We start from the raw sequence: 227586 nt of genomic DNA, 5'->3' as shown, positions 1-227586 counted from the left end.
CGCTGACCTTCATCATCCTGGCGCTGTACTTCCGCACCTGGAAGATGTCGGTCGCGGCCATCATCGGTCTCGTGGACGTCCTCGTCGTCACCGTCGGCGTGTACTCGCTGTTCGGCTTCGAGATCTCGCCCGCCGCCGTCATCGGCTTCCTGACGATCCTGTCGTACTCGCTGTACGACACCACGGTCGTCTTCGACAAGGTCCGCGAGAACACCTTCGAAGACGGGGAGAAGTCCGGTCGCACCTTCGGCGAGTCGGTCAACCTCGCGGCCAACCAGACCCTGGTGCGCTCGATCAACACGACGATCGTCGCGGCCCTGCCCACCGGCGCGATCCTGTTCATCGGTGCGCTGTGGCTCGGCGCGCAGACCCTCACGGACATCTCGCTGTCGATCTTCGTCGGCACGCTCGTCGCCGCGTACTCGACCCTGTTCGTCGCCGTGCCGCTGTTCGCGCTGCTGCGCGAGAGCGAGCCGTCGATCAAGGCGAACGACGAGCGCATCCGGGCGTCGCGCGAGCTCGCGAGCGTCGACGCCTGAGCGTCGTCGGCGGGAGTAGGATCGAGGTCTGCATGGCGGAGGTGAGAGCGTGACCGAGATCACCCCCGCGCCTGCGCAGAGCTCGCTCCGCCGTCTCGTCCCGCGCATCTTCTCGCGTGCCGCTCCCCGGGAGGGCCTCGAGCAGCTCGTCCGCACGGTTCGCGCGCATCATCCCAAGGGCGACATCGCGATCATCGATCGCGCCTACCAGACGGCGGCGCGCGCCCATGCGCAGCAGAAGCGGCAGAGCGGCGAGCCGTACATCACGCATCCGCTCGCCGTGGCGCAGATCCTCGCAGAGCTCGGCCTCGGGCCTCGGGCGATCGCGGCGGCGCTCCTGCACGACACCGTCGAAGACACGTCGTACGGGCTCGACCAGCTGACGGCCGAGTTCGGCGACGAGGTCGCGATGCTCGTCGACGGCGTCACGAAGCTCGACAAGGTCAAGTACGGCGATGCGGCGCAGGCGGAGACCGTCCGCAAGATGATCGTCGCGATGTCGCGCGACATCCGCGTGCTGCTCATCAAGCTCGCCGATCGCCTGCACAACGCGCGCACCTGGGGCTTCGTGCCGCCCGAGAAGGCGGCGAAGAAGGCCACCGAGACCCTCGAGATCTACGCGCCGCTGGCGAACCGTCTCGGCATCCAGGCGATCAAGAGCGAGCTCGAGGACCTCTCCTTCGCGGTGCTTCATCCGAAGATCTACGCCGAGATCGACAGTCTGGTCAGGCAGCGCACCCCGCAGCGCGAACAGTATCTCGAGACGGTCATCGACGCTGTCGACACCGATTTGCGCGAGCTGCGCATCCGCGGGCGCGTCATGGGGCGGCCCAAGCAGCTCTACTCCGTGTACCAGAAGATGGTGCTGCGCGGTCGCGAGTTCGACGACATCTACGACCTCATCGGCATCCGCATCCTGGTGACCACGGTGCGCGACTGCTACGCCGTCCTCGGATCGATCCACGCCCGGTGGACGCCGCTGCCGGGCCGGTTCAAGGACTACATCGCCACGCCCAAGTTCAACCTCTACCAGTCGCTCCACACGACGGTGATCGGCCCGAACGGCCGGACCGTCGAGATCCAGATCCGTACGCACGAGATGCATCAGCAGGCCGAGTTCGGCGTCGCGGCGCACTGGAAGTACAAGGAGCGGATGAACGGCGGCAAGACCGACGCCAAGGCGGCGGACGCCGACATGGCCTGGCTCGCCCACATCTCCGACTGGCAGGCCGAAACGGCCGACCCGGGGGAGTTCCTCGATTCCCTGCGCTTCGAGATCGGTGCCAAAGAGGTCTACGTGTTCACGCCGAAGGGGCGGGTCATCGGCCTGCCCGCCGGCGCGACGCCCGTCGATTTCGCCTATGCGGTGCACACCGAGGTCGGCCACCGCACGATGGGCGCGAAGGTCAACGGCCGCCTCGTGCCGCTGGAGTCGTCGTTGTCGAGCGGCGACGTCGTCGAGGTCTTCACCTCGAAGAACCCGGATGCCGGTCCCAGCCAGGACTGGATGGGCTTCGTCCGGAGCACCCGCGCCCGGAACAAGATCCGCGGCTGGTTCACGAAGGAGCGTCGCGAGGAGGCGGTCGAGCAGGGCAAGGACGCCATCGCGCGGGCGCTGCGCCGGCAGAACCTGCCGGTCCAGCGACTGCGCGGACAGGATGCGTTCACCGAGGTCGCGCACCAGCTGAAGTACGAGGACGTCACCGCGCTCTACGCGGCCGTCGGCGAGGGGCACGTCTCGACGCAGTCCGTGATCGAGAAGGTCACGGCGCTGGTCCGGGCGCAGGAGGACACGTCCACCGGCCCGATCGACCTGCCAGCGGTGGGGCGTTCGCGTCAGAAGCGCGACAGCGACTCGGGGGTGCTGGTACGCGGAGCGCCCGACATCCTCGTCAAGCTGGCGAAGTGCTGCACCCCGGTGCCGGGAGACGAGATCGTCGGCTTCGTCACCCGCGGCAGCGGAGTATCCGTCCATCGCGCCGACTGCACGAATGTCTCGTCGCTCATGCAGGACGAGGAGCGCGTCATCGACGTGGCGTGGGCACCGACGACCAAGAGCCTCTTCCGGGTGCACATTCAGGTCGAGGCGCTCGACCGCTCCGGTCTGCTGAGCGATGTGACACGCGTGCTGAGCGAGCACCACGTGAACATCCTGTCGGCCTCGGTGCAGACGACCAACGATCGGCTGGCTCTCAGCCGCTTCGTCTTCGAGATGGGCGACACCGTCCACCTCGACCGGGTGCTCAACGCGGTCCGCCGGATCGACGCCGTCTACGACGTCTACCGCGTCACGTCGTCCTGACCGTCCTCCTCCGCTCGCTCGAGGAGCCAGGCGCGCACAGGACGCTTGAAGCCGACGGGCCCGGCTTCCTCCAGCAGCCGGAGCGCCGGCTCGGCCGCATCCGGGTGCCGGCGGAGGAGGGCACGCGCATCCCGCCCGGGCAGGCGCGAGGCCGCGGCATCCGCGCGGAGCAGGTCGACGAGGGTGCGTTCGAGGGTCGTCACAGCGACACCGGCGAGCTCGACGGTGTGCTCGGGCGGCATCCGACCGTCGCGGAACCGGACCCGCGCGCTGACGATGAACATGGTCCGGCGGTCTCCGAGCCGCTGCAGGTGGTGTCGGGTGGGCGGCTCGGGCCGCACGCCGTGCACCCAGGCCGCGGAACCATGCGTCAGCGCGAGCCCGGGTCGTGCGAGCGGACGAAGCGACAGTGCCCGGAGGGCAGTCGTCTCGACGGCGTCGGCAGGCATGAAGCCCTCACCGATCTCGACGACGTCGCCGTCCAATCGCGCCGCGCTCAGTTCGGCGTGCGACAGACGGTCATCGGTGAAGTAGAGGTAGGGCGCGCTCACGCCTCCAGTGTGCAGCGGCACGAAGCCGCCGCCTGCTGCAGAGGTCCCGATTGTGGAGAAGCGGACGCCGCTCGGCTGCCCCGCCGCGTCGCTCAGCCTCCGAGCGCGCTCAGCCACGCCTTCCGGGCCTTGAGGGCCTCGGCGGCCTCCGCGATGGCGCGCTTGTCGCCGGACTCCTCGGCGCGGGCCAGATCGGCTTCGAGCTTCGCGATGGCGTCGTGCAGCTGGGAGAGCATGTCGCCCTGGCGAGCCTTCGTCTCGGGGTTGTTGTTCTTCCAGTCGGCGTCCTCGCGGGTGCGCAGCGCCTGCTCGATCTTGCGCAGATCGTCGTCGAGCGCACGCTCCTTGTCGCGGGGGAAGATCCGTCCGATGTCGTCCCATCGGCGCTGGATCTGTGTGAGCAGCGCGCGGGCGGCGGCGATGTCCTTCTCGGCACCGACGGCTGCAGCTTCGTCGAGCAGTTCGCGCTTGGCCGCGATCTTCTCCTTCGACGCCTCGGCATCGGCGCTCTCGCGCTCGGAGCGAGCACCGTAGAGGACATCGCCCGCTGCCTTGAACCGCGCCCACAGTGCGTCGTCGGCCTTCTTGCCGGCGCGGCCGGCGAGCTTCCACTGGTCGAGCAGCTCGCGGTAGGCGCCGATGCCGTCCTCGCCCTGCGTCGCGAGCTTTTCGGCGCGTTCGATCAGACGCTGCTTCGCGTCGCGCGCGGACTTGTGCGTCTCGTCGAGGCTCGCGTAGAACTCGCGTCGATGCTTGTCGACGACCGATCGCGCGTCGCGGAATCGCTTCCAGAGCTGCTGACCGACGCCGCGCGGCAGACGAGGTCCGTCGGACTGGTGACGCTGCCACCGGTCGAAGAGGTCGGTCACCTCGGCCGAGGTCTGCTTCCACTGGATCGACTGCGGGTCGCGGGACGCGATCGCCTCGATCGCCTCGACCAGGACGGTGCGCTCGGCGATGGCGGCGTCGAGCGCCTCCTTCGCGGCCTGGGCCTCCGTCTCCGAGGCGGCGCTGAGCTCCCCCTCGAGCGACTCGAGTCGTGCGTCGAGGCCGGCGAGGTCGCCGACCGCGGCCGCACCGGCGAGGCGGGAGCGCAGCCCCGAGACCGCCGAACGCAGATCCGAGGCGGACGCACCGCCGCGGCGGTGACGCACCTCGATGAGGGTCACCTCGCCGGCCAGATCGGCGAACTTGCGCTCGAAGTACGCCAGCGCCTCGGCAGGCGTCCCGTCGGGGTACTGGCCCACCACTCGCCAGCTGTCGCCCTCGCGGACGGAGACCGTCCCGTCGTCCTCGACACGACCCCAGGGGGCGGCGTCGGCGGAAGGGATCTCGGAGTTCGGAGTGGATGTCACGGAAGGCACCTCGTCGCGGCTCACGCCGCATGGGGGTCAGGTCGATCGCCAGCCTAGTACGCGGCCGTCGACGAGTCGGGGCGGATGTCTATTCGGAGTCGGGGACCGGCGCCGCCGTGTCGGTCGGCACCGGCTGCGGCGAGCCCGGGGGCGTCGGGCTCACGGTCGGAACCGGCGTACCACTCGGCGCCGCGCTGTCAGTCGGACCCGGGCTCTCGACCGGCGCGGGGCTGTCGGTGGGAGCCGGGCTCTCGGTCGGCGCGGGTTCGGGCGCCCCGGGGCCGACGGTCAAGTAGGCGGTCTGAGCGCCGAGGATCGCGAGGACGAGGATGCCGCCGCCGATCGCGGCGACGAGGTTGTCACGACGCCGCCGACGCAGCAGACCGTCGTGGTACTCGCGGCGAGCCGTGTAGACGCGAGCGCGCTCCTGCGCCGCCTTGTCGCCCCGGTTGCTGCCGCGACCCGCCACGTTGCCTCCTCGATCGACCCGCTCGAACGGGCCCCTCCAGCCTACGGGCGGCGGTCTGGGGCGGCCAAACCCCGATGTCCCCGCCCGCGACTAGCCTGGAGCTGTGACCGACAGTGCTGCGCTCTTCCGCGGGCAGACGCCGCTCGCGGTGCGCATGCGGCCCGTCTCGCTCGACGAGGTGGCCGGCCAGGGGCATCTGCTGCGGCCCGGTTCGCCGCTGGTCGCCCTCGCGTCGCCGGACGGCAATCGCACCGGCGCCGTGTCGGTGATCCTGTGGGGTCCGCCGGGAACCGGCAAGACGACACTCGCGCAGGCCATCGCGCGCTCCTCGGGGCGGCGATTCGTCGAACTGTCGGCGGTGACCGCGGGCGTGAAGGACGTGCGCGAGGTCATGCAGGAGGCGATGAACCAGCGAGACCTCTACGGCATATCGACCATCCTCTTCCTCGACGAGATCCACCGGTTCACCAAAGCGCAGCAGGATGCGCTGCTCCCGGGGGTCGAGAACGGCTGGGTGCTGCTGATCGCGGCGACCACGGAGAATCCCTCGTTCTCCGTCGTCGCTCCGCTGCTCTCGCGTTCCCTGCTGCTGACGCTCCAGCCGCTCAGCGACGACGACCTCGGCGGACTCATCGATCGCGCGGTCGCGGACCCGCGCGGACTCGACGGCGCCGTCGCCCTCGGCGACGACGCACGGACGGCGCTGGTCCGGCTGGCGTCGGGCGATGCTCGCCGCGCGCTCACCTCGCTCGAGGCCGCGGCGACGATGGCCGAGCCGGCGGACGGCGACGAGGTCCCGACGATCAGCGCCGAAGACGTCGCCCAGGCGGTCGACCGCGCGCTGCTGCGCTACGACCGGCAGGGCGACGAGCACTACGACGTCATCAGCGCTTTCATCAAGTCGATCCGCGGTTCGGACGTGGATGCGGCGATGCACTACCTCGCGCGCATGATCGAAGCCGGCGAGGATCCGCGGTTCATCGCTCGCCGGCTCGTCATCTCAGCGTCGGAGGACATCGGCCTCGCCGATCCGCAGGCGCTGTCGATCGCGGTCGCCGCAGCCGATGCCGTCGCCTTCATCGGCATGCCGGAGGGGCGCATCCCGCTGGCCGAGGCGACCGCCTATCTCGCGACGACGGCCAAGTCGAACGCGGCCTACAACGCCATCAACGCTGCGATCGCCGACGTTCGCGCGGGCGGTTTCGGGCGCGTGCCGAAGCATCTGCGCGACGCCCACTACGCGGGGGCCAAGCGGCTCGGGCACGGCAAGGGGTACGTCTACCCGCACGACCTCGATGTCGGGGTGGCGACGCAGCAGTACCTGCCCGACGAACTGCGAGGGCGCCACTACTACGAGCCGACGCAGCGCGGGGTGGAGCGGGACATCTCCGCCCGCGTCGAGAAGCTCCGGAAGATCCTCGGGGAGTGAGCGTGCCAGACGAGCCGGACCCGGTCGGCGAGCCGGAGGCGTGGACTCCGCTCTCCGAGAGGCGCGTCTACGACGGCTACGTCCGCGTGCGCACCGATCGCTACCGTCTGCCCGATGGGGGCGAGAGCGACTGGGACGTCATCGAGATCCCCGACACCGTCACGGTGATCGCCATGACCCGAGACGATCGGGTCGTTCTGTTCGACCAGTACCGGGTGGGACCGCGACGGGTGCTCGGTGAGCTTCCCGGCGGTCTGATCGACCCGGGCGAGGATGCCGTGGCCGCCGGCATCCGCGAACTCCGCGAAGAGACGGGGTACCTGCCCGCGGCGACGTTCGACGCCGGTGCCGAGTGGGCGGCTGCGAACGTCACGCGCCGCCGCCACACGATCGTCGCCGCCGGGTGCGAGCTCGTCGGCGAGCCGGAATGGGGCGAGCACGAGCACGGTCGGGTGCGCACGATCGCCGCCGCCGACCTGATGCGACACCTTGCGACGGGGGAGATCAGCGACGGCGGCACGGCCCTGCGCGCGCTCCACGTCTTCGTGCGCGCGACGCTCGACGACGATGTGCTGCGCGCGCTGCAGCAGCGGGTCCGCTCGCTGCTCGCCGCTCCCGGCCCGCTCGAGCCGCCGTCGCCCGATGCGATCGACGGGTTCTGGCGCGATGCCGCGACGCTGCCGCCGGCGGATCTGCGGCCCGCTCTCGACCGGGCGCTGGCGCCGCGGCCCGCTGACGATCCCATCGCGCTGTACGAACGCGCGTCGCTCCACGACTACCTCGGGGAGGAGGCCGCGGCCGTCCCGCTCTACCGCGCGGCTCTCGCGGCCGGGCTGAGCGGTGAGCGCGTTCCGGCCGCCCGCATCCAGCTCGCGAGCTCGCTGCGCAACGTCGGCGACCCATCCGGCGCGATCGCCGTGTTGAAGGATTTCCCGCCCGACGATCCGCTGGCGCCGGCGGCGCAGGCGTTCCTGGCGCTCGCTCTCCTGGACGACGGCAAGCCCGCGCCGGCGCTGCGGACCGCGCTGCACGCCCTCGCGCCGACCCTGCCGGCGTACGGGCGGGCGGTGTCGTCGTACGCCGACGACGTCCGTGCGCCACGCCGCATCCGTGCCATCTCGGTCGCGCTCGTGGTGAAGGACGGTCACGTCCTCGCCGAGGAGTATCCGGAGACCGCGCGGCACGGCGCGTTCCTGCGAGCGCCGGGCGGCGGCATCGAGGTGGGGGAGAGCGCGGCCGACGCGATGCGTCGTGAGTTGCGCGAAGAGCTGGGGATCGAGGTAGAGGACGTCCGACGCGTCGCGGTGACCGAGAACATCTTCGACCGCGCGGGCGCCAGCGGCCACGAGATCGTCTCGGTGTTCGCGGTGCGCAGCGCGGCGCTCGATGCGCTGCCGCTGGATGCGCACCTTCCGGTGCTCGACGGCGACACCCGCGTCGGGTGGCATCGCCTCGACGGGCTCGATCGCGATCTGCCGTTCCACCCCGCCGAGGCCGGCGACCTCGCGCGCGCCGTCGCCGACGGCTCGCTCTGATAGAATAGATCGGCTCGAAGCCCAGTTTTCGGGCATCCCTCTCTCCTGACGAAGACCCCTCGGCGTGCTCCGGCGTGCAGTCCGAGGTGGGAGGGGAGATGGAGATACGTCCGTGAGTCGTGAGCGTCACGACCACGTCATCGGAAGGAGCACTTCGTGACCACGAAGTCTCAGGACCGCCGCAAGGTGCGTCTGTCGCGTGCCCTCGGCATCGCGCTCACCCCGAAGGCCGCCCGCTACCTCGAGAAGCGTCCCTACGCCCCGGGTGAGCACGGCCGCACCAAGCGCAAGGCCGACAGCGACTACGCGGTCCGTCTGCGCGAGAAGCAGCGTCTGCGCGAGCAGTACGGCATCCGCGAGAAGCAGATGCGCAACACGTTCAACGAGGCCCGCCGCAAGGACGGCCTGACCGGTGAGAACCTGGTCGAGCTCCTCGAGATGCGTCTCGACGCCCTCGTCGTGCGCGCCGGCTTCGCCCGCACGACCGCGCAGGCTCGCCAGCTCGTCGTGCACCGTCACATCAAGGTCGACGGTCAGCTCGTCGACCGCCCGTCCTTCCGCGTGAAGCCGGGTCAGCTCATTCACGTCAAGGAGAAGAGCGAGTCGCTCGAGCCGTTCCAGGTCGCAGCCGCCGGTGGTCACGCCGACGTCCTGCCCCCGGTTCCGGGTTACCTCGAGGTCGAGCTCGACAAGCTGCAGGCGCGCCTCGTGCGCCGCCCGAAGCGTGCCGAGGTGCCCGTGACGTGCGAAGTGCAGCTCGTCGTCGAGTACTACGCCGCGCGCTGAGCGGGGCGTAGTACAGCCGCGCAGCGGCGAACGGCTCTGTTACGCCGCGCGCTGAGCGGGGCGTAGTACAGCCGCGCAGCGGCGAACGGCTCTGTTACGCCGCGCGCTGAGCGGCGAACGGCTCGCTGACTGCCAGCACCGCCACGAAGGGCGTCGGGTTCTCCCGGCGCCCTTCGTGCTTTGCACCTAACATGGAAGCCATGAAGAACGCGCTGTGGTTCGTCCTGGGCGTCGCCGGCGGTTTCGTCGCCGCGCACGTCGTCAACAAAGACCCGCGCGGCCATGAGCTGCTCGCCGAAATCGACGGACGCATCTCCGAGTTCACCGACCGCATCGGCGACGCCTATCGTGCGCAGGAGGCCCGCATCGAGGGTCTCGCCGCCGATGTGAAGGATGTCGCCGCCGACGCGCTCGACGCGGCGAAGGGTGCCGCTGCCGACGCCGTCGAAGCGGCCCGTGACGCCGTCGCCGCGCCCGCGGCCGACCGCTCCCACTGATCGACCTGTTCCGCCCCGCGCCACGTCCCGTCGGGACGCGGCGCCGCCGTCTGCCTGCCGAAGGACCCCGATGAAGACCGCCGAGATCGCCCAGCGCTACCTGGACTACTTCGAGAAGAAGGGGCACACGATCGTCCCCTCCGCCTCGCTCGTCACCGACGATCCGGCGCTGCTGTTCACCGTCGCGGGCATGGTGCCCTTCATCCCCTACCTCTCGGGCGACGTGCCGCCGCCCTACCCGCGCGCCGCCGACGTGCAGAAGTGCATCCGCACGAACGACATCGAAGAAGTCGGCAAGACGCCGCGCCACGGCACCTTCTTCCAGATGCTCGGCAACTGGTCGTTCGGCGACTACTTCAAGGACGGCGCGATCGCGTTCGCCTGGGACTTCCTCACCGGTGCCGAATCCGAGGGGGGCCTGGGCTTCGATCCGAAGGATCTCTGGGTCACCGTCTACGAGGAGGACGACGAGGCCCGTGAGCTGTGGCTGAAGCACTCGACGCTGCCCGATGAGCGCATCCAGCGTCTCGGCAAGGACACCAACTACTGGAGCACCGGGCTGCCCGGTCCCGCCGGCCCGTGCTCCGAGATCTTCTTCGACCGCGGCCCCGCGTACGGTATCGACGGCGGACCGGCGACCGACGACGACCGGTACGTCGAGATCTGGAACCTGGTGTTCATGCAGTACGAGATCGCCGACGTGCGCTCGAAGTACGACTTCACGATCGTCGGCGAGCTGCCGAACAAGAACATCGACACCGGCATGGGGCTCGAGCGCGTCGCGTTCATCAAGCAGGGCGTCGACAACATGTACGAGACCGATCAGGTCCGTCCGGTGCTCGACAAGGCCGTGGAGCTGTCGCGCAAGACCTACGGCGCCGACCACGAGGACGACGTCCGCTTCCGCGTCATCGCCGATCACGTGCGCTCGTCGCTCATGCTGCTCTCCGACGGCGTGACCCCCTCCAACGACGGTCGCGGCTACATCCTGCGTCGCCTCATGCGCCGCGCCATCCGTTCGATGCGCCTGCTGGGCGTCGACGGTCCGAGCTTCGCCGAGCTGTTCGCCGCGTCGCGGGACGCGATGAAAGAGGCGTACCCGATCGTCGAGACCGACTACGCGCGTCTGTCGCAGTACGCGCTCGCCGAGGAGGCGACCTTCCTCCGGACCCTCGCCGCCGGCTCCGAGCTCTTGGACGAATCGGTCGCGCTGACCAAGACCACCGGCGGTGCGCAGCTGAGCGGCGCCCAGGCGTTCCTCCTGCACGACACGTACGGCTTCCCGATCGACCTGACTCTCGAGATCGTCGAGGAGGCAGGCCTCACGGTCGACCGTGGCGCGTTCGACACGCTCATGCAGGAGCAGCGCGAGCGGGCGAAGGCCGACGCGCGCTCCCGCAAGGGTCAGCTCGCCGATACGAGCGTCTACCGCGACTTCCGCGCTCAGGGTGAGACGGTGTTCACCGGCTACACCGAGCTCGAGACCGGATCGCGGGTGCTCGGCATCCTCGTCGGCGGCGCCTCCGTCGACCGCGCGACGCAGGGCCAGATCGCCGAGGTCATCCTCGCCGAGACCGCGCTCTACGCCGAGTCGGGCGGGCAGGTCGCCGACAAGGGCGTGATCGTGGGCCCCGGCTACGAGCTCGAGGTGCTCGACGTGCAGAAGCCGGTCCCCGGTCTCGTGAGCCACACGGTCGAGGTGACGACCGGCGAGGTCGCGGTCGGCGAGGCGGCGACGACGGTGGTGGATGCCGCGAACCGGCGCGCGGCCCAGCAGGCGCATTCCGCGACCCACCTCGTCCACGCGGCGCTTCGCGACACGCTCGGCAGGAGCGCGACGCAGGCCGGTTCGCTGAACCGCGCCGGCTACCTGCGTTTCGACTTCTCGTGGGGCCAGGCGCTCTCGAGCGAGACCCGGACGGAGATCGAGGAGATCGCGAACAACGCCGTCCGCGACAACCTCGAGGTCACCACCCGCATCATGTCGCTCGACGAGGCGAAGGCGGCGGGTGCGATGGCGCTGTTCGGCGAGAAGTACGGCGAGACCGTGCGGATGGTCGACATCGGGGGACCGTGGTCGCGCGAGCTCTGCGCCGGCACCCACGTCGGATCGAGCGCGGAGGTCGGACTCATCAACCTCATCGGCGAATCGTCGGTCGGCGCGTCGAACCGTCGTGTCGAGGCGCTCGTCGGGCAGGACGCGTTCCGCGAGCTCGCCGCCGAGCGGGCCATCGTCTCGCAGCTCACGAGCTCGCTCAAGACGCCGCGCGACCAGCTCGCGACGCGCGTCGCCGAACTCGCCGCGAGCCTGAAGGCGGCCGAGAAGCGCATCGCCCAGTTCGAGGCCCGCGCGCTCGCCGATCGGCTGCCGCAGCTCGTGTCGGCCGCGGTGTCGGCGGGCCCGGTGCAGGTGGTGGCCGAGGCGCTCGGCGCCGCGGCATCCGCTGATGACGTGCGCTCGCTCGCGCTGCAGGTGCGCGACCGCCTCGGCGCCGACACCGCATCCGTCGTCGCCCTCGGCGCGGTCGTGGGGGAGCGCCCGGTCGTGATCGTCGCCACGAGCGAGCCCGCCCGCGCCGCCGGAGCGAAGGCCGGCGTCTTCGCCAAGACCGCTGCGGCGGCCCTCGGGGGCGGCGGCGGTGGCCGCGACGACGTCGCGCAGGGCGGCGGGACGGACGCCGCGGCGCTCCCGATGGCGCTCGAGGCGATCCGGACGGCGGCGGGCGGTCTGTGACCGGCTTCCGCCGGGGGGTGAGACTCGGAATCGACGTCGGGACGGCGCGCGTGGGCGTCGCCCGTGCGGACCGCGACGGATTGCTGGCGGTGCCGGTCGAGACCGTCGCCCGCGGTGACGGCGATCTGGCGAGGATCCGTGCCCTGGCGGACGAGTACGAGGCGTTCGAACTCGTCGTCGGGCTGCCGGTCGCGCTGAGCGGACGCGAGACCGCCTCGACGGCCGACGCCCGCGCGTTCGCCCAGTCGCTGGCGGATTCCGGACGTCAGGTCCGCCTCATCGACGAGAGGCTCAGCACGGTGAGCGCGCATTCCGCGCTCCGCGGTTCCGGCCGTTCCCAGCGTTCTTCTCGTAGCATTGTGGATCAGGTCGCCGCCGTTGTGCTGCTGCAGCAAGCCCTCGACGTCGAGAAGAGCACCGGAAACCCGGCCGGTGCTCCCGTCGCACCCTCGCAGGAGCCCACCTGACATGACTGACCTTCCGCCGCACGACGGCCGAGCCCCGCTGAGCCGGCGCGCCGCACGAGCGGCCGCCACAGGCTCCGAGAGCAGCGCGGAACGGCCGGCGTCGGCGCGGACGCCCGCGGCGGGCACGCTCGACGCGCTCTTCACGGGCGAGGTCGACACGCACGACATCGGCCGCGTTCCGACCCGCCACGATCGCGACCGGCGCAAGAGCCGCATCGCCAAATGGGTCGTGCTGATCGTCATCCTCGCGATCGTCGGCGGTATCGGCGCCGGTGCAGCGTGGGTGTGGTCGACGTACGAGACCCAGATCCGCTCGGTCATGGGCTGGGAGGAGCCGAAGGACTTCCAACCCGGCGAAGCGACCGGCGAAGTGCTCGTGACGATCGTCACGGGCGACAACGGCTCGACGATCTCGCAGACGCTCTTCGACCAGGGCGTCACCAAGACCGCCTCGGCGTTCTACGACTACCTCATCGCCTCGGTGCAGGATCCGCCGTTCCAGCCGGGCGTCTACGCGCTGCAGGAGCGGATGACCTCCGAGGCCGCCCTCGCCCTGCTCCTCGACCCCGCGAGCAAGCGCCAGGAGGCCGCGCAGCTGCGCGAGGGACTCACGGTCGAGCAGTCGCTGCCGATCCTCGCCGAGGGCACGGGCGTCCCGGTCGAGGACTTCCAGGCCGCCGTCGCCGACCCGTCGGCCTACGGCGTGTCCGCTGCGAGCCTGGAGGGCTGGCTGTTCCCGGCCACCTACCAGTTCGATCCCGGCACGAGCGCCGCGCAGATCATCCAGACCCTCGTGAACCGCACCGTCGAGTCGCTGGATAGGGCGGGAGTGCCGGCCGATCAGCGTGAGCGGATCCTCACGATCGCCTCGATCATCGAGCGCGAGGCGCGCCTGGACGAGGACTTCTACAAGGTGTCGCGCGTCATCGAGAACCGTCTCGCCGACGGAATGCTGCTGCAGATGGATTCGACGGCGCAGTACGGTGCCGGCGAGCTCGACGGCGGCAGCGTGAGCACGAGCGAGGGCGCGCAGTTCCAGGACAACGACTGGAACACCTACGTGCGCGAGGGGCTGCCGATCGGGCCGATCGCCAACCCCGGCGACAACGCCATCGACGCCGCGATGAAACCCGCGGACGGACCGTGGCTGTACTTCGTCACCTGGAACATGGACACCGGCGAGACGATCTTCTCCGAGACGTTCGAGCAGCACGAGGCCGGCATCGCCCAGTGGCATGCCTGGTGCGACGCGAACGACAACCGTGGCTGCTGAGGGCCCGGCGACACGGCGCTTCGAGGTCTGGGGCGACCCGATCGCGCACAGCCTGTCGCCCGCGCTCCACACCGCGGCGTATGCGCGTCTCGGGCTCACCTGGACCTACGGCCGACGTCGCGTCGACGAGGCGGGGTTCGCGCGCGAGCTGGGATCGCTCGATCCCGACACCCACGGTCTCTCCCTCACGATGCCGCTGAAGACCGTCGCACACGCTGCCGCGCGGTCGCGTGACGAGGCGGCGGAACTGACCGGCGCGGCCAACACCCTCGTCCGCTCCGGCGCCGGGTTCGCCGCCGTCAACACCGACGTCGGCGGCCTCGCCGCGGCGCTCTTCGAGGTCGGGGCGCAGGGGGCCGAGCGCGCCCGCATCGTCGGGGCCGGCGCGACCGCCACCTCGGCGCTGGTGTCGTTGCAGCGGATCGGCGCAACTCGCGTGGAGGTGGCGGCGCGCCGACCGAATGCCGCAGCGCCGCTGCGTTCGCTCGCGGACCGCCTCGGGGTGCAGCTGTCGGTCGTCCCGCTCGCCGAGCCGGTCGGCGACGTCGACCTCACCGTCTCGACGCTCCCCGGCGACGCGCCCGTCGATGCAGCGGACGCCGACCGGCTCGCCGCGCACGGCGGCATCCTCTTCGACGTCGTCTACGGCACGTGGCCGACGGTCCTCGGCGCGGCGTGGCAGGAGCGCCGCCTGCCCGCGCATCCGGGCACGGCGATGCTGCTCCACCAAGCCGTCCGGCAGATCCGGGTCTTCACGAGCGGCGACCCCGACGCCGAGCTCGCGGACGAGCATGCCGTCATCGCCGTCATGCGCCGAGCGCTCGTGGGAGGATAGACGAATGCTCCGCGTGCTCACGGCCGGCGAATCGCACGGCCCCGAACTCGTCGCCCTCATGGAGGGCCTCCCCGCCGGCGTTCCCGTCTCGCGCGCCGCGATCCAGGCCGACCTGGCCCGCCGCAAGCTCGGCTACGGACGCGGCTCGCGCATGAAGTTCGAAGAGGACGAGCTGACGATCTCGTCGGGCGTCCGGCACGGCTTCAGCCTCGGAAGCCCGATCGCCGTCCGCATCGGCAACACCGAATGGCCCAAGTGGGTCGAGGTGATGAGCGCGGAGCCGGTCGAGCTCACCGAGAAGTCCCGCGGCCGCAGCGCGCCTCTCACGCGACCCCGCCCGGGTCACGCCGATCTCGTCGGCATGCAGAAGTACGGCTTCGCCGAGGCCCGTCCGATCCTCGAGCGCGCGAGCGCCCGCGAGACGGCGGCCCGCGTTGCCCTCGGCGCGATCGCTCGATCGTTCCTCGGCGAGCTGGGCATCCGGCTCGTGAGCCACACGCTGTCGATCGGCCCCGTGCAGGTGCCGGAGGGGGCCGCGCTGCCCACCGCCGACGACGTCGACACGCTCGACGCCGATCCGCTGCGCTGCTTCGATGCCGAGACCTCGGCCGCGATGGTCGCCGAGGTCGACGCCGCGAAGAAGGACGGCGACACGCTCGGCGGCATCGTCGAGGTGCTCGCCTACGGGCTGCCGCCGGGACTCGGCTCGCACGTCCAGTGGGATCGCCGCCTCGACGCCAGGCTCGCGCAGGCGCTCATGGGCATCCAGGCAATCAAGGGCGTCGAGGTCGGCGACGGCTTCGAGACGACGCGCCGCCGCGGCTCTGCGGCCCACGACGAGCTGTTCGCGGGCGACGAGGGCATCGCGCGCTCCAGCGACCGCGCGGGCGGCACGGAGGGCGGCATGTCCACCGGCACCGTGCTGCGGGTGCGCGCGGGGATGAAGCCCATCGCGACGATCCCGCGGGCGCTGCGCACGGTCGACGTCGCCACCGGCGACGCGGCGACCGCCCACCACCAGCGATCCGACGTCTGCGCCGTGCCCGCTTCGGGCGTCGTCGCCGAGGCGATGGTCGCGATCGTGCTGGCGGAGGCGGTGCTGGAGAAGTTCGGCGGCGACAGCGTGCCGGAGACCCGGCGGAACCTCGAGGGCTACCTCGCCGCGATCCCCGAGACGCTCCGCTCGGTCGCGCACAGCGACGACGCGCTCGGATGACCGACCGCGCGATCGTCCTGATCGGTCCGATGGGGGCCGGCAAATCGAGCATCGGCAAGAAGCTCGCGCGCGCCCTCGGCGTCGCGTTCACCGACAGCGACAGTCTCATCGCCCGTGCCCACGGGCCGATCGAGCAGATCTTCCGCGAGCACGGCGAGGCCCGCTTCCGCGAGCTGGAGGCCGCCGCCGTCGCCGAGGCTCTCGCGGCCGGAGGCGTGGTCGCCCTCGGCGGGGGCGCCGTGCTGCACGCCGACACGCAGCGCGCGCTGCGCGAGCACCGCGTCGTGCTGCTGACCGTGTCGGAGCGCACGATCGCGGGGCGGCTTCGCGACACCACCCGCCCGCTGCTGCAGGGCGACGATCCGATCGCCCGGTGGCGCGAGGTGTTCGCCGCGCGGCGCGATCTCTACGACAGCCTGGCCGAGGCGACCTTCGACACCTCGACCGGACCGATCCAGGACATCGTCGACGCCGTCGCGGCGTGGGCGCAGGAGGAGACGACATGACCGAGAACACCGTCATCACCGTCGGCGGCGACGCCCCCTACGACGTGACCGTGGGCCGCGGCATCCTGCCCCTGATCGGCGAGGCGCTGCCTGCCGCGGCGCGGAAGGTGCTCATCATCCACCCTCCGACGCTGTCGGCTCAGGCCGAGCAGCTGCGCGCGCTGCTCGGAGCCGACCGGCAGGTTCTGCTGGCCGAGATCCCCGACGCCGAGCAGGGCAAGCGCGTGGAGGTCGCCGCGTTCTGCTGGCAGGTGCTCGGGCAAGCCGACTTCACCCGCACCGACGCCGTCATCGGGTTCGGCGGGGGAGCCGTCACCGACCTCGCGGGCTTCGTCGCCGCGACGTGGCTGCGCGGCGTCGCCCTCGTGCAGGTGCCCACGACCGTGCTCGGCATGGTCGATGCCGCCGTCGGCGGCAAGACCGGCATCAACACGGCCGAGGGCAAGAATCTCGTCGGCGCATTCTGGCCGCCGCGCGCGGTCGTCTGCGATCTCGACCTGCTCGACGGGCTCTCGCGCAACGAGCGCGTCGCCGGTTTCGCCGAGGTCGTCAAAGCCGGATTCATCTGGCATCCTGAGATCCTCGACCTCATCGAAGCCGACCCCGAAGCGGCCGTCGACCCGCGCAGCGACGCCTTCCGTCGCAGCATCGAGCTCGCGATCGACATGAAGGCGCGGGTCGTCGGCGAAGACCTCCGCGAGGCGGGATTGCGCGAGGTGCTCAACTACGGGCACACGCTCGGTCATGCGATCGAGCACGCCGAGCGCTACCAGTGGCGTCACGGGGCCGCGATCTCGGTCGGGATGCTGTTCGCCGCCGAGCTCTCGCGGCTCGCCGGCCGGCTCTCCGACGACGCCGCGGCACGTCACCGCTCGATCCTCGAGACCCTGGGACTGCCGACCTCGTACCGCGCCGGAGCATGGAACCAGCTGCTGGCGACCATGCAGCGCGACAAGAAGGCGCGCGGCGCGATGCTGCGCTTCATCGTGCTCGACGACATCGCGAAGCCCACGGTGCTGCAGGCTCCCGACGAGTCGCTGCTGTTCGCCGCCTACCAGGAGGTCGGCGCCTGACCGGCGTCGGTAGTGTGGGGCGCGTGAGCTCCCCCCGTCGCCTCCTGCTGGTCAACGGACCGAACCTGAACCTTCTGGGAACGCGCGAGCCCGAGATCTATGGGCGCGAGACCCTCGCCGACGTCGAGGCGCTGGTTGCGGCGACTGCGGCCGAGCGCGGTGTCGAGGTGCGGAGCGTGCAGAGCAACCACGAGGGTGTGCTGATCGACGAGATCCACGCCGCTCGCGAGGACTGCGCAGGGATCGTCATCAACCCCGGCGGCCTCACGCACACCTCGGTCGTGCTGCGCGACGCCCTCGCCGGAGTCGCGCTGCCGGTCGCCGAGGTGCACATCTCGGACGTCTACGCTCGCGAGGCGTTCCGGCACCACTCCTACGTCGCCGACGTGGCCGTCGTGCACGTCATCGGCGAGGGCGTCGCCGGCTACGCTCGCGCGACGCAGCAGCTGCTCGACATCCTCACGTAGAATCGATCGTCGGCCCTTCGGCCGCCCGACCACACGAACGGAACTCCACACTCATGGCATCGACCGCAGACATCAAGAACGGCGTCGTCCTCAGCATCGACGGTCAGCTCTGGAACGTCATCGAGTTCCAGCACGTCAAGCCCGGCAAGGGCGGCGCGTTCGTGCGCACCAAGCTGAAGAACGTCCTCTCGGGCAAGGTCGTCGACCGCACCTACAACGCCGGCGCGAAGATCGACATCGAGAACGTCGACCGCCGTGACTTCACCTACCTCTACAACGACGGCGACAACTTCGTCTTCATGGACGTCGACGACTACGACCAGATCAACGTCGCCGCGGCGACCGTCGGGGACGCGAAGAACTACCTGCTCGAGAACCAGCAGGTGCAGATCGCGCTCAACAACGGCAACCCCCTTTACATCGAGCTCCCGGCCTCGGTCGTCCTCGAGATCACCTACACGGAGCCGGGCCTGCAGGGCGACCGCTCCTCGGCCGGCACGAAGTCGGCGACGGTCGAGACGGGCCACGAGATCCAGGTGCCGCTGTTCGTCGAGCAGGGCACGAAGGTCAAGGTCGACACCCGCACGGGTGACTACCTCGGCCGCGTGAACTGATCTCGGCGGAGCCGCCTCGATGAGTGCCCGTTCGAAGGCGCGCAAGCGCGCGCTCGACATCCTGTACCAGTCCGACATCCGCGGTGACGAGCTGCCGGTGACCCTCGCGGCCGAGGCCAAGCGCGCGGCCCTCGAGCCGGCGCGCGAGGCCTCGTGGCTGTACGCGCGCGAGATCATCGACGGCGTCATCGACAACGGCGACGACATCGACGAGCAGATCACGACGTCCTCCAAGGACTGGTCGCTCGCGCGCATGCCGGCGGTCGATCGCGCGATCCTGCGTCTCGGCGTCTGGGAGATCGTCTACAACGACGAGGTTCCCGCCGCGGTCGCGATCGACGAGGCCGTCGAGCTCGCCAAGGAGTTCTCCACCGACGGCTCGGGCGCCTTCGTGCACGGCGTGCTCGCGCGCGTCGCGCGGCTGGGCTGATCACGACGTCGGAGGCTGCCGCAAGGATCCTCGCATGACGAGGCGATCGTGACCGGCCCGGGGACGCCTGCCGCCCGCAGGCCGTCGTGGCGTGCGGTGCTCGCCGCGACGGCGGCCGAGGACACCCCCGTGGCGCTCGGGATCCAGCTGCGCCAGCGCGAGGACGCGGCCGCAGCACACTGGGGACCGCGTCGCGTCCTGCCCGCGACTGCACGGAGCGTCGAGACCTCGTCCGGCGAGCTGCGGCTCGCGGCGCGGCCGTTGGCACGGAGCGGAACCAGCGGACGCTGGGTGCAGGGCGATGAGACGTGGGAGTCGCTCCGACGCGGCGCGTGGCGCGTCGATCCGGCGCGGCTGCGGTGGTTCGCGACGCTCTACGGCATCGCTCACGACGCGCGGGTGCTCGGGGGATTCGCCGATTCCGATTGGCTCACGCTCGACGGCGCCGACTCCGACCTGCTGTGGCCGCACCTGCGCGCGGCGACGGCGCTCGGCATCCCGATCGTGTCGACGCGCCCCGACCAGCACGTGCAGCTGGGCGACAGCGGATCGGTCGACCTCCGTATCGATCCGTGGGAAGGCGGGCTGACGCTGGCGGCGACCGCTCGCATCGACGACGCGGAGGCGGCGGCGCTGGCACGCCCGCTGGGCCACGTCGGCGTCTACACGGTGGACCGAGTCGCGGACGCGCTCCGGGTCCGCTTCGCGCCCGTGGCGCTCGGCGCCGGGGTTCGTGCACTTCTCGCAGCGGGGGAGCCCGTCGTGGTGCCGGCCGACGAGGCGGAGGACTTCCTCCGAGACGCCTACCCGCGCCTGGCCCGCGAGACGACCGAGGCCGTCGTCCTCGCCGCGGGTGCCGGCGTACGGCTGCCGCGGCCGCAGCGTACGAGCGCCGTCGTGACGGTCGAGCAGCGGCCGCGCGATGAGCTCGCGTACGCCATCGTCTGGCAGGTGCCCGGAGCGGGACGGATGCCGCTGGCCGCCGCGCGCGAGCGCGACGACGAGCGCGGCGAGCTGCGGGGGAGGATCGAGAACGCGTGGGCGCAGGCCACCGGCGAGCCGTTCGCGCCGGCGGGGGGACGGGCGGGCGTCGATGCGGCCGAGTTCACGACGCGGGTGCTGCCCGCGCTCGAAGGGCTGGACGACGTGCGGGTCGAGATCACCGGCGTGCGACGTTCCTACCGCGAATTGTCGGGGGATCCCCGTATCACCGTCCGGACGGTGGAGACGACGGATGCCGATTGGTTCGAGCTCGGCGTCCATGTCGAGGTGGAAGGGCGTCGCATCCCGTTCCGCCCGCTCTTCACGGCGCTCGCGCAGCGTCGGAAGAAGATGCTGCTCTCGGACGGTGCCTACTTCGCGCTGGCGCACCCGGCTCTGGACCGGTTGCGCGACCTCATCGAGGATTCGCGCGATCTCGTCGAGTGGGAGACCGGAGCACGCGTCAGCCGGTACCAGGTGGACCTGTGGTCGGACTTCGAGGATCTCGCCGACCAGAGCGAGCCGGCTGCGCGGTGGCACGCCGCGGCCGAGGGCCTGCGCCGGTCGCCGACGGCGCCCGCCCCGTCGCCGCCCACCGGCCTCGCGACCACCCTGCGCCCCTATCAGCGCGACGGCTTCGCGTGGCTCGCGGCCCTGCGGGATGCACGCCTGGGCGGCGTCCTCGCCGACGACATGGGACTCGGCAAGACCCTGCAGCTGCTCGCCCTGCTCGTGCACGCTCGGGCGCAGGGCGAGATCCGTCCGGCGCTCGTCGTCGCCCCGACGTCGGTCGTCACGGCGTGGCGGGAGCAGGCGGCCCGTCATGCCCCGGGCCTGCGCGTGCGGATCGTCGAGAGCTCGGGTCAGCGGTTCGACGACATCGGAGCCGACACCGACGTCGTCGTCACCTCTTACGCGCTCCTGCGGCTCGACGCCGACGCCTACGCGGTGCCCGACTGGTCCACCGTCGTCCTCGACGAGGCCCAGTACGTGAAGAATCCGCGAACGCGCGTCCATCGGGCGGCCCTCGCGCTGCGCGGCGACGTCGTCTTCGCGGCGACCGGCACCCCGCTCGAGAACAGCCTGACCGACCTCTGGGCGATCCTCTCGCTGACCTCGCCGGGACTGTTCCCCTCCGCCCGACGGTTCCGCGAGGAATACGTCCTGCCGATCGAGCACGGCCGCGTGGATGAGAACCTCGGAGGAGGCCCGGCTCGCGAGCGCCGGCTCGGCCGGCTGCGCCGCCGCGTCCGCCCGTTCCTCCTCCGGCGCACGAAGGACCTCGTCGCCGCGGATCTGCCACCGCGACAGGAGCAGGACGTGCGGGTGGAGCTCTCGAGCGGCCACCGCGCCGTCTACGAGCGGGTCCTGCAGCGCGAGCGGCGGAAGATCCTCGGTCTGCTCGACGACCTCGACAGTCAGCGTTTCATCGTGTTCCGCTCGCTGACGCTGCTGCGTCTGCTGGCCCTCGCACCCTCGCTCGTGGATGCCGGGGGCCCGGGCCTCGCCTCGAGCAAGCTCGCCGCGCTGAGGGAGCGTCTGGGGGATGTGGTCGCGGAGGGGCACCGCGCGCTCGTCTTCAGCCAGTTCACGTCGTTCCTCGACGTCGTCGCGGCCGACCTGCGGGCGGCAGGCATCGGCTTCGTGCGGCTCGACGGCTCCACCACCCGGCGCGGCGAGGTCGTCGACGCGTTCCGACGGGGCGACGAACCGGTGTTCCTCATCAGCCTCAAGGCGGGCGGCGTCGGCCTGACCCTGACGGAAGCCGACTACGTGTTCCTGTTGGACCCCTGGTGGAACCCCGCGGCCGAGCAGCAGGCGATCGACCGAACCCACCGCATCGGTCAGGAGCGGCCGGTCACGGTGTACCGGCTCATCGCCGCCGGGACGATCGAGGAGAAGGTGCTCGACCTCCAGCGGCGCAAGGCGCGTCTGGCGAGCTCGGTGCTCGACGCCGACGGAGCGTTCTCGACGGCGCTCACCGCGGCCGACATCCGGGATCTCCTCGCCTGAGACGGCCGCGTTCTGACACGGCCACCCCACGCGTTGCCCAGCAGGGCCTCACGTAGACTCGATCAGTCGCAACAGGAGGTCATCGTCATGCGCATCACAGGCCTGGGACATGCCGGAATGTTCATCGAGACGGCGGGGGGCAGCATCCTCTGCGACCCGGTCGTCGGTCCGAGCTTCTTCGGCTCCTGGTTCCCGTTCCCCGACAACCGCGGGCTCGATTGGGAGCGCTTCGGTCGCGCCGACTTCCTCTACATCTCGCACCGGCACCGCGACCACTTCGATCCGGCGCTGCTGCGCGAGCACGTGCCGACCAGCATCCGCGTGCTGCTGCCGGATTACCCCACCGATGACCTCGAGACCGACCTGCGCGCGCTCGGGTACGACAACATCGTCTACACCCAGAGCGGGGTGCCGCTCGAGTTCGGCGATCTGAAGGTCATGGTGACGCCGCTGCGGGCACCCAGCGACGGACCGATCGGCGACTCGTCGCTGTCTGTCGACGACGGCACCGCGTCGGTGCTGAACCAGAACGACTCGCATCCGCTTGATCTCGAGAAGCTGCTGTCGTTCGGGAAGCCCGACGCGTACTTCACGCAGGTCTCCGGCGCGATCTGGTGGCCGATGGTCTACGACCTGCCGCAGGACGCCAAGCAGAACTTCGCGCAGCTCAAGCGCGACGCGCAGAACAAGCGCGCGATGTACTACATCGACAAGGTCGATGCGCCTCACGTCTTCCCGATGGCGGGGCCGCCCATGTTCCTGCGCGAGGAGCTCTTCCGCTACAACGGGTGGGGCGAGCAGAACGACTCGATCTTCACCGACCAGGCGCAGTTCCTCGAGCACATGGCGGGCGAGCGGCCCGATCAGAAGGGTTACCTCTTCGTGCCCGGCACGCAGGTCGACATCGAGGGCGGCGACCTGTCGGTGTCTCAGACCCTCTACAGCGACGCCGAGATCGAGCGCATCTTCTCGGACAAGTGGGCGTACCTCGCCGAGCAGCGGGACAGCAGGCAGGAAGAGGTCCGCGCCGAGATCGCCCGGCGTGCGCCGGTCCTGCCGCCGGACGAGATGCTGCAGGAGATCAAGCAGTGGTGGGAGCCGCTGCTGCGGCGTGCGCGCACGATCCGCAACGGCGTCGGAGGAATGGTGCGGTTCCGCATCGGCGACCTCGACATGGTCGTCGACTTCCCGAAGGCGAAAGTGCGAGAGTACGCGGGCGAGGACTGCATCTACTGGTACACGATCCCCGCCGATCTCGTCTCGACGAACATCCGCGACCACGAGATCGACTGGTCGAACTCCATCTTCCTCTCCATGCAGTTCGAGGTCGGCCGCAGCGGCAAGTTCAACGAGTTCCTGACCACGTTCCTCAAGTGCCTCTCGCGCGATCGCATCGAGTACGTCGAGAACTGGTACGCCGAGCAGTCGGACCAGACCGAGGACGCCCAGATCGAGGACTGGACCGTGCAGCGGCGCTGCCCCCACCTCCGGGCGGATCTGACGAAGACCGGCAAGATCGAGGACGGCGTCCTCACCTGTTCGCTCCACGACTGGAAGTGGGACCTCGCGAGCGGTCGGTGCCTGACGACCCAGGGGCACGGCATCCGCGCCAGCCGCGTCGACGAGGCGGTCGCGGCGGGCTCCTGACCCCGGCTCCTGATCCCCGCTCCTGAGCCCGAGCGGAAGGGGGCGGGTGGTCCACCCGGACCGCCCGCCCCTGTTGCGCGTGGTCTGCGGCGTGTGACGGAGGCGATCTGCGCGCGGGAGGTTGTGCCGCGGCATCCTGACCTGTGACGCGCAGATCTCCTTCGTGGCACCGGCCGGACAACGACGAAGGCCCCGCTTTTCAGCGGGGCCTTCGTGTCTTCTGTTGCGGGGACAGGATTTGAACCTGCGACCTCTGGGTTATGAGCCCAGCGAGCTACCGAGCTGCTCCACCCCGCGGCACAAGAGTTAACACTAGCACGGGGTTCGGGGGCTGTCGAATCGGGGCCGGCTCGGCGCGTCGCGGCGGTTGCCGAGCGACGACGCCCGGCACCAGGATGGGCAGATGGCCACCGATCCGACGGCGTCCGCCGATCCGCGGGCCGACCTCCCGGGGGACGGTCGACGCGAGAGCGCCGACGAACGCGCCGACCGCAACTGGAGCGAACTGCTCCAAGAGCTGCGCGTTCTCCAGACGGGAACGCAGATCCTCACCGGGTTCCTGCTGGCCCTGGCCTTCCAGCCGGCGTTCACCGAGCTCTCCGGCCCGCAGCGCGCGTTCTACCTCACCCTCGTCGTGCTCGCGGCTCTCAGCGCGATCGTGGCTCTCGCGCCCGTTGCGCTCCACCGGGGGCTCTTCCGCCGACACGAGAAGCCCGTCATCGTCGCCTTCGGCCACGTCGCCCTGCTGACGGCGCTCGTCACGGTGTCGGTGCTGCTGGTGGGCGTGGTCGTCTTCGTGTTCGACATCGTTCTGGATGCCGCGGCATCCTGGATCGCGGGAGGCGTCCTCGCCGTCGTGATCGTGCTGCTGTGGGTCGCGGCCCCCGTCGCGTTCCGCCGTCGTGGTCCCGTCGCGCCGCCGAGCCGAGACGACCAGCCGACCGAGCACCCCACCACCGAGGAGCACCCGACACGATGATCCCGCTCGCCGTCGCACAGTTCGCCCCCGGCGCCGACCGCGACGCCAACCTCCGCGACATCGCCGAGCTCACGGCACGGGCAGCCGACCGCGGCGCGCGCGTCGTCGTGCTGCCCGAGTACTCGAGCTACTTCGTCGATCCGTTCGACGACAGCCTCGTCGACAACGCCGAGGACCTCGACGGCCCGGCCCCCGGCGACTTCGTCTCCGCGCTCGTCGACCTCGCCGCGCAGCACGACGTTCACCTGGTCGCCGGTCTGCTCGAATCGGCCGCGGACAGCCGTCGCGTGCGCAACACCGTCGTCGCTGTTGACCGCACCGGCGTCCTGGCGCGGTACCGCAAACTGCACCTCTACGACGCGTTCGGGCAGCGGGAGTCCGACTGGGTCGAGGCGGGCGCCATCGCCCGACCCGAGACGTTCGACGTCGACGGCACGCGCTTCGCCCTGATGACCTGCTACGACCTGCGGTTCCCCGAAGCGACCCGCATCCTGGCCGACACGGGCGCGCACGCCGTCCTCGTGCCGGCGCAGTGGGTGCGCGGTCCGCTCAAGGAGCTGCACTGGAACACCCTGCTGCGTGCACGTGCCATCGAGAACACGCTCTTCGTCGCCGCAGCCGACCACCCGCCGCCCCTCGGGGTGGGCGATTCCGCGATCATCGATCCGCAGGGCGTGCAGATCGCCGGGGTCGGAACCGGTCGTGACATCGCCGTCGCGATGGTCGACCCGGACGCCGTCGCCCGCGTGCGCCGCACGAACCCGGCGCTGGAGCTGCGTCGATTCGCGGTGGTGCCGCGTTCAGAAGGCGGCAGCGAGCCGTCGTGAGGCCTCGCTGAGGACCTCGGGCCGCTTGCATGCCGCGAACCGGACGAGCGTCCGGTAGCGCGAGCGCCCCTCGTCGGTCGCGAACGCGGTGAGCGGGATCGCCACCACGCCGGCGCGGTGGGGGAGTTCGCGGCAGAAGGTCGCGGCATCGACGGCTCCGAGAGCCGCGGCGTCGGCGACCGTGAAGTACGAGCCCGCCGGCACCGCGACGTCGAACCCCGCCTCGAGCAGGCCCGCGCCGATCGTGTCGCGTCCGGCCCGCAGCGTGTCGCGGATGCCGCGGAACACCGACTCGGGAAGCCGCAGGCCGACGGCGACGGCGGGCTGGAACGGGCCCGCGCTGACGTAGGTGAGGAACTGCTTCACCGCGAGCACCGCCTGGACGAACTCGGCGGGTCCGCTGATCCAACCGACCTTCCACCCCGTGACCGAGAACGTCTTGCCCGCCGACGACACCGTCAGCGTCCGCTCGAACGCGCCCGGCAGCGCGGCGATCGGCTTGTGTGGCCCATCGAAGACGAGGTGCTCGTAGACCTCGTCGGTGAGGATCAGGGCGTCGTGCTCGTGGGCGAGACGGACGATCTCGCGCTTGACATCGTCGGCGAAGACCGTGCCGGTCGGGTTGTGCGGATCGTTGACCAGGATGAGGCGTGTGCGGTCGGAGACCGCGGCGCGCAGCTCGTCGAGATCCGGCTGGAAATGCGGCCACCGCAGCGGCACCGGCACGAGCCGCGCTCCCGAGAGTGCGATGAGTGCGCTGTATGCGTCGTAGAACGGCTCGAAGACGACGATCTCGTCGTCGGCACCGTCGACGAGGGCGAGGATCGTCGCGGCGAGCGCCTCGGTCGCTCCGGCGGTGACGAGGATGTCGCGGTCCGCGTCGAGCCGGATGCCGTACCGATTCGCCTGGTGCTCGGCGATGGCGGCGAGGAGGTCGGGCTCGCCGCGGCCCGGCGGGTACTGGTTGAAGCCGGCGGCGATGGCGTCGCGCGCCGCCTCGAGCACGGCGGCCGGTCCGTCGGAGTCGGGGAACCCCTGACCGAGGTTGATGGCGCCGGTTCGAGCCGCCAGGGCGCTCATCTCGGCGAAGATGGTCGGAGTGGCCGTGCCGTCGTCGGCGAGGAGCCCCGCTCCTCGAGCCGCTCGGCGCCAGGCGCCGGAAACCTCGTGCATCCGGCTCAGGCTACACGCATAGGGCGGTCCCAACACGGGCATAGGCAAACCACAGAGTCCGGCGGCACTCTTGTCTCGCTGGGAAAAAGGAGCAACCCGATGAGCGAGACGAACACCCCCGACGACCGCACGCCCGACGAGCGGGACGGCGACGGTCGCAGCGACCGCTTCGCCGCAGAGCCGGCCGCCGCGGACCGGACCGATGCGTACGACGCGCAGCCGGGCGACGTGACGGCCCCCGAGGCCGCTGCCGCGCCCGCGACCGCCGCTGCCGCCGAACCGGTCGCGGGCATCCCCCCGCGACCGCCGCTGCCCGAGACCCCCGCCGGCGCGGGCTTCGGCGGCTACGCCGGCCCGGGAGCGTCGTCGTACACGGGCGCGCACCCGACCCAGCCCACGCAGCCGTACACCGCCGTCTACGCTCCCGGCGCACCGACGACGGCGAAGTCGTCGAAGGTCGGCGGCGGCAAGGTCGCGGCGATCCTCATCGCGGCCGCCCTCGTCGGCGGAGCCGCCGGAGTCGGCGGTGCCGCGGCCGTCGGGTCGTCGTTCATCGCCGCTCCGGCGTCGTCGTCGTCGGGTCCGTCGTCCATCACGGTCAACAACCCCGACTCCGTCAACGCGACGACCGCGATCGCCACGAAGGTCCTGCCGAGCGTCGTCACGATCTCCGCCTCGGCCGGAACGTCCGGCGGCACCGGCTCGGGCGTCGTCCTGAGCGAGGACGGATACGTTCTGACCAACACCCACGTCGTCACCCTCGACGGAGCGACGGGCGACCCGACGCTGTCCGTCACGACATCGGACGGACGGGTGTACACGGCGACCCTCGTCGGGACGGATCCGACCTACGACCTCGCGGTCATCAAGCTCGAGGACGCCTCGGGATTGACCCCGATCGAGTTCGGCGACTCGTCGTCACTGAACGTCGGCGATCAGACCGTGGCGGTGGGTGCGCCGCTCGGGCTCTCCAACACCGTGACGACCGGAATCGTCAGCGCCCTCAACCGGTCGATCCAGATCGCCTCCTCCGCCGCGCCCGAGGGCGGCGACAGCCAGCAGGAGACGCCCGGCGGCCGTACGCCGTTCGAGTTCGACTTCGGTCAGGGCCAGCAGCAGGGGTCGAGCGCGTCGTCGTCGATCGCCATCTCGGTCATCCAGACGGATGCCGCCATCAACCCGGGCAACTCGGGCGGCGCGCTCGTCGACAGCAAGGGCCGCCTCATCGGCATCAACGTCGCGATCGCGAGCGCCGGCGGATCGTCCTCCGGCGAGGCCGGATCGATCGGTGTCGGCTTCGCGATCCCCTCGAACGTCGCCGAGCGCGTCGCGCAGGAGATCCGCGAGAACGGCAGCGCGAGCCACGGTCTGCTCGGCGCCACGGTGGGCGATGCCGCAGCGGCCGCAGGAGCGACGCACGCGGGTGCTCTCATCAACGAGGTCACCGAGGGCGGCGCTGCGGCCAGCGCCGGGCTCCGGAGCGGCGACATCGTCACCGAGTTCAACGGCGTCGCCATCACCGACCAGGTGGACCTGACCGCCCAGGTGCGCGCGCTCGCCGGCGGTGCCGAGGCGGAGATCACCTACCTCCGGAACGGTTCCGAGGAAACCGCGACGGTCACGCTCGGCGAGCTGCAGTAGGCGGCAGAACGAGGCAGAACGAGAAGGACGCCACCCCGCGATAGGCTCGCGGGGTGGCGTCCTTCTCGTTCGGCGCGGGCAACGCGGCCCGCATCCTGCGGGCGCCGCTCAGCCTCGCCGGGGCGCTCGCGACGGCTCTCGTCCCGCGCAGTCGCGGTGACTGGGTCTTCGGCAGCGCCGCGGGAATCGCCGACGGGGCGCTCGCGCTGTGGCGCGAGAGCAGCCGCTCCGGGCGCACGTGGCTCGTGACCTCGTCCGATCAACGGCGCGAAGCGGAACGCCTCGGCATCCGTGCCGTCGCGCGCGACTCGCTCCGCGGCTTCTGGATCACTGCCCGAGCGCGAGTCGTCGTCGTCACCCACGGCATGGGCGATGTCAACCGCTACGGCGTCCGCGGCGCGTTCATCGTCCAGCTCTGGCACGGCATCCCGCTCAAACGGATCGGTCTGGACGCGCCGGTCACCCTCGCGCCGGGGCGTCTGCGGCGGGTGCCCGGGATCTCGCGTGCGCTCGGCGCGGCCTATCGACGGACGCAGCGCCGGATCGCCCTGCTGCCGGCGGCCTCGCATCTCGTGCGCGGACGCCTTGAGAGCGCATTCGGGCTCGACGACGCGCGTGTTCCCGTTCTCGGCGAGCCCCGCGTCGACGTGCTGTCGCGGGGGAGCGCCGCCGACCGTCGCCGCGGCGCGTTGCGACTGCTCGAGGGTGCGGTGGGAGGACTGGACGGGGCACGCACGGTGCTCTACGCGCCCACCTGGCGCGACGGCGACCCCGACCCGGCTGTGCCGACGGCGCCGGACTGGGAGCGCATCCTCGCTGTGCTGGAGTCGCACGACGCAGTGCTCCTGGTGCGCCCGCATCCCCTCGGCGGCGGCGACTACGCGCCGAGCGTCGCCCCGCGGAGCGGCGATGAGGCCGGAGCGACCGCGCGCGTTCGGATGCTGCCGAGCACCGACGTCCCGGACGTCACCCCGCTGCTTCCCGCCGTCGACGTCCTCGTCACCGACTACTCGTCGCTCGTCTTCGACATCGGGCTGGTGCCCGCACCAACCCTGTTCCTCGCGCCCGATGTCGACGCGTACGCTCGCACGCGCGGCTTCTACGGCTCCTACACCGACATCGCCGACGGCGGCGCGGCTCGGACATGGACGGAACTGGCGGCGCGGCTGGATTCGCTGCTCGGCGACTCCGATGAGTTCGCCCGTGAGCGCGAGCGGTCGGCGTCGCTGAGCACCCGCGTGCACGACTGGCGCGACGGCCGCAATGCCGAGCGCGTGCACCGGGCGATCGTCACGGCGGTTCCGGCCGCGGGAGAGGGACGCGCATGATCGATGCACGGTTCACCGGCGGCCCCGAGGCGGCGCTGCACCTGCGCGGATCGGGCGTCGCTCCGGCAGCGGTCGTCCTCGCCGGGCCCCGGGCGCGGGTGCGCGCGGACGTCGTCGCGGAGGGTGAGACGTGGGCTGCCACCCTCCCGCTGCGGGCCGCGCGCTGGGGCGGGCCCGAGCTGCCGCTGCCCACCGGGGACTATGAGATCCGAACGGACGACGATGGCGTCGGCATCCACCCGGCCGATGTGCCCGTCGCCGTCCTCGGACGGCTGCGCGCCGGGATCGAGGACGGGCGAGTCGTGATCGGCCCGCCCGTCGACCTCGCCTTCGAGACGGCGGAAGCCCGCCAGGCGCTCGAAGCCCGCTACGTCTCGCAGCGGGCGCCCCTCGAGAACGCGGTCTTCTTCGAGAGCTTCTACGGTCGGAACGCCGGCGACAACCCGCGCGCCATCGATCGGGAGCTCCACCGCGTCGCGCCCGGCGTCACGCGCTACTGGAGCGTCGTCGACGCGTCCATCGACGTCCCGTCCGGTGCCGTCGCAGTCATCGAGAACACCCCGGAATGGTGGCGAGCCCGCGGTGTCGCGCGCCTCCTCGTCGTCAACGATTGGCTGCGCCGCCGGTTCGTCCGCCGACCCGGTCAGGTCGTGCTCCAGACGTGGCACGGCACCCCTCTCAAGCGCCTCGCCCTGCACCGACCCGGCTTCGATCCGCGCCGCATGCTCGCCGTGTTGCGCGAGAGCCGGCGGTGGGACGTCCTGCTCGCCCAGAATCCGTACGGGGCGAGGGTGCTCGGGCGCGCGTACGCGTTCCGCCGTCGCCCCATCTGGGTCGAGGGCTATCCGCGCACCGATGCCCTGACGGGCCGCGCCGCGAGCGAGGACCGACGACTCGCCGCACGGCGGTCCCTCGGCATCGACGCCGACGCGCGCGTGCTGCTGTACGCGCCGACGTGGCGCGACGACCGGCAGACCCTCGTCGATTTCCTCGACCTGCCGGCGCTCGCGAGAGCGGCGGATGCCGTCGTCCTCGTGCGCGGTCATTCGCGCACGCTGCTGCCGGGTGCCGACGAGTGCGGGACGCGTGTTCTCGACGTCACCGGGCATCCCGATCTCGCAGCGCTCCAGCTCGCGTCGGACGCTCTCATCACCGACTACTCATCGGTGATGTTCGACTACTCCGTCACCGGCAAGCCCATGTACTTCTTCGCCCCCGACCTCGAGCACTATCGGGGCGAGCTCCGCGGGTTCTACTTCGATCTCGCCGAGAACGCACCCGGACCCGTCGTGAGCACCCAGGACGACCTCGTCGGCGCGCTCGCCGAGGGTCCCGAGCGGTATGCCCAGCGCTTCGGGGAACGTTACGACCGGTGGCGGAAGCGGTTCAACGATCGCGACGACGGACGATCCGCCGAACGGGTCGTCGCGCGCATCCTCGACCGGGGATTCGTCTCGCGCGACTGATCGACCGATGCGGCCGGCCATCGTCCCACCGGGGGCGCCGAACCGGGTTCAGGGCAGCGGGGTGTTGCGGTGCAGCCGCGACGTGTCCACGGTGCCGCCGGCGCCCCGGACGATGCCCTGGAGGAAACCGACGCCCCACGCGAGATGCATCGAGGGGACGACGACGAGCGTCCAGGCCTTGTCACGGATGCCGCGCCCGCCGCCCGGCCCGAGGGCCACCCCGGTGACGAGGACCACGTACGCGCCGACCGGCAGGTACACGACCGACAGCGCGGCGGCGGCGATCCCGGTGACCGCCCCGGTGAGCTGCAGGACCGCGGCGACGGCGGCCGCGCCGCATCCGATGACGAGAGCCGGGGGAGCGAAGAACCGCAGCCCGTTCCGACGCCCGAAGCGACGCACGAGCTCGCCGCGCCAGGACCCGGTCGCACGGAATTGGCGGACGAGACGGGTCCAGCTCTCGCGCGGCCAGTAGGTCACCTCGAGCGCGGGGTCGAACCAGACGCGGTAGCCCGCGCGGCGGATGCGGAGGTTGAGCTCCCAGTCCTCGCCGCGGCGGACGCCCTCGTCGAACAGGCCCACCTCGTCGAGCACGGCGCGGCGCATGACGCCGAGGTAGGCGGACTCGGCCGGACCCTCCTCGGTGCCGCCGTGATACGCGCCGCCGCCGAGCCCGATGCGCGAGTTGTATGCGCGGGCGACGGCCCGCTGGAACGGGGTGCGACCACGCGCGCGCATGACGCCGCCGACGTTCGCCGCGCGCATGCGCGCGAGGGTCGCCAGCGCGTCGGCGCTGTAGCTCGGGTCGAGTTCGGAGTGCGCGTCCACCCGGACGACGGTCGGGTGGCGCGCCGCCCGGACGGCGACGTTCAGGCCGACCGGGATGTGCGCCGCGGGGTTGCGGACGAGGCGGACGCGGTCGTCGGAGCCCGCGAGCCGAGACGCGATGGCATCGGTCCCGTCGCTCGAAGGACCGAGCGCGAGGATGAGCTCGAACGGAGCGTCGAGGCGCTGGGCGAGGACGCTCCGGACGGCGCGCTCGAGGTACGCGGCCTCGTTCAGGACCGGCATGACGAAGGAGACGCCGGCGTCGGCGGGAGGGATGATCGCGTCCCGCCCGCGGTGTCCGTCGTCGTGCATCCGTCGATCATCCCACGTCGCCCGGACCGCACGTGGGCGCTGGGTACCCTGGAGGGGTGGGAATCTTCACGGACGCGAAGAAGGCGGTGTCACTCGTCCGGCGCGCCGTCGCCGGTCGCTCGGCGTACGTCGAGGTGAAGCGGGCGCTCGGCAGGCGGGGACCGCTGCCGCGCCACCACTACCGAGTCGCGGTCTACTTCGCCGACGGCGACGTGAACATGTACCAGATGCGCCAGTGGTACAAACCGCTCCGCAGGCTCGCCGAGCGGTGGCCCGTCGTCGTGCTCAGCCGCAACGCCACCGGTGCTCAGGCGCTGCTCGCCGATGGCCAACTGCCCGTCGCCTTCGCGCCGAGCGTCCGGGCCGTGGAGTCCTTCCTCGCCGCGCAGGACATCCGGGTCGTGCTGTACGTGAACCAGAACACGCGCAACTTCCAGATGTTCCGATACGGGCACCGCTGGCACGTGTTCATCAACCACGGCGAGTCCGACAAGATGTACATGACCACGAACCAGTTCAAGGCCTACGACTACGCCTTCGTGGCCGGCGATGCGGCGCGCGAGCGTCTGGGCCGCGTGCTCTGGGACTACGACCTCGACGCGCGCACCATTGCGATCGGGCGTCCCCAAGCCGACCACTACAGCGGCTCGCTCCCGTACCGGCCCGATGAGCGCATCGTGGTCCTCTACGCCCCGACGTGGGAGGGCGACCGGCCCTCGGCTCACTACGGGTCGATCGTGACGCACGGAGAAGCGCTCGCCCGCGCCGTCCTCGCCTCACCCAGCCATCGTCTGATCTATCGGCCGCATCCCCGTTCCGGGGTGGTGGACCCCGCGTACGGCGCGGCAAACCGACGCATCGTGGCGGCCATCGCCGCCGCCAACGGGGCCGACCCGGGTGCGCACCACGTCTTCGACGACGGACCCGAGCTCGGATGGCAGCTCGCGGCCGCGCACGTCGCCGTCGTCGACATCTCGGCCATGGTCTACGACCGTCTCGCGGCCGGGCGCCCGTTGCTCGTCACGCGACCCGCGGACCCGGCGGCGGTCGTGGACACGGGTGGGTACCTGGCGGATGCCGAGTGGCTCGACGCGTCGGACGCGGGCGAGATCGTCGCGGCATCCGAGCGTGTCATCCGAGATCCCGAGGCCACCTCGCGGCTGTCCGAGTGGGTGCGGCACTACTTCGGCGACACGGCCCCGGGCGCCGCGACGGCGCGGTTCCATGAGGCTGTCGACGTCCTCATGGAACGCTGGGACGAGTGGCACGCCCGCACCATCGAGATCGTCGACGAGACGGTCGAGGACGAGACGTCCGCCGACGCCCCCTGAGCGTCCCGAAGGCTCGTCAGAAGCCCGTGGTGCCGACCGCGATCGCCGCGACGACGAAGAGCGCCGACATCGCGAGGGCGAGCACCACGAGGACGAGGTGCACCGTGTAGAACCGCGTGCGGACCCCGGACGCATCCCGCGCCCGCGGGTCGCGCGCGACGCGTCGTAGGAACGTCGGCCAGGTGACGACGTTGAACACGGCGCCGAGCAGCAGGACGACGACGACGAACACGCTCACGACTCCGTCTCCTCGGGGGAGGCCGGAGACAGGTCGTCCGGGCGCGGTCTCCGTCGCGCGACGCTGCCGACCCGGCGGCCGGCGCCGGTGATCGCACCGCCGACGCCGCGCAGCGCGGAGGCCGCGCTGCGCTCGAGCGGTCGCGACCCGGGAAGCGGCTCGAGCTCGGCGGGGTAGCGGGCGGGGACGACGCCGAAGGCGCGGCGCGCCCCGGTGATGACGCGACGGCCGAGGAGGTGGTTGCCGGTCCCGCCGATGACGGCGCCGATGCCGAACGGCAGTGCCTTGCCCACGACAGATGCCCCGCCTGCCGCGGCGAAGCGGCGCAGGAAGGTCTTCGTGAGGCGCTCGAGCACCGGGCCCACCGCCGCACGCGGCAGCGACGCCGTGACGAGTTCGCCCCAGTACGCGCTGCGGGCACCGCCGCGACCGCTCGCCTGGCGGGCGAACTGTCCGACGAGGTCGGCTCCCTCGCGGCCGAGCATGAGCGCGAGAACGAGGGCCCGGGCGCGGTCCGGGTTCTCGACGGGGATGCCGTGGAGCTCGGCCAGCGACTGGGCGTAGAGCGCGGTGGCCTCGAGGAAGCCTGCCGTCTCGACGCCGCTGAGGGCGAGCGTCGTCGCGGTCCCGATGCCGGGGATCACGGCGGTCGCGCCGACGGCAGCGCCGCCGCTCGTGACGGCGGTGAGATAGCGACGCTCGAGCATCTGGGCGATCTGCGACGTGGTGGCGTCGGGATGACGGAGACGGATGCTGCGCAGATGCGCGACGACGACCGGTCGCTGGACGGCTAGCAGCCGATCGAGTGTGCGAGCAGACAGGGCCTCCCGTCCGGGCGGCGGAGGGGCGTCTTGCCGCCACGGGGCATCCGGGGGGAGGGAATCGATGCGATGGACGCGACGAGACATGTCAGCCATCCTCTCGCGCCCGGGGGCGCCCGGGGTCAGACGAAGAGATTCGCGCGCTCGAGGTCCTCGGCGAAGTCGACCTCGACGGCGTACAGGTCGGAGATGTCCATCGGCTCGAGCAGGAGGGCGTTCTCGGCGATGGCGAGCTCGAGACCGCGCTCGAAGTAGTCCTGGTCGTCGACGCGACCCAGCTGTGCGATCAGCGCCTTCTTGTCGCGCGACGAGATGAAGTTGATGCCGACGGCCTCACCGATGCCGCCGCGGACGGTCTTCGACAGTTCCGCGATGAAGCCCTCGGCGCCGACGGTGTACTTGACCTCCTCGTCGCTCACCTTCGCGGTGTTCACGGTGACGAACGACTGGTCCCGCTCGATGAGCGCACGCGCGCGTCCGAGGATGCGCGGGTCGAACACGACGTCGCCGTTCATCCAGAGCACGCCGCCGCGGCCGCTGGCCTTGAGTGCGCGGAGGAGGCTCTTCGACGTGTTCGTCTGGTCGTATCGCGGGTTGTAGACGTACTCGGCGTCCGGGAACGCCTCGACGATGGTCTCGGCGCGGTATCCGACGACCGCGGTGATCCGCGCGTCATCCCCGAAGGCGGCGTGGATGTTGTCGTGCTGCTGCTGCATGATGCTGCGGCCGTCGCTGAGCTCGGTGAGCGGCTTGGGAAGGGATCGGCCGAGGCGGGAACCCATTCCCGCGGCGAGGATCACGATCTGAAGGCTCACGAACTACTCCTGAAGTCACGAATTCGAAGACGGTTCACCGAGTGTCAACCCGGGTGGACCATCCCTCATGGTACCGAGAGGTCCTGGGAGACCGCCGCGCCCGGCGCGGCCGTTGCGGTTTCGTGATGAAGCTGGTAGCCCCATTCACAGGGACTCCCGATGACGCCGGGCCCGACCCGACACGGTGCGCTTGCTAGGTTGGAGGAGTGACAGCCGCCCTCCCCGACCCCCAGGACGATCGGCGAGTCGAGTCGGCTGTCGGCACGGCGATCCCCCCGATTCCCGAGGTTCCCGCGGACGTCGCTGCGGCAGGGCTCGCCGCCGTGCCCGAGTCGCGCGAGGAGCCGACGCGCACCCCGCAGAAGCCGACCAAGAAGCCGCGTAAGCCGCGATCCTCGGCCGGCTCGCCTCGCCCGCGCACGCCCGCGCCGTCGCCGCAGGTGACCCCGCCGCCTTCGCTGCCCCCGCTCCCGCCGCTGCCGGCTGCGGTGGCCGCCGCGGCAGCCGGGGTCGAGACCGCGGAGCCCGCGACGCGGGTGATGCCCACTGTCGTCGAGCCCGACACGGAACTGATCGACGTCGAGCCGGCCGTCGAGCCGTTCGATCCGGCCGTCGAGGCGCGTCCCGCGGTGGCGAGTGTCGCCGAGGCTGACGATGTCGCCCGCACTGAGGATCTCGCAAACGCACGCGAGGCGGCGATCGAGGATGCCGCTGCCGAGACTGTCGCCATCGAATGGCCGGTCGCCGATCCGCCCGAGGCGGTCTCGACCGCGGAGGAGCCGCCGGCGGCGGAGCCGTCAGCGGGACCGGTGACGGACGAGCCGTCGCCACCGGAGCCGGTGACGGAAGACACCGAGCGCGACCCGGCCGATGTCTCTCCGGAACCTGTCCACGACGAGCGCGACGTCCGTCCCGACGACGACGACGACGACGACGCGACGCTGGCGGCCGTGCTGGCGGTCATCGAGCCGGCCCCCGAGCCGGAGTCGCCGTCGGACGATGACTCCGCGGCGCATGCTGCGACGACGCCGGCTGGTGAGTCCGCGCTCCGGCTGACCGGGCTGACGAAGGTCTACGGCGACACCCGCGCGGTCGACGCGATCGACCTCGACATCCCGGCGGGCTCGTTCTACGGTCTCGTGGGTCCCAACGGAGCCGGCAAGACGACGACGCTCTCGATGATCGCGGGCCTGCTCCGGCCGGACGCCGGGTCGATCCGCGTCGCCGGCATCGACCTCGCCCGCGACCCCGCCCGCGCGAAGCGTCAGATGGGCATCCTCCCGGACCGGCTGCGCACCTTCGACCGCCTCACCGGCCGCCAGCTCCTGTACTACTACGGCGTGCTCCGCGGACTGAAGCCCGCGGTCGTGGAGAACCGCATCAGCGATCTGGCCCGCGCATTCGATCTGGCCGATGCGCTCGGGCGGAGCGTCTCGGACTACTCCGCGGGCATGACGAAGAAGGTGATGCTCGCGGGTGCGATGATCCACTCGCCGCGTCTGCTGGTTCTCGACGAGCCGTTCGAGGCCGTCGACCCCGTGTCGAGCGCGGTCATCCTCGACATCCTGCAGGCCTACGTGGCCCACGGCGGTACGGTCGTGCTGTCGAGTCACGGCATGGATCTCGTGCAGCGCGCGTGCTCGGGCGTCGCGGTCCTGGTCGGCGGACGCGTTCTCGCCGACGGAACGGTCGACGAGGTGCGGGACGGGCGGTCGCTCGAACAGCGGTTCCTCGAGCTCGCGGGGGGCACGAGCGCTGCGGAGGGTCTCGAGTGGTTGCACACGTTCTCCGACTGAGGCTCGCGCTGCTGGTCGGCGCGCTCCGAGTCTCGCGAGGGCGGGCGATCTCGGGCCTGGTCATCGCGGGGCTCCTCACCACCGTCTGCGTCGCGGCGCTGACCCGACTCGGCGCTGCCTCGATCGACAGTGCTCTCGCCGTTCTGGCGGTCGGGGGCAGCGCGATCGGCGCGGGGTTCGCGCTCGTGCCGCTCCTCGGCCCGGTCCGCGATCCGCTCGATCCGCGCCGCTTCGCGGTGACGGGCGCGGGCTGGGCGACGGTCGCGGCCGCGACCCTCGTCGCCGCGCCCGTCAGCGTGCCGGCGGTCGCGGTCATCGTCGTCTGCGTAGCCCTCGCGGGTCTCTGGGGTGCGCACGGCGTCGACCCGGTCGTGGGGGTCTGCGCTGCCGTCCTCGTCGGGGTCACGCAGCTGCTCGCCGCGCGCGTCGCCCTCGGCGTCTCCGGGCTCGTGCTCGCCGAGCGGCGGTCCCGCGAGCTGACGGCGCTGTTCGTTCTCGCGCTGCTGATCGTCGCGATCCCCGTGGCCGTCTTCCTCACCTCCCTCGACTGGGACGGCGGGATGCCGCCGCCGCTGCGCACAGCGGTCGAGGTCCTCGGCCTCACGCCGCTCGGTGCCGCCTGGGTCTTCCCGCTCGCCCCGAGCGTGCCGTCGCTGCTGATGGCGGTGCTCACCCCCGTCCTGCTGGGCATCGTGTGGGTGCTCATCGTGCGACGCATGCTGACCGCCACCGAGCGTCCGGTGTCGGTTCGCGAGCACCGCGGCCTCGGCTGGTTCACGGTGACCCCCGGCACACCCGGCGGCGCCGTCGCCGCGCGCTCGCTCATCTACTGGCTGCGCGATCCGCGCTACCTGGTCGACGTGGCGATCATCCCCGTCGCCGCCGTCGTCGCCGTCGTTCCTCTCATGATCGTCGGTGTGCCCCTCGAGACCGCGGCCCTCATCCCCGCGCCGCTCATCGCGCTGTTCCTCGGCTGGCTTGCGCACAACGACATGGCCTACGACGGCTCGGCCGTGTGGCTCCACGTCTCGAGCGCCGTTCGCGGCGCATCGGACCGCGTCGGACGGCTGGTTCCGGTCCTCGTGTTCTCGTTGCCGCTGCTCGCGGTCGCCGCATCCGTCGGGGTGGGGATCAACGGCACGTGGTCGCTCCTGCCGGCGATGCTCGGCGTCTGCGCCGCCCTTCTGCTCGGGGGATTCGGGCTGTCCTCGATCTCGTCCGTCGTCGCCCCGTACGCGGTGGCGCGGCACGGCGAGAGTCCCTTCCAGCAGCCGCAGCGGACGGGCGGGGGACTGACACAGGGCATCGTCCTCGTCGGGACGCTGCTCGTGGCGCTGCCCGCGCTCTGGTTCGCCTGGCACGCGCTGTCGGGCGACCCCGACGCGTCGTGGCTCGCGCTCGCGGTCGGAGCCGGAGCCGGGCTCCTCGTCCTGGTCGCGGGCATCGCGATCGGCGGGGCCGTCTTCGATCGCCGAGGCGACCGGATCATGGCGTTCGCCGAGACGACCTGAGCGTTCGCCGTTAGGATTCCGACATGAGCACTCCTCTCGATTCCCCCGACCAGGGGGGCTTGGCGACCCTCGACCGCGAGCTCGAAGAGCTCATCCGCGAAGAGACGATCGAGCCGGGTGACCACGAGCGCTTCTCGCACTACGTCAAGAAGGACAAGATCCTCGAGTCGGCGATCACCGGCAAGCCGGTGCGCGCGCTGTGCGGCAAGAAGTGGACTCCGGGTCGCGACCCCGAGAAGTTCCCGGTGTGCCCGACGTGCAAGGAGATCTACGAGTCGATGACGCGCTGACGCGTCCCTCTCATTCGGCGTCCCGGTACACCGTCGGGATCGCGGGCTCCGAGCGGCTCAACGCCAGCGCCCGCACCGGAAGCTCCTCGATGGCGCGAGCGTGGTGCTCGCGTGCGGCCCGCACTCCCGATGCGCCGACGTGCCCGTCGACCGGAGCGCCGTCGGCGAACAGGGCGGTGTGCAGCGCCCGAGCGTCCGGGTGGCGCTCGGCGGCGTCGAGCTCTTCGAATCCGTCCGACACGACGACGAGCTCCTCGCTCGCCGTGCCGTCGCGCAGCACGCGGAAGGCCGACTTGCGTCCGCCCTGCGAGGCCTTCTGCGCGGACGCCTTCGCGACGCCCAGCCACGAGCCCTCGGCATCCTGTCGCGCGACGAGCTTGTAGACCATCCCGGCCGTCGGGGTGCCCGATCCCGTGACGAGCGAGGTCCCGACCCCGTATGCGTCGACGGGCGAGGCGGCGAGGGCGGCGATGGCGAACTCGTCGAGGTCGCTCGTGACGGTGATGCGCGTATCCGTCGCACCGAGCTCGTCGAGCTGCGCCCGGACATCAGCGGCGACGAGTGGCAGATCGCCCGAGTCGATGCGGACGCCGCCGAGGTCCGTCCCCGCGACGCGGATCGCGGTCGCCACGCCCTCGCGGATGTCGTAAGTGTCGATGAGAAGCGTGGTGCCGACCCCCAGCGCGGCGACCTGGCTGCGGAAGGCGTCCTCTTCGCTGTCGTGGAGAAGCGTCCAGGCGTGCGCGGCCGTCCCCATCGTGGGGATGCCCCACACGCGTCCCGCCTCGAGGTTGCTCGTCGCGCCGAACCCGGCGATGTAGGCGGCACGCGCGGCGGCGACGGCAGCCCGCTCCTGGGCGCGCCGCGAGCCCATCTCGGCGAGAGGTCGATCGCCGGCGGCGACGCTCATGCGAGCCGCGGCCGTCGCGACGGCGGAGTCGAAGTTCAGGATGCTGAGGACCAGGGTCTCGAGGATGACGGCTTCGGCGAACGTCCCCTCCACGACCAGGACGGGGGAGCCGGGGAAGTAGAGCTCGCCCTCGCGGTATCCGGTGATGGTTCCCGAGAAGCGGTAGTCCGCAAGCCACGCGAGCGTGCGATCGTCGACCGCCGCGTGCTCGCGGAGGAAGTCGAGCTCGTCGTCGCCGAAGCGGAACCGGGCGATCTCCTCGAGCAGGCGGCCGGTTCCGGCGAGCACGCCGAAGCGGCGCCCGCCCGCGAGTCGGCGGGCGAAGACCTCGAAGACGCATCGGCGATCGGCGGTGCCGTCACGCAGAGCCGCCTGCAGCATCGTCAGTTCGTAGCGATCGGTCAGCAGCGCGCTCGAAGCCGTCATGACTGCCACTGTAGCGACGCGGGGTAGGCTCGATGATCGTGAACGACGCGCCCATCGGCATCTTCGACTCGGGTGTCGGCGGGCTCACGGTGGCGCGGGCGATCTCGCAACTGCTGCCCCGCGAGTCGCTGCTCTACATCGGCGACACCGCGCACTCGCCCTACGGCCCGAAGCCGATCGCCGACGTCCGGCGGTACGGCCTCGAGGTGCTCGACACCCTCGTCGACGAGGGCGTGAAGATGCTCGTCGTCGCCTGCAACACCGCGTCCGCCGCGCTGCTGCGCGACGCGCGGGAGCGTTACGACGTGCCCGTGGTCGAAGTCATCGGACCGGCCGTGCGCACCGCGATCTCGACGACCCGCAATCGGCGCATCGGCGTGATCGGCACCGTCGGAACCATCGGCTCGCGCGCCTACCAGGACATGCTCGAGGTGAATGCGACGCTGTCGGTGTTCGCGGCATCCTGCCCGCGTTTCGTCGAATTCGTCGAGGCGGGCGTCACGCAGTCGGACGAGGTGCTCGCCGTCGCCGAGGAGTATCTCGCACCGCTGCGCGCGGCCGGCATCGACACCCTCGTTCTCGGCTGCACCCACTACCCGTTCCTCGAGGGCGCCATCAGCTACGTGATGGGGGAGGACGTCACCCTCGTCTCGAGCGACACCGAGACGGCGAAGGACGTCTACCGTCAGCTCGTCTCGCGCTCCCTCCTGGCCAGCCCCGACGCAACGCCCCGCCACGTCTACGAGGCCACCGGCGACTCGGCCGAGCACTTCCTCGCCCTCGCCGACCGGCTGATGGGGCGCGGCATCTCCTCCGTCCGTCTCGTGCAGACGGGCGCGATCACCCTGCCGCCGCGACCGGCACCCTGACCCACCCCGAATCGGAGACCGACATGACAGACTCCCTGCGCGCCGACGGACGCACCCCCGACCAGCTGCGCGAGGTCACGATCGAGCGCCGGTGGAGCGCTCACGCCGAGGGCTCGGCCCTCGTGAGCTTCGGAGGCACGAAAGTCCTGTGCACGGCATCCTTCACCAATGGCGTGCCCCGCTGGCTGACCGGCAAGGGCAAGGGCTGGGTCACCGCCGAGTACGCGATGCTGCCGCGCGCCACGAACAGCCGCAACGACCGAGAGTCGATCAAGGGCAGGGTCGGCGGCCGCACCCACGAGATCTCGCGCCTGATCGGTCGCGCCCTCCGCGCGGTCGTCGACACCAAGGCGCTCGGCGAGAACACGATCGTCATCGACTGCGACGTGCTCCAGGCCGACGGCGGCACCCGCACCGCGGCCATCACGGGCGCGTACGTGGCCCTTGCCGACGCCATCGAATGGGGCCGCGAGAAGAAGTTCATCGCGCAGCGCGCCACGCCCCTCATCGATTCGGTCTCAGCGGTGTCGGTGGGGATCATCGACGGTGCGCCGATGCTCGACCTCGCCTACGTGGAGGACGTGCGCGCCGAGACCGACATGAACGTCGTCGTGACCGGTCGCGGCCTGTTCGTCGAGGTGCAGGGGACCGCCGAGGGCGCGCCCTTCGACAAGAGCGAGCTCGACGCCATGCTCGAGCTCGGCGTGAACGGCTGCGCGCAGCTGCGCGACATCCAGACCGCGTCGCGCGCATGAGCTCGCGGATCGTGCTGGCGACGCACAACCCCCACAAGGTCGAGGAGTTCCACGGGATCGTCGCCGCCGTGCGTCCGGACGTCGAGATCGTCGCCTACGACGGACCCGAGCCCGTCGAGGACGGCGTCACGTTCGCCGAGAACGCGCTCATCAAGGCGCGCGCGGCCGCTGCCCACACCGGGCTGCCCGCGCTGGCCGACGACTCCGGCATCTGCGTCGATGCGCTCGGCGGCGCTCCGGGGGCGTTCTCGGCCTACTGGGCCGGACACCGGAAGGACGCCGCGGCGAACACCGCCCTCCTGCTCGACCAGCTCTCCGACATCGCCGATCCGCGGCGCGGCGCGCAGTTCGTCTCGGTGATCGCTCTCGTCGACGGCGACACCGAGCACGTCGTGACGGGTGTGTGGCCCGGCCGCCTCGCGACCGCGGCGGCCGGCGCCGGCGGCTTCGGCTACGACCCCGTCTTCGTTCCCGACGAGCAGCCCGCGCCCGCGCGCACGGTGGCGGAATTCACTCCCGCGGAGAAGAACGCGCAGTCGCACCGCGCTCGGGCGTTCGTGGCGCTCGCCGATCTGCTGCGGAGCCTCTGACGCTCCGCCCCATCGGGGCTCGGCGGTACTGAGCTCGCGGGCGAGGCTGATCACCGTTTTCATTCCTGATTGGGGATTTTCGAGATCGAAGCCCTGCGCGCGGGCCTAACCTCGGAAGATGCACGACCACGCACCGGCATCCGGCATCCGCGGCTACGACAACCGCAGGCTGCTCGCGATCTCGCTCGGGTTGACCGCGACGGTCCTCGTCGTCCAGGTCGTCGGTGCCGTGCTCTCCGGCTCGCTCGCGCTCCTCGCCGACTCGGCCCACATGTTCGCCGACGCCTCGGGCCTGGTCATCGCCCTCGTCGCGAGCGTCATCGCGGCCCGCCCGGCCGATCAGCGCAACACCTACGGCTACCGCCGCGTCGAGGTGTTCGGCGCGCTGATCAACGCGATCATCCTGCTGGCCGTCTCGGTCTGGGTCGCCACGGAGGGCATTCAGCGGCTCCTCGCCCCGAGCGACGTGGAGGTCGCCGGCGGACTCATGCTCGTCGTGGCCGTCGTCGGCCTGGTCGCGAACGCCGTGTCGCTGTGGCTCCTGAGTGCGGCTCAGCGCACGAGCATCAACGTGCGCGGGGCCTACCTCGAGGTGCTCGGCGACCTGCTCGGCTCGCTCCTCGTCATCGGCGCGGCGATCGTCATCGCGGTCAGCGGCTGGATGCCGGCCGACGCGCTGGCCTCGCTCGCGATCGCCGCGATGATCGTGCCGCGCGCCCTCGTGCTGCTGCGCGAGGTGTTCGCCGTGCTCGGTGAGACGGTGCCGCAGGGGACGGACGTGTCGCAGATCCGCGACCACATCCTGCGCGCCCCCGGTGTGGCGGACGTGCACGACATCCACGTGTGGCAGCTCACGCGCGGCGCCCCCGTGTTCACCGCGCACGTCGTCGCAGCGGCGGGGGTGCTCGAGTCCGGCAGGGCTCCCGAACTGCTCACGCATCTCCAGCGGTGCCTGTCGGAGCACTTCGACGTCGAGCACTCGACGTTCCAGCTCGAACCCGCCGGTCACGTGGAGCACGACGCGCGGCACTGACGCCGATGCGCTCCGGCGTCACTCCTCGCGGGTCACGTCGGCAGGGGAACGATCGGGCCGCAGCCCCCGCCATCGCGCGTGCCGGAGGATGCCGCCGGGGGTGAACTCGGCGAATTCGACTTCGCCGACGAGCTCGGGCGCGACCCAGAGCGCGTCGGAGGCGTCTGCGGCGGGGATCCCGACGAACGGGTTCTCGCTGGTGCGCAGGGGCTCGAGCGCCGCCTCCAGCCGGGCGAGTTCGATGTCGGAGAAGCCCGATCCGACGCGCCCCGCGTAGCGCAGACCATCGGGGCCCGGAATGCCGAGGAGGAGCGATCCGATCCCGCCGCGGCGCCCGCCCTTCCCGGGCCGGATCGCACCCACGACGACGTCCTGGGTGCGCGTCAGCTTGACCTTCAGCCATTCCTCGGAGCGGACGCCGGGGCGATACGGCGAGCCCGGGTCCTTGACGACCGCTCCCTCGAGGTCGAGTTCGCGTGCGGCGGTCAGCGCGGCGTCGAGGTCGTCGGTCCGGGGCGGGACGGTGAGCGGAGCCCGCGCACCCGCCGTCGCCTCCTCGAGCAGGCGACGTCGGTCCCGCAGCGGCAGTCCGGTCACGTCGCGCTCGCCGATGCGCAGCAGGTCGAACACGAAGTAGTCGATCGGCGTGCGTTCGCGTTCGCGTTCGATCTCGCGCGGCTTCGAGAGGTGCATGCGGTTCTGCAGCAGCGGGAAGCTCGGTCGACCCGCCGCGTCGAGGGCGACGATCTCGCCGTCGAGGACGAGCGCGTCGGCGCCGAGGCCGAGAGCGGCTCCGGTCAGTTCGGGGTAGCGCGCGGTGATGTCGGTGCCGCTGCGTGCTGTCAGCCGAAGGCGCTCCCCGTCCCACGAGGCGAGGGCGCGGATGCCGTCCCACTTGAACTCCACCCAGGACCCCCAGCGGGACGCGGCGGCCCGCGCCGGCCCGGGTGCAGAGGGGACGGCGAGCATCGGCGCGCGGGGAGAGACGGCGCCTGCCTCGGGATCGTCGCCCGCCGGTGCCGGTGTCGTTGCCGGTGTCGTTGACGTTGCCGTTCGTAGCCGGGGAGACGCGGCATCCGCCTTCATCCGATGCAGCAGCCACTGCGACTTCTCGCCTGCGCCGCCGGTGCGGATGAGGACGAGACGCGCGGCATCGGCGGCTCCGCCGGGCGTCCCGTGCAGGGTGAAGATGATCTCGTCGTCGCGCCACTTCTCCAGGTCGTAGCGGCCCGTGTCCCAGATCGTCATCGTTCCCGCTCCGTACTCGCCCGCGGGGATCTCGCCGGCGAAGGTCAGGTACTCCATCGGGTGCGGCTCGGTCATGACGGCGAGGTGGTTGCGGTCGGGAGTGTCCGGGATGCCGCGGGGCACCGCCCAGCTGACGAGCACGCCGTCGCGCTCGAGCCGAAGGTCGTAGTGCAGGCGCCGGGCATGGTGCTCCTGGACGACGAAGCGGCGGCTGTCGTCCGACGCGCCGGCCGCGGCCCCGACCGAGACCGGGGCGGGCGAGACGGCGGCGGGCATCGGCTCGGGGGTGCGGTCGGCCGAGCGCTTGGCGAGGTAGGGGACGAGCGGTGCCGTGCGCGCCGGTGCCAGGGGAGCGAGCAGGTCGCCGAGGTTCGACGCGCGGTCGAGCATCTCGTCGAAGCGGAGGTGGCGCAGGCCGGGGTCGGCGAGCTCGTCCCACGTGCGCGGCGCGGCGACGGTGGGCTCGGCGCGGCCGCGCAGTGAGTACGGCGCGATCGTCGTCTTCGAGCCGTTGTTCTGGCTCCAGTCGAGGAAGACCTTGCCGGCGCGGGCGCTCCGCGTCATCTGGCTGACGACGAGATCGGGGTGATCGGCCTCGAGGGCCCGCGCGAGCTCCTTCGCGAGCATCGACGCCTGGTCGCTCGTCTGCGAGCCGTCGAGCGATGCGTACAGATGAATGCCCTTGCTCCCGCTCGTGACCGGGAAGAGCTGCATGCCCATGTCGTCGAGGATGTCGCGCACCCACCGCGCGACCTCCGCGCACTCCGCGAGCCCGACGCCCGGGCCCGGATCGAGGTCGAGCACGAGGCGATCGGGAGCGCCGCGCTCGCCGGCGTCGGTGAAGCGCCACTGCGGGACGTGCAGCTCGAGACTCGCGACCTGGGCGAGGTAGACGAGGGAGGCGACCTCGTCGACCAGCGGGTAGTCCTTGGCGCCGCTCGAGTGGTCGATCGGCAGACGGGGGAGCCACGACGGCGCGCCGCGCTCGAGATCCTTCGCGAAGAAGTCGGGGTGCTCGACGCCCTCGGGCCAGCGCTTGCGCGTCACCGGCCGTCGGTCGAGGTGCGGCAGCATCAGCGGCGCGATGCGGGAGACGTAGTCGATGACCTCGCCCTTGGTGGTGCCCGTCGCGGGGTAGAGCACCTTGTCGAGGTTCGACAGCCGCAGGCGACGACCGTCGACCCGGACCGTCTGCTCGCCTGCCATGGCGACAGGGTATTGCGCCACCCGCTTCTCGCGCGGGTGGGTTGCGGTGTGTACTGAGGGCATGAGAGCGATCTGGAAAGGTGCGCTGACCTTCGGACTCGTCAACGTGCCCGTCAAGGTGTACTCGGCGACGGAGGATCACGACGTTCCGCTGCATCAGGTCCACAACGCCGACGGCGGCCGCATCCGGTATCAGCGGATCTGCGAGATCGACGGCGAGGTCGTGCCGTACGCCGACATCGACAAGGCGTACGACGACGGCGATCGGACGGTGGTTCTGACGAAGGACGACCTCGCCTCGCTGCCGTCGGAGCGCAGCCGCGAGATCGACGTGGTCGAGTTCGTGCCGAGCGAGCAGATCGATCTGCTGACGCTCGACAAGGCGTACTACCTCGAGCCGGACTCGTCGTCGCCGAAGTCGTACGTGCTGCTGCGCCGGACCCTCGAGCAGACCGACCGCACCGCGGTGGTGCGGTTCTCGCTCCGTCAGAAGACGCGCCTGGCGGCGCTGCGGGTCCGAGGCGACGTCCTCGTGCTGCAGACCCTGCTGTGGGCCGACGAGGTGCGCGAGGCGGCGTTCCCGTCGCTGGATGAATCGGTGCGGATCTCGGCGAAAGAGCTGGAGCTGTCGGCATCCCTGGTCGAGAGCTTCTCGAGCGATTTCGACCCGGAATCCTTCACCGACGAGTACCAGGAGGAGCTGCGGACACTCATCGACGCCAAGCTCGAGAAGGGCGATGCGCTCGACACCTCCGAGACCTTCGGCGAACAGGCCGAGAAGGACGGCGGCGAGGTCATCGATCTGATGGAGGCGCTCCGCGCGAGCGTCGAGCGCAGTCGCGCGGCCCGATCGTCGAAGAGCGAGGCCGGCGACGGTGACGACGCGCCGACGAAGAAAAAGTCGTCGACGAAGAAGGCGCCCGCCAAGAAGAGCGCGAAGGCGTCCTGATCAGGACCGCGGCGGCTCGGAGTCGTCGCCGCGGTCGGATCGCTCCCCGGACGGGCCGTGCGCGTGCGGGTGGCCGTGCTGCTGGAACACCTGCGGGTCGAGGGCGAGCTCTTCGGCCTCGGCGGCGTCGGTGCGCCTGTCGGGACCGGCGGCCATCTCCGTCTTCGCCTTCCGCTTCTCGGCGAAGTAGTGCCAGACGATGAAGAACACGGTGCCGACCACCGCCGCCAGGAGGATGACGTCGATGTACTCCGCGACGAACTCGCCGACGCCCGGGATGAGGCTGACGGCGTAGCCGAAGATCGTCAGACCGAAGCCCCAGAGGACGGCCCCGATCAGGTTGTAGAGCGAGTAGCGGTGCCACGGCATCTTGCCGACGCCGGCCGCGACGGGAGCGAACGTGCGGACGATGGGAACGAACCGGGCGAGGATGACCGTGACGCCGCCGTACCGCTCGAAGAAGGCGTTCGTCCGTTCGACGTTGCGTCGGCTGAAAAGCCCCGACTCCTTGCGCTCGAATACGGCGGGACCGCCCTTGCGCCCGATGACGTACCCGACCTCGCCGCCGAGGAACGCCGAGAGGCCGATCAGCAGGCCGACGATCCAGACGTTGATCCCGAAGACGCCGTGCGGTGCGTGCGTGGCGGGGTTCGAGAGGAGGCCCGCCATGATCAGCAGGGTGTCGCCCGGCAGCAGGAAGCCGACCAGCAGACCGGTCTCGGCGAACACGATGAAGCAGACCACCAGCAGGGCCCACGGGCCTGCGGCGCTGATGATCGTTTCGGGATCCAACCAGGGGATGAGTGCGATCTGGTGCACAGCGTGTTCCCGTCGGTGTTCAAGAAGAGATGGGTCGGGCGAGCGCTCGATCCGTGCGGAAGGTGGGACTTGAACCCACACGCCGTGAAGCACAGGAACCTAAATCCTGCGTGTCTGCCAATTCCACCACTCCCGCGGACGGCTCAGTCTAACCAGCGCGGGTGCGCTCTCATCGTTGTTCCGGCTGAGATTTCGGGATGACCCGAAGCATCGCCGTTCAGCGGGGCGCGTCGCTCCCGGCCAGCTCCGACCGCACGATGTCGGCACCGGCCACCAGCGCGCTCAGTTTGTCGTGGGCGACGCCGCGGGGCAGCGGAGCCATGCCGCAGTTCGTGCTCGGGATCAGCTTGTCGGCGTCGACGAAGGCGAGAGCGCGCCGCAGGGTGTCGGCGACATCCTCGGGGGATTCGATCTCGTCGCTCGCGACGTCGATGGCGCCGAGCATGACCTTCTTGCCGCGGACGAGTTCGATGAGCTCCAGCGGGACGTGGGAGTGGTGGCTCTCGAGCGAGACGACGTCGATGGTCGAGCGCTGCAGGAGCGGGAAGGACTCCTCGTACTGGCGCCACTCGTCGCCGAGCGTCGCCTTCCAGTCGTTGTTCGCCTTGATGCCGTAGCCGTAGCAGATGTGCACGACAGTCTCGGCGCGGAGTCCTTCGGCCGCGCGCTCGAGCGCGGCGATGCCCCAGTCCTTCATCTCGTCGAAGAAGACGTTGAACGCCGGCTCATCGAACTGGATGACGTCGACGCCGGCCGCTTCGAGCTCTCTCGCCTCCTGGTTGAGGATCGTGGCGAACTCCCACGCGAGCTTCTCGCGGCTGGCGTAGTGCCGGTCGGCGAGGGTGTCGATCATCGTCATCGGGCCGGGAAGGGCCCACTTGATGGGCTGGTCGGTCTGCTCCCGGAGGAACACCGCGTCGTCGACGAACACCGGCTGTCGCCGGCTCACCGCTCCGACCACGGTCGGGACGCTCGCGTCGTAGCGGTCGCGGATGCGGACCGTCTCGCGCCGTGAGAAATCGACGCCGTCGAGGTGCTCGATGAAGGTCGTGACGAAGTGCTGACGCGTCTGTTCGCCGTCGCTGATGATGTCGAGGCCGCGACGGCGCTGCTCGTGCACCGCTGCGCGCAGTGCATCCTGCTTGCCCTCGACGAGCGCGTCGCCCGAGAGCTCCCAGGGCGACCACAGCACCTCGGGCTGGGCGAGCCACGCGGGCTTGGGCAGGCTCCCCACGATCGAGGTGGGGAGGAGGGTGTTCGTCATCGGGGATGCTCCATTGGTCATCGTGCGGGGGCGGTCGCGTACCCGGCGGCCCACTGGGTCAGGACCGTGCGATGGGGCGTCACGAAGTGCTCGTCGGTGTAGCGCCCCTGCGTGATTGCGAGCTGGCTGCGCTCGACACGGTCGTAGGTCACCGCCGTGGGCGAGAAGTCGTCGCGTTCGAGGGTCGGGCGGTAGACGCTGCCCGCGGGGGAGTCGGCGTTGTAGATCTCGGGTCGGTAGATCTTCTGGAAGGTCTCCATCGTGCTGATCGTGCCGATGAGCTGCAGATCGGTGTAGTCGCTCAGCAGATCGCCGCGGAAGTAAAAGGCGAGCGGAGCCGCGCTGCCGCGCGGCATGAAGTAGCGCACCTGCAGACCCATCTTCGCGAAGTACTCGTCGGTGAGTGAGAAGGAGTCCTGCTCGTACTCGGCTCCGAGGACGGGGTGGTGGGTGCCGTTGCGGCGGTACGTCCTGCTCGTCGAGACGCTGATGCAGACCACCGGCGGCAGGGGGAAGCGCTCGCGGTAAGCCTCCGACTCGAGGAAGTGCTGGAAGAGCTTGCCGTGGAGGACGCCGAAGTCCTCCGGCACGGTGAATGCCCCGCCGGCCTCGTTCACCGACGGCAGCAGCACGCTGAAGTCGTAGTCGCGGACGTACGACGAGAAGTTGTTGCCCACGATGCCCTGATGGCGCTCGCCGGTCAGGCGGTCGACGATGTGGACGTCGAGGACTTCGAGGAGCGGGAACTCCTGGTCGTCGCCCTCCGTGGCGAACCGCAGGTGCGCCGAGACGATGTCGAGCTCGGCCGTGTAGCGGTCGCCGTCGGCATTGTCTGCCGAAGCCAGGTCGTTGAGCCGCCGGTCGATCATCGTCAGCGCGTTCCGCAGGTTCTCCCGGCGGCGCTCGCCGCGGGCGAGGTTCGCGAAGTTGGTCGTGACGCGGGAGTCCGCCGACGGGGCGTAGTCCTCGTCGAAGCGGGTCGTCGTGATGCGGAACGTGAACTCGTTCGCCATGGTCAGCCAATCGGAGCGGAGCCCCGATGGGGCCGTGCGGACGTCGGTGATCTCATCGTCCGGCGATCGACTGCCCATCGGGTAATTGAGCGCTGCTATGCCGCGGCATAGGCTTCAGCTATGGCTAAGCGCTCGAACGGCATCACGCTGCAGCAGTTGCAGTACTTCATCGAGGTCGCCGCCGAGGGGTCGATCTCGGCGGCGGCCGATATCCTCTACGTCGCGCAGCCCACCATGTCGGCCGCGATGAAGGATCTGGAGGCCCGCGTCGGACGCGTTCTCCTCGCCCGCTCGGCCCGCGGTGCGACCCTGACCGAAGACGGGGTCGAGTTCCTCGGCTACGCCAGGCAGGTGGTGGAGCAGGCGGAACTCCTCGAGCAGCGCTATCTCGGGCGCCCACCGTCGCGCCGCCTTCTCGGGGTCTCGACGCAGCACTATTCGTTCGCCGTCGATGCGTTCGTTCGAATGGTGAAGAGCACGGGCGCGCCCGAGTACGAGTTCTCTCTCCGCGAGACGCGCACGTGGGACATCATCGAGGACGTTCGCACGCTCCGGAGCGAACTCGGCATCCTGTTCCGGAACGATTTCAACGGCAACGTCATCGACAAGCTCCTCCGCGATTCCGGACTGGCGTTCCACCCGCTCTTCGTGGCGGAGCCGCACATCTTCGTCTCGCGGCGGAACCCGCTGGCGGCGCGCGCCCGGGCGACCCTCGACGACCTCGTCGACCTGCCGAGGCTGACCTTCGACCAGGGGGCGAACAATTCGTTCTACTTCGCCGAGGAGATCCTCTCGACCCTCTCGAGCAAGCAGGAGATCCGGGTGTCGGACCGGGCGACGATCTTCAACCTCATGATCGGCCTCGACGGATACACGATCTCGACGGGCATCATCAGCGACGACCTCGACCCCGAGATCGTCGCGGTGCCGCTCGAGGTCGACGAGCGGATTGAGATCGGCTGGATCGGGCGGACCGCCGTCCCGCTCACCGAGCAGGCCCAGCGCTACCTGGCGGACGTGCGCGCCGTCGTGACGGAGTTCGGCATCGAGCTCCTCGGCTGAGGGTCGCCCCGGGCGCTCTGACCGGTGGACTGTGGAGAGTCGGTGCAGCGACCGAACGGTGCGCGACAGGATGCTGCGCGTGAGTTCCCCCATCCGAGACACCCCGGCGCGCGCGGCGTCGCAGACCCTCGTCGATCGCGTGCGTGATCGCCTCCGCGGCGAGGGGATCGATCCGGCGAGCGCGCCGGACATCGCGTCGCGGGTCGCGGCCTCGGAGGTGCGGCGCTACAACGACTTCGCCCTCGCGCGCGGGCATGCTCCCGTCGACGACGAGGCTGCCGCGGTCCGCGAGGTGCTGGCATCGGTGTCGGGGTATGGGCCGCTGCAGGCGCTGCTCGATGACCCCGGGGTCGAGGAGGTCTGGATCAACGCACCCGACCGCGTCTTCGTGGCTCGGGGCGGGCGCAGCGAGCGCGTCGCCCTGGTCCTCACCGAGGCGCAGGTGCGCGATCTGGTCGAGCGGATGCTGCACGCCACCGGGCGCCGGGTGGACCTGAGTCAGCCCTTCGTCGACGCGTCGCTGCCCGACGGCAGCCGGCTTCACGTCGCCATCCCCGACATCACGCGCCACTGGGCCGTCAACATCCGGAAGTTCCTGCGTGCGCATCGGACGCTCGACGACCTCGTCGTGCACGGATCGCTCGAGGGCGAGACGGCCTCGATGCTCCGACAGGCGGTCGCTGCGGGCCGGACGATCATCGTCTCGGGAGCCACCCATGCCGGCAAGACGACGATGCTGCGCGCCCTCGTCGCGGCGAGTCCGGCGTCGCATCGCATCATCACGGTCGAGGAGACGTTCGAACTCGCCGTCGACGTGCCCGACATCGTCGCACTGCAGGGGCGGCAGGCCGGACTCGAGGGGGCAGGGGAGGTCACGCTCCGCCGACTGGTCAAGGAGGCGCTGCGGATGCGGCCCGACCGCCTCGTCGTCGGCGAGGTGCGCGACGCGGAGGCGCTCGATCTCGTCCTCGCCCTCAACACGGGTGTGCCGGGCGCGGCGACGGTGCATGCCAACTCGGGCTCGGACGCGCTTCGCAAGCTCGCCGCGCTGCCGCTCCTGGCCGGGCGCAACATCGACGCCGGCTTCGTCCAGCGGGCGCTGGCCTCCTCGGTCGACCTCGTCGTGCACTGCGAGCTCGGCGTCGACGGTCGCCGCCGCGTCGCCGAGATCGTGTCGCCCGTCGGCACGGTGGACGATGACGAGGTCACGGTCCGCACCGTCTATCGGGGACGTCGGTGATCCTCGGGTGGGGCGGCCTGCTCGCCGCGGGCGTGCTGCTGACACTCTCGCCGTGGCTGTGGCCGCCGGCGCAGCGGGCACCGCGCGAACGCGCCCCGGGATGGACCGAGCGGACATGGCAGCTCGCGGGCTATGCGCACGCCCCGGTCGGCCGATTGGCCGTGCTCTGCGTGGGCGCGGCCGCCGTCGCCGCAGCCGTCGCCTGGACGCTGACCGCGTTGCCGGTCGTGGCTCTCGTCTCCGCTTTCGCCGGAGGCGTGGCGCCGGTCGCGTGGCTCCGCGACCGAGCGCGTCGCCTCCGTCGCGCTCGCCGCGCGCTCTGGCCGGACGTGTGCGACCTCCTCATCTCGGCGGTGCGAGCCGGCATGCCCCTGGCCGAGGCCATCGCGTCGCTCGCGCAAGCGGGCCCGCCCGCCCTCCGGTCCGCGTTCGCCGGCTTCGCGCGCGACATCGCCGTCTCGGGGCACTTCGACTCGAGCGCGCTCCGACTGAAGGCGATGCTGGCGGACCCGGTGGCCGATCGCATCATCGAATCACTGCGCATGGCGAGGCAGGTCGGCGGCACGGAGCTCGTTCCCGTGCTCCAAACGCTGTCGTCGTCGGTGCGAGCGGAAGTCGCGCTTCGCGCGGAGGTGGAGGCACGCCAGTCGTGGATCCGCGGCGCCGCCGTGCTCGGGCTCGTCGCGCCCTGGGTGATCCTCGCCCTGCTGGCCTCCCGGCCGGAGGGAGCACGCGCGTACGGGAGCGGCGAAGGGATCGTCCTCGTGGTGGGCGGCGCGGTGATCTCGGTCGTCGCCTACCGGCTCATGCTCCGGATAGCGCGGATCAGCGAGCCTCGGCGGTGGACGACGTGAGCGATACGGGCGAACTCGCGACGGCGGTGCTCCTCGGCACGACCCTCGCTGCCGGCATCCTGCTCGTGGGCACCCGTCTGCCGCGCTGGTCGGCTCCGAGCCTCGTGAGGCGTATCGCTCCCTATCTGCGAGACGTCGCCGATCCTCTCGGGCTCACCCCGCTCACCCCGCCGGTGGCACGCGGCATCGCGTCCCGACACGGCTGGTGGGGTCGCGCGATGAGCGCCGGCTCCGCATGGGGAGCCCTGGAGGTTCGGCTGCGGCGCGCCGGGTGGGACCTGTCGGCGCCGCGGTTCCGTGCTCGGCAGCTCGCGGGTGGCGTCGCCGGACTCGTTGCGGGGGGAGCGCTCGTCGTCGTCCTCGCGGTGGTCGGTCGATTCTGGTGGGGCAGCGCGGTGCTGCCTCTCCTGTGCGCGGCCGCCGGTGGCGCGGTTCTGCCGTGGCTGCTGCGCATCGCGGAGACCCGGCGCAGCCGGCTCATCCGCGAGGAGGTTCCCACGGTGCTGGAGTTCCTCGCCCTCTGTCTGTCGGCGGGGGAGGGTCTTCCCGAGTCGCTGCGGCGGGTGAGCGCGGTGGGTGCGGGCGAGCTCAATCGGCACCTGCGCGCGGTTCTGCTGGCCACGGGCACCGGATCGCCCCTGGCCGACGCGCTCACCGACATGGCGCGCTCGGTGGATGTGGCACCCGTGTCACGGGCCGTCGACCACCTGGTGGCGGCCATCGAACGGGGTGCACCACTCGCGCAGGTGCTGCAGGCGCAGGCCGTCGACGCTCGTGACGATGCGAAGCGGGTCCTCATCGAGCAGGCGGGACGGAAGGAGATCCTCATGCTTCTGCCGCTCGTCTTCCTAGTGCTGCCGCTGTCGGTGATCTTCGCGATCTTCCCCGGCATCGTCATGCTGCGGCTCGGGGTGTGAGAGATGTGCCCTTCGGGGCGAGGGAAGAAGGAGGAAGCGATGAGAACGATGATCCGCACGTTGCGGGATGCTGCCCAGGCACTGCGCGAGGACGAGACCGGGGACGTGCCGGGTTGGGTGCTGGTGACTCTGATGACCGCCGGGCTCGTGGTCGTCATCTGGGCGCTCGCCGGGCCCGCGCTGTCGGGCCTGTTCGAACAGGCGATCGGTCGTGTGTCGGGATTCTGAGGCGGCCGCGCTCGCCGCGGACGAGCGCGGTTCGGCGCCCGTCGAGTTCGTGCTCGTCTCGGCGCTGCTCACCGTGCTCACTCTGGGCGTGCTGCAGCTGGGGGTGGCTGTCTACGTCCGCGGCGTCGCTCTGGACGCGGCTGTCGACGGCGCCTTCCATGCGGCACTCGCCGACGTCCCGGATGCCGACGGCGCTGCCCGAGCCCGCGACATCCTGACGCGCACGGTGGGCGCGGGATTCGTCCAGCGGTCGGACACCCGCGTGGTGGTCGCGGGCGGGCGCCCCACCGTCGAAGTCAGGCTGACGGTGACCCTGCCCGTCGCGGGGCTCGTGGGGATACCGGGGGGATGGGAGGTGCGCGCTCATGCGCCGCTCGAGACCTTCGAGTGACCTGCGCGGTGACGACAGCGGATCCGCGGCCCTCGAGTTCATCGTCGCCGGATGCGTCCTGCTCGTCCCGCTGGTCTACCTCGTCGTCGCTCTGGGCGCCGTGCAGTCCCAGGCACTGGGCGTCCAGGCGCTGGCGCGACAGCTCGCCCGCGTCGTCGCCACGGCACCCGCCGACCGTGCGGGCGCCGCCCTCGTCGACGCGACCCGGGCGACGATCGCCGAGCAGTACGGACTGGGTGCCGCGGACCTCGACATCGAGGTGTCCTGCGCCGCACCCGGGGACTGTCCGCAGCCCGGAACGCTCGTGACGGTGACGGTCCGCTCCGCTGCGTCCCTCCCGCTCGTGCCGCCCGTTCTCGGTCTGGATTCGATCGCCGAGGTCCCCGTCGAGGCTCGCGCCGTCCAGCGCGTCTCCCGCCTGTGGGGAGCATCGTGATTCGCGCACCGCATCGGCTGCGCGACGACGAGGACGGGCGGATCCTCCTCCTGGCCATCGGGTACGCGCTCCTCGCGCTCGCCGTCGTCTTCGTAACCGCGAACGCGCTGACCCTCCACCTCGCTCAGCAGCGCGCCGAAACGGTCGCGGATGCCGCCGCGCTCGCCGCCGCGGATGGTTTCGACGTCGTCGTCGGCCCGGCGGGCGCGGACGCTCGCCTGGATGCGGCCGAGGTCGCACGCCTCGCGGCGGAGGTCGTCGCCGCGTCGCCCGACGCCTCGCTCGTCGCCGCGACCACGGCAGACGGCGTGTCGGCACGGGTCACCGTGGCGACCGTGTGGCAGCCGCCGATCGTGTCGATGTTCGTGCCGGACGGCGTGCGGCTCTCAGCGACCGCGACGACCCGCGTCGCGCTCCGGTGACGTGACGGCCCGCGCGATGGCCGCGCGCGGCGACGCAGGTCAGCACGTCTCGAAGACGTGATCCGGGTCGCCCGGTGTCGTGAGGTCGCGATCGCGCAGCACCACCGACCGGGGAGTGGCGGGGTCCGCGCACACCTCCGCCCAGTCGCGGGGGAGGTTGTCGGTGTACTCGATGTCGACGACCGCGTCGCCGTACACGTCCGTGTACGCGTCGCACTCCGCAAAGGCGGCGCATTCTTCGACCACCGCGAAATCGAACCCGGCCTCGTCGCGGAGTGTGCGTGCGTACTCGGCGGCGTTCTTCTGGCCGGCCGCGAGGCCGGCCCCGTGCGCGACCTCGACGTAGGCCGTCGCGAGCGCCAGATTGCCCGCGACGTCGAGCACGCCTTCCGAGCGCGTGAACGAGTCCAGGTTGTCGAACTCGACGGCGTCGAAGCCGTCGTCGGCGCAGCCGCGGATCCATTCGCCCACGATGTCGACGATCCGATCGCGCTTGTCCGCGCTCGAGGTGTCGAGCAGCACCTCGTCCGGCCAGTCGGGGTCGATGAGCGGTTCGCCGCCGACGGTGACGAGCAGGTCGGCATCCCAGAGGTCCCGTTCGCCCGGCTGCGTCTGGAAGCCGTTGACGTAGCAGATCGAGTACCGGCCCTCGGCGGGTGCGGCACCGCGATCGCGCCCGACGATCCCGACGCCGTCGTCCGGCTCGTAGGCGCCGCCCAGCTGATAGTCGGGCACCGCTCCGGCGGGCGGTGGTGCGACGCTCGCATCCCGCGGCGCAGCGCCGTCCGAGATCACCGGCGCACAGCTCGTCAGCAGCACCGCGACGCCCGCCGTGACGACGGCCGCGCGCGTCCTCCTCACGGTCGCCCCGCTACGCCGCATCATCAGGGGCGTCCGGGTGCGGCCCGCGAGCCGGCGGCCGCGACCCGCCGGCTCGTGGCACGAACCGCGGAACCCAGCGCACGAACCCGCCCGCGCCGACGAGTCCGAGGACGCCCATGACGGCCGCGGCGATCGGCAGCGACGCCACCGCCGTGATGCCCGAGATCACCAGCGGCGCCACCGCACCGCCCGCGTCGGTGAGGGTCCGCCACGACCCGAGGAACGGGGCCGGGTTCGCCGCCGGGGCGACATCGGCCCCGAGGGTCAGCAGGATGCCGCTGGAGAGGCCGTTGCCGACGCCGAGGACGGCGGCGAACAGCGCGAAGAACAGCTCGGGCTGTGCGCTCGCGGCGGTCAGGGCGAGTGCGATGAGGCCCGAGCTCATCAGGATCATCGCGGGCAGCGCCGCCCACAGTCGGCCGAACCGGTCCATCACCTGGCCGCTCGCGTAGAAGAGCGCGAAGTCGATGGCGCCCGAGACCCCCACGACGAGAGCGATCGTCGAGCCGTCGAGTCCGATCGCGACGCCCCACAGCGGGAGGAGCACCTGCCGGGTCGAGCGCAGCGCCGACAGCGACGCCGCGGCGACGCCGAGCCGCGCGAGCACGTCGCGGTTTCGCCAGGCCGTGCGGACGACGCCGGTGCCCGGCAGGCGTCGCGCCGGGACGGGCGCCGGCGCGACGGCATCCCCCTTCTCATTGCGGGCGATGGCCGGGGGAGCGGCGAGCCGCTTCTCGGGCTCGGGCCCGAACGCGACGAGCGCGATCATGGCGACGAGGCACACCCCGAAGAACCAGATCGTGGCGTGCTCGTCGCCGAAGACCCACAGCAGCAGTGCGGCGATGAACGGGCCGACGAACATGCCGAGACGGAAGCTCCCGCCCAGCAGCGACAGTGCACGTGCACGGAACGTCAGCGGCACGCGCGTCGTCATGAAGGCGTGCCGCGCGACGCCGAAGGCCGCCGCGCAGATGCCGATGACGAAGACGGATGCCGCGAACACCCCCAGAACTGGCGCGAAGGCCATGGCTGTCACGCCGCCGAGCGCGAGCACACCGGCGATGATCATCGTCGCCCGCTCGCCGATGCGCGCGACCGCCCACCCGGCCGGCAGGTTGCCGCACAGCTGGCCGACGACGAGGGCCGCGGCGACGAGCGCGGAGGTCGCGACGTCGGCACCCAGCTGCGAGGCGATCACCGGGATGAGCGGGACGACCGCGCCCTCGCCGAGCCCGAAGAGCGTCGTAGGACCGTAGATCATCGGCGCCAAGCGCCACAGAACCCGCCGGATCGGCTCGGATTCGTCGCTGGCTCCCATTGCTTCCACGTTACTCTGGAGTGTCATGCTCGAATTCGATATCTCCGCCGACATCCAGGCCTTGCGCTCCACGTTCGCCGACATCCAGGCCGTGGTCGACGTCGAGGCGCTCAAGGCCGAGATCGCGCGGCTGTCCGACGAGGCCGGCCAGCCCGACCTCTGGGACGATGTCGAGCGTGCTCAGAAGGTCACCAGCGCGCTCAGCCACCGCCAGGCCGAGCTCAAGCGCGTGAGCGACGTCGAGCGCCGCCTCGACGACCTCGACGTCCTCGTCGAGCTGGCCGTCGAGATGGACGACGACGAGTCCGCCGACGAGGCGCGCAAAGAACTCGCGCAGCTCGAGGACGTCATCGGTCAGCTCGAGGTGCAGACGCTGCTCGACGGCGAGTACGACGAGCGCTCCGCCGTCGTGACGATCCGCTCGGGTGCCGGCGGCGACGACGCCACCGACTTCGCCGACATGCTCCTGCGCATGTACCTGCGCTGGGCCGAGCGGCACAAGTACCCCGTCAAGGTGATGGACACCTCCTACGCCGAAGGTGCGGGCATCAAGTCCGCCACCTTCGAGGTCGATGCCCCCTACGCCTACGGCACGCTGTCGGTCGAGGCCGGCACCCACCGCCTCGCGCGCATCAGCCCGTTCGGCTCGGCCGACAAGCGCCAGACGAGCTTCGCCGCCGTCGAGGTCATCCCCGTCATGGAGGAGGCCGTCGAGGTCGAGGTGCCCGAGAACGACATCCGCGTCGACGTCTTCCGCTCGTCGGGTCCCGGCGGGCAGTCGGTCAACACGACGGACTCCGCCGTCCGCATCACCCACATCCCGTCGGGCATCGTCGTGTCGATGCAGAACGAGAAGTCGCAGATCCAGAACCGCGCCGCCGCCATGCGCGTTCTGCAGACCCGACTCATGCTCCTGCAGCGCGAGGAGGAGGCCGCGAAGAAGAAGGAGCTCGCCGGCACGATCACGGCGAGCTGGGGCGATCAGATGCGCTCCTACTTCCTCTACGGCCAGCAGCTCGTGAAGGATCTGCGCACCGGACACGAGGTCGGTAACCCCACCACGGTGTTCGACGGAGACCTCGACGGCTTCATCGCCGCCGGCATCCGGTGGCGCAAGCGCAAGGACGACGACGCCTGACCGAGTGCTGAGCAGTGGATGCCGCGGCGCGCGGGTGTCGCGTCCGGCTTCGGCGAACGGCCCGCTTAGGCTCATCGAGTCATGATCCGGTTCGAACACGTCAGCAAGCGGTATCGCGGCACCTCGAAGCCCGCGCTCAGCGACGTCGACTTCGAGATCCAGCGCGGCGAGTTCGTCTTCCTCGTCGGCGCCTCGGGCTCGGGGAAGTCGTCGTGTCTGCGGATGATCCTTCGCGAGGACACCGCATCGGAGGGGCGCGTCGTCGTGCTCGGTCGCGACCTGCGGGGTCTGTCCACCCGCAAGGTGCCGTACTTCCGCCGCCACATCGGATCGGTGTTCCAGGACTTCCGCCTGCTGCCGAACAAGACGGTCTTCCAGAACGTCGCCTTCACCCTGCAGGTGATCGGCTCCTCGCGCGCGTTCATCTCGCAGGCGGTGCCCGAGGCGCTCGCGCTCGTCGGTCTCGCGGGCAAGGAGAAGCGCTTCCCGCACGAGCTCTCCGGCGGTGAGCAGCAGCGCGTCGCGATCGCGCGCGCCATCGTCAACCGGCCCCAGGTGCTGCTCGCCGATGAGCCCACCGGAAACCTCGACCCCGCCACATCGGTGGACATCATGCAGCTGCTCGCGCGCATCAACGCCAACGGCACGACCGTGGTGATGGCCACGCACGAGGCCGGATTCGTCGATCAGATGCAGCGGCGCGTCATCGAACTGAGCGGCGGCGTCATGGTGCGCGACGAGGTGGGCGGCGGCTACGGCGACACGTCCGCGTTGCCGAGTCTCGCCCCCGAGCCCGCCCGCGGCGCGGCCGCCGTGGCGGCGCTCACGGCCGTGCTCGAGCTGCAGCGCGAGATCGCCGAGACTCCGCCGACGGCCCACGTGCCGGCCGAACCGCAGCCCGAGTCGCAGCCGGCGCCTGCCGCATCGACCGAGACGCGCGGCATCCCGATCGTCGCGCCACCGGTCGACCTCGCCGACCTCGGTCTGCCCGACGTCGCGAGCCGGCTCGGCCTCGACGAGCGCGAGGGCGGAGATGAAGTGGGGCCCACCTCGTGAGAGTCGGACTGATCCTCGGCGAGGCCCTCACCGGCCTCCGCCGCAACGCATCGATGGTGATCTCCGTCGTGCTCGTGACATTCGTGTCGCTGACGTTCGTCGGCGCGGCGATGCTCATGCAGATGCAGATCGGCAAGACGCAGGACTACTGGGTCGAGCGCGCGCAGGTCGCCGTCTTCATGTGCCGCGACGACTCGGGCGTGCCCACGTGCGCGAACGGGGCGGCGACGGACGAGCAGCTCGCCGAGGTCGCCTCGCGCCTGGAGGGACCCGCGTTGGCGAGCGTCGTGAGCGACGTCCGCTTCGAGAGCAGCCAGGAGGCGTACGACAACGTGCTGAGCCTCATGGGCTCGGACTACGCGGAGTTCATCTCGCCGGAGCAGTTGAACAACACCTATTGGGTGACGCTCGTCGATCCTTCGCAGAGCGACGTGGTATCTGAGGCCTTCGGCGGCATGGACGGGGTCGAGGAGGTCGCCGATCAGATGCAGTATCTCGATCCGCTGTTCTCCGCGCTCACGGTGGCCACCTACGTCGCCATCGGCATCGCGGGGCTCATGCTCATCGCGGCCGTGCTGCTGATCGCGACGACCATCCGGCTGTCGGCCTACGCGCGGCGACGGGAACTCGGCATCATGCGCCTCGTCGGGGCATCGAACAGGTTCATCCAGACGCCGTTCATCCTCGAGGGCGTCTTCGCCGCCCTCATCGGGTCCGCCCTCGCGAGCGGAGCGATCATCGCCCTCGTCCAGGTCGGCGTCGAGCAGTACCTCGCCAGCCAGATCGACTTCGTGACGACCTGGGTCGACATGTCGGATGTCGCGCTCGTCGTGCCCGCCGTCATCGCCATCGGCGTGCTGCTCGCCGCCGTGTCGGCCGGATTCGCCATCCGGCGTTGGCTCCGCACATGACGTCGCACCGTCGGTCGCATCGAACGCCCGGTCGCCCGTAGACTGTAGGGCTGCGCCGATTGCACCAGCGGAAGGGGGCGCGTGATGCCGAAGGAACAGGGTGAGAAGCTCGTCGCGAGCAACAAGCGCGCTCGCCACGACTACGCGATCGAGAAGACCTACGAGGCGGGACTCGTCCTCACGGGCACCGAGGTCAAGTCTCTGCGACAGGGCCGGGCGAACCTGACCGACGGATACGCGTACATCGACGGCGGGCAGGCCTTCCTCGACGCGGTGCACATCCCCGAGTACTCGCAGGGCCACTGGACCAACCACGCTGCGAAGCGCACGCGCAAGCTGCTGCTCCACAAGGAGGAGATCATCAAGCTCTCCCACGCGGTGAGCGCCGGCGGATACACCCTCGTCCCGCTTCGCCTGTACTTCTCCGACGGGCGAGCGAAGGTCGAGATCGCCGTCGCGAAGGGGAAGCGCGAGTTCGAGAAGCGCCAGACCATCCGTGAGCGCGAGGACAAGCGCGAAGCCGAGCGCGCCATGCGCACCCGCAACCGCCTGGGCGACTGACCGCGGGAGCTCCGCGGCCGTCGTCCTATTTCGCGGAGAACCGTCCCTCGACCGAGGCGGTGACGACGATGTCGTCGGGGCGCAGGTCGATCTGTCCGCCTCCCGCGTCGCCGAAGGCGGCGGCGCGCGCGAAGCGCATCTCCGGGGCACCGGGGGAGCCGGGGCCGCTCAGCAGGCCCGTATCGGCGATCTCGAGCGCCTCCACGCTCGTGCGGCCGAGCGCGGTCGCGTAGGCGGCCGCGCGGTCGACCGCGCGGCGCACCGCCGTGGTGGCGACGTCGCGCTCGAGGCGCGTGCGGGTGCCGGGGGTCAGCTGCCAGTCGACGTGGGAGATGCGGACGTCGTCGAGCCGCGCCGTTGCGGCCACCCAGGTCGACAGAGCGCCGACGTCGACGAACGTCGCGGTGAGAGGCACGGTCGCGTGATGCACGAGCTCGCGGCGCTGTCCCTGCCCGTCCCACGGGCGGTCGGACCAGACGGCCGTCGTGCCGGCGGTCCACGTCGACACGGAGCCGTCGCTGCTCGATCTCTCGAGCCCGTCGCGGACGGCGGCGAGAGTGTCGGTCGCGCGGGCCACGACACTGTCGCGGTCGTCGCCCTCGACGGCGACGGCGAGGTGGAGGACGGCGAGCTCCGGATGCTGGTGCGTCTCCGCGTCGCCGCGGACGGTGATGACGATCTCGGCCATGCTCCGACTCTAGAACGACGCTACCCGGGAATGGCGGGGCGCTCGCTCAGGTTGTAGGCTGTGAAGCTCGGGTGCGCGGCATCCGATCTGCAATTCAACAGAGCGACAGCGGCCCTTCGACAGAAGGCTCATGGGGATGATCGGTTTCGACATCGCCTGTGTGTCGGTGAGAAGCGGGCCGAGGATGCAGGGTCATCTCGTTAACGATCTCTGCAAAACCATAAGTGCCGAATCCAAGCGCACTGACTTCGCCCTCGCTGCGTAAGCGAGCCCGATAGTCCGTCAGACCGTGTGTGATCCCGCCACGGATCCTGGCGTCATCTAGGGATCTTGCTGTGTGACGGCGTTCGGACGTCACGCGGGACTCTTTCCGGACTGGGCCCGTCGACTTATGTGTCTGTACTGAAAGTCGGGGCCGAGCAGAACGCCTCTACAGACTGCGCCCGGAGAAGACGCCGTATCTCAGCGATGGACGGGGGTTCGATTCCCCCCATCTCCACCACTGCCGCTGTCGCGACACGCAGAAGCCCCCGACCTCGCGAGAGGTTCGGGGGCTTCTGTCATTGCGGGTCAGGTCTTGTTGCGGATCGAACGCATCAGCCACGCGATGACCGCGATGATCACGATCGCGATTCCGATGAAGAGGAGGAAGCGCAAGGCCTCGACGAGGGCGCCCGTGAACAGCAGCACGAGGCCGATGATGATGAGGATGATGGCGAGTACTGGCATGCACTCACTGTGGCGCGCGCGGGGGCGCCGCGGCATCCGCTTGACCTGAGGGTCGCGACGTTCTAGGGAGACCCGTCCGCGAAGCGCGTGCCCTGATGGAATCGAAGCGCCGGCTCCGGTCCTGACACGTCCCAGATGGAGCTGTGACGGCTCCCGCCCCGCGGCCCGGCCACGCGGTAGGTGGCGAGCACGATCGTCGGTGCCAGGTGCTCGAAGGTTCAGTCGTCCGTCTCGGGCGTCCGCCGCGCCGGCTCTTCGAGGAGCTCGATCAGCACGTCCGAGCGGGTCCACATTCGGCCGGAGCGGCCGATCTCGCGGAAGTCCGGATGCAGCAGGCTCCGCACCCGCCGTGCGTCGTGTCTCGTGTCGCTCGAGAGCAGGTCGATCTCGGCAGCGCGCACGACGGCGATGACATCCTGTGCGACCGCCGGCGTCGCGACGGTCGCCGTCTCCGCGATCGACACGTCAGCGTCGCTCGACGATGGCGAGATTCGCCTTCGTGTCGGCGACCTGCACGTAGCCCTCGCCGAAGTAGTAGGTGATGCCGTAGCCGGCCTCGTCCACCGTCAGCGCGAACGCGGGGTCCTCCGTGAGGAAGGCGCCGTCACCGTCGTCCTCGCGGATCCACCCGTCGCTCTCGAGGGCCTCCTGCGTCGACTCGGCCTCGGCGGCGGTGAGCGGCGCCCATCCGAACTGGAGGATGTTCCCGCCGGGCTCGGCGGGATTGGTCCAGGTGCACATCACGCCCGCCGAGATCTCCTCGTCGGCGAGCAGGAACGGCTCCTGCTCGTACTCCCAGCCCTGACCTTCGAGCTCGGTGAAGCTGGCCTCGCCGATGATGTTCTCGCACGTCGGGTCGGGCAGCGCCGGAGTCGACGCCGTGGCCTCCGGCGTGGCGACGGGGGACGACGGAACGGCCCCCGCTTCGGGCGGAATGGTCGCCTGCGGTTCGGGGCTGGAGCAGGCGGCGAGGGACAGAGCCGCAGCGGCCAGCAGCGAGGGCAGCGTGAGGCGCGATGCGCGGGACGCGGTCATGAGTGGGGGACTCCGGTCAGGGGGTTCGGGTGAGCAGCTCGAGGAACGTGTCGTGAAGCGCTCCGTTGGTGGCGAGCGACGATCGGGTCGACAGGGTCTCCGCCCCGTCGATGTCTGTGAAGCGGCCGCCGGCCTCGGTCACGATCGGCACGAGCGCGGCGATGTCGTACTCCTTGACCCCGAACTCGGCGACGAACTCGAGCCGGCCCTCGGCGAGCAGCGCGTAGGGCCAGGCATCGCCGTAGCCGCGGTCGCGCCAGACCCGGCGGGCGAGCGTCACGAGCTGATCGGAGCGGCCGACGGCATCCCATTGCTGGATGCTCTGGAAGCTGATGCTCGCTTGCGCCAGGTCGTCGACCCTCGAGACCGAGAGACGTCGGGGCGCGGTCTCGCCCGGGACGTTCGTCCACGCCCCGAGGCCCGATGCCGCCCACCAGCGGCGACCGATCGCCGGCTGGCTCGCCACGCCGACGCGCGGCACCCCCTCGACGGCGAGGGAGATGAGGGTCGTCCACATCGGGATGCCCTTGAGGTAGTTGGCCGTCCCGTCGATCGGATCGATGATCCACCGGCGGGCGGTGTCGCCGGAGGAGCCGAACTCCTCGCCGAACACGCCGTCCTCCGGGCGCTCCCGCTCGAGGAGGTCGCGGATCGCGCGCTCGGTGGCGAGGTCGGCCTCGGTCACGTGCGTGTGGTCGGCCTTCAGCTGGACGTCGAGGTCCGCGGCGTCGAAGCGCGCCATGCTGACGGCATCGGCGGCGTCCGCGAGACGGAGGGCGAGATCGAGGTCGGCGGAGAGATCGCCGTCGAACGGCGCGGGCACGGCGGAGGCGGCGTCGTTCGGGGTCACGAGTACAGGATACGACGCGCCCGGCGGCTCGATTGGCGAGCGGCGCGATGATTTGGTAACGTCATTCCTCGGTTCGCCTCGCGGTGAACAGCCCGCACCTCTAGCTCAATCGGCAGAGCAACTGACTCTTAATCAGTGGGTTCTCGGTTCGAGTCCGAGGGGGTGCACGGATAGCCCCGACAACTCTCGCCAGTTGTCGGGGCTTTCTTCTTGCCCGCGCGCACCCGGCGGTCAGAGCCCGACGGGTGCGGTCCGCCACCGCGAACCCGTCGCATCCTGCTCCCCGGGCCGCGTGACGACCGCAGGAGGCGACGAGTCCGCAGTCGGGATCCCGTCTCCGCAGCCGACTCGCGCATCGCGCCGCGGTCGTAGGCTGAGCCCATGACCGCTCCCGAAGTCGTGCTCGTCGCTGCCGCCCGCACACCGCAGGGCCGCCTGCAGGGCGCCCTGTCGAGCCTCACCGCGCCGCAGCTCGGTGGGCACGCGATCGCCGGCGCCCTCGCGTCGGCGAGCATCGACCCGAGCGAGGTCGACGCCGTCATCCTCGGCCAGGTGCTGCCGGCGGGGAACGGGCAGAACCCCGCCCGCCAGGCATCGCTCGCGGCCGGCATCGGCTGGGACGTCGCCGCGTCGAGCGTCAACAAGGTCTGCCTCTCCGGTCTCACCGCGATCATCGACGCGGCGCGCATGATCGCCGTCGGCGACGCCACCGTGGTCGTCGCGGGAGGCATGGAGTCGATGAGCCGTGCTCCGCACCTGCTGCCGAACTCGCGGGCGGGCTTCACCTACGGTTCGGTCGAGGTGCTCGACCACATGGCCCACGACGGACTCACGGACGCGTACGACCGCGAGAGCATGGGTGCGTCGACCGAACGCCTCAACCCGCGCTTCGAGATCACACGGGAACAGCAGGATGCCGTCGCCGCGCGCTCGCACCAGCGTGCCGAGGCCGCGCGAGCGGCCGGCCGCTTCGACGCCGAGATCGTCGCGGTCCCCGTGCCGCAGCGCCGGGGCGAGCCCGTCCTCGTCGACGCCGACGAGGGGATCCGTCCGGGCACGACGCCCGAGACCCTCGCCGGCCTCCGCGCCGCGTTCGCGAAAGGCGGCACGATCACCGCGGGCAATGCGTCGCCGATCTCGGACGGCGCCGCCGCCGTGGTACTGACGACCCGCGATCACGCCGCGGCGCGCGGCTGGACCGTCCTCGCCGCCCTCGGCGCGAACGGGCAGGTCGCCGGTCCCGACAACTCCCTGCACGAGCAGCCCGCGGCGGCGATCGAGCGCGCTCTGGCGAAGGCCGGACTGACGGCGGCGGATCTCGACATCGTCGAGATCAACGAAGCATTCGGCGCCGTGGTCGCGGCATCCGAGCGACGACTCGGAATAGACCCCGATCGCGTCAACCCCGACGGCGGCGGCATCGCTCTCGGCCATCCGATCGGGGCGTCCGGAGCACGCCTCGTCGTCCACCTCGCCCACGAGCTCGTGCGACGCGGCTCCGGGCGCGGCGTCGCCGCCCTGTGCGGCGGCGGCGGTCAGGGCGAAGCGCTGATCCTCAGCCGCTGACGACGGCGATGCGGGTCAGCGCTTGCGCTTGATGCGCTCGGCGAAGACCTCGTCGCGGTCCACGGGCGAGTCGCCCGCGATGAGCTTTCCGCGGGCACCGCGGTAGCTGTCGACGACGGAGCCGATGGCGAGGGCCAGTGTGATGCCCCAGCTGAGCCAGGCGAGGGCGGTGCGCCACGTGAACGGCTCATCGTTCTTCATCGAGCGGAGCAGCGTGATGCCGCCGGTGATGGCCGAGAGGAGGCCCGTGCCGAAGAGGTACTTGCGCATATCACAAACGTAGCTGGCCCCCGAGGGTGCCGGGGGCGCCGGGTAGTGTGGGACGACCGCCGATCGCAGCCTGGAGGCATGCATGAGCACCGCTGATTTCGTCGTCGTCGCCAATCGGCTTCCCGTCGACCGGAACACCGATGAGACGGCGGCGGAGGACTGGCGACGATCTCCGGGGGGTCTCGTCACGGCGCTCGAGCCCGTCATGCGACGGACCGAGGGCGCCTGGGTCGGCTGGCCCGGCCGCCCCGATCTCGAGGTCGACCCGTTCGACTTCGACGGCATGCACCTCGTCCCCGTCGCGCTGAGCGCCGCCGATGTCGAGGACTACTACGAGGGCTTCTCGAACGACACGATCTGGCCGCTCTACCACGACGTCATCGCCGCCCCGCGGTACCGACGCAACTGGTGGGAGGCCTATCAGCGCGTCAACAGGCGCTTCGCCGAGGCCGCCGCGGCCGTCGCCGCCGAGGGCGGCACGGTGTGGGTGCAGGACTATCAGCTGCAGCTCGTCCCGAAGCTGCTGCGGGACCTCCGGCCCGACCTCACGATCGGCTACTTCCATCACATCCCGTTCCCCGCCTACGGCCTCTACTCGCAGCTGCCGTGGCGCAAGCAGGTGCTCGAGGGACTCCTCGGCGCGGACGTCATCGGCTTCCAGCGCGTCGCGGATGCCGGCAACTTCGCGCGCGCTGTGCGGCGTCAACTGCGCTACGAGACCAAGGCCAGCGGCATCCGCGTTCCCACGGGGGACGGCGGGCACCGGAACGCCCTCGCGAAAGCGTTCCCCATCTCGATCTCGACCGACGACTACATCGAGCTCGCGCAGCGCCCCGACATCCAGGCGCGCGCAGCCGAGATCCGAGAGGACCTGGGAAACCCCCAGACCGTCCTCCTCGGCGTCGACCGCCTGGACTACACGAAGGGCATCCGTCACCGCCTGAAGGCCTTCGGCGAACTCATCCAGGACGGGCGGATCGCCGTCGAGGACGCGACGCTCGTGCAGGTCGCGAGTCCGAGCCGCGAGCGAGTCGAGTCTTACGTCCAGCTGCGCGACGAGATCGAACTGACGGTCGCGCGCATCAACGGCGACTACGACACGTGGGGGCACAGCGCGATCCGCTACCTCCATCAGGCTTTCCCGCGCGAAGAGATGGTGGCGCTCTTCCTGGCAGCCGACGTCATGCTCGTCACCGCGCTGCGGGACGGCATGAACCTCGTGGCCAAGGAGTACGTCGCGTCGCGTATCGACAACCGGGGTGTTCTCGTGCTGAGCGAGTTCGCCGGCGCGGCCGACGAGCTCGCGAGCGCCATCCGCATCAACCCGCACGACATCGACGGGCTCAAGGACGCGATCGTCCGAGCGGTCGAGATGCCCGCGGCCGAGCAGGGGAGGCGGATGCGGGCACTCCGCAAGCGCGTCCGCGAGCACGACGTCGACGACTGGTCGCGATCGTTCCTCGACGCCCTCGCCGCGGCGGGCCGTCGCGGCGGAACGTCAGGCGAGGTCGCCGACGCCGCGGCCGACGGGGATCGCTCATGAGCGCCGGCTCGCCCCGTGCGATCGACGAAGCGATCACGCGCGCATCGTCCGCGCGTCGGCTGCTCGTCGCCCTCGACTTCGACGGAACCCTGGCGCCGCTCGTCGACGAGCCGATGGAGGCGCGGATGCTGCCGGCCGCCCGCGACGCGCTGGCACGACTGTCGGCGGCACCCGACACCGAGGTCGCGCTCGTCTCGGGTCGCACCCTCGAGCACCTCGCGGAGATCTCCGAGCGCACGGCCGATTCGCGGATCCACCTCGCCGGCTCGCACGGCGCCGAGTTCTGGCATCCGGGGGAGAACGCGCCGGAGGACGCCGACGACGAGGCGGAGCTGCGGCACCGGCTCGCCGACCGGGCGGAGGAGATCGTCGGCGACGTCGACGGCGCGTGGATCGAGCGGAAGCGCTTCGGATTCGGTCTCCACACCCGCCTCAGCGACCGGGATGCGGCGGCCCGTGCCGCCGCGGCGGTCGACGAACTGGTCCGCACCGAGGCGCCGCATTGGCGGCGCCGGACCGGCCAGGACATCCTCGAGTTCGCCTCGCGTCATGAGGGCAAGGACTCCGCGGTCCGGCGCCTGCGCGAACGTCTCGGCAGCGACGTCGTGCTCTTCGCCGGCGACGATGTGACCGACGAGGACGCCCTCGCCTCGCTCCGCCCGGGAGACGTCGGCATCCGGGTCGGCGGGGGAGAGACGGTCGCGGATCATCGGGTTGCGGATGCCGCCGAGCTCGCGGTGCTGCTCGGGCGGCTCGCCGAGGCCCGCGCGGGCGAATGACGCCGACCCCGCGGGCATAGAATTCGAGAATGCCCGACAGCTCCGAGACCATCGACATCAAGCCCCGCAGTCGTGCCGTCACCGACGGCATCGAAGCCACGACCTCCCGAGGCATGCTGCGTGCCGTGGGCATGGGCGACGAGGACTGGGACAAGCCCCAGATCGGCATCGCGTCGAGCTGGAACGAGATCACCCCCTGCAATCTCAGCCTGGATCGCCTGGCGCAGGGCGCGAAGGAGGGCGTCCACTCCGGCGGCGGGTACCCGCTGCAGTTCGGCACGATCTCGGTGTCGGACGGCATCTCGATGGGACACGAGGGGATGCACTTCTCGCTCGTCTCGCGCGAGGTCATCGCCGACTCGGTCGAGGCCGTCATCATGGCCGAGCGCCTCGACGGCACCGTTCTGCTCGCGGGCTGCGACAAGTCGATCCCCGGCATGATGATGGCGAGCGCCCGTCTCGGCCTCTCGAGCGTCTTCCTCTACGCCGGATCGACGATGCCCGGCTGGGTCAAGCTCAGCGACGGCACCGAGAAGGACGTCACCATCATCGACTCCTTCGAGGGCGTCGGCGCCTGCCGCGCCGGCAAGATGAGCGAAGCCGACCTCAAGCGCATCGAGTGCGCGATCGTCCCGGGCGAGGGTGCGTGCGGCGGCATGTACACCGCGAACACCATGGCCTCGGTCGGCGAGGCCCTCGGCCTCAGTCTGCCGGGATCGGCCGCCCCGCCGTCGGCCGATCGCCGCCGCGACTACTACGCGCACCGCTCGGGCGAGGCTGTCGTCAATCTTCTGCGCCAGGGGATCACGACGAAGGACATTCTGACCAAGGAGGCGTTCGAGAACGCGATCGCGCTCGTGATGGCCCTGGGCGGCTCGACCAACGCGGTGCTGCACCTTCTGGCCATCGCCCGCGAGGCCGAGGTCGACCTCAGCCTCCACGACTTCAACCGGATCGGCGACAAGACGCCGCACGTCGCGGACATGAAGCCCTTCGGGCAGTACGTGATGAACGACGTCGACCGGCACGGCGGCATCCCGGTCGTGATGAAGGCGATGCTCGACGAGGGGCTGCTGCACGGCGACGCGCTGACGGTCACCGGCAAGACCCTCGCCGAGAACCTCCGCGACCTCGACCCCGAGCCTCTCGACGGCAAGGTGATCCATACCTTCGACAACCCGATCCACGCCAGCGGCGGCATCACGATCCTGCACGGCTCCCTCGCCCCCGAGGGTGCGGTCGTCAAGACCGCCGGCTTCGATGCCACGGTGTTCGAGGGCCCCGCGCGCGTGTTCGAGCGCGAGCGCGCCGCCATGGACGCCGTCGCGAACGGCGAGATCGAGCCGGGCTCGGTCATCGTCATCCGCTACGAGGGCCCGAAGGGCGGCCCCGGCATGCGCGAGATGCTGGCGATCACGGCTGCCATCAAGGGCGCGGGACTCGGAAAAGATGTACTACTCTTGACGGACGGACGATTCTCAGGCGGCACAACCGGCCTGTGCATCGGCCACATAGCACCCGAAGCGGTGGACGCAGGTCCCATCGCGTTCGTGCGCGATGGTGATCTGATACGGGTCGATATCGCGGCTCGCTCTCTCGACCTACTCGTCGACGACGCTGAGCTGAATGCCCGCCGTGACGGCTGGGCTCCGCTTCCCCCGCGCTATACCCGTGGCGTTCTGGCCAAGTACTCCAAGCTCGTGCGCTCCGCCGCGGAGGGCGCGACCACCGGCTGACTTCGGCTCCGACATCGAACCCTCTTCTTCAGCGAGGTCCATCACCATGTCCACCGACATCTCCGCGGCCGTTCCCCGGCCGCCCGCCCGCGCGCAGTCCGCTCCGGTGCTCACCGGCGCCGAAGCCGTCGTCCGTTCGCTCGACCTGCTCGGGGTGACCGACGTCTTCGGTCTGCCCGGCGGCGCCATCATGCCCGTCTACGACCCGCTCATGGACGACGAGGCGGTCCGCCACATCCTCGTCCGCCACGAGCAGGGCGCCGGACACGCGGCCGAAGGGTACGCCGCCGCGACCGGGCGCACCGGCGTCGCGATCGCGACCTCCGGACCCGGCGCGACGAATCTCGTCACCGCGATCGCCGACGCCTACATGGACTCCGTCCCGCTCGTGTGCATCACGGGACAGGTGTTCTCCACCCTGATGGGCACCGACGCGTTCCAGGAGGCCGACATCGTGGGCATCACGATGCCGATCACCAAGCACTCCTTCCTGGTAAAGACCGCCGAGGAGATCCCCGGTGCGATCGCCGCTGCGTTCGAGATCGCCGGCACCGGGCGTCCCGGTCCGGTGCTCGTCGACATCACGAAGGACGCGCAGCAGAATTCGGCCCCCTTCGTCTGGCCTCCCAAGGTCGATCTGCCCGGGTACCGGCCGGTGACGAAGGCCCACGGGAAGCAGATCCAGGCGGCGGCGCAGCTGCTCGCCGATGCCCGCAAGCCCGTGCTCTACGTCGGCGGCGGAGTCATCCGCGGCCAGGCGTCGGCGGAGCTGCTCGACCTCGCCGAAGCCACCGGTGCGCCCGTCGTCACGACCCTCATGGCGCGGGGTGCGTTCCCCGACTCGCACGCGCAGCACCTGGGCATGCCCGGCATGCACGGCACCGTGCCGGCGGTCCTCGCGCTCCAGGAGTCCGACCTCATCGTCGCGCTCGGTGCCCGCTTCGACGACCGCGTGACGGGCAAGGCGGCGCTCTTCGCGCCGCATGCCAAGGTGGTGCACGTCGACATCGACCCTGCGGAGATCTCGAAGATCCGGTACGCCGACGTCCCCATCGTGGGCGATGTGCGCGACGTCCTCGTCGACCTCGCGTCGGCATTCCGCGGCACCATCGGCGACGACGTGCCCGACACCGACGAATGGTGGGCCTACCTCGACGGTCTCCGCAGCGAGTTCCCGCTCGGGTATGCGCCGACGACCGACGGCCTTCTCTCGCCGCAGCACGTCATCCAGCGGATCGGCGAGCTCAGCGGCCCCGAGGCGGTGTACGCCTCGGGCGTCGGCCAGCACCAGATGTGGGCGGCGCAGTTCATCAAGTACGAACGCCCCAACTCCTGGCTCAACTCCGGCGGCGCCGGCACGATGGGATACGCCGTTCCCGCCGCGATGGGGGCGAAGGTCGCCGAGCCCGAGCGCGTCGTCTGGGCGATCGACGGCGACGGCTGCTTCCAGATGACCAATCAGGAGCTCGCAACCTGCGTCATCAACCAGATCCCGATCAAGGTCGCGATCATCAACAACTCCAGCCTCGGCATGGTGCGCCAGTGGCAGACACTGTTCTTCGACGGCCGCCACTCGAACACCGACCTGAACACCGGACACGGCACCGCCCGCATCCCCGACTTCGTCAAGCTCGGCGAGGCTTACGGCTGCCTGGCGATCCGCGTCGAGTCGGAGGATCAGATCGACGACGCGATCACGCTCGCCCTCGAGACGAACGACCGTCCGGTCGTCATCGACTTCGTGGTGAGCGCGGACGCGATGGTCTGGCCGATGGTCCCGCAGGGTGTCAGCAACAGCTATATCCAGTACGCCCGCGAGCACGCACCCGCATTCGACGAGGAGGCCTGAGATGTCGCGTCATGTGCTGAGCCTCCTGGTCGAGGACAAGCCGGGTCTGCTGACCCGGGTCGCGGGGCTGTTCGCCCGTCGCGGCTTCAACATCGAGTCCCTCGCCGTGGGGGTCACCGAGGTGCCGGGCCTGTCCCGCATCACGGTCGTCGTCGACGTCGAGGAGCTGCCCCTGGAGCAGGTCACCAAGCAGCTGAACAAGCTCGTCAACGTCATCAAGATCGTCGAGCTCGACTTCGCCTCCTCGGTGCAGCGCGAGCACATGCTCATCAAGGTCCGCGCCGACAACCAGACCCGCTCGAACGTCATCGAGGTCGTGAACCTGTTCCGCGCCTCGATCGTGGATTACGCCCCCGACGCGCTCGTGGTCGAGGTGACCGGCGACCGCGGCAAGATCGACGCGATCCTGCGCGCGTTCGAGCCGTTCGGCATCAAGGAGCTCGCCCAGTCGGGCCTGCTCGCCGTCGGTCGCGGGGGCAAGAGCATCACCGAACGCGTTCTGCGCGGCTGACCACACATTCGCGAGCGTTTCGACGCGCTTCGCTCGCTCACCGACCGGAAACGAATCAAGGAGAAACACACACCATGGCCGAGATCTTCTACGACGCCGACGCCGACCTGTCCATCATCCAGGGCAAGAAGGTCGCGATCGTCGGCTACGGCTCGCAGGGTCACGCCCACGCGCAGAACCTCCGCGACTCCGGTGTCGAGGTCGTCATCGCTCTGAAGGACGGCTCGAAGTCGGCCGCCAAGGCGCAGGACGAGGGCTTCGGGGTCAAGAGCGTCGCGGATGCCGCCGAGTGGGCCGACCTCATCATGATCCTCGCGCCCGATCAGCACCAGCGCTCGATCTTCGCCGACTCCATCAAGGACAAGCTCACCGCGGGCAAGACCCTCGCCTTCGCGCACGGCTTCAACATCCGCTTCGGCTACATCGACGCTCCCGAGGGCGTCGACGTCGTCCTCATCGCACCGAAGGCTCCCGGCCACACGGTGCGTCGCGAGTTCGTCGCCGGTCGCGGCATCCCCGACATCATCGCCGTCGAGCGCGACGCCTCGGGCAACGCCTGGGCGACCGCGCTGTCGTACGCCAAGGCCATCGGCGGTACCCGCGCCGGCGTCATCAAGACCACCTTCACCGAGGAGACCGAGACCGACCTCTTCGGCGAGCAGGCGGTGCTCTGCGGCGGTGTCTCGCAGCTCGTGCAGTACGGCTTCGAGACCCTCACCGAGGCGGGCTACCAGCCGCAGATCGCCTACTTCGAGGTCCTTCACGAGCTGAAGCTCATCGTCGACCTCATGTGGGAGGGCGGCATCGCCAAGCAGCGCTGGTCGGTGTCCGACACCGCCGAGTACGGCGACTACGTGTCGGGCCCGCGCGTCATCGACCCGCGCGTCAAGGAGAACATGCAGGCCGTCCTCGCCGACATCCAGAACGGCGCGTTCGCGAAGCGCTTCATCGACGATCAGGACAACGGCGCCGTCGAATTCCAGGAGCTCCGCGAGAAGGCGGCTTCGCACCCGATCGAGTCGGTCGGCAAGGAGCTCCGGTCGCTCTTCGCGTGGAAGCAGCAGGACTCCGACTACACCGAGGGCAGCGCGGCGCGCTGATCTTCTGATCGTCCTGCGCGCGAGTATCGCGCGTTCTGACCGCCGGCGACATCCCGCCGGCTCGGCGTCATGCCACGGAGGCCCGATCCCCATCCCGGATCGGGCCTTCGGCGTCCGCGGCACCGGCGACGGAGAGTCCGCATACGATGGAATGCATGTCCTCCCAGACGAAGCACGATCGCGCGCGTCGGGGAGTCCTCTGTCTGGCCGCGTCCGTTCTCATCACGGGCCCGATCCTCGTCCCCGGGATCGCCTGGGCGGATGACGACGGAGTCGTCCCCGACCCGCGCGCGACCAGCACGGTGGGCGACCTTCCGGCGCCCGACGAGACGGATGATCCGACCCCCGCACCGGGCGGGACCCCGACCCCGGATCCGTCGCCGAGCGCGCCGAGCACCCCCGCACCGACCCCGACGCCCGCCCCGTCGCCCCCGGTCGCTCCACCGCCCGTCGTCGAACCCCCCGCACCGCCCGTCGATTCCCCGGCCCCGGCTCCGGCGCCCGCGGTCCCGCCGAGCGGGTCGAGCTCCGACGGCTCCGGCGTCCGTCTTCCCGCGGGCGTCGCCGTCCGGCTGAGTTCCCTGCTCCGCTTCGAGCGGCAGGACCAGGACGCCGTTCCCGCTGCGCCCGATGACGTGCACGTCGACGGCGGCCCTGACGTCGGCGGAACGGTCGAGCTCAACGCGACGGTCGAACCCGATGCGCCGACCGGCAGCGTCGACGCCGTTCAGGTACGAGCGCTGACGGCGGAGCGGCCGACGACTCTGAACGAGCCGGTCGTCTGGGCGCCGTGGGCCGGCGCGCTCGGCGTCGCGGCCGGCGCCGCGGCCCTCTTCATTCTGCGGGGCGGGCGCCAGATCGGCCGGTGACCCCGCCGCGGCCGCGGTGCGTGCGGAGCGATACGCTGACGCGGTGAGCACGCCACGCGACGACGACGCCCTCAGCTGGGCCGGAGACGACGATCCCACACTGGTCGCGGGATCCGACGACGCTGCTCCGGCCGGTGCGCGCGTGGACTCCGCGGTCACCGGTCGCGCCGACCTCGAGGCCGGTCGGGGCGCCGCCGGCTCGAACCGCGATCACATCGAGAGCGGCGCGCCGCCGCGCGAAGCGGGGGAGGCCGCGGCGTCGACCGGCCTCAGCAGTGCGGCGCTCATCTCGCTGGGCGTGCTCGGCGGGATCTACCTGCTCTACACGATCGGGTGGCTGATCGGCGGCCTGCGGGTGCACGGTCTCAGCGGATTGCTGGGGGTGGCATCCAGCGTCTCGGTTCCCGTGCTCGTGCTCGCCGTCGCGGCACCGGCGCTCTGGTTCACGGCGGCGTTCGTGCTGACGCGCTCGTCGCGCGCCTGGGTGCGATTCGCCTGGCTCATCGCCGGCGCGGTGCTGCTCGTGCCGTGGCCTTTCGCGACTCTCGGAACGGGGCTCTGACGTGACCGCAACCGCAGACATCGGCCGATCCACGCCGCCCGTGTGGCGCGTGGCGACGGTCGCGGGTGCCTTCGGCCTCTTCTACGCCTACGCGGTGTGGGCGGCGGTCGGGCTCCTCGTCGCGCCGTCGCCGGCACGCACGGCCGTCGGCTGGGCCGCCGTGATCATCGCGGTGCTGCTGCCGATCGTCATCTTCGCCGCCGCGTTCTCCCTGGGGTGGCGCCGGCGGTCCGGCGCGTTCGCCCTCATCCTCCTCGCCGGACTCGGTCTCGTGTCGGTTCTGTTCTTCAACGTGCTGGCGTTCGCGCTGACCTCCGGCTCGGTCTGACGCCTCGGAACGTCACACGGTCGGGCGAGCGCGACGGACGGCGCTAGGCTGAGACGACCCGCCGCGCCGCCGTCGGCTGTCGTGGCGCACACTCCGCTCCCGCGCTCTCGCGCATGCTCCAGAGGATCGCCCGTGCCCCAGCCCGTCGTGCTCATCGCCGAAGAACTCTCTCCCGCCACGATCGATGCGCTCGGTCCCGATTTCGACGTCCGTTCGGTCGACGGTGCCGACCGCGCCGCGCTGCTCCCCGCGCTGGCCGACGCGGATGCCGTCCTCATCCGCTCCGCGACCCGGATGGACGCCGAGGCGATCGCCGCCGCACCGAACCTGAAGGTCATCGCGCGCGCCGGGGTCGGACTCGACAACGTCGACATCAAGGCGGCCACATCGGCCGGCGTCATGGTGGTCAACGCGCCGACCTCGAACATCATCTCGGCGGCCGAGCTCACGGTCGGACACATCCTGAGCCTCGCCCGCCACATCCCGGCCGCGCACGCCTCCCTGGCGGAGGGGGCGTGGAAGCGCTCGTCGTTCACCGGCACCGAGCTGTTCGAGAAGACCGTCGGCATCATCGGTCTCGGCCGGATCGGCGCGCTGATCGCCGCTCGCGTGCAGGCCTTCGGCGTCACGGTCGTGGCCTACGACCCTTACGTCACGCCGACGCGTGCGCAGCAGCTGGGCGTGACGCTTCTGAGCCTCGACGAGCTGCTCGCGCAGAGCGACTTCGTCACGATCCACATGCCGAAGACCCCCGAGACGACCGGCATGATCGGCACCGAGCAGTTCGCGCGGATGAAGAAGACGGCCTACGTCGTGAACGTCGCTCGCGGCGGACTCATCGACGAGCAAGCGCTGCACACCGCGCTGACCTCCGGCGAGATCGCGGGAGCGGGCCTCGACGTCTTCACGAGCGAGCCGCCCCGGGAGGACGGCACGGCCTTCCCGCTGCTGTCGCTGCCGAACGTCGTCGTCACCCCGCACCTGGGGGCGTCGACCCACGAGGCGCAGGAGAAAGCGGGCGTGTCCGTCGCGAAGTCGGTCAAGCTGGCGCTCGAGGGCGACCTCGTGCCCGACGCCGTCAACGTCGCCGGGGGAGTGATCGACCCGTTCGTCCGCCCCGGCATCGCGCTGGTCGAGCAGCTCGGACAGATCTTCACCGGCCTCGCCCCCAGCGCCCTCACGAGCCTCGACATCGAGGTGCGCGGCGAGCTGGCCGAGTTCGACGTCAGCGTCTACCGCCTCGCGGCGCTCAAGGGAATCTTCACGAACATCGTGAGCGAGAAGGTCTCTTACGTGAACGCGCCGCTGTTCGCGGAGCAGCGCGGTATCGAGACGCGACTCATCGTCGAGTCCGAGAGCCCGCTCTACCGGAACATCACGATCCTCCGCGGCACGCTCGCGGACGGCTCGGTGCTGACGGTCGAGGGCACCCTCGCCGGCACGCGGATGGTGCCGAAGGTCGTCGGCATCAACGGCTACGAGGTCGAGGTGCCGATCGAACGCCACCACGTCGTCATGCGCTACGCCGACCGGCCCGGCATCGTCGCGATCTACGGGCAGAAGCTCGGCGAAGCCGGCATCAACATCGCCGGCCTGCAGGTCGCGCGTCCCGACGCGAGCGGTCGCGCCCTGTCGGTGCTGACGGTCGACTCGCCCGTCCCCGACGCGATCCTCGACGCCATGCGGGATGCCGTCGGCGCCGACCTCTTCCGTCAGATCGAACTGACCGAGGCCTGAGACGCGCCGTGGGGCGCCCGATCGATCGGGCGCCCCACCGCCGTCAGCAGGCGGTGCGGACGACGAGGTCGACGAGCGCCTCGAAGTCCTCGCCCTCGGGGATCGGTCCGGCGACGGCCCCGGCGCCGAGCGCGTTGTTGAAGTACAGCCCGTCGCTCACGAGCAGCACGAGCTGGAGTCCCGTCTCGTCGCGTGTGTGCGGGCGCAGGGCGTCCTCCCAGAGCGTCCGGACGTCGCGCAGCGCCTCCGCCGCGGCCGTGTGACCGCTCTGTGCGAGACGCGAACCGGCGATGAGGGCGCGATCGAGCGGCGAGTCGTCCATGACCGACGAACGCAGGAACGCCGCCACGATCCCCTCGGGATGCCGGGCCATGTCGTCGACGTCGAGCCGCGCGAGCTCGAGCATCCGCTCGAGCAGCGCCTGTTCGAGCGCCTCTTTCGACGCGAAGTGGTAGAGCAGGCCACCCTTGGAGACGCCGGCGGCGCCCGCGACGGCGTCCATGGTCGCGGCGCGAGCACCTTCGGCGATGACGAGCGACTCGAAGGCGTCGAGCACGCTCACGCGGGCGCGGGGTGGGCGACTCATGCATAGATCCTCTCGCGAGCCGGACGGTGACTCTGTTACTATACCGGCTGGACGGTTAACTAACAGTGATGGTGAACGCATGACACTGACGGAAGAGATCGCCCTGGCCGACGGCCAGGGGCGGCGCGCGGGATGGCGCGGATGGGCCGCGCTCGGCGTGCTGATGCTGCCGGTGCTGCTCGTATCGGTGGACAACACGGTGCTCAGCTTCGCGCTGCCCGAGATCGCCCGCGCGCTGAGCCCGACGAGCGCTCAGCAGCTGTGGATCATCGACGTGTATCCGCTCGTCCTCGCCGGTCTCCTCGTCACGATGGGGTCGCTCGGGGATCGCTTCGGCCGCCGACGGCTGCTGCTCATCGGAGCGACGGGCTTCGCCACCGTCTCGGCGCTGGCGGCGTTCGCGCCGACCGCCGAGTTGCTCGTCGCCGCCCGGGCCGCCATGGGCGTCTTCGGCGCGATGCTCATGCCCTCGACGCTGTCGCTCCTGCGGAGCATCTTCACCGACCGCGACCAACGGCGCCTCGCGATCGCGGTGTGGGCGTCGATGTTCTCGGCGGGCGCCGCGCTGGGCCCGATCGTCGGCGGAATCCTGCTCGAGCACTTCTCGTGGGGCTCGGTGTTCCTCATGGCCGTCCCGGTGCTCGTCCCGCTGCTCGTGCTCGCGCCCTTCCTCGTTCCCGAGAGCCGTGATCCGCGGCCGGGCCGGATCGATCCGATCAGCATCGTCCTGTCGATGCTGACGATGGTCCCGATCGTCTACGCGATCAAGGAGTTCGCCGTGAAGGGCTGGGGTGTCGCACCCCCCGCGCTCGCCCTCGTCGGCATCGTCTTCGGCTGGCTCTTCGTCCGCCGGCAGCTGCGCTCACGCGAGCCGATGCTCGACATGCGGCTGTTCTCGCGCGGAACGTTCAGCGGTGCACTGCTCGTGAACCTTCTCAGCGTCGTCGCGCTCGTCGGCTTCCTCTACTTCGTCACGCAGCACCTGCAGCTGATCGTCGGGCTCTCGCCCCTCGAAGCCGGCCTCGCCCTGGTTCCCGGACTCGCGATGATGATCGTCGCGGGGCTCGGAGTCGTGCCGATCTCACGCCGGGTGTCACCGCGGATCGTCGTCCCGGTCGCGCTCACGCTGTCGGCCGCGGGCTACGTGATCATCGCGATCTCCACCGACGCCGACAGCCTCGTCGAGCTCGTGCTCGCCTTCGCGCTGCTGGGAATGGGCATCGGTGCGGCCGAGACGGTCTCCAACGAACTCGTGCTCGCGAGCGCTCCGCCGGCGAAGGCCGGCGCCGCCAGCGCGGTCTCCGAGACCGCCTACGAGGTCGGCGCGGTCCTGGGGACGGCTGTTCTCGGCGGCATCCTCACCGCCATGTACCGCGTCGGTATGGTCGTGCCCGGTGAGGTTCCGGCCGACGCGGCCGACGCCGCCCGCGAGACCCTCGCCGGCGCGGTGAACGTCGCGCAGGATCTGCCGCCGTCCGTCGGCGCGCAGCTGATGGATGCCGCGGCACACGCCTTCGACGCCGGCGTCGGCGTCACAGCGTCGATCGGCGCCGTCCTGGTCGTCTGCGCGGGCGTCATCGCGGCCACTACGCTGAAGGGGTCCCACACGCGGCGCGCCGAGCACTGAGCACCGAGCACTGAGCGTCGAGTCGCCGCATCCTGAGAACGAGGAGAGCGATGTCGCGCGTCGTGAAGCTGGCCGTCATACCGGGCGACGGGATCGGCCCCGAGGTGATCGCCGAGGCCGAGAAGGTCCTCGACGCCGTGGCCGCGGCATCCGGTCTCTCGGTCGAGAAGACGCGCTTCTCCCTCGGTGCGGGCCGCTATCTCGAGACGGGCGACACCCTCACCGACGCCGATCTGCGGGAGATCGCGTCGCACGACGCCATTCTGCTCGGCGCTGTCGGGGGCGTGCCGGGCGATCCGCGCCTGCGCGACGCGAACATCGAACGGGGGCTGCTGCTCACGCTCCGGTTCGAGCTCGACCACTACGTGAACCTCCGCCCGTCGAAGCTCTACCCGGCCGTCCCTGGTCCGCTCGCCGAGCCGGGCGAGATCGACTTCGTCGTCGTCCGCGAGGGCACCGAGGGCCCGTACGTCGGCAACGGCGGCAGCATCCGCCGGGGGACGCCGCACGAGATCGCCAACGAGACGTCGGTGAACACCGCTTTCGGCGTCGAACGGGTCGTGCGCTACGCGTTCGATCTCGCCGAGCGCCGCAGCCGCCGGCTGACGCTCGTGCACAAGACCAACGTCCTCGTGCACGCGGGCGGCATCTGGAAGCGCATCGTGGACCAGGTGGCGCAGGAGCACCCCGGCGTCGCCGTAGACTATCTGCACGTCGACGCGGCAACGATCTTCCTGGTCACGAACCCGGGCCGTTTCGACGTGATCGTCACCGACAACCTCTTCGGCGACATCCTGACCGACTTGGCCGGCGCCGTCACCGGAGGCATCGGCCTCGCCGCATCGGGGAACATCAACCCCGACGGCGCGTTCCCCTCGATGTTCGAGCCCGTCCACGGATCGGCGCCCGACATCGCGGGTCAGCAGAAAGCCGACCCCACGGCCGCCATCCTCTCCGTCTCGCTCCTGCTCGACCACCTCGGGCTGCGGGACGAGGCCCAGCGCGTCACCCGCGCCGTCGAGGACGACATCGCGGCCCGCGGGTCGGCCGCCCGCACCACCGCTCAGATCGGCGACGCGATCGTGGCCCGGCTCCAGGCGTAGCCTGAAGTCCGCATCCGCCCGCGAAGCCGCATCCGATCTGGACCCCGCGTCCAGGTCGTCACCTCCACGCTGGGAAGACTCATGACACCGCTCGACAACGACCCCGACGCCGGACTCGACCCGCTCGCGTTCACCGTCACCCGCAACCTCGCCGCGGCGGCGCCCGCGCGCCGAGAGGAGATCCTGCAGAATCCGGGTTTCGGCGTCCACTTCACCGACCACATGGTCGACATCTGCTGGTCCGTCCGCGGCGGGTGGCACCGCCCGCGCGTCCAGCCCTACGGCCCGATCACCCTCGATCCGGCGGCCGCCGTGCTCCACTACGGGCAGGAGATCTTCGAGGGCATCAAGGCCTACCGGCACGCCGACGGCTCGGTGCACACCTTCCGGCCCGATCAGAACGGGCGTCGCCTGCAGCGCTCGGCCCGCCGTCTGGCGCTTCCCGAGCTGCCGGTCAGCTACTTCATCCAGTCGCTGCGCGAACTGATCGCCGTCGACGAGCCATGGGTGCCGTCGGGCGAGGACCAGAGCCTGTACCTGCGTCCCTTCATGTTCGCGAAGGAGGCCTTCCTCGGCGTCCGACCCGCGAACAAGGTCGCGTACTACCTGATCGCCAGCCCCGCGGGCGCGTACTTCACCGGCGGTGTGAAGCCGGTGTCGATCTGGCTGAGCGAGGACTACGCACGCGCCGGAAAGGGCGGCACGGGCGCGGCCAAAACCGGCGGAAACTACGCGTCGAGCCTGCTTCCCCAGGCGGAGGCCTACGAGAACGAGTGCGATCAGGTCGTCTTCCTCGACCAGGACCGCAACGTCGAGGAGCTCGGCGGGATGAACGTCGTGTTCGTCTACAAGGACGGCACCATCGTCACGCCGCAGTCCGAGTCGATCCTCGAGGGGATCACGCGGGACTCGATCCTGCAGCTCGCCCGCGATCGCGGGCACAAGGTGGAGGGTCGCGGCGTCTCGCTCGAGGAATGGCGCTCGGGCGTCGCCTCCGGTGACATCGTCGAGGTGTTCGCGTGCGGCACCGCCGCCGTCGTGACGCCGATCGGCGTGCTGAAGGGACGCGACTTCCTCGACCAGCAGCCCACGGGCGATCTCGCGCTGTCCCTGCGCGAGGAGCTCACCGACATCCAGTACGGCCGCCGCGAAGACAAGCACGGCTGGCTCGTGCGCCTCGACGGCGCCGAGTGAAAGGCGAACTGTGAAGATCGTCCGCTTCGCCCACGATGAGGCGATCCGCTACGGCATCCTCGACGGCACGGAGCTCGTGACCCTCGCCGGCGACCCGATGTACACCGGGTACGACACGACGGGGGAGCGCGTGTCGCTCAACGAGGTCACGCTGCTCGCGCCCGTGATCCCGCGCTCGAAGATCGTGGCGGTCGGCCGCAACTACCGGGACCACGCGGCGGAGTTCGGCAACGAGGTGCCCGCCGAGCCGCTGCTGTTCTTCAAGCCGAACACGTCGGTCATCGGCCCCGGCGACGCCATCGTCCGCCCCGCGCAGTCCCAGCAGGTGGACTTCGAGGGCGAGCTGGCCGTCATCATCGGCAAGGTCACCCGCAATGTGGCATCCGAGCAAGCGCTCGAGCACGTCTTCGGCTACACCGTCGCCAACGACGTCACCGCACGCGACCTGCAGCGCAGCGACGGCCAGTGGGCACGGGCGAAGGGCTTCGACACCTTCTGCCCGCTGGGGCCGGCGGTCGAGACGGAGTTCGACCTCGACGCGGCCCAGGTCGTCAGCCGGGTGAACGGCGAGGAGAAGCAGCGTGCCCCGCTCACCGACATGGTTCACGGCGTGGCCGACCTCATCGCCTACGCGTCGGCGGCGTTCACGCTGCTGCCCGGTGATGTCATCCTCACCGGAACGCCGGCCGGTGTGGGTCCGCTTGTGGCCGGCGATGTCGTGGAGATCGAGATCGACGGTCTCGGGATCCTCCGCAACCTCGTCCGTGACATCTGATCCCACACGGTCTCCGGTGGATGACGCGACCGCCGCTCGTGCCTCGGCGCGGCGGCGGTCGCTCGTCGTCCTCTCCCTGGGACAGGTGCTCGGCGGGATCGGATTCGGCTCGACGATCTCGCTCGGAGCCCTCATCACCGAGCGGATCACCGGCGACGAGGCGCTCGCAGGGTGGCCGACCGCGGCGGTGACCCTGGGTGCCGCGGCGATGGCCGTGCCGCTCGCCGCCCTCGCGCAGCGCGCGGGGCGACGCCCGTCGCTCGCACTCGGAATGGCGACAGCGCTCGGAGGTGTCGCCTTCATCGTCGGCGGAGCCGCGGGCGCCTCGTTTCCGCTCCTCCTCATCGGGTTCGCGCTGCTCGGCGCCGGCCAGGCCGCGAACCTGCAGTCGCGATTCGCCGCGACCGACCTGGCGACGGATCGAACGCGCGGCCGCGACCTGTCGCTCGTGGTCTGGTCGACGACGATCGGCGCCGTTCTCGGGCCCAATCTCGTCGGGCCCGGTGAGGAGCTCGGCGACGCCCTCGGGATGCCGGTGTTCACCGGGGCCTATCTGTTCACCGCCGTGGCGCAGATCCTGGCGATCGTCCTCTACGCGAGCGCACTCCGCCCGGACCCGCTCGTCCTCGCGCGGCGGGGCGCGAACGCCGCGGCGCCGGGCGGGAACGCCGAACGCCTCGATCGGCCGCGGCTGGCGGCGTTCGCCGTCGCCGGCATCGCCTGCTCGCACGCGGTCATGGTGGCGGTCATGGCGATGACCCCGCTCCACCTCGTCCACCACGGGGCGGAACTGTCGGTGGTCGGTCTCACGATCAGCCTGCACGTCGCCGGCATGTACGCCCTGTCACCGGTCTTCGGCGTCCTCGCCGATCGCCTCGGACGCGTCGTCACCGTCCTGCTGGGCCAGGGACTGCTCGCGGCGGCGCTCATCGTCGGGGCTGCGGGCGCGGCATCCTCCAGCTCCGTGACGATCGCGCTCGTCCTGCTCGGGCTGGGATGGAGCGCGGCGACCGTGTCGGGCTCCGCGCTGCTCACCGAGGCGTCATCGCCGGAGCGGCGTCCGCGACGGCAGGGCCGCAGCGACGCGATCATGAACCTCGTCGGTGCGGCGGGCGCGATCGCCGCGGGCGGGGTGCTCGGGCTGATCGGCTACGCGGGTCTCTCGCTTGCGGCGCTCGTCGTGGTCGCGGTCGTCATCGTGTGGGCCACGACGCTGCGGGCGCCGGGGGCACGAGCGGCGACGCGCCGGTCGGCGTCGCAGCCGTCATAGTCGCTGCGCACCGCTGCGGCAAGCGTTTGTCGGCGAGCCGGTTTGCTGACACCGTGGGGCCATGAACCAGCGTGCACAGTTGTTCGTCGCCCTGGGGTCCAGCGCGATCCTCTTCCTCTCGATCGCCTTCGTCTTCGTGCTCGTCATCATGAGCCTCGTGATGGGCGGCGTCGACTTCCCCGGCGAGCCCGAGATCGCGGACGCGTCGGCGGCTCTCGCCCGCGGCCTCCGCGCCTGAGAGGGCGCTACCGGAGGTTCAGCGCCCCAGGGCCGCTGCGGCGAGGTCGATGTCCGACTCGTCGTTGAAGACGTGGAACGCGACGCGAGCGTTGCCTCGTCGTCCGGACGCCGTCACCCCGGCGTGCGTCAGGCGCGCGAGGTCGACGCCGTCGGCATCCGCCCAGGTGACGATCGGCGTCGCACGCGCGGGCTGCGGCAGGGCCAGGCGGTCCCGGAAGCGGGCGGCGAGGCCGGTCACCCGATCGTGCAGCGCCGCGGCATCCGCCTGCGCGAACATGGCGATCGCCGGCTCGGCGCCGACCATCGCCTGCCATGCCGGTGAGACGTCGAAGCGACGTGCGTCCTCGGCGAGTCGCGCGTCGGCTCCGTAGCACGCGGACCAGGGGTCGTCGCCGGCGTACCAGCCCGCCTGGACGGGTTCGAGCGTCGCCGCGAAGTCCTCGCTGAGCGCCAGGAACGCGGCGCCGCGCGGGGCGCAGAGCCACTTGTACGCGTGGCAGACGAGGGCGTCGAACCGTGCTGCGTCCACCGGCAGCCAGCCGACCGCCTGCGTCGCGTCGCAGACGACCCGAGCTCCGTGACGGCGTGCGGCCGTGACGATCGCATCGGCGTCGGCGACCTCCCCCGTGGCGGACTGGACGATCGAGAACGCAACGAGGTCGTCGCTCGACGAGAGGGCCTCGGCCAGGTCGCCGAGCGGTACCGTACGGACCCGGATGCCGCGCCCGGCGTGCGCGAACGGCAGGACGAGCGAGGAGAACTCCCCCTCGGGGCACAGCACGGTCGCCCCCGCGGGCAGTCCCGCGGCGAGGAGGCTGGCGAGGACGGAGGTCTGCGACCCGATCGCGACGCGGTCGGCGCCGACCCCGACGAGGTGGGCGAAGGACGCCCGTGCGCGCTCCGTGACGGCGGCGTAGTGGAGCAGGTCCGGACGGGCATGCAGATCGGCGGTCATCGCGGCCCGGGTGCCGAGGGAGGGGAGACCGGTGGAGCACGCGGCGAGGTATCCGCTCGCGCCGACGAACTCGGCGCGCAACGCGTCGGGCGACAACCGCGACGCCGGGGGCGATGAGGGGGAGCGCGTCGCGGTCGGCATGCCTCCAGCGTCGCGGGCCTGTTGGCATTCGTCTACGGCAGGAGTTGCATGCAAAGCATCACATGCGGTTATCTGTGGCAGTGAACGCCCCGGACTATCGACTCGACGTGACCGAGCTGCGGATCGTGCGCGCGATCTCCGACGCCGGCTCGCTGACCGCCGCCGCGACGGCGCTCGGGTACAGTCAGCCGGCCGTGAGCCAGCAGATCAAGCGCCTCGAGCACCGCCTCGGGGTGCCGGTCGTCGAGCGGGTCGGGCGACGGATGCGGCTGACCGAGGCGGGCCGGGTGATCGCCCGTCACGCCGCGGCCGTCGCCACCGCCATCGATGCGGCGTCGGGCGAGCTCGCCCAGCTCGCCGGACTGCGGGCCGGGACCGTCCGCATGGTGGGCTTCCCCTCGGCGTCGCCCACCGTGCTTCCCCGGCTGATGGATCGCCTCGCGAGCGCGGAGCCCGGGCTCACGCTGACCTACGTCGAGGCCGAGCCGCCCGAGGCGATCGCGGATGTCCGCGCCGACCGCGCCGACATCGCGCTGACTTTCGGGTACCCGGGCGACCGGAGCGACCCGCACGGCGACAACGCGCGCGGGCTGGACGCGGAGCTCATCGGCCACGACGAGCTGCTCGCGGTGCTGCCGGCGCATCACCGTGCCGCCCGAGGTCGGGGCCCGATCGACATCGCGCCCCTCGCGGGCGAATCCTGGATCGCGGGCTGCCCGCGGTGCCGGGGCCACCTGCTCGAGGTGTGCGGGCGCGCGGGGTTCGTTCCCAGCATCCGCTTCGAGACCGACAACTTCGTCGCCGTCGAGCAGCTCGTGGCGCAGGGGATCGGGGTGGCGACGCTGCCGGGACTGGCGGTGGCCTCCTTCCCGCTCCTGCCCGGTGTCGTCACCCGCCCGCTGCCGTCCTCGGAGCGCCGCGCGATCCACGCCGTGTCGGCGGGCGGCGCGGGTCGCGTGCCGGCCGTGGCGAGCGTTCTCGGACACCTGCGTTCCGTCGTCGCGGGGCTCACCGGCGGCACGGCGCGCGAGAACTAAACTGGTCGGGATGTCCAGCGCACCCGATCCCCGCACCACGACCGCCACCGGAACCGACGTCCGCGTGCGGTTCTGCCCGTCCCCGACCGGACTGCCGCACGTCGGCCTGATCCGCACGGCCCTGTTCAACTGGGCGTACGCCCGGCACAACGGCGGCAAGCTCGTCTTCCGCATCGAGGACACCGACGCCGCCCGCGACAGCGAGGAGAGCTATCAGCAGCTCCTCGAGGCGCTCCGCTGGCTCGAGATCGATTGGGACGAGGGGGTCGAGAAGGGCGGGCCGCACGAGCCCTACCGGCAGTCGCAGCGGCACGACCTGTACCGCGGTGTGCTCGAGAAGCTCATCGAAGCCGGCGCCGTTTACGAGTCGTACTCGACGGCGGAGGAGATCGACGCGCGCAACGAGGCGAGCGGTCGTGCGAAGCAGCTCGGCTACGACAACTTCGACCGCGACCTGACCGATGAGCAGCGTGCCGCGTTCCGAGCGGAGGGCCGCGAGCCGGCGTGGCGCCTGCGCGTGCCCGACCACGACCTGACCTACATCGACCTCATCCGCGGCGAGGTGACCTTCCCCGCGGGATCCTTCCCCGACTTCGTGATCGTCCGGGCCGGCGGCATCCCGCTGTACACGTTCGTGAACCCCGTCGACGACGCCCTCATGGGCATCACGCACGTGCTGCGCGGCGAGGACCTCATGCCGTCGACGGCGCGGCAGCTGGCGCTCTACAGCGCTCTCATCGACGCCGGGGTGACCGCATTCGTCCCGCGCTTCGGCCACATGCCGCTCGTCCTGGGTGAGACCGGCAACAAGAAGCTCTCCAAGCGCGATCCGAAGGCCGATCTCTTCCTGCAGCGCGAGAAGGGCTTCATCCACGAGGGGCTGCTCAACTATCTGTCGCTCCTCGGCTGGTCGATCGCGCACGATCGCGATGTGTTCACGCGCGACGAGCTGATCGCCGCGTTCGACATCGCGGACGTGAACCCCAACCCGGCCCGCTTCGACCAGAAGAAGGCCGAATCCATCAACGGCGATCACGTGCGGATGCTGGCCGCCGACGACTTCGCCGAGCGCCTCGTGCCCTACCTCGCCGCCGCGGGCCTCGTCGAGAATCCGCCGACGGCGGGGGAGCGGGAGATCCTCGAGGCGGCGGCGCCGCTGGTGCAGGAGCGCATGCAGCTCCTCGGCGACGCGCCCGGTCTGCTCGGCTTCCTGTTCCGCTCCGACGTCGCATTCGACGACGACGCCCTCTCCGCGCTGCCGGCGAACGCGGGCGACGTGCTCGTCGCGTCGGTCGCCGCGCTCGAGCTCGTGCCCGAACCGGGCTTCACCGCTGCCGCAGTCCAGGATGCGCTCGCCGCCGCGCTGATCGAGGGCCTCGGGCTCAAGCCGCGGGTCGCGTACGGTCCGCTGCGTGTCGCGCTCAGCGGACGGCGCGTCTCGCCGCCGCTGTTCGAGTCGATGGAGCTGCTCGGCAAGCCCGAGAGCATCCGGCGTCTCGACGCGCTCGTGCAGCGCATCGGCTGACGCGCCCGGGCCGCGCCCGGTTTGGTCGCGCCTTATCCGTCAGGTAGAGTTGTTCCTCGGTGAGGCTGCGGCCGAACCCCCATGGGGTATGGTGTAATTGGCAACACGGCGGTTTCTGGTACCGTTGTTCTTGGTTCGAGTCCAGGTACCCCAGCCACGAAAAACCCCCGCTCCGGCGGGGGTTTCGTCGTTTTGGCACAGGCGGGTCGTGCAGAGGAGCCCGTCTCGCACGGGCCTTATCTGACGGGTGTCAGATAGAATGGGATCATGGATCCACGGTCCCGTCGCAGCCGACAGGCGCTTCGCGAGGCGGTTCTGCGCTGCGCTGTGGATCGGCCGATCGCCGAGCTCACCGTTGCCGCCGTGTGCCGCGACGCGGGCGTGACGCGCGACACCTTCTACCGCCATGCCGAGAACCCGACGGACCTGCTGGCGGCGGCGCTGCGCGACGAGCTGGGCGCGGTCGCGCACGATGTCGACGGCGCGGCGACGCTCGGCTCGGCGGAGCGCACCCTGCTCGCGCACGTGCGGGAGCGCGCTGACGTGTACCGCGGTGCGCTCGAACCGCGGTTGGCCGCCCCGATCCGCGCCGTCCTCGAGGACGTCGTGGCGACCGGCCTCGCCACGTGGCTCGAGCGGCATCCCGACACCGGTCCCGACGGCCCGATGGCGGGGCTGCCGCGCGACATCGCCGTCGCGTATGCGACGGGCGGCACGGTCGCGGCGATCGAGGCGTGGCTGCGGTCGGGCGCCGACGACGTCGAGGAGGCGACGAGGAGCATCCTCGCCGCCTCCCCGCAATGGTGGCTGCGGTGACGCAGCCGGAAGGAAGGAGATCATCATGAAAGCAGCGGTGTTCCATGCACAGGAGGACCTGCGCGTCGAGGAGGTCGACGAGCCGACGGTGGCTGCGGGGCAGGTGAAGCTGCGCAATGCCTTCGCCGGCATCTGCGGCTCGGACCTGCACGTCTACTACACGCCCGAGGCGGCGGGCCTGGACTTCGACCACCCGCATCCGGTCACCGGCGCCACGCTGCCGCAGATCCTCGGACACGAGTTCGCCGGAACGGTGGTCGAGGTCGGCGAGGGCGTCGACGGCGTCTCGGTCGGAGATCGTGCCGCGGTCTGGCCGGTCTACTACTGCGGCGAATGCCCGGCCTGCGAGAAGGGCATGTTCAACGCCTGCCAGAAGATCGGCTTCCACGGTCTCAGCTCGCACGGCGGCGGGATGTCGGAGTACACGACCGTGCCGGCCTCGATGCTGCACGTGCTGCCCGAGAACGTCGACCTGCGGATGGGCGCGCTCGTCGAGCCCATGTCCGTCGCCTGGCACGCCGTCACGCGGTCTAGCGTCACCGAGGACCAGACGGCCGTGATCGCCGGTGCGGGTCCCATCGGAATCGGGGTCTGGTTCGCGCTGAAGGCCAGCGGCGTCCGGAACGTCCTCGTCTCCGAGCCGAGCGCGGCCCGGCGGGAGACGATCGCCGCGCTCGGTGCGACCGTCGTCGACCCGGTCGAAGGCGATCTCGCCGCGGCGATCGCCGAGCTGAGCGGCGGGCGCGGAGCCGACGTCGCGTTCGATGCCGCCGGAGCGGGCCCCGCCATCACGTCGGGCCTCGCGAACCTCGTACCCGGCGGGCGCCTCGTCGTCGTCGCCATTCACGAGCGGCCCATGGAGTTCTCGCCGACGCAGCTCGTCATGGCCGAGACCGAGATCGCCGGAGCCCTGGCGTACTTGCCGGCCGACTTCGACGCCGTCATCGAGGCCATGTCGCGCGGGGTCTACGACACGACCGGCTGGGTCGAGGAGGTGCCGATCGACGGCGTCGTCGCCGCGATCGAGAAGCTCCGCGGCGGCGCGGGGGCCAAGATCCTGGTGCGTTCCGACGCCTGACCCCCCGCCCCGGCCCGCAGCCCGCGAGTCAATCGAGTTCGCACGGGAAAGAGTGATCCGCGGGCTGGTCGGGTGTGATGCGGGGAGCTAGTCGGATGCGGCGGCGGGCGACGATCGTCGCGGTCTCGAGCCCCGGCCGCCGGACAGCAAACGCCGCCCGAGCTGAGCGGCAGCGTCTCGGAGAGCATCCGGTCCAGTGATCTCGAGCTCGGCGTCGAAGCCGGCGAAGCGGGCCGCGAGGGCGCCCCAGGACCACGATCCCATCGTGAGGATCGTGCGGCCATCGGGTCGCTCCTCCACCCGGGAATCGGAGTCGACGAACGGTGCGACCCGCTGTGGTGGCAGGTCGAGCACGACGGTTCCGATGCACGGCCATGCCGCGTCCGACGAGCTCGAGCCGCGGGATCGCGCCGCGACGAAGGCCACGGGATCGCCACCGGGGATCGGGCGGGGAGCGAAGCGCAGGCGGGTGGGATTCCGCGGGCGGATGCGGTCGATGCGGTACGTCCGCCAGGCACCGCGCGTACGCTCCGCGGGCGCGTCGACGTCGATGTCCGCCTGGGCGTCGGCGTTCCATGCCAGCAGGTACCAGCGCCCGTCTCGCGCGATGACGGCGTGCGGTTCGACCCGGAGCGACGGCCGATGTTCCTCCGCCGTTCCCCAGGCCGGAGTGTAGGAGAATCGCAGCATCTCGTGCGCCGAGACCGCCTGGCTGACGGCGACGAGCACCTCCGGATCGACCGCGACATCGCCGATCGATGCGCGCACGTCGACCGCGTCGACCCGGTGACGGAGTCGTGACGGCATCACCTGCCGCACGATCGCGAGCGACCGCGCGGCGGCCTCGGCGATGTCGGCCCCCGAGGCCGGGGCCACAGCGAGGGCGAGTGCCACCGCCACCGCCTGGTCGTCGTCGAAGAGCAGGGGCGGCAGCTCCGACCCCGACGAGAGGCGGTAGCCTCCGACGGGTCCACGGAGGGATTCGATCGAGTAGCCGAGTTCACGGAGCCGCTCGATGTCGCGGCGCACCGTGCGGGGACTGACACCGAGCCGCTCGGCGAGCACATCGCCGGGCCAGTCCCGGCGTACCTGCAGCAACGACAGCAGGTGCAGCATCCGAGAGGAAGGGCTGGCCATGCTGTCATCTTCCCCGATGATGCGGTCACGATCTGACCGCATCCGTCGAGATAGTGGATTCCGTCGCCGACACCGGCGGCGACGGAACGACGAACCAGGAGACGACATGTCCATCACCACCACCCCGCACCTCAATTTCGACGGCGACGCCCGCGCGGCATTGGAGTTCTACGCTTCGGCTCTGGGCGCGAAGGCCGATTCGATGACCTACGGCCAGATGGGCGCCTCCGACGACCCAGCCTGGGCCGATCGGATCGTGTGGGGTCAGGTCGAGACCGCGAGCGGAATCCGGGTGATGGCGTTCGACGTCTGGCCCGGTCAGCCCTACGAGCGGGGGACGAACTCGTTCTACGTCTACCTCAGCGGAGACGACGCGGATGAGATCACGGTCGCGTGGAACGGACTGTCGGATGGCGCGGAGATCCGGCAGCAGCTCGGCCCGTCGGCGTGGTCGCCGCTCGCCGGACAGCTGCGTGACCGTTTCGGCGTGATCTGGGCCTTCGACGTGCGCGCTCCCCGGGATTGATGCGCGGGCCGGGCTGGGCGGGGCGGGCCGGGGTGGTCAGACGCGGCGGTCGCGGGGTGCGGGCGCCGGGGGAACGGGCTTCGCGGCCACGATGTCGGCGCGCGGGATGCGCTCCACGCCGCGCTTGCCATCGACTACGACGAGCTCCTCGTCGGCGCTGAGGAGCTCGCCGAGAGCGTCGGTCGCCTGCCCGCTCGGCAGCAGGTAGCGCACGACGACGCGCGCGCCGGGCGCCGGCAGTCTCACCATGCGCCGGGGGAGTAGTCCTTGAGGAAGACGCCGAAGAGGTCCTCGCCCGACTCGCCGCGCACGATGGGGTCGTAGACCCGGGCCGCGCCGTCGACGAGATCGAGGGGCGCGTGGAAGCCCTCCTCGGCGAGACGCACCTTGGTCGGGTGCGGACGTTCGTCCGTGATCCAGCCGGTGTCGACGCTCGTCATCAGGATGCCGTCGGTCTCGAACATCTCGCGGGCGCTCGTGCGCGTGAGCATGTTCACGGCGGCCTTCGCCATGTTCGTGTGCGGGTGGCCGGGGCCTTTGTAGCCGCGGTTGAACACGCCCTCCATCGCGCTGACGTTCACGATGTAGGTGCGTTCGGCGGCGCTCGCGGCCAGCGACGATCGCAGCTTCGACACCAGCAGGAACGGGGCCGTCGTGTTCGCCAGCTGCACCTCGAGCATCTCGAGCGGGTCGACGTCGCCGACGCGCTGCGTCCACGAGTTCACGCCGTCCAGATCGGGGATGAGCCCGCCGGCGTCGATGGCGGTGCCGGCCGCCAGCCGCGTCAGCGAGCTCGACCCCGCGGCCATCGCCTGCTCGGTGAGCTCGTCCGCGCGAGCGGCGGCGGAGGCGAGGATCGGGTGCGCGCTCACCGATGTCTCGAGGGCCTGGGGGTGCCGGTCGTTCGTGTGCCCGAAGGTCACCAGCTCGGGCAGCGGACCGTCGGGGAGCGGCGCGAGCTCGGCCTCCACGAGGGGCTGATAGGCGCCGGGAGAGCGGCGGACCGTCTGCGTGGCGTTGTTGATGAGGATGTCGAGGGGCCCCGCGGCCGCGACGTCGTCCGCGAGCCCGAGGACCTGCGCCGGGTCGCGCAGATCGATGCCGACGATCTTGAGGCGATCGATCCAGTCCGGGGCGTCGGGAAGGCTGGAGAATCGTCGAACGGCATCCCGGGGGAATCGCGTGGTGATCGTCGTGTGCGCACCGTCGCGCAGCAGGCGCAGTGCGATGTACATCCCGATCTTCGCGCGCCCGCCGGTCAGCAGCGCGCGCCGTCCGGTGAGGTCGGTGCGCGCATCCCGCTTGGCGTGGCTCATCGCGGCGCAGTCGGGGCAGAGCTGGTGGTAGAACGCGTCGACGAGCGTGTACGGCTGCTTGCAGATGTAGCAGGCGCGAGCCTTGATGAGGGTCCCGGCGACGGGTGCGCTCGTCGAGGAGGAGATCGGGATGCCGCGCGTCTCGTCGTCGATGCGATCGGGGGCGCCGGTGGCTGTCGCGTGCACGACGGCGCGATCGGCCGAGGCGACGGCATCCCGGATCTCGCGCCGACGCACCTTCTTGGCTGCCTTGAACATCCCCGCCGTCGCACGCCGCACAGCGACGTAGTCGGGATGCCGGTGGTCGATGTCGGCGAGCTGGTCGAGCACGCGCAGGGTCGCCTCGAGGTCGGCCGGGTCGATGCCGCTGGGCGCGACGCAAGGGGCGGGGATCGTGTCGGGAAGCACACGGAATTGTACGTCACGCCGCCCGCGCGATTCCGGAGCACAATGGCGGTATGGGACTCTTCACGCAACGACCCGAAGAACCGTCGGAGTGGGCGGGGCTCCCCGCCGAGCCGCACACGCGAGGCGGAGCGGCCGACGAACTGGCCGACGAACCGCAGCCGTCGGCGGGGAGCATCGACCTCCTCTTCGGTGCGCCGACCGGCACGACCGCTTCCGTCGAGGTGCCGGTCTCGGAGCCCGCCACGCCGGGCGATGCCGACGGGGACGGCGACTGAGGAAGGGGATGGCCCCGCCAGGAGCCTGTCGCCGGCGGGGCCATCAGTGAGCCAGGGAGCAGGTGACCCGAACACCGTCTCTACCAGCCGCTCACGTTCGAGTACGAAGCTACGGGCTCGGACGTTTCCTGTCTTCGTCGTTGACCGCGCGGGACCGCTCTGATAGGCGTCTCAGCGCATCGCGTCACCGATGTAGGAGTACTTCACGAAGACCTCGGATGCCCAGCCGGCCTCCTCGAGGACGCCCTGCACCGCCGTCAGCATGTAGCGCGAGTCCCAGCCCATGTAGAGGTGCTGATCGGGGGCCAGCTGATCCCAGGCGCCGTTCCACGCGCGCGCCGGGTACACCGGTCCGCCGCGGCGGAGACTGAAGTCGACGACGCTCTGACGCGCGTCCGCCCAGAGCCGCGTGAAGACCCGGTTGAAGAGGTATCGGACGTCGGGCACCTCCCAGTGCTCGCCGCGGAACTCGACGTAGTCGAACTCCCGCTGCCAGCCGCGGGGCCAGCCGCGTCGCAGCTTCGCGTCGAGGATCGGGGTCAGGTTGTCGTCGTCGATCCCGAGGATGTCCGGACGCGGCCAGACATTGACGAAACGGAGCGCGAGCGCCTCCGTGCGCGCCCCGATGGCGGCCGTGTTCCAGACGGCCGTCTGCGCGAGCTCGCGCGTGACGGGCACCTCGCTACGACGAGCGATCTCGCGCAGCCGGGGGTACGGGGCGTCGAAGGCCTGCTCAGCGAGATCGGGCTCCAGCAGCGTCAGGTTGCCGAGCGTGTGGGCGAGCGCGCGGTGGCTGTTCTGCTCGTCCTCGCTGTAGTCCGCGAAGCGACGCACGCCGTCACCCGACCAGTCGTCGCCGGCTGCCGGCGGGAAGGCGGCGACGACGTCGTAGGGAGCGGCGGCGTCGACGTCCGCGATGCGTCCGAGCACGTACCGCGGGTGGGGGAGCTCGCCGTACTTCAGCCCGACGCGCACCCGCTCGTCGGAGGGTGTGATGCGGCCGATCGCGCGAGTGAGCGCGTCGGCACCACCCGCATAGGCACGACACAGGCGCGCGACGAGGCGATCGGTGGAGATCCCCGCGATCGTCCGACGCAGCACGAGCGACTGGAGCTCGTCGAGCCGGCCGATGAGGTCGGCCGTCGCGATCCGTCCGCGGCGCGCGTCGTGGATGAGGCGCATCGCCAGTGGCGCCATGCCGCGCCCGAGGACAGCGAGATAGGTGAGATGGCGTGCCAGCTCGGGGTCGCGACTCGTCGCCGGGTCGAGCAGCTCGCGGTAGATGTCGGCGTACTCGCGCCAGGATGCCGCGTGTTCGTGCAGCGACGCGGCATCCAACCGGGGGAACTCCTGGCGGAACACGTCGTAGACGCCTCGTCCGCCCGTCACGAGCACCTCGCGTCCGGTGAGCATGACGAGGTAGTGGTTCCAGAAGGAGCCGATGGCGTCGCCCGTGCTCGCCTCGATCGGCAGCCAGTACTCGTTCTCGATCTCGCTCTGCTCGGCGTGCGAGAGCCCCATCAGCACGTAGTTGTGGATGAGCTCGTGGTCGCGCAGCGGCTCGCCCGTCGAGTTCAGGCTCTCGAAGATCTGCTGCGCGTTCGCGTCGGCGCCGAGGGTGATCGCGACGTGCTCGAGCTTCTTCAGTCCCCGCCAGATGGCGGCGGCCTCGCCGGGCCGGATCTGGCTGCGGAAGAACGCGTAGTTGTCGTCGAAGCGTGACGCGCCGTCGGTGAAAGCCTCCGGCCTCCGGTCGAGGACGACGCTCTCGAAGACGTCCGCCCAGGCGCGGTGAGGTCGCAGCTTCGTGCGATCCGGGTCGTCGTCCCGCACGAGCACGCGCTCGAGCTCACGCGCGATCTCGGGATCGTCGACGCGGAGCGTATGGTGGAGCGCCGCGACCAGGAGCATCAGAGTCGTGATGCGCTGCTGCCCGTCGATCAGCACGAGGTGCGCGTCGTCGTCTGCGGACGTGCTCGCCGTCGAGAGGATCGATCCGATGAAGTGGGTGTGCGCATCGTCGGCGGCGGACACGGCGCGCACGTCGCCGAGGAGCTGCTCGCAACCGCCGATGTCCCACCGGTACTGCCGCTGATAGACCGGCACGACGATGGTGGTGTCGGATGCCGAGAGCCACCCGATCGTGTTGACCGCGGTTGCCCTGACGTTCGTGGCGGCGTTGTTCGTGGCAGTTCTCATTTTCTCCGAAATCGCTCCTCGAAAACCCCGGTCGAGTCTACTGGTGACGCTCGGCGAGCTAGGTAGGCTGACCTAAGTCGGCCCTGTAAAAACTTCGCTTGGCCGACGGAAAGGTCATGATTCGTCATGGGTTACATCAAGTCCGCTGCCCTCGAGGAGACCGGCTACGTCGTCCTCGACCGCTACAACCGCGAAATCGATCCGAAGGAATGGCTCGATATCGAGTACGTCGACTGGAAGTCCTCCGGCGACACCCGTTTCGCACCGCTCGCCTCCGCCAAGGGCGAGATCGAGTGCAACGGCTTCTGGAATCACAAGCCGCCGCGCACCGACAAGGACGGTGTCTGGATCGATGCGCAGACCGAACTCGCGCCCACGCTCACCGAGCGTGCGCTCGAGCCGGGTGCGAACGTCGGGCGCTGCCGCATCATCGAGCTGCAGCCGAACACGTACGCCGACTGCCTCTACAACCTGCACCAGGACGACAACAACCGTCTGAACCCCGACGGCACCGGATGGGTCGTCCGCGGATTCTTCAACCTCACCGACGATCAGACGAGCTACTTCGTGCTGCGCGAGAACCGCACCGACCCGAGCGAGGAGACGCGCATCGCGCTTCCCGCCGGCGCTCAGCTGATCGTCGACACCCAGCGTCTGTGGCACGCGGTCGCCCACTACGGAACCGAACCGCGCTACTGCCTCATCACGTCGTGGGAGTCGGGCCCCGAGCTCGACGCCTATATCGAGAAGTACAACGGCGTGAGCAAGGTCGACACCTACCCCGTCGACCAGGAGACCCTCGACGCCGGCCAGGCCGAGCAGACCCGCCGCATCGCGGCCCGCGCCGCGGCGCTCGCCGCTCGGGGTCAGCAGGAGGTCATCGCGATGAGCGAGGCCTGAGCCTCCTCGTCTCTGCGAAGGGCGCCGGCGCGATGCCGGCGCCCTTCGTCGTCACCGGCAATGGACGAGATGTGAGTTTCTGTTGCTTTGTGTTGTCTTGCGTTGTAACGTGTGGGCATCCGAAGGGGGATGTCGTGTACGCAACGGAGCGCCAGCAGCTCATCGAGCGCCTGCTCGCCGATGACGGCCGTGTCGCCGTCGTCGACCTCGCAAGCCGATTCGACGTCACCACCGAAACCGTCCGTCGCGATCTCGCCACCCTGGAGGGCGCGGGAATCCTGCGCCGCGTCCACGGCGGCGCCGTCTCGCCCGAGCGGACGAGCGTCGTCGAACCGTCCGTCGCCGAGCGATCGCAGCGTCACTCCGCCGCGAAGGAGCGCATCGCCCGCCGCGCGCTGGAGGCGCTGCCGGCGGGCAGCGGATCGATCTACCTGGATGCCGGCACCACCACCGCGGCCCTCGCCGCGGCTCTCGCCGGCGATCAGCCGGCGCCGGGACGCGAGGTCGTGACGCACTCGATGGCGATCGCGCACACCCTGGCGGCGTCTCCGGGCCTCGGCCTCACCGCGATCGGCGGGCGGGTCCGCGGCCTGACGGCGGCTGCGGTCGGCGCCGACACGGTCTCGGCCGTCTCCCGCCTGCGTCCGGATGTCGCCTTCCTCGGCACGAACGGCATCGGCGCGTCGGCCGGGCTCACGACGCCCGACCCGGATGAGGCCGCCGTCAAGCGTGCGATCGTCGCAGGTGCTCGCCGGATCATCGTGCTCGCCGACGCGGACAAGTTCGACGCCGAGCTGCTCGTGTCCTTCGCCGACCTGCCGGAGCTCGACGTCATCGTGACCGACCGGCAACCCGGCGCCGTCCTCGCGCGCGCGCTGAGCGACGCCGATGTGGAGGTTTGGATCTCATGATCGTCACCCTGACGGTCCACCCGTCGCTCGACCGCACCGTCTCGATCGCCGAGCCGCTCCGCGTGGGCGAGGTGCAGGCCGCATCCGCCGCCCGGGAGGATGCCGGCGGCAAGGGCATCAACGTCGCGCGCGTCATCCGGGCGGCCGGCGCCGAGAGTCTCGCCGTCCTGCCCCTGGACCCCTCCGACCCGTTCGCCGCTATCCTCGCCGGCGCGGACGTGCCGGTGCGTCCGGTCACCGTCCGCGGCAGCACCCGTGCGAACATCGCGATCACCGACCCGGCGGGGGAGACCACGAAGGTCAACCTCCCCGGGGTGGCGCTCGCGGCCTCCGACCTCGACGCGATCATCGACACCGTCGTGGACGCCTCGCGCGGCGCGCGATGGCTCGTGCTCGCCGGATCGCTCGCTCCCGGTCTCGCCGACGACGCCTACGTCCGCGTGATCCACGCCGTGCGCGATCGGCTCGGCGAGGCCGCGCCGCGGATCGCCGTGGATACCTCGGGGGCCGCGCTGCGTGCCGTCGTCGCCGAGGGGCGGCCCGACCTCATCAAGCCGAACGACGAGGAGCTCGCCGATCTGCTCGAGGCGGAGCTGCCCGCGGCGTCCGACCTGGCCGAGGCCGTCCACACGGCCGCACGCGCTCTCGTGCCGGCCGCTGTCGGCGCCGCACTCATCACCCTCGGGGGCGAGGGTGCGGTGCTCGTGACGGCCGACGGCGGCTGGGCGGCCAGCCCGCCACCGACCCGCGTGCGGAGCACCGTCGGCGCGGGCGACAGTTCGCTCGCGGGATTCCTCATCGCCGACGAGCGCGGCGCGACCCCGGGCGGATCGCTCGTCTCCGCCATCCGCTACGGCTCGGCCGCCGCGGCGCTCGAGGGCACGCAGGCCCCCGGCCCCGCCGATCTCCCGACCGCGGACATCCCCGTCCGCGAACTCGCTCGCTGAATCAATCCACTCGAACACCCGACCAGGAGGACACCGTGTCCGACACCATCACCCCGGAGCTCGTCAGCCTCGACGCGCCGCTCGGGACCGACAAGAAGGACGTCATCCGCGCCCTGGCCCGCCTCGTCGCGGCCGAGGGACGCGCCGAGGATGCGGAGGCACTGGCCGCCGACGCGATCGCCCGCGAGGAGAAGGATGAGACCGGCCTGCCCGGCGGCATCGCGATCCCGCACGCCAAGAGCGCGGCGGTGACGCAGGCGTCGCTCGCGTTCGCCCGGCTCTCGCCCGGGGTCGAGTTCGGCGCGCCCGACGGCGCGGCTGACCTCGTCTTCCTCATCGCGGCCCCGGCGGATGCGGCCGAAGCGCACCTCGCGGTGCTCTCGCGGCTCGCGCGAAGCCTCATGCAGGACACGTTCACCTCCGACCTGCGCGCGGCCGCGACGCCCGAAGACGTCGTGCGGATCGTGCGCGCGGCCATCGGTGAGGGCGAGGCCTCGGCGGCGCCCGCAGCGGCCTCGACCGCAGCGGCGGCCCCGATCGGGGCCGCCGGCAGCACCGCAGCCACCACCGTCGCATCCGACCTGCAGGTCGAGGGCCGTCCGGCGCGCATCGTCGCCGTCACGTCGTGCGCGACGGGCATCGCACACACCTTCATGGCCGCCGACGCCCTCACCGCCGCCGGCAAGGAAGCCGGGATCGATCTCGTCGTCGAGCCGCAGGGCTCCAGCGGCTACCAGGCGCTCCCGGCATCGGTCATCGACGGCGCCGACGCGGTCATCTTCGCGACCGACGTCGATGTTCGCGAGATCTCGCGGTTCGCCGGCAAGCCGGTCGTTCGCTCGGGAGTGAAGCGCGGCATCGAGCAGCCCGCGCAGATGATCCGCGAAGCCGTCGCCGCGGTGTCCAACCCGAACGCGTCGCGCGTCAGCGGTGCCGCCGCGGGCGGCGATGCGTCGACCTCGGCCGCGTCGAACCTGTCGTGGGGCGCGAAGATCCAGCGCATCCTCCTCACGGGTGTGAGCTACATGATCCCGTTCGTCGCCGGCGGCGGTCTGCTGATCGCCCTCGGCTTCGCGCTCGGAGGATTCCGCGTCACCGACAACGCGGCGAACGTCATCATCGACAACGCGCTCTGGAACCTCCCGACCAGCGACATCACGTCGCCGTTCGGGCCGCTGGGACAGTACCTCGGCTCGGTCGCCTTCATGATCGGGTCGACGTCGATGAGCTTCCTGGTCGCCGCACTCGCGGGCTACATCGCGTACGCCATCGCCGACCGCCCGGGCATCGCGCCCGGCTTCGTCGCCGGAGCGATCGCGGTGACGATGAGCGCGGGCTTCATCGGCGGCATCGTCGGCGGCTTCCTCGCCGGCTTCATCGCCTGGTGGCTCGGCCGCCTGCCGGCACCGCGCTGGCTGCGCGGGCTGATGCCCGTCGTGATCATCCCTCTGATCGGGTCGATCGTGGCGTCGGGGCTCATGATCCTCTTCCTCGGCCGCCCGATCGCGGCGCTCATGGCGTTGCTCACGGACGGACTCACCAACCTGACCGAGAGCGGTGCGGGCCTGGTCGCGGTCGGCATCATCCTCGGCCTCATGATGTGCTTCGACCTCGGTGGCCCGATCAACAAGGTCGCCTACGTCTTCGCCACCACGGGCCTCGCCGCGGCGTCGACGGAGAACACCGCTCCGTACCTGATCATGGCCGCGGTCATGACGGCGGGCATGGTCCCGCCGCTCGCCCTCGCCTTCGCCTCGACGGTGCTCGCCCGGCCGCTCTTCACCCCGGTGGAGCATGAGAACGGCAAGGCGGCGTGGCTCCTCGGGGCCTCGTTCATCAGCGAGGGCGCCATTCCGTTCGCCGCGGCCGACCCGCTCCGCGTCATCCCCGCCTCGATGGTGGGCGGTGCCATCACGGGGGCGCTGAGCATGGTGTTCGGGGTGCAGAGCTTCGCGCCCCATGGCGGCATCTTCGTCCTGTTCGCGATCAATCCCGTGTGGGGTTTCTTCGTCGCGCTCCTGGCGGGTACCGTCGTTTCTGCGCTGTTGCTCGTCGTGCTCAAGAAGTACGCCCGCAAGAGCTCCACCGCCCCGGTTCCGGCCGCGGCGACCGCGACCGTCTGAGGAGACACCACCATGGCAGAACGCACCGCCACCATCGCGAGCAGCTCCGGGCTGCACGCGCGCCCCGCCAAGCTCTTCGTTCAGGAGGTGCAGTCCAAGGGCGTGCCCGTGACCATCGCGGTCGAGGGCGGCGCCGACCTCAACGCCGGCAGCATCCTCAGCATTATGGGTCTGGGTGCCTCCCAGGGCTCGGTCGTGACGCTCAAGGCCGAGGGCGAGGGCGCCGAGAAGGCGCTCGACGAGCTCGTCGCCTTCCTCGAGATCGACCACGACGCGGCCTGACCCCGCTCGAACGACGGATGCCGCGGCCCTTCGGGGTCGCGGCATCCGTCGTTTCGCGGGGTCGGGCGTGCGGTCAGATGTCCGTCGACTGTCCCGGTTCGAGGGGGAGGAACTCGCCGCCGTTCTGCTCGGCGGCCCACTTCAGCCGTTCGTGCCCCATGCTGAGGCCCGCCTGCGACAGGGTCATGTCGTGCGTGGCGAACGCCCGACGCGGCTTCACGGCGAGCACGAAGTCGATGGCGTCGCCGATCTTCAGCCACGGTGCGCCCACCGGTGCGGCCAGGAGCGCGACATCCGCCCCCTTCGGAACCGCGTAGGAGTCGCCGGGGTAGTAGAACGCGCCGTTCACCAGAACGCCCACGTTGTCGATGACCGGGATCGACTCGTGGATGACGGCGTGCTTCCCGCCGAAGAACTCGAGGTGGAACGGGCCGGCGTCGACGGTGTCGCCGGGGAAGACGACGCGGATGTCGAAACCGGCGGCGGCGTGTGCGAGGCCCTCGGGTCCATAGATCGGGACGCCGGGGAAGCTCGACACGAGCCGATCGAGGTGCTGCGCGGACCAGTGGTCGGGATGCTCGTGCGTGATGACGACGCCCACGACGTCGTGCAGATCGTTCAGCGGAAGGGTGAACGCACCCGGATCGATGATGAGCGTCTTGCCCTCCTGCTCGAGGCGGAGGCAGGCGTGCTCGTGCTTCGTGACATGCATGCGATCAGTCAACGCCCGACACGCCCGGACGGGCAATCGTCGGGCCGATTTTGTTCGATCCCGGGACGCATGGCATACTTTAACGGTTGCCTCCGGAGCCCCGGAGAAGACGAAAAGTACGGCCCCATCGTATAGCGGCCTAGTACGCCGCCCTCTCACGGCGGTAACGCGGGTTCGAATCCCGCTGGGGTCACATCGAAAAGCCCCCCGGTTCTGCCGGGGGGCTTTCGTGTTGCCCAGTGCCGCGAGAATCGGCATCCGCTGTGAGACTCCGGCCGCGCAATGGAGTCTCACCGCGGATGCCGATTCTCGACGGGTCAGGTCTCGTCCGGCGCGGCGCGGGAGGCGCGCCGGCGGCGCGTCGTACGCGCGATGAGCCACATGACGAAGGCGACAACGGCGAGCACGCCGAGCCAGGGCAGCAGGAACCCGATCGCCACGATGACGCCGTTCAGCGTTGCGACGAGGCCGTTGATCCCCGCGGTGAGTCCGTCGCCGAAGCCCGCGGGATCGGCGTCCACGGTTGCCGGCGGCGTCGTGAGCTGCACCGTCAGCGACGACATGGCCACCTGCGAATCGAGCGCGGCCAGCTGCTGCTGCAGTGCTTCGAGGTCAGCCTGTCGTTCGGCGAGGGCGGACTCCGCGGCGATGAGGTCGGCGACCGAGCCCGCTTCGGCGAGCAGCCCGGTCAGGCGGTCGACCGATGCCTGCCCCGACTGCACCCGTGCGCGCAGGTCGATCGCCTGGCTCGTGACGTCGTCGCGTGAGACCTGGGAGGTCTCGATGTCGCCGACTTCGCCGAGGTCGTCGAGAACCTCCGACAGCACGTCGGCGGGGACGCGGACCGAGACCCAGGCGCCGCCGGAGACCGGAGGCCAGATCGCGGTGTCCGTCGACGACGTCGGCGAGGCGCCGCCGACGCTGGCCGACTCGACGTACCCACCGGCTGCGGCCGCCAGAGCTCCGATCTCATCCGCCGCCGCTCGCGGGTCGTCGACGACGATCGTCGCGGACGCCGAGGCCACCACCTCGCGTGCGGCGCCGTCGCCGCGCTCGGAGCCGGCTCCGTCGAGGTCTCGCGCAGCGGGAGCCGGAACCGATTCCTCGGTCGCGAAACCGCCCGAGGACTCGCTGAAGATCCGTCCGTCGCCGTCGGCGGGCGCATCGAAGGTGAGGCCCGGTTCCGCGGCGGGCGCGACAGCGCCCGAGCCGGCGCTCGACCCCGTCAGCTGCGGCGCGATCGCCACGGCCACGACGAGGACGGCCGCGGCCGCGCCGGACGCCAGCCAGGCGGTGCGGCGGCGACGCCGACCTCGTGCGCGCTCCGCCGCGGTCCGCGCCGAGATCTCACGCCGTTCCCGGGCGATGTCCGCGAACAACGCGGACTCCATCGCGTCGATGCGGTCTTCTTCCAGGACGGGCAGATCGGTCATGACTCCTCCGGTTCGACGGTCGTACGCACGTGAGTGCGGATGCGGGACAGGCGGTTGCGGACGGACGCGTGCGACACGCCGAGGCGGTCCGCGGCCGCCTGGTACGAGTAGCCCTCCGCCGCGCAGAGGCGGAAGATCGAGCGGTCGAGCGCGCTCAGGTCGTCGACGGCGGCCAGGATGCGCTCGACGAGATCGGACTGCACCACCTGCTGCTCGACGTCCACCGTCGCGGGCAGGTCCGGCTGCTCGCCGGCGTCGTGCGCTCGGTCGCGCTGCTGTCGCCGCATCCGATTCGCGCACTGGAACCGGCAGATCGTGACGAGCCAGGGGAGGAGGGAGTCGCTCGCGAGCTCGAGTCCGGGCATCTTGCGCCACGCCACGAGGAACGTCTCCTGCGTCACGTCCTCTGCGTCGCCGGCGTCGCGCAGCAGTCCGTGGGCGAGCCAGTAGACGGGCCGGACGTAGGCGCGATACAGCGTGCGGAACGCATGCTCGCTGCCTTCGGCCGAGGCGGCGACGAGCTCGGCATCGGCCGGCACGGCGGTCTTCGGCATCCGTGTTCCCCCTTCTTCCACCCTGACAGTGTCGCGGTCGCGGGATCCGTCTCACCGCCCCGTGCGCGAGGGAGCCCGGGTGTAGTCTCGGGAGGCTCTCTCCCCGAAAGGCTCGCATGGACCTCCCCGTGCCGTTCCAGATCGTCGCGCTCGTCGTGCTGGTGCTCGTGCTCGTCGCCGACCTCCTTCTCATCGTCAAGCGACCGCACATCCCGTCGCCGAAGGAGTCGACGCTGTGGGTGCTGTTCTACGTCGGGCTGGCGCTGGTGTTCGCGGCGATCCTCTGGGCCGTGGCCGATGTCGAGCACGCCGGCCAGTTCGTCGCCGGCTGGCTGACGGAATACAGCCTCTCGATCGACAACCTCTTCGTCTTCGTGCTGATCATGAGTCAGTTCTCGGTGCCGCGCCGATACCAGCAGAAAGTCCTGATGGTCGGCATCATCATCGCGCTCGTGCTGCGCGGGCTCTTCATCCTGGCGGGCGCGGCGATCATCGAGCAGTTCAGCTGGGTCTTCTACATCTTCGGCGCGTTCCTCATCTACACCGCCATCAAGCAGGCTCTGCCCGAGGGCGACCACGACGACGACGTGAAGCGCGAGAGCTTCCTCGTCCGCATCATCCGCCGCACCGTCGACATCTCGGACGAGTACGACGGCCCGAAGGTGCGGACGATTGTGAACGGCAAGCGGATGTTCACGCCGATGATCATCGTCTTCGTCGCGATCGGCGTGACCGACCTCCTGTTCGCGCTCGACTCGATCCCGGCGATCTTCGGCATCACGCAGGATCCGTTCCTCGTCTTCACGGCGAACCTCTTCGCGCTCATGGGGCTCCGCCAGCTGTACTTCCTGCTGGGCGATCTCCTCGACCGGCTGAAGTACCTGCACTACGGGATCGCGTTCATCCTCGCCTTCATCGGTGTGAAGCTGATCCTCCACGCGATGCACCAGAACGAACTCCCCTTCATCAACGGCGGGGAGCACATCGAGTGGGCGCCCGAGATCTCGACCTGGGTCTCGCTCGGCGTGATCATCGCCTCGATGGCCGTCGCGACCGTCGCGAGCCTCATCGCCGCCCGACGGGAGGGCGGCGCCCAGACACCGACCGAGGCCGCTGCGGACGTCGCGGCCGAGAAGGGCACTCCGGGCACAGTCGACCAGCCGCCGCTCCCGCCGCGCCGCGACTGAACGGATGCCGCGGGCCGTCCGCTCGGCCGGGCCCGAGTCGTCCCGGTGCTATCCTGACCCCATGCTGATCGCCCGCCTTCTCCTTAGCGGCCGCGGCGAGGCCTCGTTCTGAGCCCCTCCTCGCCGCGGAGTCCGTCACGGGCTTGATCCGGTTCGCAAGGAGAACGAAACCCATGAGCATTCCCACCCCGCCCGAGCGCCCGCGCACCCTGGCAGAGAAGGTCTGGGACGACCATCTCGTCGTCAGGGGCGAGGACGGCCAGCCCGACCTCATCTACATCGACCTGCACCTGGTGCACGAGGTGACGAGTCCGCAGGCCTTCGACGGTCTCCGCGCCGAGGGGCGTCCGCTCCGCCGGGTCGACCTGACGATCGCGACCGAGGACCACAACACTCCGACGCTCGACATCGACAAGCCGATCGCGGACCTGACGAGCCGCACCCAGATCGACACGCTGCGGCGCAACGCCCAGGAGTTCGGCGTGCGCCTGCACTCGCTGGGCGACGCCGAGCAGGGCATCGTCCACGTCGTCGGCCCGCAGCTGGGGCTGACGATGCCGGGGATCACCGTCGTTTGCGGCGACAGCCACACCTCGACCCACGGCGCCTTCGGCGCGATGGCGTTCGGCATCGGCACGAGCGAGGTCGAGCACGTCATGGCGACGCAGACGCTGCCGCTGAAGCCGTTCAAGACGATGGCCATCACCGTCGAGGGCGAGCTGAAGGAGGGGGTGACGGCGAAGGACATCATCCTCGCCGTCATCGCGAAGATCGGCACGAACGGCGGGCAGGGCTACGTGCTCGAGTACCGCGGCAGCGCTATCCGCTCCCTCTCGATGGAGGGGCGCATGACGATGTGCAACATGTCGATCGAGGCCGGCGCCCGCGCCGGCATGGTCGCACCCGACGAGATCACCTTCGACTACGTCCAGGGCCGTCCGCACGCCCCGACGGGCCAGGACTGGGACGACGCGGTCGCCTACTGGCGGACGCTCCCGAGCGACGAAGGAGCGGTCTACGACGCGGAGATCTTCATCGACGCGGCCGAGCTCGAGCCGTTCGTCACGTGGGGCACCAACCCGGGTCAGGGAGTCTCGCTGAGCGGGACCGTCCCCGCGCCCGAGGACTTCGCCGACGCGAACGAGAAGGCCGCTGCCGAGCGCGCCCTCGAGTACATGGACCTCGAGCCGGGAACCCCCCTGAAGGAGATCCCGGTCGACGCCGTCTTCATGGGGTCGTGCACCAACAGCCGTATCGAGGACCTGCGCGCCTTCGCCTCCGTCGTGGCAGGACGGACGAAGGCCGAGGGCGTCCGCGTGATGGTCGTGCCCGGTTCCGCTCGCGTTCGGCTGGAGGCCGAAGCCGAGGGGCTCGACCGCGTGTTCACCGAGTTCGGCGCGGAGTGGCGCTTCGCCGGCTGCTCGATGTGCCTCGGCATGAATCCCGATCAGCTCGCTCCGGGGGAGCGGTGCGCATCGACGAGCAACCGCAACTTCGAGGGCCGGCAGGGCAAGGGGGGCCGCACGCACCTGGTGTCGCCGCTCGTGGCCGCCGCCACCGCCGTTCTCGGGCGCCTCGCGAGCCCGAGCGATCTGCCCGCCCGCGAGAAGGTCGAGGCCTGATCATGGAGAAGTTCGCCACCCACACCGGTGTCGTCGCGCCGCTGAAGCGTTCCGCCGTCGACACCGATCAGATCATCCCGGCGGTCTACCTCAAGCGCGTCACGAAGACGGGCTTCGAGGACGCGCTGTTCGCCAACTGGCGGCAGGATCCGGACTTCGTTCTGAACCAGCCGGCGTTCTCCGGAGCCTCGGTGCTGGTCGCCGGACCCGACTTCGGGACCGGCTCGAGCCGCGAGCACGCGGTCTGGGCGCTGCGCGATTACGGCTTCCGCGTCGTGCTGGCACCGAGGTTCGCCGACATCTTCCGCGGCAACGCCGGCAAGCAGGGCCTCCTGGCGGGAGTGATCTCGGAGTCCGATCGCGCGGCGATCTGGGCTGCCGTCGACGCGGCACCCGGCGCGACGATGACGGTCGACCTCGAGGCTCGGACGGCGTCGATCGGCGACCTCCGCGTCCCCTTCGAGATCGACGATTACACTCGGTGGAGGCTCCTCGAAGGACTCGACGACATCGGGCTCACGCTGCGCAACGAAGAGGCGATCGCGCAGTTCGAGGCGCGCCGCGAGGCGTGGCGACCGCGGACACTCCCCGTCGCGTAGCCGGAACCACGCCCCGCAACCGTGGGGCGCGCGTTCGCACAGCCCTCGATGACCAAGTGAGGAAACCCCTGGATGAGCACTCCCTCGAGTGAGCCGGCGTCGGCGCAGCAGACGAGCCGCGAAGAAGGCGAGATCCTCGAGATCCGCGGCGGACGTCCGCTCGTCGGACGGGTCGATGTGAAGGGCGCGAAGAACTTCGCGACCAAGGCGATGGTGGCGTCGCTTCTCGGCGAGACCGAGAGCGTTCTGCGGGACGTCCCCGACATCAGCGACGTCGCCGTCGTGCGCTCGCTGCTCGAGGTGCACGGCGTCGGCGTCGTCGAGGAGAGCGAAGGCGTGCTGCGCCTCGATCCCACCGGCGCCGTCTCGGCGAACTTCGAGGAGATCGACGCGCACGCGGGTGCGTCGCGCATCCCGATCCTCTTCTGCGGCCCGCTCCTGCACCTGCTGGGTCAGGCCTTCATCCCCGATCTCGGCGGATGCCGCATCGGCGACCGGCCCATCGACTTCCACCTCGACGCCCTCCGCAAGTTCGGCGCGATCGTCGACAAGCAGCCGAGCGGCATCCGCCTGTCGGCACCCGAGGGACTCCATGGCGCGGACATCGAGCTGCCGTATCCGAGCGTGGGGGCCACGGAGCAGGTGCTGCTGACGGCCGTCCGCGCACGCGGCACCACCGAGCTGCGCAACGCCGCGATCGAGCCCGAGATCATGGACCTCATCGCGGTCCTGCAGAAGATGGGCGCGATCATCTCGTACGAGCCGAACCGCGTCATCTTCATCGAGGGCGTCGACAAGCTCCGCGGCTACGACCACCGGTCGATCTTCGATCGCAACGAGGCCGCCTCGTGGGCGTGCGCCGCCCTCGCGACCGACGGCGACATCTTCGTGGGCGGCGCGAAGCAGCAGGAGATGCTCACCTTCCTCAACGTCTTCCGCAAGGCGGGGGGCGACTTCGACATCCAGGAGGACGGCATCCGGTTCCGCCGCGACGGAGCCCTCCGCCCCGTCTCGGTCGAGACCGATGTGCACCCCGGATTCATGACCGACTGGCAGCAGCCGCTCATCGTCGCCCTCACGCAGGCCGAGGGTGTGTCGACCGTGCACGAGACCGTCTACGAGAACCGTCTCGGCTTCACGCAGGCCCTGAACAAGATGGGCGCCGACATCGTCGTCCACCCCGAGGGCATCGCGAGCCCGGAGCGTCGCGTTCCCCGTCGGGCCCTCGAACAGGCCGCCGTCATCTCCGGTCCGACGCCGCTCCACGGGGCGGATGTCGTCGTCCCCGACCTGCGCGGCGGGTACAGCTACGTGATCGCCGCTCTCGCCGCGAACGGTACGTCGATCGTGCGCAACGTCGGCATCATCCGGCGCGGCTACGAGAAGTTCTTCGACAAGCTGACGGCGCTCGGCGCCGACTTCGACGTCATCGGCTGAGCCGTGAGCACCTCTCGTCGGCGCGCTTCCCCCGAGAAGACGAAGCCGAGCCCGTTCTGGCTCGCGGCGGCCATCGTCGTGCCCGCGGTCGGTCTTCTCGCGAGGATCGACGTGGAGGGTGCCGAGCACCTGCCGGAGAGCGGCCCGTACGTTCTCGCCCCGAACCACTACAGCGAGTTCGATCCGATCGTCGTCGCCGTCGCGACCTGGCGCCTCGGTCGCGCGCCGCGATTCATGGCGAAGGACAGTCTCTTCCGCGTGCCCGTGGTCGGCACGGTGCTGCGCGGACTCGGCATGATCCCGGTCTCGCGGACGACGTCCGCGTCCGCAGCCGGGCAGGCCATCTCGCAGGCGGCGGAACTCGTATCCGACGGTCGCGGGGTCATCGTGTATCCGGAGGGATCGCTGACGCGTGAGCCGGACCTCTGGCCGATGCGCGGCAAGTCGGGCGCGGTGCGCGTCGCCGTCGCCGGCGACATCCCCGTCATCCCGGTCGCGACGTGGGGCGTGCAGCAGATCCTGCCGCGCTACGGCAAGCTGAGCCTCTGGCCGCTGCGCAAGCGCATCCGCGTCCGATTCGGCCCGCGCGTGGAGCTTCCCGAGACGGCGGGCGCGACGCTCGCACCGGCGCAGCTCGTCGCGGCGACGGATCTCGTCATGGGGCGCATCTCGGGACTCCTCGGCGAACTCCGCGGCGAGGAGCCGCCGGCGGAACGCTGGAATCCCGGTCAGCACGGGCAGCAGGAGACGGGTCGACTGTGAGCCGGAGGACCGAGGCCGCTCCGCCGCGCATCGCGGTCGTCGGAGCGGGCAGCTGGGGCACGACGTTCGGCAAGGTTCTTGCCGATGGCGGCAGCCGCGTCGTCATGTGGGCGCGCCGCGCGGAGCTCGCCCACGAGATCAGCGAGGGCAAGCGCAACAGCCGCTATCTGCCCGGGATCAACCTGCCGCGATCGATGACCGCCACCCCGCATCTCTCGGAGGCGCTCGCGGGAGCCGATCAGGTCTACCTCGCCGTGTCGAGCCAGGCGCTGCGTGAGAACCTCAAGGCCATCCGCCCGCTTCTGGCGCAGTCCGACGCGCCGGTCGTCTCGCTCATGAAGGGCGTGGAGCGCCGCACCGGACTCCGGATGAGCCAGGTCATCGAGCAGGAGCTCGGCTGCGACCCCGCGCGGATCGCGGTGGCATCCGGGCCGAACCTCGCCCTCGAGATCGCCCGCGAGCAGCCGACAGCCGCCGTCATCGCCTCGACGAGCCGTGAGACCGCCGAGGCCGTCGCGCTGCGCGCCCGCAACGCGTACTTCCGCTCGTTCGTGAACACCGACGTCATCGGCACCGAGTTCGGCGGGGTGCTGAAGAACCTGATCGCGGTCGCCATCGGCATCGTCGACGGCGTCGGCTACGGCGAGAACACGAAGGCGTCGATCATCACGCGGGGGCTCGTCGAGATGACGGACTTCGCCGTCGCGCAGGGCGCGCAGACCGAGACGCTGCAGGGGCTGGCGGGGCTCGGCGATCTCATCGCGACGTGCCAGTCGCCGCTCAGCCGCAACAACACCGCGGGACGACTGCTCGGTCAGGGCTATTCGTTCCAGGACGTCGTGAAGCAGATGGACCAGACCGCCGAGGGCCTGGCATCCGTCGCTCCCATCCTGCAGCTCGCCCGAGAGGCGGGCGTGCACATGCCGATCGTCGAGCAGGTGAAGATGGTGCTCGACGGCACCATGAACCCGCGCGACATCGCCCCGCACCTGACCACCGACGACGACAAGCCGACCGGCGAGAGGACCCACCATGGCGACCACAGCAGTAGCGGTGCTCTTCGGCGGGCGTTCCAGCGAGCATTCCATCAGTTCCGCCACGGCGGCGGGGGTGCTGCGCGCGATCGATCGTGATCGCTACCGCGTCGTGCCGGTCGGCATCACGCGCGACGGGGCGTTCGTGCTCGAGGACGACGACCCCGAGAAGTTCGCGCTGAACCCCGATCGGATGCCGGAGGTCGCCGACAACGGCACGCGCGTGCTGTGGCCGGAGCCCGCGGGCGATCGCGAGCTGCGCGTGCGTCGCGCGGACGGCAGCGTCGACTCCCTCGGAGAGGTCGACGTGGTTCTGCCGATCCTCCACGGTCCGCACGGCGAGGACGGCACCGTCCAGGGCTTCTTCGACACGCTTCAGCTGCCCTACGCGGGCGGCGGGGTCTTCGACTCGGCCCTGTGCATGGACAAGCACTTCATGAAGATCGTGCTGCAGGCCGCCGGCATCCCGGTCGCCCCGTGGGTGACCGTCACCGCGGCGCAGTGGGCGAACGACCCGGGGGCGGTCCGGGCCGCGGCGGCAGGGCTCGGCATCCCGAGCTTCGTCAAACCGGCTCGCGCCGGCTCGAGCGTCGGAGTGTCGAAGGTCCACGCCGCCGACGAGCTCGACGCCGCGCTGGAGCTGGCCTTCGCGGAGGACGACAAGGTGCTCGTCGAGCCCGCCATCGTGGGGCGCGAGATCGAGGTCGCCGTGCTGGAGGGTCGCGGCGTCGACCCCGCACGCGCGTCGCTGCCGGGCGAGATCGTCCTCACCACGCGGGAGTTCTACGACTTCGAGGGGAAGTACCTCGGCGGAGACGGCGCGGATGTCGTCTGCCCCGCCGACGTCACGCCGTCCGAGATCGAGGATCTGCAGCGGATGGCCGTTGCGGCCTTCGACGCCGTCGACGGCCGGGGTCTCGCCCGCGTCGACTTCTTCCAGACCCCGACGGGGCTGTACGTCAACGAGCTCAACACGATGCCCGGGTTCACCCCGATCTCGATGTTCCCGAAGTGCTGGATCGCATCGGGTCTGTCGTACGGCGAGCTCATCACCGAACTCGTCGAGGTCGCGCTCGCCCGGGTGCCCGCGCGCGCCTGACCTCGCGTCGATCAGGGCGCGACGGGCGTCGGGACCGGCGTCGCGTCGACGCGGTCGACGCACGCGCCGCCCGTGCGGGGCAGCCGGTTGACGATCGGCGAGAGGGCGTCGAGCACCTCGCGGCTGGAGACCCCCTGGAACGCATCGGTCACGCTCGTGTCGAAGAACAGCTCGACGGCGGGCTCGCGCCCGAAGGTGCGAACGGTGAACTTCGGAGCCTCGGACTCGTCAATCACCCAGTCGACGCCGGAGACGTTGTCGCACCGCAGCGTCGTCGGTCCCGGAGTCGGCACACCGCACGAGAAGATGACGGACGTCGGATCGCCCCATGCCGCGGTCGACTGACTGTCGGTGTGGCGGCGATCGGCGCCCGCGACGGAGTCGGGGAGGCGCACCATGACCTCCGCGCACGCGGGGGAGTTCGCGTCGGCCGCCGCCGGGACGTTGACGGTGCCGGCGCATCCGGTCAGCGCGAGAGCTGCGACGGTCAGGGCGACGGGGACGAACCAACGGGGGCGCTGCACACCCTCCAGGGTAGCCGCGCTAGCGTGGAGGGCATGCCCGCCCCGACCTCACCGCTCACCGTCGGCGAGCTCGCGGAGGAGGAGATCCTCGCCCGCATCCTCGCCCGGCTGGGACCCTCGCCGGTCGACGTGGGGCCGGGGGACGACGCCGCCGTTCTGCGGCTCGCGGACCCCCGCGTCGTCGTGACGACGGACACTCTCGTGCACGGTCCGGACTTCCGGCTGGCGTGGTCGCGCGGGCGTGATCTCGGTGCGAAGGCTGCGGCCGTCAACCTGGCGGACGTCGCCGCCATGGGTGCGCGGCCCGTCGCGCTCTTCGTCGCGCTGATGATGCCCGATGACACGACGATCGAGTTCGTCGAGGAACTCGCCACGGGCCTCCGCGAGGCCTGCGAGGAGCTCGCCCCGGGGTGCGCGGTGGCGGGAGGAGACCTGACGGTTTCCGACACGCTGGCGATCGCGGTCACGGCGATCGGCGATCTGCCGGCCGGCCGCCGGCCGGTGCTGAGATCGGGCGCCCGTTCCGGACAGGTCGTCGCGATCGCGGGGGAGACGGGCGCGGCCGCCGCCGGGCTCGCGCTGCTGTTCGAGCGGTTCCGCGACCCTGCAGGTGCAGCCGTGCCCGTCGACGGCGCGCTGCTCGACGAGCGGGAGGCGAGCCTCGTGTCGGCGCAGCTGCGTCCGTGCCCGCCGATCGCCGCCGGCGTCCGAGCCGCGGATGCCGGCGCGACCGCCATGATGGACGTGTCGGACGGCCTCATCCGCGACGCGCGCCGGATGGCCGCGGCATCCGGCGTCTCGATCGACCTGCGGACGGCTGCGCTCGGACCCGATCCTGCTCTCGCTCTGAGCGGCGGCGAGGATCACGCGCTGCTGGCCGTCTTCCCCGCCGAGGCGCCGATCCCGGCGGAGTTTCGGGTGATCGGCACCGTCGGCGACCGTGCGGCGGGCCTGCTCCTGGTCGATGGCGTGGCGGAGTCGTCCGACGGCGGCTGGGATCCCTACCGCGACTGGGACGGACAGGCCGGCTGAGCGCGGGCTGTCACTCCGCCTCGTACCACCAGAGCGTCGTGTCGCCGTAGCGACGACTGCGCAGCGGGACGAGGCCCGACGGGGCCTGCGGTTCGGCTGACCGTGCGGCTCGTTCGACGATCACCCACGCACCCGCGGCCAGCACGGGGGGCAGGAGCGCCAGAGTCGCCGCCAGGGCGGCGTCGTCGACGTCGTACGGCGGGTCGAGGAAGACGAGGTCGTATCCGGTTGCGGGTGCGATCGGCGCTGCGAGGAAGGCGTCGGCGCTCGCGCGGTGGACGCGGATCGCGGCGTCGGGCACGGCGCGACCCACCACGCGCGCATTGCGCTCGGCGACCTGCGCGGCCGGCGCCGCCTTCTCGACGAGGTCGGCCCGGATCGCGCCGCGGCTCACGGCTTCGAGCGCGAGGGCTCCCGATCCCGCGTAGAGGTCGAGCACGGTCGCACCGGTCACGGCGTCCGCGGCTTCGAGTGCGCCGAACAGGGACTCCCGGACCCGATCGCTCGTCGGACGCGTGCCGCGGTCGGGGACGGTCAGCGCGAGCGACCCCGCCGCCCCGGCGATGATGCGCGTCACGGCGCCGGCTCCGGCTCGGCCCCCGTGATCCCCTCGTCGCGCAGCCGGGGCTCGCTGCGCAGCTCCGGACGGTAGCCGGCCTTGTCGGCGTAGAACGACCGGATGACGGTCATGTCGGCGGCCACGTCGCCCGTGAGCTCGATCGTCGGTCCGAGCCCGGTGGTCATGGTGGTGCGGTCGACGTACCCGAGGGTCACCGGCATCCCGGCGGCACGGGCGATGCGGTAGAAGCCGGACTTCCAGCCGGTGCGCGACCCGCGTGTGCCGTCCGGGGTGATGACGAGGCCGAACACCTCGCCGGCGGCGATCTGCGCCAGCACGTCCGTCACGACGCGCGAGGGATCGTCACGGTCGACGGGGATGCCGCCGAGCCGCCGCATCGGGGCGTTCCGCCATCCCCGGAAGAGGCTCTTCTTGCCCATCCAGCGGATCGGGATCCGCAGGCGCCACGCGATCGCGAGCATGAGGACGAAGTCCCAGTTCGATGTGTGAGGCGCACCGATCAGGATGGTCGGCCGAGTCGGCGCGGGGGTGCTGACGAGGCGCCAGCGGCTGAACGTCCAGAACAGGCGTGCGAGGGCTCGTCGAAGCATCCTCCCACCGTAGAGCCTGCCGGTTCATCGCCGTGTCCGCGGCGGTGCCTAGACTCGTCGTCATGTCGTCCCTGTCCCTCGATACGCCTCTTGTGGATGCGGTCGGCGAGAAGACGGCGGCGACCTTCTTCCGCGCCTTCGGCGTGGCGACGGTCGGTGACCTGCTCGCGCACTACCCCCGGCGATACGCCCAACCCGGTCAGCTGACCCCGATCTCGTCGCTGCCCGTCGGCGAGATGGCGACGATCGTCGCCGAGATCACCTCGGTCACCGAGCGCCCGATGCGGGCTCGCAAGGGGACGCTCATCGAGGTCGTGATCAGCGACGGCGTCGGGAAGGCCTCGCTCACCTTCTTCGGGCAGCGGTGGCGCCTCGACACGCTCAAGCCGGGACGCCAGGGCATCTTCTCCGGCAAGGTCGGCGTCTTCAAGGGGCAGCAGCAGTTCGCGCATCCCGACTACGAGCTGTTCGACGACGAGTCCGAGGCCCGCATCACGGCCGTCGCGCGCAGTCGGGAGCCCATCCCGATCTATCCCGCCACGAGCACCGTGCCGAGCTGGCACGTGCGCAAGGTGGTCGCCGACGTGATCGGCCGCCTGGGACCGGTGCCCGACCCGCTTCCCGCCGAGCTGCGCGAGCGACGAGGGCTGCTCGACGCGCGCGCCGCGCTCGTGCAAGCCCACACCCCGAAGCGCTCGCACGAGGTGGAGCCCGCGTTCGAGACGCTGCGCATGCACGAGGCGTTCGTGCTGCAGGCCGCGCTCCTGCAGCACCGCGTCCAGGTGCGCCGGCTCGCGGCGACGGCGCGGCCGGCCGGCGACCTGCTCGTGCAGTTCGACGCCGCGCTGCCCTTCGAGCGCACGCCTGATCAGGTCGCGGTCGGAGACGTGATCACCGCCGATCTCGTGAACGATTGGCCGATGAACCGCCTCATCCAGGGCGAGGTCGGCTCCGGCAAGACGCTCGTCGCACTGCGGGCGATGCTGCAGGTGGCGCAGTCCGGCGGTCAGTCCGCCCTCATCGCGCCGACCGAGGTCCTCGCGGCGCAGCACGTCCGCTCGATCGCCCGCATGCTCGGCCCGAAACTGGCCCCCGAGCTCATGCCGACCCTGCTCACGGGTGCCCAGCCGGCCGCCGAGAGGCGCAGAGCGGCTCTGCGCGCGGCCTCCGGTCAGGCGCGGATCGTCGTGGGCACGCACGCGCTGCTCAGTTCGACGACGACGTTCGCCGACCTCGGCCTCGTCGTCGTCGACGAGCAGCACCGGTTCGGCGTCGAACAGCGCGAGGCGCTGCGTGCGAAGGGAACCGCTCCGCACGTGCTCGTGCTGACGGCGACCCCGATCCCGCGGACGGTGGCCATGACGGTCTTCGGCGACCTCGACGTCTCGACGATCCGAACGCTGCCCGGCGGACGCGCCGGCATCAGCACGTTCGTCGCGCCGCTCGCCGAGAAGCCCGGCTGGTTCGGGCGCGTGTGGGAACGCGTCGCCGAAGAGGTCCGGCTCGGGCGTCAGGCGTTCGTCGTGTGCGCGGCGATCGACGCCGAGAAAGCCGTCGTCGACGACACGGACGACCCGGGCATGACGGAGGACGGCACACGCACGCGAACGCGCTGGGGGGTCGTGCAGGCCCGCGCGATGCTCGACGAGCATCCCTCCTTCGCGTCTCTGCGCGTCGCGACGCTGCACGGCAAGATGCCCTCCGATGAGAAGGATGCCGTGATGCAGGCCTTCGCTCGCGGTGAGATCGACGTGCTCGTCGCGACGACGGTCGTCGAGGTGGGCGTCGACGTTCCGAACGCCTCGACGATGGTGATCCTCGAAGCGGAGCGGTTCGGCGTCTCGCAGCTGCACCAGCTGCGCGGTCGGGTCGGGCGGGGGAGCGTCCCCGGGCTGTGCCTGCTCGTCACGGAGGCCGATCCGATGACCCCGGCCCGGTCCCGTGTGGAGGCGGTCGCGGCGACGAGCGACGGGTTCTCCCTCGCCGAGGTCGATCTCGAGATGCGGGGCGAGGGTGATGTCCTCGGCGACTCGCAGTCCGGAGACCGGTCGTCGCTGCGACTGCTGCGGGTCATCGCCGACGGCGACCTGATCGCCGCAGCCCGCGACGAGGCGGCGGCGGTGCTCCGCGACGATCCGACGCTGGTGCGACACCCGGATCTCGCGGACGCGATCGCGCGGCGGCTCGGCGACCACGAGCGCGGCGCGCTGCACAGGAACTAGGCTCGATGGCATGAGCAACCGGATCGCGGTCGTGCCCGGCTCCTTCGATCCGCCCACCCTCGGGCACCTCGACGTCATCCGCCGGGCGGCGAGTCTGTACGACCAGTTGCACGTCCTCGTCGTCCACAATCCCGGCAAGGAGGCGATGCTGCCGATCGCGCAACGCCAGGCGCTGATCGAGCAGTCGATCGACGATGCCGGCATCGAGGGGGACATCGTCGTCGCCGCGTGGAGCATGGGGCTTCTCGTCGATTACGCGACCGATGTCGGCGCCGGCATCCTGGTCAAGGGAATCCGGTCGCAGGTGGATGTCGCCTACGAGACGCCGATGGCCATCGTGAACCGGCACCTCGCGCAGATCGAGACGGTCTTCCTCCTTCCCGATCCGGCTCATGCGCTCGTGTCGAGTTCGCTCGTCCGGCAGGTCGCTTCGCTCGGCGGAGACGTCTCGCCGTTCGTGCCGGGTCCGGTCGCACGCTTCCTCGACACGGGATCGCGCGGCATCTGAGCCCGTCCCCGCCCGGCCGACTACGATTGGACCGTGGTTAGAAAGCACGTCACCGGACCGTTCGTCATGCCCGTGCACGACATCGTTCGCCGCCCGGGGGAGATGCGCGAGTTCGCGTTCTCCGTCCCCGCCCCGTCCAAATGGGGCGAGGGGCTCGTCGCCGTGGCGGAGGGACGGAACGTCGATCTCGCCGTCCGCCTCGAGGCCGTGCACGAGGGCATCCTGACGACGGCGGAGGCCGACACCGTCTACGAGGGAGTCTGCGGTCGCTGCCTCACGGAGCTGACACACCCCCTTCGAATCGAGATTCAGGAGCTCTTCGGGTACCCTGGAGATGAAGCGTCTGACTTCCAGCTTCAAGACGACCACGTGGATCTTGAAACTGCGGTCAGGGATGCGATCGTCCTGGCGCTTCCGTTCCAGCCGGTGTGCCGGCCGGACTGTCCCGGGCTCGATCCCGAGACAGGACAGAGGCTGACGCCGGGGACGGAGCCCGCCGCGCAGGCTCAGATCGATCCGCGCTGGGCCGCGCTGTCGGCCTACACCCCAGACCACGACGACGCAGACAACCGCGCCGCCGACGACACAGAGAAGAGCTAGCCATGGCAGGTAACCCCCCGAAGCGGAAGGTCTCCCGCTCCAACACGCGTTCGCGTCGTGCGCAGTGGAAGGCCGAGGCGCCCGCCCTCGTCAAGACCATCGAGAACGGCAAGGTCGTCTACAGCCGTCCCCACCAGGCGAAGGTCGTCACCGACTCGCAGGGCACCGAGCTGTTCCTCGAGTACAAGGGTCGCAAGGTCGCCGACGTCTGATAGACGGCGGCGTGACTGACATTCGCGTGGAGCGCTCGGCGCTCACCGACGAGCTCGGGGTCGATATCGACCCCGAGCTTCTGTCGCTTGCCCTGACCCATCGTTCGTTCGCGTACGAGAACGGCGGCACGCCGCACAACGAGCGCCTCGAGTTCCTCGGCGACGCCATTCTCGGACAGGCCGTGACGGTGCACTTGTTCCGCACCTACCCCGACCTCGACGAGGGCTCGCTGGCGAAGCGTCGGGCGAGCGTGGTCTCGACGGTCGCCCTCGCCGAGGTCGCCCGCGCCATCGGCCTCGGCGATCACATCCTCCTCGGCCGCGGCGAGACCCAGACCGGCGGCCGCGACAAGGACTCGATCCTCGCCGACTCGATGGAGGCCGTGATCGGAGCGACCTTCCTCTCGGCCGGGCAGGACGAGGCGCAGCGTCTCGTCCTGCGGCTCGTAGCACCCCTCCTCGCTGATCCCGCCCGCTACGGCGCGGCGATGGACCCCAAGACCTCGCTGCAGGAACTCGCCGCGCACCTCACCCTCGCCCCCCCGGTGTACCGGGTCGCGGCCTCCGGCCCGGACCACCATCGCGTCTTCACGGCGACCGTCACGGTCGGTGATGTGGCGCGAGAGGGCATCGGATCGAGCAAGAAGCAGGCTGAGATGGCCGCGGCCCTGGCTGTCTGGCGCGTGCTGTCGGACCGTGCCTGAGCTCCCCGAGGTCGAGGTCGTCCGAGCGGGTCTCGCTCCGGCCGTCGTCGGTGCGCGGATCGAAGCGTGCACGGTTCTCGATCCGCGTGCGCTCACCCGTCACGTCGGGTCGACCGCGTCCTTCGAGGGGGAGCTCACCGGCCGAACCGTCGCGGCGGCGGCCAGGCGCGGGAAGTTCCTGTGGTTCCCCCTCGTCGGAACGGGGCGCGCCGTCGTCGCACACCTCGGGATGAGTGGTCAGATGCTGCTGCGGGAGCCCGGGTCGCCCGTCGAACGCCATGAGCGCGTGCGCTTCGACGTCGTTCATCCGGACCACGGCGAGCTCGCCGTCCTCTTCGTCGATCAGCGCACCTTCGGCTCGCTGGCTGTGGACGATCTCATCCCGACGCCCGACGGTTCCCCGGCCGGGCGGGGGAGCGATGCTGCGACGCTGCCCTCGCAGGTGGCGCACATCGCCCGCGACCCGCTCGACCCGGCCTTCTCGGTCGCCCGCTTCGAGAGCGAGCTGGCGCGGCGGGCGTCTGCGGTCAAGCGCGTCCTGCTCGATCAGTCCGTCGTCAGCGGGATCGGCAACATCTACGCCGACGAAGCGCTGTGGGCTGCCCGCATCCATCCCGAGACGGTCGCCTCGACGCTGTCGGGCGCGGCGCGCCGCCGGCTGCTCGAGGCCGCCGTCGCGGTGATGACGAAGGCCCTCGCCGAGGGGGGAACGAGCTTCGACGCGCAGTACGTCAACGTCAACGGACAGGCGGGCTACTTCGCGCATTCGCTCGAGGCTTACGGCCGCACCGGAGCAGAATGCTCGCGGTGCGGCTCGGCGATCGTCCGGGTCGCCTTCACGAACCGCTCGTCCCACTACTGCCCGCGCTGTCAGCGCCGGCCGCGTCGCTGAGGACCTTCTTCCAGGCGCCCTCGTACGAGAGCGGTCGGAACCCGATGGCTTCGTTGATGTCGAGCATCGGACGGTTCTCCTCGGCGTTGTAGGTGACCACGCGCGGTGACCCGGGCGCGATCTCGCGCCATGCGACGAGTCCCGCGCACTTCACGAGCATCCCGAGCCGGTGACCCCGATGACCCGCCGCCACGAGAGTGTCGTGCTGGTGCGTGGCGCCGGAGCGATCGGAGCTGATCATGAGCTCGTTGAAGGCGGCGAGCTCACCCGTCTCGACGTGTTGGGCGGCCGTCACCAGAAGGGTCTGGTCCGCGTCGATGTAGCGGGCGTCATGACGCGCGACGCGTGCGGCATCCCACGTCTCCTCGTCGACGTCGAGGCCGGCGGCCGGTGCATCGGTCGACATGCGCGACTTCAACCAGGCGTATCCCTCGACGAACTCCGGTGGGGTGGGCGCGTTCCAGTGCACCACGCGGTAGTCGGCGGCCGCGGCCGTCCCTCGTGCGAGGTGCTCGTCGACGACGGCGGCGGAGCCGGTCAGATCGAGAACGCTCTTCCGGTTGATCTGCTCGAGCGTGTAGCCGTGACGCAGCAGGAAGCGCGCGGCATGGTCGCGCGGGATATCGCCGTACCCCGTCGGTGCGGACAGGCGGTCGCCCGGCTCATCGGGGTGCTCAGCGTATGTCTGCAGGACGTGTCGTCCTCGCTTGCGCGCTGTCTGCTCGATGAGCGCGGCGGCCTGGGAACCGATGCCGAGCCCGTGGACCTCGCGCAGCAGCTCGATGAGCCCGTACGCCGTGTCGGAGCCGGCTTCGTGCGGGATGTCGAGGCCCACGCGTCCGACGACTCTGCCGTCCCACACCGCGAGCCAGCTGAATCTCGTCTCGTCCGGGCTGGGGCGATAATGCGGGAGGAGTTCATCGGGCCGCGCGGTGTCGTCATCGCCGCCGGTGATCTCCCGGTAGACGAGATTGCGCACGCGCACCATCTCGCAGAAGTCGGCAGCATCCGGTCCATCGATGGTTTCGGGGATGCGGAGGGGGCGCAGCTCGAGCCGCGCAGTGATGTCGTTCATGATTCTCTTTCGACGGCGTGGGGTCTCTTGCGAGACCCCACGCGGATCAACGGAAGGGAGTGAGCAGGTACGCGCGCTCCCAGTGGCGCTCGCGCGCTTCGCGGGCCGCGAGCTGTTCGCGGCGGTACGCGACCTCGGGCGCGGAACTGGCGCCGCGTTTCGCGCTCCACACGATGAGCTGCAGGGCGATCCGCAGCGCGACGCGCTGGGCCAGGGTCGGACGGCCGAGAGCCGTCTGCTCGGGGATGGCAGGCCGCGCGGACGCGACCTCGGGACGTCGTTGTACGACGGCGTTCATGGTGTCCTCGTTCGGAGAGGGCGGACGTGCGGTGGCGACGATGCGCGTCGCGGATGCAGCGACGGGCTGCGGCCCGAGGCATGGGGACCACGCGGGGCGGAAAGGCGGAACGGGGCGAGCGACTCGCGGACTCAGACGTTCAGCTGAGCAGCCATGACGGCGGCTCCGCCGATCACGCAGGAGAAACGGTCGCGGTGCTCGGAACGAGCAGCGGCAGCGGTGGACGCAGTGACAGAAATCAACATCGGGGAACCTCCTTTCGTCAGGGATGCGGGAAGTGACGCTAGCGGTCCGCGCGGTGCGGCGTCAAGTCCAGCCGGCGATCCTCCGGTAGCGTGTGGACGTTCACCGACCCGGGGAGGGCCCGACATGCACCTGAAGAGCGTCACGCTCAAGGGCTTCAAGTCGTTCGCCCAGCCGACCACGTTCGTCCTCGAGACGGGCGTGACGTGCATCGTCGGTCCGAACGGTTCGGGCAAGTCCAACGTGGTCGATGCTCTCGCCTGGGTGATGGGGGAGCAGGGTGCCAAGACCCTCCGCGGCGGCAAGATGGAGGACGTCATCTTCGCCGGCACCGCAACGCGCGGGCCGCTCGGGCGTGCCGAGGTCCAGCTGACGATCGACAATCACGACGGTGTTCTCCCGATCGAATACGCCGAAGTGACCATCAGCCGGACGCTCTTCCGCACCGGCTCGAGCGAGTACGCCATCAACGGCGAGACCTGCCGCCTGCTCGACGTCCAGGAGCTGCTCAGCGACTCCGGTCTCGGGCGCGAGATGCACGTGATCGTCGGACAGGGACGTCTCGACACGGTCCTCCAGGCGAGCGCGGAGGATCGGCGTGGCTTCGTCGAAGAGGCGGCCGGCATCTTGAAGCACCGGCGGCGCAAGGAGAAGACCCTGCGCAAGCTCGAGGCGATGGAGGCGAATCTCACCCGCCTGAGCGATCTCGCCGGTGAGCTCCGGCGCCAGCTCAAGCCCCTCGGGAAGCAGGCCGAGATCGCACGGGAAGCGGCCACGATCGCGGCCGTCGTACGCGATGCGAAGGCGCGGCTCTACGCCGACGAGCTCGTCGCCCTCCGCACGCAGCTGGCGGACCACGCCCGCGACGAGCACGAGCGTCACGCCGAGCGCATCGTCCTCCAGGATCAGCTCGACACGCTCAAGCGCCGCATCGACGCGCTCGAGGCGTCGCAGCGCTCCGAGGCGGTCGACAAGGCCCGCGCGACCACGTTCGCCCTCGAACAGGTGCAGGAGCGGGTCCGGGGGCTGTTCACCCTCGCCGCGCAGCGGCGTGCGCTGCTCGAGGACGACGGTCGACTGTCCGTCGATGTCGAGACGGTCACGCAGGCGAGCATCGACGAAGCGCGCGCGGAGGTCGATGAGATCGCCGCCGGCGTCGGCGACGCGCAGGATGCGGCGGCCGCGGCATCGCGCGACGTCATCCGCGCACGGGCCGAACTCGACGCCCTCGACGTCGACATCGCCGCGCAGAGCGCGCTGGTCTCGGAACACGACATGCGCCTGACGAAGCTGCGCGGGCGGGCGGACGCGGCGGCATCCCGCCTCGAGGCCGTCCGCGCCGGCGTCGACCGCCAGCAGCGGGCGCTGGATGCCGCGCGTCAGCGGCGCAGCGAGGCGGAGGCCGAGCTCGCCCGCGTGCAGCCGGAGTCCGCCCCCGAGGCGGCATCCGCCGAGCACACCGCCGCCTACGAGCGGGCGCAGCGCGACGCGACCGAGGCCGAGGCCGAGGTGGCGGCGATCCGGGAGCGACTGCACGCCGCCGAACGCGAGGCCGAATCGCTCACGGCGCAGACGGCCGCCCTCGGGCGTGCACTGACGGTGCGGAACGCTGCGGCCGATCTCGTGGCCCGCGACCTGACGGGCGTCCGTTCGATCGTCTCGGACGCGGTCAAGGTCGAGACGGGCTTCGAAGCCGCCGTCGCCGCGGCCCTCGGCGCGCTGGCGGAGGGCGTTCTCGTCGATGACGTCGCCTCGGCCGTCATTGCGGCGAGGATCGCCGCGAACGAAGATCTCGGCGTCGTCGACATCGTGCTCGCTGACGAGCCGGTCGCCCCGCCCGTGACCGGACCGACCGGGACGACCTCAGCCGCCTCGGTCACGGTCGCACCGCCGGGCGTGATCGGTGCTCTCGCCCCGGTGCTGATCGTCGACGATCTCGACGCCGCCGTCGACGTACGCGCGGGTCTCGGCGATGCCGATCGCGAGCGGGTCGTGCTCGTGACCCGCGGCGGCGAGATGCTCTCCCGACGGACGCTGCGCGCCGGATCCGGCGGTGGTCAGTCACGCCTCGAGCTCGCCGCCGAACGGGATGCGGCCGCCGATCGGCTGAGCGAGATGCGCGTCGTCGTCGACGCTCTTCGCGAGTCGCTGGCCGATGCTCAGACGGGGTGGACCGATGCGCGGTCGCGGACGAAGTCCTCGCTGGACGCGCTCCGGGCGCACGATGCGGCGCTCGCGGCCGATGCCGAGAAGCTCAATCGGGCGACGGTGCGCCACGAAGCGGCGATCGCCGAGTGCGACCGCCTCGAAGCCGGTCTCGCACAGACGACGGCGGGCGTGAAGGATGCCGAGGCCGCGGCACGCGAGGCGGACGAGGCCCTCGGTGCGGCAGCGGCTGCGCCCCGGCCGATCCTCGACGCGTCGGCCCGCGACGGTCTGCTCGACGCGCTCGAGGCGACCCGGGAGCGCGAGATGCGGGCGCGCCTCGATATCGAGACCCTGCGCGAGCGGGTCCGGGCCGGCGAGGCCCGAGTGCAGCAGCTCGACCGCCAGCGGGAGCGGGAGCGCGCCGCGGCAGCCGAGGCAGCGAGACGCGCAGTGATCCGGCGCCGTCAGCGAGCGATCGCTGTGGCGGTCGCCGAGCAGCTGCCGCCGCTTCTGGACTCGATCGACCGGTCGGTCTCGCAAGCGCGCGTCGAGCTCGCCCGCGCGGAGCACATGCGCAGCGAGCTCACCGCCGAGCTCGCCGACCTCCGGCAGCGTGATCAGGCCGTGCGCGGTCGGCTCTCCGGCCTCACCGAGCGGGTGCACGGTCTCGAGCTCCAGATGCACGAGAAGCGGTTGCACGTCACGAGTCTTCTCGAGCGCGTCGCCTCCGAGCTGGGGTTCGACGAGAACATTCTCGTTTCGGAATACGGACCCGATCGGCCGCTCGCGGAGGAGGCGGTCGCCGCGGAGGAGGCGGGCAGGGGCTTCGACCGAGCCGCGGAACGGCGGCGGCTGGCAGACGCTGAGCGCAAGCTCGCTCAGCTGGGACGCGTCAACCCGCTCGCGCTGGAGGAGTTCGCCGCGCTCGAGCAGCGCCACGCCTTCCTCACCGAGCAGCTCGCCGATCTGACCCAGACGCGGGCCGACCTCGTGACGATCATCGCGGAGCTCGATGAGCGGATGCAGAGCATCTTCCTCGCCGCCTTCGAAGACACCAAGATCGCTTTCGGGGAGGTCTTCCCGATCCTCTTCCCCGGCGGCACCGGCAGCATCTCGCTGACCGACCCGGAGCATCCGCTGACGACGGGGATCGAGGTGTCGGTCCGCCCCGTCGGCAAGAAGATCGAACGCCTCTCGCTGCTCTCCGGCGGCGAACGGTCGCTGGCGGCCGTCGCCCTGCTCACGGCGATCTTCAAGGCCCGCCCAAGCCCGTTCTACATCCTCGACGAGGTCGAGGCCGCTCTCGACGACGCGAACCTGGGGCGACTGCTCGGAGTGTTCGAGCAGCTGCGCGAGTCGAGTCAGCTGATCGTCATCACGCACCAGAAGCGCACGATGGAGATCGCCGACGCGCTCTACGGGGTGTCGATGCGTCAGGACGGCGTCTCGGCGGTCGTCGGCCAGCGCGTCCGCGAGCGGGCGAGCGCCTAGGCTGAGAGCATGGCCGAGAACCCCTGGTCCCTGTCGCGCGCGCTTCGAGGACTCTTCGTCAAGCCGACGATCGACGAGAACACGTGGGACGACCTCGAGACGGCGCTCATCACCGCCGACTTCGGCCCCGACATCACCGAGCGCATCGTCGAGGAGCTCCGCGGCAACGTCGAGCGGTTCCGCACGACCGATCCGAAGGACCTGCAGCGGATGCTGCGCGAGAGCCTGGAGGAGCGCTTCGCCGCCTTCGACTCCACCCTCCGCCTCACGGAACGCCCCGCTGTCGTCCTGGTGGTTGGCGTCAACGGCGTCGGCAAGACCACGACGATCGGCAAGTTCGCGAAGTTCCTGCAGCGCTACGGCCGCTCGGTCGTCGTGGGCGCCGCGGACACGTTCCGGGCCGCCGCGGTCGACCAGCTCGCGACCTGGGCGGAGCGCGGGGGCGCGACGATCGTGCGGCCTCAGCACGAGGGTCAGGACCCGGCGTCCGTCGCTTTCCAGACGATCGAGCACGCGAAGCAGACGGGAACCGAGATCGTCCTCGTCGACACCGCGGGACGCCTGCACACCAAGGGCGGTCTGATGGACGAGCTGACCAAGATCCGTCGGGTGATCGAGAAGCAGGCGCCCATCAGCGAGGTCCTGCTCGTCCTCGACGCCACGACGGGTCAGAACGGCGTGATGCAGGCCGAGGCGTTCCTGCAGCATGCCGGCGTCACCGGACTCGTCATCACGAAGCTGGACGGTTCGGCGCGCGGCGGCTTCGTCCTGGCCGTGCAGGAGCGGACCGGCATCCCGGTCAAGCTCCTCGGACAGGGCGAGGGCATCGGCGACCTGACGGGTTTCACGCCGCACGTGTTCGCCTCGGCGCTGGTCGACTGAGCGCCGCGCCGCGTCACCACTTCCCCCTCGACCTCACGGCTGGTTTCATAAGGACATGGCGATCGAGCACGACTACTTCGGACTCCTCGAGTCGGGTCCGGACGGATCGATCTTCTGGTCGGATCACGTCGAGATCGGCGACCAGACGGTCACCGTCGATCTCACGGCTCCGGATCAGGACGACGTGTCCGCGGCAGCGCTCGACGTCGCGGCGGCGATGATCTCGGCCATCGAGTCGATCGACCTGTCGGCTCGCAACGCCATGGTCTCGGAGCTGAACGATCGCACGAGCGAGGTGACCGAGTTCATCCTGCAGCAGCAGGAGCAGCTCGGGGACGACATCGAGTCCTTCCTCGTCGACATCTCGGGCGACACGCACATGGACGTCATCCGCTCGCTCCAGCTGATCAGCATGACGATTCTCGCCGACGAGCACGGCGGCTCGGACCCTTTCGCCGTGCTCGAGTACGCCCTCGACCCCGACTCGACGGAGGACGTCCTGCTCGTGAACCTCACGAGCGACGGAAGCGTCCAGTCGGTCACGAGCGCCGACTGAACGTGCAGACCTTCCTGCCGTACTCCTCGTTCGTCGACTCCGCTCGCGCGCTCGACACCGCACGCCTCGGCAAGCAGCGCGTCGAGACGCTTCAGCTCCTGCGGGCCAACACCGTGCCGGACTACGGATGGCGCCACCATCCGGCCGCGAAGATGTGGCGCGGTCACCTGCCGGCGCTCGTCTCCTACGGACTCGCGATGACGGACGCGTGGATCGACGCGGGACACGCCGACACCGTCCGAGCGCAGATCCTCGCCTTCGCGCCCGAGGTCGACGGCGTCGCGCAGAGTGAACTCGCGCTGCCGCCGTGGCTCGGCGACGAGGCCCTGCATCTGTCGCACAGATCGAACCTCGTCCGGAAGGATCCCGAGTTCTACCGGCTCCGGTTCGGCGACGTCCCCGACGATCTCCCGTACGTGTGGCCGGGGGATCCGACCGCTCGCTGATGGGGGCCGCGGAGGCGCCGGCGCGCCGCGTCAGACCGCCTGGGCGAAACCCGCATCCGCCGTCTCGGCGAGGTGCGCGAGATGCTCCGGGATCCGTCGTCCCTTCGCCGCCATCGACTGCGCCCACAGGCGTCCGGCGCGGTAGGACGAACGCACGAGCGGCCCGGCGAGCACGCCGAGGAACCCGATGCGCTCGGCCTCCTCGCGGAACCCGACGAACTCGTCCGGCTTGACCCAGCGGTCGACCGGCAGGTGACGCGGCGTCGGCCGCAGGTACTGCGTGATCGTGATGATGTCGGTACCGGCGTCGTGAAGGTCCTGCAGCGCCTGCACCACCTCGTCCGGCGTCTCACCCATGCCGAGGATGAGATTCGACTTGGTGATGAGACCGGCGTCGCGTGCGCGGGTGAGCACGCCGAGGGAGCGCTCGTACCGGAAGGCGGGTCGGATGCGCTTGAAGATGCGCGGGACGGTCTCGACGTTGTGGGCGAAGACCTCGGGGCGGGAGGCGAACACCTCGTCGAGCTGCGCCGGGTCTCCGTTGAAGTCGGTCGCGAGGATCTCCACCCCGGTCTTCGGGTTCTCCGCATGGATCCGACGGACGGTCTCCGCATGCAGCCACGCGCCGCCGTCGGGGAGATCGTCACGGGCCACGCCCGTCACCGTCGCGTAGCGCAGCTGCATCCGCGTGACGCTCTCGGCGACGCGTCGCGGTTCGTCCGTGTCGTAATCGGCCGGCTTGCCGGTGTCGATCTGGCAGAAGTCGCAGCGCCGCGTGCACTGCGAGCCGCCGATCAGGAAGGTCGCCTCGCGGTCCTCCCAGCACTCGTAGATGTTGGGGCAGCCGGCTTCCTGGCACACGGTGTGCAGGCCCTCCTCCGTCACGAGTTCGCGGAGCGCGCGATACTCCTCGCCCATCCGCGCCGTCGTCTTGATCCACTCCGGCTTGCGCTCGATCGGCGTCTGCGCATTCCGCACCTCGAGCCGCAGCAGCTTGCGGCCGCCGGGTGCGGTCGTCGCGGGCTCGGCGGGTACGCCGCACGCGCTCATGCCGCCACCGCCGCGGCGAACTCCGCCGTGAAGCGTCCGCCGACGACCTCGAGTGCGTCGGCGGGCGTCACCGACGCGCCGAGTTCTGCGGAGAGCGTGGTCACCCCCGCATCCGCGATGCCGCAGGGGATGATCCGCCGGAAGGGCTCCAGATCGTTGCTGCAGTTCAGCGCGAAACCGTGCATCGTCACGCCCCGCTCGACCCGCACGCCGATGGCGGCGAGCTTCGCATCGTGCCCGGACGAGGAGACCCAGACGCCGCTCCGTCCGGCGATGAGCCCGGCGTCGACGCCGAGGTCGGCCACGGCGGCGAGCAGGACGGCTTCGAGTCGCCGCACATGAGCGACGACGTCCACGGGCTCCGGGAGCCGGACGATCGGATACCCGACGAGTTGGCCCGGGCCGTGCCAGGTGATCTTCCCGCCGCGATCGACGTCGACGACCGGTGTGCCATCGGTCGGCCGCTCGGCGGCGATCGTCCGGACACCGGCGGTGTACACCGCCTCGTGTTCGAGCAGGAGCAGAGTGTCGGCACCGCCGTCGACGACGTCCGCGTGGACGCGCCGCTGAAGGTCCCAACCCGCGCGGTAGGGGATGAAGTGCGGGCCGAGCCCCACGGTGCGGACGTCGATCGCCGTTCCGATCACAGTGCCTCCCTCGATTGATGAATCGCGTCCAACAATACGACTCATCGCAGTGTCAGGCGACGCCGTAGGCTGAGACGGTGACGACCGACTCCCGCGTCGGCCGGCCGCGCGCTTCGTCGCGCGAGACCCTGGCCGAGGCCGCCTGCGAGCTCTTCCTCGAACAGGGGTTCGACTCGACGACGATCGCCGAGATCGCTCGGCGCGCCGGAGTGAGCCGGTCGAGCTTCTTCAACTACTTCGCCTCGAAGTCGGCCGTGCTCTGGTCGGGCCTCGACGAGAGGATCGACCGCCTCGAGGACGAGCTGGCGGGGGAGTCGGATGCCGCCGCGGTGAGCGCCGCGTTCGATCGCCTTGCGCGCGGTTTCGCACCGGACAGCCTCGCACTCGCGATCGTGAACGAGGCCACGATGGGTGTGCGCGACGAGCTCGCCCGCGAGGCCGCGCTCCGCTCCGCCCGCGTCGCGGCGGTCGTCGCTCCCGTGTTCGAGGCCGCCGGGGTCGCGCGGCTCGAGGCGGACGTCCGCGCGGCCGGGTGGGGCGGTGCCCTGCTCGCCGCCGTAGCCGCCTGGGCTCGGGACGGCGCCGGGCGGGTCGAGCTCGAAGCGTTCGTGCGCCGCGCTGTCCAGGTCGCCGCTCGGCCGTGACCGCGTCGCCGGGACGTGCCGCGGCATCCCGGTAGAATCGAGGGATCATGGCAACTTTCGGCACGCTCTCCGACCGTCTCACCGAGACCTTCCGGAACCTCCGCACCAAGGGCAAGCTCTCGGCGGCCGACGTCGACCAGACCGTGCGGGAGATCCGTCGCGCGCTTCTGGACGCCGACGTCGCACTCGTGGTCGTCAAGGAGTTCACCGCGAAGGTGCGCGAACGCGCCCTCGGCGACGAGGTCAACCGTGCGCTGAACCCGGCGCAGCAGGTCGTCCAGATCGTCAACGAGGAGCTCGTGGCCATCCTCGGCGGTCAGCAGCGGCGACTCCAGTTCGCGAAGAACCCGCCGACCGTGATCATGCTCGCGGGTCTGCAGGGCTCCGGAAAGACGACGTTCGCCGGGAAGCTCGCGAAGCAGCTCGAGAAGGACGGGCACACCCCACTGCTGGTCGCATGCGACCTGCAGCGCCCCAACGCCGTCAATCAGCTCCAGGTCGTCGCGGAGCGTGCCGGCGCGGCGATCTTCGCGCCTCAGCCGGGCAACGGTGTCGGGGACCCGGTGCGCGTCGCCCGAGACGGCGTCGAGCACGCCCGACGCGCGCAGCACGACGTCGTCATCATCGACACCGCCGGTCGCCTCGGTGTCGACGCCGAACTCATGAAGCAGGCGGCCGACATCCGCAGGGCCACCGACCCCGACGAAGTCCTCTTCGTCATCGACGCCATGATCGGGCAGGACGCGGTGAACACCGCCAAGGCCTTCCAGGACGGCGTCGACTTCACCGGTGTCGTGCTGTCGAAGCTCGACGGCGACGCGCGCGGTGGTGCCGCTCTCTCGGTCGCGTCCGTGACCCAGCGGCCGATCATCTTCGCCTCGACGGGAGAGGGGCTCGAGGATCTCGAAGCGTTCCACCCGGACCGCATGGCCAGCCGCATCCTCGACCTCGGCGACATCCTCACGCTCATCGAGCAGGCTCAGCAGGCGTTCGACGAGGAGGAAGCCCTCGCCGTCGCGGAGAAGCTCGCGAAGGAGCAGTTCACGCTCGAGGACTTCCTCGATCAGCTCCAGCAGATGAAGAAGATGGGCTCGATGAAGAAGATGCTCGGCATGCTGCCGGGCATGGGCCAGATGAAGCAGCAGCTCGAGCAGTTCGACGAGCGGGAGATCGACCGGACCGAGGCGATCATCCGCTCGATGACGCCGGGCGAGCGACGCAACCCCAAGGTTCTCAACGGCTCTCGGCGCCTGCGCATCGCGCGCGGATCCGGGATGACGGTGACCGACGTCAACCAGCTCGTGCAGCGCTTCGACCAGGCGGCGAAGATGATGAAGACCGTCGCGCGCGGCGGCGTGCCCAACATCCCCGGGATGGGGCCCATGGGCGGCAAGCCCGGCGCGTCGAGCAAGCGCGGCAAGCAGGTCAAGAGCAAGAGCGGATCGCGCTCGGGTAACCCCGCCAAGCGCGCTGCCGAGAACGCCGGGATCGCGGCGACGACGGCGCCGACCGGCTCCGGCTTCGGTCTGGGAGCTGCTCAGCAGGCGCCGAGCGAGGCCGATCTCGCCGAGATCCAGAAGCTCTTCGGCAAGGGCTGAACCGTCCGGGCGGACAGCCGGGCGGACTGTTGCAGGCGACCGGTCAGGAGCCGGCGGCGGTCGACGCGAGGTGCTGTCGCAGCGTCGGACCCTCGCGGAACTCGCGGATGAGGTGCTGCACGACGGCGCGGAGATCGCCCTCGGCCGCGTCGGCGACCCGGGTCTGCCGGAGGTAGCTCGCGCCCTGATCGAGGATGGTCACGAGCCCGGCGAACTCGCGTGCGCAGTGCAGCTCGGCCGCGATCGGGGCGAGCGAATCCATCGTCTCGCGCAGATGCTCGGCGACGGGCCGCTGCGTGCCGTCGGCGTCGACGATGATCCGCGCGTCCATGCCGTAGCGCGCGGCGCGCCACTTGTTCTCGCGGACGAACCACGGCGGGATCGTCGGCAGCTCCCGCCCCTCGTCCATCTCACGCGAGAGGTGCTCGACGAGGACCTGCGCGAGTGCGGCGACGGCGGCGAGCTCGGGAAGGGTCGACATGCCGTCGCACGCGCGGATCTCGATCGTCCCCCACTTCGGCGCCGGTCGGATGTCCCACCGGACCTCGGAGGCATCCTCCATGACGCCCGTGCGCACCATGCCGTCGAGATAGTTCTCGAAGTCCCGCCAGTCGCGGAGATTCCACGGCAATCCGGCGGTCGGCAGCTGCTGGAAGACGAGTGCGCGATTGGACGCGTACCCGGTGCGGTCGCCCGACCAGTACGGGCTCGAGGCCGACAGGGCCTGCAGATGCGGCAGGTACAGCGACAGCGCGTTGATGAGCGGGAAGACCTTGTTCACGTCCTCGACGCCGACGTGGATGTGGATGCCCCAGATCATCATGTTGCGTCCCCACCACTGGGTGCGCTCGATGAGCTTGTGATACCGCGTCTTGTCGGTGATCTTCTGCTCGTACCAGCGGGCGAAGGGATGGCTCCCTGCGCAGAGCATCTCCAGGCCCCGGGGAGCGGCGAACTCGCGGACGCGTGTGATCGCGTCGTCGATGTCGTCGACGGCGGCGGCGACGGTGTCGCCCACGCCGCTGGTGACCTCGATGGTGTTCGTCAGCAGTTCGCCCGTGATCGTGTAGCGCTCGAGCGCGGAGGATTCCTCCACCTCGGCGAGGATCTCCGGCGCGCGCGGAGCGAGGTCGCCGCTCTCACGATCCGCAAGCATCAGTTCCCACTCGATGCCCACGGACGAGCGGGCGGACGTGGCGAAGGGGACCGTCATGGGCACAGTCTGACACGCGGTACGGCGCGGTTCGCGACGGCCGTCATCATCTGGCAAAATAGATCGCTGGACCTCCCGTTCGACCCTCTATCCGACGGCACGGTCCACCCGCAGAGCTCCCGCCGGGTGTGCACCCCACGCTCCAGGCGACGTTCACTTCACATCACACCACTCAGGAGAATTGTGGCTGTCAAGATCCGTCTCAAGCGCCTCGGCAAGATCCGCGCGCCCTACTACCGCATCGTCGTCGCCGACTCGCGCACCAAGCGCGACGGCCGCGTCATCGAGGAGATCGGCAAGTACCACCCGACCGAGGAGCCCTCGTTCATCGAGGTCGACTCCGAGCGCGCGCAGTACTGGCTGTCCGTCGGCGCGCAGCCGACCGAGCAGGTCGCGGCGCTGCTGAAGCTCACCGGCGACTGGGGCAAGTTCAAGGGCGACAAGAACGCCGTCTCGACCGTTCGCACGGCCGAGGCCAAGGGCGAGTTCGTCGCGGACGCCTCGAAGAAGTCGGTCATCAAGCCGCAGGCCGCGAAGAAGGCCGAGGAGCCCGCCGCTCCGGCCGACGAGGCGCCCGCCGCCGACGCGACCGACGCGGAGTAATCCGTTGCTGTCCGCCGCGCTCGAGCACGTCGTCAAGGGGATCGTCGATCACCCCGACGACGTCGTCATCCGTTCCGCCTCGTCGCCTCGCGGCGACGTCCTCGAGGTGCGCGTGCATCCCGATGACCGGGGACGGGTGATCGGGCGCGGCGGACGCACCGCCAAGGCGCTGCGCGCGCTCATCAGCGCGCTGGCCGACGGTGCCCGTGTCCGTGTCGACGTCGCGGACGACTGACATGACCGGCAAGCCCGCGAGTACGCAGCTGCGAGTCGGGCGCCTCGTCAAGGCGCACGGACTCAAAGGCGCGTTGAAGCTCGAGCTGTACACCGACGACCCCGACGGTCGTTTCGTCCCGGGAGCCGCCTTCACGCTGCAGGTGCCCGAGGCATCGCCGTGGCACGGCAAGAGCGTCACAGTGCGCGAGTTCCGGTGGATGAACTCGCATCCCGTGCTCTTCCTGGAGGGGGTCGAGGACCGCGACGCCGCGGAGAGCCTCGTCAAAGCGATCCTCTGGATCGACCAGGACCCGGATGCCGTCTCCGAAGACGACGCCTGGTTCGACCACCAGCTCGTGGGACTCCAGGTCCACCGCGGCGAGGAGCGCGTCGGACGCATCGTGCGGGTCGATCACTTCCCCGCGCAGGACCTGCTCATCGTGCAGCGCGACGGCAGCGACGACGAGATCCTCGTGCCCTTCGTCTCGGCGATCGTCCCCGAAGTCGACGTCGCCAACGGCCGCGTGATCGTCACGCCGCCCCCGGGTCTGTTCGAGGATCTTCCCGCCGGCGACGAGGACGAGTCCGGCGCCGCCGACGTGCGCGCCGACGAGGGGCAGAAGCCCACCGACTGACCGGATCGCAGGGGCGACACCGACGCCCCGCGGCGACGCGCGATCGCGCATCGCTGACCGAGAGACGAGTGTCACCGCGTAAACACGCGTGCTCACGTCTCGGAACGTCCGCTCGCGATCATCGGGCGAGGCGGGGCCCGGCATACCGGTGTCGCCGCCGTCCCTTCTTCGTCACCGCGGGCATGCCGGTGCGGTGCCGCGCGCGTCACACACCCGGAACACGGGTGCCTAGACTCGAATCCATGCGCGTCGACGTCGTCACGATCTTCCCGGCCTTCTTCGACGTGCTGGAGGTATCGCTCGTGGGCAAGGCCCGGGGCTCGGGGCTCCTCGACGTCCGGGTACACGACCTGCGCGACCACACGCGCGATCGCCACCGCACGGTCGACGACACGCCGTACGGCGGCGGCGCGGGGATGGTGATGAAGCCGGAGCCGTGGGGCGAGGCGATCGACGCCATCGTCGCCGATGCTTCGGCGGCCCCGATCTTCGTGTTCCCGTCGCCGGCGGGTGAGGTCTTCACCCAGGCGACGGCGCGCGAGCTGGCGACGGCCGAGCACCTCGTCTTCGGGTGCGGCCGCTACGAGGGCATCGACGAGCGCGTCTTCACGTACGCCGCGAGCCTCGGCCGCGTGCGGATGATCAGCCTCGGCGACTACGTGCTCAACGGCGGAGAGGTCGCGTCGATGGCCATGATCGAGGCGATCGCGCGTCTCATCCCGGGAATGGTCGGCAACCCCGCGAGCCTCGTGGAGGAGTCGCACGAGGACGGTCTGCTGGAGTACCCCTCGTTCACGAAGCCCGCGAGCTGGCGGGGCATGGACGTGCCGGACGTGCTTCTGAGCGGCCACCACGGCCGGGTGGCGCAGTGGCGACACGCCCAGCGCGTCGAGCGCACACGCGAGCGACGCCCCGACCTTTTGCCGTCGACCGACTGATCGTCGGATCCGGCGGGACCTCGGGCTGCGCAGCCGTCAGTCGACGCCGAGGAACGAACGGTCGGTCAGCACGATCGGGCCGTCGGGCGTGACGGCGATCGTGTGCTCGGAGTGCGCGCCGCGCGAGCCGTCGGCGCTGCGCAGCGTCCACCCGTCGGCATCGGTGACGAGCTTGTCGGTGGTCTGGAGGAACCAGGGCTCGAGGGCGAGGACCAGGCCGGCGCGCAGCGGGTAGCCGCGCCCGGGCTTGCCGTCGTTGGGCACGTGCGGATCGCCGTGCATCTCCCGTCCGACGCCGTGGCCGCCGAAGTCGGTGTTGATCGACAAGCCCTCGGCGCGCGCGACGGTGGCGACGGCGTGCGAGATGTCGCCGATGCGATTGCCGACCGTGGCGCTGGCGATGGCGGCATCCAGCGCCCGCTCGCTGGTGTCGATGAGTGCGAGATCGGCGTCGCGCGGGGTGCCGACGATGAACGAGACCGCCGAGTCGGCGACCCAGCCGTTCACGGAGACGGCGAAATCGAGGGTCACGAGGTCGCCGTCGCGCAGGGCGTAGTCATGGGGGAGACCGTGCAGGACCGCGTCGTTGATCGAGGTGCAGATCACCTTGCCGAACGGGCTCGCACCGAACGACGGGTGATAGTCGATGTAGCAGCTCTCGGCGCCCGCGCGACGGATCAGCTCGTGCGCCCGTCGGTCGATGGTGAGGAGATTCGTGCCGACGGCGGTCTCGTCCCGGAGCGTCGCCAGCACCTCGGCGACGAAGCGCCCCGCGGGGCGCATGGCGTCGATCTCGGCGGGGGTGCGCAGCTCGATCATCGTGATCCTCTCTTCAGCTTCCATCCTGCCCGACGCGCGTACCATCGGGAGCATGTGGCTCCGACGCGCGTTCTTCCTCTGGCTGCTGCCGGCGGCGGTGGTCCTGCCGCTGTGGCTCCTCGTGGGGTGGGCCGTCTCCGGCGCGGGCGGGGGGATCCTCGTCTGGACGCTGTTCATCGCGGCGCCGGCGGTCTTCGTCACGCAGCTCATCGCGACCCTCCTCGTGCGCGCTCGCGGTACCGTCCGGCATGGTCGTGCGGTCTCGTGGTGGGACGTCGCCGTCTTCGGCGTGTGGCACCTCCTGATCGTGGTGCTCGCCGTGACACCCGGCGCTTTCTGGCCGCTCCTGCTCGGAGCGATCGGCGCCTACCTCGGCGTGGTGTGGAGCAGCCTCGTCCAGCTGTTCCGCGAGGCGCGCGGCTCGATCGTCCTGTCGGGGCCGGCGGGTGCGGCATCCTTTCTGCGGGATGCCGCACGTCCCGACCCGCGCGTTCGCGATGCCGCGGACGTCATCGTCATCGAGGAGGGGCCGCAGCGCGGTCGCCGACGGTTTTGACCGCCGCGCTCGGCGTGGCAGAATGATCTCTTGTGCCCTGACAGATCTCTGCCTCAGGGGAGCGGCGCCCGGCGGGCGCCCGGGGCACCGCATCCTTACTCATCTCTCTCGCGGTCGACCTGAGGCGGTCGCAGGAAGAAACGATCATGCAGATCCTCGACTCCGTCGACGCAGCGTCGCTGCGCAACGACATCCCCGTTTTCGCCCCGGGCGACACCGTGAAGGTCCACGTCAACATCACCGAGGGCAACCGCTCGCGCATCCAGGTCTTCCAGGGTGTCGTCATCGGCCGCTCCGGCGACGGCGTCCGCGAGACCTTCACCGTTCGCAAGATCAGCTTCCAGGTCGGCGTGGAGCGCACGTTCCCCGTCCACAGCCCGGTCATCGATCACATCGAGGTCGTCACCCGCGGTGACGTCCGTCGCGCGAAGCTCTACTACCTGCGGAACCTCCGCGGCAAGAAGGCCAAGATCAAGGAGAAGCGCGACCGCTGATCACAGCGTCGCGATCTCCGATTGCCCCGGGCTCCGGCCCGGGGCAATCGTCGTCCCGTGGGGTGCGAGGGGATGCCGCCGGAGTGTGCGACCCTGGGTAAGGCTCGCCGGGGGCGAGTGCGAGGAAGGCGAAGATGACCACCGATGACCTGGCCGCGACGACGCCGCCGTCGACACGTCGCCGCCGCCTGTGGCTGCTGCTTCGCGACATCCTCGTGATCGTCGCAATCGCGCTCGTCGTGTCGTTCCTCGTCAAGACCTTCCTCGTGCGGTCGTTCTACATCCCCTCCGGCTCGATGGAGCGAACACTGCTCAAGGACGACCGCATCCTCGTCGATCAGCTCACCCCCCGCTTCGGCGGATACGAACGCGGTGACGTCGTCGTGTTCCGGGATCCGGGCGGCTGGCTGCCCGTCGTGGCCGAGCCGGAGCGACCGCCGGTGGTGGAGGCGATCGACTGGGGGCTCTCCCTGGTCGGGCTGTCGGCGCCCGACAGCAAGGACCACCTGATCAAGCGCATCGTCGGCGTCGCCGGTGATCACGTCGTGTGCTGCAACGTTATGGGACAGATCACCGTCAACGACGTGCCGATCGATGAGACCCCGTACGTCGATCTCGCGGCCGGTCAGTCGGCGCCGATCGAGGTCCCGTTCGACGTCGTCGTTCCCGAGAACGCCCTGTGGGTGCTCGGAGACAACCGCGATCACTCCCGCGACTCGCGCTACAACCGCGACCAGCCCTCGCAGGGCTTCGTGCCGCTGGAGAACGTCGTCGGCCGTGCCTTCCTCATCACCTGGCCGCTCGACCGCTTCGGTCTGATCGACTTCCATCACGACGTCTTCGCCGGGGTTCCGGAGCCGGCCGGACAGTGACGGTCATCGCGCCCCGCCTCACCGTCGAGCGGCGACTCCTCAGAGAGCACGACTACGTGATCGCGCTCGACGAGGTGGGACGCGGCGCGCTCGCGGGTCCGGTCGCCGTGGGGGCAGCGGTCCTCGACGCCCGCGGCGCCCGGCGACGGATGCCGGAGGGGCTGCGCGATTCGAAGCTCGTCCCGGAACCGCGCCGCGCCGATCTGGCCGAGCGGGCGGGGTCGTGGGTCGTCGCCTCCGCCGTCGGCTGGGCCGATTCCGACGAGATCGACGCGGGCGGCATCATTCGCGCGCTGGGCATGGCGGCCGTGCGCGCGCTGTCGGCGCTCGACGGCGTCGACGCTCTCGCGGCCGATGCCGTGGTGATCCTCGACGGGAACCACGACTACGTCACGCCCGTCGCCGGACCGGGACTGAACGTCCGCACGATCGTCAAGGCGGATCGGGACTGCGCGAGCGCTGCGGCGGCATCGGTCATCGCGAAGGTGTCGCGTGACGCCGTGATGGCTGCGCTCCACGACGAAGCCCCGATGTACGCCTGGGCCAGGAACAAGGGGTACGCGAGCGTCGCGCATCGCGCGGCGATCCGGGATCACGGATTGAGCCCGCACCACCGGTCGTCGTGGGCGATCGCCGACGCACCGACGCTCTTCTGACCTATCGGGTGCGCCCGACCGCATCGCCGGCTCGGCCTAGGATGGGAGCACCATGGATGACGAAGTCTTCGAGGACTATGACCGGGAACTGGAGCTCGCGCTCTACAAGGAGTACCGCGACGTCGTCCGGCAGTTCCAGTACGTGATCGAGACCGAGCGCCGGTTCTACCTCGCGAACGACGTGAACGTCGTGCGACGCGACACGGAGCACGACTTCTACTTCGAGCTGACGATGACGGACGTGTGGGTGTGGGACATCTACCGCGCGGATCGATTCGTGAAGTCGGTGCGCGTCCTCACCTTCAAGGACGTCAACGTCGAGGAGCTGCAGAGCCGGGACTTCGAGCTGCCCGACGAGCTCTCGCTCGACAGCTGACGTCGCGTCCCCTCCCCAGTGGGCGAGGTCGACCCTCCGTCCTCACACCCGCGGCACGGCGCCCCGTGGTGATCGCGTGAGCGCCAGAGTCGACCCATGGCTGCCAAAGACGACCGGGGTCGCGCGGGTGAAGAGCGCGCCGTCCGCTATCTGACCGATCTCGGGTACGAGGTGATCGATCGCAACTGGCGCTCCCGGCAGGGAGAGATCGACATCGTCGCCGTGCGCGCGGCCGAGCTCGTCGTGGTCGAGGTGAAGACGCGTCGTACCGAGTGGTTCGGCCACCCCTTCGCAGCGGTCGACGGCAGGAAGCGCGATCGGATGTGGCGGGTCGCGTGCGCGTGGATCGCGGCGCACCCCGACCTCGTCCGCGGCCGGCGACTGCGCCTCGACGTCGTGGGGATCACCGGCGAGGAGGTCGAGACCGCCGTCCTCGAGCATCTGCGAGACCTGCGGTGAGCGTGGGTCGCACGTGGGCCATCGCGCTCTCGGGCCTCGTCGGCGACCTCGTGGAGGTCGAGGCGGATCTGTCGAACCAGACGCCGGCGTTCCGCATCGTCGGCCTCGCGGACCGGGCGTTGACCGAGGCGCAGCAGCGGGTGCACAACGCGTGCGCGAACAGCGGCCTGCCGCTCTCCCGGCGACGGGTCACCGTCAACCTGTCGCCGGCGAGCCTGCCCAAGCACGGCTCGGGATTCGACCTCGCGATCGCGATCGCGGCCCTGGCGACCGAGCTCCCGATGGATGCCGCTTCGCTCGCTGAGACCGTGCACATCGGTGAGCTCGCGCTCGACGGACGTCTGCGCCCGGTGCCGGGTGTGCTGCCGGCCGTGCTCGCGGCCGCCCGAGGGGGTCGACGGCAGGTCGTGGTTCCCGAAGCGAGTCGTGCCGAGGCCGAGCTCGTCGACGGCATCCGCGTCGTCGCCTGCCGGTCCCTCGCCGCGGTCGCGCGGTGGCACGGGCTCGACGTGGCCGAACCCGTGCCCACGGAGCACGCGGTGACCGATGACGGGAAGTCGGGGGGTGCGGCGGCGGCCGAGGCGACGCAAGCGCCGCGGCCCGACCTGGCCGAGGTGCGGGGGCAGGCCGAGGCGGTCGACGCCCTGATCGTGGCGGCGGCCGGTGGGCACCATCTGCTGATGTCGGGTCCGCCCGGAGCGGGCAAGACGATGCTGGCGCGCCGACTTTCCGGCATCCTGCCGGACCTCGACGACGACACCGCTCTGCAGGTGGCATCCATCCGTTCGCTCTCGGGCACGGCCGTGACGACGTTGACGCGGGAGCCGCCCTTCGAGGCGCCGCACCACAGCGCGAGCGTCGCCGCGCTCGTCGGGGGCGGAAGCCGGGAGCTTCGCCCCGGGGCGATCGCGCGGGCGAGCGGCGGGGTGCTCTTCCTGGACGAGGCGGGCGAGTACGGGGCGCATGCCCTCGATTCCCTCCGCCAACCGCTCGAGGAGGGGTCGATCGAGATCCACCGAGCGGGCTTCCGGGCAGTGCTTCCCGCGCGTTTCCAACTCGTGCTCGCCACGAATCCGTGTCCGTGCGGGCAGTACGGCGTCCGGGGCGGCACGTGCTCGTGCCCGTCACTGGCGATTCGTCGGTACGTGGGACGGCTGTCGGGTCCGCTACTCGACCGGATCGACATCGAGCTCGGGCTGAGCCGCGTCTCGCTCGCGGATCTGTCCTCGTCGGCGGACACGACGATCAGCACGCGCGTCGCGCGAGAGCGCGTCGTCGGTGCACGCGAGCGGGCGGCGCGCCGCCTCGCCGCGACGCCCTGGCGGACGAATGCGGCGGTGCCGGGCTCGTGGCTTCGCGACGGCCCGCTCGCCCCGGCCGCTGACGTCCGCCGGCCGCTGGATTCCGCGCTCCAACGGGGAGCCCTCACGCTCCGTGGGTACGACCGGGTGCTGCGGGTCGCGTGGTCCGTCGCCGACCTGCGCGGCGGTGAGACGCTTCAGCTCGACGACATCGGGCATGCGCTCTACCTGAAGAAAGGAATCGGCGCGTGAGGGGGACGGCAGCCGGTGCGGACGGCGGACCCGACCGGTGGGCGCGCGCACGGTGGTCGGCGGTGATCGAGCCCGGGGACGGCGTCGCCGGCGCGCTCATCGCCGCGATGGGAGCCGAGGAGGCATGGGCGATCGCGGTGGCGACGGACCCGACGGGAGCATCGGCACGCGTCGCGGCCGCGGGAATCGATCCCCTCGATCTCGTCCGGGCGCACGCGCGATGGAAGCCGCGGCTCCCCGACGCCGAACCGTCGGTGACCCTCGCGCGACGGATCGGAGCACGGCTCCTGGTGCCCGGCGATCCGGAATGGCCCGCACGCGCGGACGACCTCGGCGTGCACGCGCCCGTCGCCCTCTGGGTCCGCGGCGACGTCGGCGTCCTCGCCTCCGACGCGCCCGCGATCGCCGTCGTCGGCGCCCGCGCGGCCACCGCGTACGGCACCCATGCGGCGGCGGAGATCGCGGGCGAGCTCGCCTCGGCCGGAGCCGCGATCGTCTCGGGCGCGGCGTTCGGGATCGACGCGGCAGCCCACCGCGCCGCGGTCGCGGTCGGGGGTCGGGGGATCGCCGTCCTGGCCGGGGGTGTCGACAAGGCCTATCCCGCAGCCCATGGCGAGCTTCTGGGACGCATCGCGAGGTCGGGGGCGGTGATCAGCGAGGTCGCCTGCGGCACGGCGCCGACCAAATGGCGCTTCCTCCAGCGCAACAGGTTGATAGCCGCCCTGTCCGACGCGACCGTCGTGGTGGAGGCCGGCTGGCGCTCGGGGTCATTGAACACGGCGGGGCACGCGGCCGCTCTCGGCCGACCGCTCGGGGCCGTCCCGGGCCCGATCACCTCGGCGGCATCAGCGGGATGCCATCGTGTCCTCCGGGAGTACGACGGCAGCTGCATCACGTGCGCCGACGACGTCCGCGAGCTCATCGGATGGTCGTCGTCGGATGCCGCCGCGACGGCGCTCTCGAGCGGACAGGCGGACCGGACCGATGACCGCACCCGTGTCCTCGACGCCCTCAGCACGCGGTCCCCGCGATCGGTAGCCGAGGTCGCACGTCGGGCGGGGATGTCGGAGCAGGACGCTCTCGCGCACGTGGCGCTGCTCGACCTCGACGGCCGCGCCCGTCGTGACGACCGGGGGTGGCGGCGCGTCTGAGGAGCGAGCCGCGAGCCGTTCCGCGGCGATGAGCGCGATGACCGGCATGCTGGGACCATGCGGATCAGCGAAGCCACGACCGCGTACGTCGAGCATCTGGCTCACGTGCGCCGGCTCTCGCCGCACACCGTGCGCGCCTATCGGACCGATCTGGACGACCTCGTGGACGCCAGCGGCGACCCGGACCTCGAGGCTATGGACATCGAGGTCCTGCGCGACTGGGTCTGGCACGCCAGCGAACGCGGCGACAGCCGGTCCACGCTCGCGCGTCGAACCGCGACGGTTCGGGGCTTCTTCGCATGGGCCGCCGACCGCGACCTGGTCCCGGTCGATCCCGCACTCCGCCTCGCCGCACCCAAGCGCGTCCGCACCCTGCCGCACGTCGCGGCTGCGGACGTCCTCTCACGCGTCCTCGACGATCTGCGGACGGCCGGGAGCGAGGGGGATCCCGTCACGCTCCGGGACGCCGCCGTCCTCGAACTGCTCTACGCGACCGGAATGCGCGTGTCGGAGCTCTGCGGTCTGGACGTCGATGATCTCGATCGCTCCCGTCGCACCGCCCGCGTGATCGGCAAGGGGGATCGAGAGCGTGTCGTGCCCTTCGGTGCACCCGCTGCCGCGGCGCTCGACGCGTGGCTGGTGCGCGCGCGGCCCGCGCTCCTCGCCCGTCGGCCGTCGCACGCGCCCCAGGCCGCGCTCTTCGTCGGTGTCCGCGGCGGGCGGCTCGGCCAGCGCGCCGTGTACGCGATCGTGACCGAGCGGCTGGGTCCGGCGGTCGGACTCGACCACCTCGGCCCGCACGCACTGCGGCACTCCGCGGCGACCCACGTGCTCGACGGGGGCGCGGATCTGCGCGCCGTGCAGGAGCTGCTCGGGCACGCCAGTCTGGGAACGACGCAGATCTACACGCACGTGTCGAACGAGCGCCTGACGAGCGCCTATCGCCTCGCACACCCGCGCGCGTGATTGTCCGCCGCGGTGACGCCCTCTAGCGTGGCGGCATGAGAACTCGTCTCCTCGCCCTCGTCGCCCCGGCCGTGGCGCTGGCGGTCCTGGCCGCGGGCTGCGCGCCGGCGGCTCCACCGGCGCCCGAGCGCATCGTCCGACCCGATGCGCCCGCGAGCAAGCCCGCCGCGCCCGCATCGGTTCAGCCGTCCGCTCCGCCCGCGACCTCCGTGCCCGCGACCACACCCCCTGCCGCCGGCGGACTCGCGTGCGTGGACGGCGTGGTGGCCGTTCGCGGCGCGTCGATGGACCTCGAATTCTCGGGCGAATGCGCCCGGGCCGAGATCGAGGGAGAGGATCTCGACATCGACCTCGACGACGCGCGCATCGACACCGTCGTCGTGCGCGGCGATCGGATCGAGGTCGACCTCGCGACCGTCGGGAGCCTCGAGGTCACCGGCCAGTCCGCCGACGTCGAAGCCGACGCGATCGGGTCGCTGCGGGTCTCGGGCGATCGCAACAGCGTCTCGAGCGAGGGCGAGATCGGCGCGGTCGATGTGCGCGGCAACGACAACCGCGTGCGCGCCGCGTCGTTCGGCCCCGTCCAGCAGGCGGGCGACCGCAACGACGTCGCGCCCGGCACCTGACTCAGCAGCAGGGCAGGAGGACGGCGCGCGGGATCGCGCCGAGGAGCACGAGCGGATTGACGTAGTCGCCGTCCTGCCGCACGCCCCAGTGGAGGCCACCCGGGGGAGTGTGGCCTCCGACCGAGACCCGCCCGATGACCGCGCCCCCGGCGATCCGGTCCCCGGCGACGACCGTCGCCGTCACAGGCTCGAGGGTGGAGACGGCACCGTCGCCGTGGTCGATCGTGACGACACCGCGCCCCGCGACGGGACCGGCGAAGACGACCGTGCCCGCAGCCGGAGCGCTGACCAGGACCGAGTCGCCGGCCTCGAGATCGACGCCTCGATGCCCGGGGGCGTACTCGTGCGCGGGAGCCTCGAAGCCGCGCTGGATCGCAGCATCCGGGATCGGGAGGCGCCACCCCGGACGCCCGCTCTCGGCCGGCGAGACGGCGGCGAGCGACGCCGGCGACGCGACGGCCGCCGGGGCGGAGCCTCCGGCGAGGCCCAGGAGGCTCAGCAGGCCCATCAGGAGGAGGGCGGAGTGCCGCCGTGTCAGGCGGATGCGGGTGCGGGGGCGAGTCACCCGGCCATCTTGTCGCCGTACGCCGATCACCACTCGGGGACGGGCCCCGACGGGGGACGGATGCCGCGCGCCCACCGCCCGGGAGGAGCCGGGCCGACTGCTACACTGGTCCCGCACCTCGCTCGTCGAGGTGACTACGCGCGCCCACAGCATCGCGAGCACATCCGATGCGGCGCTTCACCCACAGGTCCCGGTGTTCTCCACCGGGCGGGTGTGCGCCGGGCGCCAGGAGCCTCGTGTCGTCGACACGAGGCTGACAACCGGAACAGAACAGGAGAACGGCCATGGCCGTCGTCACCATTCGCCAGCTGCTCGACAGCGGCGTCCACTTCGGGCACCAGACCCGCCGCTGGAACCCGAAAGTCAAGCGCTTCATCCTCACCGAGCGCTCGGGCATCCACATCATCGACCTGCAGCAGTCGCTGTCGTACATCGACCGCGCCTACGAGTACGTCAAGGAGACGGTCGCCCACGGCGGCACGATCCTCTTCGTCGGCACCAAGAAGCAGGCGCAGGAAGTCATCGCCGAGCAGGCGACGCGCGTCGGCCAGCCCTACGTGAACCAGCGCTGGCTGGGCGGTCTGCTCACCAACTTCACCACGGTGAGCAAGCGCCTCGCGCGCATGAAGGAGCTCGAGGAGCTCGACTTCGAGAACCCCGCGGCGAGCGGCTTCACCAAGAAGGAGCTCCTGCTCAAGAAGCGCGAGCTCGACAAGCTGCACAAGTCGCTCGGTGGTATCCGCAACCTGCAGAAGACCCCGTCGGCCATCTGGGTCGTCGACGCCAAGCGCGAGCACCTCGCCATCGACGAGGCCAAGAAGCTCGGCATCCCTGTCATCGGCATCCTCGACACCAACGCCGACCCGGACGAGTTCCACTACCCGATCCCCGGCAACGACGACGCGATCCGTTCGGTGAGCCTGCTCACCCGCATCGTCGCCGACGCCGCGGCCGAGGGCCTCATCCAGCGTCACCAGCCGGCCGGCGAGGCCGAGCAGGCCGAGCCGCTGGCCGAGTGGGAGCGCGAGCTGCTCGAGAGCGCGCCCGCCGACGAGACCCCGGCGTCGACCGAGGACGCGTCGTCCGCGACCGAGGAGGCCCCGGCCGCCGAGTCCGCCGAGGCTCCCGCCGAGTCCGCCGAGGCTCCCGCCGAGTCCGCCGAGGCTCCTGCCGAGCCCGAGGCCCCGGCCACCGAGAAGTAATCAGCGCGTCCCCAGGACCCGCTACGATCGGCGCGGCCGAGGCTGTGCCCGGCCGCGCCGATCGGCATCCACGAGATCTCCACACACAGAAGGAGCCGCCACTCATGGCAAACTTCACCATCGCCGACATCAAGGCTCTGCGCGAGCAGCTCGGCACCGGAATGGTCGACACGAAGAAGGCGCTCGAGGAGGCCGACGGCGACGTCGAGAAGGCCGTCGAGATCCTGCGTCTGAAGGGCGCGAAGGGCAACGCCAAGCGCGCTGACCGCTCGACCAGCGAGGGCCTCGTCGTGGCCCGCGAGCAGGACGGCGAGGTCACCCTCGTCGAGCTCGCCTGCGAGACCGACTTCGTCGCCAAGAACGACCGGTTCATCGCGCTGGCCGACAAGGTCGCCGACGCTGCCGCCGCTGCCGGCGCCGACTCGGTCGAGGCTGCTCTCGCCGCCGATGCATCCGGTCAGACGATCGCTCAGCTCATCGACGACGAGGCCGCCATCATCGGCGAGAAGGTCGAGCTCCGCCGCGTCCGCACCCTCACGGGTGACGCCTTCGAGATCTACCTGCACAAGACGAGCAAGGACCTGCCGCCGCAGATCGGCGTCGTGGTCGCGTACACGGGCTCGGATGCCGAGACCGCCCGCTCGATCGCGCAGCACATCTCGTTCGCGAACCCGAGCTACCTCACCCGCGACGACGTGCCCGAGGCCGACGTCGAGAAGGAGCGCGAGATCGTCACCGAGATCTCGCGCAACGAGGGCAAGCCCGAGGCAGCCCTTCCGAAGATCGTCGAGGGGCGCGTCAACGCGTTCTTCAAGCAGGTCTCCCTGCTCGACCAGGACTACGCGAAGGACAACAAGCTGTCCGTCGCCCAGGTCGCGAAGGACGCCGGCATCACCCTCACCGATTTCGCCCGCTTCAAGGTCGGCGCGTAATCATCGGACAGGCCCGCATCTTCGGATGCGGGCCTTTTCCGTGCCCGCCTCGGGCGAATACTCTGCACACAGCGACGAAAGGGACATCATGAACGATGAGAGAACCGGACGCCGCCGCGTCCTGCTGAAGCTGTCGGGCGAGGCGTTCGGCGCCGGTCAGCTGGGCGTGAACCCCGACGTCGTCGGACAGATCGCGCGTGACATCGCCGCAGCCGTCGATCGCGTCGAGATCGCCGTCGTCGTGGGCGGCGGCAACTTCTTCCGCGGCGCCGAGCTCAGCCAGCGCGGCATGGACCGCGGCCGGGCCGACTACATGGGCATGCTCGGGACCGTCATGAACGCGCTCGCCCTCCAGGACTTCCTGGAGCAGGCCGGAGCGGCCACACGCGTGCAGTCGGCCATCTCGATGACCCAGGTCGCCGAGCCCTACATCCCGCGCCGTGCCGAGCGTCACATGGAGAAGGGGCGCGTCGTCATCTTCGGTGCGGGCGCGGGCCTGCCGTACTTCTCCACCGACACGGTCGCGGCGCAGCGCGCACTGGAGATCAAGGCAGACGAGGTGCTCGTCGCCAAGAACGGTGTGGATGCCGTCTACACGGCCGATCCGAAGACGGATCCGACCGCGGAGCGCATCGACCGGATCACGTACGCCGAGGCGCTCCAGCGCGGCCTGAAGGTCGTCGACTCGACCGCCTTCAGCCTGTGCATGGACAACCGCATCGACATGCGCGTGTTCGGCATGGAGCCGGCGGGCAACGTCACCCGTGCGCTCCTGGGTGAAACCATCGGCACGCTGGTCACCGTCTGAGGCCCGGTGCCTCGCAGACTAGACTTGACCGGACGTACCGACGAATGGAGTGACCGGTGATCCCCGAGATCCTCGCTGACACGAAAACCCGCATGGAGCGAGCCGTCGAGGCCGCGAAGGAGGACTTCGCGACGGTCCGGACGGGCCGTGCGAACACGGCGCTGTTCCAGAAGATCCTCGTCGACTACTACGGCTCGCCGACGCCTCTCGCGCAGCTCGCATCGCTGAACAACCCCGAGGCGCGCACGATCATCGTCACCCCCTACGACAAGACGGCGCTGAAGGCGATCGAGCAGGCGATCCGCGACACGCCGAATCTGGGCGTGAACCCCACGAACGACGGCAACATCGTCCGCGTGACGATGCCCGAGCTGACCGAGGAGCGACGCAAAGAGTACGTGAAGCTCGTGCGCTCGAAGGGGGAGGACCACAAGGTCCACCTGCGCGGCATCCGTCGCAAGTCGAAGGACGAGATCGACGGTCTCAAGAGCGAGGTCGGCGAGGACGAGCTGGTCCGCGGTGAGAAGGAACTCGACGCGCTGACGCGCGCACACGTCGATCTGATCGACGAGGCGCTCAAGCGCAAAGAGGCCGAGCTCCTCGAGGTCTGACGCGGATGAGCGCACCCGGTGACGACGCGACTCCCGGTGCCCGGGAGCGTTCGCGCGCCCGCGGCCCGGGGGATGCGTCGTTCCACGATCAGGTGCGTGCGCGACGGTCCGAGTTCGAACAGCAGATCGTCAAGGCGCGGGCCGACTTCGAGCAGGCGAACGAGCGCATCAACGCGCGGACCGGGCGCAATCTGATCCTGGCCACCCTCATCGGCGTCGGTATCGGCGTGGTCGTGATCGGCTCCCTCGTGTTCGCGAAGTGGCTCTTCATGATCTTCGCCGTCGGCGTGGTGCTGCTGGGCGTGTTCGAACTGACACGCGCCTTCCAGGCCGCCGGGCGGCGGGTCGATGTCGTCCCGCAGCTGGTCGCGGGTGCGGCGATGCTCGCCGGGGCGTTCTTCCTCGACGCCGGGGGCCACTGGGTCATCGTGTTCGCCGCCGTCGTCGTGGTCATCGTCTGGCGGCTCCTGGCGCAGATGGCCGCCGGCGACGGCCGCCGCTACGGCGACGTGCTCAGCGACGTCCTGACGAGCGGTCTCGTCCAGCTCTACGTGCCGTTCTTCGGAAGCCTCGCACTGATCCTCCTCCGCGAGCCCCAGGGAGAGTTCTGGGTCCTCGCCATGATCGCCGTCGTCGTCGGCGCGGACACCGGGGCGTACGCCGCTGGGCTGGCCTTCGGGAAGCATCCGATGGCGCCGCGGATCAGTCCGAAGAAAACCTGGGAGGGTTTCGCCGGCGCCGCCGTCCTCGCCACCCTCGTGGCGGTCGGATTCGCTCTCTTCCTGCTGCACCTGCCGGTCTGGGCGGGGGTCATCATCGGTCTCGCGATACTGGGCTCGGCCACGATCGGCGATCTCGGCGAATCCATGATCAAGCGGGACCTCGGGATCAAGGACATGAGTTCCTGGCTTCCCGGCCACGGCGGTGTGCTCGACCGCCTCGACTCGATCCTGCCCTCGACGGTCGTCGCCCTCATCCTCTTCCATGTTCTGTCCCCTCTGGTGGTGTCATGACCTCGACCGAGACGACCGTTCCCGAGTCGCCTTTTCCGGCCGTGTCGGGACGCGCCAAGGGGTATGACCGCGAGGTCGTCGATGCATTCCTGCAGCGGGCGCGCGATGCGTTCGAGGATGCCGAGGGGGCCGATCTCGACTCACTCGCCGTCCGTCAGGCGGCGTTCCCGCTCGTGCGCGGCGGCTACGCGGTGGGCGCCGTCGATGCCGCAGTCGGGCGCATCGAAGATGCGTTCGCCGCCCGCGAGCGCGAGCGCGCGCTGTCTCGGGCCGGAGCGCGCGCCTGGGTCGGACGGTCGCGGAACCTGGCGCAGGAGGTGCTCGATCGCCTGTCGCGCGAGCCCCGGCACCGCTTCGACCGCGTCGGTCTGCTCTCCTACGGCTATCGCGTCGATGAGGTGGACATCGTGGCCGATCGCATCGCCCGCTATCTCGAGTCGGGGGAGTCGCTGTCGGTCGATCAAGTGCGGTCGGTCGCGTTCCGGATGCAGCGCGGAGGCTACAGCGAGGCGCAGGTCGACGCCGTCCTCGACGCGGTCGTCTCGGTGATCCTCGCGATCGGATGACCCGGCCATGACCACCGGATGGTCTCGCGACGCACGTCTCGCTAAACTCGGACCACTGTGACTTCCGGCACCGAGCTGACCCCCCACGCCCCCCGGACTCCTGCGCGGCGCGCGGGCGCTCCGCGGCCGCGATGGTCGCGGCGTCGCGGCGTCCTGTCGCTGTTCGGGGGCGCGGCGGCCTTCGGTATGGCCGTCGCCGCGCTCGCACCGCTCGGCTCCGCCCTCGCCGTCGCCCAGGAGCGGCCCGTCGAGGTGGTGTCGCTGTGGGCGGACGCGCGCAGCGACGCGCAGGCGCTGTCGACGGAGACGGGCCAGGCGGCGGTGACCCTCGATCGCAGCGGGTTCGAGGTGTACGTCGCGCCGAAGCCGACCCCCACCCCGACCCCGACCCCGACGTCCGACCCCTCGGGCGAGGAGGCCGGATCGGCGCGCGCGGAACCCGTTCGATACTCCGGGGGCGGTTCGTCCAGCGACTGGCTCGCGGCAGCCGGCATCCCCGAGGGCGACTGGGGCTACGTCGACTACATCGTCTCGCGCGAGAGCGGATGGAACCCCAACGCCACCAACGCGTCGTCCGGTGCCTGCGGGCTCGTGCAGGCCTATCCGTGCAGCAAGGTGCCCGGGAGTGGGTACGACCCCGTCGACAACCTCTCGTGGGCGAACGGATACGCCGTCGGACGCTACGGCAGCTGGGCGGACGCGCACGCGTTCTGGACCGCCAACCACTGGTGGTGACGGTGCCGCGCTCGAACCGCCGTCGTCGCGAACCGGACGACGACTCCCTCGACCGACTCCTCAGCGGGTGGAAGCGCACGGAGTTCCGGCGCGGTACGGAGTGGACGGTGCAGCCGATCTCGGCCTCGCAGGCGCAGAAGGACTACACCTGCCCCGGGTGCGGCCGGCGGATACCGCCGGCGACGGCTCACGTCGTCGTGTGGCGCGCTGACGGGGTTCTGGGCGATGCCGCCGACCTGGCGGCTCGTCGTCATTGGCATTCGGCCTGTTGGAGGATCGCATGAGCATCGAGATCCGCGGACCCGTCCTGCTCCCCGCGCGACGCGAGGACATCGAACTCGAGACCCTCGACGGGCTGACGCTCGTGGGGGAGCTCGCGGTTCCGGAATCGCCGCGGGAGCCGGTCGCCACCCTCGTGACCCTGCATCCGCTGCCCACGGCCGGCGGGTTCATGGACTCGCACATCCTGCGCAAGGCCGCGGGACGGCTGCCGGCTCTCGCGGATCTGGCGGTGCTCCGCTTCAACACGCGCGGGACCACCTCGCCGCGCGGCACCAGCGAGGGAGCCTTCGACGGGGGAGCGTCCGAGGCTTTCGACGTCGCCGCCGCCATGGATCTCGTCCGTCAGCGCGGCCTGCCGCGCCCCTGGCTGGTCGGGTGGTCGTTCGGCACCGAACTCGCTCTCAAGTACGGGCGAGACCACGACGTCGAAGGCATCATCCTGCTCTCCCCGCCGCTGCATCGTGCGACGGCGGCGGAGGTCGCGGCCTGGGACGGCGACACGCGCGCCGTCGTCGTCGTGGTGCCCGAGTTCGACGACTACCTCCGTCCGGCGGAGGCACGCGAGCGCTTCGCGGCGATCTCGCATGCCACGGTCATCGACGTCGCCGGCGGGAAGCACCTGTGGGTCGGCGAGACCCAGACACGCCGCGTGCTCACCGAGATCGTCGCTGCGGTCAATCCCGACGCGCTGCCCCTGCCGGAGGAGTGGGACGGCCCGATCGCGGACTGACCGGCGACGCGTTGCGCCGACGCGTTGCGCCGACGCGTTGCGCCGACGTGTCAGCGCTCGTTCTGCCGCGGGATGACGACCTGACGGTAGATGATGAGGATGCTGGCGGCCACCGGGATGGCGACGAGCGCACCCAGCAGCTGCCCGAGCGCGGCTCCGGCAAGGGCGGCGATCACCACGACGGCTCCGGGGATCTTCACTGCGCGGTTCATGATGCGCGGCGAGATGAGGTACGCCTCCACCTGCATGTAGACGATGTACCAGATGGCCGCCCACAGCGCCGTCTGCGGGTCGGACAGGCCCGGGATCAGGCAGGTGAGGACGATGATCGCCGACCCCGTGAGGGTGCCCACCAGCGGGATGAGCGAGAAGAAGAAGGCGATCACGGCGAGGACCGCGGGGAACGGTGCCCCGATGACGCTCAGGAAGATCGCGCTCAGCACGCCGTTGATGAGGCCGAGCGACACCTGCCCCATGACGTAGAAGCCGACGGATGCCGTGATCTGCTCCGACAGGTCGACGAACCGGGGCCGGCGCGACGCGGGCACGAGCTGGTAGACCGCCGCCTTGAGGCTGGGAGTCGAGGCCGTGAAGTAGATCGTGAGGATGAGCACGATGACGGCGCCGGTGAAACCGCTGATGATGCCGCCGCCGATGAGGATCAGCGACTCGCCGATGGTGCTCCCGATCGCGCCCAGGTCGAGCGAGGCGTACCAGTCGGAGAGGTAGGAGAAGAGCTCGTCGACGTTGAGCTGGGGGAAGTTCTGCGTCAGCCAGTCCCGGATCGTCGTGACCGGGTCCCACGTGCCCGACGTGACGAGGTTCTGGATCACGCTCACGAGCTGCGATATCTGCGACACGATGATCGGGACGACCATGAGGATGATGCCGGCGAAGACCGCCAGCAGCGCGGCGAAGGTCACCAGCAGAGCGGCCCAACGCGGCAGCTTGCGGCGCTCGAGCCACGACACGATCGGGTCGAGGCCCAGCGCGAGGAAGAGGGCGGTGCCGACGTAGAGCAGGATCGTCGAGAGCGTCTGGATGCCGCCGATGATGAGGATGCCGACGCCGACGCCGAGGGTGGCGATGAGGGCCGTGCGGAACGGGTTCTGCAGCTTCACGGAGGTCTCCGGTCTCGAGTGGATCTCACAATACGAGAACACCGGGCTCCGACCGTGCAGGCGCCCCTCTCACGACGCTTTCAGGTCGTTTTCGCTAGTCTGAAATGTCGATTCAGCGTTCGGGTACCCGTCCGGGACGTGGAGAGGTGATTCGTGCGTTTCGTTTGGGCCGTGGTCGCATTCGTGCTGGCCACCCTGATGATCGGTGCCGGGATCGCCCAGCGCACCGTCCTCCGCGGACCCGAGACGGTGAGCGAGACGGTCGCGGTCTCCGGCGACGCGCCGTTCACATTGCTCGACGGCTCCGTCCTCACGTCCCGCTCCGGGACCCAGACCCTGCGCATCGAGGGCGACGGCACGATCTTCGCCGCCTACGGCCGCACCTCCGACGTCGAGGCCTGGCTCGCCCGCGCCGATCACGCGACCATCGAGCCGGCCGGTGACGGCGAGGTCGCCGTCACCGACGTCGCCGCCACGGCTGCAGTCTCCGACGAAGGTGCGGAGGCGGCTGCGCCGGTGTCGCCGGTGGGGTCGGACCTCTGGCTCGAGGAGTTCCAGCGCGAGGACGCGCTGATGACGTCGCTGCAGCTGCCGGCCGACATGAGCGTCCTGATCGCGTCCGACGGCACCGCCGCCGCGCCCTCCGACATCCGCATCACCTGGCCGGTCGAATCGAACACCCCGTGGGCGGGGCCGCTCATCGTCGGCGGCGGCATCATGCTCGCCGTCGGCATCGTGCTGTACGCACTCGGCTGGCGCCACCTCCGCCGGTCCCGCGGGCCGAGGCGGAAGGGCGTGCCGCTGACGGCGACGCAGCCCATCGACCTGGCCATCGACGACGAGAGCGCCGAGCGGGGCGTCATCGCCGCCACGCCACCACGCCGCCGCCTCACCCGAGGCCGCGGGTCGTTCATCGCCCTGCCGGTCGTCGTGGTCTCGGCCCTCGCCCTGTCGGGTTGCTCCGCCGATGCGTGGCCGCAGCTGTCCGCCTCCGAGACGCCGACGCCGACCGCGACGGTCGTCGCGGAGCCCGACCAGCAGACCCCCGCGGTCACGCAGGCGCAGGCGGAGCGCATCCTCACGCGCATCGCCGAGGACGTCTCCCAGGCCGATGCGGGCGCAGACGCCGCCCTCGCCGGCACCCGGCTCACCGGCCCCGCCCTCGCGGAGCGCGAGACGAACTACACGCTGCGCGCCACCATCACCGACCGTGCGCCGCTGCCCCCGATCCCGGCGGAGCCGCTGCAGATCCTCCTGCCGGAGACGTTCGACCAGTGGCCGCGGACGTTCCTGGCGGTCGTCGAGGGCTCCGGTGACTCGGCGGACACGATCATGACGGTGAGCCAGCAGGATCCGTGGTCCAACTACAAGCTCGGCTACATCTCCGAGCTCGCGACCGACACCTTCCCCGAACTCGCTCCCGCGTACCTCGGTGCACCCCAGGTCGCCCCCGATTCGCCGTTCCTGCTGCTCCCGCCGCAGGAGCTCGCCGCGGCGTACGCCGATCTGCTCACCAACGGCGACGCCAGCCCGTTCGCCTCGCTCTTCGAAGCCGACGGCGATGCCTTCCGCGCGGGTGTCGCGAGCAACCGGGAGCAGATCGTCGCTGACTTCAATCAGACCGGCGCCGAGACCGGGACGGTCTCGTTCACGACGCAAGCCGGCACGCAAGCGCCCATCGCGCTGCAGACGCTCGAGAGCGGCGCGATCGTCGCGGTCACGATCACCGAGGACCACACCTTCACCCCGAGCAATCCGGATGCCGTCATCAACGTGCCCGACACGAACCCGGTCGCCAGCGCGCTCACCGGTGTGTCGCAGTCGTCGACGGGCTTCACGACGACGTATGCCGACCAGTTGTTCTTCTTCGTCCCGGCCGCCGGATCGAACGAACCGATCCAGTTCCTCGGCTACCGATCGAATGTCCTCTCAGCGAAAGTGGTCTAAGTGAGCGATCCCACCTCGAGCGCCGTCCTCCGCGGCGCCGTCGACCTCTCATCCCTGCGCAATCGGCCCGCGACGCCGGCCGCCGGCGCTCCCGGCTCGTCGCCGACGGCGCCCGGGGCGCCGACCGGCGACGCGGCGCCCGGAGCGCCCGCGCTGCCGCTCGTGTTCGACGCGACGGACCAGAGCTTCGGCGAGGTGCTCGAGCTCTCGCGCACCGTCCCGGTCGTCGTCGACCTGTGGGCGGAGTGGTGCGGGCCCTGCAAGCAGCTCAGCCCGGTGCTCGAGAAGGTCGTCGCCGAGCTCGCGGGCCGTGTGGTCCTGGCCAAGGTGGACGTGGACGCCAACCCGCAGCTCGCGCAGGGTTTCCGCGCGCAGTCGATTCCGATGGTCGTCGCCCTCGTGGCGGGCCAGCCGGTGCCGTTGTTCACCGGCGCGGTGCCCGAGCAGCAGGTGCGCGACGTGCTCGCGCAGCTGCTGCAGCTCGCCGCCCAGCACGGCGTCACGGGCGTCGTCCCGGTGGTGCCCGCCGAGGCCGAGCCCGACGCCGAGAGCGAGCCGCCGCTGCCGCCGCTGCACGCCGAGGCCTTCGCGGCGATCGAGGCGGGCGACTACGACCGCGCGGTCTCCGCCTACGAGCGGGCTCTGGCGGAGAACCCGCGTGATGCCGACGCGGCGGCCGGTCTCGGTCAGGTGAAGCTGCTCGCGCGCGTCCAGAACGTCGATCTGCAGGCCGCTCGCGCGGCGGCGGCAGCGGCCCCCGCCGACATCGCGGCGCAGTTCGTCGTCGCCGACCTCGATGTCGCCGGCGGGCACGTCGACGACGCCTTCGGACGCCTGCTCGACCTCTTCGCCGCCGCGGACGAGTCGGACCGCGCCGAGGTGCGAACGCGTCTGCTCGAGCTGTTCGATCTCGTCGGCGACTCCGACGTCCGCGTGATCGCCGCGCGACGACGGTTCACGTCGCTCCTCTTCTGAGACGGTCGGGGGCGCGCGCGCCCCCGACCGCGGTCAGCTCTCGTGCCGCAGCCAGAGCACGCCGAGCGGCGGGAGCGTCACCCGCGCGCGGCCGCCTGAGGCGCTGACGGAGCCGAAGTTCCCGACCCCGGAGCCGCCGTACGCCTCCGCGTCGCTGTTGAGGATCTCGCGCCAGTCGCCGTCCGCCGGCAGGTCGAACTCGACGTCGTGCAGCGGTTCGCCGGAGAAGTTGCAGAACACCGCCACGGTGCCGCCCTCGGCATCCCTGCGCGCGAAGGCGAGGACGCTCGGGTTCCAGTGCGGTGCGCCCAGGCGCGAGAACGCGGCACCGTCGGAGTCTCGTGACCACAGCGCCGGCTCGGCCCGGTAGGCGCGGTTGAGGTCGGCGACGAAGCCGTGCAGCTGCCGGTGCGGCGGCTGGTCGAGCAGCCACCAGTCGAGCTCTCGGGACTCCGACCACTCCGACATCTGGCCGAACTCCTGCCCCATGAACAGCAGCTGCTTGCCGGGGTGTCCCCACATGTAGGCGAGGTAGGCGCGCGCGTTCGCGAGCTTCTGCCAGTGATCGCCCGGCATCCGGGTGAACAGGCTGCCCTTGCCGTGCACGACCTCGTCGTGGCTGATGGGGAGCACGAAGTTCTCGCTGAACGCGTAGACGAACGAGAACGACAGCTCACCCTCGTGCCACCCGCGATACATCGGGTCGCGCTTGATGTACTGGAGCGAGTCGTTCATCCAGCCCATGTTCCACTTCAGCCCGAAGCCCAGTCCGCCGTACTCGGTGGGGGCCGTCACACCGGGGAAGCTCGTCGATTCCTCCGCGATCATGGCGATGCCGGGGTAACGCTTGTAGGCGGTGGCGTTGACCTCCTGCAGGAACGAGATCGCCTCGAGGTTCTCCCGACCGCCGTGGACGTTCGGCTCCCACTGGCCTTCCTCGCGGGAGTAGTCGAGATACAGCATCGACGCGACGGCATCGACCCGCAGGCCGTCGACGTGGAACTCCTCGAACCAGTACAGGGCGTTGGCGACGAGGAAGTTCTTCACCTCGTTGCGGCCGTAGTCGAAGATCAGCGTGCCCCAGTCGCGGTGCTCGCCGCGTCGGGGGTCCGGATGCTCGTAGAGCGGGCGCCCGTCGAACCGGGCCAGCGCGAAGGCGTCCTTCGGGAAGTGGCCCGGCACCCAGTCCATGATCACCCCGATCCCGGCCTGGTGCAGACGGTCGATGAGGTAGCGCAGGTCGTCCGGGTCGCCGAACCGGCTCGTCGGAGCGTAGTAGCCCGAGACCTGGTAGCCCCAGGACCCGCCGAAGGGGTGCTCCGCCAGGGGGAGGAACTCGATGTGGGTGAAGCCCTGCTCGCCGACGTAGTCGATCAGCTGGTCGGCGGCCTCGCGATAACCGAGACCGGAGCGCCACGAACCGAGGTGCACCTCGTAGACCGACATCGGATCGGATGCCGGCGAGCTCGCAGCGCGGTCCTGGAGCCACGCGGCATCCTGCCACTCGTAGGAACTCTCGGCGACGATGGAGGCCGTCGCCGGCGGGACCTCGGCGCGGCGCGCCATCGGATCCGACTTCTCGATCCACGCGCTGTCCGCGGTGAGGATCTCGAACTTGTACACCGCGCCCGCGCCGAGCCCGGGGACGAAGAGCTCCCAGATCCCGGAGTCGCCCATCGACCGCATCGGGTGACCCTGGCCGTCCCAGCCGTTGAAATCGCCGATCAGGCGGACCGCCCGAGCATTCGGCGCCCAGACCGTGAAGGCGACTCCGACGACACCCGCCTGGGTGCGCACGTGCGCGCCGAGGACGCGCCACAGCTCCTCGTGCCGCCCCTCGCGGATGAGGTGGAGATCGAGCTCGCCGATCGTGGGCAGATGACGGTAGGGGTCGTCCGCGACCCAGGCGGGAGCGTCGTCGTAGGTCGCGACCACGCGGTAGGGCTGGGGCTCCGCGTCGAGCGACGCCTCCCAGATGCCCGCCCGGAGGTGGCGGAACTCCGCCTCGGGCTGATCGGCGAAGACGGCGGTCACGGTCCGCGCGAGCGGGCGGCGCACGCGGATGACCCAGCCCTCGCCGGCGGCATGGACGCCCAGCACGTCGTGGGGTGCGTGGTAGGACCCGGTGGCGACCGAGTCGAGCATGTGATCGGTGGGAGCGGTCATCGACGTTCCTTCACGTGGAGGATGTGCACGGGCTCGGCGAAGGCGTCGAGCCGCACGTAGTTGTGGTCGTTCCAGGTCCAGGAGGCACCGGTGAGGAGATCCTCGACCTCGTACTCGTCGCCCGGGGCGACGTCCCAGACCCGGGTGTCGAGATGGACCGTCGTCTCGCGAGCGGAGTGCGGATCGACGTTGACGACGACGATGATCGTGTCGCTCGCGCCCGTGGGCGACAGCGCCGCCGGCAGGTGCTTCGAGTAGACGAGGATCGCGTCGTCGTCGGACCAGTGGAACGAGATGTTGCGCAGCTGCCGCAGGGCGGGGTGAGCGCGGCGGATCTCGTTCAGACGCGCGATGTACGGTGCGAGCGACTCGCCGCGTTCCTCAGCGCCCGCCCAGTCGCGCACCTTGTACTCGAACTTCTCGTTGTCGATGTTCTCCTCGGCACCGGGCCGGGCGACGTTCTCGACGAGCTCGTAGCCCGCGTAGACGCCGTAGGAGGCTCCGGCGGTCGCCGCGATGGCCGCGCGGATGCGGTAGGCGGGGCGTCCGCCGTATTGCAGGTACTCGGTGAGGATGTCGGGCGTGTTCACGAAGAGGTTCGGCCGCATGAAGTCGGCCGTGTCGCGCGAGACCCAGCCGAGGAACTCCTCGAGCTCCTCCTTGGTGTTGCGCCACGTGAAGTAGGAGTAGCTCTGCTGGAACCCCGCCATGGCGAGCGCCTGCATCGGCGCGGGGCGTGTGAAGGCCTCCGCGAGGAAGACCACGCCCGGGGTCTCCTCGGCGATCGTCGCGATCAGCCATTCCCAGAACTGCAGCGGCTTGGTGTGCGGGTTGTCGACGCGGAAGATGCGCACGCCCTGCGCGATCCAGTGGCGGACGACGCGCAGCACCTCCGCGCGGATGCCCGCGGGGTCGTTGTCGAAGTTGATCGGGTAGATGTCCTGGTACTTCTTCGGCGGGTTCTCGGCGTAGGCGATCGAGCCGTCGGGAAGCGTCGTGAACCACTCGGGGTGCTCGCGCACCCAGGGGTGGTCGGGCGATGCCTGCAGCGCGAGATCGAGCGCCACCTCGAGCCCGGCGTCGGATGCGGCGGCGACGAAGGCGCGGAAGTCCTCGAGCGTGCCGAGGTCGGGGTGGACGGTGTCGTGTCCGCCCTCGGCCGCGCCGATCGCCCAGGGCGAGCCGGGGTCGTTCTCGCCGGCGGTCAGCGTGTTGTTCGGCCCCTTGCGGTGCGTCCGTCCGATCGGGTGGATGGGAGGCAGATAGAGGACCTCGAAGCCCATGGCCGCGACGCCGGCGAGTCGCGCGGTCGCCGAGCGGAAGGTGCCGCTTCTGATCGAGCCGTCGTCGGCGCGCTCGGCGCCCTCGGAGCGGGGGAAGAACTCGTACCAGGCGCCGACGCCTGCGCGCTCGCGCTCGACGAGGAGCTCCTGCTCGTCGCCGAGGGTGATCAGGGAGCGCAGCGGCCGGTCGCCGAACAGCGCCGCGAGCTCGGTCGAGCGCACGATCTCGAGGGCGCCCGGATCGTCGAGGCCGGTGTCACGCAGACGTGCGGCGGCGTTCTCGAGCACGCGACGCTCCGCGGCCGGGCGTCCCTTTTCGGCGGCGGCCCGTTCGAAGACGAGAGCGCCGGACTCGCGCATGAGGGCGACGTCGATCCCGGCGGCGATCTTGATGTCGGCCGCGTGCTGCCAGGTCGCGAAATCGTCGGCGAAGGCTTCGAAGCGGAAACGCCAGACGCCGGTGTCCAGAGGGCTCACGAGCACGCTCCACGTGTCGAAGCCGTCTCCCGCGGCCGTCAGACGGTGCAACGTCTCGGTTCCGTCGGGCGCGAGCAGCCGCAGGTGGACGCCGATCGCGTCGTGTCCCTCGCGGAACGCCGTCACGCGGAAGGGCACGGCTTCGCCGACGAAGGCGGACGGGCGGAAGTCCCCGCCCGGAACGCTCGGACGAGGATGCTGGAGCGCGATGCGCCCCAGCACGGTGTCGGAGGCCGCGGCCGCGGCGCCCGCCGGACGGACCGGGATCGGGCTCGAGCTGCGGACGGGAGCAGGGGCGGCGGTGCGCTTAGGTGAGACCACGTGTCGAACCTACCCCCGGGCATCAATCCGCCATACGGGCTTGCGGATCAGCTCGCGCTCAGGACATGCACGCTGGGTCCGTGCAGATCAAGCCGGTCGCCCGGCGCGAAGACGCGGTCGTCCGCGACGAGGTCGTCGTGCTCGCTCGACCACAGCGAACGGTACGAATCGACCCGCTCGCCGGCGGGGAGTGTCACGGCGAGATCGTCCTCGCAGCCGTGGATCACGACCAGGACGGTGTCGACCGGACCGCTGCCGGAAGTCGAGCTGACGAGGTACTGCAGGGTGCGTTGCGCGGCATCCGTCCACCGCTCGTGCGTCATCTCGGCGCCCGTCTCGTCGTACCACCGGATGGCCGGCGCCTCGCGCCCGTCGTCCGGCTCCGCGGCATACCGCACCGGGCGCAGGGCGGGGTGCTCCCGACGCAGTCGGAGCAGGTGCCGCACGTGGTCGGTCAGCTGCGTCTGGGCGGCGCTGTGCTGCCAGTCGAGCCATGTCAGGGGGCCGTCGAGGCAGTACGCGTTGTTGTTGCCGTTCTGCGAGCGACCGAACTCATCGCCCGCCGTGAGCATCGGCACACCGGCCGAGAGCAGGAGCGTCGCCGCGAGGTTGCGCATGGCGCGGCGCCGCGCAGTGAGGATGCGCGGATCGTCCGTCTCGCCCTCGGCGCCGTGGTTGAACGAGCGGTTGGTCTCGGCGCCGTCGCGGCCGTGCTCGCCGTTCGCATCGTTGTGCTTCACCTCATAGGCCACGAGGTCGTGCAGGGTGAAGCCGTCGTGGGCGGTGACGAAGTTGACGCTCGCGAGAGGTCCGCGTTCGCGCCCGAACAGGGGAGCGGACCCTGCGAGATGCGTCGCGAGCCCGCCCACGCTCGCCGGCGAGGTGCCGGCGCGGCGCATGTACTCGATGTCGCTCAGCCAGAAGTTGCGGACGCCGTCACGGTAGCGGTCGTTCCACTCGTGCCAGCCCCGCCCGAAGAACCCCGTCTGCCAGCCGCCCATGCCGATGTCCCACGGTTCGGCGATGAGCTTGTCGTGGCGGAGCACGTCGTCCTCGGCGATCCCGCGGAGCAGCGGGTGCTCGGCATCGAAGGCGTGAGAGGCGTCACGACCGAGGGTGGCAGCGAGATCGAAGCGGAATCCGTCGATCTGCATCTCTTCGCTCCAGAACCGCAGCGAGTCCAGGACGAGGCGCGCGGCAGCCGGGTGGGAGGTGTCGAGGGAGTTGCCGCAGCCGGTGACGTCGACGTACGCGCCGTCGTCGAGCTGACGGTAGTAGGCGCGGTTGTCGATGCCGCGCAGACTCGACCGAGGACCCCCGAGCTCGAGCTCGGCGGTGTGGTTGTACACCACGTCCAGCAGGACTTCGATACCCGCCTCGTGCAGGTTGCGGACGGCGAGCTTGAGCTCGTCGAGGATCGCCGTCGCGCCGGATCGACGCGCCTCCTCGGTCGCGTACCCCGGGTGGGGCGCGAAGAACGACAGCGAGTTGTAGCCCCAGTAGTTCGAGAGCCCCAGCGCGCGCAGGCGCGGCTCGGTGTCGAACGCGTGGATGGGGAGGAGCTCGACGCTCGTCACTCCGAGGCCCGAGAGATGCTCGATCATCGCCGGATGCCCGAGTCCGGCGTACGTGCCGTGGAGCGCCGGCGGAATGTCGGGGTGCCGCTTGGTCAGCCCCTTCACGTGCGCTTCGTAGATGACGGTCCGATCCATCGGCACGCGCGGCTTCTCCACCCCGTTCCACGCGAAGGAGGACGCGACGACGACGGAGCGATGGTCGTCCGGGCCGCCGGAGACGATCCCGCGAGCGTACGGGTCGAGCAGAAGGGACTGCGGGTTGAAGGTGTTGCCCGGGGCGTGGGGGCCGTCGACGCGCAGCGCGTAGCGCGTGCCGGCGCGCAGGGACGGGGTCGAGACCTCCCACACGTCGTCACCCACGGGCCGGAGGGCGCGTTCGTCGACGGCCCAGTCGAGGTCCTCGTCGTCGAAGATCACGAGATCCATCGAGGATGCCGCCGCCGACCACACCCGGAGGGTGCCGCCGCCGTTCGCATCGAGGTGGACGCCGAGCTTCGCGCGAGGCGCGACCGCGGCGGCGGGGACGCGCTCGCCGGAAGCGGCGACGGGCGGGGCGTCGGGTGTCGTCTCGGGCATGCGATCTACAGTAATGAGAGCGACGTCGATGCTCGGAAGGAGGCCCGCATGGTGGTGTATCTCGACCACGCGGCGACGACGCCGCTGCATCCCGACGCCCGTGACGCCTGGCTCGCCGCGCACGAGACCATCGGCAACGCCTCGTCCGTCCACATCGCCGGGCAGGCGGCGCGGCGACTTCTCGACGACGCCCGCGACGCCATCGCCGCTCTGCTGCGGTGCGAGCCGATCGAGGTCGTGTTCACCTCCGGTGGGACCGAGGCGATCAACCTCGCCCTGAAGGGTCTGTGGTTCGAACGCGAGGATCCGGGCGCGATCGTCCTGCCGGACGGCGAGCATCACGCGACCCTCGACGCCGTCCAGTGGCTCTCGTCGCGGTGGGGTGCCCCGGTGCGCCGCGTCGGCCTCGACTCCCTCGGCCGCATCGACCCGGACGGATTCGCCGACGCGCTGCCGGGTGCCGTCCTCGCCACCGCCCTTCTCGCCAACAACGAGGTCGGGACCGTCAACGACCCCGTCGCGCTCGCCGGGGCCGCAGCGGCTGCGGCCGTCCCCCTCCACCTCGATGCCGTCGCCGCGCTCGGCTCGGTCGAGATCGATTTCGCGGGCTGGCGCGGCACGGCCCGGACACCCGACGGTCTCGTCGCCGTGTCGGTCTCCGGGCACAAGGTGGGAGCGCCGGTGGGCACCGGGGCGCTCATCGTGTCGCGTCATGCCCGACTCACCGCTCTCGCTCACGGTGGCGCCGCGCAGCGCGGCCTCCGCGCGGGCACGCCCGACGTCGCCGGCGCCGCCGCCTTCGCCGCGGCGCTCGCCGGGGCCGAGGCCGTGCGGACGGAAGAGGGCCGGCGCCTGACGGAGCTGCGGCATCGACTCGCGGCGGGCATCACCGCCGCCGTTCCCGACGCCCGGGTGCTGGGGGACCCGAGCCTTCGGCTGCCGGGCAACCTCCACGTCATGTTCCCGGGAACCGTCGGCGAGACGATGCTCTTCCTCTTCGACACCCACGGGGTCGCCGTGTCGACGGGGTCCGCCTGCCAGGCCGGGGTGACCGAGCCCTCGCACGTCGTCCTCGCCCTCGGCTACGACGACGAGGCGTCCCGATCGGTGCTGCGCCTGACTCTCGGGCGGACGAGCACCGCGGCCGACGTCGACGCCTTCCTCGCGGTGCTGCCGGACGTGCACGCGCGGGCCCGGGCCGCACGAGACCGGCGGATGTCCGCGCCGTAGACTTGTCGCATGCGTGTTCTTGCGGCGATGAGCGGTGGTGTGGACTCCGCCGTCGCGGCGGCGCGTGCCGTGGACGCCGGCCACGAGGTCGTCGGCGTGCATCTCGCGCTGTCGCGAGCCGGCGGCACACTGCGTGCCGGAAGCCGTGGCTGCTGCACCATCGAGGACTCGATGGACGCGCGCCGCGCCGCCGATCGCCTCGGCATCCCGTTCTACGTGTGGGACTTCTCGGAGCGTTTCCGCGACGACGTCATCGAGGACTTCGTGTCGGAGTACCGCGCGGGCCGCACGCCGAATCCGTGCATGCGCTGCAACGAGAAGATCAAGTTCGCGGCGCTGCTCGAGCGGGCGATCGAGCTGGGCTTCGATGCCGTCTGCACGGGGCACTACGCACTCCTCGTCGACGGACCCGAGGGGCGGGAACTCCACCGGGCCTCGGATGCGGCGAAGGACCAGTCCTACGTCCTGGGCGTGCTCACCGCGCAGCAGCTCGCCCACACGTATTTCCCACTCGGGTCGACCCCGTCCAAGGCGATCGTTCGAGCGGAGGCTGCTGAGCGCGGTCTGACCGTCGCGCAGAAGCCCGACAGCCACGACATCTGCTTCATCCCGGATGGCGACACCCGCGGGTGGCTCGCCGAGAAGGTCGGTGCCGAGACCGGCGAGATCATCGATCGGAGCGGTGCGGTCGTCGGCAGCCACGAGGGGGCGCACGCGTTCACCGTCGGCCAGCGACGCGGGCTGCAGCTGGGCGTTCCGGCTCCGGACGGCAAGCCGCGGTTCGTTCTGGAGGTGCGTCCCGTCGACAATCGCGTGGTGGTGGGCCCGAAGGAGGCTCTCGCCACCGCCGAGATCGCGGGCGGGCGTCACACCTGGGCCGGCCGGGCCCCCGCGGAGCCGTCCTTCGCGTGTCACGTGCAGATCCGCGCGCATTCCGATCCGGTTCCGGCGCGAGCCGAGGTGCGGGCGGACGAGATCGTCGTGACGCCAGAGACGCCTTTCGACGGTGTCGCTCCGGGGCAGACCGCCGTCGTGTACGACGGAACGCGCGTCGTCGGCCAGTTCACGGTCGATCGCACCGTGTCGGCGGTGCCGGTCGCCTGATCTTTCCGACCGATCCCCGCTGCGGGTACGCGCGGCGCGGCGGTCCGTCGTGGGTGCACATCTGGCAACGCGACGGCAACGGAAGAATCCTCCGGGCCACGGGTGCCCCGGAAACTCGTGGCTGAGCGGACGAAGACTGGCACATGTGTGGCACAGAGCTTGTCGGAACGATCGCACGATTCCTACAGTTCCAACAAGCGAGCGAGCACGCCGCCCCGATACACCCGACGAGCGAGCCCCGGCTGCGGGCGTCGGCGAGAGCACCCGGTCGCCTGCCCCTTTCGAGAGCCGCCAATGGAGGCGCCATGACGAACACCGCAACACCCAAGAAGACACCAGCGAAGGCGGCCATCGCTTCCTGGGTCGGAACCACCCTCGAGTACTACGACTTCGCCGTGTACGGCACGGCCGCGGCTCTCGTCCTGAACCAGCTGTTCTTCCCGCCGGAGCTGCCCGACGGCATCCGCGTGCTGCTCAGCATGGCGACCCTCGCCGTCGGGTACGTCGTCCGTCCGCTGGGCGCGTTCATCCTCGGCCCGCTCGGCGATCGCTTCGGCCGGAAGTTCGTCATGATGCTGACGCTGTTCGGCATCGGCATCTGCACGTTCATCATCGGCTGCCTTCCGACGTACGAGGACATGGGGGTTCTGGCGCCCATCCTCCTGGTGGTGATCCGCATCATCCAGGGTCTGTCCGTGTCGGGCGAGCAGGCGAGCGCGATCTCGATGAGCCTCGAGCACGCCTCCGACCACCGGCGCGCCTTCACGACGAGCTTCGTCACGAGCGGATCCGCGTCGGGCGGTCTGCTCGCCACGGCCGTCTTCATCCCCTTCGCCGCTCTTCCGCAGGACCAGCTCCTCGACTGGGCGTGGCGGGTTCCGTTCTGGCTGTCAGCGATCGTCGTGGTCGTGGCCTACATCATCCGCCGCACGCTCGAAGAGCCGCCCGCGTTCCACGAGGCCCAGGCACTCGGTGCCCAGCTGGCCCCGATGAAGCAGGTGCTGCGTTTCCACTGGGTCACCGTCATCCGTGTCGCGGCCTGCGCGATGATCGCCGGCGTCAGCTACCTCTTCGCCACGTTCTCCGTCGCCTTCGCGACGACGGGATACGGCCTCGACCGTCCCACCATGCTGTGGGTGCCGGTGCTGGCGAGCCTGCTGGCCCTGATCTACACGCCGTTCGCCGGCTACATCGCCGACCTCATCGGGCGTCGCACGGTGTTCATCATCGGCGCCATCGGCGCCGGTGTCACGACCGCGCCGTACCTGTGGGCGATCACCGAGGGCAATTGGCCGCTCATCTTCCTCTTCGGAATCCTCTGCAACGGCTTCTTCTACTCCACGGCCAACGCCGCATGGCCTGCGTTCTTCGCGGAGATGTTCCCCAACCGCGTGCGTGTCTCGGGCCTGGCCGTGGGGACGCAGATCGGATTCGCGATCGCCGGTGCCATCGGCCCGGTCGCGTCGACCGCGCTGGCCGGCGAGGACCTGCTCGACTGGGTCGGGCCGTCCCTCCTCGGGCTCGGACTGATGGCGATCGCCGTCATCGCGGCCCTCACCGCGAAGGAGACGCGTCGCTACTCGCTCGACGAGGTGGACGAGCTCCAGCAGAGCGAGCGCGAGAAGGATGCCGTGACCGCATCCATCCGTCTACCCGCTGCTCGCTGATCGACCGAGAAGGACCCGGCTCGCCACGGCGACCGGGTCCTTCTCCGTGTCGTGATGCGCCTCAGCGGGGTGCGGGCGCGGTGGAGGCGCGGACGGTGAGGTGCGCGGAGATGTGGTCGATGCGATCGGAGCGGTCGCGGGTCGAGAAGCGCGAGATGAGGAGGTCGACCGCCGCGCGGCCGGCGCTCTCGCCGGGCGATGTGACCGTCGTCAACGGTGGGTGGGAGAACGACGAGCCGAAGATGTCGTCGCATCCGACGACGCTCAGGTCGTCCGGGATCGACACGCCGAGCTGGTGGAACCGATCGAGCGCGCCGATCGCGAGGACGTCGTTGAAGAAGATGCACGCTGTCGCTCCGGTCAGCACGACGGCGTCCGCCGCGGCCGCGCCGTTGGCCAGTGTGGGCTGGTACCGGCCGACGGCCACGAGGTCGACCTCGCGCTCGGCGGCTGACGCGGAGATGGCGTCGAAGCGCGTCCGGTCGGTCCAGGAGCCGTGGGGACCGCGGACGTAGGCGATGCGCTCGTGGCCGAGCGAGTTCAGGTACTGCACCGCCTGCGCGAGGCCGGCCGGCGTGTCGATGACGACGCCGGACAGACCCGGCGCCTCGCGATTGATCATGACGGTGGGGGCGATCTGCGCGACCGCGCGAAGAGCTTCGTCCTCGATGCGCGGCGACGAGATCACGATGCCGTCGGCGGTGCGGGCCATCTCTCGCAGCCACTGCTCCTCGACGGGGAGGGACTCCTCGGTGCTCACGACCAGATGCAGGAAGCTCGCCGCGCGGATCTGGGCCTGCGCGCCGCGGATCACGTCGAGGTTGAAGGGGTTGGTGAGGTTGGGCAGGATCAGGGCGATCGTGCCGCGCGCGAGTCTGTTGTCGGCCGCTGCCGGGAGCAGCGCGGACGCGTACCCCATCTCCTGCGCCTTGCTCGTGATGCGTTCGTACATCTCGGCGCTGACGCGGTTGGGGTTCGAGAAGGCGCGCGAGACGGTCGACGGGGCGATGCCGCAGGCCTCCGCGATCTCGGTGAGCGTCACGCGGCGGCGAACGCGGCGGGCTGGGACGACCATGTGCTTCCTCCTGTGCGGCACGCGATGTGCAGCTCGACTCGCAGACTAGCGCCCGTCGCAGGGGGTCGGTGCCGGTCGGACCGGGGCGTGTGGCACGTGAACGGCACAATATGGCACGGCCGGGACAGTGTTCCACCGAGGTCCGCACGCCCGTCAGGCAGATGTGGGGGCTGTCGCATGACCGGCGATGAGGCGCCGCAGCACACGCTCGACGGCGACGGCCGGCTCGCTCAGCGGCTCGTTCGCCGATGTGCAGAACGCGAGCCGGATGGGCATCGCCTCGTCGAAAGGGACGCCGACGATGGACGGGTAGGCGTCGAGAGGGGGCAGGGAACTCCGCGGCAGAACCGTGCATCCGAGATCCTCCGAGACGGCGCCGAGCAGGCTCGGGACGGACTCGACCTCGCCGGCGATGCGGGGGAACAGGTCGTGGCGTTGGAAGCCCGCATCGATGGCGAGCCGGATCGAGTGCTGACGCGTCGGGACCAGCATCGGGACGTCGGTGAGTGCGGCGAAGCTCACCGGGTCGGGTAGGCCGCGGCGCTCGTGGGCGAGCACGCACAGCTCGTCGACGACGATCGGATCGACCCGGACCGCACGCAACGAGACAGGCGAGTAGAGCACGCCCATGTCGATCTGGCCGGTCGCGATCGCCTCGCTGAGGAGTCCGCCGAAGTTCTCCCGGATGTGCAGCACGATGTTGGGGTATTGCCGACGCACCTCCTGGAGGAGCGGGATGGTGAGCGATTGCGCGAGGCTGTACGGGGCGAGTCCGACCGACACCCGGCCGCTCGGGCCCTCCCCGCGGGCGCGCACCTCCGTGAGCGCCTCATCCATGCCGCGCAGCAGGTGCTGGCAGTGCCGGTAGAGCACGCGGCCCGCCTGCGTAGGGAACACCCCCTGCTTCGAGCGGGCGAGCAGCTGCACCCCGACAGACGCCTCGAGCGAGGCGATCTGCTGGCTGAGGGCCGACTGCGTGAGGTGGAGCGAGACGGCGGCTCGCGAGATGCTCCCGAGATCGACGGCCTTGACGAATGCCTCGAGCTTCTTGCCGTCCATCGCCGTCCGCCTCTGCGCGTCGTCGTCGTCTCGTGCGCGGCGCTCCCCACGCCGTGCCTCGATGGTAGCGGTGGCCGGATGCGGTGGCCGAGGCGTTCGGGTGAACCGCGATGGGGGTATCGCGTTTCCGCGTAAGGGATCCGGCCCGCTGCGCGCCGCCGAAACATAGTGTGAGCCGCACCCCGGGTTCTGCCGGGAGGACGAACGGTTACAGCCAAGGAAGGCGGTATCACCGATGACGAGGAACTCTTCCCTTCGAACGGGCGCAGCGGTGCTCGGAGTCGCGCTCCTGCTGGGACTCCCGGCCTGCGCGGGCGCTGACCCCGGCGGCGCGGGGAGCGAGGACGACGGACAGCCGCTGGAGGTGTGGTCGCGCAGCGGCCCCGAAGCGGCGCGCACCTATCAAGCGGTCTTCGACGCCTTCACCCGGGAGACGGGCATCCAGGTCGAGTACCTCGCCACCGTCGAGTTCGAGACCCAGCTGCAGGCGCGGGCGGCGGCTCGTGACCTGCCGGACGTTCTGATCTACGACCAGTCGAGCATGGCCCACTACGTCGACGAGGGGATGCTGCTGCCCGTCGATCGAGGCGCCATCGCCGGCGCCGACGAGCTGTCGGAGGACTCCTGGCGTTCCGTGCAGATGGCCGACGGTGACTACTACGGCGTCCCGTTCAGCCAGCACGCCCAGGTGACCTTCATCCGGAAGGACTGGCGCGAGAAGCTCGGATTCGAGGTGCCCGAGACGCACGACGAGCTGCTCGCGCTCGCGACGGCGTTCGCGACGCAGGACCCGGACGGCAACGGGGTGGCAGACACCTTCGGCATGGCCGTGCCGGGGACGACCGATCGGGGTTTCTTCGCGTGGTGGTCTGCGCCCTACCTGTGGCAGCGAGGCGGCGAGATCGTCAGCGGCGAGGACGGTCCGTACACGGCGGCGATCGCCGACGACGACAGCGTCGCCGCCGTGGAATGGCTCCAGGACGTCATCTGCACCCCGTCGATGGTGCAGCCCGGCGCGCTGACGAACGCGAGCGCGACCCCGTTCTTCGCGGAGGGGAAGGCCGGGATCTACCAGACCGGCCCCTACGCGTTCGCGAACTTCGACAACACGCCGGGAGCCGACGCCTACGAGGTCATCACCGCCCCCGCGGGCCCGGGCGGGTCGACCACGCTGCAGGAGCGGACGAGCATCTACTTCGGAGCGAGCACGGACAAGCACGACAAGCAGCACGCTCTCGCCGAGTTCCTCATCTCGACCGCCGGGCAGGAGCTCGGGATGACGGCACCGGGTCAGCCCGTGGTCCGTCTCCCCGTGAACGAAGGCATCGACGCCGTGGCCGTCTACGGCGACGACCGGTGGGCCGTCGTGCAGGAGCAGCTCGAGGATTCGAGGCTCTTCCCCTCTGACATCGACTTCACCGTCGTGCGGCAGGACATCGCCGAGAGCTTCAACTCGTCGTTCGGCCAGTGCTCCGCGGATGCCGCGAGCCTCCGCGCCCTCGCCGACCGGATGGACGAGGAGCTCGCCGCGCAGGGGACCGGCCGATGACCGACGTCATCCGGCGAAGCGCCGCCGACCCGACGCGCGACGCCGATCGGACGCCCGACGTGGGCCGTGACCCGCGTCGACGACCGGGCCGGGTGCGGCGCTTAGTCAGCCGCGGCTCGATCATCTGGGGTTTTCTCATCCCGGCCCTGCTCCTGTTCACCTATTTCAAGTTCATCCCGATGTTCGCCGGGATCCGGATGAGCTTCCACGACGTCCGACCGTTCCTCGGAGACGAGTGGGTCGGGTGGGCCAACTACGCCGCCGTGCTCGGCGACGAACGGTTCCGGAGCGCGATCTGGCACACCATCCTGCTGGGAGTCGGCGGTTCGGCCGGCGCGCTGGTCGGCGGACTCGCGCTCGCGCTGCTCCTGGAGGGCAGCAGCAAGTTCCTCTGGCTCGTGCGCACCGCGGCTTTCCTCCCCGTCGTCACCGCGACGGCCGTCGTCGCCGAGGTCTGGCGCATCATCTACTACCCGGCCGCGGACGGCTATCTCAACGCCGGGCTCGGACTGTTCGGCATCGAACCCGTGCGGTTCCTCGAGGATCCGAGCACCGCGCTCATGTCGGTGATGGTCGTCGGCATCTGGCAGGGCGCCCCCTACAACATGGTGATCTTCCTCGCCGGCCTCGCGGCGGTCGATCGGTCCCTCTACGAGGCGGCCGCGATCGATGGTGCCGGCGTGATGCAGCGCCTGCGTCACATCGTCGTGCCGGCACTGCGCCCCGCGCTCACGATCGTCCTGGTGCTCGCGGCGATCCGCAGTCTCCGCGTGTTCACGGACGTCTGGGTGCTCACCGGCGGTGGCCCGTCGGGCGCCACCGAGGTCTGGATGACGCGGACGTACTCGCTCGGGTTCGAGCGGAACGAGGTGGGCATCGCGTCGGCGGCATCCATTCTGCTGCTGGTCGTCACCGTCGTCCTCACCCTCGCGACCGCGGCGGCCCTCCGCCGCAGGAAGGATGCGTGATGACTACTGCGCTCCACTCCGTCCGCACCGAGACCGAGGCGATCATCGTGTCGCCGCGTCGCCGTCGTCGCCGCCGCCGCGGCGACCCCTCCGAGCGCTTCGAGACCGCCCTGGGATGGACCGCCGGGAGGCGATCCTCGGTCGTCCTGCGCATCGCTCTGGCGCTGATCGTGCTGTACGTCTTCGCGGGTCCCGTCCTCACCGTGATCGCGGGCGCCTTCGACCTCAACTCCGACCCGACGCGGTTGACCCTGATCCCGACGAATCCGAGCCTGAAGAACTTCGAGGTCGCCTCCGAACGCGGTATCTGGGGATTCTTCGGGAACTCCATCGTGATCGCCGGCGGCGGCCTCCTGCTGCAGACCTTCGTGGCCGTCACTGCCGGGTATGCGCTCGCCCGCCACCGCTTCCGCGGTCAGGCCCTGGTCTTCGCACTCTTCCTCGCGACGATGATGCTCCCCGAGGAGCTCGTCGCCGTCCCGCTCGCGGTCGTGCTCGGCGACGTTCCGCTGACGGGCATCAGCCTGCGCGGAACCGTGTGGGCGGTCATCCTGCCGGTGGCGGCCTCGGCGTTCTCGATCCTCGTGATGACGGCCTTTATGCGCGACATCCCCGACGAGATCGAGGAGGCCGCGCGCATCGACGGGGCGGGCGAGATCCGGATGCTGTTCCAGATCGTGCTGCCGCTGTGCAAGCCCGCGCTGGGCGTCGTCACGATCTTCGGCTTCATCGGCATCTGGGATCAGTACCTGCTGCCGCTCGTCGCGGCGAACTCCACGAGCGACTACATGATCACGGTCGCTCTGACGAGTCTGCGCGCGGACGTCCAGGTCGGAACGGGGGTCCTCCTCGCCGGTGCGTTCCTCGCCCTCGTGCCGAGCCTCATCGTCTACCTGCTGCTGCAGAACTCCCTGGTCAAGGGCATCACGACCGGTGCGGTCAAGGGCTGATGCCCGCGCACATTCCGAGAGAAGGAATCGATTCAATGATCCTGTCCACCGTCACCGACGAAGTCACCCCCGATCGATCGACCGGGGCCTTCCACAAGATCTTCACGATGGCCACGGCGCAGGGCGTGCGCAACTTCGAGATCCGAATGGTGGAGGCCAAACGCTTCCCTGTCGTCGAAGCCGCCGCCTGGGGCCGCCTCAAGAGCGTGGCGGGGGAGTACGGCATCCACTATTCCGCCGTCTCGCCGGGATTGTTCAAAGCGGATCTCCACAGCGACCTGATCGGCTTCCACTCGACCGAGATCCTCTCGATGAGCCTGGATTTGGCGGAGAAGATCGACGTCGACACCCTCATCACGTTCGGCATCGAGCGCAGCCCGCTCGATGCCGAGGACGACATCGAACAGGTCATCGACCTCCTCGGCGAGGCCGCGGACGTGGCTGCCAGTCGGGGCTTCTCGCTTCTCCTGGAGAACATCCCCGGCTCGTGGGCGGACACCGGAGAGAACTGCGCGCGGCTGCTCGACGGGGTCGGCCGGTCGAACTTCGGGTACGTCTGGGACACGGGCAATCTCTACGAATCCGAGCGGCGTCACTTCCGTGACAGCTACGAGCTGCTGAAACTCCACATCCGCGACGTGCACCTCAAGGACGGCAGCTTCATCGACGGACGAATGGTGTGGCAGCGGTTCGGCACCGGGGAGACCGACATCGCAGGTCAGATCGACGCCCTGCGCGCGGACGGCTACGCCGGCACGCTCACGGTGGAAGCGAAGTGCGAGCCGCACGAGGACGACGACTTCGTCGAATCCATGGCGTACCTGCGCTCCCTTCTGCGGGCACCGCAGTTCGCGCCGTGATGAGCGTGATGGCACGTGGATTGCCAGGAGCGCTCCAAACCGGCGCCGGTTCCCGGGGAAGACCTTCCGACGTTGGCACGGTGATGGCACGATCCCGCACTCCTTCGTGCCGCCGTCCTAGTCTGTGACGACAGCGATATCAACGACGAGAGGAGCTGGAGATGACTCGGAGAATCGACCTCGTGGCCGACCTCGGCGAAGGCTTCGGCCCGTGGCGGATGGGCGACGATGCGGCGCTCCTCGACGTCCTCACGTCGGCGAACATCGCCTGCGGATTCCACGCCGGCGACTCGCAGATCATGGACGAGACCGTCCGCGCCTGCGTTCAGCGGGGCGTCGGCGTCGGTGCCCACCCGTCCTTCCCGGACCTCCAGGGCTTCGGACGCCGGGACATGGGCCTGACCGCCGACGAGGTGCGGACGGACGTGCTCTACCAGTTCGGCGCGCTCCAGGCGATCGCGGCGTACAACGGCACCACCGTCACCCATCTCGCACCGCACGGGCGGCTCGGCAACCTCGTCGCCGTCCGGGAGGACTACGCCGAGGCCGTGGCCGACGCCGCGAAGCGGCTCGCCCCGGACCTCATCGTCCTCGCCCAGGACGGCAGGCTCGCCGACGCCGCGCGAGCGGCGGGTCTTCGCGTCGGCATCGTCGGGATCGCCGACCGCGCCTACGAGGACGACGGCACCCTCGTGCGTCGGACCGAGCCCGGAGCCGTCATCCACGACGCCGACGAGATCCGGCGGCGGACCGTGCGCATGGTGGTCGACGGAGTGATCGAGAGCCGCAACGGCGTGCCCATCCCGGTCGCCTGCGACACGGTGCTCGTCCACGGCGACACACCCGGCGCGATCGACCTCGCGCGGAGCATCCGCGCGGGGCTCGAATCCGAGGGCGTGGAGATCGCGTCGCTCGCGGACTGGCTGGGCTGACGGCTGTGTCCGGATCACCCGTCGTCATCTCCGCGAGCGGCAACACGGCTCTCCGGGTCGTCAGCACGCTGCCCGATCCCGAGGCGGGATGGCGTCTCGTGCATCATCTCGCGCGCTTCGTCGACGAGGCCCTGGTGCCCGGCGTCGTCTGCGTGATTCCGACGTACGACGCCGCGCTCGTCGAGATCGATCCGGCGGAGGTGTCGCTCGAGCGCCTCGCCGACTATCTGCGGCGCGTCGTCGAGGAGCTCGACCACGATCGGCCGCTCACCGAGCGGCCCCGGACCTTCGATGTTCCGGTGCTGTACGACACCGAGGGCGAGCTCGACCTCGCGATGGTGGCGGCGGCGCAGGGAATCGGCATCGACGAGGTGATCCGGCTGCACAGCGGACCGACCTACGTCGTGCGCTGCCTCGGCTCGCCCGGCGGTTCGCCGATGCTCGACGGACCCGCCTTCCCCCGGCCCGTGCCGCGACTCGCCAGTCCTCGAGCCCACGTCCCGCAGGGCGTCGTCTCCGTCGCCGGGCGCCAGGCGACCATCACCCCCGCCGCCGCACCGGGAGGGTGGCCGCTCATCGGCCGGACGCCCCTCACAGTGCTCGACCTCGCCGCCGAGCCCTTCGTCCCCTACGAGCCCGGCGATCTCATAAGGTTCCGCGCGATCGGGCGCGATGCCTACGAGGCGCTCCTCGGCGACAGGATGGCCGCGCGATGACCGCGGGCATCCTCCGCGTCCTCGAGGCGGGCTCGACCCAGGTGACGGACCTCGGCCGCCGTCGCGGTCCCCGGTTCGGTGTTCCCGTGGGCGGCGCGCTCGATCAGCGCTCCGCCCGTGTCGCGAACATCCTCGTCGGCAACGCCGAGTCCGAGCCGCTCCTCGAGGTGACGGCGCTCGATCTCGAGTTCGTCTGCGACATCGACGTCCTCATCGCCGTCACCGGCGCCGACGCGCACGTGACGGTCGACGGCGTCGGCCGCCCGGCCGGTCAGCCCGTCTCCGTGCGCGCCGGCCAGACCGTCGCCCTGCGCGAGATCCAGGGCGGGCTGCGCGCATACGTCGCGGTCCGCGGCTCGTTCGAGGTCCCCCGGCTGCTCGGCAGCTGTGCTCCCGACTCGGTCCTCGGGTTCGGCGGTCGACTCGACGCCGGATCGACTCTGCCGCTGCGCCAGGCGACCGCGCCGGTGTTCAACGACCACTTCTCGGCTGAGCTCTACAGCCTCGACGTCCCTCGCCTCCCGAGCGGCTTCGTGGTCGATGTGACGGACGGCCCGGACATCGACGATTTCGGCGACACGTCCTCCCGCCTGTTCGAGCAGCCGTACCTCGTCACCCCGAAGAGCAATCACATCGGCCTCCGGATGACGGGCCCGCTCCCCGAACGCCTCACCGCCGGCGAGGTGCTCTCGCGCGGGGTGCCGGTCGGCGCCGTCGAAGTGCCGCCGGGCGACGAGCTGCTGGTGCTGCACCGCGGGCGAGGCGTCACCGCCGGCTACCCGGTGCTGGCTGTCGTGACCGCCGGGTCGCTCGACGTGCTGGCACAGGTGCGTCCTGGCCAGCGCCTCCGCTTCCGGCGCGTATCCGCGGCGGACGCCGCAGCGCGCGCCCGCGCCGATCTCGTCGAGCTCGATGCTCTCCGCTCTCGCGTCCGGTCGGTCTTCTCCGCCCTCGACGCGCTCGCCAACGCAACCACCGGAAGGACCCTGCTATGACTTTCTCCGACTACCGAGTCGCCGTCGTCACCGGCGCGACGAGCGGCGTCGGCCGGGGCGCGATCGACCTCTTCCTGTCGAAGGGCCTCACCGTGCACGCCATCGCCCGCGACGAGTCGCGGTTGGCCGAGCTGGCCGGGAAGGGCGTCATCACCCACGCCCTGAACGTGCGCGACACCGCTGCCCTCACACGCGAGCTCGCCGGCGTCGAGGCCGACATCGTCCTCAACAGTGCCGGTGTGAGCCGCGCGGGCAACATCCTGAGCTCCTCGGCGGAGGACCTCGACGATCTCGTCGAGGTCAATCTCACCGCGGTCATGCAGATCCTGCGCCTGCTCTACCCGGGCATGGTCGAGCGCGACCGGGGGCACGTCCTCAACATCTCCTCGATCGCCGGCCACTACAACTTCTTCGGACACACCGCGTACCACGCGACCAAGGCCGCGGTGCATCAGCTGTCGCGACAGCTGCGCAACGACGCGATGGGCAAGCGGGTCCGGGTCACCGAGCTCAGCCCGGGCCGCATCGAGACGGAGATCTTCTCGCGCAACCTCGGCGGAACCCCCGAGACCGACGCCGAGGCCTGGGCCACGTACTACGAGGGCTTCGAGTCGCTCACCGTCGACGACGTCGTCGCGGCGATCGAGTTCGCCGTCGACGCCCCCTCGCACGTCAACATCGGGCTCGTCGAGCTCATGCCCACCTTCCAGGTGCCCGGAGGCCTCACCTTCGATCGCCGCGACCAGGATGCCGCCCTGCAGGGCGCGAAGTAAGGACGACACATGGTTCACGTCACCACCAGGATCCCGCGCGCCGATGCCGGCGACATCGCACGCCTCGGCGAGTTCACCGCCGCCACGATCCACGAGGCGCAAGGCCGCCGCGGCGCGATCGATTCGGGCATCAAGCCGATCGACCCCGAGAGCTCCTTCGTCGGGTCGGCCTTCACCGTCGTGTGCGCGCCGCGCGACAATCTCATGCTCCAGGTCGCCATCCACTACGCCCAGCCGGGAGATGTGCTGATCGTCTCCGCCGGGGCGTTCTCCGAAGCCGGCATGTTCGGCGACGTGCTCGGCAACGCCTGCAAGGCGAAGGGCATCTCGGCGCTGGTGACGGATGCCGGTGTCCGCGACACCCGCGAGCTGCGCGAGCTCGGCCTGCCGGTGTTCTCGGGCAGCGTGTCGATCAAGGGCACGGTCAAGGAGACGCTCGGCGCCCTCAACCAGCCCGTCGTGTTCGGCGGCGAGCTGATCCGCCCGGGCGACATCGTGAAGGGGGACGCCGACGGCATCGTCGTCGTCCGACGCGAGGAGGTCCGCGAAGCGGCGGAGCTGTCCGCGGCCCGCGACGCGCACGAGGCCGAGCTCATCACGAAGTACTGGGCGGGCGGAACCACGATCGAGCTGTGCAACCTCACGGAGGTGCTGAAGGCCAAGGGCCTCACCACCGACATCGAGGACGCATCGTGAGCGTGGCTTCGTCGTTCCGCGCCGCCGAACGTCTCGGCCGCATCAATCCGTCGCCGAGCACGGCGGCTGCAGCGCGCGTTCGCGAGCTGAAGTCGGCGGGCCGTCGCATCCTCGATCTCACCGTCGGCGAGCCCGATTTCGACACGCCCGATCACGTCAAGCAGGCGGCGATCGCGGCGATCCAGGCGGGTGAGACGAAGTACACCCCGGTCAACGGCACACCCCGGCTCCGCGAAGCGATCCGCGGATCGCTCCGACGGACGCACGGCATCGAGTACTCGGACGCCGAGCTCACCGTCGGCGGCGGAGGCAAGCAGGTGATCTTCCTCGCGCTGATGGCCACCATCGACGCCGGGGACGAGGTGCTCATCCCCGCGCCGTACTGGGTCTCGTACCCCGACATGGTGCGCGCGAACGAGGGGACCCCCGTCATCGTCGAGACGAGAGAGGCGGCCGGCTACAAGGTGACCGCCGGCGAGCTCGACGCGAGCATCACCGACCGCACGACCTGGTTGATCCTCAACAGCCCCGGAAACCCGAGCGGTGCGATCTACACCGAGGCCGAGCTCGCCTCGCTGGCAGACGTGCTGCGTCGTCACCCGCGCGTCAGCGTGCTGTCGGACGAGATCTACAGCGAGATCTCCTTCACCGGCGCGCCGGCGCCGAGCCTGGCGGCGGTCGCACCCGACCTGCGCCACCGCGTGCTCGTCGTCTCCGGCGTGTCGAAGTCGTACGCGATGACCGGCTGGCGGCTCGGCTACGCTGCCGGCGACCCTGCGCTCATCGGTGCGATCAACACCCTGCAGTCGCAGACGTCGTCGTGCCCGTCCTCCATCAGCCAGGCGGCGGCCGCAGCCGCGCTCGAGGGACCGCAGGACTTCATCGCCGAGACCGTCCCGGTCTATCGCGAGCGCCGCGACGCGGCCGTGGCCGGCCTGTCGCGCATCGAGGGCCTCACGCCGCTCGCTCCGGACGGCGCGTTCTATCTGTACGTCGACTGCGCGGGGATGATCGGCCGCACGACTCCCGACGGTCGTGTGCTCCAGGGCGACCAGGACGTCACGCTGTATCTGCTCGACAGCGTCGGCGTCGCGGTCATCCAGGGGTCGGCCTATGGTCAATCGCCGTTCTTCCGGATCTCGTTCGCGACCGATCTCGACACCATCACCTCTGCCGTGTCGGCGATCGGCGACGCCGTGGCGGCCCTGCGATGACCTCGCGACTGCGCGTCGCCGTCGCGGCTCCGCTCGAGCCAGCCCTGTGCGACCTCATCGTCGAACTCGAACCGCGTATCGACCTGTTCGTCGATCAGGCGCTGCTGCCGCCGATGCGCCACCCCGCGGACTTCTCCGGGGACCCCTCGTTCCGGCGTACGCCGAGCCAGCAGCGAGCCTACGAGTATCTCCTCGATCGCGCCGACGCCCTGTACGGCATCCCCGACGTCGATCCCGCTGCGCTCGCGCGCGCTGTCCGGTCGAACCCGTCGCTGCGCTGGGTGCACACGATGGCCGCCGGCGGCGGCGGTCAGGTGCGAGCGGCGGAGCTGACGGGCGCCGAGCTCGAGCGGGTCGTGTTCACGACCTCCGCCGGGGTCCACGGCGACTCTCTTGCGGAGTTCGCAGTGTTCGGTGTCTTCGCGGGCGCCAAGCACCTGCCGCGCCTGCTCCGTCAGCAGCGCGAGCGCGAATGGAGCGGTCGCTGGCTGATGTCGCAGGTCTCGGACCAGACCGCCCTCGTCCTCGGGCTCGGCGGAATCGGCTCGGCCGTGGCGGCGAAGCTGTCGGCGCTCGGCGCGACGGTCATCGCCACGTCGCGCAGCGGCGCGTCGGCGCCCGGAGTCTCCCGCACCGTGCACCCGGATGACGTGCGGTCGGTGCTCCCGGAGGTGTCGGCCGTCGTGAGCACTCTTCCCGGAACGGATGCGACCCACCACCTCGTCGGGAGCGAGTTCCTCGCAGCGCTCGCCCCCGGCACGACGGTCGTCAACGTCGGTCGCGGCACGGTCATCGACGAGGCGGCGCTCCTGCGCGAGCTCGAGACGGGCCGGGTCGGATTCGCGGCCCTCGACGTGTTCGAGGTCGAGCCGCTGCCGAGCGACAGCCCGCTCTGGTCGCATCCTCGGGTGCTCGTCAGTCCGCACACCGCCGCGCTCGATGCGCGTGAAGACCGCCGCATCGCCGAGCTGTTCGCGGAGAACGCTCGGCGCCTCCTCGACGGCGAGACGCCGCGCAACGTCGTCGACACCGTCGAGTTCTACTGAGCCGGGAGACCCTCATGCCCAACCCGTTCGACCTCGCCGGTCGCCGCGCGCTCGTCACCGGGTCGAGCCGTGGGATCGGGCTCGCGATCGCCCGCGCGCTCCTCGACGCCGGCGCCCACGTGATCGTGCACGGGCGCGATCCGCGGACCGTCGACGACGCGGTCGGCGCGCTCGGTTCCGTGTACGGCACCGGCGCCGTGTCGTCAGCGGTGTTCGACATCACCGACGAGGGCGGCGTCATCGACGGCATCCGCTCGCTCGAGGCGGTCGGCCCGGTCGACATCCTCGTGAACAACGCCGGGATGCAGCACCGCGAGCCGATGCTCGAGGTGAGCGTGGCGGACTTCGAGCGCGTCATCCGCACCGATCTGACCAGCGCCTTCCTCGTCGGCCGGACCGTCGCGCGCGGCATGATCGAACGCGGGGGCGGAGCGATCGTCAACATCTGCTCGGTGCAGACGGACCTCGCCCGACCGACGATCGGGGCGTACACCGCGGCCAAGGGGGGACTGCGCAACCTGACGAAGGCGATGACGGCCGAGTGGGCCGGGCACGGCGTGCGGGCCAACGGCGTCGCGCCGGGCTACATCAGGACCGAGCTCACGCAGCCGCTCGTGGACGATCCGGCCTTCAACGCGTGGGTTCTCGGGCGGACCCCGGTGGGACGCTGGGGCGAGCCCGACGACATCGGCGGCGCGGTCGTCTGGCTGGCATCGGATGCGTCGCGCTTCGTCAGCGGTCAGGTGGTCTTCGTGGACGGCGGGATGACGGCTGTCGTCTGACGCGGTGCGCTCCGGGTCCGCGTCGCGCGCAGGGCCGCGGCGAGATCGACGTGCGCGAAACGGTAGCCGCTGCGCTCGAGCCGCTCGGGCACGACCCACCGGCTCTTGAGGATGAGCTCCGGCTCGGTGCGCAGCGCCCACATGGCGGGTTCGAGCATCCAGCGCCAGGCGGGGACGCCGATCGGGGTTCCCACGATCGTGCGCAGTGTGCGCATGAGGGTGCGATTGTCGCTCGGGGAAGGGCTCGCGACGTTGACGACTCCCGTCATGCCGCGGTGATCGCGGACGAATCGAACGGCTCCGACGACGTCGTCGATGTGGACCCAGCTGAACCGCTGGCGTCCGCGGGTGCGGTACCACGGCGCCGGGCCGCCGGTGGGCTCGTCGCCGATTCCCCGGTATCGGCGGTGGGGGAGCAGGGGCCCATCGATCTGCGGACCGCCGAGACCGCTGCGCGCGAGCGAGAACAGCAGCCGCGTGGCCGGGCCGTCGCCGAGGACGATGGCCATGCGCAGGGCGACGCGACGGGTCACCGGCAGGTCACCGGCGAAGAACGTGCGCTCCCACGACCGCGCGACGTCGACGGAGAATCCGGTGCCGAGTTCGCCGTCGGCCTCCGTGTTCGCCCGATCCATCGCATGCCGGTAGATCGTCGCGGTCGACGCATTCACCCAGAGCGGCGGGGGAGTCGATGCGCGGCGGACCGCCTCGTGCAGCTGACGCGTGGTCTCGACGCGCGAGCGGAGGATCTCGTCGCGGTTGGCATCGGTGTATCGGCAATTGACCGACGTGCCAGCCAGATTGACGAGCAGCTCGGCGCCGTCGACCGCGCGCACCAGGGCGTCGGGGTCACCCCACCGCGCCTCGCCCCGCCTGCCGACCGCGACCGTTCGGTAGCCGTCCTCCTGAAGTGCCGCGACGATGCTCGAGCCGATGAATCCCGACGCGCCGGCGACCACCGCCTTCTTCGACAGGGTGTCCATGAGGCGATCCTAGTATGATTCTGAACATGTTCAGTAACGCGACCGACGAGCGGGTGCTTCGGCGCGCCTCCGTCTACGAGCGGGCGCTCGGCGCCTCGTTCGATGCTCTCGATCCGATGCTCCGCGTGTATTTCGGCTCGATCCCGCTCGGGGCCGTCGGCCGCGGCGAGGGCACGTTCGAAGAAGCCGGGTTCACCGGCCCGACGCTGCTGCGACCGGTCATCCGGCTCTTCGCGAACCGTCGCGTGCTCTTTCCGGAGCGCGAGCGCGACGTTCCCTTCCGCATCGAGAACCGCGTCGACGGGTCGGGTGCGCTCCGGGCGGACCGCGTCTTCGCGTTCTCCCGTCGGTCGCGCCGCATGTCGGACGCCATGACTCCGGGACCGCGTGGAACGATCGTCGATCGTCTGGGGCGGCGCGGCGGACTCGAGGTGCGGTTGCGGGCGCACGTGGACGCCGGCGGGATGCAGCTGGACTCGATCGGTCTCGCCGCCCGCGTGCGCGGGCTTCGCATCCCGCTCCCGGCCGTCGCGCGCGTCATCGTTCGGGAGCGGGTCGATGACCGATCGCCGGGACGCCAGCGGGTCGACGTGAGAGTGAGCGTCGCCCTGCTCGGAGAGGTGTTCGCCTACGCGGGATCGTTCGTCTACCGCATCGAGCCCTCGGGTGGAACGCCCACGACGGGCGTCCGGACCCCTCTCTAGACTGACCGGGTGGCAGCTGCAGAACTCCCCGAGATCAGCCTCGACGACGCACGCGACGAGGCCCGCGGGCTCATCGAGCGGATCGCCGCGGCGCGCGACGCGTACTACGGACGCGATGCCGAGGTCGTCGACGATGAGACGTACGACGGGTGGATGCGGCGCCTCGACGCGCTCGAGCGGCGGCATCCGGAACTGCAGTCCCAGGACTCCCCGACGCAGACGGTGGGCGCGGCCGAGTCCACGCTGTTCGCTCCCGTCGAGCACGCCGAGCGCATGCTCAGTCTCGACAACGTGTTCTCCGCCGCCGAGCTCACCGAGTGGTGCGAGAAGGCGCAGGCGGCGTCCGGCCGACCCGTGCGCTGGCTGTCGGAACTGAAGATCGACGGCCTCGCCATCAGCCTCCGGTACGAGGACGGCGTCCTCACATCGGCGGCGACGCGCGGTGACGGACGCGTCGGCGAGGACGTCACCGTCAACGCGGTGCGGATAGACGGCATCCCGACGCGACTGCTCGGCTCGGGCCATCCCCGCATCGTCGAGGTGCGCGGTGAGATCTTCATCCCCGTCGCCGCGTTCGCTTCGCTGAACGCCCTCCAGGCCGGCATGCGGGAGCGCGTCGTCGAGGACGCGCGCGCCCGAGGCCGGAACTTCGACGAGACCAAGGCGGTCGTCAGCGCGGAGCGGCGCTTCCCGGCCTTCGCCAACCCGCGGAACGCGGCGAGCGGCGGGTTGCGTCAGCAGCTCGACAAGAAGTCCGGGCTCGAGCTGGAGGCCGCCGAAGCGCGCGTCGCCGCGCTGCGGCTCTACGTCCACGGCGTGGGAGCCTGGCAGGACCCGCCGGTGTCGGCGCAGAGCGAGGTCTACGACCTGCTGGCGGAGTGGGGCCTCCCGGTCAGCCCGCATTCGCAGACCCATGACGACATTGCCGGCGTGCTCGCGTACGTCGAGCACTACGGCGAGAACCGGCACAGCGTCGAACACGAGATCGACGGCGTCGTCGTCAAGATCGACGAGCTCGACCTGCACGACGAGCTCGGTGCGACGAGTCGCGCGCCCCGATGGGCGATCGCTTATAAGTATCCGCCCGAGCAGGTCAACACGAAGCTGCTCGACATCGTCGTCTCGGTCGGTCGCACCGGGCGTGCGACGCCGTTCGCCGTGATGGCCCCGGCGCGCGTCGCCGGCAGCGTGGTCCGCCAGGCGACGCTGCACAATCAGGATGTCGTGCGCGCGAAGGGCGTGCTCATCGGCGACACGGTCGTCCTCCGGAAGGCGGGTGACGTCATCCCGGAGGTCCTCGGCCCGGTCGTGGAGCTGCGCGACGGCACCGAGCGCGCGTTCGTCATGCCCGAGGACTGCCCCGAATGCGGCTCGCGTCTGCGGCCCGCGAAAGAGGGCGACATCGATCTGCGGTGCCCGAACGCGCGGTCCTGCCCGGCCCAGGTGCGCGGCCGCGTCGAGCACGTCGGCTCCCGCGGCGCCCTCGACATCGAGGCCCTCGGCGAGGTCACCGCGGCGGCGCTCACGCAGCCGCTCGGCGATCGTCGACCACCGCTCGAGACCGAGGCAGCGCTGTTCGAGCTCACCCTCGACGAGCTGGTTCCCATCGAGGTCGTCGTCCGCGACAGCGAGACCGGCGAGCCGCGGATCGACGAGAGGACCGGCGAACCCGTCACGCGGGCTCCGTTCCGCCGCAACCCCACGCCCGCCGAGAAGCGCGAGGGTCGCACCGGCCCGCAGCCGTCCGCGCAGGCGCTCACCCTCCTCGACGAGCTCGAGAAGGCGAAGACGAAAGACCTCTGGCGGTACCTCGTCGCCCTCAGCATCCGCCACGTCGGGCCCGTCGCGGCGCGCGCGCTGGCGCAGTGGTTCGGATCACTGGCCGCGATCCGGGATGCCGGCCGAGACGAGCTCGCCGCCGTCGAAGGAGTGGGAGGAATCATCGCCGACTCGCTCATCGATTGGTTCGAGGTCGACTGGCACCGGGAGATCGTCGAGCGCTGGGAGGCGGCCGGTGCTCAGCTCGCCGTGCCCGGTCATCCCGGTCCGGGCGCGGCCGTCGTCGCGGGTGGAGTCCTCGAGGGAGTGACGGTCGTGGCGACCGGGTCGCTCGAGGGCTACACGCGGGAGGGTGCCCAGGAGGCGATCCTCGCGGCGGGTGGCAAGGCCGGCTCGTCGGTGTCGAAGAAGACCGACTTCGTGGCCGCCGGGCCCGGGGCCGGCTCGAAGCTCGCGAAGGCCGAGCAGCTCGGCGTCCGCATCATCGACGCCGCGCAGTTCCGCGTGCTGGTGGAGCAGGGGCCGGCGGCCCTCGACGCCTGACCTGGGGACAGAGCACTCGGTGATCCTCGACGCGCTCTAGCGTCGGCGACAACACGAGGAGGACCCCGTGTCACACCCGCTCACCCGCACACCCCGAGGTCCTCGTCGTCGGGCTGAGTCCGCACGACGCCGGCCCCGTCATCAACACCGTCGCGGAACGCGTGCGAGCCGGTCACGTCCTAACGGTCGGCGAGGTGGTGACGTTCGACGATTGGACGCATCGGGTGACCGTCGAGGAGGTGCCGAACCCCGGCGAGATCCTCTTCTCCGCCAACGGCCACTACGGGCTCCCGCCGTTCGCATCGGTGCCGGCGTTCCAGCTCACCTACGACGATCTCGAGGGACGGTTCCCGTGGGACGAGGGCTATAGCCGCCCGTCGTGGCTGCAGCCGCGCCCGGGAGGATTCCGGGCCTGAGCCCTCGGATCACGTTCCTACGGCTCGAGCAGCCCGTCCCGCACCTGACGGCGGAGGACCTTCCCGATCATCGACTTCGGCAGCTCCGGCACCACGACGACCCGACGGGGGACCTTGTACGGCGTCAGGATGCCGCGGCAGAACTCCCGGATGGCCGCTTCGTCGAGGGTGGCACCCGGTGCGGCCACGACGGCGGCCACGACATCCTCGCCCGAATGCTCGCTCGGCAACCCCACGACCGCGGCGTCCACGACGTCCGGATGCTGGCGGAGGGCGATCTCGACCTCGGTGGGTGCGACGTTGAAGCCACCGGTGATGATGAGCTCTTTGATGCGGTCGACGATCCGGACGAACCCCGCCTCGTCGATCGTGACGATGTCGCCGGTGCGGAACCAGCCGTCGATGAGCACCTTCTCGGTCTCCTCGGGCTTGCCGAAGTAGCCGCCGAACACCTGCGGACCGCGCACGAGCAGCTCGCCGCGTTCACCGTCCGGCACATCCGTCATGGGGTCGTCGGGGTCGACCACCCGGCATTCGGTCCCGGGCAGCGGGAGCCCGACCGTGCCGGGCACCCGGTTCTCGGCGACGGGATTGGCCATGAGGACGGGGGAGCATTCCGAGAGTCCGTAGCCCTCGACGAGGTAGCCCCCCGTGGCGGCCTCGAACGGGACGACCAGTTCGTGCGGCAGAGCCATCGCGCCCGAGATGGCGACGCGGGTGCCGGCGAGCGACACGCCGGCCTCCGTCGCCGCGCGCAGCAGGCGGTCGGCGATCGGCGGCACGAGGGGGAGGAAGGTCGCCGGATGGCGCTTGTGCGCCTTGAGCACGAGGTCCGGGTCGAACTTCGGGAACAGGACGAGCCGAGCGCCCATCGACATCGCGAAGGTGAGGCAGAGGGTGAGGCCGTACGCGTGGAACATCGGCAGGACGGCGTAGACGACGCATCCTTCGCCGCGCTCGATCGTCGGCACCCAGGCCCGGGACTGCGCGGCATTGGCGAGCAGGTTGCGATGCGTCAGCGCCGCGCCCTTGGGCGTGCCCGTGGTCCCGCTCGTGTACTGGATGAGCGCGAGGTCGTCCGTCGCCGGCCCGGCGTGGGTCGGGGGGAGCGGATCGTGCCGTTCGGCCTCGTGCCAGGTGCCGAACACCGTGGCGCGGTCGATCGGGGTGTGGAGTGCGTCCCGCGACGCGCGGGCGGACGACACGGGCAGCCGGAGCGCTGCGCGGAGCCGAAGCGGCATGTCCGTCGTGACGTCGACCGCGATGACCGCGTCGAGCGCGAGATCGTCGGGGAACTCCCGCACGAGGGGCACCAGCTTGCTCCACACGATCGCGACCTTCGCGCCGTGGTCCTCGAACTGCTTCCGCATCTCGCGCGGGGTGTAGAGCGGGTTGTGCTCGATGACCACGGCGCCCAGGCGCAGCACGGCGTAGAAGGCGGCGATGTGCTGCGGGCAGTTCGGGAGCACGATCGCGACCCTGTCGCCGCGTCGCACTCCCGCGTCGCGCAGATACGCGGCCGCGCGATCGATGCGCTCCTGCAGGCGACGGTACGACGTCTCGCGGCCGAAGAACTCGAGCGCGGGAGCGTCGGGGTGATCGCGGGCGGAGGTCGCGACGATGTCGACGAGAGATCCGCCCACCGGCTCGAGGTCTTCGGGCACTCCGGCTGCGTAGCTGGTGATCCAGGGACGTGGCGGGTCGTAGGTCGTCACCCGCTCACCCTACGCGGGGCGGACGGGTCGGGCGGGGATGCCGGGGCGGTGGGGCGCCCGAGCGGCCAACTAGAATCGTCGGGTGTCTGAAATCACCCCCGATCTCGTGCGCCATCTCGGCGTCCTCGCCCGGATCCAGCTGAGCGACGAGGAGGTCGAGCGACTCACGGGCCAGCTCGACGCGATCGTCGACAACATCGCCAAGGTCTCGGAGGTGGCGACTCCGGAAGTGCTCGCGACGAGCCACCCGATTCCGCTCGAGAACATCTTCCGCGAGGACGTGCCCGGCGAGATGCTGACGGTGGCTCAGGTGCTGCAGAACGCGCCCGATCGCACCGATGACCGGTTCCGGGTGACGGCGATCCTGGGGGAGGAGCAGTGAGCGACATCATCCGTCTGACCGCCGCCGAGCTCGCGGCCGAGCTGCGGGCCGGCTCGATCTCGAGCGTCGAGGCGACGCGCGCGCACCTCGACCGCATCGCGGCCGTCGACGGCGACGTCCACGCCTTCCTGCACGTCTCCGACGCAGCACTCGAGGTCGCGGCCGGCATCGACGCCCGCCGTGCCGCCGGCGAGGAGCTGGGCGAGCTCGCCGGCGTGCCGCTCGCCATCAAGGACGTCCTCGTCACGACCGACATGCCCTCCACCAGCGGGTCGAGGATCCTCGAAGGGTTCATGTCGCCGTACGACGCCACCGTCGTCGCTCGCGCGCGGGCGGCCGGTCTCGTGCCGCTCGGCAAGACCAACATGGACGAGTTCGCGATGGGCTCCTCGACCGAGCACTCTGCCTACGGCCCGACGCGCAACCCGTGGGATCTGGACCGCATCCCGGGCGGATCCGGCGGCGGTTCGGCGGCGGCGGTGGCGGCGTTCGAAGCGCCCATCGCCCTCGGCTCCGACACGGGCGGCTCCATCCGCCAGCCGGCGCACGTCACCGGCACCGTCGGCGTGAAGCCCACCTACGGCGGCGTCAGCCGCTACGGCTCGATCGCCCTCGCGTCGAGCCTCGACCAGGTCGGCCCGGTCTCGCGCACGGTGCTCGACTCCGCGCTGCTGCACGATGTCATCGGCGGGCACGACCCGCACGACTCGACGTCGCTCGCGCAGGAGTGGCCGTCCTTCGCCGCCGCCGCCCGAGAGGGCGCCCGAGGCGATGTGCTCGCGGGCCTGAGGGTCGGCGTCATCCGCGAACTCGCCGACATCGGATTCCAGCCCGGCGTGAGCGCCTCCTTCCGCGCGTCGCTCGCCGCGATGGAGGCGCAGGGTGCCGAGATCGTCGACATCAGCGCACCGCACTTCGAGTACGGCGTCGCCGCGTACTACCTGATCCTCCCGGCCGAAGCCTCGAGCAACCTCGCGAAGTTCGACTCCGTGCGCTTCGGGATGCGGCTCGACGTTCCCGGCGGCACCGTCGAGGACGTCATGTCGGTCACCCGCGACGCCGGTTTCGGCGACGAGGTGAAGCGTCGCATCATCCTCGGCACCTACGCGCTGTCGGCCGGATACTACGACGCCTACTACGGCAGCGCGCAGAAGGTCCGCACCCTCATCCAGCGCGATTTCGACGAGGCCTTCGCCGCTGTCGATGTCATCGCCACTCCGTCGGCGCCGACGACGGCATTCCGTCTCGGCGAGCAGATCGACAATCCGCTCCAGATGTACCTGAACGACGTCACGACCATCCCGGTCAACCTCGCAGGCGTCCCGGGGATCTCCATCCCCTCCGGGCTCTCGGACGATGACGGGCTGCCGGTCGGCATCCAGTTCGTGGCGCCCGCCCGCGAGGACGCCCGCCTGTACCGCGTCGGCGCCGCGCTGGAGGCGCTGCTCGTCGACAGCTGGGGCGGCCCGCTGCTGGACCGCGCACCGATTCTCGGAGGAGCACGCTGATGGCCGCCAAGGTCGCACTCATGGACTTCGACGCGGCGCTGGAGATGTTCGAGCCGGTGCTCGGCTTCGAAGTGCACGTCGAGCTGAACACCCGCACGAAGATGTTCTCGCCCGCGGCCAACCCCGCGCACCCCGACAACCACGGCGCGGCGCCGAACACGCTCGTCGCGCCAGTGGACATGGGTCTGCCGGGTGCGCTGCCGGTCGTCAACGAGACGGCGATCCGCTCGTCGATCAGCCTGGGGCTCGCCCTCGGCTGCTCGATCGCCCCGTCGAGCCGGTTCGCCCGGAAGAACTACTTCTACCCCGACCTCGGCAAGAACTACCAGATCTCGCAGTACGACGAGCCGATCGCGTTCGAGGGCGCGGTCGAGGTCGAGCTCTCCGACGGCACCACCGTGACCGTCGACATCGAGCGGGCGCATATGGAGGAGGACGCCGGCAAGCTCACCCACATGGGCGGCGCGGCCGGACGCATCCAGGGCGCCGAGTACTCGCTCGTCGACTACAACCGTGCCGGTGTTCCGCTCGTCGAGATCGTGACCAAGCCGATCTTCGGCGCCGAGCACCGCGCTCCGGAGATCGCGAAGGCGTACGTGCAGACGATCCGCGACATCGTGATCGGCCTCGGCATCTCCGAGGCGCGCCTCGAGCGCGGCAACCTCCGGTGCGACGCGAACGTCTCGCTGCGCCCGCGGGGTCAGGAGAAGCTGGGTACCCGCACCGAGACGAAGAACGTCAACTCGATGCGCTCGGTCGAGCGCGCCGTCCGCTACGAGATCCAGCGTCAGGCGGCGATCCTCGCCGCCGGCGGCACGATCACGCAGGAGACGCGTCATTGGCACGAGGACACGGGCACCACGTCGCCGGGGCGTCCCAAGTCTGATGCCGACGATTACCGCTACTTCCCGGAGCCCGACCTCCTTCCCGTAGCGCCCTCGCTGGCGCTCATCGAGCAGCTGCGGGCGGCGCTGCCCGAGCCTCCGGCAGCGCGGCGCCGCCGCCTGCAGGGGGAGTGGGGATTCACCGATCTCGAGTTCCAGGACGTCGTCAACGGCGGCCTGCTGGCCGAGGTCGACGCGACGGTCGCGGCCGGAGCCGCACCCGCGAGCGCCCGCAAGTGGTGGACGGGCGAGGTCTCGCGGATCGCGAACGCGCGGGGTGCCGAGCCGCAGTCGCTCGTGGCGCCCGCCGATGTCGCGGCGCTGCAGCAGCTGGTCGACGCCGGCACGCTGACCGACAAGCTCGCGCGCCAGGTTCTCGAGGGCATGATCGACGGCGAGGGGTCCCCGCAGCAGATCGTCGACGCGCGCGGACTGGCGGTCGTCTCCGACGACGGCGCGCTGATCGCGGCGATCGATGAGGCTCTCGCGGCGCAGCCCGACGTCCTCGCGAAGATCCGCGACGGCAAGGTGCAGGCCGCGGGCGCCGTCATCGGAGCGGTGATGAAAGCGATGCGGGGTCAGGCCGACGCGGCGCGCGTGCGCGAACTCGTCCTGGAGCGCGCCGCTCAGTAGCGACTCCCGTCCCCGCGAGACAGCAGTCTCGCGCCGACACCGGGGCTGAGGCCCGATGTCTCGGCGCGGAACTGCTGTCTCGTGCTCCGACGGCGGCGCGGATGTCGGCGGCCCGGGCGAGAATGGACGCATGGGACGCGGAGACGGAACGGGACGGCTGGTGTCTCCGCCCGACGCGGACGACACCGGCACCCGCATTCTGCACGTCGACATGGACGCCTTCTATGCCGCGGTCGCGGTGCTCGATGATCCGTCGCTGGCCGGCAAGCCCATCATCGTCGGCGGCGTCGAGCGCCGCGGAGTCGTATCGAGCGCGTCGTACGAAGCTCGGCGCTTCGGCGTGCGTTCGGCGATGCCGGTCGCGCGGGCGCTGCAGCTCTGCCCGAACGCGATCGTCGTCCCCACGACGTTCGAACGCTACAGCGAGCTCTCCCGGCGCGTGATGGACGTGTTCCGTTCCGTGACGCCGCTCGTCGAGCCTCTGTCGATCGACGAAGCGTTCCTGGACGTGGCCGGTGCCCGTCGGCTGTGGGGGAGCCCGCGCGAGATCGCGCAGCTCATCCGCATGCGTGTTCGCGAAGAGACCGGTCTCACCTGCAGCGTCGGCGTCGCGGCGACCAAGCACGTCGCCAAGATGGCGTCGACGATATCCAAGCCCGACGGCCTCCTCGTCGTGGCCGAGGCGGACACGCTGCGCTTCCTCGGCGCGCGGCCCGTCGGTGCGCTCTGGGGCGTCGGCCCGAAGGCGACCGAGGCGCTCCTGACGCGCGGCATCCGCACGGTCGCAGACATCTGGGACACCCCGCGCTCCGTCCTCGACCGCGCGCTCGGTCCGGCGATGGGCGAGCGCATCTGGCATCTCGCGCGCGGCCTCGACGCGCGCGACGTGCAGACGGAGCGCGTCGAGAAGAGCATCTCGCACGAGGAGACGTTCTCGCACGATGTCAGCGACATCACGGTGCTGCGATCGGAGCTCCGGCGTCTCGCCGACCGTGTGGGCGGTCGGTTGCGGTCGGGGGGCTGGGAGGCCGCGACGGTGTCGATCAAGGTCCGCCTGACGGATTTCAGCACCTACAGCCGGTCGCAGACGCTGCCGTTGCCGACGAACGTCGGGCAGCGGATCGGCTCGGCGGCGATCGCCCTCCTCGACAGCGTCGATCTGACGCAGCCGGTCCGGCTGATCGGTGTGCGTGCCGAGAAGCTGCGGGCGGGCGCCAGCGCCGGTCTGACGTTGTGGGACGACGACGAGGACTGGCGTCGCGTCGACGACGCGCTCGACGGGGCGCGGGCGCGGTTCGGCCGGGGCGCCGTGACACGTGCGAGTGTCCTCGGTCCACGGCGGGACGTCGGTGCCATGCCCACCAACCCGCGGGCCGATCACGACGGGTGACGCAAGCCCCTTCCTCACCGCGCTCCGACCGGTACGGTGGGCTCATGCCCAACCTCGCACTCGAACTCGGCAAGCAGTCAGCGGCTCTCGGCGTCACGAGCGTCTACGGCGAACAGCAGGATGTCAACGGCATCCGACTCATTCCCGTCGCGCTCACCTGGAGCGGATTCGGCGCCGGGGAGGACGACAACGGCACCAGCGGAGGCGGTGGCGGCGGCTACGCGATCCCGGTCGGCGCGTACATCCGCACCGGCGACGACCTGCGCTTCGAACCGAACCTCGTCTCGCTCGTCGCCGTGGCGATCCCGTTCGTGTGGGTCGTCGGCCGCGCGCTCAGCCGTGTCATCCGAGCCCTCAAGAAGTAGTCACCGCGCACGCGCCGACCCGGCGGGCGCTGACCTCGCAGGCGTCCGTAACGACGGCGCCGACGACGACGCGATCGACGTCGCCGTGCGCGCGGTGCTGTCGTCTGCGGCGGCCCGCGGGGTGGTCATCATCGATGGACGCAGCGGTTCGGGGAAGTCGACGTTCGCACGTCTGCTCGTCGAGCGCTGGCCGCATCCCGACGGGGTGCAGCTGCTCGCCCTCGATGACGTGTACCCGGGGTGGGACGGCCTGTTCGCCGGGGCCGCCTATGCGCATGCGCGCGCTCTGATGCCCTGGGCGGCGGGCCGTGGCGGCACCTGGCAGCGGTGGGATTGGGCGCGGGATCGATACTCCGAGATCATCGACGAGGTCGTGCCCGATCGGGCACTCGTCCTCGAGGGCAGCGGAGCTCTGACGTCGCTCTCGGCGTCGCTCGCCGACGTCCGTGTCTGGCTCGATGCCCCCGCCGACCTCCGCCGCGAGCGCGCGCTCGCGCGCGACGGCGACGTCTACCGTGCCCACTGGGACCGATGGGCCCGGCAGGAGGAGCAGCACGTCTCACTCCATGCGCCGCATCAGCGAGCGACGCATGTCGTCATGACGGCGTGAGTCAGGCCTCGAGCGACCGCAGGAGCATCTCCTGCCGGTACCCGAGCCACTCGTAGACGTCGTAGCGCGGGTCCCCGGGCGCCTCGGGGTTCTCATCGTCGATTCCGATCCGCGTCGCGAGCACGAGCCTGAGTCCCGCGAGAGCGCGCAGCCAGGCGGATTGCCCGACAGGGTCCAGACGGAGGGTGACGGGTGTCCCGGGGGAGGCGGTGGAGGGTCGCGATCGCAGCAGATCGAGGACGACGTCGAGATCGGCGAAGCGCCGCTCCGACACCTCGTCGGAGGTGAGGCGGCGGAACTCGGCGGAGGCTTCGGCGTCATCGGGATAGGCGTCGGGGGAGAGTCGTGCGACCGCCGGATCGTGGTGCGGCGCCGACACGACGAGCTCGCGATACTGCTCGAGGAGCTCCGTCAGGTAGTCCGCTTCGCCCTCGGCGAGTTCCATACCGACGGCGCTCACGCGGACGTGCCCACGGCTTCGGTGCTCATGCGTCGGCCCGCTGCACGGTCGCCCACAGTCCGTATTCGTGCATCGCGCGCACGTGCGCCTCCATCGTCTCGCGCGGTCCCTCGGCGACGATCGCGCGTCCGTCGTTGTGCACGGTCAGCATGAGCCGATCGGCGTCTTCGCGCGAGTATCCGAAATACGTGCGGAAGACGTGCGAGACGTAGCTCATCAGATTGACCGGGTCGTTCCAGACGACCGTCTGCCAGGTGGCGTGGGATGCCGCGGCGAGACGCGTCTCCTCATCGAGGTCGGGGATCGCGGTGCTCATCACGCCCACCCCAGCTCGTGGAGGCGGTCGTCGTCGATTCCGTAGAAATGCGCGATCTCGTGCACGAGGGTCGTATGGACCTCGTCGCGCAGCGCGGCGTCGTCGTCGCAGGCGTGGAGGTGCGGCTCACGGTAGACGATGATGCGATCGGGGAGCTCGCCCTGACCGTAGCGATCCCGCTCGGTCAGCGCGAAGCCGTCGTACAGACCGAAGAGATCGAGGCTGCCGTCCTCCGGGCGATCCTCCACGACGAAGATGACGTTGTCGAGACCGTCGATCATGTCGTCGGGGAGTCGGTCGAGCTCGTCCGTCACGAGGAGTTCGAACTCCGCCGCATCCATCTCGATCATGTCCACTCCCGAACCGGGGTGCATCTGGGGTGGCTAACGGGACTTGAACCCGCGGCCCCCGCGACCACAACGCGGTGCTCTACCAACTGAGCTATAGCCACCATGTGCCCGGCCGAACCGGACAACCATACGAGTGTATTACACCCGCGGGGCATACGACGACACGACGGCCTCTGCGGCCGCGCGCGCCTCGTCGCTCGAGGGCCCGGGGGCGGGCGTGAACACGGCCGCGCGGTAATAGGCCAGTTCGCGGATCGATTCACGGATGTCGGCGAGCGCGCGGTGCCCGCCGTCCTTCGCGGGCGCCTGGAAGTAGGCGCGCGGGAACCAGCGTCGCGACAGCTCCTTGATGCTGGAGACGTCGATGTTGCGGTAGTGCAGCCAGCCGTCCACCCGCGGCATGTACTTGGCGAGGAACATGCGGTCGGTGCCGATCGTGTTTCCGGCGAGGGCTGCCTTGCCCTCGGGGACGAAGCGCTGGATGTACTCGAGCACGGCGGCCTCCGCGTCGGCGAGCGGGACGCCGCCGTCGAGCTCGTCCAACAACCCCGACGATGCGTGCATCGCGGTGACGTAGTCGCCCATGTTGGCGCGCGCTGCCGGGCTCGGCGTGATGACGAGCTGGTAGCCGTCGTCGAGCGGCGTGAGGTCGTAATCCGTCACGATCACCGCGACCTCGACGAGTTCGTCGACCCGCAGGTCGAGCCCCGTCATCTCGCAGTCGATCCATACGAGACGGTCGTTCTCGGCTGATCCCACCATGCCGCCCATCCTAATGACCGCGTCCGACGTGGCCGCGCGGTAGCCTGGTGTCGTTCCCCGCGGGGAGCCCGCCTCCGTAGCTCAGTGGATAGAGCAACGGCCTTCTAATCCGTCGGTCACAGGTTCGAATCCTGTCGGGGGCACGGAGCGTCCGCCGCCGCCACCCCCTGGTGAGCACGGCGCGACGCGCGTAGCCTCCGCGTGTCGGAAGGAGCTCGACGATGAGCACGGACACACGGACATCGGCCCTCTGGGTCGCCTACGGCACCGGCGGGGTCGCGGGGAGCATTCGCCACACCGATGAGGGCTACCTCGTCACGATGGCCGGCGCCGACGCGCCGCTGGGGACTTTCCCCTCGATGGAGGTGGCCAAGGCCGCCCTGCACGGCCGGATGCGGCCGGGGTCGGACTGGCCGAGGTTCGTCGAGCACTGATCCTCAGCGGCGCCCGGCCTCGGGGGCGACCTGCACCGGAGGCGCGGGTCGCGCAGCAGTGCCGAGGGAGCGGCGTCGCCGTCGCTCCCGGTCGAACAGCGGCAGGCTCACGTGGACGACCGGCCCGATCAGCACCGCGAAGAGCACGGTGCCCAGGCCGACGGTGCCGCCGAGGAGCCAGCCGATCACGAGCACCGACGCCTCCACGCCGAGACGGCAGGCCCAGATGGGCCAGCCGAAGCGTGCGTTGAGGCCGGTCATCAGGCCGTCGCGCGGCCCAGGACCCAGCCGCGCGCCGATGTAGATGCCCGACGAGACGCCCACGAGCAGCACTCCGGCGAGGAACATCGCGAGCTGCAGGACGAAAGAGTCGGGCGTCGAGAACAGGGGGAGCGTCAGCTGCATCGCCGTGCCCACGACGAGGATGTTCGCGACGGTGCCGATGCCTGGCCTCTGTCGCAGCGGGATCCACAGGAGCAGCACGACGAAGCCGGTGAGGTTGACGACCCAGCCGATGCCGATGCCGGTCAACTCGCTGACGCCCTGCGAGAAGACCGTCCACGGGTCCAGACCCACGCCTGCGTCGACCATGGCGGCGCACCCCGCGCCGAACAGGGCGAGTCCGACGATGAGCTGGAGCAGGCGAAGAGTCACGCTGTCGATCACACCGCACGATTGGATCTTTCGAAAGAGGCCAATCGCGATACGGTGGCTCGATGGATTCCCGGATCTCCGCCCGCGCCCTCGACGCCGCGCTCGGCGGCTGGCACACGCGAGAGCCCGCCTACGAGGCGTTGGCCGACGGTATCCGTCTTCTCTGTCTCGACAACCGCATCGCCGCCCGCACGCTGCTGCCCGCCGAGCGGGCTCTCGCCCAGACCCTGCGCGTGAGTCGGACGACGGTCGCCAGCGCGTACGCGAGCCTGCGAGCGAGCGGTCACATCACGAGCATCCGCGGCTCCGGAAGCCTCACGCTCCCGCAGGCGCCCCGGGGCGGTGGCACCGTCCTCACCGCGCCCGGCTCGATCGACCTGCAGCAGGCGAGTCCCGCTGCCTGGCCGGGGCTGGCGGGCATCATCGCCGAGACGGCGGCGGATGCGGCGACCCTCGTCGCTCGCAGCGGCTACGACACGCTGGGCTCCCGGAGGCTGCGTGCGGCTGTCGCGCAGCGGTACAGCGATCGGGGCCTCGAGACGGCGGCCGATCAGATCCTCGTCACGACCGGGGCGCAGAGCGCCATCCACCTGCTGGCGGAAGTGCTCGTTGCACCCGGCGATCGCGTGCTCGTCGAGACGCCCACCTACCCGCACGCAGCCGAGGCGTTCCGATCGGCGGGTGCGCGCCTCGTGGCGGTGCCGGTGACGACGGACGACGGGTGGGATCTCGGGCGCGCCGCCGAGGCGATGACACGCACCAGGCCGCGCCTGGCATACCTCATGCCGACTCTGCAGAACCCGACGGGTCGATCGATGTCGGATGCCGAGGAGCAGGCGATCCAGCGCGCGGCGGCGGACTCCGGCACGCTGCTCCTCACGGATGACACCACCTCCGAGCTCTTCTTCACGGGCTCCGCACCGCTGCGCTTCGCCGGCGACGACGCCGTGCGCATCGGATCGCTCGGCAAGACCGTCTGGGGCGGGCTGCGGGTCGGCTGGGTCCGGGCGGATGCCGCGACGATCCGCCGCCTGCACGGCGCGCGTCCGCCGCGCGATCTCGGGACGCCCGAGCTCGAGCAGGCGATCGCGATCCGCCTGGTCGAGCGGATGCCCGAGATCCTGCCGCAGCGCGGGAGTCTCCTCGCCGCGGGTCACGACGCGCTCCGCCGCGGTCTCGAGCGCGAGCTTCCATCGTGGACGGTTCCGCAGGTCGCCGGGGGAGTGTCGTTGTGGGTCGGGCTCCCCGATCCGCTCAGCTCGGCGCTCGTCATGTCCGCTCGGGCGGACGGGGTCTATCTGACGGCGGGCCCGCGGTTCGCCGTCGACGGGGGCTACGAGAACCGTCTGCGCATCCCGTTCACGGCGCCGCCGGCGGACCTGGAGCGCGCGGTGGAGCTGCTCGCGCGGGTCTGGGAGCGCGTCCGCGCCGGTGTTCCTGCGGTCGCCGGCGTCTCGCGCGACGCCCTGGTCTGAGCGCTCACACGAGATATCGCAGGCAGTCGGCGGCTTCGGTGGGGTTCCAGAATTCGCCGAGACAACGGAACGACCCACTCGCCCGGTCGAATCGGAGCGCTCGGAAGCGGAAACCGCTCGGTAGGCGTATCGCCTCGATCAGGCCGCGGACGCGGCCGGCCCGGTCGAGAACGCGCCAACGCGCCGGACCGACGGCCACCACGTCCCGGACCGGCATGTCGCATACAGTGCTCATCGTCGTCCCTCCGAGGATGAAGCTATGCCGGGGTTCCGACATCGCCGGGAACAGGACTCCGGGCAGGATCGTTGTCACCGGTGAGATCCCGCACGACGGGAGAACGGAGTTCCACAATGACCACCACCTTCATCCTCGCCGGCGGCTGCTTCTGGTGTCTGGACGCGGCGTACCGGGCTCTCGACGGCGTGACCGACGTCGTTTCGGGGTACATCGGCGGCGACGTCGCGAACCCCAGCTACGAGGCCGTGTGCACCGGACGGACGGGCCACGCCGAGGCCGTCGCGGTCACCTTCGATCCCGAGACGATCCCGGCGGACGTGATCCTCGACGCGTTCTTCACGATGCACGACCCTCGTCAGCTCAACCGTCAGGGCGCCGACGTCGGCACGCAGTACCGCTCGGCGATGTTCCCCCTCGACGCCGAGCAGGAGCAGCTCTTCTCGGCCGCCCGCGAACGCGCGGAGGACATCTGGGGCGGTGGCGTCGTCACGACCACGGAGCCCGCGAGCGAGTTCTTCCCCGCCGAGGAGTACCACCAGGACTTCTTCGCGAAGAACCCCGGCCAGGGCTACTGCCTCGCTGTCGCGGTGCCGAAGGTCAACAAGGTCCGCGCGCGGTTCGCCGAGTACGTGCGCGCCTGACCGGTTCCTCCCCGGATCCGTCTGCGGCGGCGGTCCTCCCCATCCGGGGCGGACCGCCGTTCGCGTTCCCGGGCCCGCGGCATCCTGAGAGAGCTCCGGCACCCGACGGGCACTCGGGTGCCGGAGCCACCGGAGAGACACTCCGGTCCGCGAGAGGAGTCGATCACCATGTCCGACCACATCACCGTCATCGGCAACGTCGCGGCGACACCCGAGCTGCGGCGCACCGGCGCCGGAGATCCCGTCACGAGCTTCCGTGTCGGCAGCACGTCCCGGCGACGGGACGCGCAGACCGGCCAGTGGGTCGACGGAGAGACGAACTGGTACCGCGTCTCCGCGTTCCGCGGGCTGGGCGAACACGCCTTCGCGTCGGTGACGAAAGGACAGCGGGTCATCGTCGTCGGCAGGCTGCGGGTTCGACGCTGGGAATCGGCGGGCAAGAGCGGGACCGACGTCGAGATCGACGCCGAGGCGATCGGTCACGACCTGCTGTTCGGCACATCGGCGTTCAGCCGGGCGTCGGCCGCCTCGCCGCATCAGGTCGCGAGCGAAACCGACCCCGCCGGTTCTCGCGAAGGCCGAGCAAGCGGTGAGGCACCCGACTCATCGGCGGCCGTCGTCGATGCGGACGGCTGGGCGGTCGCGGTCTCCGGCGATGTCCCGTTCTGACCCGCCCAGTTCCGTCGCCGCGGCCGCCGTCATCTCTCCGAGACGTCCTCGCCCTACAATTCACGGGTGCGTCCATTCCCCGGTCCTCCCGCCCGTCGTCCGGCCGAGCGCCGTTCCGCCCTTCTGGGGATGCTCCTCGTCGGTGCGGTGGCGATGACCGCGTGCTCCGCCGCGGCGCCGCAGCCGACGCCGTCGTCCGCGTCGGAGTCCGCCCCGGCGCCCGAGCCGACGGAGACGGCCCCCGCGGCGCCGGCCCTGGTGCCGGACGGGTCGGCCGCGGACAACCTCCCGATCTTCACCGCGATCATGCAGCAGGTCGCCGCCGGTCCGGAGGCGGTGGCCGGGCGCGCGTACGTCGACGCCCTCGTCGGCGCAGGGTTCAACAAAGCCGCCATGCAGGTGACCGCGGACCGCACGAGCGTCGACGACCCCGTCGACAGCCTGCAGTTCTCGGTGCTGTGGGGACAGGAATGCCTGGTCGGCCAGGTCGGCCCGTCCACTCCGGCCCCGACCGCATTGGTGCTTCCGGAGCTGCCCTCCGGCGGCTGCCTCATCGGTCAGACGCGCCCGATCGACTGGTGAGCCGTCTCCGCCGTCGAGCCTCGGACACCGGTGCCGCCGCCACGGCGGACTAGAATCGATCCGTTATGGCTGAGTACATCTACTCCATGGTCCGTGCCCGCAAGGCTGTCGGCGAGAAGCTCATTCTCGACGACGTCACGATGGCGTTCCTCCCCGGTGCGAAGATCGGCATGGTCGGCCCCAACGGCGCCGGAAAGTCGACGATCCTCAAGATCATGGCGGGGCTCGACACGCCCTCCAACGGCGAGGCCAAGCTGTCGCCGGGCTTCACCGTCGGCATCCTGATGCAGGAGCCCGAGCTCGACGACACCAAGACGGTGCTCGAGAACATCGAGTCGGGCGTGGCCATCAAGCCGAAGCTCGACCGGTTCAACGAGATCTCGGCCCTCATGGCCGATCCCGATGCCGACTTCGATTCCCTCCTCGCCGAGATGGGCACCCTGCAGGAGGAGATCGACGCCGCCGACGGCTGGGACCTCGACTCGCAGCTGCACCAGGCCATGGAGGCCCTGCGCACCCCGCCGGCCGACGCGTCCGTCGCCCCCCTCTCCGGTGGTGAGCGCCGTCGCGTGGCACTGGCGCGCCTGCTCCTGCAGAAGCCCGACCTGTTGCTCCTCGACGAGCCCACCAACCACCTCGACGCCGAGAGCGTGCTGTGGCTCGAGCAGCACCTCCAGGCCTACAAGGGTGCGGTCATCGCGATCACCCACGACCGGTACTTCCTCGACAACGTCGCGGAGTGGATCGCCGAGGTCGATCGCGGCCGCCTCATCGGTTACGAGGGCAACTACTCGACCTACCTCGAGAAGAAGGGCGAGCGCCTCGACATCCAGGGGAAGAAGGATGCGAAGCTCGCCAAGCGCCTGAAGGAGGAGCTCGAGTGGGTCCGCAGCTCCGCGAAGGGCCGGCAGACGAAGTCGAAGGCACGTCTCGCCCGCTACGAGGAGATGGCCGCCGAGGCCGAGCGCACGCGCAAGCTCGACTTCGAAGAGATCCAGATCCCGGCGGGTCCGCGCCTGGGCAGCGTCGTGATCGACGCCAAGAAGCTGCACAAGGCGTTCGGCGACCGCGTGCTGATCGATGGGCTGAGCTTCAACCTGCCGCCCAACGGGATCGTCGGCGTCATCGGACCCAACGGTGTCGGAAAGACGACCCTGTTCAAGACGATCGTCGGCCTCGAGCCGCTCGACGGCGGCGACCTGAAGATCGGCGAGACCGTCAAGATCAGCTACGTCGATCAGTCGCGCGGGAACATCGACCCCGAGAAGACGCTGTGGGAGGTCGTCTCGGACGGACTCGACATCATCACCGTGGGCAAGACCGAGATCCCCTCGCGCGCCTACGTCTCGAAGTTCGGATTCAAGGGACCCGACCAGCAGAAGAAGGCCGGCGTTCTCTCCGGTGGTGAGCGCAACCGCCTGAACCTGGCGCTCACGCTGAAGGAGGGCGGCAACCTGCTCCTCCTCGACGAGCCGACCAACGACCTCGACGTCGAGACCCTCGGTTCGCTCGAGAACGCGCTCCTGGAGTTCCCGGGCTGCGCTGTGGTCATCACCCACGACCGGTGGTTCCTCGACCGCATCGCGACGCACATCCTGGCGTACGAGGGCACGGCGGAGAACCCGTCGCAGTGGTACTGGTTCGAGGGCAACTTCGAGGCCTACGAGGCGAACAAGATCGAGCGACTCGGTGCCGACGCCGCGAACCCCGCGAAGTCGACGTACCGCAAGCTCACCCGTGACTGACGACCGCGTCGGCGCAGCGGATGCCGCTGCGCCGACGCGCATCCGGATCCCGATCCATCTGCGGTGGGGCGATCTCGATGCGCTCGGGCACGTCAACAACACCTCGATGCTGAAGCTCCTCGAAGAAGCGCGGCTGCGTGCGTTCTGGCGGCCCGAGCCCGGCGTGGCGGCGCCGCCGACGGCGATCCTCGACGCGCTGGACCTGCGGGCCGAGACGATGACTCTCATCGCCCGCCAGGAGATCGAGTACGTGCGCCCGGTGCCGTACGGGCAGCGTCCGCTCGACGTGCAGCTGTGGATCGGACGCATGGGCGGATCGAGCATCGACGTCTGCTACGAGGTGTTCAGCCCGCAAGGCGATGATCCGCAGATCCGCTACGCGCGTTCGACCGCGGTAATCGTCATGGTCTCGACCGAGACCGGCCGTCCCGTCCGGCTGACCGACGGCATGCGCGAGGCGTGGTCTCCGTACCTCGACCAGCCGATCGACTACTCGCGTCGGAGCTGACCGAGCTCTCTCACGACATCGCGGCGGCGGCGTCCGGAACGCGGACCATGATCTCCTGCGCGACGGTCGCGACCAGCATCCCGTCGCGGGTGTAGATGCGGCCGGTCGACAGTCCGCGGCCGCCACGGGCGCTCGGCGACTCCTGCACGTAGAGCAGCCAGTCGTCGACGCGGGCATCGCGATGCCACCACATCGCGTGGTCGAGGCTCGCGACCTTCAGACCCGGGGTCGCCCACGCGAGTCCGTGCGCGCGCAGGACCGGCTCCTGGATCGTCAGGTCGCTGAGGAAGGCCAGCACGGCCCGGTGGACCGCCGGCTCGTCCGGAAGCGCCGAACGCGTGCGCACCCAGACCGCTTGCGCCGGCGACGCCGGATCGGCCGGCTCGAGGTAGATGGGGCGCCCGACGTGCCGGACCTCGATGGGACTCGCCGAGAGCACCCGCCGGCTCATGGGATGCATGCCGCTCAGGTGCTCCTCGAGATCGGGGACCTCCTCCGGCTGCGGGATGCCGGTGGGCATCGGCGCGCCGTGGTCGACCCCCGGGTCCTCACGCTCGAAGGACGCGATCATCGAGAAGATGGGCAGACCGTTCTGGAACGCCTGCGTGCGCCGCGTCGCGAAGGACCGGCCGTCGTGGATGCGGTCGACGGAGAACGTGATGTTTCGAGACGAGTCACCGGGCCGCAGGAAGTACCCGTGCATCGAGTGCGGAACACGGTCGGGCCCCAGCGTCCGCGTAGCCGCGGTGATCGCTTGAGCCAGGACCTGGCCGCCGAAGACGCGTCCCTGCGGCATGACGAGCGAGGCCCCGGTGAAGATGTCCTCCGTCGTGCGCGCCTCGCTCGACGAGAGGTCGAGGATCGCCAGGAGCGCGGCGACGGGGTCGCGCTCGAGCTCGGTGTCGTCGGGGGCGTGCTGCGTCACGTGCGCTCCGCTCGGAGGTGGTTCGGGCCCTCGGTAGTCTAGGACGGATGTCTGCCCGGCTGATCTTCCCCGAGCCCGCCACCGCCCGGGACGTCCTGACCTTCGCGCATCGAACGGCGCGGCTGGGTGACGGAACGCTGCGGCTGCAGGCTCGCGATGGTCTCCTCGTCGCCACGTGCGCGCCGGTCTCACCGCGTTCGCTCGCCGACCCGACGCCCCTGGTGCTCGGGATGCGCACCGCGCGCGTCGATCCCGAGCTCGAGTGCGATCTCGTCATCGACGGCGCCGCGCTCGTCCCCGACCGGGATGCCGGCTCGCTGCGGCTCCCCGAGACGGCCACCACGGCGACCTGGGTCGGGATCTCGCCGCCGCGCGCAGGCTGGCGGGCGGAGGGCGACCTCGCCGCCGCGGAGATCGCCGCGCGGGCGCAGTGGGGCATCGCAGCCGTGGCCGAAGCGCTGCCTCCCGGGGCCGGCGACGAGGTGGTCCACCGCATCCGCTCCGAGGTCTGGGGGCGTTCGGACGACGCACTCGCGGGCCTCCCGCTCGGCGTCGCGTTCGCGGCGTTCGGACTCGGGTTCATCGCGGGGGAGGAGCGGCCGGTCATCCGTCGCACCGACGCGTGGGCGCGCGTGACGTTCGCGCGCGGCCACGTCCTCTCGCGGGGTCCGGTCGCGCTCGGCCTGACCCCCGTCCGAGCGACCGGCCGGTCGGCCTGATCGGGCGGCCGGCGGCTCAGCCCACCGGGACGCTCACGCCTCCGAGGCGGGGTGAAGCGGAATGGTCGTGCCCGGCCCCTCGCGGCGCGGGCCGATGCCCGCCGGCTCGAAGGTGTTGACCATCGCGTGCGCCGCGCGCTCGAGGTAGTCCCACAGGGTCGCCTCGTGGAGCGGCGACAGGTCGAGCTCGTCGAGCGCCGTCCGCATGTGACGCAACCAGCGGTCCCGCGCGTCCGGGTCGATGTGGAACGGACGGTGGCGCATGCGCAGGCGGGGATGACCACGGGTCTCGCCGTAGGTCGAGGGACCGCCCCAGTACTGCTGGAGGAAAAGCAGCAGCCGGTCCGCCGCGGGGGCGAGATCGGCTTCGGGGTACATGGGGCGCAGCACGTCGTCCGTTGCCACTTCGCGGTAGAAGACGGTGACGAGGCGCTCGAAGGTCGGGCGTCCGCCGACCTCGTCGTAGAAGCTCAGCGGTTCGCTCACGTCGGGTTCTCCTCGTCGTCCGGCTTCGACGGCGCGGCGGCCGGCTTCCTCTTCTTGGGCCGCCACTGCGGCCGCGCCGACGGCGGTGGAGTCACCGGCTGCGGCCTCGTCTGCGGCGGATTCGCGCCGCGGATGCTCTGGGCGCCCTCGAAGCCGGTGAGGACGATGGAGTTCAGCTGCGGCAGCTGCACGCCCATCTCGTCGATCGTGCGCTTCAGCCGCATGCGCAGGGCGCGTGCGACGTCGTCCTTCGCATTCGGACGGGTCTTCACGACGAGGCGGATGACGAGGGCGTCCCCACCGATCGACTCCAGTCCCCAGATCTCCGGCTTCTCGATGATGCGGCTGCGCCACTTGCCCTCGTGCGCGAGGTCCTTGGCGGCGCGCAGCATCCGCGACTCGACCTCCTCGACGTCCGCATCGGCGGGGACGGCGAGGTCGATGATGACCCGCGACCACCCCTGCGACATGTTGCCGATGCGGGTGATCTCGCCGTTGCGCACGAACCAGAGCGTCCCGTTGACGTCGCGGACGTGGGTGACCCGGACGCTGACGTACTCGACGATGCCGGTGGCGAGGCCCAGGTCGACGACGTCGCCGATGCCGATCTGGTCCTCGGCGACGATGAACATGCCGTTGAGGACGTCCTTGACGATGTTCTGGGCGCCGAAGCCGAGGCCGGCGCCGATCGCGGCCGACAGCAGGGTGAAGGACCCGATGATGCCGGGGTTCACGATGAAGACGATCATCAGCACCGCGATGATCACGATCGTGACGTTCACGATGTTGCCGAGGATGGACCCGAGCGTCCGCGTCCGCTGCACGACGCGGACCTGGGCGAGCGGTGACATGTCGATCGCCCGGGTGTCCTCGGCCTCGGCGCGCGACTTCGCACCGCGCACGATCCGGTCGACGACGCGCCCGATGAGACGTCGCATGATCCACGCGACGACGAGGCTGCCGACGATCACGGCGGCGACGCCGAGAAGGTTCATGCCGGCTTCCCGCAGGAAGCGCAGGAAGTCGTCGGAGAGGAACTCCCAGAACGCGCCGGCGTCGGGGGCTGGGGCGTCGGGAGCGGTGTCGAGCGGCGTCATCGATCCGATCCTAATGAGCCCTTCCTCGGCGCCGGCCGAGAGCGCCCGGGCGAGGCGGCGCGCGTCACGGACCGATCGCGGGCTCGGCGAGGCCGTGGGCGATGAGCACGGCATGCACGCGATCACGGGCGGGGAGCTTCGTCAGGATCCGCCCGATGTGCGTCTTGACGGTCGATTCGCTGAGGAAGAGCCGCGCCGCGATCTCCGGGTTCGTCATGCCGGCGGCCATCGCGTCGAGGACCTCCTGCTCGCGACCGGTGAGGGCGTCGGTGCGCGACGAGGCCGTGGGCAGGCCTGCGGCTCCGAAGAGCTCGATCATCCGGCGCGTCACGCGGGGCGAGAGCGTGGCGTCGCCGGCGGCCACCGCGCGCACGGCCGCCACGAGCTCGTCGCCGCGGGCATCCTTGAGGAGGAATCCGCCGGCGCCCGCCCGGATGGCGCCGAAGGCGTACTCGTCCAGGTCGAAGGTCGTGAGCACGAGCACGGCTGCCGCGGGGTGCTCCGCCGTGATGCGGCGCGTCGCCTCGATGCCGTCCATTCCCGGCATCCGCACGTCCATGAGGACGACATCGGGATGCAGCGACGCGACCGCGGCGAGACCCGCGGCGCCGTCCGCGGCCTCGCCGACGACCTCGATGCCCGGATCGGCGTCGAGGACCATGCGGAAGCCCAATCGGATGAGCGACTGGTCGTCCACGATGAGCACGCGGATGGTGGCAGGCGCGGGGTGGGTCATTCGTTCTCCTCGGATCGGACGCGGTCCTCGTCGCGACGGGGCAGCGCCGCTCGCACGCGCCACCCTCGTCCGTGCCGTCGTCCCGCCGACACACGTCCGCCGGCGAGTTCGACTCTCTCCCGCAGCCCGCGCAGTCCGTATCCGCCGGGAGTGGTCGCATCGACCGGGTCGCCGTCGTCGGTCACCTCGACGGCGACCTCATCGGGCCCGTAGGCGACGGAGACGTCGATGCGACGTGCTCCCGTCGCGTGGCGCATGGCGTTCGTGACGCCCTCCTGGACGACGCGCGAGACGGCGAGCTGGGTCGCGGCTCCGAGCGCGGCCGGATCGCCCGCCACGGTGAGCGTCGCCTCGTAGCCGGCGGCGCGCGCGGAGGCGACCGTCTCGGCGGTCGTATCGCGCACGAGCGGGGTGAGCGGCGGCGCATCGGCGTCGCGGAGGACGCCGAGCGTCGCTCGCATGTCGCGGAGCGCTCCTCGTCCCGTCGCCGCGATCGCGCTCGCGCCGGGGCGGGTCCGTTCCGGGTCGGACGACGCGGCGACGCCCTCGGCGAGGGCGACCATGACGGTGAGCGAGTGGGCGACGATGTCGTGGAGCTCTCGCGCGATGCGCTCGCGTTCCCCCGACGCGGCGAGCAGCGCCTGCTGGTCGCGCTCGATGACGAGTTGCCGGGACCGCTCGATGAGTGCTGCGACGTAGCGCTTGCGGTTCCCGACGTTGGCGCCGATCAAGCCGCCGAGGACGATGCCGAACGTCTCGCCGACGATCGCGTTCCACGCGATCGTCGAGGGAATCGCTCCCGACACGCCGAGGGGGACGGCAGCGCCCAGGACGAGCGTCGCCGCGATCGCGGCGACGATCAGGCACACCCGGGCGCTGCGATAGACGGCCACCGCGTACGCGGCGAAGCACAGGAGCGGCCCGCCGATCGGAGCCGGTGCGAACAGCGACGCGAGCACGACGACGACGCCACCGGCGAAGACGAGGACCGGAAAGCGGCGCCGCAGGAGCAGTCCCGCGCACCCGAGGACGCTCAGCCCGACGACGAGCGGCCCGGTGACGGGCCACATCGCGGCGATGCCGGTCGCCGGCGGGGCCAGCCGGGAGAAGGCGTTCGCGGGACCGAGGGTCAGCAGCAGGCAGAAGATCGCGATGAGGACGTCGGCGGTCCTCGGATGCCGCGACCAGAACCGCCGGATGACGCCCGGGGAACGCGGAAGCCGCAGCTCGTCGTCCGCGGACGATGAGCTGCGGCTTGCCGGGGTCACGCGTCGACCCTACGCGTCGCGCGAGCGCAGGACCGCCCAGCCGCCGAGCAGGGCCGCGGCGGGCCAGGCGAGGAGCGTCACGACACCCACCCAGAAGTCCTCGGCCCCGGGCACCGACACGGTCTGCGCGGCGGAGGCGGGGAGGTACTTCGACAGGTCGACGATCCAGGCCCACGCCTCGCCGCCGAACGTGAAGAGGCTCAGCACGATCGGCAGGACGAAGAGGATGCCGACGGTCGCGGCGATCGCACCGGCGCCGCTGCGGATGATGAATCCCCAGCCGAGCCCGAGGAGTGCGAACGACGCCATGGCGAGGACGCCCATCGCGAGCGGGACGACCGACTGCTCGGGGTCGCTCCAGTCGATGCCGTCCGCGCCGAAGATCGGCGCCGAGGCTGCGATCGACACGGCCGAGGTCACGACGGTGGTCAGCGCGAGGAGGAGGCCGACGACGAGAGCCTTGGCGGCGAGGACGACGCCCCGACGGGGCTCGGCGGTGAGGGTCGAGCGGATCATGCCGGTCGAGTACTCGCCGGTGATGGCCATGGCCCCGAGGATGCCCGCGACGAGCATCGTGAACTGCATCGGCGCTGTGATCGCGACCACGGGGTTGAAGCCGCCCCCGAAGTCGGTCGAGGCCCACGCCATGAGGAGCGAGATGCCGACGGCGAGTGCCGCCGTGACGCCGAGCGACCACCAGGTGGATCGAAGGGTCAGGAGCTTGATGGTCTCGCTGCGCACGACGCGGCCGAACGACAGGCGCTCGGCCGAAGCGGTGGCGCGCCGCGGCGCCGGGGTCTGCACGGTGGTCGCGCTCATCGCACGGCTCCCTTCGTCTGGTACTCGACCGAGCCCTCGGTGAGGGCGAGGTAGGCGTCCTCGAGCGACCCGGCGCGCGGGGTGAGTTCGTGGAGCGCGATGCCGTGGGCCGCCGCGGTGTCGCCGATCAGGGCGGCGCTGGCGCCGGCGATCTGGAGCACACCGGGCTCCACCGAGGTGACGGCGACGTCGGGTCCGGCGAGGGCGCGAGCGAGGTCGTCCGCGCGCGGGCTGCGGACGCTCACGGTGTTGCTCGTCCACGCCCGCACGAGCTCGTCGATGGTCGCGTCGGCGAGGACGCGACCGCGACCGAGGACGATCACGTGGTCGGCGGTCAGCGCCATCTCGCTCATGAGATGGCTGGAGAGCAGCACCGTCCGCCCCTGTGCGGCCTGACCGCGGACGAACTCGCGCACCCATCGCACGCCCTCGGGGTCGAGGCCGTTCACGGGCTCGTCCAGGATCAGCGTCTGCGGGTCGCCGAGGAGCGCCGCGGCGATGCCGAGCCGCTGCCCCATGCCGAGCGAGAACTTGCCGGCGCGCTTTCGGGCGACCGAGCTGAGTCCGGTGATCTCGATCACCTCGTCGACGCGGGCGCGGGGGATGCCGTGCGTCGCCGCCATCGCGCGGAGGTGGTTGCGCGCACTCCGGCCGGTGTGGACCGCCTTCGCGTCGAGGAGGATGCCCACCTCGGTCAGCGGCGACCGCAGCGAGCGGTAGTCGCGACCGTCGATCGTGACGCTTCCCGATGACGGCCGGTCGAGGCCGACGATCATCCGCATCGTCGTCGACTTGCCCGCTCCGTTCGGTCCGAGGAATCCCGTCACCTTCCCCGACTGCACGGTGAAGCTCACTCCGTCGACGGCGGTCTTGTCTCCGTACCTCTTGGTGAGGCCTTCTGCAACGATCATGGCTTCACGCTATCGACGCGGATGCCGCGACGTCGTCCCTCCGGGGTGCCGCGAACGGAGGAGGGGTGTCGTACCGCGGTACGACACCCCTCCTGCGTTCGACGGATCCCGTCCGGTCAGCCCTGCGCGTCGCGCTCCTGAACCGACAGGGCTCTCTCGGTGCCGGCGAGGTTCTCGGCGACGAGACGGCGGAGTGCGGCCGGGGCGTCGGCGTGCTCGACGAGCCAGGCCCGCGTCGCATCGCGCAGCGCCACGTTCGCCAGCGTCGCGGGGTACAGGCCGACGATGAGGTACTGCGCGATCTGGTAGCTCCGCGACTCCCAGATCGGCAGCAGCATCCGGAAGTACTCGGCGACGAACGGCTCGAGCAGATCGACGCCGGCCGGGTGGGTGAAGCCGACGGCTGCGGATCGGACGACCGTGTTGGGGAGGTCGTCGCGCTCGACGAGCGAGGCCCACGCGGCGCGCTTCGCCTCGGCGGTCGGCAGTGCCGCCCGCGCCTGCGCGGCGAACTCGCCGCCCTTGGCCGTGTTGTCACCCGCGAGCGCGGCGTCGATCTCCGGCGCGTCCACGGCACCGGAGGCCGCGAGCGAGACGAGGAGCGCCCACGACAGGTCGGCGTCGATCTCGAGTCCCGGCAGGGTGGCTTCGCCCGTGCGCAGTGCGCGGACCGTCGCGGCGTGCTGGGGGCTGGCCGCGGCGGAGGCGAACGCCGTGACGAACTGCAGCTGGCTGTCGCTGCCGGCTTCGGCCTGCTCGGCGAGCGTCCACAGACCCTCGGCGACCCGCGTGCGAGCGCTCGCTCGGCTCTCGGGGGCGACGTAGGAGTTCGCGGCGAGCTGGAGCTGCGCGAGCGTCGTCCGCACCGTCGTCGACTCCGTCTCGGTGCCGATGTTGCGCAGGACGAGGTCGATGTAGTCGGTGGCCGAGGCCTCGGCGTCGCGCGTCTGGTCCCACGCGGCGCCCCACACGAGCGAGCGGGCGAGCGGGTCGCTGATCTTCGCCAGGTGCTCGACGGCCGTCCGCAGCGAGCGCTCGTCGAGGCGGATCTTCGCGTAGGCGAGATCGTCGTCGTTGAGGAGGACGAGGTCGGGCTGACGCCGCCCCTTGAGCTCGGGGACCTCGGTCAGGTCCCCGTCCACGTCGAGCTCGACGTGGTGGGTGCGCACGAGCGCACCGTCCTGCAGCGAGTAGAAGCCGACGCCGAGGCGGTGCGGCCGGATGGTCGGGTAGTCGGCGGGTGCGGTCTGGACGATCGCGAACCGCGTGATGGTGCCGTCGGCATCCGTCGCGATCTCGGGCTCGAGGGTGTTGACGCCTGCGGTCTCGAGCCACTTCTTCGACCAGGTCGCGAGCTCGCGACCGCTCGTGGCCTCGAGCTCGGTCAGCAGGTCGGAGAGCTCGGTGTTGCCCCAGGCGTGCTTGCGGAAATAGGCCGAGACGCCGGCGAAGAAGGCCTCGACGCCGACCCACGCGGCGAGCTGCTTGAGCACCGAGCCGCCCTTGGCGTACGTGATGCCGTCGAAGTTGACCTGCACGTCCTCGAGGTCGTCGATGGTGGCGACCACGGGATGCGTCGAGGGGAGCTGGTCCTGGCGGTAGGCCCAGGTCTTCTCCATCGCGTTGAAGGTGGTCCACGCTTCGGTCCACTCGGTGGCCTCGGCCGTCGCGATGGTGGAGGCCCACTCGGCGAACGACTCGTTGAGCCAGAGGTCGTTCCACCACTTCATCGTCACCAGGTCGCCGAACCACATGTGGGCGAGCTCGTGGAGGATCGTCACGACGCGGCGCTCCTTGACGGCGTCGGTGACCTTCGAGCGGAACACGTAGGTCTCGGTGAACGTCACCGCGCCCGCGTTCTCCATCGCGCCGGCGTTGAACTCCGGCACGAAGAGCTGGTCGTACTTGGCGAACGGGTAGGGAACGCCGAACTTCCCCTCGAAGTAGGCGAAGCCCTGTCGCGTCTTCTCGAAGACGTAGTCGGCGTCCAGGTGCTGCCAGAGGCTCTTGCGGGCGTAGACGCCCAGGGGGATGATGCGGCCGTCCGCGCTCGTGAGCTCCGAGAAGACCTGCTCGTAGGGGCCCGCGACCAGAGCGGTGATGTACGACGAGATGCGCGGGGTGGGCTCGAACGCCCACGTCGCTATGCCGCCGTCGCCGACGACCGGCTCGGGGGTCGCCGAGTTGGACACGACCTTCCACTCGGCGGGGGCGGTGACCGTGAAGCGGAACTCGGCCTTGAGGTCGGGCTGCTCGAACACGGCGAAGACGCGGCGGGAGTCGGGCACCTCGAACTGCGAGTAGAGGTACACCTCGCCGTCGACCGGGTCGACGAAGCGGTGGAGGCCCTCGCCGGTGTTCGTGTAGAGGCAGTCGGCGTCGACGATGAGCTCGTTCTGCGCGGCGAGCCCGTCGAGCGCGATGCGGGAGTCGCTGAACGCGGCGGGGTCGATCGCGCGGCCGTTCAGGGTGATCTCGCGCACGTCGCGGGCGATGAGGTCGACGAAGGTCGCGGCGCCCTCGGTCGCGGCGAAGCGGATCACGGTGCGGGAGCGGAACACCTCCGCCCCGACGGTCAGGTCGAGTGCGATGTCGTAGGACTGCGTGTCGACGATCGCGCGGCGCTCGTGCGCTTCGACGCGGGTGAGGTTCTCTCCAGGCACGTTCAATGCTCCCAGGGTCGGGGTGAGGGTCCGTGGCCGTGCGCTGCTGGCGCCGGCGGCAACCGTGCCAGCCTACGCGCTCGCGGGTCGCGGGTTCCTAGGATGGGGTCATGCGCATCCATATCGCGACCGACCACGCCGGTCTCGAGTTCTCGACCCAGCTCCAGCACCACCTCGCCGCCGCGGGACACGACGTCGTCGACCACGGCCCGCTCGAATACGACCCGGTGGACGACTACCCCGCGTTCTGCATCCGCGCCGCCCAGGCGGTGGTGCGCGATCAGCAGGCCGGCGTCGACACCCTCGGTGTCGTCTTCGGCGGCTCGGGCAACGGCGAGCAGATCGCGGCGAACAAGGTGCACGGCGTTCGTGCGGCGCTCGTGTGGAACCTCGCGACCGCCGAGCTCGCGCGCGAGCACAACGACGCGAACGTCATTTCGATCGGCGCCCGTCAGCACACGTTCGATGAAGCGGTGACCTTCATCGATCGCTTCATCGCGACGCCGTTCAGCGGCGAGGAGCGTCACGCTCGGCGGATCGGCCAGCTCGCCGCCTACGAGGCGGACGGCAGTCTCGAGCCCGACCCCCGCGCGTCCGGCTCGACCGGGGCGTCGCCCCTGCCGGCATCCGACACGTTCGACCCGGAAGCGGGCTGATGCCCGAGGGGCATTCCGTCCACCGCATCGCCCGGCAGTTCGATCGCAACATCGTCGGACGTCCCGTTCGGGCCTCGAGCCCGCAGGGCCGGTTCGCCGAAGGCGCGGCGGTGCTCGACGGGCGAGAGGCCGTCGAGGTGAGGGCCGTCGGCAAGCAGATGTTCCTCGCGTTCGAGAACGAAGTCTGGCTGCGGGTTCATCTCGGCATGTACGGCGCGTGGGACTTCGCCGGCGAGATCCTCGCCGACCCGACGATCGCCTCGGCGAACGGACGGATGGGGCAGACGAACCAGCGCGGGACCGACATCGATCGCGTGTACGACGACGCGGGGGAGAACTCGCTCAGCTCCATCGGTGCGCCCCGCCGCTCCCGCGTGCGGGTGCGGATGAGCGAGCAGACCACCGGTCTCGGCGCCGATGGCGAGGCCGAGGCGGAATGGCCGCCGCCGGTGGTGGGCCAGGTGCGACTGCGCCTGCTGACCGACGTGACCTGCGCCGACCTGCGCGGCCCCACCGCGTGCCAGCTGCAGACGCCCGACGAGGTGCTCGCCGCGATCACGAAGCTCGGTCCCGACCCCCTCGTGGGAGACCCGGCCGAGGGCGAGGAGCGCTTCGTGGCCGTCGTCCGGCGCAAGCCGACCCCGATCGGCCTGCTGCTCATGGACCAGAACGTCGTGAGCGGCATCGGCAACGTCTACCGGGCCGAGATGCTCTTCCGGGCACGGCTGAACCCGCACACGCCCGGCCGCGACGTGCTCGAGGAGGTCGTCCGCGGGCTCTGGCGGGACTGGGTGCGGCTGCTGGCGATCGGCATCGAGACGGGTCAGATGATGACCATGGACGACCTCGACCCCGAGGCCTACCGGCGCGCGATGGCCAGTCGTGACGACCGGCACTGGGTCTACCACCGTGCCGGGCTGCCGTGCCGCGTGTGCGGCACCGCGATCGTGCTCGAGGAGATGGCCGCGCGCAAGCTGTATTGGTGCCCGAACTGCCAGAGGTGATCCGATGAGACAGAATCCCAGCTTCGCCATGACGGATGCCGGTGAGCTGAGACGCGTGATCGACGAGAACCCGTGGGTCACCCTCGTGAGCGCCACCGACGACGGGCTCGTCGCCTCGCACTACGCGGTGCTCCTCGATCACGAGCGCGACGACCTCACGATCGTCGGACACGTCGGTCGGCCCGACGACCTCGTGCACGGGCTGGGGGAGCGCGAGCTCCTCGTCGTCGTGCAGGGGCCCCATGGATATGTGTCGCCGGCGTGGTACGGCGACGTTCCCGCTGTTCCGACGTGGAACTTCGTGTCGGTGCACCTCGCCGGCATCCCGGAACTCCTGGCGCCGGGGGAGAATCTGCGCGTGCTCGAACGGCTCGTCGACCGGTTCGAGTCGGGGCTCGCCGAACCGCGCGGCATGTGGGCGCCTCCGAACGACGAGGACTTCGTCAGGCGCCTCGAACGCGGAACAGTCGGATTCCGGCTGACGCCGACGCGGGTCACCGCGAAGCGGAAGCTCAGCCAGAACCGCCCCGACGACGTCGTCGACGAGATCATCGCCCGGGTCGAGTCGGGAGACACCCCCTACGCCGACGCGCGGCTGGGTGCGGAGATGCGCCGCGCGCACGACGCGCTGCGCGCAGCGCGCGCGGCGGCGCCGTCGCCGGGCTCGGAGACGCGCTCGCGGATCGGCGAGGGGCGATGAGCCTCGCGCGCGGCGACGCCGTGGACGTCGTGGCCGACGTGCGCCTGACGGGGCCCGGGCGCACCGACCCCTTCGGCGACGAGCTCGTCGACGTGCACCTGGGCGGTGCGCACCCCGACGGGCGGGCGATCCTCGACATCGCCCCGGCGAACGCGCTGCCGCGACGCGGCGCCGTGCTCGACGGCGCCGGGGGCTGGCTCGTGCCGGGGCTCTGGGATCATCACGTGCACACCGTGCAGTGGGCGCTCGCCTCGCGTCGCGTCGAGCTGGACGGGATCGCATCGGCCGGGGAGGCGGCGGCACGGATGGCGGCCTCCGACGTCGGCGACGACGGCCGCCGTGTCGGATCGGGATATCGGGATGCGCTGTGGTCCGACGTGCCGACCCTGGAGCTGCTCGACGCCGTCACCGGCGACGTGCCGACGTACCTCATCAATTCCGACGTCCACAGCGTGTGGCTCAACTCCGCCGCGCTGCGGCGCGAGGGTATGACGGCCGCCGACGGCATCCTCCGTGAGGAGCCGGCGTTCGAGATCTCGCGACGGCTCAACGCCCTCGACGTCGACCTCGCCGACGCCGCGGTCGACGAAGCCATGCGCGCGGCGGCGGCCCGCGGGATCGTCGGCGTGGTCGATCTCGATATGGCGTGGAACGCCGAGGCCTGGGATCGCCGCCTGGCACGCGGCTTCGACGCGGTGCGCATCTCGTTCGGCGTCTACGCCTCGTCGCTCCAGCGCGCGATCGCCGCCGGTCTGCAGACGGGCGACGCCATCGATCCGGCGGGGCTGGTGCGGATGGGCGCCTTCAAGGTGATCACCGACGGCTCGCTCGGCACGCGGACGGCGGCGTGCTCGCACCACTATCCCGGTGCTGCGTCCGACTTCGGAATCATGACGGTGCCGCCCGGTGAGCTGCGCGAGCTGATGCAGCGTGCCACGGGCGCCGGGATAGCCTGCGCCGTTCACGCCATCGGGGATGTGGCGAACACCCACGCCCTCGATGCCTTCGCCGCGACCGGGGCGACCGGAACCATCGAGCACGCGCAGCTCGTCGCGCACGCCGACCTGCCGCGCTTCGGGCGTCTGGGCGTGGCGGCGAGCGTGCAGCCTTCGCACGCCGTCGACGATCGAGACATGGCCGAGGAGTATTGGTCTGGTCAGACGTCCGTCGCCTACCCGCTGCGCGAACTCGCCGACGCGGGCACGAATCTCCTCTTCGGCTCGGATGCTCCGGTGGCCGCGCTCGATCCGTGGGCGACCATCGCAGCGGCTGTCTTCCGCACACGGGATGACCGGCAGGCGTGGCGGCCGCATCAGCGAATCGATGCAGCCACGGCCCTCGCCGCCTCCACCGCCGGTGGCTCGGACTCGGGATCGGACCTCGCGCCGGGAGACGTGGCCGACCTCGTCGTGCTGGATCGCGACCCGTTGGCCGCGGGATCGGCCGCGGCGATGCGCGGGACGCGGGTCGCCGCGACCCTGCTGGCCGGTCGGCTCACGCACCTCGCCTGAGCGCGCACCGCAGCGGCGCCAGCGTCCGACACGCGAAACGGCGTGAGGGCGTCCCGGGCGCAGAGCGCACGGGCAGACCCTCACGCCGTCTCAGGCGGAGCGGAACCTCACTCGGCGAGGTGCGCGAGGAGGAACCAGCGGTCCTTGTCGACGCCGCGCTTGATCTCGATCGCGACATCCTGGCTCGAGAGGTCGACCTCGTCCAGACCGTCGATCGCGGCCTGCAGGTCGACGAGGGCCGCGTCGATGTCGGAGACGATCGCCCGGATCTCGTCGCGCCACTGCGCGAAGCCGGCCGGAACGGCGGTCGTGGTCTTCTCGGCGATGGCCGACACGCGGGAGTCGATCGGAAGGCCGAGGGCCACGATGCGCTCGGCGGCGGTGTCGGCGTACTCCTGGGCATGCTCGACGACCGAGTCGAGGAGCTCGTGGATCGCGATGAAGTTGGAGCCGCGCACGTTCCAGTGCGCCTGCTTGCCGTTGACGACGAGCGCCTGCATCTTGTGGACCACCGGGGTCAGGAACTGAGCCGTCGCGGCGGCGACCTCGGGGTCGGCCGTGAGGGCGGGGGTGGTGATGTTGGTGTCGGTCATGACTGCGCCTCCTTCTCGGCAGGTACGGCCTGCACGTGATGGAACGCTACTCGTGCTGGATCATTCCGCAAGCAAGCGAAGGCTCGGCTCACCAGCGGTAATGTGACGACGGTGGCCGTCTCTCCCGATGCTTCCATCCGTCCCTTCGGCTCGCATCGGCCGCGTCTGGATTCTTCCGCGTTCGTCGCGGACGGCGCCCGCCTCGTCGGCGAGGTGTCGATCGGCGCGGGGTCGAGCGTCTGGTTCAACGCCGTCATCCGCGGCGACCGCGCGCCCGTCTCGATCGGCCGGCGGTCCAATGTCCAGGACGGCGTCGTCATCCACGTGGATGCCGCCTCGCCGGCGGTCATCGGTGACGACGTGTCGATCGGGCACAGTGCGGTCGTCCACGGCTGCACGATCGAGGACGGCTGTCTGATCGGCATGAGCAGCACGGTGCTGAGCGGCGCGGTCATCGGCGCCGGCTCCCTCGTGGCCGGGGGAGCCGTGGTGCTGGAGGGCACGGTCGTCCCGCCCGGTTCGCTGGTCGCGGGCGTTCCGGCGAAGGTGCGTCGAGCCCTCACCGATGAGGAGCGCGCCGGCATCCTGCGCAATGCATCGACGTATCTCGAGCTCGCATCGCAGCACGCCGAATCCATCGACTCGCCGGAATCCGCCGGTGCTGAGACCGATTGATCCGCCGTTCGAGGCGAGTGGATCGAGAAGACGGAGGGGCTGACGAGAATCGAACTCGCATCATCTGTTTGGAAGACAGAGGCTTTACCACTAAGCTACAGCCCCGCATCCGGCCGGAACCGGATGGGATCGCCGTGCACGACGCCCGGTGGGCCCGCGAACGGCAACCCGATCAGTCTAGCGGATGCCGTCGGCTAGACTGACCACGGCCGTTTTCCGTCGCACACGTGCTGCGCCCGGGGCGTAGCTCAGCTTGGTAGAGCGCCCGCTTTGGGAGCGGGAGGCCGCAGGTTCAAATCCTGTCGCCCCGACAACGGCCCCACGAACCCAGACCACCGAACGGACGCGCACCTGTGCGGCCGGATGAAGGAGAACAACAGGCATGGTCACCAGCACCGTCGAGACGCTCAGCCCGACCCGGGTGAAGCTCCACATCACGGTCAGCCCGGACGAGCTGAAGCCGAGCATCACCCACGCGTACGAGCACATCGCTCAGGACGTGCAGATCCCCGGCTTCCGCAAGGGCAAGGTGCCCGCACCGATCATCGACCAGCGCGTCGGCCGCACCGCGGTCATCGAGCACGCGGTCAGCGAGGGTCTCGACACCTTCTACCGCGAGGCCGTCGCCGCCAACGAGCTGCGCGTTCTCGGTCGTCCCTCGGCCGAGGTCGTCGACTGGCCGAGCGACAAGGACTTCTCCGGTGACCTGAAGGTCGAGGTCGAGGTCGACGTGCGTCCCGAGTTCGAACTGCCCGCCTACGACCAGATCACCATCGAGGTCGACTCCGTCGCCACCGACGACGCCGCCATCGATGAGGAGCTCGACCGCCTGCGCGGCCGTTTCGGCACCCTCGTCACCGTCGACCGTCCCGCGGCGAAGGGCGACTTCGTCGAGCTCGACCTCGTCGCCACGATCGACGGCAACGAGATCGACCGCGCCGAGGGCGTGTCGTACGAGGTCGGCTCGGGCGAGCTGCTCGAGGGCATCGATGAGGCCATCGACTCCCTGACGGCCGGCGAGGACACCACCTTCCGCTCGAAGCTCGTCGGCGGCGATCACGCCGGCGAGGAGGCCGAGGTCGCCGTCACGGTGACCGCGGTCAAGGAGCGCGAGCTCCCCGAGGCCGATGACGACTTCGCCCAGATGGCGAGCGAGTTCGACACGATCGCCGAGCTGCGCGAGAGCCTCGCCGAGCGCGTCTCGCAGCAGAGCGTGTTCACGCAGGGGGCGGCGGCGCGCGACAAGCTCGTCGACGCGCTCATCGAGAAGGCTGACATCCCCGTGCCCGCCGGACTGGTCGAGGACGAGGTCCACGCCCACCTCGAGGGCGAGGGTCGCCTCGAGGACGACACGCACCGTGCCGAGGTCACCGAGGCGAGCGAGAAGCAGTTCCGCACGCAGATGGTCCTCGACAAGATCGCCGAGACGCACGAGGTGCAGGTCTCCCAGGACGAGCTGACGCAGTACCTCGTCCAGGCGTCGGCGCAGTACGGCATGGCTCCGCAGGAGTTCGTGAACGCGCTGCAGCAGAACAACCAGCTCCCCGTCATGGTCGGCGAGGTCGCCCGCAACAAGGCGCTCGCGATCGCCCTCGGCAAGGTGAGCGTCGTCGACACCGACGGCAAGCCCGTCGACCTCACCGGCTTCGTCGCCGTCGAGGGAGAAGAGGCGGTCGCCGAGGACGCCGACGAGGCACCGGCCGACGAGGCACCGGCCGACGCCGCCGACGACGCGCCCGCCGAGAAGGCTCCTGCCGAGAAGGCCCCCGCGAAGAAGGCTCCGGCGAAGAAGGCTCCCGCCAAGAAGGCCGACGAGGCGCCGGCAGCCGATGAGGCGCCGGCAGCCGAGAAGGCTCCCGCGAAGAAGGCCCCGGCCAAGAAGGCGCCCGCCAAGAAGAAGGCCGCCGACGAGGCTGCCGCCGAGTGACGTCGGCGATCTGCTGATCGACACGACGGGGGCGGATGCTGCGGCATCCGTCCCCGTCGTCGTCTCCGGCGCGTCGACCGTCGGACGGATCGATCGCGGCGCGGCTATGCCCAGGGCGAACACGGCCGGGGCGCGCCGGTCGCGTCGGTAGATTCGACACGTCACGAAACTTCGGATCAGGAGCACACATGGCTGACCCCCTCATCGCAACCAGCGTCTTCGACAGACTGCTGAAGGACCGCATCATCTGGCTCGGGTCGGAGGTGCGCGACGAGAACGCGAACGAGATCTGCGCGAAGATCCTCCTGCTCGCAGCCGAGGATTCCGAGAAAGACATCTACCTCTACATCAACTCGCCCGGTGGGTCCATCACGGCCGGCATGGCGATCTACGACACGATGCAGTTCGTCCCCAACGACATCGTCACGGTCGGCATCGGAATGGCCGCCTCGATGGGTCAGCTGCTGCTGACGGCGGGCACGAAGGGCAAGCGCTACATCACCCCGAACGCGCGTGTCCTGCTGCACCAGCCCCACGGCGGCTTCGGCGGCACCTCGAGCGACATCCAGACGCAGGCCCAGCTCATCCTCGACATGAAGCGCCGCCTCGCCGAGATCACCGCCGCCCAGACCGGGAAGTCCGTCGAGCAGGTGAACGAGGACGGCGACCGCGACCGCTGGTTCACCGCGCAGGAAGCGCTCGAGTACGGATTCGTCGACCACATCCGCGAGTCTGCGACCGACGTCGTCGGCGGCGGCGGCACCGAGAACTGATCGACCGAAGGAGACAGAGAAGAATGAACACCCCCGCCTTCGGCCTTCCGCACGGTGCGGCGATTCCCTCGAGCCGGTACATCCTGCCGCAGTTCGAGGAGCGCACGGCATACGGCTACAAGCGCCAGGACCCCTACAACAAGCTGTTCGAGGATCGCGTCATCTTCCTCGGCGTGCAGGTCGACGACGCATCCGCGGACGACGTCATGGCCCAGCTGCTCGTGCTCGAGTCGCAGGACCCCGACCGCGACATCATCATGTACATCAACTCGCCCGGTGGGTCGTTCACCGCGATGACGGCGATCTACGACACGATGCAGTACGTCTCGCCGCAGATCCAGACCGTCGTCCTCGGCCAGGCGGCGTCGGCTGCCTCCGTTCTGCTGGCAGCAGGCGCCCCGGGCAAGCGGCTCGCGCTGCCGAACGCGCGCATCCTGATCCACCAGCCCGCCGTCGGCGAGGCCGGTCACGGCCAGGCCTCGGACATCGAGATCCAGGCGGCGGAGATCCTCCGGATGCGCACGTGGCTCGAGGAGACGATGGCGCGCCACACCAACCGCACGCAGGAGCAGGTCAACAAGGACATCGACCGCGACAAGATCCTCTCGGCGCACGAGGCTCTCGAGTACGGCATCGTCGACCAGGTGCTGACCTCGCGCAAGCGCACGCCCGCGGCGATCACCGCCTGAGCGGCACGCGTACCCACCGAGGGCCCCGGGACATCCCGGGGCCCTCGGTCGTTCCACCACGACCCCGCCGCGGACCGGCGAAATCCGCGGGGATGTCGTCGGGAGAGGTTAGGCTCGAATCACCGCGCACCCCGGGGTCGCGGCATCCGGCATCCAGGAGGGGTACATGGCTCGCATCGGTGAGAGCGCCGACCTGTTCAAGTGCTCGTTCTGCGGCAAGAGCCAGAAGCAGGTCCAGCAGCTGATCGCAGGACCGGGCGTCTACATCTGCGACGAATGCGTCGAGCTGTGCAACGAGATCATCGAGGAGCGCATGGCCGAGGCGGGCGACGAGGCCGTCGCCGACTTCGACCTCCCGAAGCCGCGGGAGATCTTCTCGTTCCTCGAGGAGTACGTCGTCGGTCAGGATCCCGCGAAGCGCGCGCTGTCCGTCGCGGTGTACAACCACTACAAGCGCGTGCGTGCGCACGGCACGCTGCAGCCCGCCGAGCAGCGCGCCGACGACGTCGAGATCGCCAAGAGCAACATCCTGCTGCTGGGCCCGACCGGCTGCGGCAAGACCTACCTCGCCCAGACGCTCGCCAAGCGGCTCAACGTCCCGTTCGCCGTGGCCGACGCCACCGCGCTCACCGAGGCGGGCTACGTCGGCGAGGACGTCGAGAACATCCTGCTGAAGCTCCTGCAGGCGGCCGATTTCGACGTCAAGCGCGCCGAGACCGGCATCATCTACATCGACGAGGTCGACAAGATCGCCCGCAAGGCCGAGAACCCCTCGATCACCCGCGACGTGTCGGGCGAGGGAGTGCAGCAGGCTCTGCTGAAGATCCTCGAGGGCACGGTCGCGTCGGTTCCCCCGCAGGGAGGCCGCAAGCACCCGCACCAGGAGTTCATCCAGATCGACACGACGAACGTGCTGTTCATCGTGGCCGGCGCCTTCGCGGGGCTCGAGGAGATCATCTCGTCGCGGGTCGGCAAGCACGGGGTCGGGTTCGGGGCGCCGCTGCAGGAGAAGGACAAGGAGCTCGATCTCTTCCGCGAGGTCGAGCCCGAGGATCTGCACAAGTTCGGTCTCATCCCCGAGTTCATCGGCCGTCTGCCGGTCGTCACCTCGGTGTCGCCCCTCGACCAGAAGGCGCTCATCGAGATCCTGACGGGGCCGAAGAACGCGTTCGTGAAGCAGTATCAGCGGATGTTCGAGCTGGACGGCGTCCAGCTGGAGTTCGAGGATGACGCGCTCCGCGCCATCGCCGACCTCGCCGTCGCGCGGAAGACGGGCGCGCGCGGTCTCCGTGCGATCCTCGAGGACGTGCTCGGCCCGATCATGTTCGAGATCCCGTCGGCGGACGACGTCGACAAGGTCATCGTGACGCGCGCCGCCGTCGACGATGGTGCCGCCCCGACGCTGGTGCTGCGACAGAAGCGCAAGAGCGCCTGAGCCGCCGGGCCTGTCATTCGAGACAGGCGCACCTTCCGAAACAGGAACGTCTGGGCGGCGTCGTCCTGCGTCCGGCGGATCGCCTGCGTCGAAAGTGCGACCGGTGGCGGTGGGTGTCTCAGCCGCGGCGTAGGGTTCGGCGCATGGGACGCATCATCTTCGACACCGCCACATCGATCGACGGCTTCATCGCAGACGAGGACAACTCGCTCGGCTGGCTCTTCGCCGCCGACGGCGGGCAGACTCCCGATGACGAGGTCCTGCCCACCGATGCCGGTGTGCTGGTGGAAGGCTCGACTACCTACGAATGGGTGCTCGCAGAATCGGACATCGTCGCGCACCCCGAACGGTGGCAGGAGTTCCACGGCGATCGGCCCACGTTCGTCTTCACCACGCGCGAACTCCCCGTGCCGGCCGGTGCCGACGTGACGTTCCTCCGCGGCTCCGTGCGCGATGCGCTGCCACGGCTGCGGGATGCCGCAGGGGAGCGGGATATCTGGGTGGTCGGCGGCGGCGATCTCGCCGGACAGTTCTTCGATGCCGATGTGCTCGACGAGATCGCCGTCTCCGTCGCGCCGGTGATGCTCGGAGCCGGAGCCCCGCTGCTTCCCCGCCGCATCGAATCGGACCGATTGACGCTCGAGTCGGCGAAGGCCGTCGGGCAGTTCGCTCGCCTGGTCTACCGCGTGCGCAATGATCCGAGCGGAGCCGACGCCCCGTCGCAGCCGACGCCGCCGGTCAGCCCCGGAGACCCCGACGCGCCAGCAGCGGATCGATGAGGGCGTCGCGACCGCGGAAGTCGCGGTAGGCGGCGAGCGGATCCTTCGATCCGCCGACGCCGAGCACCCGCTCGCGGAAGCGGTCGCCGTTCCCACGGTCCAGCCCGCCGTTCTCGTCGAACCACTCGACGGTATCGGCGTCCAGCACCTCGCTCCAGATGTACGAGTAGTAGCCGGCGCTGTAGCCACCCGAGAAGACGTGTGCGAAGTACGTCGACGAGTACCGCGGGGGCACGGCGGGGTCATCGAGCCCGATGTCGGCGAGCGCTCGGGCCTCGAACGCGGCCACGTCGTCGACCGCACCGGCATCGGCGGCCGAGAGCGAGTGCCACGCGAGATCCAGCCACGCCGCGGCGAGGTACTCGCTGGTGGCGAATCCCTGATTGAACGTCCCCGACGCCTCGAGACGCGCGAGCACGTCGTCCGGCAGCGGCTCGTCCGTGTCGATGTGCCGCGCGTAGTTCGAGAGGATCTCCGGGCGGAACATCCACATCTCGTTCACCTGGCTCGGGAACTCGACGAAATCACGGAACACGCTGGTGCCGGCGAAGCTCGGGAAGGTGACGCGCGCAAACAGGCCGTGCAGAGCATGACCGAACTCGTGGAAGAGCGTCGTCACCTCGTCGAGTGTCAGCAGTGTCGGCGTGCCGGGAGCGGGCGGCGCGACGTTGAGGTTGTTCACGACGATCGGCGTCGTGCCGCGCAGCTCCGACTGCGACGCGATCGAGTTCATCCAGGCGCCGCCGCGCTTGGTGTCGCGCGTGTAGAGATCCAGGATGAACAGCCCGAGGTGCGACCCGTCCTCGTCGAGCACCTCGAACACGCGGGCGTCGGGGTGGTACGCCGGGAGATCGGGGCGTTCGGCGAACGTGATGCCGTAGAGCCGGGTCGCGGCGTAGAAGACGCCGTCACGCAGGACGCGCTCCGCCTCGAACCACGGCCGAAGGGCCGCGGTGTCGATGTCGAGGGTGGCCGAACGGACCTTCTCGGTGTAGAACGCCCAGTCGGCCGCGTCGATCCGGGAAGCGGCATGGTCGTCCCCGGCGGCGGTGCGGAGCGCCTGCTCCTCGCGGATCGCGTTCCGTGACGCGGGCACGGCGAGGCGCCGGAGGAGCGATTCGACGGCGCCCGGGCTCCCCGCCGTCTGATCGGCGGTGACGTATGCGGCGTGCGAGGGATACCCGAGCAGCTCGGCGCGTTCGGCGCGCAGCCGGACGATCTCGAGGAGGACGGGACGGTTGTCGTTCTCGCCGGGTCGCGAGCCGCGCGCTCGCGACGCCGCGAGGAGCCGACGTCGGCTCTCGGGCGAGCGCAGCGACGCCAGGCGGGGATGACCGGTGAAGAGGGTGAGGGCGATGACGTAGCGTCCCGGCATCCCGCGTTCGGCTGCGGCCTGCGCGGCCGCCGAGATCTCGCCGTCGGTCAGTCCGGCCAGCTCCTCGGCCGAGTCCAACACGACGGCGAGGTCATTGGTGTCGGCGAGGAGATTCTTCTCGAACGTCGTGGTGAGGACCGACAGCCGGGTGTTGAGGGCCGTCAGGCGCGCTTTCGCCGTCTCGTCGAGCGCGGCGCCCGCGCGGATCAGCTGCGTGCGTCGTCGTTCGAGAAGGTAGCGCTCCTCATCCGAGAGCCGCAGGTCCGCCCGCTGCTCGTAGAGGCGCTGCACGCGCGTATAGAGGCGCCCATCGAGCTCGATCGCATCCGCGTGCTCCGACATCAGCGGCGCGAGCTCTTCGTCGATGTTCTGAATCGCCGCGGTCGCGTCGGCGGAACTGACGGTGAAGAAGGTGCGGGACACCTGGCCGAGGAGTCGCCCGCTGGCCTCCCAGGCCGTGATCGTGTTCTCGAACGTCGGCTCGGACGGATCCGTCGCGATGGCGTCGATCTCGGCGCGCTGCTCGGCGAACGCCTCGATGAAGGCCGGGAGGTAGTCCTCGACCGCGATGGCGCGGTAGTCGGGAAGCCCGTGATCGAGCGAAGGGCCGTCGAGGAGCGAGCGTGAAGACGTCGTCATCGTTCGAGCCTACGTGGGCCCGCGGAACTCAGGTCTCGTCGTCGTCGATCTGACCCACGACGATCGCGCCCGTGGGCGAGAGCGAGACCACGACGCCCGTCTCGAGCTCAGCGACCGGTCGCCCCTCCAACCAGGTCAGCGTCCACCGCGGCCGCTGCTCGTCGTCGATCTCACCGTCGACGCGCGCGATCTGCGCCCGCAGGGCGGAGGGAACGGATGCCGGAGGCTCGTCCCCGCTCGCCCAGCGCGTGCCCAGCCGCACGTCACGCCTCCGTCGGCGCGAGCTCGACCCGCTCGACGACGATCTCGCCGGCGCCTTCCGCCAGCTCGAGGGCGGCGATGCGACCGACGGCCTTGAGGTCGCCCTCGACCTCGCGCAGGCGGGCGACCGTCGCGGCATCCGCGCTGAGTGAGAGCACCGCGACGGGCGTCTTCTGCGAGGCCTTCGCCTCGGTCTTCGCGCGACGGATGCCGATGAGGGCGGTACTCGCGGCCACGAGCGTCGCGGGCTCACCGGCGATGCCGAGCGGCTCGGGCCACGGCGCGGTGTGCACCGACCCGTCCTCGAACCACGACCAGGCCTCCTCGGCCGCGAACGACAGGACGGGGGCGAGCAGGCGGAGGAGCGTCGACAGCGCGAGCCGCAGCGCGAGGGCCGCCGAGGCCTGACCGCTGTCGTTCCGGTCGTACGCGCGCTCCTTGACGAGCTCCAGATAGTCGTCGCAGAAGGTCCAGAAGAACGCCTCCGTGACCTCCAGGGCGCGCGCGTGGTCGTACGCTTCGAAGGCGCGGGTCGCATCCGCCACGACCCGGTCGAGCGTCGCGAGCATCGCCGCATCCAGGGCGTGAGTGATCTCGGCACCCTCCGGCACCGGGAACGACAGCACGAACTTCGCCGCGTTGAGGACCTTGATGGCCAGGCGGCGACCGATCTTCACCTGCGTCGGGTTCTGCGGGTCGAACGCGGCGTCGGCGCCCAGACGGCTGGAGGCGGCCCAGTAGCGGACGGCGTCGGTGCCGTGCTGCGCGAGGATGTCGGCCGGCGTGACCACGTTGCCCTTGGACTTCGACATCTTCTTGCGATCGGGATCGACGATGAAGCCGGAGATCGCGGCGTCGGACCACGGCGCACGGCCGTCCTCCAGGACGCTTCGGAGCATCGTCGAGAAGAGCCAGGTGCGGATGATGTCCTGGCCCTGGGGGCGCAGGTCGAACGGTGCGACGAGGTCCCACAGTTCGTCGTCTCGCTGCCATCCGCCGGCGAGCTGCGGAGTGAGGGAGGACGTCGCCCACGTGTCGAAGATGTCGCGCTCGGCGTCGAAGCCCCCCGGCACACCCCGCTGCTCGCCCGTGTAGCCGGCCGGCACGTCCGTGGTCGGGTCGACGGGCAGCCGGCCGAGGTCGGGGGTGATGACCCGGTCGTAGTCGCGTTCGCCGTTCTCGTCGAGGGCGTACCAGATCGGGATCGGCACGCCGAAGAAGCGCTGACGCGACACGAGCCAGTCGCCGGTCAGCCCGTTCGTCCAGTTCTCGTAGCGCACGCGCATGAAGTCGGGATGCCACGACATGCTCTGGCCGAGTGAGATGAGGCGATCGCGGAGCTCCGCGTCGCGGGCGCCGTTGCGCAGGTACCACTGCCGTGTCGACACGATCTCGAGCGGGCGGTCGCCCTTCTCGAAGAACTTCACGGGGTGGGTGAAGGGCTTCGAGACCTCGAGGAGATCGCCCGACTCCTGCAGCAGCTCGACGATGCGCTTCTTGGCGCTGAAGACGGTCTTGCCGGCGAGCTCGGCGTACGCGGCGCGAGCCGCGTCGGTCGTGATCGCGTCGGGCGCATCGGCGAGGATGCGACCGTCGGCTCCGAGGATCGTGCGGTTGGGCAGGTGGAGCTCGCGCCACCAGATGATGTCGGTGACGTCGCCGAACGTGCAGATCATGGCGATGCCCGAGCCCTTGTCGGGCTGCGCGAGCGGGTGCGCGAGGACGGGCACCTCGACGTCGAAGAGGGGGGTGCGCACGGTCTGGCCGAAGTACGGCTTGTATCGGTCGTCGTCGGGATTGGCGACGAGCGCGACGCACGCGGGGAGGAGCTCGGGCCGCGTGGTCTCGATGTGGATGTCGCCGGTGCCGTCGGTCTTCGCGAAGGCGACGCGGTGGTACGAGGCCTGCTGGTCGCGGTCCTCCAGCTCGGCCTGCGCGATCGCCGAACGGAAGTCGATGTCCCACAGGGTCGGCGCGAGGGCCTGGTACGCCTCGCCGCGTTCGAGGTTGCGCAGGAACGCCAGCTGGCTCGTCCGGATCGTGTCGTCCGAGATGGTGCGGTACGTCTGGGTCCAGTCGACCGAGAGCCCGAGCTGGCGGAACAGCGACTCGAACTGCTTCTCGTCCTCGATCGTGAGCTTCTCGCACAGTTCGATGAAGTTGCGACGGCTGATCGGAACCTGGTCGGCGGCGCGGCTCGACTTGTTGTCGCCGCCTTCGAAGGGCGGGGTGAACGACGCGTCGTAGGGGAGCGAGGGGTCGCAGCGCACGCCGTAGTAGTTCTGCACGCGCCGCTCGGTGGGCAGGCCGTTGTCGTCCCAGCCCATCGGGTAGAAGACGTTCTTGCCGCGCATGCGCTCGAAGCGCACCTTCAGGTCGGTGTGCGTGAACGAGAACACGTGGCCGATGTGGAGCGAGCCGGATGCCGTCGGCGGCGGCGTGTCGACCGAGAAGACGCTCGAGCGTCCGCCCTCGACGGCGCTCGCGCGGTCGAAGAGGTACGTGCCGCGGTCGGCCCAGGCGGCATCCCACTTCTGCTCGAGGCCTTCCAGGGCGGGCTTGTCGGGAATGTGCGCGGCCATGGGTGCTCCTCGGCGATATGTGCGGCACTGTGTGAGCGTGCCTGAGTGTGGGTGCCCCGAGTCTACTCGGCGGGGCGCACGGCATGCGCCCCGCCGAGGAACCGCACGGCGTCGGTCAGAACGCCGCCTCGATCGTGGCGTTGCCCGAGATCACCTCGCGCACGTCGTCGCTCGTGAACGCGTCGACGAGGGCGCGCGTCGCGGCGGAGTCCGCGTCCGCTGCGGGGACGACGAGCTGCAGGGCGAAGCGGTCGTCGAGTTCGGTGAGCAGGCCGTCGTCCTGCGGGGTGAGGCCGAGCGCGGCGATGTGCGAGGGCCACTGGAAGACGAGGTCGGCCTCGTCGTACGCGGTGTTCAGCTGATTGATCTGAAGCGAGAGGAACTGCAGATCCTTCGGATTGCCGGTGACGTCGTCGAGGGTGGCGGCGTACGGGTCGACCCCCGCGGCGAGGTCGATGACGCCGGCGTCGGACAGCAGCTTGAGCGCCCGGGCGGTGTTCGAGGAATCGTTCGGGATCGCGACGGTGGCGCCGGTCGGCAGCTCGTCGATGTCCGAGAGGGTCTTCGAGTAGAACGCGATGACGAAGTTGTAGATCGGCTGTACGGCCTCGAGCGATGCGCCGTTCTTCTCGTTGAACTCGGTCATGTACGGCTCGTGCTGAGAGAAGTTGGCGTCGATGTCGCCCGCGGCGAGCATGTTGTTGATCGTGACGTAGTCCGAGACCTCCACCAGTTCGATCTCGTAGCCGTCGGCGATCGCGTCGCCCGCGGCGTCGACGATGTCGGTGGCGGGCGAGGTCACGGCGCCGACGCGCAGGGTGACGGTCTCCGCCGGATCGGCACCGTCGTCCGTTCCGCCCGCGCCGCCGGTGGCGCAGCCGGCGAGGAGGACGAGGGCGGTGGCGGTCGCGGTGACGGCGGCGGCGATCCGGGCGCGGGGGGTTCGGAAGGACATGGATTCTCCTGGAGTGCGGTGCGTTGTGCGCGAGTGCGGTCGGACGATGATTCAGCGGTGATCGAGGCGGATCGAGAGGCGGTTGCCGGCGGCCTGGATCGCAAGGACCACCGCGAGGATGACGGCGATGGTGAAGTACATGAGCGCGTAGTCGTACTCCTGGTAGCCGTAGCGGAGTGCGAAGTCGCCGACGCCGCCGCCGCCGACGACGCCGAGCACGGTCGAGTAGGACAGCAGGCTGATGGTCGCCGACGTGAGGGCGTACACGAGGCCCGGCACCGCCTCGGGGAGCAGGAACCGCAGCACCGTTTGAGGGAGACTCGCGCCCATCGCGCGGGCGACGCGGCCGATGCCCGGGGGGATCTCCCGCAGGATCTGCTCGACGAGGCGGGCGTAGATGGCCACGGCGACGAAGCAGAGGGAGAAGGTCGCGGCCGGGGTGCCGAACGTCGTGCCGTAGACGAGGCGGGTGACGGGTACGAGGAACACCACGAGCAGCAGGAACGGGAACGAGCGCACGACGTTGATGTAGAGGTTCGCGACCCACCAGACAGGTCGGTTCTCGGCGGCACCCCTGCGCCGCGTCAGATACACCAGCATGCCGAGCGGCAGGCCCACCACGATCGCCGCGGTCAGCGAGACCGCGAGCATGTATCCCGTCTCGGCGAGGGCTTCGAGCAGATCGTCGCCGCGCCTCGACAGCGACTCGAGCAACGCGTTCAAGCGCCGAGCTCCCGCCGCGCGCGGTCGAGGTACGACTCCTCGACGGGAGCGCTGCCGGGTGCGACCTCGAGGATGTCGCGGAGTGCGCCCGCGTCGAAGAGCGCCACCCGGTCGCAGATCTGCCGTACGACGGCGAGGTCGTGCGTGACGACGACGATCGTGGTGCCGAACCGCTCGCGCGCCTCGCGCAGCAGGTCGAGGACGCTCACCGTCGTTCCGGCGTCCAGCGACGAGGTCGGCTCGTCGCAGAGCAGCAGCTCGGGACGCCCTACGAGAGCGCGAGCGATGCCGACGCGCTGACGTTGGCCGCCGCTCAGCTGAGCCGGGTAGGCCTCTGCGCGCTCGTCGAGGCCGACGAACCGCAGCATCTCGTCGACGCGTTCGCCGTGGCGGGCTCGTTCACCACGATCGCGGCGCTGCCCCGCGATGGCGAGGGGCAGCGCGACGTTCTGGCGCACCGTCCGACCCGAGAGCAGGTGAACGCCCTGGAAGACGACGCCGATCCGGCGTCTCAGGGCACGCAGTCGTGCCGCCGACAGCGTCGCGGGATCCTCGCCGAGGACCCGGACGCCGCCGTCGGTCGGCGCGATCTCTCCCGTGATCAACGACAGCAGCGTGCTCTTGCCCGCTCCGCTCTCCCCGATGACACCGAAGATCTCGCCGGGGTCGACGGTGAGATCGACCGCGCGGAGTGCGGCGGCACCACCCGGGTAGGTGACATCGACGCCCGTGAGGGCGACCGGATGGTCGGGGGTGGGCACGCGGCATCCTCCGGATAGTTGGACGACGTTCAACTATAGTCGGGGTATGGCGACCCGGTACCGCACGACCGCGATCAACGACGACGGCGGCACCGGTGTCAGCCGGGTTCCCGGCGGCCTCTCGGTCGCGGTGGCGAACCCGCTGCAGGACGGGCACGACCCGGCGGCCGCGAATCCGGAGCAGCTCCTGGCGCTGGCCTGGTCGACCTGTCTCGACGCGACGGTGCAGGCGATCGTCCGCGCGGAGCGCCGCAGCCGCGTCCGGGTGGAGGTCGAGATGCGCGACGCCGTCGGACGCAGCGGCTACGAGTTCGTCGTCACGGCCTTCGTATCGGCGCAGGGCCTCGATGAGCGCGAAGCGGGCGAGCTCGCCGCATCCGCCCACGACCGCTGCCCGGTGTCGCGTCTGCTGCAGGGCTCACCGACCGTGCAGGTGCGCGGCGAGGACTGGCGCGAGAACTGATCGCGCCGCTGCCGACGGCGGTGGTCAGCGATCGACGGCGAAGGCCAGGTGCGGCATGTCGATGCCCCGGTAGCGGGTGACGAAGCGCCGTCGGACGGTCATGCCGAGACGGATCGCGACGTTCATCGACGCCAGGTTCGTGTCGCGTACCTTCGCCCAGACGGACGGCGCCTCCAGCTCGCGGAACGCCCAGTCCCGCGCCGCCGACGCCGCCTCGGTCGCATAGCCGCGATGCCAGTGCGCGCGCTGGAAGTGATAGCCGACCTCGAGCACCTCGTCGTCCTCGATCCGCTGGCGGGTGATGCCGCACTCGCCGATCATCCCGACGCCGGGAAGATCGACGGCCCAGAGGCCGAATCCGTCGTCCGCGATTCGGCGGAGATTGCGCTCGAGCCAGCTCGCACTCTCGGCCTCGGAGAACGCGCCCTCGTAAGCGGTCATCGCCACGGGATCCCCGAGGATCTCGCGGAGGGGTCCGAGATCGCCCGCCGTCATCTCGCGGAGGACGAGCCGTGGGGTCCGGGCGATCACGTGCGCTCCCGGCTCGTCTCGTCGGCCGATTGCACATCGATGCCCAGCGCGGCGGCGAGGACGCCGGCGTG

The 227586-nt window shown here is 70.6% G+C and carries 231 protein-coding genes, 9 tRNA genes and 1 other RNA gene (2 of these 241 cut by a window edge); 166 read left to right on the top strand and 75 right to left on the bottom strand.

What is annotated here, in order from left to right; translation table 11 throughout:
- A protein-coding gene (gene secF, locus F6B42_RS08580) for a protein translocase subunit SecF (RefSeq protein WP_150419179.1) crosses the window boundary here: on the top strand, positions 1-539 show its 3' portion. 451 nt of this gene lie to the left of the window's left edge; only the last 539 of its 990 coding nucleotides appear in the window; the start codon falls outside the window, past its left edge; its stop codon occupies positions 537-539.
- A gap of 49 nt (positions 540-588) precedes the next feature.
- A complete protein-coding gene (locus F6B42_RS08575; protein WP_150419178.1) occupies positions 589-2841 on the top strand; it encodes a RelA/SpoT family protein in 2253 nt (750 codons plus the stop codon).
- Here F6B42_RS08575 and F6B42_RS08570 read toward each other — a convergent pair.
- The 3 genes from F6B42_RS08570 to F6B42_RS08560 all read right to left on the bottom strand — a co-directional run bounded on the left by F6B42_RS08570 (position 2820) and on the right by F6B42_RS08560 (position 5216).
- On the bottom strand, positions 2820-3392 hold the full coding sequence (locus F6B42_RS08570) for an SAM-dependent methyltransferase (RefSeq protein WP_191089312.1): 573 nt from the start codon (positions 3390-3392) through the stop codon (positions 2820-2822). The genes F6B42_RS08575 and F6B42_RS08570 overlap by 22 nt on opposite strands.
- Before the next feature lie 92 nt (positions 3393-3484).
- Positions 3485-4747 (bottom strand): DUF349 domain-containing protein, encoded by a 1263-nt coding sequence (locus F6B42_RS08565; RefSeq protein WP_223878422.1) that lies wholly within the window; start codon positions 4745-4747, stop codon positions 3485-3487.
- 88 nt (positions 4748-4835) lie between these two features.
- On the bottom strand, positions 4836-5216 hold the full coding sequence (locus F6B42_RS08560; RefSeq protein ID WP_223878421.1) for a dioxygenase: 381 nt from the start codon (positions 5214-5216) through the stop codon (positions 4836-4838).
- Positions 5217-5319: 103 nt separating this feature from the next.
- Here F6B42_RS08560 and F6B42_RS08555 point away from each other — a divergent pair, with 103 nt between their 5' ends.
- The 16 genes from F6B42_RS08555 to F6B42_RS08480 all read left to right on the top strand — a co-directional run bounded on the left by F6B42_RS08555 (position 5320) and on the right by F6B42_RS08480 (position 23719).
- Positions 5320-6645, top strand: coding sequence for a replication-associated recombination protein A (locus tag F6B42_RS08555; protein ID WP_150419177.1), 1326 nt, complete (start codon positions 5320-5322; stop codon positions 6643-6645).
- Positions 6642-8180 (top strand): tetratricopeptide repeat protein, encoded by a 1539-nt coding sequence (locus F6B42_RS08550; RefSeq protein ID WP_223878420.1) that lies wholly within the window; start codon positions 6642-6644, stop codon positions 8178-8180. The genes F6B42_RS08555 and F6B42_RS08550 overlap by 4 nt, the downstream gene beginning before the upstream one ends.
- Before the next feature lie 156 nt (positions 8181-8336).
- Entirely contained in the window at positions 8337-8966 is a 630-nt protein-coding gene (rpsD, locus tag F6B42_RS08545; RefSeq protein ID WP_150419176.1) for a 30S ribosomal protein S4, read from the top strand.
- 200 nt (positions 8967-9166) lie between these two features.
- The gene (locus F6B42_RS08540) at positions 9167-9463 is read left to right on the top strand and encodes an ATPase (protein WP_191089310.1); all 297 of its coding nucleotides are present in this window, start codon (positions 9167-9169) and stop codon (positions 9461-9463) included.
- A 70-nt stretch (positions 9464-9533) separates the two neighbouring features.
- Entirely contained in the window at positions 9534-12197 is a 2664-nt protein-coding gene (gene alaS, locus F6B42_RS08535) for an alanine--tRNA ligase (RefSeq protein WP_150419174.1), read from the top strand.
- Positions 12194-12664, top strand: a complete 471-nt coding sequence (ruvX, locus tag F6B42_RS08530) for a Holliday junction resolvase RuvX (protein WP_150419173.1) — start codon at positions 12194-12196, stop codon at positions 12662-12664. Before alaS ends, ruvX begins: the two co-directional genes overlap by 4 nt.
- 1 nt (position 12665) lies before the next feature.
- Positions 12666-13937 (top strand): endolytic transglycosylase MltG, encoded by a 1272-nt coding sequence (mltG, locus tag F6B42_RS08525; protein WP_150419172.1) that lies wholly within the window; start codon positions 12666-12668, stop codon positions 13935-13937.
- Positions 13927-14772 carry a shikimate dehydrogenase family protein gene (locus tag F6B42_RS08520; RefSeq protein WP_223878419.1) on the top strand — a complete coding sequence of 282 codons (846 nt, stop codon included), beginning with the start codon at positions 13927-13929 and terminating at the stop codon, positions 14770-14772. Before mltG ends, F6B42_RS08520 begins: the two co-directional genes overlap by 11 nt.
- 4 nt (positions 14773-14776) lie before the next feature.
- Positions 14777-15988, top strand: a complete 1212-nt coding sequence (gene aroC / locus F6B42_RS08515) for a chorismate synthase (RefSeq protein ID WP_150419170.1) — start codon at positions 14777-14779, stop codon at positions 15986-15988.
- Positions 15985-16494: a shikimate kinase gene (locus tag F6B42_RS08510; protein WP_150419169.1), complete on the top strand. Its 510-nt coding sequence runs from the start codon at positions 15985-15987 to the stop codon at positions 16492-16494. The genes aroC and F6B42_RS08510 overlap by 4 nt, the downstream gene beginning before the upstream one ends.
- Positions 16491-17567 (top strand): 3-dehydroquinate synthase, encoded by a 1077-nt coding sequence (gene aroB / locus F6B42_RS08505; RefSeq protein ID WP_150419168.1) that lies wholly within the window; start codon positions 16491-16493, stop codon positions 17565-17567. Before F6B42_RS08510 ends, aroB begins: the two co-directional genes overlap by 4 nt.
- A 23-nt stretch (positions 17568-17590) precedes the next feature.
- Positions 17591-18034 (top strand): type II 3-dehydroquinate dehydratase, encoded by a 444-nt coding sequence (gene aroQ, locus F6B42_RS08500; RefSeq protein WP_150419167.1) that lies wholly within the window; start codon positions 17591-17593, stop codon positions 18032-18034.
- 53 nt (positions 18035-18087) lie between these two features.
- Positions 18088-18648: an elongation factor P gene (gene efp, locus F6B42_RS08495; protein ID WP_150419166.1), complete on the top strand. Its 561-nt coding sequence runs from the start codon at positions 18088-18090 to the stop codon at positions 18646-18648.
- A 19-nt stretch (positions 18649-18667) separates the two neighbouring features.
- Positions 18668-19078 (top strand): transcription antitermination factor NusB, encoded by a 411-nt coding sequence (gene nusB, locus F6B42_RS08490; RefSeq protein ID WP_150419165.1) that lies wholly within the window; start codon positions 18668-18670, stop codon positions 19076-19078.
- Between the two features lie 48 nt (positions 19079-19126).
- The gene (locus F6B42_RS08485) at positions 19127-22072 is read left to right on the top strand and encodes a DEAD/DEAH box helicase (RefSeq protein WP_223878418.1); all 2946 of its coding nucleotides are present in this window, start codon (positions 19127-19129) and stop codon (positions 22070-22072) included.
- A gap of 87 nt (positions 22073-22159) precedes the next feature.
- Positions 22160-23719, top strand: a complete 1560-nt coding sequence (locus F6B42_RS08480; RefSeq protein ID WP_150419163.1) for a Rieske 2Fe-2S domain-containing protein — start codon at positions 22160-22162, stop codon at positions 23717-23719.
- A 223-nt stretch (positions 23720-23942) separates the two neighbouring features.
- Here the strand turns inward: F6B42_RS08480 and F6B42_RS08475 are convergent.
- A tRNA-Met gene (locus tag F6B42_RS08475) sits at positions 23943-24016 on the bottom strand.
- A gap of 106 nt (positions 24017-24122) precedes the next feature.
- Here F6B42_RS08475 and F6B42_RS08470 point away from each other — a divergent pair.
- Positions 24123-24698 carry a DUF6328 family protein gene (locus tag F6B42_RS08470; protein ID WP_223878417.1) on the top strand — a complete coding sequence of 192 codons (576 nt, stop codon included), beginning with the start codon at positions 24123-24125 and terminating at the stop codon, positions 24696-24698.
- Entirely contained in the window at positions 24695-25525 is an 831-nt protein-coding gene (locus F6B42_RS08465; RefSeq protein WP_150419162.1) for a carbon-nitrogen hydrolase family protein, read from the top strand. Before F6B42_RS08470 ends, F6B42_RS08465 begins: the two co-directional genes overlap by 4 nt.
- Here the strand turns inward: F6B42_RS08465 and F6B42_RS08460 are convergent.
- Entirely contained in the window at positions 25499-26698 is a 1200-nt protein-coding gene (locus F6B42_RS08460) for an aminotransferase class I/II-fold pyridoxal phosphate-dependent enzyme (RefSeq protein WP_150419161.1), read from the bottom strand. The two genes, F6B42_RS08465 and F6B42_RS08460, sit on opposite strands and share 27 nt — an antisense overlap.
- A gap of 99 nt (positions 26699-26797) precedes the next feature.
- On the opposite strand from F6B42_RS08460, the gene F6B42_RS08455 reads away from it, so the two are divergent.
- The 3 genes from F6B42_RS08455 to F6B42_RS08445 are packed head-to-tail and all read left to right on the top strand — an operon-like array spanning position 26798 to position 31133.
- Positions 26798-28339, top strand: coding sequence for a S1C family serine protease (locus F6B42_RS08455; protein WP_150419160.1), 1542 nt, complete (start codon positions 26798-26800; stop codon positions 28337-28339).
- Between the two features lie 53 nt (positions 28340-28392).
- On the top strand, positions 28393-29667 hold the full coding sequence (locus tag F6B42_RS08450; protein ID WP_150419159.1) for a CDP-glycerol glycerophosphotransferase family protein: 1275 nt from the start codon (positions 28393-28395) through the stop codon (positions 29665-29667).
- Positions 29664-31133, top strand: coding sequence for a CDP-glycerol glycerophosphotransferase family protein (locus tag F6B42_RS08445; RefSeq protein WP_150419158.1), 1470 nt, complete (start codon positions 29664-29666; stop codon positions 31131-31133). The genes F6B42_RS08450 and F6B42_RS08445 overlap by 4 nt, the downstream gene beginning before the upstream one ends.
- Positions 31134-31181: 48 nt before the next feature.
- Here F6B42_RS08445 and F6B42_RS08440 read toward each other — a convergent pair whose 3' ends face one another.
- Positions 31182-32273, bottom strand: a complete 1092-nt coding sequence (locus F6B42_RS08440) for a glycosyltransferase family 2 protein (protein WP_150419157.1) — start codon at positions 32271-32273, stop codon at positions 31182-31184.
- A 56-nt stretch (positions 32274-32329) separates the two neighbouring features.
- On the opposite strand from F6B42_RS08440, the gene F6B42_RS08435 reads away from it, so the two are divergent.
- Complete coding sequence (locus tag F6B42_RS08435) at positions 32330-33604, top strand: hypothetical protein (protein ID WP_150419156.1); 1275 nt, start codon at positions 32330-32332, stop codon at positions 33602-33604.
- A 16-nt stretch (positions 33605-33620) separates the two neighbouring features.
- Here the strand turns inward: F6B42_RS08435 and F6B42_RS08430 are convergent, their stop codons facing one another.
- From F6B42_RS08430 to F6B42_RS08420, 3 genes are read right to left on the bottom strand one after another with little or no spacing between them, the layout of a single operon-like run.
- Positions 33621-33842, bottom strand: a complete 222-nt coding sequence (locus F6B42_RS08430; RefSeq protein ID WP_150419155.1) for an SCO4848 family membrane protein — start codon at positions 33840-33842, stop codon at positions 33621-33623.
- A complete protein-coding gene (locus tag F6B42_RS08425) occupies positions 33839-34750 on the bottom strand; it encodes a hypothetical protein (RefSeq protein ID WP_150419154.1) in 912 nt (303 codons plus the stop codon). Before F6B42_RS08425 ends, F6B42_RS08430 begins: the two co-directional genes overlap by 4 nt.
- Positions 34751-34785: 35 nt before the next feature.
- On the bottom strand, positions 34786-35478 hold the full coding sequence (locus F6B42_RS08420; RefSeq protein ID WP_150419153.1) for a phosphocholine cytidylyltransferase family protein: 693 nt from the start codon (positions 35476-35478) through the stop codon (positions 34786-34788).
- 206 nt (positions 35479-35684) lie between these two features.
- Between F6B42_RS08420 and F6B42_RS08415 the strand changes: the two genes are divergently transcribed.
- Genes F6B42_RS08415 through F6B42_RS08405 form a run of 3 tightly spaced genes read left to right on the top strand, consistent with a single transcriptional unit; the run spans position 35685 to position 39075 of the window.
- The gene (locus F6B42_RS08415) at positions 35685-37274 is read left to right on the top strand and encodes an ABC transporter ATP-binding protein (RefSeq protein WP_223878416.1); all 1590 of its coding nucleotides are present in this window, start codon (positions 35685-35687) and stop codon (positions 37272-37274) included.
- A complete protein-coding gene (locus tag F6B42_RS08410) occupies positions 37250-38785 on the top strand; it encodes a hypothetical protein (RefSeq protein WP_150419152.1) in 1536 nt (511 codons plus the stop codon). Before F6B42_RS08415 ends, F6B42_RS08410 begins: the two co-directional genes overlap by 25 nt.
- Positions 38786-38808: 23 nt before the next feature.
- Positions 38809-39075 (top strand): DUF3039 domain-containing protein, encoded by a 267-nt coding sequence (locus F6B42_RS08405; RefSeq protein WP_023951164.1) that lies wholly within the window; start codon positions 38809-38811, stop codon positions 39073-39075.
- Between the two features lie 10 nt (positions 39076-39085).
- On the opposite strand, the gene F6B42_RS08400 is transcribed toward F6B42_RS08405, so the two are convergent.
- Positions 39086-40411, bottom strand: coding sequence for a nicotinate phosphoribosyltransferase (locus F6B42_RS08400; protein WP_150419151.1), 1326 nt, complete (start codon positions 40409-40411; stop codon positions 39086-39088).
- 38 nt (positions 40412-40449) lie between these two features.
- Between F6B42_RS08400 and murI the strand changes: the two genes are divergently transcribed.
- From murI to F6B42_RS08380, 4 genes are all read left to right on the top strand, one after another.
- Positions 40450-41280, top strand: coding sequence for a glutamate racemase (gene murI / locus F6B42_RS08395; RefSeq protein WP_150419150.1), 831 nt, complete (start codon positions 40450-40452; stop codon positions 41278-41280).
- Between the two features lie 23 nt (positions 41281-41303).
- On the top strand, positions 41304-42035 hold the full coding sequence (gene rph / locus F6B42_RS08390) for a ribonuclease PH (RefSeq protein WP_150419149.1): 732 nt from the start codon (positions 41304-41306) through the stop codon (positions 42033-42035).
- Positions 42032-42625, top strand: a complete 594-nt coding sequence (rdgB, locus tag F6B42_RS08385) for an RdgB/HAM1 family non-canonical purine NTP pyrophosphatase (protein ID WP_150419148.1) — start codon at positions 42032-42034, stop codon at positions 42623-42625. Before rph ends, rdgB begins: the two co-directional genes overlap by 4 nt.
- A gap of 118 nt (positions 42626-42743) precedes the next feature.
- Positions 42744-43658 carry a cation diffusion facilitator family transporter gene (locus F6B42_RS08380; RefSeq protein ID WP_150419147.1) on the top strand — a complete coding sequence of 305 codons (915 nt, stop codon included), beginning with the start codon at positions 42744-42746 and terminating at the stop codon, positions 43656-43658.
- 18 nt (positions 43659-43676) lie between these two features.
- Here the strand turns inward: F6B42_RS08380 and F6B42_RS08375 are convergent, their stop codons facing one another.
- A complete protein-coding gene (locus F6B42_RS08375) occupies positions 43677-46112 on the bottom strand; it encodes an ATP-dependent DNA ligase (protein WP_150419146.1) in 2436 nt (811 codons plus the stop codon).
- Positions 46113-46173: 61 nt separating this feature from the next.
- Between F6B42_RS08375 and ku the strand changes: the two genes are divergently transcribed.
- On the top strand, positions 46174-47061 hold the full coding sequence (gene ku / locus F6B42_RS08370) for a non-homologous end joining protein Ku (protein ID WP_150419145.1): 888 nt from the start codon (positions 46174-46176) through the stop codon (positions 47059-47061).
- Here ku and F6B42_RS08365 read toward each other — a convergent pair whose 3' ends face one another.
- The 4 genes from F6B42_RS08365 to F6B42_RS08350 all read right to left on the bottom strand — a co-directional run bounded on the left by F6B42_RS08365 (position 47062) and on the right by F6B42_RS08350 (position 50157).
- On the bottom strand, positions 47062-47880 hold the full coding sequence (locus F6B42_RS08365; protein ID WP_150419144.1) for a DedA family protein: 819 nt from the start codon (positions 47878-47880) through the stop codon (positions 47062-47064). It abuts the gene before it with no gap.
- Between the two features lie 54 nt (positions 47881-47934).
- Positions 47935-48016: transfer RNA gene (locus F6B42_RS08360), tRNA-Leu, on the bottom strand.
- 81 nt (positions 48017-48097) lie between these two features.
- The gene (locus F6B42_RS08355; protein ID WP_150419143.1) at positions 48098-49144 is read right to left on the bottom strand and encodes a methionine synthase; all 1047 of its coding nucleotides are present in this window, start codon (positions 49142-49144) and stop codon (positions 48098-48100) included.
- 17 nt (positions 49145-49161) lie between these two features.
- Positions 49162-50157 carry a putative oxygenase MesX gene (locus tag F6B42_RS08350; RefSeq protein ID WP_150419596.1) on the bottom strand — a complete coding sequence of 332 codons (996 nt, stop codon included), beginning with the start codon at positions 50155-50157 and terminating at the stop codon, positions 49162-49164.
- Positions 50158-50277: 120 nt separating this feature from the next.
- Here F6B42_RS08350 and F6B42_RS08345 point away from each other — a divergent pair, with 120 nt between their 5' ends.
- The 8 genes from F6B42_RS08345 (at position 50278) to F6B42_RS08310 (ending at position 55707) form a co-directional block, all read left to right on the top strand.
- Entirely contained in the window at positions 50278-51219 is a 942-nt protein-coding gene (locus tag F6B42_RS08345) for a LysR family transcriptional regulator (RefSeq protein ID WP_150419142.1), read from the top strand.
- Positions 51220-51289: 70 nt separating this feature from the next.
- Positions 51290-52459 carry a CpaF family protein gene (locus F6B42_RS08340; RefSeq protein WP_150419141.1) on the top strand — a complete coding sequence of 390 codons (1170 nt, stop codon included), beginning with the start codon at positions 51290-51292 and terminating at the stop codon, positions 52457-52459.
- Positions 52456-53313: a type II secretion system F family protein gene (locus tag F6B42_RS08335; protein ID WP_150419140.1), complete on the top strand. Its 858-nt coding sequence runs from the start codon at positions 52456-52458 to the stop codon at positions 53311-53313. The genes F6B42_RS08340 and F6B42_RS08335 overlap by 4 nt, the downstream gene beginning before the upstream one ends.
- Positions 53301-54230 (top strand): type II secretion system F family protein, encoded by a 930-nt coding sequence (locus F6B42_RS08330; RefSeq protein ID WP_223878415.1) that lies wholly within the window; start codon positions 53301-53303, stop codon positions 54228-54230. Before F6B42_RS08335 ends, F6B42_RS08330 begins: the two co-directional genes overlap by 13 nt.
- A gap of 39 nt (positions 54231-54269) precedes the next feature.
- Positions 54270-54458: a hypothetical protein gene (locus F6B42_RS08325; protein WP_223878414.1), complete on the top strand. Its 189-nt coding sequence runs from the start codon at positions 54270-54272 to the stop codon at positions 54456-54458.
- Positions 54442-54849 (top strand): TadE/TadG family type IV pilus assembly protein, encoded by a 408-nt coding sequence (locus F6B42_RS08320; RefSeq protein WP_150419139.1) that lies wholly within the window; start codon positions 54442-54444, stop codon positions 54847-54849. The genes F6B42_RS08325 and F6B42_RS08320 overlap by 17 nt, the downstream gene beginning before the upstream one ends.
- Positions 54824-55285, top strand: coding sequence for a TadE family protein (locus F6B42_RS08315; RefSeq protein WP_150419138.1), 462 nt, complete (start codon positions 54824-54826; stop codon positions 55283-55285). Before F6B42_RS08320 ends, F6B42_RS08315 begins: the two co-directional genes overlap by 26 nt.
- Complete coding sequence (locus tag F6B42_RS08310) at positions 55282-55707, top strand: pilus assembly protein TadG-related protein (protein ID WP_317983635.1); 426 nt, start codon at positions 55282-55284, stop codon at positions 55705-55707. Before F6B42_RS08315 ends, F6B42_RS08310 begins: the two co-directional genes overlap by 4 nt.
- A gap of 39 nt (positions 55708-55746) precedes the next feature.
- Here the strand turns inward: F6B42_RS08310 and F6B42_RS08305 are convergent, their stop codons facing one another.
- Entirely contained in the window at positions 55747-56589 is an 843-nt protein-coding gene (locus F6B42_RS08305; protein WP_150419589.1) for an endo alpha-1,4 polygalactosaminidase, read from the bottom strand.
- On the bottom strand, positions 56579-57907 hold the full coding sequence (locus F6B42_RS08300) for an MFS transporter (protein ID WP_150419588.1): 1329 nt from the start codon (positions 57905-57907) through the stop codon (positions 56579-56581). Before F6B42_RS08300 ends, F6B42_RS08305 begins: the two co-directional genes overlap by 11 nt.
- 25 nt (positions 57908-57932) lie before the next feature.
- On the opposite strand from F6B42_RS08300, the gene prfB reads away from it, so the two are divergent.
- The 4 genes from prfB to smpB all read left to right on the top strand — a co-directional run bounded on the left by prfB (position 57933) and on the right by smpB (position 61573).
- Positions 57933-59045, top strand: coding sequence for a peptide chain release factor 2 (gene prfB / locus F6B42_RS08295; RefSeq protein WP_150419137.1), 1113 nt, complete (start codon positions 57933-57935; stop codon positions 59043-59045).
- Between the two features lie 81 nt (positions 59046-59126).
- Positions 59127-60101, top strand: a complete 975-nt coding sequence (gene ftsE, locus F6B42_RS08290; protein WP_150419136.1) for a cell division ATP-binding protein FtsE — start codon at positions 59127-59129, stop codon at positions 60099-60101.
- Complete coding sequence (gene ftsX / locus F6B42_RS08285) at positions 60098-61012, top strand: permease-like cell division protein FtsX (RefSeq protein WP_150419135.1); 915 nt, start codon at positions 60098-60100, stop codon at positions 61010-61012. The genes ftsE and ftsX overlap by 4 nt, the downstream gene beginning before the upstream one ends.
- 84 nt (positions 61013-61096) lie before the next feature.
- Entirely contained in the window at positions 61097-61573 is a 477-nt protein-coding gene (gene smpB / locus F6B42_RS08280; RefSeq protein WP_150419134.1) for an SsrA-binding protein SmpB, read from the top strand.
- 25 nt (positions 61574-61598) lie between these two features.
- Here the strand turns inward: smpB and F6B42_RS08275 are convergent, their stop codons facing one another.
- On the bottom strand, positions 61599-62261 hold the full coding sequence (locus F6B42_RS08275) for an SIMPL domain-containing protein (protein ID WP_150419133.1): 663 nt from the start codon (positions 62259-62261) through the stop codon (positions 61599-61601).
- Positions 62262-62393: 132 nt separating this feature from the next.
- On the opposite strand from F6B42_RS08275, the gene ssrA reads away from it, so the two are divergent.
- Positions 62394-62763: a transfer-messenger RNA gene (gene ssrA / locus F6B42_RS08270) on the top strand.
- Positions 62764-62831: 68 nt separating this feature from the next.
- Here the strand turns inward: ssrA and F6B42_RS15145 are convergent.
- The 4 genes from F6B42_RS15145 to F6B42_RS08250 are packed head-to-tail and all read right to left on the bottom strand — an operon-like array spanning position 62832 to position 64875.
- The gene (locus F6B42_RS15145) at positions 62832-63281 is read right to left on the bottom strand and encodes a DUF3040 domain-containing protein (RefSeq protein WP_396652459.1); all 450 of its coding nucleotides are present in this window, start codon (positions 63279-63281) and stop codon (positions 62832-62834) included.
- Positions 63209-63454, bottom strand: coding sequence for a nuclear transport factor 2 family protein (locus F6B42_RS08260; RefSeq protein WP_191089309.1), 246 nt, complete (start codon positions 63452-63454; stop codon positions 63209-63211). Before F6B42_RS08260 ends, F6B42_RS15145 begins: the two co-directional genes overlap by 73 nt.
- Before the next feature lies 1 nt (position 63455).
- Positions 63456-64025: a hypothetical protein gene (locus F6B42_RS08255; protein ID WP_150419130.1), complete on the bottom strand. Its 570-nt coding sequence runs from the start codon at positions 64023-64025 to the stop codon at positions 63456-63458.
- A gap of 16 nt (positions 64026-64041) precedes the next feature.
- Positions 64042-64875 (bottom strand): inositol monophosphatase family protein, encoded by an 834-nt coding sequence (locus F6B42_RS08250; protein WP_150419129.1) that lies wholly within the window; start codon positions 64873-64875, stop codon positions 64042-64044.
- 94 nt (positions 64876-64969) lie between these two features.
- Between F6B42_RS08250 and F6B42_RS08245 the strand changes: the two genes are divergently transcribed.
- Positions 64970-65042, top strand: a tRNA-Lys gene (locus tag F6B42_RS08245).
- A 214-nt stretch (positions 65043-65256) separates the two neighbouring features.
- Positions 65257-66441 (top strand): acetyl-CoA C-acetyltransferase, encoded by a 1185-nt coding sequence (locus F6B42_RS08240; RefSeq protein WP_150419128.1) that lies wholly within the window; start codon positions 65257-65259, stop codon positions 66439-66441.
- A 15-nt stretch (positions 66442-66456) separates the two neighbouring features.
- On the opposite strand, the gene F6B42_RS08235 is transcribed toward F6B42_RS08240, so the two are convergent.
- Entirely contained in the window at positions 66457-66711 is a 255-nt protein-coding gene (locus F6B42_RS08235) for a hypothetical protein (RefSeq protein ID WP_150419127.1), read from the bottom strand.
- An 82-nt stretch (positions 66712-66793) separates the two neighbouring features.
- Between F6B42_RS08235 and F6B42_RS08230 the strand changes: the two genes are divergently transcribed.
- The 10 genes from F6B42_RS08230 to serA all read left to right on the top strand — a co-directional run bounded on the left by F6B42_RS08230 (position 66794) and on the right by serA (position 77725).
- A complete protein-coding gene (locus F6B42_RS08230) occupies positions 66794-68254 on the top strand; it encodes an alpha,alpha-trehalose-phosphate synthase (UDP-forming) (RefSeq protein ID WP_150419126.1) in 1461 nt (486 codons plus the stop codon).
- The gene (gene otsB / locus F6B42_RS08225; protein WP_150419125.1) at positions 68251-69033 is read left to right on the top strand and encodes a trehalose-phosphatase; all 783 of its coding nucleotides are present in this window, start codon (positions 68251-68253) and stop codon (positions 69031-69033) included. Before F6B42_RS08230 ends, otsB begins: the two co-directional genes overlap by 4 nt.
- Before the next feature lie 29 nt (positions 69034-69062).
- On the top strand, positions 69063-70769 hold the full coding sequence (gene ilvD / locus F6B42_RS08220; RefSeq protein WP_150419124.1) for a dihydroxy-acid dehydratase: 1707 nt from the start codon (positions 69063-69065) through the stop codon (positions 70767-70769).
- Positions 70770-70815: 46 nt separating this feature from the next.
- Positions 70816-72618 (top strand): acetolactate synthase large subunit, encoded by a 1803-nt coding sequence (locus F6B42_RS08215; protein WP_150419123.1) that lies wholly within the window; start codon positions 70816-70818, stop codon positions 72616-72618.
- 1 nt (position 72619) lies between these two features.
- A complete protein-coding gene (ilvN, locus tag F6B42_RS08210) occupies positions 72620-73129 on the top strand; it encodes an acetolactate synthase small subunit (RefSeq protein ID WP_150419122.1) in 510 nt (169 codons plus the stop codon).
- Positions 73126-74229: a ketol-acid reductoisomerase gene (ilvC, locus tag F6B42_RS08205; protein WP_396652465.1), complete on the top strand. Its 1104-nt coding sequence runs from the start codon at positions 73126-73128 to the stop codon at positions 74227-74229. Before ilvN ends, ilvC begins: the two co-directional genes overlap by 4 nt.
- A gap of 155 nt (positions 74230-74384) precedes the next feature.
- A complete protein-coding gene (locus tag F6B42_RS08200; RefSeq protein WP_150419120.1) occupies positions 74385-75098 on the top strand; it encodes a hypothetical protein in 714 nt (237 codons plus the stop codon).
- A 43-nt stretch (positions 75099-75141) separates the two neighbouring features.
- The gene (locus F6B42_RS08195; RefSeq protein WP_150419119.1) at positions 75142-75660 is read left to right on the top strand and encodes a DNA polymerase III subunit gamma/tau; all 519 of its coding nucleotides are present in this window, start codon (positions 75142-75144) and stop codon (positions 75658-75660) included.
- Between the two features lies 1 nt (position 75661).
- On the top strand, positions 75662-75988 hold the full coding sequence (locus F6B42_RS08190; protein WP_150419118.1) for a hypothetical protein: 327 nt from the start codon (positions 75662-75664) through the stop codon (positions 75986-75988).
- A 132-nt stretch (positions 75989-76120) separates the two neighbouring features.
- A complete protein-coding gene (serA, locus tag F6B42_RS08185; protein ID WP_150419117.1) occupies positions 76121-77725 on the top strand; it encodes a phosphoglycerate dehydrogenase in 1605 nt (534 codons plus the stop codon).
- 43 nt (positions 77726-77768) lie between these two features.
- Here the strand turns inward: serA and F6B42_RS08180 are convergent, their stop codons facing one another.
- On the bottom strand, positions 77769-78311 hold the full coding sequence (locus F6B42_RS08180; protein WP_191089308.1) for a TetR/AcrR family transcriptional regulator: 543 nt from the start codon (positions 78309-78311) through the stop codon (positions 77769-77771).
- A 79-nt stretch (positions 78312-78390) separates the two neighbouring features.
- Here F6B42_RS08180 and F6B42_RS08175 point away from each other — a divergent pair, with 79 nt between their 5' ends.
- The 6 genes from F6B42_RS08175 to F6B42_RS14810 all read left to right on the top strand — a co-directional run bounded on the left by F6B42_RS08175 (position 78391) and on the right by F6B42_RS14810 (position 84518).
- Positions 78391-79938 carry an MFS transporter gene (locus F6B42_RS08175; protein WP_150419116.1) on the top strand — a complete coding sequence of 516 codons (1548 nt, stop codon included), beginning with the start codon at positions 78391-78393 and terminating at the stop codon, positions 79936-79938.
- A gap of 50 nt (positions 79939-79988) precedes the next feature.
- Positions 79989-81041: a 3-isopropylmalate dehydrogenase gene (locus tag F6B42_RS08170; RefSeq protein ID WP_150419115.1), complete on the top strand. Its 1053-nt coding sequence runs from the start codon at positions 79989-79991 to the stop codon at positions 81039-81041.
- Positions 81042-81122: 81 nt separating this feature from the next.
- Positions 81123-82235 (top strand): branched-chain amino acid aminotransferase, encoded by a 1113-nt coding sequence (locus F6B42_RS08165; protein ID WP_150419114.1) that lies wholly within the window; start codon positions 81123-81125, stop codon positions 82233-82235.
- A 10-nt stretch (positions 82236-82245) separates the two neighbouring features.
- Complete coding sequence (locus tag F6B42_RS08160) at positions 82246-83010, top strand: fumarylacetoacetate hydrolase family protein (RefSeq protein WP_150419113.1); 765 nt, start codon at positions 82246-82248, stop codon at positions 83008-83010.
- A gap of 16 nt (positions 83011-83026) precedes the next feature.
- Positions 83027-84280, top strand: coding sequence for an MFS transporter (locus F6B42_RS08155; protein WP_223878411.1), 1254 nt, complete (start codon positions 83027-83029; stop codon positions 84278-84280).
- A gap of 61 nt (positions 84281-84341) precedes the next feature.
- Positions 84342-84518 carry a hypothetical protein gene (locus tag F6B42_RS14810; RefSeq protein WP_191089307.1) on the top strand — a complete coding sequence of 59 codons (177 nt, stop codon included), beginning with the start codon at positions 84342-84344 and terminating at the stop codon, positions 84516-84518.
- Between the two features lie 18 nt (positions 84519-84536).
- On the opposite strand, the gene F6B42_RS08150 is transcribed toward F6B42_RS14810, so the two are convergent.
- Positions 84537-85616: an aminotransferase class V-fold PLP-dependent enzyme gene (locus F6B42_RS08150; protein ID WP_150419111.1), complete on the bottom strand. Its 1080-nt coding sequence runs from the start codon at positions 85614-85616 to the stop codon at positions 84537-84539.
- A 107-nt stretch (positions 85617-85723) separates the two neighbouring features.
- Between F6B42_RS08150 and F6B42_RS08145 the strand changes: the two genes are divergently transcribed.
- The 5 genes from F6B42_RS08145 (at position 85724) to F6B42_RS08125 (ending at position 90072) form a co-directional block, all read left to right on the top strand.
- Complete coding sequence (locus tag F6B42_RS08145) at positions 85724-86653, top strand: LysR family transcriptional regulator (RefSeq protein WP_317983632.1); 930 nt, start codon at positions 85724-85726, stop codon at positions 86651-86653.
- Positions 86654-86663: 10 nt separating this feature from the next.
- A complete protein-coding gene (gltX, locus tag F6B42_RS08140; protein ID WP_150419109.1) occupies positions 86664-88178 on the top strand; it encodes a glutamate--tRNA ligase in 1515 nt (504 codons plus the stop codon).
- A gap of 82 nt (positions 88179-88260) precedes the next feature.
- Positions 88261-88335, top strand: a tRNA-Gln gene (locus tag F6B42_RS08135).
- Between the two features lie 110 nt (positions 88336-88445).
- Positions 88446-88994: a TetR/AcrR family transcriptional regulator gene (locus F6B42_RS08130; protein WP_150419108.1), complete on the top strand. Its 549-nt coding sequence runs from the start codon at positions 88446-88448 to the stop codon at positions 88992-88994.
- Positions 88995-89019: 25 nt separating this feature from the next.
- Positions 89020-90072 (top strand): 2,3-butanediol dehydrogenase, encoded by a 1053-nt coding sequence (locus F6B42_RS08125; protein ID WP_150419107.1) that lies wholly within the window; start codon positions 89020-89022, stop codon positions 90070-90072.
- An 87-nt stretch (positions 90073-90159) separates the two neighbouring features.
- Here F6B42_RS08125 and F6B42_RS08120 read toward each other — a convergent pair whose 3' ends face one another.
- Positions 90160-91209 (bottom strand): helix-turn-helix transcriptional regulator, encoded by a 1050-nt coding sequence (locus tag F6B42_RS08120; RefSeq protein ID WP_150419106.1) that lies wholly within the window; start codon positions 91207-91209, stop codon positions 90160-90162.
- A 106-nt stretch (positions 91210-91315) separates the two neighbouring features.
- Here F6B42_RS08120 and F6B42_RS08115 point away from each other — a divergent pair, with 106 nt between their 5' ends.
- On the top strand, positions 91316-91735 hold the full coding sequence (locus F6B42_RS08115; RefSeq protein ID WP_150419105.1) for a VOC family protein: 420 nt from the start codon (positions 91316-91318) through the stop codon (positions 91733-91735).
- A gap of 36 nt (positions 91736-91771) precedes the next feature.
- On the opposite strand, the gene F6B42_RS08110 is transcribed toward F6B42_RS08115, so the two are convergent.
- Both F6B42_RS08110 and F6B42_RS08105 read right to left on the bottom strand, forming a co-directional pair.
- Positions 91772-91984, bottom strand: a complete 213-nt coding sequence (locus F6B42_RS08110) for a putative acetyltransferase (RefSeq protein WP_150419104.1) — start codon at positions 91982-91984, stop codon at positions 91772-91774.
- Positions 91978-93459 (bottom strand): SDR family NAD(P)-dependent oxidoreductase, encoded by a 1482-nt coding sequence (locus F6B42_RS08105; protein ID WP_191089305.1) that lies wholly within the window; start codon positions 93457-93459, stop codon positions 91978-91980. Before F6B42_RS08105 ends, F6B42_RS08110 begins: the two co-directional genes overlap by 7 nt.
- 50 nt (positions 93460-93509) lie before the next feature.
- Here F6B42_RS08105 and F6B42_RS08100 point away from each other — a divergent pair, with 50 nt between their 5' ends.
- Entirely contained in the window at positions 93510-93734 is a 225-nt protein-coding gene (locus F6B42_RS08100) for a hypothetical protein (protein WP_150419103.1), read from the top strand.
- Positions 93735-93905: 171 nt separating this feature from the next.
- Here the strand turns inward: F6B42_RS08100 and F6B42_RS08095 are convergent, their stop codons facing one another.
- Positions 93906-95933 (bottom strand): DUF262 domain-containing protein, encoded by a 2028-nt coding sequence (locus tag F6B42_RS08095; protein WP_150419102.1) that lies wholly within the window; start codon positions 95931-95933, stop codon positions 93906-93908.
- A gap of 126 nt (positions 95934-96059) precedes the next feature.
- Here F6B42_RS08095 and F6B42_RS08090 point away from each other — a divergent pair, with 126 nt between their 5' ends.
- From F6B42_RS08090 to F6B42_RS08070, 5 genes are all read left to right on the top strand, one after another.
- Positions 96060-96833 carry a hypothetical protein gene (locus tag F6B42_RS08090; protein WP_150419101.1) on the top strand — a complete coding sequence of 258 codons (774 nt, stop codon included), beginning with the start codon at positions 96060-96062 and terminating at the stop codon, positions 96831-96833.
- Positions 96834-96967: 134 nt separating this feature from the next.
- Positions 96968-97744 carry a DeoR/GlpR family DNA-binding transcription regulator gene (locus F6B42_RS08085; protein WP_150419100.1) on the top strand — a complete coding sequence of 259 codons (777 nt, stop codon included), beginning with the start codon at positions 96968-96970 and terminating at the stop codon, positions 97742-97744.
- A complete protein-coding gene (locus F6B42_RS08080; RefSeq protein ID WP_150419099.1) occupies positions 97741-98691 on the top strand; it encodes a 1-phosphofructokinase family hexose kinase in 951 nt (316 codons plus the stop codon). The genes F6B42_RS08085 and F6B42_RS08080 overlap by 4 nt, the downstream gene beginning before the upstream one ends.
- 35 nt (positions 98692-98726) lie before the next feature.
- Complete coding sequence (locus F6B42_RS08075; protein ID WP_150419098.1) at positions 98727-100814, top strand: PTS fructose transporter subunit IIABC; 2088 nt, start codon at positions 98727-98729, stop codon at positions 100812-100814.
- A gap of 12 nt (positions 100815-100826) precedes the next feature.
- On the top strand, positions 100827-101096 hold the full coding sequence (locus F6B42_RS08070) for an HPr family phosphocarrier protein (RefSeq protein WP_091498658.1): 270 nt from the start codon (positions 100827-100829) through the stop codon (positions 101094-101096).
- Between the two features lie 73 nt (positions 101097-101169).
- On the opposite strand, the gene F6B42_RS08065 is transcribed toward F6B42_RS08070, so the two are convergent.
- Entirely contained in the window at positions 101170-101808 is a 639-nt protein-coding gene (locus F6B42_RS08065; protein WP_150419097.1) for an MBL fold metallo-hydrolase, read from the bottom strand.
- Between the two features lie 120 nt (positions 101809-101928).
- Here F6B42_RS08065 and F6B42_RS08060 point away from each other — a divergent pair.
- A tRNA-Glu gene (locus F6B42_RS08060) sits at positions 101929-102001 on the top strand.
- 124 nt (positions 102002-102125) lie between these two features.
- Here the strand turns inward: F6B42_RS08060 and F6B42_RS08055 are convergent.
- Positions 102126-103241, bottom strand: a complete 1116-nt coding sequence (locus F6B42_RS08055; RefSeq protein WP_150419096.1) for a DUF4349 domain-containing protein — start codon at positions 103239-103241, stop codon at positions 102126-102128.
- On the bottom strand, positions 103238-103795 hold the full coding sequence (locus F6B42_RS08050) for an RNA polymerase sigma factor (RefSeq protein ID WP_150419095.1): 558 nt from the start codon (positions 103793-103795) through the stop codon (positions 103238-103240). Before F6B42_RS08050 ends, F6B42_RS08055 begins: the two co-directional genes overlap by 4 nt.
- Positions 103796-103911: 116 nt before the next feature.
- On the opposite strand from F6B42_RS08050, the gene F6B42_RS08045 reads away from it, so the two are divergent.
- The 7 genes from F6B42_RS08045 (at position 103912) to F6B42_RS08015 (ending at position 111535) form a co-directional block, all read left to right on the top strand.
- The gene (locus F6B42_RS08045) at positions 103912-104982 is read left to right on the top strand and encodes a TerC family protein (RefSeq protein ID WP_150419094.1); all 1071 of its coding nucleotides are present in this window, start codon (positions 103912-103914) and stop codon (positions 104980-104982) included.
- A 173-nt stretch (positions 104983-105155) separates the two neighbouring features.
- On the top strand, positions 105156-106604 hold the full coding sequence (gene leuC / locus F6B42_RS08040; protein ID WP_150419093.1) for a 3-isopropylmalate dehydratase large subunit: 1449 nt from the start codon (positions 105156-105158) through the stop codon (positions 106602-106604).
- 2 nt (positions 106605-106606) lie between these two features.
- Positions 106607-107203 carry a 3-isopropylmalate dehydratase small subunit gene (leuD, locus tag F6B42_RS08035; RefSeq protein WP_150419092.1) on the top strand — a complete coding sequence of 199 codons (597 nt, stop codon included), beginning with the start codon at positions 106607-106609 and terminating at the stop codon, positions 107201-107203.
- 72 nt (positions 107204-107275) lie between these two features.
- Positions 107276-108640 (top strand): UDP-N-acetylglucosamine 1-carboxyvinyltransferase, encoded by a 1365-nt coding sequence (murA, locus tag F6B42_RS08030; protein ID WP_150419091.1) that lies wholly within the window; start codon positions 107276-107278, stop codon positions 108638-108640.
- 3 nt (positions 108641-108643) lie between these two features.
- Positions 108644-109402 carry a lysophospholipid acyltransferase family protein gene (locus F6B42_RS08025; RefSeq protein ID WP_150419090.1) on the top strand — a complete coding sequence of 253 codons (759 nt, stop codon included), beginning with the start codon at positions 108644-108646 and terminating at the stop codon, positions 109400-109402.
- The gene (locus tag F6B42_RS08020) at positions 109399-110535 is read left to right on the top strand and encodes an NAD(P)H-dependent glycerol-3-phosphate dehydrogenase (RefSeq protein ID WP_150419089.1); all 1137 of its coding nucleotides are present in this window, start codon (positions 109399-109401) and stop codon (positions 110533-110535) included. Before F6B42_RS08025 ends, F6B42_RS08020 begins: the two co-directional genes overlap by 4 nt.
- On the top strand, positions 110435-111535 hold the full coding sequence (locus tag F6B42_RS08015; RefSeq protein ID WP_150419088.1) for a D-alanine--D-alanine ligase family protein: 1101 nt from the start codon (positions 110435-110437) through the stop codon (positions 111533-111535). Before F6B42_RS08020 ends, F6B42_RS08015 begins: the two co-directional genes overlap by 101 nt.
- Before the next feature lie 11 nt (positions 111536-111546).
- On the opposite strand, the gene F6B42_RS08010 is transcribed toward F6B42_RS08015, so the two are convergent.
- Complete coding sequence (locus F6B42_RS08010) at positions 111547-112059, bottom strand: DUF3515 family protein (RefSeq protein WP_150419087.1); 513 nt, start codon at positions 112057-112059, stop codon at positions 111547-111549.
- A gap of 33 nt (positions 112060-112092) precedes the next feature.
- Here F6B42_RS08010 and thiL point away from each other — a divergent pair, with 33 nt between their 5' ends.
- Positions 112093-113091, top strand: a complete 999-nt coding sequence (thiL, locus tag F6B42_RS08005; protein ID WP_150419086.1) for a thiamine-phosphate kinase — start codon at positions 112093-112095, stop codon at positions 113089-113091.
- Positions 113092-113101: 10 nt separating this feature from the next.
- Here thiL and rsmD read toward each other — a convergent pair whose 3' ends face one another.
- Both rsmD and F6B42_RS07995 read right to left on the bottom strand, forming a co-directional pair.
- Positions 113102-113668 (bottom strand): 16S rRNA (guanine(966)-N(2))-methyltransferase RsmD, encoded by a 567-nt coding sequence (rsmD, locus tag F6B42_RS08000; RefSeq protein WP_150419085.1) that lies wholly within the window; start codon positions 113666-113668, stop codon positions 113102-113104.
- On the bottom strand, positions 113665-114261 hold the full coding sequence (locus tag F6B42_RS07995) for a 1-acyl-sn-glycerol-3-phosphate acyltransferase (RefSeq protein WP_150419084.1): 597 nt from the start codon (positions 114259-114261) through the stop codon (positions 113665-113667). Before F6B42_RS07995 ends, rsmD begins: the two co-directional genes overlap by 4 nt.
- Before the next feature lie 62 nt (positions 114262-114323).
- On the opposite strand from F6B42_RS07995, the gene F6B42_RS07990 reads away from it, so the two are divergent.
- From F6B42_RS07990 to mutM, 6 genes are all read left to right on the top strand, one after another.
- Positions 114324-116483 (top strand): ATP-dependent DNA helicase RecG, encoded by a 2160-nt coding sequence (locus F6B42_RS07990; RefSeq protein WP_150419083.1) that lies wholly within the window; start codon positions 114324-114326, stop codon positions 116481-116483.
- A 10-nt stretch (positions 116484-116493) separates the two neighbouring features.
- Positions 116494-116991 (top strand): pantetheine-phosphate adenylyltransferase, encoded by a 498-nt coding sequence (gene coaD / locus F6B42_RS07985; RefSeq protein ID WP_150419082.1) that lies wholly within the window; start codon positions 116494-116496, stop codon positions 116989-116991.
- A 66-nt stretch (positions 116992-117057) separates the two neighbouring features.
- Positions 117058-117591 carry a YceD family protein gene (locus F6B42_RS07980; RefSeq protein ID WP_223878410.1) on the top strand — a complete coding sequence of 178 codons (534 nt, stop codon included), beginning with the start codon at positions 117058-117060 and terminating at the stop codon, positions 117589-117591.
- Between the two features lie 2 nt (positions 117592-117593).
- Positions 117594-117803: a 50S ribosomal protein L32 gene (rpmF, locus tag F6B42_RS07975; protein WP_013586329.1), complete on the top strand. Its 210-nt coding sequence runs from the start codon at positions 117594-117596 to the stop codon at positions 117801-117803.
- Between the two features lie 11 nt (positions 117804-117814).
- Positions 117815-118507, top strand: a complete 693-nt coding sequence (gene rnc / locus F6B42_RS07970) for a ribonuclease III (RefSeq protein WP_150419081.1) — start codon at positions 117815-117817, stop codon at positions 118505-118507.
- Positions 118500-119399 carry a bifunctional DNA-formamidopyrimidine glycosylase/DNA-(apurinic or apyrimidinic site) lyase gene (mutM, locus tag F6B42_RS07965; protein ID WP_150419080.1) on the top strand — a complete coding sequence of 300 codons (900 nt, stop codon included), beginning with the start codon at positions 118500-118502 and terminating at the stop codon, positions 119397-119399. The genes rnc and mutM overlap by 8 nt, the downstream gene beginning before the upstream one ends.
- On the opposite strand, the gene F6B42_RS07960 is transcribed toward mutM, so the two are convergent.
- Together F6B42_RS07960 and F6B42_RS07955 are read right to left on the bottom strand one after the other, a co-directional pair.
- Complete coding sequence (locus F6B42_RS07960; protein ID WP_150419079.1) at positions 119344-120474, bottom strand: GNAT family N-acetyltransferase; 1131 nt, start codon at positions 120472-120474, stop codon at positions 119344-119346. The two genes, mutM and F6B42_RS07960, sit on opposite strands and share 56 nt — an antisense overlap.
- A 46-nt stretch (positions 120475-120520) precedes the next feature.
- Positions 120521-120772 carry a hypothetical protein gene (locus F6B42_RS07955; protein WP_150419078.1) on the bottom strand — a complete coding sequence of 84 codons (252 nt, stop codon included), beginning with the start codon at positions 120770-120772 and terminating at the stop codon, positions 120521-120523.
- 369 nt (positions 120773-121141) lie between these two features.
- On the opposite strand from F6B42_RS07955, the gene smc reads away from it, so the two are divergent.
- Genes smc through F6B42_RS07935 form a run of 4 tightly spaced genes read left to right on the top strand, consistent with a single transcriptional unit; the run spans position 121142 to position 126538 of the window.
- On the top strand, positions 121142-124654 hold the full coding sequence (gene smc / locus F6B42_RS07950) for a chromosome segregation protein SMC (RefSeq protein ID WP_150419077.1): 3513 nt from the start codon (positions 121142-121144) through the stop codon (positions 124652-124654).
- Between the two features lie 9 nt (positions 124655-124663).
- On the top strand, positions 124664-125536 hold the full coding sequence (ftsY, locus tag F6B42_RS07945) for a signal recognition particle-docking protein FtsY (RefSeq protein ID WP_150419076.1): 873 nt from the start codon (positions 124664-124666) through the stop codon (positions 125534-125536).
- 55 nt (positions 125537-125591) lie between these two features.
- On the top strand, positions 125592-126092 hold the full coding sequence (locus tag F6B42_RS07940; RefSeq protein ID WP_150419075.1) for a DUF2004 domain-containing protein: 501 nt from the start codon (positions 125592-125594) through the stop codon (positions 126090-126092).
- 2 nt (positions 126093-126094) lie between these two features.
- Entirely contained in the window at positions 126095-126538 is a 444-nt protein-coding gene (locus F6B42_RS07935) for an MSMEG_6728 family protein (protein WP_150419074.1), read from the top strand.
- A gap of 30 nt (positions 126539-126568) precedes the next feature.
- Here the strand turns inward: F6B42_RS07935 and lipA are convergent, their stop codons facing one another.
- Positions 126569-127588 carry a lipoyl synthase gene (gene lipA, locus F6B42_RS07930; protein ID WP_150419073.1) on the bottom strand — a complete coding sequence of 340 codons (1020 nt, stop codon included), beginning with the start codon at positions 127586-127588 and terminating at the stop codon, positions 126569-126571.
- On the bottom strand, positions 127585-128235 hold the full coding sequence (gene lipB / locus F6B42_RS07925; protein ID WP_223878409.1) for a lipoyl(octanoyl) transferase LipB: 651 nt from the start codon (positions 128233-128235) through the stop codon (positions 127585-127587). Before lipB ends, lipA begins: the two co-directional genes overlap by 4 nt.
- A 77-nt stretch (positions 128236-128312) precedes the next feature.
- On the opposite strand from lipB, the gene F6B42_RS07920 reads away from it, so the two are divergent.
- Positions 128313-128879 carry a TetR/AcrR family transcriptional regulator gene (locus tag F6B42_RS07920; protein ID WP_150419071.1) on the top strand — a complete coding sequence of 189 codons (567 nt, stop codon included), beginning with the start codon at positions 128313-128315 and terminating at the stop codon, positions 128877-128879.
- Positions 128880-128926: 47 nt separating this feature from the next.
- Positions 128927-130477: a signal recognition particle protein gene (gene ffh, locus F6B42_RS07915; RefSeq protein WP_150419070.1), complete on the top strand. Its 1551-nt coding sequence runs from the start codon at positions 128927-128929 to the stop codon at positions 130475-130477.
- Positions 130478-130520: 43 nt separating this feature from the next.
- Here the strand turns inward: ffh and F6B42_RS07910 are convergent, their stop codons facing one another.
- Positions 130521-131690, bottom strand: a complete 1170-nt coding sequence (locus F6B42_RS07910; RefSeq protein ID WP_150419069.1) for a glutamate--cysteine ligase — start codon at positions 131688-131690, stop codon at positions 130521-130523.
- A 183-nt stretch (positions 131691-131873) separates the two neighbouring features.
- On the opposite strand from F6B42_RS07910, the gene rpsP reads away from it, so the two are divergent.
- From rpsP to trmD, 4 genes are all read left to right on the top strand, one after another.
- Entirely contained in the window at positions 131874-132293 is a 420-nt protein-coding gene (gene rpsP / locus F6B42_RS07905; protein ID WP_150419068.1) for a 30S ribosomal protein S16, read from the top strand.
- Positions 132294-132297: 4 nt separating this feature from the next.
- Complete coding sequence (locus F6B42_RS07900) at positions 132298-132528, top strand: RNA-binding protein (RefSeq protein ID WP_150419067.1); 231 nt, start codon at positions 132298-132300, stop codon at positions 132526-132528.
- Between the two features lies 1 nt (position 132529).
- Positions 132530-133144, top strand: coding sequence for a ribosome maturation factor RimM (rimM, locus tag F6B42_RS07895; protein ID WP_150419066.1), 615 nt, complete (start codon positions 132530-132532; stop codon positions 133142-133144).
- Between the two features lie 242 nt (positions 133145-133386).
- Complete coding sequence (gene trmD, locus F6B42_RS07890; protein WP_150419065.1) at positions 133387-134082, top strand: tRNA (guanosine(37)-N1)-methyltransferase TrmD; 696 nt, start codon at positions 133387-133389, stop codon at positions 134080-134082.
- Positions 134083-134118: 36 nt separating this feature from the next.
- Here the strand turns inward: trmD and map are convergent, their stop codons facing one another.
- Positions 134119-134901 carry a type I methionyl aminopeptidase gene (gene map / locus F6B42_RS07885; protein ID WP_150419064.1) on the bottom strand — a complete coding sequence of 261 codons (783 nt, stop codon included), beginning with the start codon at positions 134899-134901 and terminating at the stop codon, positions 134119-134121.
- A gap of 52 nt (positions 134902-134953) precedes the next feature.
- On the opposite strand from map, the gene F6B42_RS07880 reads away from it, so the two are divergent.
- From F6B42_RS07880 to F6B42_RS07835, 10 genes are all read left to right on the top strand, one after another.
- Positions 134954-135457, top strand: a complete 504-nt coding sequence (locus F6B42_RS07880; protein ID WP_150419063.1) for an MFS transporter permease — start codon at positions 134954-134956, stop codon at positions 135455-135457.
- 146 nt (positions 135458-135603) lie between these two features.
- Positions 135604-135951, top strand: a complete 348-nt coding sequence (gene rplS, locus F6B42_RS07875) for a 50S ribosomal protein L19 (RefSeq protein ID WP_150419062.1) — start codon at positions 135604-135606, stop codon at positions 135949-135951.
- Between the two features lie 134 nt (positions 135952-136085).
- A complete protein-coding gene (lepB, locus tag F6B42_RS07870) occupies positions 136086-136823 on the top strand; it encodes a signal peptidase I (RefSeq protein WP_150419061.1) in 738 nt (245 codons plus the stop codon).
- Positions 136820-137479 carry a ribonuclease HII gene (locus F6B42_RS07865; protein ID WP_150419060.1) on the top strand — a complete coding sequence of 220 codons (660 nt, stop codon included), beginning with the start codon at positions 136820-136822 and terminating at the stop codon, positions 137477-137479. The genes lepB and F6B42_RS07865 overlap by 4 nt, the downstream gene beginning before the upstream one ends.
- A gap of 52 nt (positions 137480-137531) precedes the next feature.
- The gene (locus tag F6B42_RS07860; protein ID WP_150419059.1) at positions 137532-137855 is read left to right on the top strand and encodes a DUF2469 family protein; all 324 of its coding nucleotides are present in this window, start codon (positions 137532-137534) and stop codon (positions 137853-137855) included.
- A 96-nt stretch (positions 137856-137951) separates the two neighbouring features.
- A complete protein-coding gene (locus tag F6B42_RS07855) occupies positions 137952-138314 on the top strand; it encodes a YraN family protein (RefSeq protein ID WP_150419058.1) in 363 nt (120 codons plus the stop codon).
- On the top strand, positions 138311-139867 hold the full coding sequence (locus F6B42_RS07850) for a YifB family Mg chelatase-like AAA ATPase (protein ID WP_150419057.1): 1557 nt from the start codon (positions 138311-138313) through the stop codon (positions 139865-139867). Before F6B42_RS07855 ends, F6B42_RS07850 begins: the two co-directional genes overlap by 4 nt.
- Positions 139864-141018 (top strand): DNA-processing protein DprA, encoded by a 1155-nt coding sequence (dprA, locus tag F6B42_RS07845; protein ID WP_223878408.1) that lies wholly within the window; start codon positions 139864-139866, stop codon positions 141016-141018. Before F6B42_RS07850 ends, dprA begins: the two co-directional genes overlap by 4 nt.
- 57 nt (positions 141019-141075) lie before the next feature.
- On the top strand, positions 141076-141984 hold the full coding sequence (locus tag F6B42_RS07840) for a tyrosine recombinase XerC (protein ID WP_150419056.1): 909 nt from the start codon (positions 141076-141078) through the stop codon (positions 141982-141984).
- A gap of 35 nt (positions 141985-142019) precedes the next feature.
- Positions 142020-142610: a DUF3060 domain-containing protein gene (locus tag F6B42_RS07835; protein ID WP_150419055.1), complete on the top strand. Its 591-nt coding sequence runs from the start codon at positions 142020-142022 to the stop codon at positions 142608-142610.
- A gap of 1 nt (position 142611) precedes the next feature.
- On the opposite strand, the gene F6B42_RS07830 is transcribed toward F6B42_RS07835, so the two are convergent.
- Positions 142612-143175 (bottom strand): murein hydrolase activator EnvC family protein, encoded by a 564-nt coding sequence (locus F6B42_RS07830; protein WP_223878407.1) that lies wholly within the window; start codon positions 143173-143175, stop codon positions 142612-142614.
- A gap of 284 nt (positions 143176-143459) precedes the next feature.
- Between F6B42_RS07830 and rpsB the strand changes: the two genes are divergently transcribed.
- The 9 genes from rpsB to F6B42_RS07785 all read left to right on the top strand — a co-directional run bounded on the left by rpsB (position 143460) and on the right by F6B42_RS07785 (position 150054).
- Complete coding sequence (rpsB, locus tag F6B42_RS07825; RefSeq protein WP_150419054.1) at positions 143460-144377, top strand: 30S ribosomal protein S2; 918 nt, start codon at positions 143460-143462, stop codon at positions 144375-144377.
- A gap of 104 nt (positions 144378-144481) precedes the next feature.
- Positions 144482-145309: a translation elongation factor Ts gene (gene tsf, locus F6B42_RS07820; protein WP_150419053.1), complete on the top strand. Its 828-nt coding sequence runs from the start codon at positions 144482-144484 to the stop codon at positions 145307-145309.
- An 88-nt stretch (positions 145310-145397) separates the two neighbouring features.
- On the top strand, positions 145398-146117 hold the full coding sequence (gene pyrH, locus F6B42_RS07815; protein ID WP_150419052.1) for a UMP kinase: 720 nt from the start codon (positions 145398-145400) through the stop codon (positions 146115-146117).
- A gap of 56 nt (positions 146118-146173) precedes the next feature.
- Positions 146174-146728, top strand: a complete 555-nt coding sequence (gene frr, locus F6B42_RS07810; RefSeq protein WP_150419051.1) for a ribosome recycling factor — start codon at positions 146174-146176, stop codon at positions 146726-146728.
- Positions 146729-146733: 5 nt separating this feature from the next.
- A complete protein-coding gene (locus F6B42_RS07805) occupies positions 146734-147741 on the top strand; it encodes a phosphatidate cytidylyltransferase (protein ID WP_150419050.1) in 1008 nt (335 codons plus the stop codon).
- Positions 147738-148307 (top strand): DivIVA domain-containing protein, encoded by a 570-nt coding sequence (locus tag F6B42_RS07800; RefSeq protein WP_150419049.1) that lies wholly within the window; start codon positions 147738-147740, stop codon positions 148305-148307. The genes F6B42_RS07805 and F6B42_RS07800 overlap by 4 nt, the downstream gene beginning before the upstream one ends.
- A 57-nt stretch (positions 148308-148364) precedes the next feature.
- Positions 148365-149042, top strand: a complete 678-nt coding sequence (locus tag F6B42_RS07795; RefSeq protein WP_223878406.1) for an aggregation-promoting factor C-terminal-like domain-containing protein — start codon at positions 148365-148367, stop codon at positions 149040-149042.
- 2 nt (positions 149043-149044) lie between these two features.
- Positions 149045-149326: a hypothetical protein gene (locus F6B42_RS14975; protein ID WP_150419565.1), complete on the top strand. Its 282-nt coding sequence runs from the start codon at positions 149045-149047 to the stop codon at positions 149324-149326.
- On the top strand, positions 149323-150054 hold the full coding sequence (locus F6B42_RS07785; protein ID WP_191089304.1) for an alpha/beta hydrolase: 732 nt from the start codon (positions 149323-149325) through the stop codon (positions 150052-150054). The genes F6B42_RS14975 and F6B42_RS07785 overlap by 4 nt, the downstream gene beginning before the upstream one ends.
- Positions 150055-150104: 50 nt before the next feature.
- Here the strand turns inward: F6B42_RS07785 and F6B42_RS07780 are convergent, their stop codons facing one another.
- Positions 150105-151175, bottom strand: a complete 1071-nt coding sequence (locus F6B42_RS07780; RefSeq protein WP_150419048.1) for an AI-2E family transporter — start codon at positions 151173-151175, stop codon at positions 150105-150107.
- A gap of 153 nt (positions 151176-151328) precedes the next feature.
- Between F6B42_RS07780 and F6B42_RS07775 the strand changes: the two genes are divergently transcribed.
- Together F6B42_RS07775 and F6B42_RS07770 are read left to right on the top strand one after the other, a co-directional pair.
- Positions 151329-153122 (top strand): glycosyl transferase, encoded by a 1794-nt coding sequence (locus F6B42_RS07775; protein ID WP_150419047.1) that lies wholly within the window; start codon positions 151329-151331, stop codon positions 153120-153122.
- Positions 153123-154097 carry a tetratricopeptide repeat protein gene (locus F6B42_RS07770; protein WP_150419046.1) on the top strand — a complete coding sequence of 325 codons (975 nt, stop codon included), beginning with the start codon at positions 153123-153125 and terminating at the stop codon, positions 154095-154097.
- 33 nt (positions 154098-154130) lie between these two features.
- On the opposite strand, the gene glgB is transcribed toward F6B42_RS07770, so the two are convergent.
- Genes glgB through glgX form a run of 3 tightly spaced genes read right to left on the bottom strand, consistent with a single transcriptional unit; the run spans position 154131 to position 160497 of the window.
- Positions 154131-156263: a 1,4-alpha-glucan branching protein GlgB gene (gene glgB, locus F6B42_RS07765; protein WP_150419045.1), complete on the bottom strand. Its 2133-nt coding sequence runs from the start codon at positions 156261-156263 to the stop codon at positions 154131-154133.
- Positions 156260-158344, bottom strand: a complete 2085-nt coding sequence (locus tag F6B42_RS07760; protein ID WP_150419044.1) for a maltotransferase domain-containing protein — start codon at positions 158342-158344, stop codon at positions 156260-156262. The genes glgB and F6B42_RS07760 overlap by 4 nt, the downstream gene beginning before the upstream one ends.
- A gap of 47 nt (positions 158345-158391) precedes the next feature.
- On the bottom strand, positions 158392-160497 hold the full coding sequence (glgX, locus tag F6B42_RS07755; RefSeq protein ID WP_150419043.1) for a glycogen debranching protein GlgX: 2106 nt from the start codon (positions 160495-160497) through the stop codon (positions 158392-158394).
- A gap of 48 nt (positions 160498-160545) precedes the next feature.
- Between glgX and F6B42_RS07750 the strand changes: the two genes are divergently transcribed.
- From F6B42_RS07750 to F6B42_RS07740, 3 genes are all read left to right on the top strand, one after another.
- Complete coding sequence (locus F6B42_RS07750) at positions 160546-161727, top strand: cysteine desulfurase family protein (protein WP_150419042.1); 1182 nt, start codon at positions 160546-160548, stop codon at positions 161725-161727.
- Between the two features lie 9 nt (positions 161728-161736).
- Positions 161737-162831, top strand: coding sequence for a tRNA 2-thiouridine(34) synthase MnmA (gene mnmA / locus F6B42_RS07745; RefSeq protein ID WP_150419041.1), 1095 nt, complete (start codon positions 161737-161739; stop codon positions 162829-162831).
- A 305-nt stretch (positions 162832-163136) separates the two neighbouring features.
- A complete protein-coding gene (locus tag F6B42_RS07740) occupies positions 163137-164498 on the top strand; it encodes an MFS transporter (RefSeq protein ID WP_150419040.1) in 1362 nt (453 codons plus the stop codon).
- A 61-nt stretch (positions 164499-164559) separates the two neighbouring features.
- On the opposite strand, the gene F6B42_RS07735 is transcribed toward F6B42_RS07740, so the two are convergent.
- Together F6B42_RS07735 and F6B42_RS07730 are read right to left on the bottom strand one after the other, a co-directional pair.
- A complete protein-coding gene (locus F6B42_RS07735; protein ID WP_150419039.1) occupies positions 164560-165573 on the bottom strand; it encodes a LacI family DNA-binding transcriptional regulator in 1014 nt (337 codons plus the stop codon).
- A 153-nt stretch (positions 165574-165726) separates the two neighbouring features.
- Positions 165727-166632 carry a LysR substrate-binding domain-containing protein gene (locus F6B42_RS07730; RefSeq protein ID WP_150419038.1) on the bottom strand — a complete coding sequence of 302 codons (906 nt, stop codon included), beginning with the start codon at positions 166630-166632 and terminating at the stop codon, positions 165727-165729.
- 235 nt (positions 166633-166867) lie between these two features.
- Here F6B42_RS07730 and F6B42_RS07725 point away from each other — a divergent pair, with 235 nt between their 5' ends.
- From F6B42_RS07725 to F6B42_RS07670, 12 genes are all read left to right on the top strand, one after another.
- Positions 166868-168181, top strand: coding sequence for an extracellular solute-binding protein (locus F6B42_RS07725; protein ID WP_150419037.1), 1314 nt, complete (start codon positions 166868-166870; stop codon positions 168179-168181).
- On the top strand, positions 168178-169149 hold the full coding sequence (locus F6B42_RS07720; protein WP_150419036.1) for a carbohydrate ABC transporter permease: 972 nt from the start codon (positions 168178-168180) through the stop codon (positions 169147-169149). Before F6B42_RS07725 ends, F6B42_RS07720 begins: the two co-directional genes overlap by 4 nt.
- Positions 169149-170099, top strand: coding sequence for a carbohydrate ABC transporter permease (locus F6B42_RS07715; protein WP_150419035.1), 951 nt, complete (start codon positions 169149-169151; stop codon positions 170097-170099). The genes F6B42_RS07720 and F6B42_RS07715 overlap by 1 nt, the downstream gene beginning before the upstream one ends.
- 35 nt (positions 170100-170134) lie before the next feature.
- Positions 170135-170959 carry a sugar phosphate isomerase/epimerase family protein gene (locus F6B42_RS07710; RefSeq protein ID WP_150419034.1) on the top strand — a complete coding sequence of 275 codons (825 nt, stop codon included), beginning with the start codon at positions 170135-170137 and terminating at the stop codon, positions 170957-170959.
- A 161-nt stretch (positions 170960-171120) separates the two neighbouring features.
- Entirely contained in the window at positions 171121-171891 is a 771-nt protein-coding gene (locus F6B42_RS07705) for a LamB/YcsF family protein (protein ID WP_150419033.1), read from the top strand.
- 5 nt (positions 171892-171896) lie between these two features.
- The gene (locus F6B42_RS07700) at positions 171897-172607 is read left to right on the top strand and encodes a 5-oxoprolinase subunit B family protein (protein WP_223878405.1); all 711 of its coding nucleotides are present in this window, start codon (positions 171897-171899) and stop codon (positions 172605-172607) included.
- Positions 172604-173602, top strand: coding sequence for a 5-oxoprolinase subunit C family protein (locus F6B42_RS07695; protein ID WP_150419032.1), 999 nt, complete (start codon positions 172604-172606; stop codon positions 173600-173602). Before F6B42_RS07700 ends, F6B42_RS07695 begins: the two co-directional genes overlap by 4 nt.
- Complete coding sequence (locus F6B42_RS07690) at positions 173599-174375, top strand: SDR family oxidoreductase (RefSeq protein WP_150419031.1); 777 nt, start codon at positions 173599-173601, stop codon at positions 174373-174375. The genes F6B42_RS07695 and F6B42_RS07690 overlap by 4 nt, the downstream gene beginning before the upstream one ends.
- Positions 174376-174384: 9 nt before the next feature.
- Complete coding sequence (locus tag F6B42_RS07685) at positions 174385-175071, top strand: 4-carboxy-4-hydroxy-2-oxoadipate aldolase/oxaloacetate decarboxylase (RefSeq protein ID WP_150419030.1); 687 nt, start codon at positions 174385-174387, stop codon at positions 175069-175071.
- Positions 175068-176285, top strand: a complete 1218-nt coding sequence (locus F6B42_RS07680) for an aspartate transaminase (RefSeq protein WP_223878404.1) — start codon at positions 175068-175070, stop codon at positions 176283-176285. Before F6B42_RS07685 ends, F6B42_RS07680 begins: the two co-directional genes overlap by 4 nt.
- Positions 176282-177331 carry a D-2-hydroxyacid dehydrogenase gene (locus F6B42_RS07675; protein WP_150419029.1) on the top strand — a complete coding sequence of 350 codons (1050 nt, stop codon included), beginning with the start codon at positions 176282-176284 and terminating at the stop codon, positions 177329-177331. Before F6B42_RS07680 ends, F6B42_RS07675 begins: the two co-directional genes overlap by 4 nt.
- A gap of 14 nt (positions 177332-177345) precedes the next feature.
- A complete protein-coding gene (locus F6B42_RS07670) occupies positions 177346-178113 on the top strand; it encodes a glucose 1-dehydrogenase (RefSeq protein WP_150419028.1) in 768 nt (255 codons plus the stop codon).
- Here the strand turns inward: F6B42_RS07670 and F6B42_RS07665 are convergent.
- Positions 178071-179096, bottom strand: coding sequence for an epimerase (locus F6B42_RS07665; protein WP_150419027.1), 1026 nt, complete (start codon positions 179094-179096; stop codon positions 178071-178073). The two genes, F6B42_RS07670 and F6B42_RS07665, sit on opposite strands and share 43 nt — an antisense overlap.
- A gap of 26 nt (positions 179097-179122) precedes the next feature.
- Here F6B42_RS07665 and F6B42_RS07660 point away from each other — a divergent pair, with 26 nt between their 5' ends.
- The 3 genes from F6B42_RS07660 (at position 179123) to F6B42_RS07650 (ending at position 182538) form a co-directional block, all read left to right on the top strand.
- A complete protein-coding gene (locus F6B42_RS07660; protein WP_191089303.1) occupies positions 179123-179800 on the top strand; it encodes a DUF4166 domain-containing protein in 678 nt (225 codons plus the stop codon).
- A 9-nt stretch (positions 179801-179809) separates the two neighbouring features.
- Positions 179810-182122: an NAD-dependent DNA ligase LigA gene (gene ligA, locus F6B42_RS07655; protein WP_150419025.1), complete on the top strand. Its 2313-nt coding sequence runs from the start codon at positions 179810-179812 to the stop codon at positions 182120-182122.
- A 113-nt stretch (positions 182123-182235) separates the two neighbouring features.
- Positions 182236-182538 carry a DUF4262 domain-containing protein gene (locus F6B42_RS07650; protein ID WP_150419024.1) on the top strand — a complete coding sequence of 101 codons (303 nt, stop codon included), beginning with the start codon at positions 182236-182238 and terminating at the stop codon, positions 182536-182538.
- Positions 182539-182555: 17 nt separating this feature from the next.
- Here F6B42_RS07650 and F6B42_RS07645 read toward each other — a convergent pair whose 3' ends face one another.
- Positions 182556-184253: a long-chain-fatty-acid--CoA ligase gene (locus F6B42_RS07645; RefSeq protein ID WP_150419023.1), complete on the bottom strand. Its 1698-nt coding sequence runs from the start codon at positions 184251-184253 to the stop codon at positions 182556-182558.
- A gap of 82 nt (positions 184254-184335) precedes the next feature.
- Between F6B42_RS07645 and gatC the strand changes: the two genes are divergently transcribed.
- From gatC to F6B42_RS07615, 6 genes are all read left to right on the top strand, one after another.
- Complete coding sequence (gene gatC, locus F6B42_RS07640; protein ID WP_150419022.1) at positions 184336-184635, top strand: Asp-tRNA(Asn)/Glu-tRNA(Gln) amidotransferase subunit GatC; 300 nt, start codon at positions 184336-184338, stop codon at positions 184633-184635.
- A complete protein-coding gene (gene gatA, locus F6B42_RS07635) occupies positions 184632-186143 on the top strand; it encodes an Asp-tRNA(Asn)/Glu-tRNA(Gln) amidotransferase subunit GatA (RefSeq protein ID WP_150419021.1) in 1512 nt (503 codons plus the stop codon). The genes gatC and gatA overlap by 4 nt, the downstream gene beginning before the upstream one ends.
- Positions 186143-187660, top strand: a complete 1518-nt coding sequence (gene gatB, locus F6B42_RS07630) for an Asp-tRNA(Asn)/Glu-tRNA(Gln) amidotransferase subunit GatB (protein ID WP_150419020.1) — start codon at positions 186143-186145, stop codon at positions 187658-187660. The genes gatA and gatB overlap by 1 nt, the downstream gene beginning before the upstream one ends.
- A 130-nt stretch (positions 187661-187790) precedes the next feature.
- The gene (gene dinB, locus F6B42_RS07625; protein ID WP_150419019.1) at positions 187791-189050 is read left to right on the top strand and encodes a DNA polymerase IV; all 1260 of its coding nucleotides are present in this window, start codon (positions 187791-187793) and stop codon (positions 189048-189050) included.
- A 44-nt stretch (positions 189051-189094) separates the two neighbouring features.
- On the top strand, positions 189095-189415 hold the full coding sequence (locus F6B42_RS07620; protein ID WP_150419018.1) for a hypothetical protein: 321 nt from the start codon (positions 189095-189097) through the stop codon (positions 189413-189415).
- The gene (locus F6B42_RS07615; RefSeq protein ID WP_223878403.1) at positions 189390-190025 is read left to right on the top strand and encodes a nucleoside/nucleotide kinase family protein; all 636 of its coding nucleotides are present in this window, start codon (positions 189390-189392) and stop codon (positions 190023-190025) included. Before F6B42_RS07620 ends, F6B42_RS07615 begins: the two co-directional genes overlap by 26 nt.
- Before the next feature lies 1 nt (position 190026).
- Here F6B42_RS07615 and F6B42_RS07610 read toward each other — a convergent pair whose 3' ends face one another.
- The 5 genes from F6B42_RS07610 to orn all read right to left on the bottom strand — a co-directional run bounded on the left by F6B42_RS07610 (position 190027) and on the right by orn (position 191913).
- Positions 190027-190485: a DUF2017 family protein gene (locus F6B42_RS07610; RefSeq protein ID WP_223878402.1), complete on the bottom strand. Its 459-nt coding sequence runs from the start codon at positions 190483-190485 to the stop codon at positions 190027-190029.
- A gap of 25 nt (positions 190486-190510) precedes the next feature.
- Positions 190511-190801 (bottom strand): ATP-dependent Clp protease adapter ClpS, encoded by a 291-nt coding sequence (gene clpS / locus F6B42_RS07605; RefSeq protein WP_150419017.1) that lies wholly within the window; start codon positions 190799-190801, stop codon positions 190511-190513.
- Positions 190801-191151: a metallopeptidase family protein gene (locus F6B42_RS07600; protein ID WP_150419559.1), complete on the bottom strand. Its 351-nt coding sequence runs from the start codon at positions 191149-191151 to the stop codon at positions 190801-190803. The genes clpS and F6B42_RS07600 overlap by 1 nt, the downstream gene beginning before the upstream one ends.
- Positions 191152-191176: 25 nt before the next feature.
- Positions 191177-191252 (bottom strand) — tRNA-His (locus F6B42_RS07595).
- A 37-nt stretch (positions 191253-191289) separates the two neighbouring features.
- Positions 191290-191913: an oligoribonuclease gene (orn, locus tag F6B42_RS07590; protein ID WP_150419016.1), complete on the bottom strand. Its 624-nt coding sequence runs from the start codon at positions 191911-191913 to the stop codon at positions 191290-191292.
- 70 nt (positions 191914-191983) lie between these two features.
- Here orn and F6B42_RS07585 point away from each other — a divergent pair.
- Both F6B42_RS07585 and F6B42_RS07580 read left to right on the top strand, forming a co-directional pair.
- A tRNA-Arg gene (locus tag F6B42_RS07585) sits at positions 191984-192056 on the top strand.
- 78 nt (positions 192057-192134) lie between these two features.
- Complete coding sequence (locus tag F6B42_RS07580; RefSeq protein WP_150419015.1) at positions 192135-192347, top strand: methyltransferase; 213 nt, start codon at positions 192135-192137, stop codon at positions 192345-192347.
- A gap of 3 nt (positions 192348-192350) precedes the next feature.
- On the opposite strand, the gene yczE is transcribed toward F6B42_RS07580, so the two are convergent.
- Positions 192351-193001 carry a membrane protein YczE gene (gene yczE, locus F6B42_RS07575; protein WP_150419014.1) on the bottom strand — a complete coding sequence of 217 codons (651 nt, stop codon included), beginning with the start codon at positions 192999-193001 and terminating at the stop codon, positions 192351-192353.
- Positions 193002-193063: 62 nt separating this feature from the next.
- On the opposite strand from yczE, the gene yczR reads away from it, so the two are divergent.
- Positions 193064-194476 carry a MocR-like transcription factor YczR gene (gene yczR / locus F6B42_RS07570; RefSeq protein ID WP_150419013.1) on the top strand — a complete coding sequence of 471 codons (1413 nt, stop codon included), beginning with the start codon at positions 193064-193066 and terminating at the stop codon, positions 194474-194476.
- Positions 194477-194480: 4 nt separating this feature from the next.
- Here the strand turns inward: yczR and F6B42_RS07565 are convergent, their stop codons facing one another.
- Positions 194481-194789, bottom strand: a complete 309-nt coding sequence (locus tag F6B42_RS07565; RefSeq protein ID WP_150419012.1) for a hypothetical protein — start codon at positions 194787-194789, stop codon at positions 194481-194483.
- 38 nt (positions 194790-194827) lie between these two features.
- Here F6B42_RS07565 and msrA point away from each other — a divergent pair, with 38 nt between their 5' ends.
- The 5 genes from msrA to F6B42_RS07540 all read left to right on the top strand — a co-directional run bounded on the left by msrA (position 194828) and on the right by F6B42_RS07540 (position 198859).
- Positions 194828-195355, top strand: coding sequence for a peptide-methionine (S)-S-oxide reductase MsrA (gene msrA / locus F6B42_RS07560; protein WP_150419011.1), 528 nt, complete (start codon positions 194828-194830; stop codon positions 195353-195355).
- Positions 195356-195523: 168 nt separating this feature from the next.
- Positions 195524-196024 (top strand): single-stranded DNA-binding protein, encoded by a 501-nt coding sequence (locus tag F6B42_RS07555; protein ID WP_150419010.1) that lies wholly within the window; start codon positions 195524-195526, stop codon positions 196022-196024.
- A 66-nt stretch (positions 196025-196090) separates the two neighbouring features.
- On the top strand, positions 196091-196606 hold the full coding sequence (locus F6B42_RS14970) for a DUF6993 domain-containing protein (protein WP_223878401.1): 516 nt from the start codon (positions 196091-196093) through the stop codon (positions 196604-196606).
- Between the two features lie 65 nt (positions 196607-196671).
- Entirely contained in the window at positions 196672-198351 is a 1680-nt protein-coding gene (ettA, locus tag F6B42_RS07545; RefSeq protein WP_150419009.1) for an energy-dependent translational throttle protein EttA, read from the top strand.
- The gene (locus F6B42_RS07540; RefSeq protein WP_150419008.1) at positions 198344-198859 is read left to right on the top strand and encodes an acyl-CoA thioesterase; all 516 of its coding nucleotides are present in this window, start codon (positions 198344-198346) and stop codon (positions 198857-198859) included. Before ettA ends, F6B42_RS07540 begins: the two co-directional genes overlap by 8 nt.
- Before the next feature lie 10 nt (positions 198860-198869).
- Here F6B42_RS07540 and F6B42_RS07535 read toward each other — a convergent pair whose 3' ends face one another.
- Positions 198870-199784, bottom strand: coding sequence for an acyl-CoA thioesterase (locus tag F6B42_RS07535; protein WP_223878400.1), 915 nt, complete (start codon positions 199782-199784; stop codon positions 198870-198872).
- 47 nt (positions 199785-199831) lie between these two features.
- On the opposite strand from F6B42_RS07535, the gene F6B42_RS07530 reads away from it, so the two are divergent.
- Complete coding sequence (locus tag F6B42_RS07530) at positions 199832-200503, top strand: hypothetical protein (RefSeq protein ID WP_150419007.1); 672 nt, start codon at positions 199832-199834, stop codon at positions 200501-200503.
- 33 nt (positions 200504-200536) lie between these two features.
- Here F6B42_RS07530 and F6B42_RS07525 read toward each other — a convergent pair whose 3' ends face one another.
- From F6B42_RS07525 to pepN, 7 genes are all read right to left on the bottom strand, one after another.
- Positions 200537-200989 carry a globin gene (locus F6B42_RS07525; protein ID WP_191089302.1) on the bottom strand — a complete coding sequence of 151 codons (453 nt, stop codon included), beginning with the start codon at positions 200987-200989 and terminating at the stop codon, positions 200537-200539.
- Positions 200986-202086, bottom strand: coding sequence for a mechanosensitive ion channel family protein (locus F6B42_RS07520; RefSeq protein WP_150419006.1), 1101 nt, complete (start codon positions 202084-202086; stop codon positions 200986-200988). Before F6B42_RS07520 ends, F6B42_RS07525 begins: the two co-directional genes overlap by 4 nt.
- A gap of 64 nt (positions 202087-202150) precedes the next feature.
- Positions 202151-202822: a response regulator gene (locus F6B42_RS07515; protein WP_150419005.1), complete on the bottom strand. Its 672-nt coding sequence runs from the start codon at positions 202820-202822 to the stop codon at positions 202151-202153.
- Entirely contained in the window at positions 202819-204090 is a 1272-nt protein-coding gene (locus tag F6B42_RS07510) for a sensor histidine kinase (RefSeq protein WP_223878399.1), read from the bottom strand. Before F6B42_RS07510 ends, F6B42_RS07515 begins: the two co-directional genes overlap by 4 nt.
- Positions 204091-204099: 9 nt before the next feature.
- Positions 204100-204909: an ABC transporter permease subunit gene (locus F6B42_RS07505; protein ID WP_150419004.1), complete on the bottom strand. Its 810-nt coding sequence runs from the start codon at positions 204907-204909 to the stop codon at positions 204100-204102.
- Positions 204906-205820: an ABC transporter ATP-binding protein gene (locus tag F6B42_RS07500; protein WP_150419003.1), complete on the bottom strand. Its 915-nt coding sequence runs from the start codon at positions 205818-205820 to the stop codon at positions 204906-204908. The genes F6B42_RS07505 and F6B42_RS07500 overlap by 4 nt, the downstream gene beginning before the upstream one ends.
- A gap of 116 nt (positions 205821-205936) precedes the next feature.
- Positions 205937-208483: an aminopeptidase N gene (gene pepN / locus F6B42_RS07495; RefSeq protein WP_150419002.1), complete on the bottom strand. Its 2547-nt coding sequence runs from the start codon at positions 208481-208483 to the stop codon at positions 205937-205939.
- Between the two features lie 110 nt (positions 208484-208593).
- On the opposite strand from pepN, the gene F6B42_RS07490 reads away from it, so the two are divergent.
- The 4 genes from F6B42_RS07490 to F6B42_RS07475 are packed head-to-tail and all read left to right on the top strand — an operon-like array spanning position 208594 to position 212354.
- Positions 208594-209139, top strand: a complete 546-nt coding sequence (locus tag F6B42_RS07490; protein ID WP_150419001.1) for a ribose-5-phosphate isomerase — start codon at positions 208594-208596, stop codon at positions 209137-209139.
- Positions 209139-210143: an Fpg/Nei family DNA glycosylase gene (locus tag F6B42_RS07485; RefSeq protein WP_150419000.1), complete on the top strand. Its 1005-nt coding sequence runs from the start codon at positions 209139-209141 to the stop codon at positions 210141-210143. The genes F6B42_RS07490 and F6B42_RS07485 overlap by 1 nt, the downstream gene beginning before the upstream one ends.
- A 4-nt stretch (positions 210144-210147) precedes the next feature.
- Entirely contained in the window at positions 210148-210843 is a 696-nt protein-coding gene (locus F6B42_RS07480; protein WP_150418999.1) for an FMN-binding negative transcriptional regulator, read from the top strand.
- Positions 210840-212354 carry an amidohydrolase gene (locus tag F6B42_RS07475; protein WP_150418998.1) on the top strand — a complete coding sequence of 505 codons (1515 nt, stop codon included), beginning with the start codon at positions 210840-210842 and terminating at the stop codon, positions 212352-212354. Before F6B42_RS07480 ends, F6B42_RS07475 begins: the two co-directional genes overlap by 4 nt.
- Before the next feature lie 107 nt (positions 212355-212461).
- Here F6B42_RS07475 and F6B42_RS07470 read toward each other — a convergent pair whose 3' ends face one another.
- The gene (locus F6B42_RS07470) at positions 212462-212947 is read right to left on the bottom strand and encodes a Dps family protein (protein WP_150418997.1); all 486 of its coding nucleotides are present in this window, start codon (positions 212945-212947) and stop codon (positions 212462-212464) included.
- A gap of 111 nt (positions 212948-213058) precedes the next feature.
- On the opposite strand from F6B42_RS07470, the gene F6B42_RS07465 reads away from it, so the two are divergent.
- On the top strand, positions 213059-213622 hold the full coding sequence (locus F6B42_RS07465) for a gamma carbonic anhydrase family protein (protein ID WP_150418996.1): 564 nt from the start codon (positions 213059-213061) through the stop codon (positions 213620-213622).
- Positions 213623-213656: 34 nt separating this feature from the next.
- Here F6B42_RS07465 and F6B42_RS07460 read toward each other — a convergent pair.
- Positions 213657-213727, bottom strand: a tRNA-Gly gene (locus F6B42_RS07460).
- 132 nt (positions 213728-213859) lie between these two features.
- On the opposite strand from F6B42_RS07460, the gene F6B42_RS07455 reads away from it, so the two are divergent.
- The 6 genes from F6B42_RS07455 to F6B42_RS07430 all read left to right on the top strand — a co-directional run bounded on the left by F6B42_RS07455 (position 213860) and on the right by F6B42_RS07430 (position 219225).
- Positions 213860-213933 (top strand) — tRNA-Pro (locus F6B42_RS07455).
- Positions 213934-214004: 71 nt separating this feature from the next.
- The gene (gene tig / locus F6B42_RS07450; RefSeq protein WP_150418995.1) at positions 214005-215549 is read left to right on the top strand and encodes a trigger factor; all 1545 of its coding nucleotides are present in this window, start codon (positions 214005-214007) and stop codon (positions 215547-215549) included.
- 188 nt (positions 215550-215737) lie between these two features.
- Complete coding sequence (locus F6B42_RS07445; protein ID WP_091498200.1) at positions 215738-216322, top strand: ATP-dependent Clp protease proteolytic subunit; 585 nt, start codon at positions 215738-215740, stop codon at positions 216320-216322.
- 23 nt (positions 216323-216345) lie between these two features.
- Complete coding sequence (locus tag F6B42_RS07440) at positions 216346-217011, top strand: ATP-dependent Clp protease proteolytic subunit (RefSeq protein ID WP_150418994.1); 666 nt, start codon at positions 216346-216348, stop codon at positions 217009-217011.
- A 166-nt stretch (positions 217012-217177) separates the two neighbouring features.
- A complete protein-coding gene (gene clpX / locus F6B42_RS07435; RefSeq protein ID WP_150418993.1) occupies positions 217178-218446 on the top strand; it encodes an ATP-dependent Clp protease ATP-binding subunit ClpX in 1269 nt (422 codons plus the stop codon).
- 143 nt (positions 218447-218589) lie between these two features.
- Entirely contained in the window at positions 218590-219225 is a 636-nt protein-coding gene (locus tag F6B42_RS07430) for a dihydrofolate reductase family protein (RefSeq protein ID WP_150418992.1), read from the top strand.
- On the opposite strand, the gene F6B42_RS07425 is transcribed toward F6B42_RS07430, so the two are convergent.
- The 6 genes from F6B42_RS07425 to F6B42_RS07400 form a co-directional block, all read right to left on the bottom strand.
- Positions 219185-221239, bottom strand: coding sequence for a M3 family metallopeptidase (locus F6B42_RS07425; RefSeq protein WP_150418991.1), 2055 nt, complete (start codon positions 221237-221239; stop codon positions 219185-219187). The two genes, F6B42_RS07430 and F6B42_RS07425, sit on opposite strands and share 41 nt — an antisense overlap.
- 28 nt (positions 221240-221267) lie before the next feature.
- The gene (locus tag F6B42_RS07420) at positions 221268-221501 is read right to left on the bottom strand and encodes a hypothetical protein (RefSeq protein WP_150418990.1); all 234 of its coding nucleotides are present in this window, start codon (positions 221499-221501) and stop codon (positions 221268-221270) included.
- A gap of 1 nt (position 221502) precedes the next feature.
- On the bottom strand, positions 221503-224082 hold the full coding sequence (valS, locus tag F6B42_RS07415) for a valine--tRNA ligase (protein ID WP_150418989.1): 2580 nt from the start codon (positions 224080-224082) through the stop codon (positions 221503-221505).
- 115 nt (positions 224083-224197) lie between these two features.
- Entirely contained in the window at positions 224198-225037 is an 840-nt protein-coding gene (locus F6B42_RS07410; protein WP_150418988.1) for a MetQ/NlpA family ABC transporter substrate-binding protein, read from the bottom strand.
- 51 nt (positions 225038-225088) lie between these two features.
- Complete coding sequence (locus F6B42_RS07405) at positions 225089-225760, bottom strand: methionine ABC transporter permease (protein WP_223878398.1); 672 nt, start codon at positions 225758-225760, stop codon at positions 225089-225091.
- Complete coding sequence (locus tag F6B42_RS07400; protein WP_150418987.1) at positions 225757-226521, bottom strand: ATP-binding cassette domain-containing protein; 765 nt, start codon at positions 226519-226521, stop codon at positions 225757-225759. Before F6B42_RS07400 ends, F6B42_RS07405 begins: the two co-directional genes overlap by 4 nt.
- 46 nt (positions 226522-226567) lie before the next feature.
- Between F6B42_RS07400 and F6B42_RS07395 the strand changes: the two genes are divergently transcribed.
- Positions 226568-226984 (top strand): OsmC family protein, encoded by a 417-nt coding sequence (locus F6B42_RS07395; RefSeq protein WP_150418986.1) that lies wholly within the window; start codon positions 226568-226570, stop codon positions 226982-226984.
- 24 nt (positions 226985-227008) lie between these two features.
- On the opposite strand, the gene F6B42_RS07390 is transcribed toward F6B42_RS07395, so the two are convergent.
- Positions 227009-227515: a GNAT family N-acetyltransferase gene (locus tag F6B42_RS07390; RefSeq protein WP_150418985.1), complete on the bottom strand. Its 507-nt coding sequence runs from the start codon at positions 227513-227515 to the stop codon at positions 227009-227011.
- On the bottom strand, positions 227512-227586 hold the 3' end of the coding sequence (locus F6B42_RS07385) for a hypothetical protein (RefSeq protein WP_150418984.1). It continues 609 nt past the right edge of the window; only the last 75 of its 684 coding nucleotides appear in the window; its start codon lies off the right edge, out of view; it ends in the stop codon at positions 227512-227514. The genes F6B42_RS07390 and F6B42_RS07385 overlap by 4 nt, the downstream gene beginning before the upstream one ends.

The sequence above is a fragment of the Microbacterium radiodurans genome (genome assembly GCF_008710705.1).
Classification (GTDB): domain Bacteria; phylum Actinomycetota; class Actinomycetes; order Actinomycetales; family Microbacteriaceae; genus Microbacterium; species Microbacterium radiodurans.
This window is presented reverse-complemented; position numbering and strand designations above follow the sequence as displayed.

Coding starts and splice junctions, on each gene's coding strand:
- F6B42_RS08540 (WP_191089310.1), top strand. CDS start 9,167: ATGAAGAACGCGCTGTGGTTCGTCCTGGGCGTCGCCGGCGGTTTCGTC.
- alaS (WP_150419174.1), top strand. CDS start 9,534: ATGAAGACCGCCGAGATCGCCCAGCGCTACCTGGACTACTTCGAGAAG.
- mltG (WP_150419172.1), top strand. CDS start 12,666: ATGACTGACCTTCCGCCGCACGACGGCCGAGCCCCGCTGAGCCGGCGC.
- aroC (WP_150419170.1), top strand. CDS start 14,777: ATGCTCCGCGTGCTCACGGCCGGCGAATCGCACGGCCCCGAACTCGTC.
- F6B42_RS08510 (WP_150419169.1), top strand. CDS start 15,985: ATGACCGACCGCGCGATCGTCCTGATCGGTCCGATGGGGGCCGGCAAA.
- aroB (WP_150419168.1), top strand. CDS start 16,491: ATGACCGAGAACACCGTCATCACCGTCGGCGGCGACGCCCCCTACGAC.
- efp (WP_150419166.1), top strand. CDS start 18,088: ATGGCATCGACCGCAGACATCAAGAACGGCGTCGTCCTCAGCATCGAC.
- nusB (WP_150419165.1), top strand. CDS start 18,668: ATGAGTGCCCGTTCGAAGGCGCGCAAGCGCGCGCTCGACATCCTGTAC.
- F6B42_RS08480 (WP_150419163.1), top strand. CDS start 22,160: ATGCGCATCACAGGCCTGGGACATGCCGGAATGTTCATCGAGACGGCG.
- F6B42_RS08470 (WP_223878417.1), top strand. CDS start 24,123: ATGGCCACCGATCCGACGGCGTCCGCCGATCCGCGGGCCGACCTCCCG.
- F6B42_RS08465 (WP_150419162.1), top strand. CDS start 24,695: ATGATCCCGCTCGCCGTCGCACAGTTCGCCCCCGGCGCCGACCGCGAC.
- F6B42_RS08460 (WP_150419161.1), bottom strand. CDS start 26,698: ATGCACGAGGTTTCCGGCGCCTGGCGCCGAGCGGCTCGAGGAGCGGGG.
- F6B42_RS08455 (WP_150419160.1), top strand. CDS start 26,798: ATGAGCGAGACGAACACCCCCGACGACCGCACGCCCGACGAGCGGGAC.
- F6B42_RS08445 (WP_150419158.1), top strand. CDS start 29,664: ATGATCGATGCACGGTTCACCGGCGGCCCCGAGGCGGCGCTGCACCTG.
- F6B42_RS08440 (WP_150419157.1), bottom strand. CDS start 32,273: ATGCACGACGACGGACACCGCGGGCGGGACGCGATCATCCCTCCCGCC.
- F6B42_RS08425 (WP_150419154.1), bottom strand. CDS start 34,750: ATGTCTCGTCGCGTCCATCGCATCGATTCCCTCCCCCCGGATGCCCCG.
- F6B42_RS08405 (WP_023951164.1), top strand. CDS start 38,809: ATGAGCACTCCTCTCGATTCCCCCGACCAGGGGGGCTTGGCGACCCTC.
- F6B42_RS08400 (WP_150419151.1), bottom strand. CDS start 40,411: ATGACGGCTTCGAGCGCGCTGCTGACCGATCGCTACGAACTGACGATG.
- rph (WP_150419149.1), top strand. CDS start 41,304: ATGACAGACTCCCTGCGCGCCGACGGACGCACCCCCGACCAGCTGCGC.
- rdgB (WP_150419148.1), top strand. CDS start 42,032: ATGAGCTCGCGGATCGTGCTGGCGACGCACAACCCCCACAAGGTCGAG.
- F6B42_RS08380 (WP_150419147.1), top strand. CDS start 42,744: ATGCACGACCACGCACCGGCATCCGGCATCCGCGGCTACGACAACCGC.
- F6B42_RS08375 (WP_150419146.1), bottom strand. CDS start 46,112: ATGGCAGGCGAGCAGACGGTCCGGGTCGACGGTCGTCGCCTGCGGCTG.
- ku (WP_150419145.1), top strand. CDS start 46,174: ATGAGAGCGATCTGGAAAGGTGCGCTGACCTTCGGACTCGTCAACGTG.
- F6B42_RS08355 (WP_150419143.1), bottom strand. CDS start 49,144: ATGACGAACACCCTCCTCCCCACCTCGATCGTGGGGAGCCTGCCCAAG.
- F6B42_RS08350 (WP_150419596.1), bottom strand. CDS start 50,157: ATGGCGAACGAGTTCACGTTCCGCATCACGACGACCCGCTTCGACGAG.
- F6B42_RS08345 (WP_150419142.1), top strand. CDS start 50,278: ATGGCTAAGCGCTCGAACGGCATCACGCTGCAGCAGTTGCAGTACTTC.
- F6B42_RS08340 (WP_150419141.1), top strand. CDS start 51,290: ATGCTGCGCGTGAGTTCCCCCATCCGAGACACCCCGGCGCGCGCGGCG.
- F6B42_RS08325 (WP_223878414.1), top strand. CDS start 54,270: ATGAGAACGATGATCCGCACGTTGCGGGATGCTGCCCAGGCACTGCGC.
- F6B42_RS08315 (WP_150419138.1), top strand. CDS start 54,824: ATGCGCCGCTCGAGACCTTCGAGTGACCTGCGCGGTGACGACAGCGGA.
- F6B42_RS08305 (WP_150419589.1), bottom strand. CDS start 56,589: ATGCGGCGTAGCGGGGCGACCGTGAGGAGGACGCGCGCGGCCGTCGTC.
- F6B42_RS08300 (WP_150419588.1), bottom strand. CDS start 57,907: ATGGGAGCCAGCGACGAATCCGAGCCGATCCGGCGGGTTCTGTGGCGC.
- prfB (WP_150419137.1), top strand. CDS start 57,933: ATGCTCGAATTCGATATCTCCGCCGACATCCAGGCCTTGCGCTCCACG.
- ftsE (WP_150419136.1), top strand. CDS start 59,127: ATGATCCGGTTCGAACACGTCAGCAAGCGGTATCGCGGCACCTCGAAG.
- smpB (WP_150419134.1), top strand. CDS start 61,097: ATGCCGAAGGAACAGGGTGAGAAGCTCGTCGCGAGCAACAAGCGCGCT.
- F6B42_RS08275 (WP_150419133.1), bottom strand. CDS start 62,261: ATGGCCGAGATCGTCATCACCGTCCGCGGCGACGCGGAGACGCACCAG.
- F6B42_RS08255 (WP_150419130.1), bottom strand. CDS start 64,025: ATGACCGCGTCCCGCGCATCGCGCCTCACGCTGCCCTCGCTGCTGGCC.
- F6B42_RS08240 (WP_150419128.1), top strand. CDS start 65,257: ATGACCGCTCCCGAAGTCGTGCTCGTCGCTGCCGCCCGCACACCGCAG.
- F6B42_RS08235 (WP_150419127.1), bottom strand. CDS start 66,711: ATGCGCAAGTACCTCTTCGGCACGGGCCTCCTCTCGGCCATCACCGGC.
- F6B42_RS08230 (WP_150419126.1), top strand. CDS start 66,794: ATGAGCACCGCTGATTTCGTCGTCGTCGCCAATCGGCTTCCCGTCGAC.
- otsB (WP_150419125.1), top strand. CDS start 68,251: ATGAGCGCCGGCTCGCCCCGTGCGATCGACGAAGCGATCACGCGCGCA.
- ilvD (WP_150419124.1), top strand. CDS start 69,063: ATGCCCGACAGCTCCGAGACCATCGACATCAAGCCCCGCAGTCGTGCC.
- F6B42_RS08215 (WP_150419123.1), top strand. CDS start 70,816: ATGTCCACCGACATCTCCGCGGCCGTTCCCCGGCCGCCCGCCCGCGCG.
- ilvN (WP_150419122.1), top strand. CDS start 72,620: ATGTCGCGTCATGTGCTGAGCCTCCTGGTCGAGGACAAGCCGGGTCTG.
- F6B42_RS08200 (WP_150419120.1), top strand. CDS start 74,385: ATGTCCTCCCAGACGAAGCACGATCGCGCGCGTCGGGGAGTCCTCTGT.
- F6B42_RS08180 (WP_191089308.1), bottom strand. CDS start 78,311: ATGAGTCGCCCACCCCGCGCCCGCGTGAGCGTGCTCGACGCCTTCGAG.
- F6B42_RS08175 (WP_150419116.1), top strand. CDS start 78,391: ATGACACTGACGGAAGAGATCGCCCTGGCCGACGGCCAGGGGCGGCGC.
- F6B42_RS08170 (WP_150419115.1), top strand. CDS start 79,989: ATGTCGCGCGTCGTGAAGCTGGCCGTCATACCGGGCGACGGGATCGGC.
- F6B42_RS08165 (WP_150419114.1), top strand. CDS start 81,123: ATGACACCGCTCGACAACGACCCCGACGCCGGACTCGACCCGCTCGCG.
- F6B42_RS14810 (WP_191089307.1), top strand. CDS start 84,342: ATGAACCAGCGTGCACAGTTGTTCGTCGCCCTGGGGTCCAGCGCGATC.
- F6B42_RS08150 (WP_150419111.1), bottom strand. CDS start 85,616: ATGCCGACCGCGACGCGCTCCCCCTCATCGCCCCCGGCGTCGCGGTTG.
- gltX (WP_150419109.1), top strand. CDS start 86,664: ATGTCCAGCGCACCCGATCCCCGCACCACGACCGCCACCGGAACCGAC.
- F6B42_RS08130 (WP_150419108.1), top strand. CDS start 88,446: ATGGATCCACGGTCCCGTCGCAGCCGACAGGCGCTTCGCGAGGCGGTT.
- F6B42_RS08125 (WP_150419107.1), top strand. CDS start 89,020: ATGAAAGCAGCGGTGTTCCATGCACAGGAGGACCTGCGCGTCGAGGAG.
- F6B42_RS08120 (WP_150419106.1), bottom strand. CDS start 91,209: ATGGCCAGCCCTTCCTCTCGGATGCTGCACCTGCTGTCGTTGCTGCAG.
- F6B42_RS08115 (WP_150419105.1), top strand. CDS start 91,316: ATGTCCATCACCACCACCCCGCACCTCAATTTCGACGGCGACGCCCGC.
- F6B42_RS08110 (WP_150419104.1), bottom strand. CDS start 91,984: ATGGTGAGACTGCCGGCGCCCGGCGCGCGCGTCGTCGTGCGCTACCTG.
- F6B42_RS08100 (WP_150419103.1), top strand. CDS start 93,510: ATGGGACTCTTCACGCAACGACCCGAAGAACCGTCGGAGTGGGCGGGG.
- F6B42_RS08095 (WP_150419102.1), bottom strand. CDS start 95,933: ATGAGAACTGCCACGAACAACGCCGCCACGAACGTCAGGGCAACCGCG.
- F6B42_RS08090 (WP_150419101.1), top strand. CDS start 96,060: ATGGGTTACATCAAGTCCGCTGCCCTCGAGGAGACCGGCTACGTCGTC.
- F6B42_RS08080 (WP_150419099.1), top strand. CDS start 97,741: ATGATCGTCACCCTGACGGTCCACCCGTCGCTCGACCGCACCGTCTCG.
- F6B42_RS08070 (WP_091498658.1), top strand. CDS start 100,827: ATGGCAGAACGCACCGCCACCATCGCGAGCAGCTCCGGGCTGCACGCG.
- F6B42_RS08065 (WP_150419097.1), bottom strand. CDS start 101,808: ATGCATGTCACGAAGCACGAGCACGCCTGCCTCCGCCTCGAGCAGGAG.
- F6B42_RS08055 (WP_150419096.1), bottom strand. CDS start 103,241: ATGACCGATCTGCCCGTCCTGGAAGAAGACCGCATCGACGCGATGGAG.
- F6B42_RS08050 (WP_150419095.1), bottom strand. CDS start 103,795: ATGCCGAAGACCGCCGTGCCGGCCGATGCCGAGCTCGTCGCCGCCTCG.
- F6B42_RS08045 (WP_150419094.1), top strand. CDS start 103,912: ATGGACCTCCCCGTGCCGTTCCAGATCGTCGCGCTCGTCGTGCTGGTG.
- leuC (WP_150419093.1), top strand. CDS start 105,156: ATGAGCATTCCCACCCCGCCCGAGCGCCCGCGCACCCTGGCAGAGAAG.
- leuD (WP_150419092.1), top strand. CDS start 106,607: ATGGAGAAGTTCGCCACCCACACCGGTGTCGTCGCGCCGCTGAAGCGT.
- murA (WP_150419091.1), top strand. CDS start 107,276: ATGAGCACTCCCTCGAGTGAGCCGGCGTCGGCGCAGCAGACGAGCCGC.
- F6B42_RS08015 (WP_150419088.1), top strand. CDS start 110,435: ATGGCGACCACAGCAGTAGCGGTGCTCTTCGGCGGGCGTTCCAGCGAG.
- thiL (WP_150419086.1), top strand. CDS start 112,093: ATGCCCGCCCCGACCTCACCGCTCACCGTCGGCGAGCTCGCGGAGGAG.
- F6B42_RS07995 (WP_150419084.1), bottom strand. CDS start 114,261: ATGCTTCGACGAGCCCTCGCACGCCTGTTCTGGACGTTCAGCCGCTGG.
- F6B42_RS07990 (WP_150419083.1), top strand. CDS start 114,324: ATGTCGTCCCTGTCCCTCGATACGCCTCTTGTGGATGCGGTCGGCGAG.
- coaD (WP_150419082.1), top strand. CDS start 116,494: ATGAGCAACCGGATCGCGGTCGTGCCCGGCTCCTTCGATCCGCCCACC.
- F6B42_RS07980 (WP_223878410.1), top strand. CDS start 117,058: ATGCCCGTGCACGACATCGTTCGCCGCCCGGGGGAGATGCGCGAGTTC.
- rpmF (WP_013586329.1), top strand. CDS start 117,594: ATGGCAGGTAACCCCCCGAAGCGGAAGGTCTCCCGCTCCAACACGCGT.
- F6B42_RS07960 (WP_150419079.1), bottom strand. CDS start 120,474: ATGAACGACATCACTGCGCGGCTCGAGCTGCGCCCCCTCCGCATCCCC.
- F6B42_RS07955 (WP_150419078.1), bottom strand. CDS start 120,772: ATGAACGCCGTCGTACAACGACGTCCCGAGGTCGCGTCCGCGCGGCCT.
- smc (WP_150419077.1), top strand. CDS start 121,142: ATGCACCTGAAGAGCGTCACGCTCAAGGGCTTCAAGTCGTTCGCCCAG.
- ftsY (WP_150419076.1), top strand. CDS start 124,664: ATGGCCGAGAACCCCTGGTCCCTGTCGCGCGCGCTTCGAGGACTCTTC.
- F6B42_RS07940 (WP_150419075.1), top strand. CDS start 125,592: ATGGCGATCGAGCACGACTACTTCGGACTCCTCGAGTCGGGTCCGGAC.
- lipA (WP_150419073.1), bottom strand. CDS start 127,588: ATGAGCGCGTGCGGCGTACCCGCCGAGCCCGCGACGACCGCACCCGGC.
- ffh (WP_150419070.1), top strand. CDS start 128,927: ATGGCAACTTTCGGCACGCTCTCCGACCGTCTCACCGAGACCTTCCGG.
- F6B42_RS07910 (WP_150419069.1), bottom strand. CDS start 131,690: ATGACGGTCCCCTTCGCCACGTCCGCCCGCTCGTCCGTGGGCATCGAG.
- rimM (WP_150419066.1), top strand. CDS start 132,530: ATGACCGGCAAGCCCGCGAGTACGCAGCTGCGAGTCGGGCGCCTCGTC.
- trmD (WP_150419065.1), top strand. CDS start 133,387: ATGCGCGTCGACGTCGTCACGATCTTCCCGGCCTTCTTCGACGTGCTG.
- map (WP_150419064.1), bottom strand. CDS start 134,901: ATGATCGAGCTGCGCACCCCCGCCGAGATCGACGCCATGCGCCCCGCG.
- F6B42_RS07880 (WP_150419063.1), top strand. CDS start 134,954: ATGTGGCTCCGACGCGCGTTCTTCCTCTGGCTGCTGCCGGCGGCGGTG.
- rplS (WP_150419062.1), top strand. CDS start 135,604: ATGCAGATCCTCGACTCCGTCGACGCAGCGTCGCTGCGCAACGACATC.
- lepB (WP_150419061.1), top strand. CDS start 136,086: ATGACCACCGATGACCTGGCCGCGACGACGCCGCCGTCGACACGTCGC.
- F6B42_RS07860 (WP_150419059.1), top strand. CDS start 137,532: ATGGATGACGAAGTCTTCGAGGACTATGACCGGGAACTGGAGCTCGCG.
- F6B42_RS07855 (WP_150419058.1), top strand. CDS start 137,952: ATGGCTGCCAAAGACGACCGGGGTCGCGCGGGTGAAGAGCGCGCCGTC.
- F6B42_RS07840 (WP_150419056.1), top strand. CDS start 141,076: ATGCGGATCAGCGAAGCCACGACCGCGTACGTCGAGCATCTGGCTCAC.
- F6B42_RS07835 (WP_150419055.1), top strand. CDS start 142,020: ATGAGAACTCGTCTCCTCGCCCTCGTCGCCCCGGCCGTGGCGCTGGCG.
- rpsB (WP_150419054.1), top strand. CDS start 143,460: ATGGCCGTCGTCACCATTCGCCAGCTGCTCGACAGCGGCGTCCACTTC.
- tsf (WP_150419053.1), top strand. CDS start 144,482: ATGGCAAACTTCACCATCGCCGACATCAAGGCTCTGCGCGAGCAGCTC.
- pyrH (WP_150419052.1), top strand. CDS start 145,398: ATGAACGATGAGAGAACCGGACGCCGCCGCGTCCTGCTGAAGCTGTCG.
- F6B42_RS07805 (WP_150419050.1), top strand. CDS start 146,734: ATGAGCGCACCCGGTGACGACGCGACTCCCGGTGCCCGGGAGCGTTCG.
- F6B42_RS07800 (WP_150419049.1), top strand. CDS start 147,738: ATGACCTCGACCGAGACGACCGTTCCCGAGTCGCCTTTTCCGGCCGTG.
- F6B42_RS07785 (WP_191089304.1), top strand. CDS start 149,323: ATGAGCATCGAGATCCGCGGACCCGTCCTGCTCCCCGCGCGACGCGAG.
- glgB (WP_150419045.1), bottom strand. CDS start 156,263: ATGACCGCTCCCACCGATCACATGCTCGACTCGGTCGCCACCGGGTCC.
- glgX (WP_150419043.1), bottom strand. CDS start 160,497: ATGCCCGAGACGACACCCGACGCCCCGCCCGTCGCCGCTTCCGGCGAG.
- F6B42_RS07750 (WP_150419042.1), top strand. CDS start 160,546: ATGGTGGTGTATCTCGACCACGCGGCGACGACGCCGCTGCATCCCGAC.
- mnmA (WP_150419041.1), top strand. CDS start 161,737: ATGCGTGTTCTTGCGGCGATGAGCGGTGGTGTGGACTCCGCCGTCGCG.
- F6B42_RS07740 (WP_150419040.1), top strand. CDS start 163,137: ATGACGAACACCGCAACACCCAAGAAGACACCAGCGAAGGCGGCCATC.
- F6B42_RS07735 (WP_150419039.1), bottom strand. CDS start 165,573: ATGGTCGTCCCAGCCCGCCGCGTTCGCCGCCGCGTGACGCTCACCGAG.
- F6B42_RS07730 (WP_150419038.1), bottom strand. CDS start 166,632: ATGGACGGCAAGAAGCTCGAGGCATTCGTCAAGGCCGTCGATCTCGGG.
- F6B42_RS07725 (WP_150419037.1), top strand. CDS start 166,868: ATGACGAGGAACTCTTCCCTTCGAACGGGCGCAGCGGTGCTCGGAGTC.
- F6B42_RS07720 (WP_150419036.1), top strand. CDS start 168,178: ATGACCGACGTCATCCGGCGAAGCGCCGCCGACCCGACGCGCGACGCC.
- F6B42_RS07715 (WP_150419035.1), top strand. CDS start 169,149: ATGACTACTGCGCTCCACTCCGTCCGCACCGAGACCGAGGCGATCATC.
- F6B42_RS07710 (WP_150419034.1), top strand. CDS start 170,135: ATGATCCTGTCCACCGTCACCGACGAAGTCACCCCCGATCGATCGACC.
- F6B42_RS07705 (WP_150419033.1), top strand. CDS start 171,121: ATGACTCGGAGAATCGACCTCGTGGCCGACCTCGGCGAAGGCTTCGGC.
- F6B42_RS07695 (WP_150419032.1), top strand. CDS start 172,604: ATGACCGCGGGCATCCTCCGCGTCCTCGAGGCGGGCTCGACCCAGGTG.
- F6B42_RS07690 (WP_150419031.1), top strand. CDS start 173,599: ATGACTTTCTCCGACTACCGAGTCGCCGTCGTCACCGGCGCGACGAGC.
- F6B42_RS07685 (WP_150419030.1), top strand. CDS start 174,385: ATGGTTCACGTCACCACCAGGATCCCGCGCGCCGATGCCGGCGACATC.
- F6B42_RS07675 (WP_150419029.1), top strand. CDS start 176,282: ATGACCTCGCGACTGCGCGTCGCCGTCGCGGCTCCGCTCGAGCCAGCC.
- F6B42_RS07670 (WP_150419028.1), top strand. CDS start 177,346: ATGCCCAACCCGTTCGACCTCGCCGGTCGCCGCGCGCTCGTCACCGGG.
- F6B42_RS07665 (WP_150419027.1), bottom strand. CDS start 179,096: ATGGACACCCTGTCGAAGAAGGCGGTGGTCGCCGGCGCGTCGGGATTC.
- F6B42_RS07660 (WP_191089303.1), top strand. CDS start 179,123: ATGTTCAGTAACGCGACCGACGAGCGGGTGCTTCGGCGCGCCTCCGTC.
- gatB (WP_150419020.1), top strand. CDS start 186,143: ATGGCCGCCAAGGTCGCACTCATGGACTTCGACGCGGCGCTGGAGATG.
- dinB (WP_150419019.1), top strand. CDS start 187,791: ATGGGACGCGGAGACGGAACGGGACGGCTGGTGTCTCCGCCCGACGCG.
- F6B42_RS07620 (WP_150419018.1), top strand. CDS start 189,095: ATGCCCAACCTCGCACTCGAACTCGGCAAGCAGTCAGCGGCTCTCGGC.
- clpS (WP_150419017.1), bottom strand. CDS start 190,801: ATGAGCACCGCGATCCCCGACCTCGATGAGGAGACGCGTCTCGCCGCG.
- F6B42_RS07600 (WP_150419559.1), bottom strand. CDS start 191,151: ATGATCGAGATGGATGCGGCGGAGTTCGAACTCCTCGTGACGGACGAG.
- orn (WP_150419016.1), bottom strand. CDS start 191,913: ATGGTGGGATCAGCCGAGAACGACCGTCTCGTATGGATCGACTGCGAG.
- F6B42_RS07580 (WP_150419015.1), top strand. CDS start 192,135: ATGAGCACGGACACACGGACATCGGCCCTCTGGGTCGCCTACGGCACC.
- yczR (WP_150419013.1), top strand. CDS start 193,064: ATGGATTCCCGGATCTCCGCCCGCGCCCTCGACGCCGCGCTCGGCGGC.
- msrA (WP_150419011.1), top strand. CDS start 194,828: ATGACCACCACCTTCATCCTCGCCGGCGGCTGCTTCTGGTGTCTGGAC.
- F6B42_RS07555 (WP_150419010.1), top strand. CDS start 195,524: ATGTCCGACCACATCACCGTCATCGGCAACGTCGCGGCGACACCCGAG.
- ettA (WP_150419009.1), top strand. CDS start 196,672: ATGGCTGAGTACATCTACTCCATGGTCCGTGCCCGCAAGGCTGTCGGC.
- F6B42_RS07530 (WP_150419007.1), top strand. CDS start 199,832: ATGTCTGCCCGGCTGATCTTCCCCGAGCCCGCCACCGCCCGGGACGTC.
- F6B42_RS07520 (WP_150419006.1), bottom strand. CDS start 202,086: ATGACGCCGCTCGACACCGCTCCCGACGCCCCAGCCCCCGACGCCGGC.
- F6B42_RS07515 (WP_150419005.1), bottom strand. CDS start 202,822: ATGACCCACCCCGCGCCTGCCACCATCCGCGTGCTCATCGTGGACGAC.
- F6B42_RS07505 (WP_150419004.1), bottom strand. CDS start 204,909: ATGAGCGCGACCACCGTGCAGACCCCGGCGCCGCGGCGCGCCACCGCT.
- F6B42_RS07500 (WP_150419003.1), bottom strand. CDS start 205,820: ATGATCGTTGCAGAAGGCCTCACCAAGAGGTACGGAGACAAGACCGCC.
- F6B42_RS07490 (WP_150419001.1), top strand. CDS start 208,594: ATGCGCATCCATATCGCGACCGACCACGCCGGTCTCGAGTTCTCGACC.
- F6B42_RS07485 (WP_150419000.1), top strand. CDS start 209,139: ATGCCCGAGGGGCATTCCGTCCACCGCATCGCCCGGCAGTTCGATCGC.
- F6B42_RS07480 (WP_150418999.1), top strand. CDS start 210,148: ATGAGACAGAATCCCAGCTTCGCCATGACGGATGCCGGTGAGCTGAGA.
- F6B42_RS07475 (WP_150418998.1), top strand. CDS start 210,840: ATGAGCCTCGCGCGCGGCGACGCCGTGGACGTCGTGGCCGACGTGCGC.
- F6B42_RS07470 (WP_150418997.1), bottom strand. CDS start 212,947: ATGACCGACACCAACATCACCACCCCCGCCCTCACGGCCGACCCCGAG.
- tig (WP_150418995.1), top strand. CDS start 214,005: ATGGTCACCAGCACCGTCGAGACGCTCAGCCCGACCCGGGTGAAGCTC.
- F6B42_RS07445 (WP_091498200.1), top strand. CDS start 215,738: ATGGCTGACCCCCTCATCGCAACCAGCGTCTTCGACAGACTGCTGAAG.
- F6B42_RS07440 (WP_150418994.1), top strand. CDS start 216,346: ATGAACACCCCCGCCTTCGGCCTTCCGCACGGTGCGGCGATTCCCTCG.
- clpX (WP_150418993.1), top strand. CDS start 217,178: ATGGCTCGCATCGGTGAGAGCGCCGACCTGTTCAAGTGCTCGTTCTGC.
- F6B42_RS07430 (WP_150418992.1), top strand. CDS start 218,590: ATGGGACGCATCATCTTCGACACCGCCACATCGATCGACGGCTTCATC.
- F6B42_RS07425 (WP_150418991.1), bottom strand. CDS start 221,239: ATGACGACGTCTTCACGCTCGCTCCTCGACGGCCCTTCGCTCGATCAC.
- valS (WP_150418989.1), bottom strand. CDS start 224,082: ATGGCCGCGCACATTCCCGACAAGCCCGCCCTGGAAGGCCTCGAGCAG.
- F6B42_RS07410 (WP_150418988.1), bottom strand. CDS start 225,037: ATGTCCTTCCGAACCCCCCGCGCCCGGATCGCCGCCGCCGTCACCGCG.
- F6B42_RS07395 (WP_150418986.1), top strand. CDS start 226,568: ATGGCGACCCGGTACCGCACGACCGCGATCAACGACGACGGCGGCACC.